The organism is Aquihabitans sp. G128, assembly GCF_019048865.1.
In the GTDB taxonomy this organism is placed as follows: domain Bacteria; phylum Actinomycetota; class Acidimicrobiia; order Acidimicrobiales; family Iamiaceae; genus Aquihabitans.
The window spans coordinates 3,582,755-3,811,278 of record NZ_CP077604.1; the positions used below are offsets into that span (position 1 = coordinate 3,582,755).

Annotated in this window: 204 protein-coding genes, 4 tRNA genes and 21 pseudogenes (2 of these 229 running past the window's edge); 170 read left to right on the forward strand and 59 right to left on the reverse strand. The window is 73.0% G+C overall.

What is annotated here, in order from left to right:
• A protein-coding gene (locus KSP35_RS17175; protein ID WP_216997028.1) for a hypothetical protein crosses the window boundary here: on the reverse strand, positions 1–103 show its 5' portion. It extends 1,073 nt beyond the left edge of the window; the window shows 103 of its 1,176 coding nt (coding positions 1–103); its start codon is at positions 101–103; its stop codon lies off the left edge, out of view.
• A 4-nt stretch (positions 104–107) separates the two neighbouring features.
• Between KSP35_RS17175 and KSP35_RS26070 the strand changes: the two are divergent.
• The 3 genes and pseudogenes from KSP35_RS26070 to KSP35_RS17190 form a co-directional block, all read left to right on the forward strand.
• Positions 108–662 (forward strand): annotated as a pseudogene (locus tag KSP35_RS26070) ((2Fe-2S)-binding protein); the annotation flags it as partial.
• A 121-nt stretch (positions 663–783) separates the two neighbouring features.
• The gene (locus KSP35_RS24670; RefSeq protein ID WP_254126820.1) at positions 784–1,893 is read left to right on the forward strand and encodes a hypothetical protein; all 1,110 of its coding nucleotides are present in this window, start codon (positions 784–786) and stop codon (positions 1,891–1,893) included.
• On the forward strand, positions 1,893–2,246 hold the full coding sequence (locus KSP35_RS17190; protein ID WP_216997031.1) for a RidA family protein: 354 nt from the start codon (positions 1,893–1,895) through the stop codon (positions 2,244–2,246). Before KSP35_RS24670 ends, KSP35_RS17190 begins: the two co-directional genes overlap by 1 nt.
• A gap of 47 nt (positions 2,247–2,293) precedes the next feature.
• On the opposite strand, the gene KSP35_RS17195 is transcribed toward KSP35_RS17190, so the two are convergent.
• Positions 2,294–2,452 (reverse strand): hypothetical protein, encoded by a 159-nt coding sequence (locus KSP35_RS17195; protein WP_216997032.1) that lies wholly within the window; start codon positions 2,450–2,452, stop codon positions 2,294–2,296.
• 185 nt (positions 2,453–2,637) lie between these two features.
• Between KSP35_RS17195 and KSP35_RS26075 the strand changes: the two are divergent.
• Positions 2,638–3,552 (forward strand): annotated as a pseudogene (locus KSP35_RS26075) (acyltransferase family protein); the annotation flags it as partial.
• Between the two features lie 667 nt (positions 3,553–4,219).
• On the forward strand, positions 4,220–4,768 hold the full coding sequence (locus KSP35_RS24675) for an SGNH hydrolase domain-containing protein (RefSeq protein WP_254126821.1): 549 nt from the start codon (positions 4,220–4,222) through the stop codon (positions 4,766–4,768).
• Between the two features lie 3 nt (positions 4,769–4,771).
• Here KSP35_RS24675 and KSP35_RS25295 read toward each other — a convergent pair whose 3' ends face one another.
• Positions 4,772–5,452 (reverse strand): winged helix-turn-helix domain-containing protein, encoded by a 681-nt coding sequence (locus KSP35_RS25295; protein WP_305853083.1) that lies wholly within the window; start codon positions 5,450–5,452, stop codon positions 4,772–4,774.
• Positions 5,453–5,465: 13 nt separating this feature from the next.
• Positions 5,466–6,798: pseudogene (locus tag KSP35_RS17210) on the reverse strand (glutamine synthetase family protein).
• Between the two features lie 264 nt (positions 6,799–7,062).
• On the opposite strand from KSP35_RS17210, the gene glnII reads away from it, so the two are divergent.
• The 5 genes from glnII to KSP35_RS17235 all read left to right on the forward strand — a co-directional run bounded on the left by glnII (position 7,063) and on the right by KSP35_RS17235 (position 12,568).
• Entirely contained in the window at positions 7,063–8,076 is a 1,014-nt protein-coding gene (gene glnII, locus KSP35_RS17215; protein ID WP_216997034.1) for a glutamine synthetase, read from the forward strand.
• A 380-nt stretch (positions 8,077–8,456) separates the two neighbouring features.
• Positions 8,457–8,903, forward strand: a complete 447-nt coding sequence (locus tag KSP35_RS17220; RefSeq protein ID WP_216997035.1) for a hypothetical protein — start codon at positions 8,457–8,459, stop codon at positions 8,901–8,903.
• Positions 8,904–8,978: 75 nt separating this feature from the next.
• Entirely contained in the window at positions 8,979–10,715 is a 1,737-nt protein-coding gene (locus KSP35_RS17225; protein WP_216997036.1) for an NAD+ synthase, read from the forward strand.
• Positions 10,716–11,205: 490 nt separating this feature from the next.
• Complete coding sequence (locus KSP35_RS17230) at positions 11,206–12,063, forward strand: DMT family transporter (protein ID WP_216997037.1); 858 nt, start codon at positions 11,206–11,208, stop codon at positions 12,061–12,063.
• 10 nt (positions 12,064–12,073) lie between these two features.
• A complete protein-coding gene (locus KSP35_RS17235) occupies positions 12,074–12,568 on the forward strand; it encodes a hypothetical protein (RefSeq protein WP_216997038.1) in 495 nt (164 codons plus the stop codon).
• A 52-nt stretch (positions 12,569–12,620) separates the two neighbouring features.
• Here the strand turns inward: KSP35_RS17235 and KSP35_RS17240 are convergent, their stop codons facing one another.
• A complete protein-coding gene (locus tag KSP35_RS17240) occupies positions 12,621–13,265 on the reverse strand; it encodes a DUF2185 domain-containing protein (protein ID WP_216997039.1) in 645 nt (214 codons plus the stop codon).
• Between the two features lie 306 nt (positions 13,266–13,571).
• On the opposite strand from KSP35_RS17240, the gene KSP35_RS17245 reads away from it, so the two are divergent.
• Positions 13,572–14,546: an RNA polymerase sigma factor RpoD/SigA gene (locus tag KSP35_RS17245; protein WP_254126823.1), complete on the forward strand. Its 975-nt coding sequence runs from the start codon at positions 13,572–13,574 to the stop codon at positions 14,544–14,546.
• A complete protein-coding gene (locus KSP35_RS17250; RefSeq protein ID WP_216997040.1) occupies positions 14,543–16,072 on the forward strand; it encodes a glycosyltransferase family 39 protein in 1,530 nt (509 codons plus the stop codon). Before KSP35_RS17245 ends, KSP35_RS17250 begins: the two co-directional genes overlap by 4 nt.
• 33 nt (positions 16,073–16,105) lie before the next feature.
• On the opposite strand, the gene KSP35_RS17255 is transcribed toward KSP35_RS17250, so the two are convergent.
• Positions 16,106–17,878, reverse strand: coding sequence for a glycosyltransferase family 39 protein (locus tag KSP35_RS17255; RefSeq protein WP_216997041.1), 1,773 nt, complete (start codon positions 17,876–17,878; stop codon positions 16,106–16,108).
• A gap of 360 nt (positions 17,879–18,238) precedes the next feature.
• Positions 18,239–19,027: an HAD family phosphatase gene (locus KSP35_RS17260; RefSeq protein ID WP_216997042.1), complete on the reverse strand. Its 789-nt coding sequence runs from the start codon at positions 19,025–19,027 to the stop codon at positions 18,239–18,241.
• A gap of 154 nt (positions 19,028–19,181) precedes the next feature.
• On the opposite strand from KSP35_RS17260, the gene KSP35_RS17265 reads away from it, so the two are divergent.
• The 13 genes and pseudogenes from KSP35_RS17265 (at position 19,182) to KSP35_RS17325 (ending at position 29,479) form a co-directional block, all read left to right on the forward strand.
• Positions 19,182–19,856: a hypothetical protein gene (locus KSP35_RS17265; RefSeq protein ID WP_216997043.1), complete on the forward strand. Its 675-nt coding sequence runs from the start codon at positions 19,182–19,184 to the stop codon at positions 19,854–19,856.
• A gap of 221 nt (positions 19,857–20,077) precedes the next feature.
• Positions 20,078–20,764 (forward strand): annotated as a pseudogene (locus KSP35_RS26080) (CpaF family protein); the annotation flags it as partial.
• Positions 20,765–20,990: 226 nt separating this feature from the next.
• A complete protein-coding gene (locus KSP35_RS17275) occupies positions 20,991–21,863 on the forward strand; it encodes a type II secretion system F family protein (RefSeq protein WP_216997044.1) in 873 nt (290 codons plus the stop codon).
• Position 21,864: 1 nt separating this feature from the next.
• Positions 21,865–22,584 (forward strand): type II secretion system F family protein, encoded by a 720-nt coding sequence (locus KSP35_RS17280; protein WP_216997045.1) that lies wholly within the window; start codon positions 21,865–21,867, stop codon positions 22,582–22,584.
• Between the two features lie 145 nt (positions 22,585–22,729).
• Entirely contained in the window at positions 22,730–22,978 is a 249-nt protein-coding gene (locus KSP35_RS17285; protein ID WP_216997046.1) for a DUF4244 domain-containing protein, read from the forward strand.
• Positions 22,975–23,397 carry a TadE/TadG family type IV pilus assembly protein gene (locus tag KSP35_RS17290; protein WP_216997047.1) on the forward strand — a complete coding sequence of 141 codons (423 nt, stop codon included), beginning with the start codon at positions 22,975–22,977 and terminating at the stop codon, positions 23,395–23,397. The genes KSP35_RS17285 and KSP35_RS17290 overlap by 4 nt, the downstream gene beginning before the upstream one ends.
• A gap of 410 nt (positions 23,398–23,807) precedes the next feature.
• Positions 23,808–24,524, forward strand: a complete 717-nt coding sequence (locus tag KSP35_RS17295) for a hypothetical protein (RefSeq protein WP_216997048.1) — start codon at positions 23,808–23,810, stop codon at positions 24,522–24,524.
• Between the two features lie 206 nt (positions 24,525–24,730).
• The gene (locus tag KSP35_RS17300) at positions 24,731–25,087 is read left to right on the forward strand and encodes a hypothetical protein (protein WP_216997049.1); all 357 of its coding nucleotides are present in this window, start codon (positions 24,731–24,733) and stop codon (positions 25,085–25,087) included.
• A gap of 125 nt (positions 25,088–25,212) precedes the next feature.
• Entirely contained in the window at positions 25,213–25,311 is a 99-nt protein-coding gene (locus KSP35_RS26085; protein ID WP_216997050.1) for a CPCC family cysteine-rich protein, read from the forward strand.
• A gap of 77 nt (positions 25,312–25,388) precedes the next feature.
• Positions 25,389–25,826 carry a hypothetical protein gene (locus KSP35_RS17310; protein ID WP_216997051.1) on the forward strand — a complete coding sequence of 146 codons (438 nt, stop codon included), beginning with the start codon at positions 25,389–25,391 and terminating at the stop codon, positions 25,824–25,826.
• 572 nt (positions 25,827–26,398) lie between these two features.
• Complete coding sequence (locus KSP35_RS17315; RefSeq protein ID WP_216997052.1) at positions 26,399–27,412, forward strand: hypothetical protein; 1,014 nt, start codon at positions 26,399–26,401, stop codon at positions 27,410–27,412.
• Between the two features lie 13 nt (positions 27,413–27,425).
• The gene (locus KSP35_RS17320) at positions 27,426–28,181 is read left to right on the forward strand and encodes a sortase (protein WP_216997053.1); all 756 of its coding nucleotides are present in this window, start codon (positions 27,426–27,428) and stop codon (positions 28,179–28,181) included.
• Positions 28,178–29,479, forward strand: coding sequence for a hypothetical protein (locus tag KSP35_RS17325; RefSeq protein ID WP_216997054.1), 1,302 nt, complete (start codon positions 28,178–28,180; stop codon positions 29,477–29,479). Before KSP35_RS17320 ends, KSP35_RS17325 begins: the two co-directional genes overlap by 4 nt.
• A gap of 212 nt (positions 29,480–29,691) precedes the next feature.
• Here the strand turns inward: KSP35_RS17325 and KSP35_RS17330 are convergent, their stop codons facing one another.
• The gene (locus KSP35_RS17330) at positions 29,692–31,989 is read right to left on the reverse strand and encodes a DEAD/DEAH box helicase (protein WP_216997055.1); all 2,298 of its coding nucleotides are present in this window, start codon (positions 31,987–31,989) and stop codon (positions 29,692–29,694) included.
• A 177-nt stretch (positions 31,990–32,166) separates the two neighbouring features.
• On the opposite strand from KSP35_RS17330, the gene KSP35_RS17335 reads away from it, so the two are divergent.
• The 3 genes from KSP35_RS17335 to nhaA all read left to right on the forward strand — a co-directional run bounded on the left by KSP35_RS17335 (position 32,167) and on the right by nhaA (position 34,558).
• Positions 32,167–32,502, forward strand: coding sequence for an STAS domain-containing protein (locus tag KSP35_RS17335; RefSeq protein ID WP_216997056.1), 336 nt, complete (start codon positions 32,167–32,169; stop codon positions 32,500–32,502).
• A 35-nt stretch (positions 32,503–32,537) separates the two neighbouring features.
• Positions 32,538–33,026, forward strand: a complete 489-nt coding sequence (locus tag KSP35_RS17340; RefSeq protein ID WP_216997057.1) for an ATP-binding protein — start codon at positions 32,538–32,540, stop codon at positions 33,024–33,026.
• A gap of 140 nt (positions 33,027–33,166) precedes the next feature.
• Positions 33,167–34,558 carry a Na+/H+ antiporter NhaA gene (gene nhaA / locus KSP35_RS17345; protein WP_216997058.1) on the forward strand — a complete coding sequence of 464 codons (1,392 nt, stop codon included), beginning with the start codon at positions 33,167–33,169 and terminating at the stop codon, positions 34,556–34,558.
• Here nhaA and KSP35_RS17350 read toward each other — a convergent pair.
• On the reverse strand, positions 34,488–35,768 hold the full coding sequence (locus KSP35_RS17350; RefSeq protein ID WP_216997059.1) for a cytochrome P450: 1,281 nt from the start codon (positions 35,766–35,768) through the stop codon (positions 34,488–34,490). The genes nhaA and KSP35_RS17350 overlap by 71 nt on opposite strands.
• A gap of 64 nt (positions 35,769–35,832) precedes the next feature.
• Positions 35,833–36,594, reverse strand: coding sequence for an SDR family NAD(P)-dependent oxidoreductase (locus tag KSP35_RS17355; RefSeq protein ID WP_216997060.1), 762 nt, complete (start codon positions 36,592–36,594; stop codon positions 35,833–35,835).
• Between the two features lie 228 nt (positions 36,595–36,822).
• On the opposite strand from KSP35_RS17355, the gene arfB reads away from it, so the two are divergent.
• Positions 36,823–37,239 (forward strand): alternative ribosome rescue aminoacyl-tRNA hydrolase ArfB, encoded by a 417-nt coding sequence (arfB, locus tag KSP35_RS17360; protein WP_216997061.1) that lies wholly within the window; start codon positions 36,823–36,825, stop codon positions 37,237–37,239.
• A gap of 132 nt (positions 37,240–37,371) precedes the next feature.
• Positions 37,372–38,460 carry an META domain-containing protein gene (locus KSP35_RS17365; protein ID WP_216997062.1) on the forward strand — a complete coding sequence of 363 codons (1,089 nt, stop codon included), beginning with the start codon at positions 37,372–37,374 and terminating at the stop codon, positions 38,458–38,460.
• Between the two features lie 42 nt (positions 38,461–38,502).
• On the opposite strand, the gene KSP35_RS17370 is transcribed toward KSP35_RS17365, so the two are convergent.
• On the reverse strand, positions 38,503–38,985 hold the full coding sequence (locus KSP35_RS17370) for a hypothetical protein (RefSeq protein ID WP_216997063.1): 483 nt from the start codon (positions 38,983–38,985) through the stop codon (positions 38,503–38,505).
• A 19-nt stretch (positions 38,986–39,004) separates the two neighbouring features.
• Between KSP35_RS17370 and KSP35_RS26090 the strand changes: the two are divergent.
• A pseudogene (locus KSP35_RS26090) lies at positions 39,005–39,952 on the forward strand (neutral/alkaline non-lysosomal ceramidase N-terminal domain-containing protein); the annotation flags it as partial.
• Positions 39,953–40,391: 439 nt separating this feature from the next.
• Positions 40,392–41,120 carry a neutral/alkaline non-lysosomal ceramidase N-terminal domain-containing protein gene (locus KSP35_RS17380; protein WP_216997064.1) on the forward strand — a complete coding sequence of 243 codons (729 nt, stop codon included), beginning with the start codon at positions 40,392–40,394 and terminating at the stop codon, positions 41,118–41,120.
• Between the two features lies 1 nt (position 41,121).
• Here the strand turns inward: KSP35_RS17380 and KSP35_RS17385 are convergent, their stop codons facing one another.
• Entirely contained in the window at positions 41,122–41,532 is a 411-nt protein-coding gene (locus KSP35_RS17385) for an ankyrin repeat domain-containing protein (RefSeq protein WP_216997065.1), read from the reverse strand.
• Positions 41,529–42,386 carry an AraC family transcriptional regulator gene (locus KSP35_RS17390; protein WP_216997066.1) on the reverse strand — a complete coding sequence of 286 codons (858 nt, stop codon included), beginning with the start codon at positions 42,384–42,386 and terminating at the stop codon, positions 41,529–41,531. The genes KSP35_RS17385 and KSP35_RS17390 overlap by 4 nt, the downstream gene beginning before the upstream one ends.
• 84 nt (positions 42,387–42,470) lie before the next feature.
• Between KSP35_RS17390 and KSP35_RS17395 the strand changes: the two genes are divergently transcribed.
• On the forward strand, positions 42,471–43,040 hold the full coding sequence (locus KSP35_RS17395; RefSeq protein WP_216997067.1) for a TIGR03086 family metal-binding protein: 570 nt from the start codon (positions 42,471–42,473) through the stop codon (positions 43,038–43,040).
• Positions 43,041–43,089: 49 nt separating this feature from the next.
• On the forward strand, positions 43,090–44,274 hold the full coding sequence (gene lgt, locus KSP35_RS17400) for a prolipoprotein diacylglyceryl transferase (RefSeq protein ID WP_216997068.1): 1,185 nt from the start codon (positions 43,090–43,092) through the stop codon (positions 44,272–44,274).
• Here the strand turns inward: lgt and KSP35_RS17405 are convergent.
• On the reverse strand, positions 44,181–44,780 hold the full coding sequence (locus KSP35_RS17405; RefSeq protein WP_216997069.1) for a helix-turn-helix domain-containing protein: 600 nt from the start codon (positions 44,778–44,780) through the stop codon (positions 44,181–44,183). The genes lgt and KSP35_RS17405 overlap by 94 nt on opposite strands.
• Before the next feature lie 202 nt (positions 44,781–44,982).
• Between KSP35_RS17405 and KSP35_RS17410 the strand changes: the two genes are divergently transcribed.
• A complete protein-coding gene (locus KSP35_RS17410) occupies positions 44,983–45,828 on the forward strand; it encodes an EamA family transporter (RefSeq protein ID WP_216997070.1) in 846 nt (281 codons plus the stop codon).
• A gap of 81 nt (positions 45,829–45,909) precedes the next feature.
• Here KSP35_RS17410 and KSP35_RS17415 read toward each other — a convergent pair whose 3' ends face one another.
• The 3 genes from KSP35_RS17415 to KSP35_RS17425 form a co-directional block, all read right to left on the reverse strand.
• The gene (locus tag KSP35_RS17415) at positions 45,910–46,080 is read right to left on the reverse strand and encodes a CsbD family protein (protein WP_216997071.1); all 171 of its coding nucleotides are present in this window, start codon (positions 46,078–46,080) and stop codon (positions 45,910–45,912) included.
• A gap of 87 nt (positions 46,081–46,167) precedes the next feature.
• Positions 46,168–46,992, reverse strand: coding sequence for an enoyl-CoA hydratase-related protein (locus tag KSP35_RS17420; protein ID WP_216997072.1), 825 nt, complete (start codon positions 46,990–46,992; stop codon positions 46,168–46,170).
• 78 nt (positions 46,993–47,070) lie between these two features.
• Complete coding sequence (locus KSP35_RS17425; RefSeq protein ID WP_254126826.1) at positions 47,071–47,529, reverse strand: hypothetical protein; 459 nt, start codon at positions 47,527–47,529, stop codon at positions 47,071–47,073.
• 83 nt (positions 47,530–47,612) lie between these two features.
• On the opposite strand from KSP35_RS17425, the gene KSP35_RS17430 reads away from it, so the two are divergent.
• Positions 47,613–47,996, forward strand: coding sequence for a hypothetical protein (locus tag KSP35_RS17430; RefSeq protein WP_216997073.1), 384 nt, complete (start codon positions 47,613–47,615; stop codon positions 47,994–47,996).
• Between the two features lie 42 nt (positions 47,997–48,038).
• Here the strand turns inward: KSP35_RS17430 and KSP35_RS17435 are convergent, their stop codons facing one another.
• Together KSP35_RS17435 and KSP35_RS17440 are read right to left on the reverse strand one after the other, a co-directional pair.
• The gene (locus tag KSP35_RS17435; RefSeq protein WP_216997074.1) at positions 48,039–48,677 is read right to left on the reverse strand and encodes a M48 family metallopeptidase; all 639 of its coding nucleotides are present in this window, start codon (positions 48,675–48,677) and stop codon (positions 48,039–48,041) included.
• Positions 48,678–48,708: 31 nt separating this feature from the next.
• On the reverse strand, positions 48,709–49,344 hold the full coding sequence (locus KSP35_RS17440; protein WP_216997075.1) for a histidine phosphatase family protein: 636 nt from the start codon (positions 49,342–49,344) through the stop codon (positions 48,709–48,711).
• Between the two features lie 70 nt (positions 49,345–49,414).
• Here KSP35_RS17440 and KSP35_RS17445 point away from each other — a divergent pair, with 70 nt between their 5' ends.
• The 9 genes and pseudogenes from KSP35_RS17445 to proC all read left to right on the forward strand — a co-directional run bounded on the left by KSP35_RS17445 (position 49,415) and on the right by proC (position 56,407).
• The gene (locus KSP35_RS17445; RefSeq protein WP_216997076.1) at positions 49,415–49,660 is read left to right on the forward strand and encodes a MoaD/ThiS family protein; all 246 of its coding nucleotides are present in this window, start codon (positions 49,415–49,417) and stop codon (positions 49,658–49,660) included.
• The gene (locus tag KSP35_RS17450; RefSeq protein WP_216997077.1) at positions 49,657–51,075 is read left to right on the forward strand and encodes a hypothetical protein; all 1,419 of its coding nucleotides are present in this window, start codon (positions 49,657–49,659) and stop codon (positions 51,073–51,075) included. The genes KSP35_RS17445 and KSP35_RS17450 overlap by 4 nt, the downstream gene beginning before the upstream one ends.
• On the forward strand, positions 51,072–51,593 hold the full coding sequence (locus tag KSP35_RS17455; protein ID WP_216997078.1) for a hypothetical protein: 522 nt from the start codon (positions 51,072–51,074) through the stop codon (positions 51,591–51,593). The genes KSP35_RS17450 and KSP35_RS17455 overlap by 4 nt, the downstream gene beginning before the upstream one ends.
• 171 nt (positions 51,594–51,764) lie before the next feature.
• A complete protein-coding gene (locus tag KSP35_RS17460) occupies positions 51,765–52,217 on the forward strand; it encodes a helix-turn-helix domain-containing protein (RefSeq protein WP_216997079.1) in 453 nt (150 codons plus the stop codon).
• Positions 52,218–52,225: 8 nt separating this feature from the next.
• Positions 52,226–53,440 carry a glycosyltransferase gene (locus KSP35_RS17465; RefSeq protein ID WP_216997080.1) on the forward strand — a complete coding sequence of 405 codons (1,215 nt, stop codon included), beginning with the start codon at positions 52,226–52,228 and terminating at the stop codon, positions 53,438–53,440.
• 229 nt (positions 53,441–53,669) lie between these two features.
• A complete protein-coding gene (locus KSP35_RS17470) occupies positions 53,670–54,278 on the forward strand; it encodes an RNA polymerase sigma factor (RefSeq protein ID WP_216997081.1) in 609 nt (202 codons plus the stop codon).
• A 113-nt stretch (positions 54,279–54,391) separates the two neighbouring features.
• A complete protein-coding gene (locus KSP35_RS17475) occupies positions 54,392–54,889 on the forward strand; it encodes a hypothetical protein (RefSeq protein WP_216997082.1) in 498 nt (165 codons plus the stop codon).
• Between the two features lie 63 nt (positions 54,890–54,952).
• A complete protein-coding gene (locus KSP35_RS17480) occupies positions 54,953–55,417 on the forward strand; it encodes a YbjN domain-containing protein (RefSeq protein WP_216997083.1) in 465 nt (154 codons plus the stop codon).
• Between the two features lie 241 nt (positions 55,418–55,658).
• Positions 55,659–56,407, forward strand: a pseudogene (gene proC, locus KSP35_RS17485) (pyrroline-5-carboxylate reductase).
• 12 nt (positions 56,408–56,419) lie between these two features.
• Here proC and KSP35_RS17490 read toward each other — a convergent pair.
• On the reverse strand, positions 56,420–56,569 hold the full coding sequence (locus KSP35_RS17490; protein ID WP_254126827.1) for a helix-turn-helix domain-containing protein: 150 nt from the start codon (positions 56,567–56,569) through the stop codon (positions 56,420–56,422).
• A 204-nt stretch (positions 56,570–56,773) separates the two neighbouring features.
• On the opposite strand from KSP35_RS17490, the gene KSP35_RS17495 reads away from it, so the two are divergent.
• From KSP35_RS17495 to hemC, 10 genes and pseudogenes are all read left to right on the forward strand, one after another.
• Positions 56,774–57,643 carry an S-adenosyl-l-methionine hydroxide adenosyltransferase family protein gene (locus tag KSP35_RS17495; RefSeq protein ID WP_216997084.1) on the forward strand — a complete coding sequence of 290 codons (870 nt, stop codon included), beginning with the start codon at positions 56,774–56,776 and terminating at the stop codon, positions 57,641–57,643.
• A 140-nt stretch (positions 57,644–57,783) separates the two neighbouring features.
• Positions 57,784–58,746, forward strand: coding sequence for an ABC transporter ATP-binding protein (locus KSP35_RS17500; RefSeq protein ID WP_216997085.1), 963 nt, complete (start codon positions 57,784–57,786; stop codon positions 58,744–58,746).
• Complete coding sequence (locus tag KSP35_RS17505; RefSeq protein WP_216997086.1) at positions 58,743–59,594, forward strand: ABC transporter permease subunit; 852 nt, start codon at positions 58,743–58,745, stop codon at positions 59,592–59,594. Before KSP35_RS17500 ends, KSP35_RS17505 begins: the two co-directional genes overlap by 4 nt.
• 75 nt (positions 59,595–59,669) lie before the next feature.
• Positions 59,670–59,933: pseudogene (locus KSP35_RS26095) on the forward strand (AMP-binding protein); the annotation flags it as partial.
• Between the two features lie 103 nt (positions 59,934–60,036).
• Entirely contained in the window at positions 60,037–61,167 is a 1,131-nt protein-coding gene (locus KSP35_RS17515; protein WP_216997087.1) for an AMP-binding protein, read from the forward strand.
• A gap of 64 nt (positions 61,168–61,231) precedes the next feature.
• Positions 61,232–61,870: pseudogene (locus KSP35_RS17520) on the forward strand (redox-sensing transcriptional repressor Rex); the annotation flags it as partial.
• A 202-nt stretch (positions 61,871–62,072) separates the two neighbouring features.
• A complete protein-coding gene (locus tag KSP35_RS17525; RefSeq protein WP_216997089.1) occupies positions 62,073–62,723 on the forward strand; it encodes a DUF1269 domain-containing protein in 651 nt (216 codons plus the stop codon).
• A gap of 4 nt (positions 62,724–62,727) precedes the next feature.
• Positions 62,728–63,294, forward strand: coding sequence for a bifunctional precorrin-2 dehydrogenase/sirohydrochlorin ferrochelatase (locus tag KSP35_RS17530; RefSeq protein WP_216997090.1), 567 nt, complete (start codon positions 62,728–62,730; stop codon positions 63,292–63,294).
• Positions 63,295–63,378: 84 nt separating this feature from the next.
• On the forward strand, positions 63,379–64,608 hold the full coding sequence (gene hemA, locus KSP35_RS17535; protein ID WP_216997091.1) for a glutamyl-tRNA reductase: 1,230 nt from the start codon (positions 63,379–63,381) through the stop codon (positions 64,606–64,608).
• Positions 64,605–65,502, forward strand: a pseudogene (hemC, locus tag KSP35_RS26100) (hydroxymethylbilane synthase). Before hemA ends, hemC begins: the two are co-directional and overlap by 4 nt.
• Positions 65,503–65,528: 26 nt before the next feature.
• Here hemC and KSP35_RS17550 read toward each other — a convergent pair.
• Positions 65,529–67,160 carry a phospholipase D-like domain-containing protein gene (locus KSP35_RS17550; RefSeq protein WP_216997093.1) on the reverse strand — a complete coding sequence of 544 codons (1,632 nt, stop codon included), beginning with the start codon at positions 67,158–67,160 and terminating at the stop codon, positions 65,529–65,531.
• A gap of 95 nt (positions 67,161–67,255) precedes the next feature.
• On the opposite strand from KSP35_RS17550, the gene cobA reads away from it, so the two are divergent.
• The 5 genes from cobA to KSP35_RS17575 all read left to right on the forward strand — a co-directional run bounded on the left by cobA (position 67,256) and on the right by KSP35_RS17575 (position 73,566).
• Positions 67,256–68,722: a uroporphyrinogen-III C-methyltransferase gene (cobA, locus tag KSP35_RS17555; protein WP_216997094.1), complete on the forward strand. Its 1,467-nt coding sequence runs from the start codon at positions 67,256–67,258 to the stop codon at positions 68,720–68,722.
• Between the two features lie 61 nt (positions 68,723–68,783).
• Complete coding sequence (locus tag KSP35_RS17560) at positions 68,784–69,719, forward strand: pseudouridine-5'-phosphate glycosidase (RefSeq protein ID WP_254126828.1); 936 nt, start codon at positions 68,784–68,786, stop codon at positions 69,717–69,719.
• 13 nt (positions 69,720–69,732) lie between these two features.
• Entirely contained in the window at positions 69,733–70,635 is a 903-nt protein-coding gene (locus KSP35_RS17565) for a carbohydrate kinase family protein (protein ID WP_216997095.1), read from the forward strand.
• A 130-nt stretch (positions 70,636–70,765) separates the two neighbouring features.
• On the forward strand, positions 70,766–71,446 hold the full coding sequence (locus KSP35_RS17570) for an HAD family phosphatase (RefSeq protein WP_216997096.1): 681 nt from the start codon (positions 70,766–70,768) through the stop codon (positions 71,444–71,446).
• 107 nt (positions 71,447–71,553) lie between these two features.
• Complete coding sequence (locus KSP35_RS17575; protein WP_216997097.1) at positions 71,554–73,566, forward strand: S9 family peptidase; 2,013 nt, start codon at positions 71,554–71,556, stop codon at positions 73,564–73,566.
• A gap of 4 nt (positions 73,567–73,570) precedes the next feature.
• Here KSP35_RS17575 and KSP35_RS17580 read toward each other — a convergent pair whose 3' ends face one another.
• From KSP35_RS17580 to KSP35_RS17585, 3 genes and pseudogenes are all read right to left on the reverse strand, one after another.
• Positions 73,571–76,087: a LuxR family transcriptional regulator gene (locus KSP35_RS17580; RefSeq protein WP_216997098.1), complete on the reverse strand. Its 2,517-nt coding sequence runs from the start codon at positions 76,085–76,087 to the stop codon at positions 73,571–73,573.
• Positions 76,088–76,151: 64 nt separating this feature from the next.
• Positions 76,152–76,364 (reverse strand): annotated as a pseudogene (locus tag KSP35_RS26105) (AAA family ATPase); the annotation flags it as partial.
• A 106-nt stretch (positions 76,365–76,470) separates the two neighbouring features.
• On the reverse strand, positions 76,471–76,635 hold the full coding sequence (locus KSP35_RS17585) for a hypothetical protein (protein WP_216997099.1): 165 nt from the start codon (positions 76,633–76,635) through the stop codon (positions 76,471–76,473).
• Between the two features lie 222 nt (positions 76,636–76,857).
• Between KSP35_RS17585 and hemB the strand changes: the two genes are divergently transcribed.
• From hemB to KSP35_RS17600, 3 genes are all read left to right on the forward strand, one after another.
• Complete coding sequence (gene hemB / locus KSP35_RS17590; protein WP_216997100.1) at positions 76,858–77,838, forward strand: porphobilinogen synthase; 981 nt, start codon at positions 76,858–76,860, stop codon at positions 77,836–77,838.
• A 172-nt stretch (positions 77,839–78,010) separates the two neighbouring features.
• Entirely contained in the window at positions 78,011–79,297 is a 1,287-nt protein-coding gene (gene hemL, locus KSP35_RS17595) for a glutamate-1-semialdehyde 2,1-aminomutase (RefSeq protein ID WP_254126829.1), read from the forward strand.
• A 34-nt stretch (positions 79,298–79,331) separates the two neighbouring features.
• Positions 79,332–81,905 (forward strand): EAL domain-containing protein, encoded by a 2,574-nt coding sequence (locus KSP35_RS17600; protein WP_216997102.1) that lies wholly within the window; start codon positions 79,332–79,334, stop codon positions 81,903–81,905.
• A 35-nt stretch (positions 81,906–81,940) separates the two neighbouring features.
• Here the strand turns inward: KSP35_RS17600 and KSP35_RS17605 are convergent, their stop codons facing one another.
• Positions 81,941–82,150, reverse strand: coding sequence for a hypothetical protein (locus tag KSP35_RS17605; protein ID WP_216997103.1), 210 nt, complete (start codon positions 82,148–82,150; stop codon positions 81,941–81,943).
• Between the two features lie 147 nt (positions 82,151–82,297).
• Here KSP35_RS17605 and KSP35_RS17610 point away from each other — a divergent pair, with 147 nt between their 5' ends.
• The 5 genes from KSP35_RS17610 to KSP35_RS17630 all read left to right on the forward strand — a co-directional run bounded on the left by KSP35_RS17610 (position 82,298) and on the right by KSP35_RS17630 (position 87,525).
• Positions 82,298–83,848: a hypothetical protein gene (locus KSP35_RS17610; RefSeq protein WP_216997104.1), complete on the forward strand. Its 1,551-nt coding sequence runs from the start codon at positions 82,298–82,300 to the stop codon at positions 83,846–83,848.
• A gap of 66 nt (positions 83,849–83,914) precedes the next feature.
• Entirely contained in the window at positions 83,915–84,817 is a 903-nt protein-coding gene (gnd, locus tag KSP35_RS17615) for a phosphogluconate dehydrogenase (NAD(+)-dependent, decarboxylating) (RefSeq protein ID WP_216997105.1), read from the forward strand.
• Positions 84,817–86,244 carry a glucose-6-phosphate dehydrogenase gene (gene zwf, locus KSP35_RS17620; RefSeq protein WP_216997106.1) on the forward strand — a complete coding sequence of 476 codons (1,428 nt, stop codon included), beginning with the start codon at positions 84,817–84,819 and terminating at the stop codon, positions 86,242–86,244. Before gnd ends, zwf begins: the two co-directional genes overlap by 1 nt.
• Before the next feature lie 7 nt (positions 86,245–86,251).
• Positions 86,252–86,611: a hypothetical protein gene (locus tag KSP35_RS17625; protein ID WP_216997107.1), complete on the forward strand. Its 360-nt coding sequence runs from the start codon at positions 86,252–86,254 to the stop codon at positions 86,609–86,611.
• A 125-nt stretch (positions 86,612–86,736) separates the two neighbouring features.
• The gene (locus KSP35_RS17630) at positions 86,737–87,525 is read left to right on the forward strand and encodes a HugZ family protein (RefSeq protein WP_216997108.1); all 789 of its coding nucleotides are present in this window, start codon (positions 86,737–86,739) and stop codon (positions 87,523–87,525) included.
• A 25-nt stretch (positions 87,526–87,550) separates the two neighbouring features.
• On the opposite strand, the gene KSP35_RS17635 is transcribed toward KSP35_RS17630, so the two are convergent.
• Together KSP35_RS17635 and KSP35_RS17640 are read right to left on the reverse strand one after the other, a co-directional pair.
• On the reverse strand, positions 87,551–88,810 hold the full coding sequence (locus KSP35_RS17635) for a geranylgeranyl reductase family protein (protein ID WP_216997109.1): 1,260 nt from the start codon (positions 88,808–88,810) through the stop codon (positions 87,551–87,553).
• Positions 88,811–88,980: 170 nt separating this feature from the next.
• Positions 88,981–89,796, reverse strand: coding sequence for a cytochrome c (locus KSP35_RS17640; protein WP_216997110.1), 816 nt, complete (start codon positions 89,794–89,796; stop codon positions 88,981–88,983).
• A 347-nt stretch (positions 89,797–90,143) separates the two neighbouring features.
• Here KSP35_RS17640 and KSP35_RS17645 point away from each other — a divergent pair, with 347 nt between their 5' ends.
• The 24 genes and pseudogenes from KSP35_RS17645 to KSP35_RS17755 all read left to right on the forward strand — a co-directional run bounded on the left by KSP35_RS17645 (position 90,144) and on the right by KSP35_RS17755 (position 115,411).
• Positions 90,144–90,635 carry a hypothetical protein gene (locus KSP35_RS17645; protein ID WP_216997111.1) on the forward strand — a complete coding sequence of 164 codons (492 nt, stop codon included), beginning with the start codon at positions 90,144–90,146 and terminating at the stop codon, positions 90,633–90,635.
• 4 nt (positions 90,636–90,639) lie between these two features.
• Positions 90,640–91,056, forward strand: coding sequence for an ATP-binding protein (locus tag KSP35_RS17650; RefSeq protein WP_216997112.1), 417 nt, complete (start codon positions 90,640–90,642; stop codon positions 91,054–91,056).
• Between the two features lie 77 nt (positions 91,057–91,133).
• Positions 91,134–91,907 (forward strand): selenite/tellurite reduction operon b-type cytochrome ExtP, encoded by a 774-nt coding sequence (gene extP / locus KSP35_RS17655; protein WP_216997113.1) that lies wholly within the window; start codon positions 91,134–91,136, stop codon positions 91,905–91,907.
• A gap of 15 nt (positions 91,908–91,922) precedes the next feature.
• A complete protein-coding gene (locus KSP35_RS17660; protein ID WP_216997114.1) occupies positions 91,923–92,687 on the forward strand; it encodes a menaquinol-cytochrome c reductase cytochrome b subunit in 765 nt (254 codons plus the stop codon).
• A 15-nt stretch (positions 92,688–92,702) separates the two neighbouring features.
• Complete coding sequence (locus KSP35_RS17665) at positions 92,703–93,554, forward strand: ubiquinol-cytochrome c reductase iron-sulfur subunit (protein ID WP_216997115.1); 852 nt, start codon at positions 92,703–92,705, stop codon at positions 93,552–93,554.
• Positions 93,554–94,774 (forward strand): c-type cytochrome, encoded by a 1,221-nt coding sequence (locus KSP35_RS17670; protein ID WP_216997116.1) that lies wholly within the window; start codon positions 93,554–93,556, stop codon positions 94,772–94,774. The genes KSP35_RS17665 and KSP35_RS17670 overlap by 1 nt, the downstream gene beginning before the upstream one ends.
• A gap of 935 nt (positions 94,775–95,709) precedes the next feature.
• Positions 95,710–96,057, forward strand: a pseudogene (locus KSP35_RS26110) (NADH-quinone oxidoreductase subunit A); the annotation flags it as partial.
• Positions 96,058–96,185: 128 nt separating this feature from the next.
• Positions 96,186–96,773 (forward strand): NADH-quinone oxidoreductase subunit B, encoded by a 588-nt coding sequence (locus KSP35_RS17680; protein WP_216997117.1) that lies wholly within the window; start codon positions 96,186–96,188, stop codon positions 96,771–96,773.
• Positions 96,774–96,775: 2 nt separating this feature from the next.
• Positions 96,776–97,309, forward strand: coding sequence for an NADH-quinone oxidoreductase subunit C (locus tag KSP35_RS17685; protein ID WP_254126831.1), 534 nt, complete (start codon positions 96,776–96,778; stop codon positions 97,307–97,309).
• Positions 97,310–97,325: 16 nt separating this feature from the next.
• Entirely contained in the window at positions 97,326–98,675 is a 1,350-nt protein-coding gene (locus tag KSP35_RS17690; protein WP_254126832.1) for an NADH-quinone oxidoreductase subunit D, read from the forward strand.
• 90 nt (positions 98,676–98,765) lie between these two features.
• Entirely contained in the window at positions 98,766–99,308 is a 543-nt protein-coding gene (locus KSP35_RS17695) for an NAD(P)H-dependent oxidoreductase subunit E (RefSeq protein ID WP_254127244.1), read from the forward strand.
• Positions 99,308–100,357, forward strand: a pseudogene (locus KSP35_RS17700) (NADH-quinone oxidoreductase subunit F); the annotation flags it as partial. The gene KSP35_RS17695 and the pseudogene KSP35_RS17700, both read left to right, overlap by 1 nt.
• Before the next feature lie 100 nt (positions 100,358–100,457).
• On the forward strand, positions 100,458–100,691 hold the full coding sequence (locus tag KSP35_RS24700) for an NADH-ubiquinone oxidoreductase-F iron-sulfur binding region domain-containing protein (RefSeq protein WP_254127246.1): 234 nt from the start codon (positions 100,458–100,460) through the stop codon (positions 100,689–100,691).
• Positions 100,684–103,380, forward strand: coding sequence for an NADH-quinone oxidoreductase subunit NuoG (nuoG, locus tag KSP35_RS17705; RefSeq protein ID WP_216997118.1), 2,697 nt, complete (start codon positions 100,684–100,686; stop codon positions 103,378–103,380). Before KSP35_RS24700 ends, nuoG begins: the two co-directional genes overlap by 8 nt.
• Positions 103,377–104,591, forward strand: coding sequence for a complex I subunit 1 family protein (locus tag KSP35_RS17710; protein ID WP_216997119.1), 1,215 nt, complete (start codon positions 103,377–103,379; stop codon positions 104,589–104,591). The genes nuoG and KSP35_RS17710 overlap by 4 nt, the downstream gene beginning before the upstream one ends.
• Complete coding sequence (locus tag KSP35_RS17715; protein WP_216997120.1) at positions 104,591–105,313, forward strand: NADH-quinone oxidoreductase subunit I; 723 nt, start codon at positions 104,591–104,593, stop codon at positions 105,311–105,313. Before KSP35_RS17710 ends, KSP35_RS17715 begins: the two co-directional genes overlap by 1 nt.
• Positions 105,313–105,885 (forward strand): NADH-quinone oxidoreductase subunit J, encoded by a 573-nt coding sequence (locus KSP35_RS17720; RefSeq protein ID WP_216997121.1) that lies wholly within the window; start codon positions 105,313–105,315, stop codon positions 105,883–105,885. The genes KSP35_RS17715 and KSP35_RS17720 overlap by 1 nt, the downstream gene beginning before the upstream one ends.
• The gene (gene nuoK, locus KSP35_RS17725; protein ID WP_254126833.1) at positions 105,882–106,199 is read left to right on the forward strand and encodes an NADH-quinone oxidoreductase subunit NuoK; all 318 of its coding nucleotides are present in this window, start codon (positions 105,882–105,884) and stop codon (positions 106,197–106,199) included. The genes KSP35_RS17720 and nuoK (KSP35_RS17725) overlap by 4 nt, the downstream gene beginning before the upstream one ends.
• Before the next feature lie 9 nt (positions 106,200–106,208).
• Positions 106,209–108,173, forward strand: coding sequence for an NADH-quinone oxidoreductase subunit L (gene nuoL, locus KSP35_RS17730; RefSeq protein WP_216997122.1), 1,965 nt, complete (start codon positions 106,209–106,211; stop codon positions 108,171–108,173).
• Positions 108,173–109,831, forward strand: a complete 1,659-nt coding sequence (locus tag KSP35_RS17735; RefSeq protein ID WP_254126834.1) for a NuoM family protein — start codon at positions 108,173–108,175, stop codon at positions 109,829–109,831. Before nuoL ends, KSP35_RS17735 begins: the two co-directional genes overlap by 1 nt.
• A complete protein-coding gene (locus tag KSP35_RS17740; protein WP_216997123.1) occupies positions 109,831–111,372 on the forward strand; it encodes an NADH-quinone oxidoreductase subunit N in 1,542 nt (513 codons plus the stop codon). The genes KSP35_RS17735 and KSP35_RS17740 overlap by 1 nt, the downstream gene beginning before the upstream one ends.
• 30 nt (positions 111,373–111,402) lie before the next feature.
• Entirely contained in the window at positions 111,403–112,983 is a 1,581-nt protein-coding gene (locus KSP35_RS17745) for a hypothetical protein (protein WP_216997124.1), read from the forward strand.
• A complete protein-coding gene (locus tag KSP35_RS17750; RefSeq protein WP_216997125.1) occupies positions 112,914–113,606 on the forward strand; it encodes a hypothetical protein in 693 nt (230 codons plus the stop codon). Before KSP35_RS17745 ends, KSP35_RS17750 begins: the two co-directional genes overlap by 70 nt.
• A 50-nt stretch (positions 113,607–113,656) precedes the next feature.
• Positions 113,657–115,411, forward strand: a complete 1,755-nt coding sequence (locus KSP35_RS17755) for a hypothetical protein (protein WP_216997126.1) — start codon at positions 113,657–113,659, stop codon at positions 115,409–115,411.
• On the opposite strand, the gene KSP35_RS17760 is transcribed toward KSP35_RS17755, so the two are convergent.
• From KSP35_RS17760 to KSP35_RS17770, 3 genes are read right to left on the reverse strand one after another with little or no spacing between them, the layout of a single operon-like run.
• Complete coding sequence (locus tag KSP35_RS17760) at positions 115,396–117,504, reverse strand: sulfatase-like hydrolase/transferase (RefSeq protein ID WP_216997127.1); 2,109 nt, start codon at positions 117,502–117,504, stop codon at positions 115,396–115,398. The two genes, KSP35_RS17755 and KSP35_RS17760, sit on opposite strands and share 16 nt — an antisense overlap.
• A gap of 31 nt (positions 117,505–117,535) precedes the next feature.
• Complete coding sequence (locus KSP35_RS17765) at positions 117,536–118,933, reverse strand: hypothetical protein (protein ID WP_216997128.1); 1,398 nt, start codon at positions 118,931–118,933, stop codon at positions 117,536–117,538.
• Positions 118,920–119,192 carry a hypothetical protein gene (locus KSP35_RS17770; protein WP_216997129.1) on the reverse strand — a complete coding sequence of 91 codons (273 nt, stop codon included), beginning with the start codon at positions 119,190–119,192 and terminating at the stop codon, positions 118,920–118,922. Before KSP35_RS17770 ends, KSP35_RS17765 begins: the two co-directional genes overlap by 14 nt.
• 135 nt (positions 119,193–119,327) lie before the next feature.
• On the opposite strand from KSP35_RS17770, the gene KSP35_RS17775 reads away from it, so the two are divergent.
• Positions 119,328–121,220, forward strand: a complete 1,893-nt coding sequence (locus KSP35_RS17775) for an acyltransferase family protein (protein WP_216997130.1) — start codon at positions 119,328–119,330, stop codon at positions 121,218–121,220.
• Positions 121,221–121,355: 135 nt separating this feature from the next.
• A complete protein-coding gene (locus KSP35_RS17780) occupies positions 121,356–124,202 on the forward strand; it encodes a S8 family serine peptidase (RefSeq protein WP_216997131.1) in 2,847 nt (948 codons plus the stop codon).
• 16 nt (positions 124,203–124,218) lie between these two features.
• Here KSP35_RS17780 and KSP35_RS17785 read toward each other — a convergent pair whose 3' ends face one another.
• Positions 124,219–125,661, reverse strand: a complete 1,443-nt coding sequence (locus tag KSP35_RS17785; RefSeq protein WP_216997132.1) for a bifunctional glycosyltransferase/class I SAM-dependent methyltransferase — start codon at positions 125,659–125,661, stop codon at positions 124,219–124,221.
• A 111-nt stretch (positions 125,662–125,772) separates the two neighbouring features.
• Between KSP35_RS17785 and KSP35_RS17790 the strand changes: the two genes are divergently transcribed.
• The 12 genes from KSP35_RS17790 to KSP35_RS17845 all read left to right on the forward strand — a co-directional run bounded on the left by KSP35_RS17790 (position 125,773) and on the right by KSP35_RS17845 (position 137,527).
• The gene (locus KSP35_RS17790) at positions 125,773–126,138 is read left to right on the forward strand and encodes an NADH-quinone oxidoreductase subunit A (RefSeq protein ID WP_216997133.1); all 366 of its coding nucleotides are present in this window, start codon (positions 125,773–125,775) and stop codon (positions 126,136–126,138) included.
• Between the two features lie 51 nt (positions 126,139–126,189).
• On the forward strand, positions 126,190–126,690 hold the full coding sequence (locus KSP35_RS17795) for an NADH-quinone oxidoreductase subunit B (RefSeq protein WP_216997134.1): 501 nt from the start codon (positions 126,190–126,192) through the stop codon (positions 126,688–126,690).
• The gene (locus KSP35_RS17800; protein ID WP_216997135.1) at positions 126,680–127,390 is read left to right on the forward strand and encodes an NADH-quinone oxidoreductase subunit C; all 711 of its coding nucleotides are present in this window, start codon (positions 126,680–126,682) and stop codon (positions 127,388–127,390) included. The genes KSP35_RS17795 and KSP35_RS17800 overlap by 11 nt, the downstream gene beginning before the upstream one ends.
• A 90-nt stretch (positions 127,391–127,480) precedes the next feature.
• Positions 127,481–128,563, forward strand: coding sequence for an NADH-quinone oxidoreductase subunit D (locus KSP35_RS17805; RefSeq protein WP_254126835.1), 1,083 nt, complete (start codon positions 127,481–127,483; stop codon positions 128,561–128,563).
• Positions 128,560–129,597, forward strand: a complete 1,038-nt coding sequence (locus KSP35_RS17810; RefSeq protein ID WP_216997136.1) for a complex I subunit 1 family protein — start codon at positions 128,560–128,562, stop codon at positions 129,595–129,597. The genes KSP35_RS17805 and KSP35_RS17810 overlap by 4 nt, the downstream gene beginning before the upstream one ends.
• Complete coding sequence (locus tag KSP35_RS17815; RefSeq protein ID WP_216997137.1) at positions 129,597–130,151, forward strand: 4Fe-4S binding protein; 555 nt, start codon at positions 129,597–129,599, stop codon at positions 130,149–130,151. Before KSP35_RS17810 ends, KSP35_RS17815 begins: the two co-directional genes overlap by 1 nt.
• The gene (locus KSP35_RS17820; RefSeq protein WP_216997138.1) at positions 130,151–130,693 is read left to right on the forward strand and encodes an NADH-quinone oxidoreductase subunit J; all 543 of its coding nucleotides are present in this window, start codon (positions 130,151–130,153) and stop codon (positions 130,691–130,693) included. The genes KSP35_RS17815 and KSP35_RS17820 overlap by 1 nt, the downstream gene beginning before the upstream one ends.
• A 12-nt stretch (positions 130,694–130,705) precedes the next feature.
• Positions 130,706–131,005, forward strand: coding sequence for an NADH-quinone oxidoreductase subunit NuoK (nuoK, locus tag KSP35_RS17825; RefSeq protein ID WP_216997139.1), 300 nt, complete (start codon positions 130,706–130,708; stop codon positions 131,003–131,005).
• Positions 131,006–131,009: 4 nt separating this feature from the next.
• Positions 131,010–133,274, forward strand: coding sequence for an NADH-quinone oxidoreductase subunit L (locus KSP35_RS17830; RefSeq protein ID WP_216997140.1), 2,265 nt, complete (start codon positions 131,010–131,012; stop codon positions 133,272–133,274).
• Between the two features lie 58 nt (positions 133,275–133,332).
• The gene (locus KSP35_RS17835) at positions 133,333–134,886 is read left to right on the forward strand and encodes a NuoM family protein (RefSeq protein ID WP_254126836.1); all 1,554 of its coding nucleotides are present in this window, start codon (positions 133,333–133,335) and stop codon (positions 134,884–134,886) included.
• Between the two features lie 2 nt (positions 134,887–134,888).
• Entirely contained in the window at positions 134,889–136,418 is a 1,530-nt protein-coding gene (locus KSP35_RS17840) for an NADH-quinone oxidoreductase subunit N (RefSeq protein ID WP_216997141.1), read from the forward strand.
• A gap of 32 nt (positions 136,419–136,450) precedes the next feature.
• A complete protein-coding gene (locus KSP35_RS17845; RefSeq protein ID WP_216997142.1) occupies positions 136,451–137,527 on the forward strand; it encodes an SAM-dependent methyltransferase in 1,077 nt (358 codons plus the stop codon).
• A gap of 188 nt (positions 137,528–137,715) precedes the next feature.
• Here KSP35_RS17845 and KSP35_RS17850 read toward each other — a convergent pair whose 3' ends face one another.
• The gene (locus KSP35_RS17850; protein WP_217002278.1) at positions 137,716–139,221 is read right to left on the reverse strand and encodes a catalase; all 1,506 of its coding nucleotides are present in this window, start codon (positions 139,219–139,221) and stop codon (positions 137,716–137,718) included.
• Between the two features lie 118 nt (positions 139,222–139,339).
• Here KSP35_RS17850 and KSP35_RS17855 point away from each other — a divergent pair, with 118 nt between their 5' ends.
• The 7 genes from KSP35_RS17855 to KSP35_RS17885 all read left to right on the forward strand — a co-directional run bounded on the left by KSP35_RS17855 (position 139,340) and on the right by KSP35_RS17885 (position 146,340).
• A complete protein-coding gene (locus tag KSP35_RS17855; RefSeq protein ID WP_216997143.1) occupies positions 139,340–139,762 on the forward strand; it encodes a Fur family transcriptional regulator in 423 nt (140 codons plus the stop codon).
• A 194-nt stretch (positions 139,763–139,956) separates the two neighbouring features.
• The gene (locus KSP35_RS17860) at positions 139,957–141,315 is read left to right on the forward strand and encodes a diguanylate cyclase (RefSeq protein WP_216997144.1); all 1,359 of its coding nucleotides are present in this window, start codon (positions 139,957–139,959) and stop codon (positions 141,313–141,315) included.
• A gap of 122 nt (positions 141,316–141,437) precedes the next feature.
• Positions 141,438–142,520, forward strand: coding sequence for an aromatic ring-hydroxylating dioxygenase subunit alpha (locus KSP35_RS17865; RefSeq protein ID WP_216997145.1), 1,083 nt, complete (start codon positions 141,438–141,440; stop codon positions 142,518–142,520).
• Between the two features lie 47 nt (positions 142,521–142,567).
• A complete protein-coding gene (locus tag KSP35_RS17870; RefSeq protein ID WP_216997146.1) occupies positions 142,568–142,708 on the forward strand; it encodes a hypothetical protein in 141 nt (46 codons plus the stop codon).
• Positions 142,705–143,865, forward strand: a complete 1,161-nt coding sequence (locus KSP35_RS17875; protein WP_216997147.1) for an aromatic ring-hydroxylating dioxygenase subunit alpha — start codon at positions 142,705–142,707, stop codon at positions 143,863–143,865. Before KSP35_RS17870 ends, KSP35_RS17875 begins: the two co-directional genes overlap by 4 nt.
• Positions 143,813–145,372 (forward strand): MFS transporter, encoded by a 1,560-nt coding sequence (locus KSP35_RS17880; RefSeq protein WP_216997148.1) that lies wholly within the window; start codon positions 143,813–143,815, stop codon positions 145,370–145,372. Before KSP35_RS17875 ends, KSP35_RS17880 begins: the two co-directional genes overlap by 53 nt.
• The gene (locus KSP35_RS17885; protein ID WP_216997149.1) at positions 145,369–146,340 is read left to right on the forward strand and encodes a nucleoside hydrolase; all 972 of its coding nucleotides are present in this window, start codon (positions 145,369–145,371) and stop codon (positions 146,338–146,340) included. The genes KSP35_RS17880 and KSP35_RS17885 overlap by 4 nt, the downstream gene beginning before the upstream one ends.
• A 233-nt stretch (positions 146,341–146,573) precedes the next feature.
• Here the strand turns inward: KSP35_RS17885 and add (KSP35_RS17890) are convergent, their stop codons facing one another.
• Positions 146,574–147,572, reverse strand: coding sequence for an adenosine deaminase (add, locus tag KSP35_RS17890; RefSeq protein ID WP_216997150.1), 999 nt, complete (start codon positions 147,570–147,572; stop codon positions 146,574–146,576).
• Positions 147,573–147,899: 327 nt separating this feature from the next.
• Here add (KSP35_RS17890) and KSP35_RS26115 point away from each other — a divergent pair.
• From KSP35_RS26115 to KSP35_RS17905, 4 genes and pseudogenes are all read left to right on the forward strand, one after another.
• Positions 147,900–148,064: pseudogene (locus KSP35_RS26115) on the forward strand (Rieske 2Fe-2S domain-containing protein); the annotation flags it as partial.
• Between the two features lie 109 nt (positions 148,065–148,173).
• Positions 148,174–149,004: a hypothetical protein gene (locus KSP35_RS24715; protein ID WP_254126837.1), complete on the forward strand. Its 831-nt coding sequence runs from the start codon at positions 148,174–148,176 to the stop codon at positions 149,002–149,004.
• Positions 149,004–149,621 (forward strand): phosphoribosyltransferase family protein, encoded by a 618-nt coding sequence (locus KSP35_RS17900; protein ID WP_216997151.1) that lies wholly within the window; start codon positions 149,004–149,006, stop codon positions 149,619–149,621. The genes KSP35_RS24715 and KSP35_RS17900 overlap by 1 nt, the downstream gene beginning before the upstream one ends.
• Positions 149,622–149,671: 50 nt before the next feature.
• On the forward strand, positions 149,672–150,868 hold the full coding sequence (locus tag KSP35_RS17905) for a dienelactone hydrolase family protein (RefSeq protein WP_216997152.1): 1,197 nt from the start codon (positions 149,672–149,674) through the stop codon (positions 150,866–150,868).
• Positions 150,869–150,912: 44 nt separating this feature from the next.
• Here the strand turns inward: KSP35_RS17905 and KSP35_RS17910 are convergent, their stop codons facing one another.
• From KSP35_RS17910 to KSP35_RS17935, 6 genes are read right to left on the reverse strand one after another with little or no spacing between them, the layout of a single operon-like run.
• Entirely contained in the window at positions 150,913–152,256 is a 1,344-nt protein-coding gene (locus tag KSP35_RS17910) for an amidohydrolase family protein (RefSeq protein ID WP_216997153.1), read from the reverse strand.
• A 22-nt stretch (positions 152,257–152,278) separates the two neighbouring features.
• Complete coding sequence (locus KSP35_RS17915; RefSeq protein WP_216997154.1) at positions 152,279–153,127, reverse strand: ABC transporter permease; 849 nt, start codon at positions 153,125–153,127, stop codon at positions 152,279–152,281.
• A complete protein-coding gene (locus KSP35_RS17920) occupies positions 153,124–153,984 on the reverse strand; it encodes an ABC transporter permease (protein ID WP_216997155.1) in 861 nt (286 codons plus the stop codon). Before KSP35_RS17920 ends, KSP35_RS17915 begins: the two co-directional genes overlap by 4 nt.
• Positions 153,981–154,856: an ABC transporter ATP-binding protein gene (locus KSP35_RS17925; RefSeq protein ID WP_216997156.1), complete on the reverse strand. Its 876-nt coding sequence runs from the start codon at positions 154,854–154,856 to the stop codon at positions 153,981–153,983. Before KSP35_RS17925 ends, KSP35_RS17920 begins: the two co-directional genes overlap by 4 nt.
• A complete protein-coding gene (locus KSP35_RS17930) occupies positions 154,856–155,941 on the reverse strand; it encodes an ABC transporter substrate-binding protein (protein WP_216997157.1) in 1,086 nt (361 codons plus the stop codon). The genes KSP35_RS17925 and KSP35_RS17930 overlap by 1 nt, the downstream gene beginning before the upstream one ends.
• The gene (locus KSP35_RS17935; RefSeq protein WP_216997158.1) at positions 155,938–156,189 is read right to left on the reverse strand and encodes a hypothetical protein; all 252 of its coding nucleotides are present in this window, start codon (positions 156,187–156,189) and stop codon (positions 155,938–155,940) included. The genes KSP35_RS17930 and KSP35_RS17935 overlap by 4 nt, the downstream gene beginning before the upstream one ends.
• 126 nt (positions 156,190–156,315) lie before the next feature.
• On the opposite strand from KSP35_RS17935, the gene KSP35_RS17940 reads away from it, so the two are divergent.
• The 3 genes from KSP35_RS17940 to add (KSP35_RS17950) all read left to right on the forward strand — a co-directional run bounded on the left by KSP35_RS17940 (position 156,316) and on the right by add (KSP35_RS17950) (position 159,182).
• Positions 156,316–157,728, forward strand: a complete 1,413-nt coding sequence (locus tag KSP35_RS17940; RefSeq protein WP_216997159.1) for an 8-oxoguanine deaminase — start codon at positions 156,316–156,318, stop codon at positions 157,726–157,728.
• A 249-nt stretch (positions 157,729–157,977) separates the two neighbouring features.
• Positions 157,978–158,118 (forward strand): hypothetical protein, encoded by a 141-nt coding sequence (locus tag KSP35_RS17945; protein WP_216997160.1) that lies wholly within the window; start codon positions 157,978–157,980, stop codon positions 158,116–158,118.
• Positions 158,115–159,182 (forward strand): adenosine deaminase, encoded by a 1,068-nt coding sequence (gene add / locus KSP35_RS17950; RefSeq protein WP_216997161.1) that lies wholly within the window; start codon positions 158,115–158,117, stop codon positions 159,180–159,182. The genes KSP35_RS17945 and add (KSP35_RS17950) overlap by 4 nt, the downstream gene beginning before the upstream one ends.
• 1 nt (position 159,183) lies before the next feature.
• Here add (KSP35_RS17950) and KSP35_RS17955 read toward each other — a convergent pair whose 3' ends face one another.
• Entirely contained in the window at positions 159,184–159,699 is a 516-nt protein-coding gene (locus KSP35_RS17955; RefSeq protein ID WP_216997162.1) for a phosphoribosyltransferase, read from the reverse strand.
• Positions 159,700–159,759: 60 nt separating this feature from the next.
• Positions 159,760–161,097 carry an amidohydrolase family protein gene (locus KSP35_RS17960; protein WP_216997163.1) on the reverse strand — a complete coding sequence of 446 codons (1,338 nt, stop codon included), beginning with the start codon at positions 161,095–161,097 and terminating at the stop codon, positions 159,760–159,762.
• A 156-nt stretch (positions 161,098–161,253) separates the two neighbouring features.
• Here KSP35_RS17960 and KSP35_RS17965 point away from each other — a divergent pair, with 156 nt between their 5' ends.
• Complete coding sequence (locus tag KSP35_RS17965) at positions 161,254–161,610, forward strand: helix-turn-helix domain-containing protein (RefSeq protein WP_216997164.1); 357 nt, start codon at positions 161,254–161,256, stop codon at positions 161,608–161,610.
• Positions 161,611–161,800: 190 nt separating this feature from the next.
• On the opposite strand, the gene KSP35_RS17970 is transcribed toward KSP35_RS17965, so the two are convergent.
• Positions 161,801–163,021 carry an amidohydrolase/deacetylase family metallohydrolase gene (locus KSP35_RS17970; RefSeq protein ID WP_216997165.1) on the reverse strand — a complete coding sequence of 407 codons (1,221 nt, stop codon included), beginning with the start codon at positions 163,019–163,021 and terminating at the stop codon, positions 161,801–161,803.
• 69 nt (positions 163,022–163,090) lie between these two features.
• Here KSP35_RS17970 and KSP35_RS17975 point away from each other — a divergent pair, with 69 nt between their 5' ends.
• The gene (locus tag KSP35_RS17975) at positions 163,091–163,993 is read left to right on the forward strand and encodes a LysR family transcriptional regulator (RefSeq protein WP_216997166.1); all 903 of its coding nucleotides are present in this window, start codon (positions 163,091–163,093) and stop codon (positions 163,991–163,993) included.
• A 3-nt stretch (positions 163,994–163,996) separates the two neighbouring features.
• Here the strand turns inward: KSP35_RS17975 and KSP35_RS17980 are convergent, their stop codons facing one another.
• Entirely contained in the window at positions 163,997–164,716 is a 720-nt protein-coding gene (locus tag KSP35_RS17980; RefSeq protein ID WP_216997167.1) for a histidine phosphatase family protein, read from the reverse strand.
• Between the two features lie 112 nt (positions 164,717–164,828).
• Between KSP35_RS17980 and KSP35_RS17985 the strand changes: the two genes are divergently transcribed.
• The 7 genes and pseudogenes from KSP35_RS17985 to KSP35_RS18015 all read left to right on the forward strand — a co-directional run bounded on the left by KSP35_RS17985 (position 164,829) and on the right by KSP35_RS18015 (position 170,516).
• Positions 164,829–165,599, forward strand: a complete 771-nt coding sequence (locus KSP35_RS17985) for an SDR family NAD(P)-dependent oxidoreductase (RefSeq protein WP_216997168.1) — start codon at positions 164,829–164,831, stop codon at positions 165,597–165,599.
• A 40-nt stretch (positions 165,600–165,639) separates the two neighbouring features.
• On the forward strand, positions 165,640–165,876 hold the full coding sequence (locus KSP35_RS17990) for a thiamine-binding protein (protein ID WP_216997169.1): 237 nt from the start codon (positions 165,640–165,642) through the stop codon (positions 165,874–165,876).
• Positions 165,877–165,935: 59 nt separating this feature from the next.
• Entirely contained in the window at positions 165,936–166,481 is a 546-nt protein-coding gene (locus KSP35_RS17995) for a hypothetical protein (protein ID WP_216997170.1), read from the forward strand.
• Between the two features lie 137 nt (positions 166,482–166,618).
• A complete protein-coding gene (locus KSP35_RS18000) occupies positions 166,619–167,098 on the forward strand; it encodes a nitroreductase family deazaflavin-dependent oxidoreductase (protein ID WP_216997171.1) in 480 nt (159 codons plus the stop codon).
• A 117-nt stretch (positions 167,099–167,215) separates the two neighbouring features.
• The gene (gene acs, locus KSP35_RS18005) at positions 167,216–169,201 is read left to right on the forward strand and encodes an acetate--CoA ligase (protein ID WP_216997172.1); all 1,986 of its coding nucleotides are present in this window, start codon (positions 167,216–167,218) and stop codon (positions 169,199–169,201) included.
• A gap of 227 nt (positions 169,202–169,428) precedes the next feature.
• Positions 169,429–169,830 (forward strand): annotated as a pseudogene (locus KSP35_RS26120) (MFS transporter); the annotation flags it as partial.
• Between the two features lie 95 nt (positions 169,831–169,925).
• Positions 169,926–170,516, forward strand: coding sequence for an MFS transporter (locus KSP35_RS18015; RefSeq protein ID WP_216997173.1), 591 nt, complete (start codon positions 169,926–169,928; stop codon positions 170,514–170,516).
• Positions 170,517–170,537: 21 nt separating this feature from the next.
• Here KSP35_RS18015 and KSP35_RS18020 read toward each other — a convergent pair whose 3' ends face one another.
• Positions 170,538–171,410 (reverse strand): phytanoyl-CoA dioxygenase family protein, encoded by an 873-nt coding sequence (locus KSP35_RS18020; RefSeq protein WP_216997174.1) that lies wholly within the window; start codon positions 171,408–171,410, stop codon positions 170,538–170,540.
• A 184-nt stretch (positions 171,411–171,594) separates the two neighbouring features.
• Here KSP35_RS18020 and KSP35_RS18025 point away from each other — a divergent pair, with 184 nt between their 5' ends.
• The 3 genes from KSP35_RS18025 to KSP35_RS18035 all read left to right on the forward strand — a co-directional run bounded on the left by KSP35_RS18025 (position 171,595) and on the right by KSP35_RS18035 (position 173,904).
• The gene (locus KSP35_RS18025; protein WP_216997175.1) at positions 171,595–172,098 is read left to right on the forward strand and encodes a hypothetical protein; all 504 of its coding nucleotides are present in this window, start codon (positions 171,595–171,597) and stop codon (positions 172,096–172,098) included.
• A gap of 34 nt (positions 172,099–172,132) precedes the next feature.
• Entirely contained in the window at positions 172,133–172,972 is an 840-nt protein-coding gene (locus tag KSP35_RS18030) for a hypothetical protein (protein WP_216997176.1), read from the forward strand.
• 80 nt (positions 172,973–173,052) lie between these two features.
• Positions 173,053–173,904 (forward strand): zinc metalloprotease HtpX, encoded by an 852-nt coding sequence (locus KSP35_RS18035; RefSeq protein WP_216997177.1) that lies wholly within the window; start codon positions 173,053–173,055, stop codon positions 173,902–173,904.
• Positions 173,905–174,080: 176 nt separating this feature from the next.
• On the opposite strand, the gene KSP35_RS18040 is transcribed toward KSP35_RS18035, so the two are convergent.
• Positions 174,081–174,569 (reverse strand): YajQ family cyclic di-GMP-binding protein, encoded by a 489-nt coding sequence (locus KSP35_RS18040; RefSeq protein ID WP_216997178.1) that lies wholly within the window; start codon positions 174,567–174,569, stop codon positions 174,081–174,083.
• A gap of 79 nt (positions 174,570–174,648) precedes the next feature.
• Here KSP35_RS18040 and KSP35_RS18045 point away from each other — a divergent pair.
• A tRNA-Tyr gene (locus tag KSP35_RS18045) sits at positions 174,649–174,731 on the forward strand.
• A gap of 55 nt (positions 174,732–174,786) precedes the next feature.
• On the opposite strand, the gene KSP35_RS26125 is transcribed toward KSP35_RS18045, so the two are convergent.
• Positions 174,787–175,125, reverse strand: coding sequence for a YfhO family protein (locus KSP35_RS26125; RefSeq protein WP_371748992.1), 339 nt, complete (start codon positions 175,123–175,125; stop codon positions 174,787–174,789).
• Positions 175,126–177,120: 1,995 nt separating this feature from the next.
• Entirely contained in the window at positions 177,121–178,782 is a 1,662-nt protein-coding gene (locus KSP35_RS18055) for an AAA family ATPase (RefSeq protein WP_216997179.1), read from the reverse strand.
• A 183-nt stretch (positions 178,783–178,965) separates the two neighbouring features.
• On the opposite strand from KSP35_RS18055, the gene KSP35_RS18060 reads away from it, so the two are divergent.
• Both KSP35_RS18060 and KSP35_RS18065 read left to right on the forward strand, forming a co-directional pair.
• Complete coding sequence (locus KSP35_RS18060) at positions 178,966–180,708, forward strand: S8 family serine peptidase (protein WP_216997180.1); 1,743 nt, start codon at positions 178,966–178,968, stop codon at positions 180,706–180,708.
• 194 nt (positions 180,709–180,902) lie between these two features.
• Positions 180,903–181,814: a cation diffusion facilitator family transporter gene (locus KSP35_RS18065; RefSeq protein WP_216997181.1), complete on the forward strand. Its 912-nt coding sequence runs from the start codon at positions 180,903–180,905 to the stop codon at positions 181,812–181,814.
• Between the two features lie 2 nt (positions 181,815–181,816).
• Here KSP35_RS18065 and KSP35_RS18070 read toward each other — a convergent pair whose 3' ends face one another.
• Complete coding sequence (locus KSP35_RS18070) at positions 181,817–183,130, reverse strand: hypothetical protein (RefSeq protein WP_216997182.1); 1,314 nt, start codon at positions 183,128–183,130, stop codon at positions 181,817–181,819.
• 197 nt (positions 183,131–183,327) lie between these two features.
• On the opposite strand from KSP35_RS18070, the gene KSP35_RS18075 reads away from it, so the two are divergent.
• The 5 genes from KSP35_RS18075 (at position 183,328) to KSP35_RS18095 (ending at position 186,258) form a co-directional block, all read left to right on the forward strand.
• Positions 183,328–183,400: transfer RNA gene (locus tag KSP35_RS18075), tRNA-Thr, on the forward strand.
• 16 nt (positions 183,401–183,416) lie between these two features.
• Positions 183,417–183,493: transfer RNA gene (locus KSP35_RS18080), tRNA-Met, on the forward strand.
• Between the two features lie 82 nt (positions 183,494–183,575).
• Positions 183,576–184,763 (forward strand): elongation factor Tu, encoded by a 1,188-nt coding sequence (tuf, locus tag KSP35_RS18085; RefSeq protein WP_216997183.1) that lies wholly within the window; start codon positions 183,576–183,578, stop codon positions 184,761–184,763.
• Positions 184,764–184,884: 121 nt separating this feature from the next.
• Positions 184,885–185,205 (forward strand): 30S ribosomal protein S10, encoded by a 321-nt coding sequence (gene rpsJ / locus KSP35_RS18090; protein WP_216997184.1) that lies wholly within the window; start codon positions 184,885–184,887, stop codon positions 185,203–185,205.
• A gap of 144 nt (positions 185,206–185,349) precedes the next feature.
• Positions 185,350–186,258, forward strand: a complete 909-nt coding sequence (locus tag KSP35_RS18095) for an alpha/beta fold hydrolase (RefSeq protein ID WP_216997185.1) — start codon at positions 185,350–185,352, stop codon at positions 186,256–186,258.
• A gap of 21 nt (positions 186,259–186,279) precedes the next feature.
• Here KSP35_RS18095 and KSP35_RS18100 read toward each other — a convergent pair whose 3' ends face one another.
• Together KSP35_RS18100 and KSP35_RS18105 are read right to left on the reverse strand one after the other, a co-directional pair.
• Complete coding sequence (locus KSP35_RS18100) at positions 186,280–186,648, reverse strand: anti-sigma factor (RefSeq protein WP_216997186.1); 369 nt, start codon at positions 186,646–186,648, stop codon at positions 186,280–186,282.
• A complete protein-coding gene (locus tag KSP35_RS18105; protein WP_216997187.1) occupies positions 186,638–187,252 on the reverse strand; it encodes an RNA polymerase sigma factor in 615 nt (204 codons plus the stop codon). The genes KSP35_RS18100 and KSP35_RS18105 overlap by 11 nt, the downstream gene beginning before the upstream one ends.
• 234 nt (positions 187,253–187,486) lie before the next feature.
• Between KSP35_RS18105 and KSP35_RS18110 the strand changes: the two genes are divergently transcribed.
• From KSP35_RS18110 to rplL, 7 genes are all read left to right on the forward strand, one after another.
• Positions 187,487–187,559, forward strand: a tRNA-Trp gene (locus KSP35_RS18110).
• A 185-nt stretch (positions 187,560–187,744) separates the two neighbouring features.
• Positions 187,745–187,900, forward strand: coding sequence for a preprotein translocase subunit SecE (gene secE, locus KSP35_RS26130; protein WP_216997188.1), 156 nt, complete (start codon positions 187,745–187,747; stop codon positions 187,898–187,900).
• A 49-nt stretch (positions 187,901–187,949) separates the two neighbouring features.
• Positions 187,950–188,852, forward strand: coding sequence for a transcription termination/antitermination protein NusG (gene nusG / locus KSP35_RS18120; RefSeq protein ID WP_216997189.1), 903 nt, complete (start codon positions 187,950–187,952; stop codon positions 188,850–188,852).
• Between the two features lie 12 nt (positions 188,853–188,864).
• Positions 188,865–189,290 (forward strand): 50S ribosomal protein L11, encoded by a 426-nt coding sequence (gene rplK / locus KSP35_RS18125; RefSeq protein ID WP_216997190.1) that lies wholly within the window; start codon positions 188,865–188,867, stop codon positions 189,288–189,290.
• A 95-nt stretch (positions 189,291–189,385) separates the two neighbouring features.
• Entirely contained in the window at positions 189,386–190,090 is a 705-nt protein-coding gene (gene rplA, locus KSP35_RS18130) for a 50S ribosomal protein L1 (protein ID WP_216997191.1), read from the forward strand.
• A 264-nt stretch (positions 190,091–190,354) separates the two neighbouring features.
• On the forward strand, positions 190,355–191,062 hold the full coding sequence (rplJ, locus tag KSP35_RS18135; RefSeq protein ID WP_216997192.1) for a 50S ribosomal protein L10: 708 nt from the start codon (positions 190,355–190,357) through the stop codon (positions 191,060–191,062).
• A gap of 2 nt (positions 191,063–191,064) precedes the next feature.
• A complete protein-coding gene (rplL, locus tag KSP35_RS18140; protein ID WP_254126839.1) occupies positions 191,065–191,445 on the forward strand; it encodes a 50S ribosomal protein L7/L12 in 381 nt (126 codons plus the stop codon).
• A gap of 99 nt (positions 191,446–191,544) precedes the next feature.
• Here the strand turns inward: rplL and ileS are convergent, their stop codons facing one another.
• Positions 191,545–194,730, reverse strand: a complete 3,186-nt coding sequence (gene ileS / locus KSP35_RS18145) for an isoleucine--tRNA ligase (protein ID WP_254126840.1) — start codon at positions 194,728–194,730, stop codon at positions 191,545–191,547.
• A gap of 121 nt (positions 194,731–194,851) precedes the next feature.
• Here ileS and KSP35_RS18150 point away from each other — a divergent pair, with 121 nt between their 5' ends.
• Positions 194,852–195,148 carry a hypothetical protein gene (locus tag KSP35_RS18150; protein WP_216997194.1) on the forward strand — a complete coding sequence of 99 codons (297 nt, stop codon included), beginning with the start codon at positions 194,852–194,854 and terminating at the stop codon, positions 195,146–195,148.
• 12 nt (positions 195,149–195,160) lie between these two features.
• On the opposite strand, the gene KSP35_RS18155 is transcribed toward KSP35_RS18150, so the two are convergent.
• Positions 195,161–195,562 (reverse strand): hypothetical protein, encoded by a 402-nt coding sequence (locus tag KSP35_RS18155; RefSeq protein ID WP_216997195.1) that lies wholly within the window; start codon positions 195,560–195,562, stop codon positions 195,161–195,163.
• Between the two features lie 321 nt (positions 195,563–195,883).
• Positions 195,884–197,365 carry a PLP-dependent aminotransferase family protein gene (locus KSP35_RS18160; protein ID WP_216997196.1) on the reverse strand — a complete coding sequence of 494 codons (1,482 nt, stop codon included), beginning with the start codon at positions 197,363–197,365 and terminating at the stop codon, positions 195,884–195,886.
• 60 nt (positions 197,366–197,425) lie between these two features.
• Here KSP35_RS18160 and KSP35_RS18165 point away from each other — a divergent pair, with 60 nt between their 5' ends.
• Positions 197,426–197,671, forward strand: coding sequence for a hypothetical protein (locus tag KSP35_RS18165; RefSeq protein ID WP_216997197.1), 246 nt, complete (start codon positions 197,426–197,428; stop codon positions 197,669–197,671).
• Positions 197,672–197,682: 11 nt separating this feature from the next.
• Here the strand turns inward: KSP35_RS18165 and KSP35_RS26135 are convergent.
• Positions 197,683–198,506, reverse strand: a pseudogene (locus KSP35_RS26135) (TrmH family RNA methyltransferase).
• 77 nt (positions 198,507–198,583) lie between these two features.
• Here KSP35_RS26135 and KSP35_RS18175 point away from each other — a divergent pair.
• The 5 genes and pseudogenes from KSP35_RS18175 to KSP35_RS18195 all read left to right on the forward strand — a co-directional run bounded on the left by KSP35_RS18175 (position 198,584) and on the right by KSP35_RS18195 (position 209,314).
• Entirely contained in the window at positions 198,584–198,874 is a 291-nt protein-coding gene (locus KSP35_RS18175) for an EthD family reductase (RefSeq protein ID WP_216997199.1), read from the forward strand.
• Between the two features lie 273 nt (positions 198,875–199,147).
• Complete coding sequence (locus KSP35_RS18180; RefSeq protein WP_216997200.1) at positions 199,148–202,744, forward strand: DNA-directed RNA polymerase subunit beta; 3,597 nt, start codon at positions 199,148–199,150, stop codon at positions 202,742–202,744.
• Between the two features lie 29 nt (positions 202,745–202,773).
• Positions 202,774–206,691 carry a DNA-directed RNA polymerase subunit beta' gene (locus KSP35_RS18185; protein ID WP_216997201.1) on the forward strand — a complete coding sequence of 1,306 codons (3,918 nt, stop codon included), beginning with the start codon at positions 202,774–202,776 and terminating at the stop codon, positions 206,689–206,691.
• A 134-nt stretch (positions 206,692–206,825) separates the two neighbouring features.
• A pseudogene (locus KSP35_RS24735) lies at positions 206,826–207,950 on the forward strand (glycosyltransferase family 4 protein); the annotation flags it as partial.
• Positions 207,951–208,249: 299 nt separating this feature from the next.
• On the forward strand, positions 208,250–209,314 hold the full coding sequence (locus KSP35_RS18195) for a polysaccharide pyruvyl transferase family protein (protein ID WP_254126841.1): 1,065 nt from the start codon (positions 208,250–208,252) through the stop codon (positions 209,312–209,314).
• A gap of 8 nt (positions 209,315–209,322) precedes the next feature.
• Here KSP35_RS18195 and KSP35_RS18200 read toward each other — a convergent pair whose 3' ends face one another.
• Positions 209,323–209,889, reverse strand: a complete 567-nt coding sequence (locus KSP35_RS18200; RefSeq protein ID WP_216997203.1) for a CDP-glycerol glycerophosphotransferase family protein — start codon at positions 209,887–209,889, stop codon at positions 209,323–209,325.
• A 1,076-nt stretch (positions 209,890–210,965) separates the two neighbouring features.
• Between KSP35_RS18200 and rpsL the strand changes: the two genes are divergently transcribed.
• From rpsL to rpsJ (KSP35_RS18225), 5 genes and pseudogenes are all read left to right on the forward strand, one after another.
• Positions 210,966–211,337 (forward strand): 30S ribosomal protein S12, encoded by a 372-nt coding sequence (gene rpsL, locus KSP35_RS18205; RefSeq protein ID WP_216997204.1) that lies wholly within the window; start codon positions 210,966–210,968, stop codon positions 211,335–211,337.
• Between the two features lies 1 nt (position 211,338).
• Complete coding sequence (rpsG, locus tag KSP35_RS18210; RefSeq protein WP_216997205.1) at positions 211,339–211,812, forward strand: 30S ribosomal protein S7; 474 nt, start codon at positions 211,339–211,341, stop codon at positions 211,810–211,812.
• A gap of 166 nt (positions 211,813–211,978) precedes the next feature.
• A pseudogene (gene fusA / locus KSP35_RS18215) lies at positions 211,979–214,016 on the forward strand (elongation factor G).
• A gap of 73 nt (positions 214,017–214,089) precedes the next feature.
• Positions 214,090–215,277, forward strand: coding sequence for an elongation factor Tu (gene tuf, locus KSP35_RS18220; protein ID WP_216997206.1), 1,188 nt, complete (start codon positions 214,090–214,092; stop codon positions 215,275–215,277).
• On the forward strand, positions 215,277–215,597 hold the full coding sequence (gene rpsJ, locus KSP35_RS18225) for a 30S ribosomal protein S10 (RefSeq protein ID WP_216997207.1): 321 nt from the start codon (positions 215,277–215,279) through the stop codon (positions 215,595–215,597). Before tuf (KSP35_RS18220) ends, rpsJ (KSP35_RS18225) begins: the two co-directional genes overlap by 1 nt.
• A 93-nt stretch (positions 215,598–215,690) precedes the next feature.
• Here the strand turns inward: rpsJ (KSP35_RS18225) and KSP35_RS18230 are convergent, their stop codons facing one another.
• A complete protein-coding gene (locus tag KSP35_RS18230) occupies positions 215,691–216,833 on the reverse strand; it encodes a glycosyltransferase family 4 protein (protein ID WP_216997208.1) in 1,143 nt (380 codons plus the stop codon).
• Complete coding sequence (locus KSP35_RS18235) at positions 216,830–217,594, reverse strand: glycosyltransferase family 4 protein (RefSeq protein WP_216997209.1); 765 nt, start codon at positions 217,592–217,594, stop codon at positions 216,830–216,832. Before KSP35_RS18235 ends, KSP35_RS18230 begins: the two co-directional genes overlap by 4 nt.
• 672 nt (positions 217,595–218,266) lie before the next feature.
• Here KSP35_RS18235 and KSP35_RS26140 point away from each other — a divergent pair.
• From KSP35_RS26140 to KSP35_RS18280, 10 genes and pseudogenes are all read left to right on the forward strand, one after another.
• Positions 218,267–219,914, forward strand: a pseudogene (locus tag KSP35_RS26140) (Gfo/Idh/MocA family oxidoreductase).
• Position 219,915: 1 nt separating this feature from the next.
• On the forward strand, positions 219,916–220,104 hold the full coding sequence (locus KSP35_RS24750) for a hypothetical protein (protein ID WP_254126843.1): 189 nt from the start codon (positions 219,916–219,918) through the stop codon (positions 220,102–220,104).
• Positions 220,065–221,039, forward strand: a pseudogene (locus tag KSP35_RS18250) (DegT/DnrJ/EryC1/StrS family aminotransferase); the annotation flags it as partial. The gene KSP35_RS24750 and the pseudogene KSP35_RS18250, both read left to right, overlap by 40 nt.
• A 78-nt stretch (positions 221,040–221,117) precedes the next feature.
• Positions 221,118–221,210, forward strand: a pseudogene (locus tag KSP35_RS26145) (DegT/DnrJ/EryC1/StrS family aminotransferase); the annotation flags it as partial.
• Positions 221,211–221,280: 70 nt separating this feature from the next.
• Positions 221,281–222,186 (forward strand): DegT/DnrJ/EryC1/StrS aminotransferase family protein, encoded by a 906-nt coding sequence (locus KSP35_RS18260; RefSeq protein ID WP_216997210.1) that lies wholly within the window; start codon positions 221,281–221,283, stop codon positions 222,184–222,186.
• Positions 222,183–222,929 carry a sugar transferase gene (locus KSP35_RS18265; RefSeq protein ID WP_217002283.1) on the forward strand — a complete coding sequence of 249 codons (747 nt, stop codon included), beginning with the start codon at positions 222,183–222,185 and terminating at the stop codon, positions 222,927–222,929. Before KSP35_RS18260 ends, KSP35_RS18265 begins: the two co-directional genes overlap by 4 nt.
• Positions 222,926–224,248, forward strand: coding sequence for a glycosyltransferase family 4 protein (locus KSP35_RS18270; RefSeq protein ID WP_216997211.1), 1,323 nt, complete (start codon positions 222,926–222,928; stop codon positions 224,246–224,248). The genes KSP35_RS18265 and KSP35_RS18270 overlap by 4 nt, the downstream gene beginning before the upstream one ends.
• A pseudogene (asnB, locus tag KSP35_RS18275) lies at positions 224,194–225,744 on the forward strand (asparagine synthase (glutamine-hydrolyzing)); the annotation flags it as partial. The gene KSP35_RS18270 and the pseudogene asnB, both read left to right, overlap by 55 nt.
• A gap of 122 nt (positions 225,745–225,866) precedes the next feature.
• Entirely contained in the window at positions 225,867–226,058 is a 192-nt protein-coding gene (locus KSP35_RS26150; protein ID WP_371748993.1) for a hypothetical protein, read from the forward strand.
• 604 nt (positions 226,059–226,662) lie between these two features.
• Complete coding sequence (locus tag KSP35_RS18280) at positions 226,663–227,283, forward strand: glycosyltransferase family 4 protein (protein WP_216997213.1); 621 nt, start codon at positions 226,663–226,665, stop codon at positions 227,281–227,283.
• Here the strand turns inward: KSP35_RS18280 and KSP35_RS18285 are convergent.
• Entirely contained in the window at positions 227,211–228,134 is a 924-nt protein-coding gene (locus KSP35_RS18285) for a hypothetical protein (protein ID WP_216997214.1), read from the reverse strand. The two genes, KSP35_RS18280 and KSP35_RS18285, sit on opposite strands and share 73 nt — an antisense overlap.
• Positions 228,122–228,322: a hypothetical protein gene (locus KSP35_RS18290; protein WP_216997215.1), complete on the reverse strand. Its 201-nt coding sequence runs from the start codon at positions 228,320–228,322 to the stop codon at positions 228,122–228,124. Before KSP35_RS18290 ends, KSP35_RS18285 begins: the two co-directional genes overlap by 13 nt.
• Positions 228,323–228,405: 83 nt before the next feature.
• On the opposite strand from KSP35_RS18290, the gene KSP35_RS18295 reads away from it, so the two are divergent.
• A protein-coding gene (locus KSP35_RS18295; RefSeq protein WP_216997216.1) for an ABC transporter ATP-binding protein crosses the window boundary here: on the forward strand, positions 228,406–228,524 show its 5' end (the start). Its footprint extends 547 nt past the window's final position; 119 of the gene's 666 nt are visible here — the first part of the coding sequence; it begins with the start codon at positions 228,406–228,408; its stop codon lies off the right edge, out of view.

The window sequence follows — 228,524 nt, forward strand, 5'->3', positions numbered from 1 at the left end:
GGCGGGCCAGCGCGGCTTCGGTGGCTTCGCCGCCGATGGCCAGCTCGGCATCGAGCTCGGTGGCCAACGAGCGCGCCGCATCGGCAGGCTGGTCACGGATCATCACGATGAGCCCTCCGGGCCCATCCGGAGGGTCGGGGGCGAAGGGACCCGACACCTGTTCTCCTGTTGATTCGACGACTGGCCCGAGCGGCGATCAGGGCGAGAAGTCGTGCACATCGACCCGGAATCGTCCAGGCATTTCTACACAGAGCGTGTCGCGGCTTCGCGGATGGTCACCCCCAGCGGTCGCCGTCGCCACGGGCTCCGGCCGGCCCGATCGGCTCCCGTACCCTGGGCCGGTGCCCGACCCCACCGCCTCCGCCACCATCGCCTTCACCGTCGACGGCAGCCAGGTGGAGGTGCCCGACGACGGGGCGTCGCTGCTCGAAGCGCTCCGCGACCGCCTCGGCCGCAGGGGCCCCAAGGACGGTTGCAGCCCGCAGGGCCAGTGCGGCTGCTGCACCGTGCTGGTCGACGGCGCGGCGCGGGTCGCGTGCGTCACGCCGGTGCGCCGCATCGCGGGTCGCTCCGTGACCACGGTCGACGGCTTGGCGCCGGAGGTGGTGGAGGACTGGTCGCAGGCGCTGTGCGCCACCGGCGGCAGCCAGTGCGGCTTCTGCACCCCAGGGATCGTGGTCCGCCTGGCAGCCCTGCGGGAGAAGGGCGGCGATCCCACCGACCACGCCCGTCGGCCGGGCCCTGCAGGCGCACCTCTGCCGCTGCACGGGGTGGCAGACCGTGGTGGAGGCCTGGGACCAGCTGGGCGCGCCGGTGGCGCCCCGCGACCTCGATGCCGCCTCGGCTCGGGCCGAGATCGAGGGCCACGCGCCGCAGCGGGTGGGTCCCGAGGTCGCGCTCGGTCGGGGCGGGTTCGCCGACGACACCGCACCGCCCGGCGCGCTGGTGGCGGTGCCGGACGGCGCCGGCGGGTGGGCCGTGGCCGAGACCCTCACCGAGGCCCGGCTCCTGGCCGGCAAGGTCCAGGGCCGCCGCACCACCGCACCCGGCGGCCCACCGCTCGCGCTCCCGGCTGGCGAGTGGGCCGCCACGCTGCGCACGTCGTGGGTCGAGCCGGGCTACCTCGAGACCGACGCCACGTGGTGCGCACCGGGTGGCGAGCCGGCCACCGTGCTCGCCAACGGCGGGGCCTTCGGCGCCAAGGTCGACAGCCCGCTCGGGGCCGAGGCCCGGCGCCTGGCCGACGAGCACGGCCGGCCGGTCCGGGTGCTGTGGTCACGCGAGGACGCGGTGCGCCACGGCCCCAAGCGGCCGCCGGTGGCCGGCGGCGCCCGGGGTGACGGCACCGGGGTCCTCCACGTGGTGCGCACGCCCGGCATCGCCGCGGCCGTGGCGTCGGTGGCTCCTGGCTTGCAGGTCGTCGAGCAGGACGTCGCCGGGCCCCCCACCTCGGTGGCGCTGCGTGCTGCCGGCTGGGCCGAGGCCGTGGTCCTGCTGGCCGGGGCCCGTGGAAGCCTCGTGCCGGTGCGGGCCCCCGGCGGCGGCGAGGCCGAGGCCGAGGTGGTCGACGGGCGGATCCGGGTGCGGGTGGCCGCCGGCGACCCGCTCGATCCCGTGGTGCTCCGGTCCTACGCCATCGGCGCCAGCCACATGGCCTTCGGCTGGGTCACCGGTGAGTCGCTGGTGGTCGACGACGCCGGGACCATCCACGACCTCACCATCCGCTCCTTCGGCATCCCCCGCGCCATCGACACCCCGCCCATCGACGTCGAGGTCGACGCGAGCAGCGGCCCGCCGGTCAACGGCTCCGACGCGGTGTTCGCCGCGGTGGCGGCGGCGGTCTGGCTGCACCAAGGTTGCCCCACCGACTGGCCCACCCGAGGAGCGCTCTGATGTCCAACCCCACCGGCCTGCCCTACACCCCCGCGGTCGCCGCCGGCGGCTGGGTGGTGGTCTCGGGCCAGCTCGGCCTGCTCGACGGCGCCCTCGTCGAGGACTTCGCCGGCGAGGTCGACCAGGCCATCGCCAACCTCGCCGCCCGGCTGGCCGAGCACGGCCTGGGCCTCGAGCACGTGGTCAAGACCACCTGCTTCCTGGCCGACCTCGACCAGTTCGCCACGTTCAACGAGCGCTACGCCGCCGCCTTCCCGGAGCCGCGACCAGCTCGTTCGGCGTTCCAGGTGGCTCGCCTGCCGTTCGACGGCAACGTCGAGATCGAGGCCTGGGCCCTGCAGCCCGCGGGCTGAACCGCACGGCCCGTTGGGCCGCCGGCCCGCAGCGGGCCGGGAGCTGGCTAGATGTTGGTCTCGAGGAGCTCGCTGCCCTCGTGGCTGCGGTCGACGTCGTCCTTCACCAGGAAGCCGAGCAGGGCCGAGGCCACCGCGCCGCTCATCAGCACCGACACGGGCATGACCACGACCAGCACGACCAGGATGATGACGGGACCGATCATGGCGCCATCATCGCCCGCCGGGCGGGCCGCTGCCAACCCCCGCCGGGGTGGGCGGCGCAGGGAGGGGCCGCCTCGGCGTCGAACCCCGGTGCATCTCGACGCTGCCGACCGAACGCCGAGCCCCTGGGCGCGCCCCGCACCTCCCCGCCGTCGACGGCGTGCGGGCGGTGGCGGTCGCGGCCGTGGTGGCGTACCACCTGGGCCGTCTGCCCGGCGGCTTCCTGGGCGTCGACGTGTTCTTCGTGGTCAGCGGGTTCCTCATCACCCGCCTGCTCCTGGCCGAGCACGAGCGGACCGGGGTGATCGGGCTGCGCCGCTTCTGGCTGCGCCGGTTCCGGCGCCTGGTCCCGGCCCTCGTGGCGGTGCTGGTGGTGGTGGCCGTGGCGTCACGGGCCTGGCTGCCCGGCTGGCGCCTGGCCGGCGTACGCGACGACGCCTTCGCGGCGCTGGCCTACGTGGCCAACTGGCGGTTCGTGGCGTCGGGCCAGTCGTACTTCGCCCAGGGGGAGGTGGCCAGCCCCCTGCGCCACACCTGGTCGCTGGCGATCGAGGAGCAGTTCTACGTGGTGTGGCCCCTGGCGGTGGCGGTGCTCCTGCGCCTGGCCCGTCGGGCCGCGCCCGTGGTGCGCCGTCAGGTGGTGGGGGTGGCCGCCGCTGCAGCCGGACTGGCGTCGGCGGGTTGGATGGCGCTCGCCTCGGGCGGCCACGGCGACCTGTCGCGCCTCTACTACGGCACCGACACCCGCCTGTTCGCGCTCGCCGCCGGCGCCGCCCTGGCGTGTTGGTTCGACGGCCGGGCACCGTACGTCCCGCTGCACGCCGAGAAGCGCCCGGTCGATCGCTGGGTGGTGGCGGCGCCGCTGGCCGCCGTCGGCCTGGCCGGCCTCGCCCTCCTGCTCGCGACCGACCAGCGGTCCGCCTACCGAGGCCCGTTGCAGGTGGCATCCCTGCTGGCCGTGGCGCTGGTGGCCGGGGCGGCCACGGGCCGGGGACGGTTGGCTCGCTGCCTGGCGTGGCGTCCCCTGGTGTGGGTGGGGCAGCGCTCGTACGGCCTGTACCTCTGGTCCTGGCCGGTGCAGGTGCTGGCGGCGGCGCACCTCGGCCTGGCGGGCTGGCGGCTCGACGCCGCCGTCGTGGCCGCGGCATCGGCGTTGGCGATCGCCTCGCACGCCCTGGTCGAGACGCCGTTCCGCACGGGCCGCCCGCCTCGGGTGGTGGCGCTGCGCCTCTGGGCGTGGCGGCCCCCGCAGGTCGGCCGGCCGGCGGCGCGGTTCGCGCCACCGGCGATCGCGGCGGTGGCCGTCGTCGTCGTCCTCGTCGCGCTGGCCGCCGGCGCCCCCGCTCGGCCGAGCTACCTCGCCGTGCGCGACGACCAGGTCCTCGACGCGGCCCTCGCCCCACCCGTCGCCCCGCCGGCCGCCGACGACGACCAGGTGGCGGTCCTCTCGGCCCGGGCCGAGGCTGCCGCCCCCACGCTGGCGCCGAGCAGCACGGTGGTGGTGCCGAGCGCCCCGAGCCCGACCACCGCCCTGGCGCCGGCCCCCCAGCCGCCCGGCCCGTTCGACCCGGACGCTCCGGTGGTCCTCGACCCCACCGCCGCCGCCCCGCCTTCGTCCGCCCGTGGGCGCCCGCTGCACGTCCTGGTCACCGGTGACTCGGTGGGGTGGTCCATCGGCTGGAACGTGCGAGGCCGCCTCGCCGACGGCACCCGCGTCGACGACCGGGCCCTCATCGCCTGCGGGGTGGTGCCCCCCCGACGCGCGGTACGTGATCGGCGACGGCGAGCCGCAGGCCTACCCGTCGCGCTGCGCCCAGGCTGGGCAGGCCGAGGACCTCGGCCTCCAGGGCCGGCCCGACGTGGTGCTCCTGTGGGTGGGGGCGTGGGAGGTCTACGACCAGGTGGTCGACGGCACCCGCCTCGAGGTCGGGTCCGACGCCTACGCCGACCTCCTGGAGTCCCGGCTGCAGCAGCGGATCGACACCTACCGCGCCCATGGCGTCCCCGCCGTCCTGCCTGTGGTGCCGTGCTTCGGGCCGCCGGTCCCGTCGCTCGGCGTCGAGCGGGTCGACCCGGACCGGGTGGCCTGGGTGAACGAGCGGATCCGCCGCGTCGCCGCGCGCAACCGCGGCTGGGTGCGGCTCATCGACCCGACGCGCACGCTCTGCGACGCCGATGGTCGGGCCCGCACCGCCACCCCGGACGGGATCGCCCTGCGCGAGGACGGCACCCACCTCAGCGAGCAGGCCGCCGTGTGGTTCTGGGATCGCTGGCTGTCGGGCCAGCTGGAGGCGGCGTTCCCGCCCGCCGAGCGCTGAGGCTCAGACGCCCCAGCGGGACTGGCCGAAGCGATAGCCCACCGAGCGGACCGTCGAGATGAGGTTGGCGTGCTCCTCGCCGAGCTTGGCCCGGAGCCGCCGGATGTGGACGTCGACGGTGCGGGCGCCGCCGTAGTACTCGTAGCCCCAGACCCGGCTGAGCAGCGTCTCGCGGGTGAAGACCTTGCCCGGGTGCTGGGCCAGGAACTTGAGCAGCTCGTACTCCATGTACGTGAGGTCGAGCGGCGTCCCCTCGATGGCCGCCTGGTAGGTCTCGAGGTTGAGCACCAGGTCGCCGTACTCCACCAGCTCCGGTGCGGTGCCGGAACCGGCCCGCCAGAACAGGTGCCGCAGCCGGGCCTCGAGCTCGCGGGGGTGGAACGGGTCCAGGCAGAAGTCGTCGTAGAGCTCGTCGCGCAGGTCGAGCTCGTCGAGGCGGTTGCCGCCGATCAGCAGCAGCAGCGGCTCGACCGGCAGGTCGCCCTTCCGGATGGCCCGGCACAGGCCCCACGCGGTCTCGCTCTGCTCTCCGACCACCACGATGGCGCCGCCCCACCCGTCGTCGGGGGTCTCGGAGACCGCCGAGCGCTCGTCGGCCACGGCCTTCCAGGCGTAGCCGCCGAGGTCGAGGACGCGGGCCAGCTCCGGCGGCGGCGGGTCGGGGTGCACGAGCAGCGGTTCCACGATCGGTCTCCCGTCACCAGGTGGGCAGGTAGCGGGCGAGCTCGAACGGGGTGACCTGGGCCTTGTAGTCGGACCACTCGGCCCGCTTGTTGCGCAGGAACCACTCGAAGATGTGGTCGCCCAGCGTCTCGCGCACGAGCTCGGAGCCCTCCATGGCGTCGAGCGCCTCGGACAGCGACTGGGGCAGGTCGGGCACGTCGGCCTTGGCCCGCTCACGGGGCGAGGAGTCGAGGTACGACGTGGCCTCGTCCGGCAGCGTGTAGCCCTCGGTGACGCCCTTGAGGCCGGCGGCCAGCAGCAGGGAGTAGGCCAGGTAGGGGTTGAGCGCCGGGTCGGGGGGAGCGATACTCGATGCGCACGGCCTCCTCCTTGCCGGCCCGGGTCTCGGGCACCCGCACCAGCGCCGAGCGGTGGTTGCGGGCCCACGTGATGGACGTGGGCGCCTCGGTGCCGACGATCAGCCGCTTGTAGCTGTTGACGAGCTGGTTGGTGACGGCGGTGATCTCGGCGGCGTGGTGCAGCAGGCCGGCCACGAACGCCTGGCCGGTCTTCGAGAGCAGGTAGGGCTCGGCGGGGTCGTGGAAGGCGTTGCCCTCGCCTTCGAAGAGCGAGAGGTGGGTGTGCATGCCCGACCCCTGCACGTCGCCCAGCGGCTTCGGCATGAAGGTGGCGTGCACGCCCTGGCTCAGCGCCGTCTCCTTCACCACGAGGCGCAGGGTCATGACGTTGTCGGCCATGGTCAGCGCGTCGGTGTGGCGGAGGTCGATCTCGTGCTGGCTGGGGCTGTCCTCGTGGAAGGAGTACTCCACGGGGATGCCCAGCGCCTCGAGGTGGTGGATGGTCCGGCGGCGCAGGTCCGAGGACACGTCGGCAGTGGTGAGGTCGAAGTAGGAGCCGGTGTCGAGGCCCTCGAGGGGCTTCGAGGGGTCGTTGTCCTTGAAGTAGAAGAACTCGACCTCCGGGGCGACGAAGAACGAGTAGCCCTTCTCCCGGGCGACGTCGAGGTTGCGGCGCAGCACCTGGCGGGGGTCGCCGGCGAAGGGCTGGCCCGAGAGGGTGGTGAGGTCGCAGAAGATGCGGGCCGAGGTCTCGCCCTTGGCGTCCCACGGGAGGATCTCGAACGTGGCGGCGTCCGGGCGGGCGAGCACGTCGCTCTCCTGGATGCGGCTGAAGCCGTCGATCGCCGAGCCGTCGAACTGCATGCCCTCCTCGAAGGCGCCCTCCAGCTCCGCAGGGGAGATGGCGAACGACTTGAGCTGGCCGAGCACGTCGGTGAACCAGAGCCGCACGAAGCGGACCCCACGTTCCTCGACCGTGCGCAGCACGTATTCCTTCTGGCGATCCACGGGGCCATCCTGCGGCCCGGACCCCGACCGGGGCAACCCGGCGGGTGTTCGGTTCACAACCCGTTCACAAAGGCGCAAGCAGCGCGTGACGCGCTCGGAACACCAGGAGGCCCGCTGTGCTCCCCGGACCTGTCTCCGGAGCGTGGGCTGGTTCACAGTCCGTTCACAATGGAGAAACGACAGGCGCGACCAGCGCTCCTAGGGTGCGCCACGCACAACGGATCTGCCCGCCTCCGAGGCGGCGCGACGACTGGAGAAGACCCCGTGGTTTACAAGGCCGAATACATCTGGATCGACGGCACCGAGCCCACGGCTCGCCTGCGTTCCAAGACCAAGATCGTGAAGGACGACGTCTCGCACGGCGACCTGCCGATCTGGGGCTTCGACGGCTCGAGCACCAACCAGGCCCCCGGCGACAACTCGGACTGCGTCCTCAAGCCCGTGGCCGTGTTCCCGGACCCCATCCGGGGCGGCGACGACGTCCTCGTCATGTGCGAGGTCCTCCTCATCGACATGACGCCGCACCCCACCAACACCCGGGCGGCCACCGCAGCCATCGCCGAGAAGTACGCCGACCAGGAGACCTGGTTCGGCATCGAGCAGGAGTACACGTTCTTCAAGGACGGCCGCCCGCTCGGCTTCCCGGTCAACGGCTACCCCGCCCCGCAGGGCTTCTACTACTGCGGCGTCGGCGCCGATGAGGTGTTCGGCCGTGACGTCGTCGAGGCCCACCTCGAGGCCTGCATCGAGGCCGGCATCGAGATCTCCGGCATCAACGCCGAGGTCATGCCCGGCCAGTGGGAGTTCCAGGTCGGCCCGGCCGGTCCCGTCGAGGTGGGCGACCACCTCTGGATGGCCCGCTGGCTGCTCTACCGCATCGCCGAGGAGTTCGGCATCACCGCCACCGTCGACCCCAAGCCCGTCAAGGGCGACTGGAACGGCGCCGGCTGCCACACGAACGTGTCCACCAAGGACATGCGCGAGAACTACGACGCCATCATCGCCGCCTGCGAGGCCCTCGGCTCCAAGGCCGAGGAGCACGTCAAGGCCTACGGCGCCGGCATCGAGGACCGCCTCACCGGCGCCCACGAGACCGCCCCGTGGACCGAGTTCTCCTACGGCGTCTCCAACCGTGGCGCCTCGGTCCGCATCCCGTGGCAGGTCGCGGTCGACAAGAAGGGCTACATCGAGGACCGGCGTCCCAACGCCAACATGGACCCCTACGTCGTGGCCGGCCTGATCACCAACACCATCTGCTCCGCCGCCGCCGGCAGCTGAGCACCGCGGGCCTCGGCCCGCAGTGGTGACCCGTGTTGTGCGATGGTGCCGGCCCCTCGGGGCCGGCACCGTCGCGTCCGGGCTCCGATGTCGTCGAGGACCGATCACGCGGGTTCCTCACGGATCGCTCACAGGTGCGGTCCAAGGTGGTCCTCGAAGCCCCGGCACCCCGCCGAGGCCATCGAAGGAGCACACCATGGGCAAGCGCCTCGCTGCCGCCGGCATCGCCATCGCCATCGCCGGAGGCGGCCTCACCGTCGCCGCCGTCAACCCCCCTCGCTGGAGCCGGGGCCCAGGACGGCACCACCACCACGACTGCCTCTCCCGCCGCGGGGGCCAAGGCCCACGACGGGCCCCTCGCTCGGGCCCTCGACGACCTCGTGGCCGACGGCACCCTGACCCAGGCCCAGGCCGACAAGGTGGCCGCGGCCACCAAGGCCGAGGTGAAGGAGGCGGCCGCCGACCGCAAGGCCAACCGCAAGGAGCGCCGGACCGAGCTGCTGGCCACCGTCGCCAAGGCCCTCGGCTCGACCACCGACGAGGTCAAGGCCGGCCTGGAGGCGGGCACGTCCATCGGGGCGCAGGCCGACGCCAAGGGCGTCGACCGGAAGGTGGTGTCCGACGCCATCGTGGCCGACCTCACCGCCCGCATCGACGCCAAGGTCGACGACGGCTCGCTGACCGCCGAGCAGGCCACCAAGGCCAAGGCCAAGCTGCCCGCCGTGGCGGCCAAGGTCCTCGCCGCCGATGGCTCCCGGGCCGAGGGCGGCGCCGGTGGGAGCGCCCACCCGCTGCGGGACCGCATCAAGGCCCGGCGCGGCAACTGATCGGCCCCTCCGCCACCCCCGCCGCCCGGGCCCTCCCCGGGCGGCGTCGGCGCGTGGTCGTGACACACTTCCCCCATGCCGAGACTGCGGATCGCCAGCTGCCAGCTCAACACGCGGGTCGGTGCCCTCGACCACAACGTCGAGCTGATCCTGGCGGCGCTGGAGCAGGCGTCGGAGGCCGGCTGCGACCTCGCCGTGTTCCCCGAGCTGGCCATCACCGGCTACCCGCCGGAGGACCTGCTGCTCAAGCCCGGCTTTATCGCCGACAACCGGGCGGCGCTGGAGAAGGTGGCCGCCGAGACGCGGTCGTGCGTGGCGGTGGTGGGCTTCGTCGACGCCGACCGGGACCTCTACAACGCCGCCGCCGTGTGCGCCCACGGGGAGGTCGTCGGGATCTACCACAAGCGCGAGCTGCCCAACTACGCCGTGTTCGACGAGGCCCGCTACTTCGCCCGGGGCCAGGAGCCGGCCCAGCTGTGGAACGTGGGCGGCGTGCGGGTGGGCGTCTCGATCTGCGAGGACGCGTGGAACCCGGCGGGCCCGATCCTCGACCAGGCCGACAGCGGTGCCGAGCTGATCGTCAACCTCAACGCCTCGCCCTACTTCGAGGGCAAGCTGGCCCGCCGGGAGCGGCTGATGGCCACCCGGGCGGCCGACGCCTCCTGCGCCCTCGTCTACGTGAACCAGGTGGGCGGCCAGGACGAGCTGGTCTTCGACGGCGGCTCCATGGTGTTCGACGCCGACGGTGAGCTGGTGGCCCGCTCGCCGCAGTTCACCGAGGACGTCCTGATCGTCGACCTCGACGTCGACCCCGTGTACCGCAAGCGCCTGCTCGATCCCCGAGGCCGTCCCACCGACCGGCTGCTGCCGGTGGCGGTCACCCGGTCCGAGGAGGTCGAGGCCACCGACGAGCGTCGTTCGGTGGGCGCCGCCCCGCTTCCCGCCCCGTCCATCGCCGGCGTGCTCGACCCGGACGAGGAGGTGTACCGGGCCATCGTGGTCGGCACCCGCGACTACCTCGTGAAGAACGGCTTCGGCGACGTCGTCATCGGCCTGTCCGGCGGCATCGACTCCACCCTGGTGGCGGCCATCGCCGTCGACGCCATCGGCGCCGAGCACGTCCACGGTGTGTCGATGCCGTCGCGCTACTCGAGCGACCACTCCCGCAGCGATGCCGCCCTCCTCGCCGAGAACCTGGGCATCGAGTTCCGCACCATCGCCATCGAGCCGGCCCACGCCGCCGAGCTGGAGATGCTCGCCCCGTCCTTCGAGGGCCGCGACGCCGACCTCACCGAGGAGAACCTCCAGAGCCGCATCCGCGGCCTCACCCTCATGGCCCTGTCGAACAAGTTCGGTTGGATCGTGCTCTCGACCGGCAACAAGTCCGAGGTGGCGGTGGGCTACGCCACGCTCTACGGCGACACCATCGGCGGCTACTCGGTGCTCAAGGACGTCTACAAGACCCGCGTCTACGACCTCTGCCGCTGGCGCAACACCCAGGGGCCGTCGCCGGTGATCCCCGAGGGCGTGATCGACAAGCCGCCGTCGGCCGAGCTGCGCCCCGACCAGCGCGACGACCAGAGCCTGCCGCCCTACGACGTGCTCGACCCGATCCTCGAGGGCTACATCGAGCACGACCGCACCGTGGCCGAGCTCATCGCCCGCGGTCACGACGAGGCCATCGTCCGCCGCGTCGCCAAGCTGGTCGACGGCGCCGAGTACAAGCGCCGCCAGAGCCCCATCGGCGTCAAGGTCAGCGTCAAGGCCTTCGGCAAGGACCGCCGCCTGCCGATCACGAACGGGTACCGGTAGCAGCCGGTCGTCGCGTTCGGCTTCTGCATGGGTCGCCGGCCTCCGGCGGACCTCGCCCAGGGGCTCGCTTGCCTCATGGGCGCGGCGCCGGGAGGTCGGCGCGTTCGACGTGTCCGTTGGTCGCCGGCTTCCGGCGGACCTCGCCTGGGGGCTCGGTTGCCTCGTCGTGCGGCTCCTTCGTCGCGAGGGGGTCGGCGATCGTCAGCTCTCCTTTCCGCTCTCGGGACTCGCTTCGCGTCGTCCCGGGCCGCTCGGGCCCTCTCGCCTTCGGCGAACCGCGCGGTCGGGCCGTGAGCGCTGGGTCGGAACTCGTCGCGGGACGTAGATCGTTTGGCCTTCGGCGAACCGCCTGTTCGGCTGCTCCGGGGGATCTGCGAACCTCGGGGGTCCTGTCGACCTCGATCGGTTCGCGATGACTGCCTCCCCTCCTCCGCCTGCTGCGACTTGGCCTCATGGGGTTCCGCGCGGGCGGGGGGTGGTGGCGTTGGCGGTGGCGGGGTTCTTGTTCGGGTCGACGTTCCTGGTGGTGCAGGACGCCATCGAGGGCGCCGACGTGCTGCCGTTCCTGGCGGTGCGGTTCCTGATCGGCGGGGCGGTGCTGTGGCCGTTGGCCCGTCGTCGCCCGACGTCGGTGGGGGAGGTGCGCCACGGGGCGCTGGCCGGGGCGGTGCTCCTGGTGGGCTACGTGCTCCAGACGGTCGGGCTGCGCACGGTCACCTCGGCCACCTCGGCGTTCATCACCTACCTGCTGGTGGTCCTGGTGCCGGTGATCGGGGTGGTCCGGAGCCGGCACCGGCCCGCCGGCAACGTGCTGCTCGGCGTCGGGCTCGCCGTGGTCGGCCTCTACCTCCTGTCGGGCGGGTCGTCCGGCTTCGGCCGGGGCGAGCTGCTGACGGTGGGGGCGGCGCTGTGCTTCGCCGTCCACATCGTGGTGCTGGGCGAGGTGGCCAGCCGCCACGACCCCATCCGGTTCACCATGTGGCAGGTGCTCACCGTCGGTGCTGCGTGCCTCGTCCCCGGCGCCCTCTCGGGCGGCGGGTACGGGTTCGGCGGCGGTGCGTGGCTGGCCGCCGCCTTCTGCGGGGTGTTCGCCACCGCCGCCGCGTTCTGGTGCATGACCTACGGCCAGCGGGTGGTGCCCGAGGCGCAGGCGGCGATCATCCTCCTGCTGGAGCCGGTGTCGGCCGGCCTGCTGGGCGTGGCCACCGGCGAGGACCTCGGCGCCAAGGGCTTCGTCGGCGCCGGCCTCATCCTCGTGGCCGTGCTGGTGGCCGAGCTCGGCGGCTCCCGCGTGCCGGCGGTCGGCGGCGAGCTGGGCGTGGCCGGCGAGCCCGAACCGGCGCCGTAGCCTCCACCCGGTGACCGACGTGGCAGATGGTGCGGACGTGGTGGTGCCGGCAGGGCTCCCCCTGTCGGAGGCGGCAGCCTGGGTCGGCCACGCCTGCTGGGCCGAGCTGCGGTTCCACGAGACCCTCACCCGCTGGCTGGCCCTCGATGCCGATCCGGCGTTCGTCACCGCCCTCTGGGCCGTGCGCGCCCACCGCGCCGAGCTGGCCGAGGCGTGGCACCGCCGCCTCCCCGAGCTGCGCGAGCTGCCGCGGGAGGGCTTCGTCCGGCCCAGCGACTCCGGCGAGCAGGGCTTCGCCGCCCTGGACGCCCTCACCGCCCCAGAGGCCACCGCCGCCCGAGCCCGAGCGCTCACCGGCGCGTTCGAGCAGCTGGCCTCGCACTACGAGGCCCACGTCGAGGTCGCGGTCGGCCCCGCCGACGCCCCCACCGCCGACACCCTCCACCAAGCCATCACCCGCACCCGCGCCGACGCCGACCTCGTGCGCCCCTTCCTCGCCACCTGACGGCGTCCGCCGGACGCCGGCGACCAGCGGAGGGCGCGGATCGCCGAGAGGATCAGGTGTCGCGCAACCGCACGTAGCGCCGGTGCTCCGGGCGGTAGACCCACTCGCCTTCGCCGGCTTGGAAGACCTCGACGAGGGCGGGGTAGCGCTGGACCAGCTCGCCGAGGCGGAGGACCTGGGTGACCTCGGCGGGGTCGGCGGCGAAGTAGTCGGCGTCCTCGTCGCCCGCGGTCACGCTCCAGCCGCTGTCGGTGGCGTCGAGCGGGGCGTCGTAGCCGGCCCACCCGGGCGGACCGTGCAGCTTGAGCGCCCGCTTCGACACGATGGCCCGGAGGCGCACGTCGAAGCTCACCTCCTCCTTGCGGAGGGCGATCCCGGCCACGTGGCGGGCCTCGAAGGCCACCAGGGCCGAGGGCTCGAGGGTGGTGATGACGACCGGCTGGTTGGTGAGCCAGCCGTCGAACGAGCCGTCGGGCTGGGCCGAGCGGACCTCCACCCACATGCGCTCGGCGTTCGGCCCCGAGGCGGGGGGCGGGTCGAGCACGAAGACCAGCTTCACCATGTCGCCCGTGCGCAGCGCGTCGCGCTCCTCGCGGCTCGGGATGGGGAAGGTGTCGGGGAAGGCGTCGTGCTGCGCTTCGGCGTCGAGCAGGCCCCATTCGGTCGGGACGATCGAGGTGTCGGGGCTGTCGCTCATGGGGTGCGGGTCCACATCCGGGGTTCGTCGGGAGCCACGACGACACCACGTCGGGCCCCTCCGGCGCCACTCCGGGGGTGGTCGGTCCGGTGGCTCGGCATGGTGGGTCTCCGTCGTGGGCGCAGCGGTGCGGGCCGGGCGCGGGCGGGCCCGGAGGGGCCGATGTTTGGCCCTCTTGACCCGACCGGTACCCTGAGAGGAGCCCGGAGCCGGGCCCAACGGTATTCGGTGTGCCTTGCGAGTGCAGGGACCCCGCGCCGTGGCGGTGCGGCCGGCTCCTCCCCGTTCTACAGAAAAAGGTGAGCAATGCCGAAAGAGCGTGTCGAACGGGACGAAGAGGACCTCGTCCGTCTGTACCTCACCGACATCGGCCAGTACCCGCTGCTCACCAAGGACGACGAGGTCCGGCTGGCCCAGGCCATCGAGGCCGGGAACTCGGCTCGTGAGGAGCTCGAGGCCGGCGGCAAGGACGTCACGGCCGCCCGCAAGCGCGAGCTGCGCCGCCAGTCCCGTGAGGGCGAGCGGGCCGAGCGCACCTTCGTGCAGTCGAACCTGCGCCTCGTGGTGTCGATCGCCAAGAAGTACCAGGCCTCGGGCCTGCCGCTGCTGGACCTGATCCAGGAGGGCAACCTCGGCCTCATGCACGCCGTCGAGAAGTTCGACTGGCGCAAGGGCTTCAAGTTCTCCACCTACGCCACGTGGTGGATCCGCCAAGCCATCACCCGCGGCATCGCCAACACCGGCCGCACCATCCGCCTCCCCGTGCACGCCGGCGACACCCTCGCCCGCCTGCAGAAGGCCCGGGCCCGCCTCGAGCTCAAGCTCGGCCGCCCGGCCACCCTCGCCGAGCTCTCGGCCGAGGTCGAGATGCCCGAGGACAAGGTGACCGAGGCCCTGCGCTTCGCCGCCGAGCCGCTCTCGCTGTCGGAGCCGCTCCGTGAGGACGGCGACGCCGAGCTGGGCGACGTCGTCGAGGACCGCTCGGCGGAGTCGCCGTTCGAGGTGGCCGCCACCGCGCTGCTCCCCGAGGAGATCTCCCGCCTGCTGGCCCCGCTGGACGAGCGCGAGCGCGAGATCCTCAAGCTGCGCTTCGGCCTCGACCGCGGCGAGCCCCGCACCCTCGAAGAGGTGGGCGAGCACTTCAACCTCACCCGGGAGCGCATCCGCCAGATCGAGGCCCGGGCCATGTCGAAGCTGCGGCACCCGTCGTCCGACACCGGCGCGGGACCTGCTGGCCGTCTGATCGGTAGCCTCCGCTCGGTGAGCGGACGGACCTGGTGACCGAAGCGGCGGCGAGCCCTGCTTCGGCGCGCACCGCTGCCGAGGGCGAGGCGGATGCCGGCGAGGACGCAGCGGGGGAACCGGCGCAGCCCACCCGGTTCGGGCGGGCCGACCTGGGGTGGATCGCTCTGGCCCTCGCCATCGCCGCGGGGGCGTGGCTGCCCCGGGCGGGTCGGCGGCCCTTCTGGCTGGACGAGTCGCTGACGGTCGGCGCCACCGGGGAGCTGCTCCAGACGTGGCGCCACACGGGCGGCACCATGGCGCTGTATTACCTGGTGGTCGCCCCGCTGGCGGCGGTCACCAACGACCGGGTCGCCCTGCGGGCCCCGTCGATGCTCTTCGCCGCCCTGGCCGTGGTGGTGGTGTTCGCGATCGGACGCCGACTCGGGGACCGGATCGGCGGAGCCCGGGCCGCCACGTTCCTGGCCTCGTCGTGGTTCCTGGCCCGCTACGCCATGGAGGCCCGGTCCTACGCCCTCGCCCTGCTGCTCGTGTCCGTGGCCTGGCTGGGCCTGGTGGCCGCCGCCACGGAGGTCGACGATGAGCGTCGCCGCCGGTGGTGGACGGTGTACGTGGTGGCCATGGCGCTGGCGCCGCTGGCCCACGGCCTCGCGGCGCTGCAGTTCCCGTTCCAGGTGCTCGCCCTGGCCCTGCTGCCCGAGCCGCGCCGGTGGGTGCGGCGCCTCCTGCCGCTCGTCGCCATCCTGGCGGTGGAGGGCGTGGTGCTCTTCGGCATCGGCGCCGGCGACGTCGCCAACTGGATCCCGCCGCTGCGCTACCTCGACCTCAAGCTGTTCTGCCGCGTGATGTTCGGGCGGGCGTGGATCGGTTGGCTCGTCGGCCCACTCGTGGTGCTCGCCACCGGCCTCGCCGTGCGGGACCGCGTCCGTCGCCGCACCACCGCCACCTGGTTGGGCATCATCCCGGTCCTGTGGGCGTGGGGGGTGCCGCTGCTGATCCTGGCCATCTCGCTGGTGCGGCCGTACCAGGCGCACCGCTACATCCTCACCAGCCTGCCAGGCGTGGCCCTGCTGCTCGCCGGCCTCCTCGCCCGGGTCCGGGCGCGTGCCCTGGCCGGGGTGGCGTGGGCGGTCCTGGTGGGGGCGCTGCTGTTCAACCAGCCGGCGGCCACCACCACCGGGCTCGAGGAGTGGCCGGCCATGGCCACCCAGATCCGCACCGACGCCCGGCCCGGTGAGCTGCTCCTCGCTCCGGACCTGCTCCGGGCCCCGCTCGACTTCGCGTTCGAGGAGCAGGGCCCGGCCCCGGTGGTGCGCCCGCTGTCGCCCACCGACCCGGTCGGTCGCCCCCGGCGGCTGTACCACTTCGCCTCGGGCACCGAGCGCAGCCAGCTGCTCGGCGCTCCGGCCGTGGGCGTGTGGCTGGTGGACCGCGGACCGTCGGCCCGGGCCCGCATCGACGCCCTGCTGGCCGATCCGGCCATCGCCGCCCGCTATCGCGAGGTCGGGCGCTGGGAGTACGAGCTCAACCTGTTCCTCGTGCACCTGGAGCCGGTGCCGGCATGACCCCGGTGGGGCGAGCGCCGGGCCGGGCCGGGTTCAGTCGCTGACGTAGCCCAGGGGGATCGGTGGGCGATCCGAGGGGGCCGGCAGGGGATCGAGCTGGAAGATGCGGACCTGCTGGCCGCGCCGCTCGATGATCTTCACCAGGCGCAGGCCGGGCGGGTCCCGCCACTGCAGCAGGGCGGCGTAGAGCTCGGGGCGGCGGCGGCTGATGGTGGCCTCGTCGGCCACCACGTAGTCGACGCCCATGCGGCGGGCGAAGGTGAGGAGCGTGCCGAAGTCGCTCGAGGGCATGGCCACCACCGGGCGGTGGGCGTAGTACTGCACGTGGAACGAGCGGGTCATGATCCGCGACTTCGGCGGGGTGTGGGCGTCGATCCACCGACCGGCGGCCGCTTGCTCGGTGGGGTCGTTGGTGGTGATGCCGGGCAGCAGCGGCTTGATCTCGCCGATGGTCGACGTGGCCATCAACACCACCGTGAGCCCGAGGGCGATGTGGCGGGCCCGCGGCTTCCAGGGGAGCACGTACTGCACCAGGCCGCGGCCGGCGTAGAGGGCGAGCACGGCGGTGGTGACCACCAGGTAGCGGGCCTGGGTGAAGAAGACGATGCAGGTGATCACCGGCGAGATGGCGAGCGCGGTGAGGATCTGGGCCGAGCGCCGCTTGCGGTCGCGCCACATGGCCATGAAGGCCGGGATGAGGAGGAAGGCGGGGATGGCGTGCCAGTTGGGCCCGGCGGCGAAGCCGGGCACCACGTAGACCCGGAAGAGGGTCTGGATGTTGACCCCGACGATGCCGAGCCAGCCGGAGGGGTCCTCCTTGGCCAGCGCGGTGAGCGGGCGGGTGGGCACGCCGAGGCCGGTGCCGCTGGAGTTGATCGCGTAGAGCACGCGGTCGCGCTCGAGCCGGTTGTTCTCGGCGACGGCCCGCCACGCCTGGATGGACGCGTCCTGGGACTTGTCGGTGGCCGACCACTTGCCCGTGTGGCTGTGGAGGTAGGCCAGGTAGGGGAACAGGCAGATCAGGACCACGAGCCCGAACGGCAGCGCCCAGGCCAGCATCCGCTTGACCCGCACGCCGAGCGAGCCGGGGCGGCGCAGCGCCTCGATCACCAGGCCGAGCCCGATGAAGAAGCCGGGCAGCAGCGACTCGGGCCGGGCGAGGTAGGCCAGGCCGACCGACAGGCCCGAGGCCATGAGCAGCAGCGTGCGCTTGCGCTCCGAGGTCTCGTCGTCGAGCGCCACCAGCGCGCACCACACGGCGGCGAGGAGGGTGGCGAGGGCGATCGGCTCGCTGCCGCCGCCCTGGCGGGTGAAGAGCGGGGTGAGGCCCGAGACGGTGCCACCGATCCAGGCCACCGCGACGGTGGTGCGGTGGTCGCGCCAGATGCGCTGGGCCAGCAGGACGAGGAACAGCACCACCAGCGCCGAGGTCAGGAAGCCCCAGATGCGCAGGGCGGCCAGCTCGGAGCCGGTGACCTTCTCGAGGCCGGCCAGCCCGACCGGCGTCAGCGGCGGGAAGTGGAGCTCGGGCCCGCCCTCGCGGGTGAAGCCGTTGCCGGAGAGCAGGTTGCGGCCGGCCTCGAAGTAGGCGGTGCCGTCGACCGAGGGGAGCTTGTCGCCGGCGGCGATGACGAGCTGGAGGACGAGCGACACGGCGAGCGGCGCTCGGAGCTTGCGCCGCAGCGTGCGATCGCCGTCGCTGCTCGGGCCCGGCTCGGCCAGGGCGGACGTTCCGTCGCCGACCTCGACCTGGTCGGTGTCGACGGGATCGGGCGGCGCGGTGGGGGCAGGGGCGTCGAGGCTCAAGGGAACGGGCTCGTCACCAACCCCACGGTTGGTCCGGTGACGGCCACAGACTACGAAACCGCTTGGTGCCGGGGAAATCACCCCAGGGGTGAGGAGAGCCGGGTGTCGCCCGCTCGGGTGGTCGGGCGGGCTGCAGGCCAGGTCCGGAGGTCGTAGGCTGCACCGCCATGAAGAAGCTCCTCATCCTCGTCGTCCTCGCCGCCCTCGCTACCGTGGTGGCGAAGAAGGTCCGCACCGTCTGACGCCCTTCGGCGTCGCCGGGGTTCCGGCACCGCCGATCGACGATCCAGCAGCACGCCTCGACGCGGCCCTTCGCGGGCCGCGTCGCCGCGTCCGCACCCACCCGGCGCGACGGCCGGCTCAGGGGCGCCGGGGACGGCGCAGGTACCACCACGCCGCCAGGCCGGCACCGATGCCGGCGAGGCCTGCGGCGCCCGCTGCCGTCTGGCCGGGGCTGGGCATCGGTACCCGGCTGCGCAGCGGCACCTCGAGGGCGAAGGTGAGCACCTCCCACTCGCGCTCGACGGCGGCGCGCCGCAGCTCCCGGTCGGGGTTCACCGCCACCGGGTGGCCCACCGCCTCCAGCATCGGCAGGTCGGTCACCGAGTCGGAGTAGGCGTAGGACGCGGCGAGGTCGAGGTCGTAGCGTTCGGCCAGCTCCTCCATGGCGATCACCTTGTTGGCGCCGTGGCTCGAGAAGTCGACCTCGCCGGTGTAGCGGCCGTGCTCGTCCACCCGGGCCCGGGTGGCGATGGCGTCGTCGACCTGTAGGTAGGCGGCGAGCGGGGCCACCACCTCGATCGGCGAGGCCGACACGATGAACACCCGGCGCCCGGCCTCGCGGTGGGTGCGGATGAGCGCCAGCGCCTCCTCGTAGACGATCGGCTCGATGACTTCGTCGAGCGCGTCGCGCACCACGGCCGACACCTTGGCCTGGTCCCACCCCTTGGTGAGCCTCAGCACCGCAGCCCGGCTCTTCTCCATCTGCGCATCGCTGTGGCCGAGCTGCAGGTAGACGAGCTGTCCCCACAGCGCACGGAGCACCAGCCAGCGCGACACCAGCCCGGCTCGGTACAGCGGTCGACCGAAGGCCACCATCGACGCCTTGGCGATGACGGTCTTGTCGAGGTCGAAGAAGGCGGCCTCCACGGCGACGAGTGTAGGTGCCCCCTCCCGCCCACCTGGCGGCCATCGGTCATGCCGTCCACGTGCTCTTGGATGCCTCTTGTACCCATCCGGGGGCGCCGCTACGGTCGGGCTCGGCCTTCCCCGCCTGTCTGTTCGGTGTGCTCGGGAGGTCGTCGTGGTCATCACGTGTTGGTCGGTGAAGGGCGGGGTGGGGACCACCACCGTCGCGGTCGCCCTGGCGCTGGCGGGGGCTCGGCCCTCGGCGGACCGGCCGTCGCCGGTCACCTTGGTGGACCTGGCCGGTGACGTGCCCGCCTGCCTCGGGCTGCCGGAGCCGAGCGGGCCGGGGGTGGCCGAGTGGCTCGATGCCGGGCCCGAGGTGCCGCCCGATTCGCTGGCCCGGCTGGCGGTGCCGGTGGGCCCGGGGCTCGAGCTGCTGCCACGAGGGCGGGCGCCGCTCGTCGGGCCTCGGGGGCCGGTGCTGCTCCAGCTGCTGGCGGCCACGGGCCGCGTGGTGGTGGTCGACGCCGGCACGGTCGACGGGGCGCCGGTGGCCCGGGCGTTCGCCGCCGAGTCGGACCGGTCGCTGCTGGTCACCCGGGCCTGCACGCTGGCGGTGCGCCGGGCGCTGGCTGCGCCGGTGCGGCCGTCCGGTCTGGTGGTGGTCCGGGACCCGGGCCGGGCGCTGTCGACGGCTGACGTCGAGGCGGCCCTCGGTGCGCCTGCGGTGGCCGAACTGGCCGTCGACCCGGCGGTGGCCCGGGCCGTCGACGCCGGGCTGGTCCGGGCGCGGCTGCCCCGGTCGCTGGTCGGGGCGGTCAGCGCCCTGTTGCCCGTGGCGGCGGCGTGACCACCGGCGCGGCGGTCGATCGCGAGGTGGTGGCGCAGCTGCGCGCCGCAGCCGGGGCGGGCGTGCCGTCGGCGGCCGAGGTCGCGGCGCTGGTCCGGCGGTCGGCGCCGCTGCTTCCCGCTGATGCGGTGGACGAGACGGTGGCGCGGGTGCGCTCGCAGGTGGCGGGCCTGGGCCCGCTCGACCCGCTGCTCGCCGACGAGGCGGTCACCGACGTGCTGGTGAACGGGCCGGGCCGGGTCTGGGTGGAGCGCGGCGGCCGCTTGGAGGCCACGCCGGTCGTGCTGGACCGAGCGGCCATCGACGGGGTGGTCGAGCGGATCCTGGCGCCGCTCGGTCGCCGGGCCGACCCCACCAGCCCGGTGGCCGACGGCCGGCTGCCGGACGGCTCTCGGGTCCACGTGGTGGTGCCCCCGCTGGCGGTCGACGGGCCGTACGTGACCATCCGCCGGTTCGGCGCCCGCCGGGTGCCGGTGGCGGCCTTCGCCGCCCCGCCGGTGGCCGCGCTGCTCCGCCGGGCCGTGGAGGCTCGGGCCAACGTCGTGGTGGCCGGGGCCACCGGGTCGGGCAAGACCACGCTGCTCAACGCCCTGGCCGGCTGGATCCCCGACGGCGAGCGGGTGGTGACCGTCGAAGACGCCGCCGAGCTGCGGCTCGCCTCGGCCCACGTCGTGCGGCTCGAGACCCGGCCGTCGTCGGTGGAGGGCGTGGCCGAGGTGACGTGCCGGGAGCTGGTGCGCAACGCGCTGCGCATGCGGCCCGACCGCCTGGTGGTCGGCGAGGTCCGCGGCGCCGAGGCACTCGACATGGTGCAGGCCATGAGCACCGGCCACGACGGCTCGCTGTCGACGGTGCACGCCAACGGCTGCGAGGACGCACTCCGTCGCCTCGAGTCGCTGGTGCTGCTGGCCGGGGTCGGCCTGCCGCTCGCCGCGGTGCGCGACCACCTGGCCGCCGCCATCGACCTCGTGGTGCACGTGGGTCGCGGCGCCGACGGTGCCCGGCGGGTGGTGGAGGTCGCCGAGGTGCACCCGCCCGGGACCGGCGCCGAAATCGGCGCGGCCCGCGCCGGCTGGCCGACGCCGATCGGGTGGTGGCCGAACCGGCTCGCCTCGGTGCGCGATCGGAGCCGACGTGAACGCCGAGCTGTGGGCCGCAGCGCCGGTCGCCGCGGGGGTCGGCGCGAGCGGCGCTGCCGCGCTGCGGGCCGTCCGGCTCGTCGGGTCCGAGCGAGCCCGGACGAGCTCGACCGCGGCGGGTGCCCCTCCGGGCGCTCCGCCGTGGTTCCGGGCGGCGATGGCGGCCGGCGATGCGGCGGACCACACCGATCGAGCGTGGCCGATCGTCCGGTTGGCGGGCATCGGTGCGATCGTCCTGGTGGGTCTCGTGGCCCCGCTGCTGGTGGCGTCGGCAGCGCTCGTCGGTGTGGCCGCGCTGCGGGTGGCGCCGGTGGCAGGGCGTCGAGCGGCGGCGCGCGACTACGACGTCGGGCTGGCCGCGGCGGTGGAAGCGATCTCGGCGGCGTTGCGGTCGGGCGCATCGGTGCCGCAGGCGGTGAGCGCGGCAGGTGGGGGCTCTTCGCCGGCGGCGGCCGACCTGGCCGCAGTGTCCCGCCGCCACCAGCGGGGCGAGCGGCTGCAACCGCTGCTCGACGAGTGGGCGGCGGCCCGGGCGGGCACCGGCGCCGGCCTGGTCGCCGACGCCCTCGCCCTGGCCGCAGGGGCCGGTGGCAGCCGCTGGCGGGCCCTCGCCGGGGTGCGCGCTTCGCTGGCCGAGCGGGCGGCGCTGCAGCGCGAGGTCCGCGCCCTCGGCTCGCAGGCTCGGGCTTCGGCGGCCGTGCTGGTCTTGGCTCCGCTGGGGTTCGGCGTTGCGGCGGCAGCGGCCGATCCTCGCCTGGCGGCGTTCCTGTTCGCCACGCCGGGCGGGTGGGCGTGCCTCGGCGGGGGGCTGGTCCTCGATGCCGTCGGCGCGACCTGGATGGCCCACCAGCTGCGGGCGGTGTCCTGACGTGGCCGCCGTGGTCCTCGCCGCCGCTTCGGCCGCCGTGGTCCTCCTCGCCTTCGGCGGACCGAGGGCAGCCGGCCGGCCGCAGCCGGCCATGGCCGGCCCACGTTCCTCCCGGGCACCGGTGGGAGCGACGCCGCCCCTGGTCGGCGTGGCGATCGCCCTGGCCCTCCCGGTGCTGGCCGTCGTGCTCGTCGGGCCCCTGGCGGGGGTGGTCGCGGCGGCGTCAGTGCTGCTGGCTCGGCTCGCCTCGGTCCGCCGGGCTCGTCGGGCGCGGCAGCGGGCGGTCGAGGCCGCCACGCCCGAGCTGGTCGACCTGTTCGTGGTGGCCGCTGCCGCCGGGCACCCCGTGCCCACGTGCGTGCGGCTGGTCGCGGAACGGGCCCCAGCGGCGCTCCGGGCCCCGCTCGTCGCCGCGGCGGATCGTGCGGGCCGCGACGGGGTGGTCGTCGCCCTGGTGGCGTTCGGCGATGCCGTCGGGCCGTCGGTCGCTCCGCTCGTCGACGCGCTCGTCGCCAGCCACCGCAGCGGGTCGCCGCTGGCCGACGCCCTCGCCTCTGCGGCCGAGGCCGCCCGAGACGCCCGTCGTCGCCAGGCGGAGGAGGCGGCTCGTCGGCTGCCCGTCACGCTGCTGTTCCCATTGGTCTGTTGCGTGCTCCCGGCGTTCGGGCTGCTGACCGTGGTGCCGCTGCTGGCGGCGTCGCTCCGCTCGCTGCAGCCCTGAGCGCGGCGCACGAGCGCGCCCACCCCTGCTCGCACCTCCGGGTGCCGGACCCTCGCCGCCCACGGCCCCTCGCCCCGGCACGTCCGTGCCCACCACCTACGACGCACGGCACCCCGCTCGTCGTCGCCCCCCCCTGGAGGTCTCCATGCTCTCGCTCTCCGTCACCGCCCACCTCGCCCTGCTCCGTGCCGCCGAGGCTCGGGCCCACCTTGCCCGTGGCCGACGGCTCGACCGGCTGCGGTCGGCATCGGGCCAGGCCACCGCGGAGTACGCCCTCGTGCTGCTCGGCGCCGCAGCCATCGCCCTGCTGCTCGCGGCGTGGGCGGTGAAGTCCGGCAAGGTCGGCCAGCTGTTCGACGCGGTGTTCGGCAACCTCATCTCCGACGCCAAGTGAGCTCGCGGGGGCGGTGCCGCCGGGGCGGTCGGGTTGGTGGGCAGGAGGGCGGGCAGGCCACGGTCGAGCTGGCCCTGGCGCTGCCCGTCGTCGTGCTGGCCCTGCTCCTCGTGGTCCAGGTCGCCCTGGTGGCCCGCGCCCAGCTCCTCGTCGTGCACGCCGCCCGGGAGGGGGCGCGGGCGGCGGCAGTCGATCCCGATCCCGGTGCCGCCGCCCGTGCGGCCCGGGCCACCCCTGGGCTCCGGGCCGGTGACCTGCGCGTCGAGGTCGCCGGCCGGGGCGGTGAGGGGAGCCGGGTCCGCGTCACCGTCCGCTACCGGGTGCGCACCGACGTGCCCCTCGTCGGCGGCCTCCTCGGCGACCCCACCGTGTCGGCCACCGTCACCATGCGCGTCGAGGCCGATCGCCGCGGACCCTGACCGTGGGTGGCGGTCGTGCCGGAGCCTGGCCCCCAGCCCAGGTGGCGCAGCAGCACCGGCGGCCGTCGGATGGTCATGGAAGGGTCGCTCTGCTCAGCACCGAGAGCTCCCTAGGGGCGCTACGGAGCGAGCGGCCGACAGAGGTCGGCTTGACGAGCGCAGATGCCGAATGGATCCAGAGGCCATGCAGCACGTGGACGGTGGGTCCGAATGCTGGGCCGACCTGCTCGACAGCAGGGTGGCCGCCACGGACATGAGGCGGAGCTGGACATCGGTAACCTCACTGCTCGTGAAGGCATGGAACTCCTGAGCTCGTTCCCGATCGGCCCAGCGTCTTGACGTCTTCGCCAGATGATTGGGAGGCGGCGAAGGCGTCCTATCCGGTCGGGTCCGTCGTTGCCGGAACCGTCGTGGAGATCTGGCACTTCGGCGTGTTCGTCCGGCTGGCCCAGACAGGATTTCGAGGCCTTCTGCGCTATGTGGACATGGACCTGCGAGGACCCTCGTCCCCCGACATAGATCGGCCCCGAACGGGCGACGCCGTTGCCGGTGTGGTCGTTGGTCATGACGAGAATCGTCAGATCGTGCTCAGCCGTGACGCTGCAGCCCTGCAGTCGGCGCGGTGGGGACCGCTGACCGAGAGGTTCGACCCCGCGCAGCTGGTTGAGGCGATCCTTCGATCCACGGACGAGTCGGGGAGGAGCCCCCTCGGTGTGGACGCTCGGGCATCGAAGTTCGTACCCCTCGTCGACGACGTAGGGGACCTTGGTCGAGCCAGGCTGGCGCCGGTCGAGCTTCGGTACCTGTGGCTGCACTTCCAGGAGGCATACGTCCTCGAAGGTCGCGACGGCGATCGGTCGGGCCTGCACCTGTTCTCCCCAGCTGCCTGCCAGGCTCGCTCGGAGCTCGAACGGGTGCGGCGGCGGAGCGAGACGAGGAACGCCGATCTCGTCATCGGGGAACTCCTCGACAACGACGATCTGCTCGTCTACCTGACCTCTGGCCGTCAAGAGCTCCTGATCGCCGGGCCCGGGACCCGCCGGGCGGGGTGGACATCGGTTGGCGAAGAGCTCTGCGCCTTCGTCGAGCGCTTCATCGAGGCCGGAGGGGAGAGGTTCTGGGCCTGATCCCGGTGGTCCGGCGATCCGCGGCGGATCGGTTGCGTTGGCCCGACCTCGCCCTTGCCCCGTGCGGGCGTTGGGTGAGCGCACCCCAGAGTTCTGCTCCAGGCACGTCATCGGGTGCACGCGCACGGCTCTTGGCTTCGAACAGCCTTCGAGGGATACGAGCCGCATCGTGCCTGGGAGGACATCGAGCTTGGATTGGATGTGAGATGAGAAACTTCCACGTCGAGCGGCTTGACGCTGCCGAGATCGATGGTGTTCGTCGTTGCTTGGACGCAGTGTGCGACGGCCCCTTCTTTGACGACTGGGAGTTCGGCACCCTCATGGGAGTGACCCGCCAGGAGATGTCGAGGGTGCGCGATGCGTGGCCGGGAACTCCTACGGCGACGTCGTCTGAGGATGCTCTGCAGATGCAACGTGTAGCGGTGGGCAATGCCCTCGGCAATCTCCTGGGATACCCCTTGACCAACGTTGAGACGGCATCTCTCCGCGACAAGTGGGGCGTAGATCGGTCGCTCCTTGGATCCATCCATGACCGTCTCTATGGCCGCTCGCCGGAACCGTGAGTCTCTGCGGCGTGACCTTGGTCTGCCAGAGGCGCAGGAGCAGGCCCACCCGGTTCTGGCCGGATGGCGGTCGTGCGTACTGGCTGGATCGACTTGATCCCGGACGAGTGACGTGGAGGGCTGGCATGTTCACGTGCCACTGCTGTGGATTTCGTACGTTGCACGAGAAGCCGACGGGAACGTACGAGATCTGTGAGGTCTGCTTCTGGGAGGAGGCCCATTGAGTCTCGACATATCACTTGGCGGCCCTCGCCAAGCACGACTGTGGGCCGAGCCGGATGCCCGGGGACCAGCTGCAGCGGTGGTCCTCGAGGTCCTCATCCCGACGCCGCCGGCGATTGCGCACGGTCGCCTGGGCTTCCATGCGGTCGGCGCCAGCCCGGACCTCCTGCAGGCGATGGCCGCAGCGTTGCCGCACGAGCCGGACCTGCGATACGCAGGCGAACCGAGGGATAGCGGTCCTTCCTTCTCGTTCGCTCAGGGTGGCTACGTCGAGCGCGGCGTCGCGTCGATTGGCCAGGTCGAGGTCGACGTCGAGGGGCCGATCTTCGCGTTGGTCTCTGCGACCTGCTCCTCGCCTGCGCTGCTGTACGCGGTCGCGCGGGCCGGTGCCAGTCTGTTGCAGCTGCCGGTCCCGGCGCTCGAACGGGACGCGGAGGGCCTGCTCCGAGAGGCGCTCCGCTTTGCGTTTGCTCGAGAGAACGGCGACGTGATTCTGGGGAACGAGCCGCTCGCATAGCCCGGGCAGCCCCACGGTGGCTCGACCACCTGGCTGACCGGGAGCCCGGCAGGTCACGCCAAGACCCAGCACCGTACGGACGTAGGCGAACGCGGAACGTGAGGAAATTGTCGGCATTCCTGACGTGGTCGTGCAGGAACCCGGGTCACCTTGGCGAACCTCGTCACCTGGGGGAACCCCCGATCGGGCGACGGTCGGCACACCATCAGACAGAACGGGCACGTTGATGAAGCTTCGAAGGATTGCACTCACGGCTGCGGGCGGCGCACTGGTTGCGGCCATGACGGTCCCCGCAGCAGGGGCGGCCCCGGCCGCACCCACCCAGGCGGGGGCCGACACGTTCGCCGCCGAGGCCAAGGCCAGCGCGCTGCGGCTCAACCTGTTCGGCCAGCAGCTCACCGTCGGCGCCACCACCGCCGGCGTGACCTCGCCGGACAAGGCCAACTCCGAGGGCTCCGGCGCCCTCATCGTGACCCAGGCGTTCGGCAGCTCCAAGGCGGCCGCCTCCGGTGCCGGCGACTCCGACGGCTCGGCCACCCCGGTCTGCAGCCCCCCTCACCCTCCCGGCCTCGGTGCCGCTGCTCGACCTGTCGACGGCCTGCTCCTCGGCCGAGGCCGCGGTGACCGCCACCGGCTCCAGCTCCGACGCCGAGGGCAAGGCCCTCCACGTCAGCTTGGGCGGCGACCCGCTGGTGCAGCCGCTCATCGACGCCCTGCCCATCGCCACCCTCACCGACACGCTGATCAGCGGCCTCGGCCCGCTCCTCGACCCGCTGGGCGCGGCCCTGCCGGTGCCCACCGACGTCGTGGTCGACCAGGTGACCGACCTGCTCCAGGACGCCATCACCGGCGACGGCGTGTCGGTGCTCACCGTCGACGCCGGCGACGCCGAGTCGCACACCTCGTCCGACGCCGACAGCGTCGACGCCTCGACCCTGTCGACCGGCGCCACCATCAAGGTCCTCGACCGGGGCGGCAGCACCTTCGGCACCCAGCCGATCCTGACCATCACGGCCGGCGAGTCCACCACCAACGTGTCCCGCAACCGGGCCTCGGGCGAGACCACCGCCGAGCAGACCGCCGTGCCGGTCCGGGTGACCGTGGCCGACGACGTCGCCCTGCTGCTGCAGCTCCCCAGCAAGAGCTTCGAGGTCCCGTCGGGCCAGCAGATCGACCTGCCCCTGCCCGCTCCGCTGACCTCGTCGATCAAGGTCTCGGGCGGCAGCACCCAGCAGCTCGAGAACGGTGCGTCGGCCGAGTCGGCCACCATCGAGCTGAACCTGCTCACCGGCCTCAACGGCGGCGTCACCCTGGCGCTCAGCGACGGGTCGTCGTCGGTGCTCGGCGAGGTCGCCGCGGCCCCGACGCCCACCACCGCCCCGCCGACCACCGCCGCTCCGGCGCCCGCGCCCACCGCCCCGGCTCGCACGCCCGGTGCCCCGGCTCGGACCTCGCTGCCCCGCACGGGCACCGAGGAGCAGCCGCTCCAGGAGATCGCCCTGGTCCTCGGCCTGAGCGCCGCCGGGATCGGCGGCCTGGTGGTGCGGTCCAGCCGCCGCAGCCGCCGGGCCACCGCCAAGGCCTGACCCCGTGACGCCGATGCTGCTGGTCGGTGCCGCCCTCGTCCTCCTCGGCGCAGCCTTCGTGCTGCGCCGGGGGGCGGGTGGTGGCGGCGACCGGCGTTGGCCCTTCCGGGCCCAAACCGGGTACGTCCCGGCCCACATGGCGCCCCGCAAGGGCGTGGTCGAGCTGCTCGCCCAGCACGCCTGGGCCCGCCGCACCCTCGGGGGCGTGGCAGCCGTGCTGGTGCTGGCGGCGGCGGGGGTGGCGGGCTACCCGTTCCTCACCGACCAGTACACCCACACCCTCCAGCACAAGCTGGAGAAGCAGTTCGTGAAGGGCTCCACCCGCACGGCCTACCTCGCCGGCCAGATCCCGGTGGGCGACAGCCTCACCCGGATCAAGGCCCCGAAGATGGGCCTCGACACGGTGGTGGTCGAGGGGGTCACGGTGAGCGCCCTCAAGGCGGGCGCCGGGCACTACCCGGAGTCGCCCCTGCCGTGCGAGAAGGGCAACGTGGCCATCGCCGGCCACCGCACCACCTACGGCAAGCCCTTCACCGACCTCGAGAAGCTCGCCCTCGGCGACCACATCACCCTCGAGACCCCGATCGGGTCGTGCACCTACGCGGTGACCACGGCGCCGTTCGAGGTCGACCCGAAGGACGTGGACGTGATCGCCCCCACCAAGGACGCCGAGCTCACGCTCACCACGTGCCACCCGGAGGGCTCCGCCCGCCAGCGGCTCGTCGTCCACGCCAAGCTGATCGCCAACGACCAGGACCACCCCGCATGACCGTCGCACCCTCGTCGCACCCCACCCGCCGGCCCCTGGCCAAGCGCCTCGCCCTCGTCGGCGCCGCAGCCGCTGCGCTCGCCGCGCCGGCCCTGGCCGCCTCGCCCGCCGGTGCCGCCAACGGCCTGTTGTGGCAGGTCAAGTGGTCGGCCCCGATCACCGCCGCGGGCCCCAACGCCTTCAGCGGGCCCCCGGAGCTCAAGGGCACCGCCGCTCCGCCCGTGGCCGGCAACCCCGCCAAGGTCACCTACTCCGTGGCCCTGCCGGCCGGGTACCCGGCGGCCTGCACGGTCGCCGGTGGCACCGCCACCCTGGCGGGCCAGGCCTTCTCGGCCAAGCCCGACTTCCCGTGCAACGGCACCTACGTGGTCTCGGTGGTGGCCAACCAGCCGGCCAGCATCCTGAAGCCCAACTCCGACCCGCTGAAGGCGCCCGTCGCCCTGGCCGACCCCGGCCCCGGGCCGGCGCAGGCCAACGGCGGCGTGGTGGGCCGCGTGGTCACCACCAGCTGGGCCAGCGACCGCAGCCCGGACGTCGTCGGCTACCGCATCCTCCGCAACGGCGCGCCGATCAAGGACGTGGCCCAGGGCACCGGCGCCTACGTCGACACCGTCCCCGGCCCCGGCGACTACAGCTACGCCGTCCAGACCCTGCGCTGGGGCGCCGGCGGGCCCGGCTCGGCGCCGATCGCGTCGCCGGCCACCGGGGCCGGCACCGCGACGGTGCGCGACGACGCTCCGCCTTCGGGCACCGGCGGCGGCACCGGCACGGGCGGCGGCGGGACGGGCACCGGTGGCGGTGGCACCGGCACCGGCGGCAGCGGCACGGGCGGGTCGGGCAGCGGTGGCACCGGCACCGGTGGCTCGGGCACGGGCAGCTCGGGGGCGGGCTCCGGCTCGGTCCCCGCCGCCGGCAAGGCCAACCCGAAGGTGCCCGCCAACGGCCGGTCCTCCGGCCCCTCGGGCTCGCGCTCCACCTACCGCTCCGGCGGGACCATCTCGTCGGGATCGGGGCGCAGCGGCGGCGGCAGCTCCACCGAGACCACCGAGCCGGACACCTTCGAGGAGAAGCTGCCCTACCAGCCCAAGGACACGGGTCGCACCGTCGAGCTGGCCACCCCGGGCACCACCCGCACCGTCTCCCGAACCGTCAGCACCCCGCACACCACCAAGCCGGGCCTGCTCGTGCCCATCGCGGTGGTGCTGGTCCTGGTGGCCGCCTCGGTCCAGATCCGGTCGTTCCTGCGCCGCACGGCGCCGGCCGGCATCGAGCTCGAGCCCGAGGCCTGGGACGACTGAACCTGCGCCCGCCCGTCACCCGTCGGGGGGATCGACGCCTCCGGGCGCCGCGAACCCGGAGGTCGGGCAGGAGATCGGTCGCCTAGGTCGAATGACCCATGCGGCGGGCCGGGTGCCGGTCGTGGAGGAGGGGATCGGACCCGGTCCGTCGTCGGCCTGCACGGCGACGGCGAGCGGCCCCGACCTCGCCCCGGCAGCCTGCCGACTGGAGGTCAGGGCGCCGTCGGCGGGACGAACCCGGCGGCCCGCAGGAGCGAGCGGGCGCCGGCCTTGTCGAGCGGCTCGTTCCAGCTGCCGCACTTGGGCGACTGCACGCACGACGGGCAGCCGTCGGTGCAGCGGCAGCGCTCCAGCAGCTCGAGGGTGGCGGCCAGCTGCTCCTGCGCCGACCGGTAGCCCAGCTCGGCGATGCCGGCGCCGCCGGGGTAGCCGTCGTAGATGACGACGGCCGGGGTGCCCAGCTCGTCCAGCCACGGCGTGGAGACGCCGCCCACGTCCCACCGGTCGCAGATGGTGAACAGCGGGAGGATGCCGATGGCGGTGTGCTCGGCGGCGTGGAGCGTGCCGGGCACGTCCTTGGGGGCGATGGCGGCGTCGGCCAGCACCCGGTCGGGCACCGACCACCAGACGCCCCGGGTGACCAGGTGCGACGGCGGGAGGTCCAGCTCCTCGGTGCCGAGGATCTCGCCGGTGAGCACCTCGCGCCGCTGGTAGCCGGTGACCCGGCTGGTGACCTCGACCGTGCCGAGGCCGACGGTGAAGCGGCCGCAGGGGCGCTCGGCGTCGGTGCCGGTGATGCGCAGCGCGACGTCGGAGCGGGCGAGGGTGTACTCCCGGCCGTCGGCGGGCTCGACGATGGCGGCGCCGTCGACGAGGTCGAGGCGGACCACCCGGTGCGGGCGGCCCTGGTGGAGGTAGATGGCGCCCGGGTGCACCAGCTCGCAGGCCCGGCTGCGGTCGACGGTGCCGATGAGGGTGCCGTCGGCGAAGGCGATGCGCACCTCGCCGGAGGACCCGCTGCGCAGGCCCATGCCGCTGGCCGGGTGGCCGCGGGCGGCCCACACGGCCCGCAGGCCGTCGTAGCGCGGGCGGAGCTTGAGCTGGTCGTCGACCACAAGCCGCCGCACGCCGTCGTCGAGGTCCGAGGACCACCAGCGCTCGTCGTGGTGGTGCAACGGCTGCTCGTAGGCCGCGCAGGCGAGGTGCGGGTCGAGCACGTAGGGGTTGGCCGGGTTGACCACCGCCGGCTCGGGCGGGCGGCTGAACACCTCGTCGGGGTGGTTCAGGAAGTAGTGGTCGAGCTGGTCGTCGCCGGCCACGAGGATGGCCACCGAGGCCTGGCCCTCGCGCCCGGCGCGGCCGGCCTGCTGCCACATCGAGGCGATGGTGCCGGGGAACCCGTTCAGGACCACGGCGTCGAGCCCGCCGACGTCGACGCCCAGCTCCAGCGCCGAGGTGGCGATCACGCCGCCCAGGACCCCGCTGAAGAGCTGGGCCTCGATCTCGCGACGCTCGGCGGCGAGGTAGCCGCCGCGGTAGGGGCGCACGCGACCGGTGAGGTCCGGGTGGCGGCGCACGACCTCGGCGGCCACGACCTCGGTGCCCGCCCGGCTCCGGCAGAAGGCGAGCGTCCGGTGGCCGGCGTGCACGAGGTCGGCCACCAGCCCGGCGGTGACGCGGTTGGCCGAGAGCGGCGGCCCGTCGCCGACCTCGATGCGGCCCGGGTCGACCAGGGCGACGAGGCGCTCGCCGTGGGGCGAGCCGTCGTCGGTCACCTGGGCGACGGCCTGGCCGCACAGCGACCGTGCGAGGTCGGCCGGCTGGCCGATGGTGGCCGACGAGAACACGAACGTGGGCGAGGAGCCGTAGTGCTCGCACAGGCGCTGCAGGCGCCGCAGGAGGTGGGCCACGTGGGTGCCGAACACGCCCCGCAGCACGTGGAGCTCGTCGATGACGACGTAGCGCAGGCGCATGAGGAACGTGGCCCAGCGCCCGTGGTGGGGGAGCAGCCCGTGGTGGAGCATCTCCGGGTTGGTGAGGACCACGTTGGCGTGCTGGCGGGCCCAGGTGCGCTGCTCCGGGCTGGCGTCGCCGTCGTAGGTGGCCGCCACCAGGCCCGGCATCGACAGGTGGCCGAACGAGCGGAGCTGGTCCTGGGCCAGGGCCTTGGTGGGGAACAGGACCAAAGCGGTGCCCGGCTTGATGGGGTCGACCACCGCCTCGGCGATGGGCAGCTGGTAGCAGAGGGACTTGCCCGAGGCGGTGCCGGTGGCGACGACGGTGGACCGCCCGGCCCGCAGGTGGTCGATGGCCTCGGCCTGGTGCGACCAGAGCGCGTCGAGGCCCAGCTCGCCCAGGCGCTCGGCCACCGCGGCCGGCAGCGGACGGGCCAGCGGGGCCGTGCGGGCGGGCCGTGGGGGGAGGCGCTCGAGGTGCACCAGGCCCGCGCCGAGGTGGTCGCGCAGGGTGGCGACGTGGGCAGCGACCGGATCTGGGGAGGTCAGCGCCATGGCGGTCCGGACGGGCAGGGGAACAGGCGTTCGCAGCCTAGGGCGTGTCGACGCCGGAGCGGCTGCCACGGTGCAGCACGGTCCCCTTGGGACCGCTCGGGCGCCTTCGGGCGTGGTTCGGGTCGGACCGGTCGCGGGCGGTAGGTTTGGGGGCGGACGCGACCGGTAGGAGCAGTGATGGATCTTCGACTCGACGTGAGCGAGCAGGGCGCATGGTCCGTGCTGCAGGTCGGGGGAGAGATCGACGTGGCGACGGCACCTCGGCTCCGCGAGCAGCTGATCCGCCTGGTCAACGACGAGCGCTTCCGCATCGTGGTCGACCTCGAGGGCGTCGACTTCATCGACTCCACCGGGCTCGGCGTCCTGATCGGGGCGCTGAAGCGGGTCCGCACCCACGACGGCGACCTCGTGCTGGTGTGCACCGAGCCCCGGATCGTGAAGGTGTTCGAGATCACCGGGCTCAACCAGGTGTTCCAGATCCACGCCTCGCTCGACGACGCGGTCGCCGAGTGATCCCCGCCGGCTCGACGCTGCGCTAGGGCCGCGTGATGGAGGAGCCTGCAGCCGACACCGTGCCCAGCGCGGAGACCGTCGAGCTGGAGCTCCCCGCGCGGCCCGAGGTGGTCTCGGTGGCCCGGTTGGTGGTGGGCGCGGTGGCCGCCGTCGAGCCGCTCTTCGACGAGGAGCGCGGCGCCGACCTCCGCCTCGCCGTGTCCGAGGCCTGCACCAACGCCATCCAGGCCCAGCTGGCCGACCACCCGGGCGCCGATCCCACCGCCCCGATCGTGCTGCGCTGCTCGGTGGGCGACGGCCGCATCCGCCTCGCGGTCCAGGACCACGGCGGCGGCTTCGACCCCGAGGGGCTCCAGGCCCACCCGGAGGTCACCGACCCGGCCCGGCTCGAGCACGAGGGCGGCTTGGGTATCCCGCTGATCCGCCTCCTCGCCGACGAGCTGGAGTTCCAGCCCACGCCGGGCGGCACCACCGTGGTGATGACGTTCGGCCCCCGGGTGGCCGTCGACCGCTCCGTGGTCTGAGCCCTCACGTCGGCTGCCGCTGACCGAGCGGTCGAGCGGTCGAGCAGAGCGCCTCCCGGGCGGCCGGGTAGCCTCGGTCCCTGGTGTGCCGGGAAGCCTGGTCGGCGAGTCCCTTCGCCGACCCCGAGAGCACCCGCACCATGGCCGATCCCCTCGACCGACCGACCGAGCCCTCCCGGCTGACCTGGAGCGGCGGCGACACCGCGCTGGCCCGTCGGGTGGCCCGGCCCGTCCTGCGGTTCGTGCGGGTGGAGGCCGCCGGCGGCGCCGTCCTGCTGCTGGCCACCGCGGTCGCCCTGGCCTGGGCGAGCTCGCCGTGGCGGGCGGCCTACGCCCGGGTGTTCCACACCGAGGTGGCCCTCGTGGTGGGTCGCTGGTCGCTCCGCGGGGACCTGACCCACTGGATCGACGACGGGCTGATGGTCGCCTTCTTCCTGGTGGTCGGCCTGGAGATCAAGCGGGAGCTGGCGGTGGGCGAGCTGCGCGACCGGCGCGCCGCGGTCCTGCCGGCAGCCGCCGCCCTCGGCGGGATGGTGGTGCCCGCGGCGCTGTACCTGGCCGTCAACCGCGGCGGTCCGGGCGGGCGCGGGTGGGGCATCCCCATGGCCACCGACATCGCCTTCGCGCTCGGCGTGCTCGCCCTGCTGGGCCGCCGGGTGCCCGGCCCGCTCAAGGTGTTCCTGCTGACCTTGGCGGTCGTCGACGACATCGGCGCCATCGTCGTGATCGCCGTCTTCTACGCCGGCACCATCGGCTGGTGGTGGCTGCTCGGCGGGGCGATCGTCGTGGCGGTGGTGCTGCTCGCCCGGCGGGCGGGCGTGCGCCACCTCGCGGCCTACGTGGCGCTGGGCGCCGTGCTGTGGCTGTGCCTCTACCAGTCGGGCGTGCACGCCACCCTCGCCGGGGTGGTCATGGGACTGCTCGCCCCGGCCCGGCCGCTGGTCGGCGACCTCGCCCCCGACGACGTCGCCGGTTCGCTCGACGCCGCCGGCGATCGCTCGGCCCGCGCCATCGGGCCCACCCGCCTCCTCGTGCGGGAGTCGGTCTCCCCCGCCGAGCGCGTGGCCCACGCGCTGCACCCGTGGACCGCCTTCGTGGTCGTGCCGCTGTTCGCCCTCGCCAACGCCGGCATCGAGGTGTCGGCCGACGCGCTGACGTCGCCCTCCGCCGTCACCACCGGCGTGGTGGTGGGGCTGGTGGTGGGCAAGGTCGTCGGCATCCTGGCCTTCGCCTGGTTGGCGGTCCGCGTCGGTGCCGGCGTCCTGCCCGCCGGCGTGCGGTGGGTGCAGCTCCTGGGTGTGGCGGCGCTCGGCGGGATCGGCTTCACCGTGTCGCTGTTCGTGGCCGGCCTGGCGTTCCCGGGCTCGCGGGCGCTCGCCGGCGACGCCAAGGTCGGCATCCTGGTCGCCTCGATCGTGGCGGCGGTGCTCGGCGCCGCCGTCCTGGCGGCGACCGGCGACGTCAGCCCCGAGGGCGGAAGTGCACCGGCGTCGGCCGATCGGCCCGGGCCACGCCGCCGATCTGGCGGGTGAGCGGACCGGGTCGATCGAAGCCGGCCACCAGGTCGTAGCGGTCGACCAGGGCGCGCACCGCCGTGCGGATGGCCGAGATCGAGAACCGCTGGGCCGGGCACGTGTGGGTGCCGTGGCCGAAGGTGGAGACCAGCTCCTTGGCGGGGAGCTCGTCGGCCAGGGCGAGGCGCCGGCCGTCGTAGTGGTCGGCGTCGAACGTGGCGAGGCGGGGGTCGACGGTGGTGTTGAGCGTCGAGAGCATGGTGGTGATCAACGTGCCGGGCCGCAGGTCGAAGTCCCCCTGGTCGGTGGTGAAGGTCAAGGGCCGCAGGACCTGGCGCATGGTGATGGAGCGCTGGGCCACCCGGATGCTCTCGTAGGCGAACCGGTCCAGGAGGGCGTCGTCGCCGGCGCGCACGGCGTCGAGGGCGTCGGGGTCCTGGAGCAGGTTGACCAGCGTCCAGGCCAGGGCGGCGAAGAGGTTCGACTGCGAGCCGAGGTGCAGGACGATCACGTCGCGGGCCACCAGCTGGTCGTGCCGGGGCTGGTCGACGTCGGCGAACGACTCGTCGATCTGGTCGAGGAAGTCGCCCGGGCGGGCATCGGGCCGCCGCCGCCGTTCGGCGAGGACGGTGGCCAGGATCGCCTCGATCTCGGCCATGGCCCGGCGCTCGCGGGCGTGGCCGGTGGCGACGGTGGCCACCGTGCGGAGCGGGTGGACGAACGACTCGGAGGTGTCGAGGCGGTCGAGGGCGTCGATCAGCGGCTCGATGTGCGCAGGGGAAGCGGCCTCGTGGCCGGCCCAGGACGCCAGGCCGAGCCGGTGGCCGATGCGGCGGCATTCGCCGAAGGCGTCGAACGTGCCGCGCTCGCCGAGCACGTCGAGCTCGGCGGCCATCGCCTGCTCGAGGTTGGCGAGGTAGCCCTCGACGCGCTGGCCGCCGAAGAGCTTGTGGGGCGGGTTGCGGATGTCGCCGAAGAGCTCGTCCGGCACCTTGGTGCGGATCATCGTGTAGGTGGCGAGCCCGAACGACGCCTCGCGCTCGGGCACCGCATAGAGGCTGGCCACGCCGACCGGCCCGAACACGCAGAAGAAGCGGTGGGCCAGGGCGTCGACCACGAAGGTGTCGCCGTGGCGGGCCCGCTGGCGGGTGAACCACCCGGTGGGGTCGCGCAGCAGCCCGGGCGCGGCGCCGACCCAGGGGAGGCGGGGGCCGGCCACCGGAGGCATGGGCGCCACCGCCGGCAGGGCGGGCGGCCTCAGGTCCGGGAGGCGCACGTGCCGGCCCGTTCGCTCACGCCGTGACGGCGTTGTCGATCGGGATGACGGCGCCGTTGATGCCGCTCGCCTCGTCGCTGGAGAGGAAGGCGATCAGCGACGCCGGGTCCTGGGGGGCGAGCATCTTGTTGTCGACCGCCATGGTCTTGGCGATGAGGCTGAAGTCCATGCCGTCGGGGAAGTCGACGTGCCCGGTCATCGGCGTGGACACGCCGCTCGGGGAGATGGCGTTCACCCGGATGTTGCGCTTGAGGTACTCCCAGGCGAGCGACTTGGTCATGAGCACCACGCCGCCCTTCGACGCGCAGTAGTGGGCCATGAACGCCTGGCCGAACATGCCGGCCGACGACGCCACGTTGGTGATCACGCCGCCGCCGCTGTCGAGCATGTGCGGGATCACGGCGCGGGCCATGAGGAACGGGCCCTTGAGGTTGACGTCGATCAGCAGGTCCCACTCGGCGACCTCCATCTCGTGGGTGTGGGCGAAGCGCAGCACGCCGGCCACGTTGGCGAGGATCGTCGGGGTGCCGAGCTCGCCGGCCACCGACTCGACGGCGGCCGCCACCGAGCCCTCATCGCGCACGTCGACGCTCGCCGCGGTCGCCGTGCCGCCGGCCTCGCGGATGAGCGCCACGGTCTCCTCGACGGCGGCGGCCTGGTCGAGGCAGCCCACGAGGGCGCCGTCGGCGGCGAGCCGCTGGGCGGTGGCCCGACCGATGCCGGAGGCGGCCCCGGTCACGATCGCGGTGCGGCCCTCGAAGCGGGTGCCATCGGCCATGTCGTCGTCTCCCTGGTTGGCGAGCGTGCGTCCCCCGTTCGGGCGCCGGCCGACCCTAGGCCGAAACGAGAACACGTTCTCGTTTCCTCGTCCGACCACCCGTACCCACTTCGGTGGTGGGGGTGACCCGAGGTGTCCACCCCCAGGTACTGGGCAGGGAACTGGCCGCTGGGGCGGCCGGATCCCAACCCACTTCGGTGGGGTGGGCCGGCGTGGGAGCCTGGGGAGATGGCTGGCGATGACCTCGTCGTGGCGCGCGGCGTGCGCATCCCCCGGACCGAGCTCTCGGTGCGGTTCAGCGCGTCCGGGGGGCCGGGCGGGCAGCACGCCAACAAGGCCGCCACGCGGGTGGAGCTGCTCTTCGACGTGGAGGCCTCGCCATCGCTGCTGCCGGTGCAGCGGGAGCGGGTGCTGGCCAAGCTCGGCCCCACGGTGCGCATCGTGGTCGACGAGGAGCGCAGCCAGCTGCGCAACCGCACCATCGCCGAAGAGCGCTTCGTGGCCCGGTTGGCCGCCGCCCTGCACGTCGAGCGGCCGCGACGGCCCACCAAGCCGAGCAAGGGCGCCAAGCAGCGGCGGCTGACCTCCAAGAAGCAGCGCTCCGAGACCAAGGCCAACCGCCGGAGCCCGGGCCGCGACGCCTAGGGCCGACCGCACCGGGACCCGCGGGGAACCAGGGCCGCGCCGGCGACGTCGGAGCCCGATCGGGCCGCTCGCTGCGGCAGACTCGGGCCTCGGCGACGGGCCGGCCCGACCGGCTTCGAGGGGCAGTGCACCATGAGCGACGACGACCGTTCCGACCACCACGAGGAGCCCACCGAGCTGCCGCTCGCCCCGGACGGTCCGGCGTCCGGCATCCCGCGGCCGGGCCGGGCCTGGGTGGTCGCGGTCGTCCTCGTCCTGGTGGTCGCGCTCGCCGGTGGGGCCTGGGCCCTGGCGACGAGGGACGAGGAGCCCATCGACACCGGCGGGAGCCCGGGCGGTGGTGCGACGGCGGTGTGGGGGCACCGGTGGTCCGTGCGGGACCTCGAGGGCTCGAGCGCACCGGCGCTCGCCCCGATCGGCGCGGACCGTCGGCCGGTGCTCGACACCTCGGTGGAGGGCACGGTCTCGTTCACCGGCTGCAACGGCGGCTTCGGGACCGGTCGCCTCGAGGGCGCCAACCTCGTGCTCGACGGCTCGATGGCCTCCACCGACATGGCCTGCACCGACGCTGCCGGCACCGCACTGATGGCGTTCGACGCGTGGATGGCCGAGCTGCTGGCGTCGTCGCCCACGGTCGGCGTGTCCGGGGACGTGCTCACCATCCGCTCCCGGTTCGGGGCGGCCACGTTCGACGACCTCGGTGGACCTCTGCCCGCCACCTCCTCGCCTGCGGACCCCGACGGCTCGGTCAGCTCCGACGACCCGGCCCACCTGCCCGACCCCGGCAGCGGGTCGGTCGTCACCACGCCCGCCGTCGAGCCCGGCGGCTCGGGCGGGGGCCGCGTCGGCAGCTCGCCGGCCTCGCCCGGCCAGGGGCAGGACTGGCAGGTCACCGCCATCACCGTCGACGGCGCCGACCGGCCCGTGCTCGGCGACCAGGACGGCAACCCGCTCGTCCTCGACCTGACCGCGTTGGGCCGGGTGGGCTTCAACGGCTGCAACGGCGGCGGCGCCGATGCCCACGTCGACGGCGGGAAGCTGGTGGTGGGCGGGGTGGTCAGCACCAAGCTGGCCTGCAGCGGCCCCGACGGCGAGGCCCTGATGGCCCAGGACGCGTGGTTCGGGTCGTTCCTGGAGGGCGACCCCGAGCTGGCCGTCGACGGCGGCACCCTGACCCTCACCTCCGGCGGCAGCACCGTGGTGGCCGAGCGGGTCGGCTGAGGCGGCCCGGGCTGGTCCCGACGCCCAGCGGCGGCGGAGCCGTCAGCCCAGCAGGTCCGGGCGATGGGCGCGGACCGCCTTGGCCAGCGGGCCGTCGGGCCAGTTCGGCTCGAACTCGTCGATCGGGATGATGCGGTCCCAGCCCCGGGTGGTCACCTGGTTGCGCACCTGCGGCGTGTGGGTCCACCGCAGGCCCGAGCGGCTCAGCACCAGCGCCTGGGTGGGCCCGGAGGGCAGGGTGGCCTCGCCGACCTTGCTCACGTCGGCCCAGGTCGTCCGCAGCACGAACGTGCCCGCCTCGTACTGGATGCCGGCGTCGTCCACCCGCAGCACCGACGTGCGCTGCTGGCGGACGCCGAAGAGCAGGACGCTGGTCTGGACCACCGTGTAGAGCACGGCCACCCACCAGTTGATGATGATCACCAGCACCGCGGCCACCGGGAGGGCAGCCAGCAGGAAGAGCAGCCCCAGCCGTTGCAGGCGGTCCCGCTGCGAGCGGGTGGAGGGGGTCAGCACCAGGGACACGGCCCCCTGGCTAGCGCCGATGGGCACCGGAGGGCCACCCGAGGGTCGGCGGTCGGTGGGCCCGGGCCCGCCGCGTAGGGTCACCGGGTCCGGTCGGGTCCGGGCTCGAGCAGGGGAGCGCCAGGTGGCAGCAGGCAGTGGGGCGACGCGGTCGCCGCTGGCGTCGTTCGTCGACGGGACCTCGAAGCGGAGCCGCTTCGGCGTGCGGCCCCGGCCGTCGGCTCCGCTGCCGGAGGTCGAGGGCGTGCTCGCCGGCGCCGCCGAGGCCGACATCACCCCGCCCCCCGGCCTGCCCAAGGCGGGCTACTCGGCCAACGCCCACGACGGGAACGGCTTCCGCACCCGCCTGCGGGCCCGGGTGACGCACCTCCGGGCGGGCCGGGCGTCGCTGGCCATCGTGCAGCTCGACCTCTTGGGTGGCTCGTCGGTGCTCCAGCACCTGGTGGCCGACGCGGTGGCGGACCGCACCGACATCCCGCTGGCCGGGATCTGGATCGGCGCCACCCACACCCACGCCGGGCCGGGCCAGTTCCTGGGCACCGACTTCTACAACCACCACGCCTCCAACCGGGCCGGCTTCGACCCGGCGTGGACGTCGTTCCTGGTGGACCAGGTCGCCGGTGCGGTCATCGAGGCCCACGACACCCGGGCGCCGGCCAAGGTGGCGGTGGGCAGCACCGAGGTCTGGGGCCTCACCCGCAACCGGTCGCACGACCCGTACGTGCAGAACGCCACGGTCACCGACAAGCGGCGGGACCCGCAGCGCAAGTGGGTGGCGGTCAACCCGCAGCTGCACCTGGTGCGGGCCGACCGGATCACCGCCGAGGGCGGCACCGAGCCGCTGAGCGCGGCGGTGGTGTTCTCCATCCACGGCACCGGCGTCTCGCAGCACGCCCACGAGTACAACGCCGACGTCTGGGCCTACCTGGTGGGCGAGCTGCGCCACCAGATCGAGGTCCGCCACGACGGCGCCCAGCCGGTGGTCGGCGCCATGGAGGGCACCCACGCCGACGTCGCCCCGGCCCTGCGGCCCGGCCTCGCCGGGCACCGGGAGGCCCGTCGCATCGGTGCCGGCATCGGGGTCGAGGCCGCCGACCTCTACGACCGGCTCGGCGCCGAGCTCAGCGACCGCGTGGCGCTCGACGTCGGGCTGCGGGAGGTCGACCTGAACGTCGATCGCACCGTCGACGGCATCGAGCTCCCCGACCGCCCGGCCGTCGGCGCCGCCCTCGTCGCCGGTGCCACCGAGAACCTCACCCCGGTCATCCACCGCATCCCGCCGTTCCGTGCCGGCCACCCCAAGCGGTGGGGCACCAAGAACGCCCAGGGCGAGAAGTGGGTGCTCGGGTCGCGGTGGCTGCAGCCGATCGTCACGCCCAAGAAGGGATTCCCCCCGCATCCTCAGCGTGCAGGCCCTCCGCATCGGCGACAGCGTCCTGCTCGGCCTGCCGTTCGAGATCACCGTCGAGTCCGGGCGGCGAATCGCTGCCTCCGTGGCCGACGCCGTGGGCGACCGGGGCATCGGCCGGGTGGTCGTGTCATCGGTGGTCAACGAGTACTGGGGCTACGTGGCCACCGCCGAGGAGTACCGCCGGCAGTACTACGAGGGCGGCCACACGCTCTACGGCCCGAAGACGCAGGCCTTCCTCAGCGCCCACGCCGGGCGCCTCGCCGCCGCCACCGTCGGCGCCGGCACGTTCGCCGACGTCGAGGCCGAGCGCACCTGGGACCTGGCCACCAAGCGGTACCTGCCGTTGGCCGGGGACGAGGCCGGTGTCGAGCGGCGCGTCGAGGGCAAGGCGGCCTTCACCGACCCCACCGCCGAGGTCGACGGGTTCTGGGAGCTGCGCTGGATCGACGTCGCGCCCACCCGCCTCCGCTGGCACGAGCCGCTGGTGCGGGTGGAGTCCTCCGACGACGACGGCACCACCTGGGCGGCGGCCACCGTGGGCGGCCGGCGCATCGACGACCAGGGCTGGGCCATCGAGGTGACCCACCTCGGCGGCGACGACTCCGGCCGCCACCACTACCGCGCCCGCTGGTACGACCCGGTCCACCGCCACGGTCGCCGCCATCGCTTCGTGCTGCTCGCCAACGCCGATCGGCCCGAGGTGGCCGGGCCGTCCTTCGACTGATTCAGCCGAGCAGGGCGAGCAGGTCCTGGCGGTCGAACATGGCCGCCGCGGCCCGGGCCGAGGGCTGCCCGGCATCGGGGTCGGCCCCGGCGGCCACCAGCGACCGGACGACGTCGGCGTAGCCCTTGAAGACGGCGCCGGCGAGGGGGCCCTGGCCCTTGGCGTTGGCCCGATCGGGATCGGCGCCGCGGGCCAGCAGGGCGTCGACGGCCTCGACGTGGCCGTGGTACGCCGCCAGCATCAGGAGGGTGTCCCCGGCGGCGGCCGCCAGGTCGACGGGTGCGCCGGCGTCGACGTAGGCGGCGAGCAGCGCGGCGTCGCCGCGGCGGGCGGCGTCGAGCAGCCGGTCGGCCAGCGCCGCCACCTCCTGCTCGATCGCGCCGTCGGGCTGGGGCTCGGGCGGGACGGTCACGGCGCCGAACCTACCGCCGCCACGGCATCGGCCGGCAGCGTCGACGCCGCGGCTCGACAGGACGCCGCGTAGCGGGCCGGGGGCAGGCCGACGGCGGCGGTGAAGTCGCGGGTGAGGTGGGCCTGGTCGGCGTAGCCGAGCTCAGCGGCGACGGTGGCCCAGTCGAGGTCCGGGTCCCGCGCCGCCCGTTCGGCGGCGTCGTAGAGGCGGTAGCGGCGGATGACCCACTTGGGGCTGGTGCCGACGTGCTCGGCGAAGAGGCGCTGCAGCTGGCGAACGGTGCAACCGGCGAGCGCGGCGAGGTCGTCGACCCTGCTGAGGTGGGGATCGGCCACCACCTTGTCGGCCAGCTCGGTGACGTTCTCGGACCGGAGGCGGTGCGGTGGGACCCGCGCCGCCCAGAACCCGTCGACCACGGCGACCATCGCCTCGTCGTCCGGTGCGGCGTCGACCGCTGCTGCGAGGGCGGTGGCGTCCGGGCCGAGCACCTCGTCGAGGTCGAGCTCGACGTCGGTGAGCGCCGCCATGGGCCGGTCGCTGAACGGGGAGAAGCCGGCCGGGCGGAACATGGTGCCCAGCACCATCCCCCGCCCTTCGAGCGTGCGGGCGAACCGCGTGCGGCGCACGCCGCTGAGGCGGGCGGGGCCGTCGCCGAAGACCACGTTGGCCACCGGGTGCACGAGGATCTCCTGGGTGTGCTGCTCTCCCTCGGGGAGGTCCCACTCGACGATCCAGTAGCGGTCCACGAAGCGGGCGACCGCCGGGCTGGGGGCGTGGCGGCGCAGCGAGAAGCGCTGGAGCCCCGCCCCGGGCTGCAGGATGCCCCGGCTGTCCCGCCCCACCGGATCGACCACGGCGCCAGCCTACGGACGCCGCTCGGCCAGGGGGCCGTCGCGTTCGTCCAAGCGCCCGGGGCGGCACGGCGCGACCATGCGGCCATGACCTCCGAGACCATCGCCGACCGCTACCGCCGCCGGGCCGCCGCCTTCACCCAGACCGTGGCCGCGGTCCCCGAGGGCGCCTGGGCGGCGCCGTCGCCGTGCCCGGAGTGGGATGCCCGGGGCGTGGTGGCCCACGTCGTGCAGACCCAGGCGATGTTCGCCGGGTTGGTGGGCCGAGAGCTCGAACCGGGCCCGTCGGTGGAGCTCGACCCGCTGGGCGCGTGGGTGGCCGCGCGCGAGCAGACCCAAGCTGCGCTCGACGACCCGCTCCTCGCCGAGGTGGAGTTCGACGGGGTCACCGGGCGCACGACCTTCGCCGCCGCCACCGATCGCTTCCTGTCGTTCGACCTCGTCGTCCACCGCTGGGACCTGGCCCGGGCCGCCGGCCTCCCCGACGCCATCTCGGCCGAGGACGTCGAGGCCCTCGAGGTCGCCATCGCCGAGATGAGCGAGCAGATCGGGTCGGCCATGCGCGGGCCGGGCGCGTTCGGGCCCGAGCTGGAGCCGCCGGACGACGCCGACGCCCAGACCCGGGTCCTGGCCTTCGTGGGGCGCCGGGCCTGGTAGCGCTGCGGTCGCGCTGCCCCGTCTCGCTCGGGCGTGCTAGCCCGGTGCGGTGCACGCAGCCGCGCTCCTGGCGTCGATCCCCAGCCCGTCGTTCAACCACGTCGGGCCGTTCCGCCTCTACGGGCTCTGCATCGCGCTCGGCGTCATCGCCGCGGTGACCATCTGCTCGAAGCGGTGGGAGGAGCGGGGCGGCAACCCCGACGACATCGGCACCATCGCCATCTGGGCGGTGCCGGCCGGGGTCATCGGCGCCCGGATCTACCACGTCGCCACCGACTGGAAGACCTACGAGCACCACTGGATCAACGCCTTCAAGATCACCCAGGGCGGCCTCGGCATCCCTGGCGGCATCTTCCTCGGCGTGGTGGTCGGCCTAGCGGTGGTCCGCGTCAAGAAGCTGCCCAAGCTCGAGCTGCTCGACGTCGTGGCGCCCGCCCTGCCGGTGGCCCAGGCCATCGGCCGCTTCGGCAACTGGTTCAACCAAGAGGTCTTCGGCCGACCCACCAAGCTCCCGTGGGGCCTGGAGATCGCGCCGCAGTACCGTCCCGCCGGCGACGAGGGCTTCGCCACCTTCCACCCCACCTTCCTCTACGAGGGCCTGTGGAACGTCGGCCTGGCCCTCCTGCTCGTCTGGCTCGACAAGCGCAAGAAGCTGCGTCCCGGCGAGCTGTTCGCCCTGTACGTGCTCGGCTACGGCATCGGCCGGCTGTGGGTGGAGGCCCTCCGCTCCGACAACGCCTCCTTGGTGCTCGGGGTCCGCATCAACATCTGGATGAGCGTGGTCATCGGCCTCTGCGCCCTGGCCGTGCTGCTGCGCAACCGCCTGGCGGTCGCCGGCGTGGCCGTCGCCGTCGTCGCCGCCCTCCTGCTCCGCGAGCAGGAGGCCATCGCCATCCCGCTGGCCATCGCCTCGGTGCTCGCCCTCGGCTGGCTGCTGCGCCTCCGGCTCGCCATGCCCGCCCCGGAGCCGGTCGCCTCCGAGCCCGGGGCCGTGGGCGACGCCGAGCACCCCGGCGACGATCCCCCCCGAGGACGACCTCGAAGGGGACGCGCCGCTCGCCGGAGCGGAAGCCGAGGCCGAGGCCGGGGACGAAGGCGAGGACGCCGAGGTCGGCCGAACCGACTGAGGCGGCGCGAGCCTCAGTCGGGATGGCTGACCGCCGCCGGGTCGAGCACCGGGGGCTGGACCACCACGAGCACCAGGTCCAGCAGGCGCTTGTGGGCGTTGACGTAGCTGTGCGGGTGGTTGGCGTCGAAGAGCACGGCGCCGCCGTGGGCCACCTGGTGGACCTCGTCGCCCACCTCGAGGGTGAGGGTGCCGGCCAGCACCGCCAGCAGCTCGCGCGTGCCGTCGACGTGGCCCTCGGAGTCGTGGCGGTCCCCGGCGGCGAGCGACCAGCGCCAGAGCTCGACGTGCTCGCTGCGGTCGGTGCCCACGAGCAGGTCGCCGCCGGAGCCCTCCATGCCGGTCCACAGCCGCACGACGTCGGCGGCGTCGACCACCCGCACCATGCCGCCGTCGTCGAGCTCCACCAGCTGGGCCAGGGTCACGCCGAAGGCGTCGGCCACCCGGCAGAGCGTGGCGATGCTGGGGTTCGTGCGGGCCTGCTCGATCTGCACGAGCATCCCCTTGCTGACCCCGGAGCGCCCGGCGAGCTGGTCCAGCGTCCAGCCCCGCCCGCCCCGCAGCTCGCGCGTGTTGCGGGCGATGGCGGCAGCGACCTCGTCGGCGTCGGGCACCGCCCCAACCTACCGACCGGCGGGGTCGCCTCCCGCCGGCACCTGGCCCCAGCGGGGTGCCAGCGAGAGCCGTAGCATCAGAGTGCTCTGACTGGTGCATCCTGTTGATATGACCGTATGATGAACCAGCTGGTTTAACAGCCTGACCGAAGTCCCGGGGGCGCCTCGGCCCGGTCCGGCGGGATCCATCGGGAGGTGTGACATGGCCATCGTCTTCGCCCTGGGCGCGGCAGCGTTCTACGGCTCGGCCGACTTCATGGGGGCCCTGGCCTCACGCCGCAACGCCGCCCTGGCGGTGGCCCTCGGCGCCCAGGTCGCCGGCCTGGCGATCCTGCTGGTGGCCATGCCGTTCCTCGGGCCGGCCGCCGTCTCGCCCCGGGACCTGCTCTTCGGGGCGGCAGCCGGCGTCTTCGGCGGCCTCGGCGTCGTGGTGGTCTACCGCACGCTCGCCAAGGGGCCCATGAGCGTGGTGGCGCCCACCACGGCGCTGAGCGCCTCGGCGGTCCCGGTGCTCGCCGGGATCCTCCTCGGCGAGCGGCCGGGCCTCTCGGTGCTGGGCGGCATCGCCGTCGCCTTCGTCGCCGTGGCCCTCATCACCCGAGAGCGGACCGAGCCCGGCGTGGTCGTCGCCCGGGGCGCCGCAGCTCGAGCCCTCCTACCCGCCCTGGGCGGCGGGGCGATCTTCGGCCTGTTCTTCGTGTTCCTGCACCAGACCGGTGCGGGCGCCGGCCTGTGGCCGCTGCTCGCGGCCCGGCTCACCTCGGTCCCGATCCTCGCGGCGCTGGTGCTCGCCAAGCGGATCCCCATGACGGGGAGCCCCCGCCTCGTGGGGGCGGTCGTGGTGAGCGGCGTGCTCGACATGGTGGCCAACATCCTCTACCTGCTGGCCCTGCGCCACGGCATGCTCGCCGTGGTGGCGGCCCTCACCGGGCTGTACCCCGCCTCCACCGTGCTCCTCGCCCAGACCCGTCTCGACGAGCGGCTGCAGCCCATCCAGTTCGCCGGGCTGGGCGTGGCGGTGCTGGCCGCCGTGCTGGTGGCCGGCTGAGCCCAGGCGCGCCGGTGCCCGGACCGTGGGGCCCGGGCACCGATCAGCGAGACGTGGGCGGGAGCCGTGCTCCCGCCGGTGCTACTTGTCCTTGTGGAGGGCGTCCTTGACCTTGTCGGCGGCGTCGCCGACGGCCTCCTTGATGTTGCCGACCACCTGGTCGACCTTGCCCTCGCGCTCGAGGTCCTTGTCGCCGGTCAGGTTGCCGGCTGCTTCCTTGACTCGACCCTTGGCGTCATCGACGTTGGCCATGGTGGGACTTCCTCATGCTGGGGGTTGCGGACGAAGGGTCCTTACCCCCGAGGCCCGGGCGCAGACGGCGGACCGGCGTGGCGATCGTCACCCGAAGAGGTCTCGACGGGGGTCGTCGGTGTACTGGGGGCGGCGACCCTGGGCGAAGGCCCGCATGGCCTCGGGCAGGTTCTCGGTGAAGCCGAGCATGAGCTGGTTGCGGTCCTCGAGCTCGATGGCGGCCTCGAGGCTGGTGACCTCGAGGTTGGCCCACAGCACGTCCTTGGTCATCGACAGGCCGTAGGGGCTGTGCTGGGCCATGGCCTGGGCGGCTGCGACGGCCCCCTCCACCAGGCGGGTCGGTTCGAGGACGCGCGACACCAGGCCCATGCGCCAGGCCTCGTCGGCGTCGATGACCCGGCCGGTCAGGAGGAGGTCGTTGCTGTGGGCGGCACCCACCAGGCGGGGCAGGAGCCAGCTGGCGCCCATCTCGGTGCTCGTCAGGCCGTTGACGATGCCGGTGGCGTTGAGCTCGACGTCGGTGGAGGCGAAGCGGAGGTCGGCACCGAGGGCCAGGCACATGCCGCCGCCGTAGGCCGGGCCGTTGATCGCGGCCACCACCGGCTGGGGCAGCCGGCGCAGGATCGGCACCAGGCAGGAGTACGCCGCCATCGACCGCTGGGCGATGCGCCCCATCGACAGGCCGTCGATGCCGGGCAGCACGCCGTGGTCCTTGAGGTCGAGGCCGGAGCAGAAGGCCCGACCGGCGCCGGTGAGCACGACCACCCGGCAGTCGTTGTCGGCGCCGATGGCGGCCAGCACGTCGGACAGCTCGAGCACGAGCTCGATGGAGAGGGCGTTGAGCACCTCGGGCCGGTTGAGCGTCACCTGGGTGACGTGGGGCGCTGGGTGGTCGACGAGCACGACGGACATGGGAGCCTCCGATCGCCCGGCCCCCTGGCCGCGCGACGCCTGCTTCCTAGCGGATGCGGGGCTGCGCAGCGGGATCGCTCAGCCGTCGAGGCTGGTCACGTCCGGGTCGTGGCCACCGGCGGGGCGGCGCTCGTGGTGGGCCCGCCCGGCGCTGCGGCGGTCGTCCTTCATCTCCGACTCGAAGACGTGGCGGCGTCCGGCGACGAGGGCGTCGCGCACCTGGCGCTCCTGGTCCCGCGCCGCGGACCAGTAGAGGTCGTCGAACTCCTCGACGATCTGGAAGGACCACCGGCCGTCGATGGCGTTGCGCCCCACGATGCGGGTGCGCAGGTCGTCGGCCTCCTGCTGGTGGCCGGCCTCCTCCAGGGCGTCGGCAGCCTCGCCGAAGAGGGCATCGGCGTGGCCCATCTTCTGGTGGAAGTCGTACAGGTCGCCACGGGCCCGCTCCACCCACTCGAGCGCCTCGGTGGCCTTGCCCACCGCCTCCACGGTGGCGTCACCGATGCCGGCCGGTCGGTCGTGGCGCTCGTCGCCCATGGTCGTCTCCTCGTGCTGCGGCGCAGGTCCGGACGCCTGCCGGGCGCTCCCTACCCCCGAGCCCCCTCGGTAGGCTCCGGCCCGTGCCCGACCTCGATGGCCCCGACGTCCCCCAGCCGGCGAGCTCCCTCCCGCCGGACGCTCCCGGCTCGGGCCAGCAGGTCGAGGTCGAGGTCGACCTCGGCGCCTTCCTGCCGGAGACCTCGGCGATCGGCCCGGTCGAGGACGACGAGGACGAGGGGCCCGATCCCGAGCCCGACGAGCTGATCGCCGAGGTGGCTGGTGACGCCGGTGACGCCGGTGCCGGGCCGGACGAGGCGCCTGCGGCCCCGCCGGTCGACCTCGCGGTGCTGGCCGGCATCGAGGCCGACCTCGCCGCCGTCGACCGGGCGATCGAGGCCATCGACGCCGGCGACCACGAGCGCTCTCCGCTGCTGGTCGAGCTCCTCGGCGCGCCGCCCGCCTGAACCTCCCCGCCGAGCCGGGGCTCGTGCCCGGGCCGTCCCGGATCAGAGGTCGAGCGGGAGCTGGACCACCGTGGCGGGGCCCACGTCGGCGCTGCGGCCGGCGGCCCCGGGTCGGCGCGGCGCCCGACGCAGGTCGGCGCTGTCGGCCGGCAGGGCGATGGGCGGCGGTTCCTCGTCGAGGTCGTCGGCCAGCGGATCGGCGTGCGGGTCGACGCCGCCGCTGAGCGCCAGGAGGTAGCCCTCGGCCCGCTCGGCCAACGGGTAGCGGGCCACCAGGGCCTGGAACCGCGGCCCGTGCCCGGGCTCCACCAGGTGGGCGAGCTCGTGGACCACCACGTGGTCGATGACCCAGGTGGGGTGGTCGGCCAGGCGGTCGGAGATGCGGATCGTCCGGGTGGACGGCGTGCAGGACCCCCAGCGGTGCGCCTGGTTCGAGACCCAGCGGATCTCGTCCGGCCGCGGCAGGCCGTGGACCTCGGCCAGGCGACGGGCCCGCTGGGCGAGGTCGACCCCGGCCCCGGCGCTGGAGCGCTCGAACCGCTTCCGGAAGCCCTCCACCAGCCGGGCCTCCTCGGCCCGTGAGGCGCGGGCCGGGATGCGCACCTCGAGCACGCCGTCGACCAGCCGGGCCTGCGCGGTCTTGCGGCGCTTGGCGCTGCGGACCACCGTCACCTCGAGCACGGCACCGGCTCCCGTCGTCCGGCCCGCGCCGTCAGATCCGGTCGGCTTCGATGGCCAGGGTGGTGGCGGGGTCGACGAGGGAGAGCCGCTCGCCGAGGCGGAAGCGGTCGTCGACGACCTCGACCCAGCAGGCGTCGAGGTTCGAGAGCCGTCCTCGGCCGGGCTGCCCGAGGCGCCGCTCGACGGCGTAGATGACCCCGCCGTGGGTGACGGCCACCACCTCGCCGTCGGGCACGAACCGGCCGATGGCGAGCAGGCCGACCTCGACGCGCGCCCAGAGGTCGTCGTCGCTCTCCCAGTCGTCGGGCCAGCGGGGCTCGCCGTCGTCGTCCGGCACGTAGCCGGCCGGGTCGTCGGGCAGCAGGCCGGGGAAGGCCTCGTAGATCTCGGGGCGGGTCAGCCCGGAGAGCGAGCCGGCGTCGCGCTCGCGCAGGCGGGGCTCGGTGGCGACGTCGTCGAGGCCGAGCATCCGGGCGATGATCGCCCCCGTCTCGGCGGCCCGCTCGAGGTCCGAGGCGATGACCGCGTCGACGGTGCCGATGGCCGCGCTGGCGTCGACGGCCTGCTGGCGGCCCCGATCGGTGAGCGGCGGGTCGGCCTGGCCCTGCCACCGGCCGTCGGCGTTCCAGACGGACTCCCCGTGGCGGACGAGCAGGATGCGGGTCATGGGGGAGAGACGGTACCCGTCGGTGCGGGCTGTGGGGATCGGGGCCACACCGGTAGCATCTCGATCCGCCATGGCAGTTCTCCGGCTCTTTGCCGCCGCCCGCACCGCAGCCGGTACGTCCCGAGAGGTCCTGACGGGCGCAACGGTCGCCGAGGTGCTCGACCACGCCGTCGACCGCTTCGGCGGCGAGTTCGCCGCGGTCCTGCCCAGCTGCGCGATCTGGGTCAACGGCGTGCCGGCCTCCGGCGAGACGGTGGTCGGGGTCGAGGACGAGGTCGGCGTGCTGCCGCCCGTCTCCGGCGGGTGCGCGGCGTGACCGCCGACCCGGACATCCCCCAGCGCCCGCAGCCGCCGGCGGCCCGGCGGCCGCCCCGACCGGCGGCGGGACCGCCCCGCCCGGCATCGGGGGCCGCACCCCGCCCGCCCCGCCCCGGCGCCGCGAAGCGGCCGTCGACCGCTCGGCCCGCGCCCCGGACCGGTGGCGCGGCCCGCCCCGGCTCCAAGGCTGCGGGTGCCGCCGCCAAGCCCAAGCCCAAGGCCGCTCGCCCGGGCCCGGGGTCGGCCGCGCCGCGGCCCGCGGCTCGCCGCCCGATCCCCGATGCGCCGGGTCCCCGTCCCGAGCGTCCCGTCCGCCGCACCCGTCCGGCCCCGCCGCGCGCCACCACCTCGAGCGTCACCTTCCGCGACACCGGGTCCACCCCGGTCGTCGCCGCCCGGGCCCCGAAGGCCGCCGCCCGGCCCGCCCCGAAGGGCGAGGCGGTCGTCCAGGAGCTGCTGCCGGACCCGCCGTCGCCCCGCACCGCGTTCCGCCAGCGCTACGGCGTCGTCTACAACACCCAGGGCCCCCGGCTCCGGCTGGGCGTGGCCTGGGTCGTGGTCGTCGCAGCCGCGCTCGGCTTCGAGCCGCTCCGCCCGTACGGCCTGGCCACCCTGTACGCCGTGGTGGCGGGCGCCGCCGCCCTCCAGGTCGTCGGCGCGTGGCACACCGTGCGCACCGGTGCCGACCGGTGGGTCGCCGCGCTGGGCGCCTCCACGCTGCCCGTGCTCGCCACCCAGGGCGTGCGTCCGCTCGGAGCCGGGATGCTCGCCCTGGTGGTCGCCGCGGTGGTCGTGGCGGCCCAGCGGCGCGAGCGCCAGATGCCCCTGCTGGCTGCCGCCGGCCACACCGTCCTGGCGGCGGGGGTGTGCGGCGGGTCGGTGGCCTCGCTGGTGCTGCTGGCCCACTACGAGATCCTGGCCGCCTGCATCCTCGTGGTCTTCCTGATGGTCTACGACGCCAGCGACTACCTGATCGGCTCGGGCGCCACCAACGGGGTGGAGGGGCCGTTGGCCGGCGGCCTGTTCATCGCCGCGGTCACCCTGCTCTTCGCCGTGCTGGAGGTCGCCCCGTTCCGCGGCGTCGACATCTGGAGCTTCGCCCTCCTGGCCGCGGTGGCCTGCCCGGCCGGCCAGCTGCTGGGCTCGGCCATGCTCCCCGCGCCGACGCACCGGCGCCGGCGCTGCGCCGGCTCGACTCCCTCCTCATCGTCGCGCCGGCGTGGGCCGGGCTCATCGGCCTCTACCTCCAGCGGGTGGGCAGCTAGGGCCCACCCGCGCCTCGCGGTGGCCGTGGCGCCACCGTCCGTGCCCCGCCGGGGCCGGGGGGCGGCGTACAGTTCGCACGGTGGTGCCGACGCCGGCCCACGACTCGGAGGAGCCCATGGACCAGGATCTCGATCGGATCCTCGGTGACGAGTACCTCACCGGCCTGGCCGGGCGGACCGTCGCCGAGCTGCGGAGCTCGCGCCGAGTGCCAGGCCCTCGAGACCAAGCTCTCGTTCCTGCGGCGCATGGTCCAGGGCCGCCACGACATCGTCACCGGCGAGCAGGACCGCCGCCGGGGCGGTGGCGACCCGGACGACGTGGCCGGCCTGGTCGAGCGGCTCCCGGAGATCCTCGCCGACCGCATCCGCGCCCCCGGCCCGGGCCGCCTCCCGTCGTCCATCGAGCCCGGCGAGCCCGACGGGCGCCTCGTCGAGCGGTTCGAGTCGATCGCCGAGGCGGTGCCGCTCGATGCCCCCGATGCGGTGGCCGACGACGACCTGCAGGTGGCGGCCGACGAGCTCGAGGCCCTGGAGCACGAGGTGTCCCAGCTCCGGCGGTCGATGTTCGACGCGATCGACGCCATCGAGGCCGAGCTCACGGCGCGCTACCGCGACGGCGAGGCCCACGTCGAGGACCTGCTGACGGCCCAGGCCGACGACGCCTGACCTCCCGGGCGGTGCCCGCCGCCGCGCGGGTGATCTGCCTGGTCGATGGCGGCCATCGCCCGGAGCGCCGCAGGTCAGCGGGCACATCGGCGCCCTGGGGCGCTCGCGAGAGGTGAACGACCGCTCGCGCCAGTTGTGGTTCCGCGGCGGGCGTGACCTAGCCTTTTCCCCATGGCACCCGAGCTCGAGACCCGTTGGCGAGACCTGGGCGAGTTCATCCGCGAGCAGCGCCGCGTGGGCCACCTGTCGCTGCGCAAGCTCTCCGAGATGGCCGGCATCTCCAACCCGTACCTGAGCCAGATCGAGCGGGGCCTCCGCAAGCCGTCGGCCGAGATCCTCCAGCAGATCGCCCGGGCCCTCGAGATCAGCTCCGAGACCCTCTACGTGCGCGCCGGCATCCTCGAGGCGCGCGAGGGCGACACGGACCTGATCACCGAGATCCGTCGGGACCCGTGGCTCAACGAGGAGCAGAAGAAGACCCTCGTGCAGATCTACGAGTCCTTCCGTGCCGAGCGGCGGGCCGCCGGCTTCGAGCCCTTCGGCGACCTCGCCGCCCCGGCCGTCGACGGCGCGCCGGACGACGATCTCGAAGGCACGGAATCCGGGGCCCTCGCCGGACGTTGACCGAGGCCGTGGCCGAGCTCGCCGTCCTCTCCCTGCACTCCTCGCCGCTGGCCCAGCCGGGCACCGGCGACAGCGGCGGCATGAACGTCTACGTCCGCGAGCTGGCGGCGGCGCTGGCGCAGGCCGGCGTGGGCACCACCGTCTACGTGCGGCGCTGGGCGCCGGACCTGCCCGACGAGGTGGCCGTCGAGCCCGGCTTCCGGGTGGTCCACCTCGACGCCGGACCGATCGACCTGCCGAAGGAGGACCTGCCCGACACCGTCGACGCGTTCACCGAGGCCCTGGTCCACCGCTTGGGTCGGGATCCGGTCGACGTCATCCACGCCAACTACTGGCTGTCGGGCGTGGTGGGCCACCGGGTGAAGCACCGCCTCGACCTGCCGCTGGTCTCGACGTTCCACACCCTCGCCCGGGTCAAGGCCGAGACCGGCGACCACGAGCCGGACCGCCGCATCGACGCCGAGGCCGAGGTCATCGGCTGCTCGGACGTGATCCTCGCCAACTCCGTCGAGGAGGTCTCCCAGCTCGAGCGGCTCTACGGCGCCGAGCCCCGCCGGATCGAGGTCGTGGCCCCGGGCGTCGAGCACGCCTTCTTCTCGCCCGGTGACCAGGGCGGGGCCCGTCGCGCCCTCGGGCTGAGCGAGGCGGCCCCCATCCTCCTGTTCGTGGGCCGCATCCAACCGCTGAAGGGCCTCCAGGTGGCCGTCGGCGCCCTCGCCGCGCTGAACCGGCCCGACGCCCGCCTGGTGGTGGTCGGCGGCCCCAGCGGCGCCGAGGGCGCGGCGGAGCTGGCGCGGGTCCAGTCCCTGGCGGCGTCGCTCGGGGTCACGGGCCAGATCCAGTACGTCGCGCCGCAGCCGCACCACCTGCTGTCCACCTGGTACCGCGCCGCCGACGTCGTGCTGGTGCCGAGCCGCTCGGAGTCCTTCGGCCTCGTCGCGCTGGAGGCGGCGGCGTGCGGGACCCCGGTCGTGGCCGCCGCCGTCGGGGGCCTGCGGACGCTCGTCGAGCACGACCGGACCGGCCTCCTGGTCGACGGCCGGGACCCGGTCGCCTTCGGTGCCGCGGTCGCCTCGATCCTCGATCGGCCCGCCTACGCCGCCGCGCTCGGCGCGGCCGCCGCCGAGCGCGCCCGGGGCTACACGTGGTCCACCGCCGCCGCGCGCCTGCGGCGCATCTACGCCGACCTGAGCACCCGCGCCCTGGTCGACTGCGCGGCCTAGCCGCGCCGCTCCCTGCGGCGCCGCGGCGACCGGTCGTCGGCGCCGCGCGAGGGCCCCTCGGTGGCTCGCCGCCCACCGGTCGCCGAGAACAGCATCGGAACCTGGGGTTCGTGGGCTGACCCTTGTCCGGTTCGGCGCCGAGCCGGACGATGGACCACGTCGAGCCACGAGGGGTCCCGCCTCCCACGGTCGACGAGGCCCACCCCACCGAACGCACAGGTAGCTCCCCTTGTCCGCACCCGCCACCCTGGCCCCTCGAACCGGCAGGCGAGCGCCGTCGCGCTTCGCGCCGCTCCCGGAGCGCACCGACGACGACCTGCTGCTCGACGTCCGAGCCGGGGACCTGCGCGCCTACGAGGAGCTGTACCGACGGCACCAGGCCGAGGCCGGCCGCTACGCCCGCTCGCTGGTGCCGCGGGACCTCGCCGACGACCTGGTCGCCGAGGCGTTCGCCAAGATGCTGGGCGCGCTGCGGCGCGGCAAGGGCCCCACCAGCGCCCCGATCCGCTACCTCATGGTCGCCCTGCGGACGACCGCCGTCACGCTGCGGCACCGGCACCACCGCCACCACCAGGTGGTGCAGCGGCCGGAGGTCGTCGCCGCGATCGACCACGAGCTGCCCCTCATGAGCGACGACGACCTGGTCCTGGCCTTCCGCTCGCTGTCGGCGCGGTGGCGGCAGGTCATCTTCTGGAGCGAGTTCGACGAGCTGTCCCCGGTGGAGATCGGCGAGCGCCTCGGCCTCTCGCCCGCCGCGGCGTCGGCCCTGACCTACCGGGCCCGGCGCGGGCTGCGGGAGGCGTACCTCGCCAACCTCGCAGGTGGCGTCGTCGACTGAGCCCGTCGACGCCGGGTCCGCCGTCATGGGCGGCGCCGGACCGGGTTGTCTCCGGCATGCCGAGACCTGAGCGCCGACACCGGCGACGGCCGCCCCTCCCGCTGCTGGTGCCCGTGGACGCCGTCGACCTGATCGACCGGGCGGCGTTCGAGGCGGCGCTGGCGACCGCCCTGGACCGGGCGGGCCTGGTGGACCGCGACCTGGCCCTGCTGCTGCTGGCGATCCCCGAAGGACGGGGGCCGGCGCCGGAGATCGTGGCCTCGGCGCTGTGGCTGCACGTGCGCACCAACGACATCGTGTGCCACCTGGGCGGTCGCATGTTCGGGATCCTCCTCGACACCGACGCGGACGGCGCCCGCGTGGTCGCGAGCCGGATCCAGGCGTTCGTGGGCGACCTCCTCGCCGGCCCGACCTGGCTGGGCCTGGTGGCCGGCACCGGCGCCGACTGGACCGCCGATGGGATGCTGGCCTCGGCGTCGACCGCGCTGAGCCGCGCCCTCGACGCCCCCGGCGGGCGGATCGAGGTCGGGGTCGGCTCGGGGCCTCCCGGCGGACCGTCCGGCCAGGGTCGCGCCCGATGGCCGGGGCCCGGCGCGCCCCGCCGCAGCTGAGCCCCGCTGCGCCGCCGGACCCGTTGCGGGGCGTCGGCGAGGGTGGTGGGTAGCGTCCGGGCGATGGGAACCGAGGCTGCGACCCCCGAGGAGCTGGACGCCGTCGAGGCGCGGATCGACCGGTGGGCGGGCGAGCAGCTCGCCGAGAACCCGATGGTGCTCGCCGTCGACCGCGGCGAGCCCGGCGTGCTGCGCTGGCACATCCGGCTCCAGGGCGAGGAGAAGGACGTCACCACGGTCTGGCTGACCATCCACCAGCGCACGTTGCGCTATCAGACCTACGTCCTCCCGGCCCCCGAGGAGAACCACGCCCAGTTCTACGAGCACCTCCTCCGCCGCAACCACGGCTTCAACGGCGCCGCCTTCGTGATCGGCGACGAGGATGCGGTCTTCCTCGAGGGCCAGCTGCCCCTCGACGCGGTCGACGACGACGAGCTCGACCGGGTCCTCGGCTCGCTCTACGCCTACGTGGAGCGGTGCTTCCGGCCGGCGCTCCGCATCGCCTTCGCCTCGCGGTTCCCTGCTTGAACCTGTCATTTCGCCCCTTTCCTTGCCTTGTGGTGCGGCGCTGGTCTACCTTGCTCCGGCCTGCCAAGGCCGGGTCATCGGGAAGGTGCCCGGCCGGTCGGCTTCGTCGGGTCGCAGCCACCCCGACTCCCCCCTGGGGTGGCTGCGACCCGTCCGCTCTCCCGCCCCGGCCGCTCGTCGGGCGCTGCCGGTGCCGTACCCTCGGGCCATGAGCGAGCTGGTGGTCGTGGGTGGCGGGAAGATGGGCGAGGCGCTGGTGGGCGGCCTCCTCGCCGCCGGTTGGGCGGAGGCCTCCGCCCTCACCGTGGTGGAGCCCGACGCCGGCCGTCGGGCCGAGCTGGCCGAGCGCTTCCCCGGGCTGGGCGTCGCGCCCGAGCCGGTCGCCGGCGCCGGTGCCCTGGTCGCGGTGAAGCCGCAGCACGTGGCCGACGTGTGCCGCTCGCTCGGCGCCCTCGGCGTGGCGCGGGTGCTCTCGATCGCCGCCGGGGTCCGCATCGCCACCATGGAGGCGGCCCTGCCGGACGGGACGGTGGTGGTGCGGGCCATGCCCAACACCCCGGCCCTGGTCGGGGCGGGCGCCGCCGCCATCGCCGGCGGATCCTCGGCGGCCGAGGAGGACCTGGCGTGGGCCGAGGCGATCCTCGGCGCCGTCGGCACCGTGGTCCGGGTGGCCGAGGAGCAGCTCGATGCGGTGACCGGCCTCTCGGGCTCGGGCCCGGCGTACGTCTTCCTGGTCGCCGAGGCGCTCATCGACGCCGGCGTGCTCCAGGGCCTGCCCGCGCCGTCGCCACCGAGCTGGCGGTCCAGACCCTGCGCGGCTCGGCGGAGCTGTTGGCCACCGGCCAGCCCGCCGCCGAGCTCCGCGCCGCCGTGACCAGCCCCGGCGGCACCACCGCAGCCGGCCTCCAGGCCCTGGAGGCCGCGGCCGTCCGTGCCGCCTTCAGCGATGCCGTCCGGGCTGCGACCGAGCGGAGCCGCGAGCTCGGGTGACCGGGCGGGCCGCTACCCGGCTTCGGTGTAGCGGCCGGCGAGGAACCGCTCGACGTCGTCCTCGCGGATGCGCAGCGACTTGCCGACGCGGGTGGCCGGCAGCTGCTCGGCCTTGATGAGGCGGTACACGGTCATCGTCGACACCCGGAGCTCATCGGCCACCTCGGCGACGGTCAAGAACCGGCTTCGCGCTGCAGGCGCCACGACATCGAACCCTTCGTCGAACAACGGGCGAACCGTACTTGCGCCCACTACCACCTGCCAACAGCGAAGTGGTGGATGGTCGCGTCCGGCGGGCCGGGCCTCGCGGAGGAGCCGGGCCCGAGATGCCGCCCGCCGAGGGCCGGCCGGTAGCTTGGGCGGGCTGTGACCTCGCCCTCGTACGACACGATCTCGTTCCTCTCCGACTACGGCCGCACGGACGAGTTCGTGGGGGTCGTGCACTCGGTGGTGCGGCAGCTGGCGCCGGGCACCGTGGTGATCGACGTGACCCACGACGTGCCGGCCCACGACGTGCGCGCCGGTGGGCTGGCCCTCGCCCGCTCGGCGCAGTACCTGGCGCCCGGGGTGGTCCTGGCCGTGGTCGATCCGGGCGTGGGCTCGGCCCGCCGGGCCGTGGCCATCGAGGTCGGCGACGGCGAATCGGTGTTCATCGGCCCCGACAACGGCCTGCTCGCGCCGGCGGTGGCCATGGTCGGCGGAGCCACCCGGGCCGTCGAGCTCACCAACGTCGCCTACCAGCTCGGCGCCCCGGGGCCGACGTTCGCGGGGCGAGACGTCTTCGCCCCGGCGGCGGCGCACCTCTGCGCCGGCGTGGCGCTCCTCGACCTCGGGGTCGAGGTCGACACCGCCGGGCTGATGCCGGCCACCATCCCGATCACCCGGGTCGAAGAGGACGTCCTGTACGCCGAGGTGCTGTGGACGGACCGGTACGGCAACCTCCAGCTCAACGTCGACCCCGCCGAGGTGGAAGCCCACGGGGACCGCATCGAGCTGCGCTTCGGCGGCAAGGTCCGCACCGGGGTGCGCCACCACACCTACGCCGAGGTCCCCACCGGTGAGATCGGCCTCGTGGTCGACTCCTACGGGCTGATCTCGATCGCGGTCGACCGGGCGTCGGCCGCCGAGGAGCTGCGCCTCGACACCGGCGACGAGGTGGCGCTCGTCGCGCTGCCCGACGACGGGCCCCAGCCCGGGCGATCCACCCCCGTGACCCTCAGGGAGAAGCACCGATGAGACAGGGCACCACGATCGTCCTCGCCGTCCTGCTGCTGATCATCATCCTCGCTGCCACGCTGCAGCTCGTCCTGCTGGGCTGACCGGGCCCGCCGGCCACGGTCCGCCACCACCCGGCGGCGGTGCAACACTGGCGAGCCATGGGGGATCGGGCGATCGACTGCGAGGGGCTGACGCGCCACTTCGCCAGCGGGGTGGCCCTGGCGGGCCTCACCATCGACGTCGAGCCGGGCGAGGTCCTGGCCCTCCTGGGCCCGAACGGCGCCGGCAAGACCACCACCATGCGGCTGCTGAACGGCGTGCTGCTCCCCGATGCCGGCTCCGCGACGGTGCTCGGGCTCGACCCGTGGCAGCAGGGCGACGTGCTCCGCGCCCGCACCGGGGTGCTCACCGAGAACGCCGGCCTCGACGAGCGCTTCAGCGCCCTGGAGAACCTGGTGGTGATGGCCCGGCTGCGCGGCATCGACCGCGCCACGGCACGCCGCCGCGCCGGGGAGCTCCTCGAGCGCTTCGGCATGGGCCACCGGGCCGACGTCAAGGTGCAGGGCTTCTCCACCGGCCAGCGCAAGCGGGTCGCCCTGGCTCGTGCGCTGCTCCACGAGCCCGACCTCCTGTTCCTGGACGAGCCCACCTCGGGCCTCGACCCGGCCGCCACGCGGGCCGTGGTGGACCTGATCGGGAGCCTCGCCGAGGAGCAGGGCCGGACGGTCGTGCTCTGCACCCACTTCCTGGGCGAGGCCGGCAAGCTCGCCGATCGCATGGCCGTCCTGTTCCAGGGCCACCTGCACGCGTTCGGCACCCCTGCGCAGCTGGCCCGCGAGCTGTGGTCCGGTGCCGAGGTGCGCCTGGACCTCGGCACGCCGGCCGGCGCCGACCTGCTCGCCGGGCTGGGTGCGCTCACCATGGTCGAGTCGATCGCCCCGACCGCCGACGGGGCGGTGGCCCGGCTCACCGAGCGGGGAGCGGTGCCGGCCCTGGTCGCCGCCGCCGTGGCCCGAGGCGCATCGGTGTTCGGGGTCGACGCCCACGAGCCGAGCCTCGAGGACATCTACTTCGAGATCGAGGCGCGCGCCGGCACCGCCGCCACCTCGGTGGCGTCGTGACCGACGCCGAGCTCGTGGTGCGCCCGCCCTCGCGTGGCCTGGGGGGCATCGACTGGGCCGTCGTGCGGGTGGTGCTCGGCCGCGACCTCGGGGCCATCGTGCGCTCGAAGGCGCTGATCCTCCCGATGCTGTTCCTGCCGGTGGTGCTGCTGGTCCTGCTGCCGACCTCGATCGGCATCGCCGCGAACGGCAAGTCGCTCGACATCGACCGCTTCGTCAACATGCTGCCGACGGCGCTCGCCGAGCCCATCCTCGGGTACCCGCAGCACGAGCGGCTGGTGATCCTCGTCCTGGGGTACCTGGTGGCGCCCCTGTTCCTCATCGTGCCGCTCATGGTCTCGGCCGTGACCGCGTCGGACACCTTCGCCGGCGAGAAGGAGCGCAAGACCCTCGAGACCCTCCTGCACCTCCCCGTGCGGGACCGCGACCTCTACGTGGCCAAGCTGCTCGGCGGGTTCGTGCCCGCCACCGCGGTGTCGTGGATCGGGTTCGTCCTCTTCGCCACCATCGCCAACGCCGTCTGCTGGCCGGTGATGCACCGCCTCTTCCTGCCGACCTGGATGTGGGCGCTGGTCATCCTCTGGCTGGCACCCGCCGTCTCCGCGCTCGGCCTCGGGATCATGGTCCGGGTCTCGATGCGCGTGAACAACACCCAAGAGGCCCAGCAGCTCGGCGGCGCCGTCGTCCTGCCCCTCGTGATCCTGGCGGTGGGCCAGACCACCGGCCTCCTGCTCGCCGGTCCGCTCCCGACCTTCCTGGCGGGCGTCGGGCTGTGGGCGGTCGCCGGGTGGCTCAACATCCGGGGCGCGCGCTCCTTCACGCGCGACACCATGGCCGCCCGGCTCTGAGCGGACGGGCGCCCGACGCCCCGGTTGTGGTCCACTGGTGGTCCCTCGTCGCTCTGCTCGCACCCTGAGGTGTCCGTGAACCTTGCTTCGATCCTCGAAACCCCGCCGGCCGAGGCCCCCGCGCTGATCAGTCGGGGCCGGACCACGGACTACGGGACGCTGCGCGAGCAGGTGGCGCGGCTGCGGGGCGGCTACCTGGGCCTCGGCATCGACCCGGGGGACCGGGTGGCCATCGTGTGCGCCAACAACTGGTACTTCGTCGTGAACTACCTGGCGATCCTCGGGGTCGGCGCGGTGGCGGTGCCGCTGAACCCGCTGAGCCCGCCGAAGGAGATCGAGCGGGAGCTGGCGGCCGTCGGCGCCCGTGGCCTCATGGCCGGCCCGTCGGGCCGCCGCACGGTGGAGGCCATCGACCGCAGCCTGCTGCCGGTGCTCGAAGTTCGTGATCCACAGCGAGGGCCACGCCGGCGACGACGCGGTCGTGCTGCTCGACGACCTCCTGGGCAGCGAGCCGGCGCCGCTCGTGGACCGCGAGGCCGACGACCTCGCGGTGCTGATGTTCACCAGCGGCACCGCCGGCTCGCCGAAGGCGGCGATGCTCTCGCACGGCAACCTGCTCGCCAACATCGACCAGACGTTGGGCCTGCGGCCCGACGGCGGCAGCCCGGACGACGTCGCCTTCGCGGTGCTGCCCATGTTCCACATCTTCGGGCTCAACGTGGTCCTGGGCACCGCCCTGCGCGCCGGGGCCACCGTGCTGCTGGTCGAGCGCTTCGACCCCATGTCGGCCATCGAGGCCATCCAGAAGCACGGGGTCAGCGTGGTGGCCGGGGCGCCGAGCATGTGGGCCGCCTGGGCTTCGATGCCCGGCCTCCCCGGCGACACCTTCGCATCGGTCGTCGCCGCCACCTCCGGCGCCGCCCGGCTCGACCCCTCGGTGGCCGAGGCGATCAAGGCTCGCTTCGACCTCGAGATCGGCGAGGGCTACGGCCTCACCGAGGCCTCGCCCGTGGTGACCGCCTCGTTCGGCCTGCCGTTCCGCCCCGGCTCGGTGGGCGCCCCGGTCGACGGCGTCGAGGTGCGCCTGGTCGACCTCGACGGTGACGACGCCCTCGTGGGCGACCCCGGTGAGATCTGGGTCCACGGGCCGAACGTCTTCCAGGGCTACTGGAACGACGCCGAGGCCACCCGCAACGCCATCGACGACGACGGCTGGCTCCACACCGGCGACATCGCGCTGGTCGACGACGATGGCTTCCTGTTCCTCGTCGACCGGGCCAAGGACCTGGTGATCGTGTCGGGCTTCAACGTGTTCCCGGCCGAGGTCGAAGAGGTGGTGCTCTCCATGGACGGCGTGCGCGAGTGCGCCATCGTCGGCGTGCCCCACCCCCACACCGGCGAGGCCGTGAAGGCCTTCGTGGTGGCCGAGCCGGGCTGGTCGTTGGAGGAGGACGCCGTCATCGAGTACTGCGCCCTGCACCTGGCCCGCTACAAGTGCCCCCAGAAGGTGAACTTCGTCGACGAGCTGCCCATCAACCTCTCGGGCAAGGTGCTCCGCCGAGCCCTCCGCTGACCCACCCGCCCGGGGGCCACGGGCTTTGTGAACATGTGCACGTGTTCGGTAGCTTCGACGGGCCATGTCCGATCGCTCTCGTCGCATCCCCGAGGCCACCGTCGCCCGGCTGCCCGTGTACCTGCGGAGCCTCGCCGAGCTGCTCGAGGACAAGACGGCGACGGTGTCGTCGGAGCGCCTCGCAGAGATGGCGGGGGTGAACGCCGCCAAGGTCCGCAAGGACCTGTCGTACCTCGGCTCCTACGGCACCCGGGGCGTCGGCTACGACGTCGAGTACCTCGCCTTCCAGATGAGCCGCGAGCTCGGGCTCACCCACGACTGGCCCGTCGTCATCGTCGGTGCCGGCAACCTGGGCCAGGCCCTGGCCAACTACGGCGGGTTCAAGGAGCGGGGCTTCCCGGTGGCCGCCCTCGTCGACGCCGACCGCGCGAAGGTCGGCCAGCTCGTCCACGGCGTGCCGGTGCACCACCTCGACGAGCTCCCGGTGCTCAAGGAGCGCCTCGGCATCGCCATCGGCATCATCGCCACCCCGGCGGTGGCGGCCCAGGACGTGGCCGACGCCCTGGCCGAGGCCGGGATCGGCTCCATCCTCAACTTCGCCCCCGCCGTCATCTCGGTCCCCGAGGGCACCTCGCTCCGCAAGGTCGACCTCGCCCTCGAGCTGCAGATCCTCTCCTTCTACCAAGAGCACCGGGACACCGAAGGCGTGTAGCGGCCGGAGCTGGCCGGGTCCGCCCTGCTCGATCGTCAGCTCCTCTTCCCGCTCCCGGGACTCGCTTCGCGTCGTCCCGGGCCGCTCGGGCCCCTCTCGCCTGCGGCGAACCGCCCTGCTCGCCGGGTGGGAGCGGGCCTGGCCGGCAGCAGCGCCGGTCTGAGGATCGGGAGCGGTCGGTAGGGTTGGCTCCATGACCGATGCGCCGTCGCCTGGGATTCCCAGCGATCCCGAACCCGTCGTTGAGGCTCCTGCGGGGGCGGTGCCGGCCACGGCCGACGCCGCGGTGGGGAGCGACCACATCATCGGGATGGGCTTCGACAAGGTCACCCGGGCCGGCGAGGTGCTGCTGAACCTGGCCAACCTGGCTCGCGAGGGCCAGATCACGCTGACCGATGCGGTGGTCGTCTACAAGGGCGACGACGAGCGGGTCCACGTGAAGCAGACCGTCGACCTCGACCCCAAGCGGGGCGCCCTCAGCGGCACGCTGTGGGGCCTGCTCGTGGGCAGCTTCTTCGGCCCGGTGGGCGCGGTCCTCGGTGCCGCCTCGGGAGCGGCCAGCGGCGGGCTCGCCGGCAAGCTGATCGACCTCGGCCTCGACGACGCCTGGGTCCGCCAGGTGGCCGAGTGGATCGACCCCGGCACCTCGGCGCTGCTGGTCCTGGTCTCCGACGACGTGCGCCCGGTGGTGGTCCGCGAGCTGAGCCGCTTCGAGGGCCAGGTCCTGTACTGCACGTTCCCCGACGCGGTGCGCCACGAGCTGGAGCGGGCCCTCGGCCACTCCACCGGTGACCGGGCCGACACCGGCGGCACCCAGGTGATCGTCGACGAGCCGGCCGTCTGAGCCGGTGGGCGAGCAGGCGGCGCGCTACCCCGTCCTGCTCGACCTCGACGGCCGGCGCTGCCTGGTCGTCGGCGGCGGGCGGGTGGCCGAGCGGAAGGTTCAGGGGCTGCTCGGCGTTGGAGCAGCGGTGACCGTGCTCGCCCCCACCACCACCGAGGCGCTGGGTGCCCTGGCGAGGAGCGGCGCCGTGGCGTGGCAGGAGCGGTCCTACGAGACCGCCGACCTGGCCGGTGAGCCCTGGGCCTTCGTCGTGGCCGCCACCGACCACCCGGCGGTGAACCGCCAGGTGGTGGCCGACGCCACCACCGCCGGCACGTGGGCCAACGACGCCTCGGCGGCCGACGGCGGCCCGGCGGCGCTGCCGGCGGTCCACCGCGACGGCCCGCTCACCCTGGCCGTCTCCACCGGCGGCGTGCACCCCGGTGCCGCCACCTGGCTGCGGGACCTCGCGGCCGGTGCCATCGGGCCCGAGCACCTGGTGGCGCTGCGGCTCCTGGCGGAGTCCCGGGCGTCCTCCCCTTTGGGGGACGCGCCCCGATTGGCGGGCGGCCGTCGAGTCGGGAATGCTTGACCTCATCCGCGCTGGCCGTGAGGCCGAAGCCAAGGAGCGCCTACAGGCGTGTCTGTCGTCGTCATCGGACTGAACCACCGAACCATGCCGCTCGATCTCTTCGAGCGGATGACCGTCGACGGTGCGCGCCTGCCCAAGGCCCTGCACGACCTCGCGTCCCGTGAGCACCTGGGTGAGGTCGTGGTGCTGAGCACCTGCAACCGCACCGAGGTCTACGCCCTGGCCGAGAAGTTCCACGGCGCCTACGGCGACGTGCGCAACTTCCTCGCCGAGCTGGCCTTCGTCACGCCGGACGAGTTCGCCGACCACCTCTACGTCCACTACGACACCGAGGCCGTCCGGCACCTGTTCTCCGTCGCTGCCGGGCTCGACTCCGCGGTGCTCGGCGAGGCCGAGATCCTCGGCCAGGTCCGCACCGCCTGGGAGCGCGCCGGCGAGGAGGGCACCACCGGCCCCGTCCTCAACCTGCTGTTCCGCCACGCGCTGGAGACCGGGAAGCGGGCCCGCACCGACACCGACATCGCCCGCGGCACCGCGTCGGTCTCGCACGCCGCGGTCGAGATGGCTGCCGAGCGGCTCGGCGACCTGCAGGGCAAGCGGGTCCTGGTGATGGGCGCCGGGGAGATGGCCGAGGGCATGGCCACCGCCCTGCAGCGCGCCGGCGTCACCGACGTCTTCGTGGCCAACCGCACCTGGCGCAAGGCCCGGGCCCTCGCCGACCGCATCGGCGGCCAGGCGGTCCGCCTCTCGGACCTGCCCCTCGCCCTGCTCGAGATCGACCTGCTGCTCACCTCCACCGGCGCCACCGTGCCGGTCGTGGAGCACGACGACTTCGCCCCGGTCATGGCGGAGCGATCCGGCCGGGAGCTGCTCATCGTCGACATCGCCGTGCCCCGCGACGTCGACCCCACGGTCCGGGACCTCCCGGGCGTGACGCTGCTCGACATCAACGACCTGCGCACCTTCGCCCAGGCCGGCATCGAGCGCCGCTCCGGCGAGCTCGAGGCGGTGGTGGCGATCATCGACGACGAGATCGGCCGCTTCCGCACCGCCGCCTCCGCCCGCACCGCCGCGCCGGTGGTGGGCGCCCTGCACCGCTGGGCCGACGACGTGCGCGACGCCGAGCTCACCCGCTTCGACGCCCGGCTCGACGGTCTCGACGACCGCCAGCGCGAGGCCGTCGAGGCCCTCGCCAAGGGCCTCGTCAACAAGCTCCTGCACCGGCCCACCATGGCCCTCAAGGAGCACGCCGGCACGCCCACCGGCGACCGCCTCGCCGAGGCGATGCGCCAGCTCTACGACCTCGACTCTTGAGCCTGCGGCTGGCCACGCGCCAGAGCCCGCTGGCGCTCTGGCAGGCCGAGCACGTGCGCGACCTGCTGGTGGCGGCGCACCCCGGCCTGGCCGTCGAGCTGGTCCCCATGCAGAGCGAGGGCGACGTCCGCCTCGACGTGCCGATCTCGGCCATCGGGGGCAAGGGCGTCTTCGCCAAGGAGGTCCAGCAGGCGGTGCTGGCCGGTCGGGCCGACGTGGCCGTGCACTCGGCCAAGGACCTCCCGGCGGTGACCGTCGAGGGGCTCGTCCTGGCCGCCGTCCCCGAGCGGGGCGACCCGCGCGACGCGCTGGTGGGCGCCACCCTCGACGCCCTGCCCCAGGGCGCCACCGTGGCCAGCGGCTCGCAGCGGCGCCGGGCCCAGCTGGCCCGGCTCCGACCGGACCTCGAAGTTCACCGAGCTCCGCGGCAACATGGCGGCCCGCCTGTCGAAGGTGCCCGACGGCGGCGCCATCGTGGTGGCCGCCGCGGCCTTCCAGCGCCTCGGCCTCGAGCAGCACCTGGCCCAGGTCCTCACCGTCGAGGAGATGGTGCCGCAGGTGGGCCAGGGCGCCCTGGGCATCGAGTGCCGCGAGGGCGACGACGCCACGGCCGGACTGCTGGCGGCCATCGAGCACCGGCTGTCTCGTCGTCGGGTCGACGCCGAGCGGGCGTTCCTGGCCGAGCTCGGCGGCGACTGCGACCTGCCGGCCGGCGCCCACGCCCGGGTGGTGGGCGTCCACGACGAGGGCGACCTGGTGCTCGACGCCTTCCTGGCCACCGACGGCACCCACGAGGCCCGCGTGGTGCGCCACCACGCCACCGGCGACGACCCCGATGCGCTGGGCCACGCCGTGGCCCGCCACCTCCGCACGGTCCTGGGTCCCGACGCCTGAGGCTCAGCGCCCCAGCCGCGCCGACCTCAGAAGCGGCCGGCCCGGCGGTCGCCGGCCAGGCGGCCGTCGGGATCGAGCGTCGTCCGGTAGGCGAGGAGCGCTGCGGGCCGCTGCCAGAGCGGGATCGGCTCGGTGTGGTGGAGCGCCAGGTGGCCGGCGGGGCGCTCGCCGACCCCGCCTGCGGCCTCCCACCTGCTGAGCGCAGCGGCGTGGCGAGCCAGCACCGCGAAGCCCTCGGCCGGGTCCACGAGGTCGGCATCGTCGCCGGGGGCGCGACCCAGGTGCTCGGTCCAGAGGTCCAGGCGGGTCTGGCGCGCCAGCACGCGCGCCCCATCGCCGAGCCCGGCGGGATCGGTCGGCTGGCGCTCGTCGAGCCGTTCGTCGAGGACGGCCGCTCCCACCTCGGAGTCGTGGGTCCACGAGCGGCGGTTCAGGTTGTCGGACCCGACCTCCATCCACACGTCGTCGATGATGCAGACCTTGGCGTGGACGTAGATGGGGGCCCCGGCCCGGTTCACCAGGTCGTAGGCCGCCACGCGGTCGCCGCCGGCGGCCCGCAGCCGCTGGAGGACCCGGTGCCGGGCGAACCGGTTGGCCCAGCCGGTGACCGCGCCGTCGTCGTCGGGGTGGCGGGGGACGATCAGCACCACCTGGAGCGTCGGGTGGGTCGACAGGGCCTCGGCCAGCGCCTTCGCACCGGTCTCCGACCACAGGTACTGGTCCTCGACCACCACGAGGCGTCGCGCCCGGCCGAGCGCCTTGAGGTGGGCCCGGGCCAGGCTCCGCTCGCCATCGGGGGCGAACGCGTAGCGGGGACGGCGCGCCGGATACGTGCGGAGGACCTGGACGTGGCACGGGCCGGTCCCGGTGCGCTGCGCAGGCGGTGCCGGGAGCGGGTCGAGCCGGGCCGGTTGGCGCAGGAGCCGGCGCTGGACGGCCCGGACCGGGTTGCGGTGGTCGAGCCGGCCGGGGTCGTTCCACCGCTCGCGGAACGTCCAACCGAGGTCGTCGGCGGCTGGGCCTCGGACCTCGAGCTGCACGTCGTGCCACGGCGGGCGGTCGCCGTAGGCGGTGTCGAGCTCGTCGGTGGCCTGCGGGTCGCCGCCATGGTCGTGGTCGTCGTGACGGCCGTGGCACAGGTCGATGCCTCCCACGAACGCGACCTCCGCTGCGCCGCTCGGCGCGCCGAGCCCGACCAGGACCAGCTTCTGGTGGTGGCTGCCGCCTCGCCGGACCCGCTCGTCGAGGGCCAGGCACGCTCCCCGGTCGTTGACCTCGCGAGCGAGGTGCATGTTGTCCTGCTCGTCGAAGTGGGCCTGGCGCGGGTGCGAGCGCCACAGCAGACCACGGACGGCCACGCCGCGGTCGGCGAGGGCACCGAGCACGGCTCCGACCTCGGTGTCCGGCCCGTCCAACCGCTCGTCGGCGTGCCCCTCCCAGTCGGCCAGCCACACGTGCCCGGCGGCGGGGACCTGGGCCAGGACCTGGTGCAGCCGCTCGAAGTAGGAGCGCCCGTCTCGGTGGACCGCCACGTCGTTGCCCGAGGTCCAGGCGCAGCCGTCCTGCCGTCGGCGATCGATCTGGGTCCACCGGTTGCCGCGCTCGTCGACGTCGAGGAACCAGTCGCTCGGGTCGTTGGTCGATCGGCGCTCGGGCACGGTCGCAGCATGGCAGAGGCGGCCAGCACCGGGTGCGGGGCTCGAGCGCGTGCCGACGCCGACCACCCGCGGCGCGGCGCCGTACCATCGCCGCCGTGACCGTCTTCCTCGTTGGTGCCGGACCTGGCGATCCCGGGCTGTTGACCCGGCGGGGGGCGGAGCTGCTGGCCCAGGCCGACGTCGTGGTCCACGACCGGCTGTCGGCCGCCGAGCTGCTCGACCTCGCACCCGACGGTGCCGAGCGGATCGACGTGGGCAAGGCCCCCAAGCACCACCGCATGACCCAGGACCAGATCAACGCCCTGCTCGTCGAGCGGGGGCTGGCCGGCCAGGCGGTCGTGCGGCTCAAGGGCGGCGACCCGTTCGTGTTCGCCCGGGGGAGCGAGGAGGCCCAGGCGCTCATCGACGCCGGGGTGCCCTACGAGGTCGTGCCCGGCATCACCTCGGCGCTGGCGGTGCCCGCCTACGCCGGCATCCCGGTCACCCAGCGCTTCTCGTCGACCTCCTTCACCGTCGTCACCGGCCACGAGGACCCCTCCAGCGGCGACGGCACGGTCGACTGGGACGCGGTGGCCCGGGTGGGCGGCACCATCGTCATCCTCATGGGCGTCGGCCGGTGGCCCCAGATCGCCCAGCGGCTGATGGCAGCCGGCCGCCCCGCCGACACTCCGGCGGCTGCCGTGCGGTGGGGCACGCGTCCCGAGCAGCACACCACCCGGGCCACCCTCGCCACCCTCGAGGACCACCCGCTCGACTCGCCGTCCGTGATCGTCGTCGGATCGGTGGCGGGGGAGGACCTCTCGTGGTTCGAGGGCCGTCCGCTCTTCGGCCGCTCCGTGGTGGTCACGCGAGCCCGGGCCCAGGCCTCGGGGCTGGCCGACCGGCTGCGGGCGCTGGGGGCCGACGTGGTGGAGGCGCCCACCATCGCCGTCGACGACCCGTCCGACGGCGGCTTCGCCCTGTCCTACGCCATCGGCCGGGTGGCGTCGTTCGACTGGCTGGTCGTCACCTCGCCGAACGGCGTCGAGCGCACCATGGACGCCGTCGGCGACGCCCGCACGCTGGCGGGGGTCTCGGTGGCGGCGGTGGGCACCGGCACCGCGGAGGCCCTGGCGCGGCGGGGGATCGTGGCCGACCTGGTGCCGGAGCGCTTCGTGGCCGAGGGCCTGCTGGAGGTGTTCCCCGCACCGCCCGACGGTGGCGGGAAGGTGCTGCTGGCCGTGGCCGCCGGCGCTCGGCCGGTCCTGCGCGACGGGTTGCGGGAGGCCGGGTGGAAGGTCGAGGTCGTCGACGCCTACCGCACGGTCCCGGTGGTGCCCGACGAGGCGACCACCGCCCGCATCGAGGCGGCCGACGCCGTGACCTTCACGTCCTCGTCGACCGTCACCAACCTGGTCGACGCGGTGGGCGTCGAGCGGGTGCCGCCCGTGGTGGCGTCGATCGGGCCCGTCACCTCGGCCACCGCGGTCCAGCAGGGGCTCACCGTCTCGGTGGAGGCCGATCCCCACACCGTCGACGGGCTGATCGCCGCGCTGCTGGGGGCGCTGGCTCCCCCAGCCTGACGGGCACCTGTCACGTCTGCTGCGTGGCGGGGGCCGGAGCCCGGCGTGTCAGACTCGACCGGTGCCCGTCGTCGCCCTCGAAGCCCTCCCCGACCGCATCCTGGTGGCCCCCGAGGTCGCCGAGGCGCTGGGTGCCGGCCGGGCCGTGGTGGCCCTCGAGAGCACGATCATCAGCCACGGCCTGCCCCGGCCCCGGAACCTGGAGATCGCCGCGGACATCGAGGCGGCGGTGCGCGGCCAGGGCGCGGTGCCCGCCACCATCGCCGTGGTCGGCGGCGTGGTCCGCATCGGCCTCGACGCCGAAGCGCTCGGGGTGATCGCCACCTCCGAGGACGTCGTGAAGGTCAGCTTGCGCGACGTCGCCACCGTGGCGGCCCGTGGCGGCCACGGCGCCACCACCGTGGCGTCCACCGCCCACCTCGCCGCCCTCGTGGGGATCGACGTGTTCGCCACCGGCGGGCTGGGCGGCGTGCACCGCGAGGCCAGGGAGACCTGGGACGAGTCGGCCGACCTCACCACGCTGGGCACCACGCCCATCACCATCGTCTCGGCCGGCGTGAAGTCGATCCTCGACGTTCCCGCCACCTTGGAGCGGCTCGAGACGCTCAACGTCGCGGTGGTGGGCTTCGGGACCGACCGGTTCCCCGGCTTCTACCTCAACGACTCCGGCTTCGGGCTCGACTGGCGGGTCGACTCGCCCGAGGAGGTGGCGGCGATCATGGCCGCCCGCCGCGACCTGGGCGCCGACAGCACGCTGCTGGTCACCAACCCCCTCCCGGTCGACCGCCAGGTCGACCCGGACCTGCACGAGCGGGTGCTGCACGAGGGGCTGGCGGCGGCCACGGCGGCGGGGGTGCGGGGCAAGGACGTCACGCCGTTCCTGCTGGCCCACTTCCACGAGGCCACCGGCGGCGAGAGCCTCCGTGCCAACATCGAGATCATCCTGGGCAACGCCGCCCTGGCCGCACGCATCGCCGTCGCCGCCGCGAACCACTGAGGGACCCGCACCGATGAGCGACAGCACCACCCCCGCGGTCGAGGCCGCCCCCAGCGACGTCATGGTGGTCGGCGACCTCATGGTCGACGTCGTCGCCGTGCACAAGGACCCGCTCAACCCCGGCTCGGACACCCCGGCGCGCGTCCGGCTCAACGGCGGCGGCTCGGCTGCCAACACGGCCTCCTGGCTGGCCGCGCTGGGCGAGCGGCCGCGGCTGCTCGCCGCCACCGGCGACGACGACCTCGGCGCCCGCGCCCGCAACGAGCTGGCTGCGGCCGGCGTCGACGTGGTGGGCCCGACCCTGGCCGACGAGGCCACCGGCACCTGCGTCGTGCTGGTGGGCCCCGACGGCGAGCGGACCATGCTCCCGGACCGGGGCGCCAACGACCGCCTGCCCGTGAGCGCCGTCATCGAGTCGCTCGACCCGCTGCCCGGGTGGGTGCACCTCTCGGGCTACGCCCTGCTGGGCGAGGGGTCCCGCAACGCCGGCAAGGCCGCCATCTCGGCGGCCCTCGCCGCCGGGTGCACCGTGTCCGTCGACGCCGCCAGCGCCGCCCCGCTCAAGTCGGTCGGCGCCTCGGCCTTCCTCGACTGGATCGAGGGCGCCGACATCGTCTTCGCCAACGACGCCGAGATCGAAGCCCTCGGCGGGGTCGCCGCCGTGCTCGGCAAGGTGGCCTCGGTGGCGGTCAAGCACGGCTCGGCCGGCGCCACCTGGACCGACGGCGTCGACTCCGCGGTGGCCGACGGCCTGCCGGTCGACCTGGCCGACTCCACCGGTGCCGGCGACGCCTTCGCCGCCGGCTGGATCGCCGCCCGCCGCGCCGGCGACGAGGTCGAGGCCGCCCTGAACGCCGCCGTCGCCGCCGGCGCCACGGCCGTCACCCGCCAGGGCGCCCGCCCCGCCACCGCCTAGCCCCGCCCCCTCCCCACCCTCGTCGTGGGTTGGGATGTGGTCGCTGGTTGACCGGGATCCAGCCCGGCTCGGGGTGGTGCGTGCCCGACCGGTTGGCGGTGGGGGCGGGGGCGCGTGGCACCCTGGGGCGGTGACCGCGCTGCCGCTGCCCGACGCTGTCGTCTTCGACTTCGACGGGCTGGTGTTCGACTCCGAGACGCCGATCTTCGAGGCCTCCCGGAGCGCGCTGCGGGCGATCGGCCACGACATCACCGTCGAGGGCTGGTCGACGGTGATCGGCCACGGCGAGGCCGACTCCTTCCACCGCATGGAGGCGGCGGTCGGCTCGGCGATCGACCAGGAGGCCTACGCCGCGGCCTACGCGGCGACCGACCGGTCGTGGCGCGACACCATCCCGGCCAACCCCGGCGTGGAAGCGCTGTTGGACGCGCTCCGCGGGGCCGGCGTGCCGTGCGCCATCGCGTCGAGCTCGCCCTCGGGCTGGATCGAGGACCACCTGTCGCGCCTCGGCCTGCGAGATCGGTTCGCCACCATCGCCAACGCCGACCGGGTCCACGGCCGCACCAAGCCGGCGCCCGACTCCTACCTGCTGGCCTGCGCCGACCTCGGGGTCGAGCCGGCCCGCTGCGTGGCCCTGGAGGACTCGTCCCCCGGGATCGCCGCGGCGGTGGCCGCCGGCCTCAAGGTGGTGGCCGTGCCCAGCCACATCACGGTGCACACCGACCTCACCGCCGCCCACCGCACCGTGCCCAGCCTCGAGCACCTGACCCTGGCCGAGCTGGCCGAGCTGGTGGCGGACCGCGCCGCCTGACCCGCCTGGCCGGCCGGCCCGATGGCGGGGCGCCGGCCGACCGTGGCGAACGGGTGGACCGCGCAAAGCCGGAGGCGCCGCCGGGGAGCCGTGGGTACCGTCGTCGGGTGCTCCCCTCCGACCTCGGCCACCTGATCGACCTCGGCCAGCCCGCCCTCTCGCCCGACGGCTCGCTCGTGGCGTTCGTGGTGCGGCGGACCGACCTCGACGCCAACCGCTACCGCTCGGCCGTCTGGCTGGCCCCCACCGATGGCTCGCGGCCGCCCCGCCAGCTCACCGCCGGCACCGAGGGCGACGGCAACCCGGCGTGGTCGCCCGACGGGTCCCGCCTCGCCTTCACCAGCAGCCGTGAGAAGCAGGGCGACGAGCAGCGCTCCACGCTGCACGTCCTCGCCATCGACGGTCCCGGCGAGACCGTCACCCTCACGTCGCAGCCCGAGGGGCTGGCCGAGCTCCGGTGGTCGCCCGACGGCACCCGCATCGCGTTCTCCTGCCGGCAGCGGGGCGAGCGCTACGCGGCCGGCGACGACGACGCCTCCCGCCCGCCCCGGAAGATCACCCACCTGCTCAACCGGCTGAACGGCGAGGGCTTCATCACCGACCGGCCCAACCGGATCTGGGCGGTGCCGGCCGACGGGTCCGGCCCCGCGGTCGCCGTCAGCGGCGGCGACAACCCCGGCGACCACGCCAGCCCCACCTGGTCGCCGGACGGCACCCGTCTGGCCTTCACCGCCAGCAGCGAGCCCGACTGGGACCTCGACCTGCGCACCGGCGTGCACGCGGTGACCGTGGGCGAGGGCGTGCCCGAGGAGGCGCTCGTCCCCGAGCGGCTCGTCGGCGGGCCCATCGGGTGGACCGGGCTGGCCTGGTCGCCCGACGGCACCCGCATCGTGGGGCTCACCGAGGACCTGGCGGTCAGCGTCTCGAACTACCGGGTGGCCGTGCTGCAGGTGGCCGACGGCTCGGTCACGTACCCGGCCGACGCGCTCGACCGGAGCCATGCCCCGTACCCCGGCGCCCGGCCGCCGGTGTGGGACGACGAGCACCTGGTGTTCAACGCCGAGGACCGGGGTGCGGTGAAGCTGTTCCGGGTGCCCGCCGACGGAGCGGCGGCGCCCGAGATCGTGCTCGGAGGCGCCGAGCGCACGGTGGCCGGCTTCGACCTCGCGGCGGGGGTGGTGGCCTACACCAGCACCACCACCGACCGGCTGGCCGAGGTCCACGTCCTCGACGCCGACGGCACCGAGCGCCGCCTGACCACGCTCACCGACGGCTTCCACCGCCGCCGCCCGGCGCACCCCACCGAGCGCTTCACCGTCGCCTCGCCCTCGGAGGGCGACCTCGACGCATGGCTGGTCACCCCGGCCGACCTCGATCGGTCGAAGCCCCACCCCGTGCTGCTCAGCATCCACGGCGGGCCGTTCACCCAGTACGGCGAGCGGTGGTTCGACGAGTTCCAGCTGTGGGCCAGCGCCGGGTACTGCGTGCTGTTCACCAACCCGCACGGGTCGAGCGGCCGCGAGCAGGCGTTCGGGAGGGCCATCCGGTCGCCCTTCTCGGCCGTCGAGCCGGGCAGCGGGTGGGGCGGGCAGGACGCCGACGACGTCCTGGCCGTGCTCGACCACGCCCTCGGCGCCTTCCCCTTCCTCGACGCCGACCGCGTGGGCGTGCTGGGGGGCAGCTACGGCGGCTACCTCACGTCCTGGCTGGTGGGCCACACCGACCGCTTCGCCGCCGCCTGCTCCGAGCGGGCCGTCAACAACCTGCTGACCTGCGAGTGGTCCTCGGACGCCGCGGGTCTGTTCCGGTGGCAGCTGGGCCTGTCGCACCTGGAGGGCCCCGAGGAGTACCTGCGGATGTCGCCCATCACCTACGTCGAGCAGATCACCACGCCGATGCTGCTCCTGCACAGCGAGGAGGACCTGCGCTGCCCCGTCGAGCAGGCCGACCAGCTGTGGGTGGCGCTGCGGATGCTCGGCCGCGAGGTGGAGTACCACCGCTTCCCCGGGGAGAGCCACGAGCTGTCCCGCAGCGGGAGCCCCAAGCACCGGGTGCAGCGCGCCCAGCTCATCCTCGACTTCTTCGACCGCCACCTCAAGGTCGGACCGGCGGCGGGCTGAGGCCTCAGCGAGCGCCGTTGCGCACCAGCCAGGCGGCGGCCTCGCCTCTGGTGGCCACGCCGAGCTTGGCCAGGATGTTGGACACGTGCACGCCGGCCGTGCGCGGCGAGATGTAGAGCCGCTCGGCGAGGTCGGCGTTCGACAGGCCCTCCGCCACCAGGGCCAGCACCTCGCGCTCGCGAGGGGTGAGCGCCGGCGGGCCGTCGACCGTGGCCGCCAGCGGTCCGCCGCCCAGCCGCCGGTCGAGGGCGGCCAGCTGGTCGCGGCGGCGCCCGGGCCAGCGCTGCAGCAGCAGCCGGGCCGCCGCGGCGTGGGGGCGGGCCTCCTCGGCGCGCCCGAGGCCGATGAGAGCTCGCGCCGCCGCGAGGTGGTCGCTGGCGGCGTGAGGCGCCGCCATGGGCAGGTCGAAGGGCTCGACCAGGAAGGTCGCCTCGAGGTGCTCGAGGGCGAGCTTGAGGTTGCCGTCGGCCAGCTCGACGTGGCCGAGGTACCGCCGCTGGGCGTAGGCGGTGGACCGCGACTCGAAGCCCCAGATCCGCGCCATCGAGGCCACCAGGCGGCGGGCGTCGTCGGGCGCGAACCCGGGCTCGCCCACCAGGTCGAGCACGTCGTCGAACGTGGCGGCGTCGAGGCCGTCGACCTCCCCCTTCGACACCAGGGCGCCCAGGTGGGTGGCCACGTCGCCGGGGCGACGGGCGGCCACCGCGACGGCCAGGCGGACGCCGAGGAGGAACTCCTGCTTCTCGCGGCCCACCTCGCGGACCTCGCCCAGGAGCCGCTGGGCCCGTTCCACCTCGGCGCTCTCGAGGGCCAGGCCGATCTCGCGCAGGTGGAGCCAGCCCGACTGGTCGCCGCGGCGCTCGCGGTCGAGGCGCCGGAACTCGGCCACCCAGTGGTCGGCCTGCTCGCGGTCGCCGTCGTAGAGGGCGATCTCGAACTGGCCGAGGGTGTAGGCGTAGGTCCCCTCGGGGTCCCAGCCGGCCCGGTCGGCGGCGGCCCGCATCAGCTCGAGCAGCTCGCGCCGCTCGCCCGAGGGCAGGACGCCCAGGCTGGAGAACGCGGCGTTGCTCCAGGCCCGCGCCGCCACGAAGTCCTCGCCGGCGGCGTTGGCCTCCTCGGCCACCGAGCGCAGGAGCAGGACGCTGTCGCGCACCGAGGCCCGGTGGTTCACCAGGGCGCTGCCCTTCTCGACCAGGGCGGCGCGCCGGATGCTGGGCAGGTCGAGCCGCTCGGCGGCCTCCACGGCCCGCTCGGCCCATGCGAGGGCGTCGTCGACCCGGGCGCGCAGCATGGCCTGCTGGGCGAGGGCGGCGAGCAGGGCGGTGCGCTCCTCGCCGTCGGCGAGCACGTCGAGGTCGGCCACCATGTCCTCGATGATCGGGGCCAGCGACGCTTCGTCGCCGCGCTCCCAGTAGAGGCGCATGAGGAGTCGGCGCGCCTCCGAGCGGCCCTCGAGGTCACCCGCCCGCTCGGCCTGGGTGGCCCACCGCTCGGCGTGGGCGACGGCGTCGTCGTTCAGGCCGGCCAACCAGGCCGAGCGGGCGGCCGCCGAGCGCAGGGCGAGGTCGTCGTCCTCCTCGCTCAGGCCCAGCTCGGCCAGCTCGAGCGCCTGGAAGCTCGACCCGATGGCGAGGTAGCGCTCGCTGCCGCGACGGGCGAGGTCGACCATCTCGGCGGCTCGGCCGGCGCCACGGGCGTGGCGGGCCATCACCGCGAAGTTGTGGCTGTCGGCCCGCTGGAGGGCGTCGAGGGCGGCTTGGTGGATGCGGCGGTGCTCGCGCCCGAGGAGCCGCTGCTCGATGGCCTCCCGCGAGAGGTCGTGGCGGAACCCGAAGACGTCGGGCTCGGTCTCGACCAGCAGCCCGTGGGCGATGAGGTCGCGGAGCACGCCGATCAGCTCGGTCTCCTCGAGGCCGGTCACCGCGGCGAGCACGTCGAAGGTGACGCGTCGTCCGAGCACGGCGGCGGTCTCGATGGTGGCGCGAGCGGTGGGCTCGAGCCCGTCGACCTGGTTGTGCACCGCCTCGGCCAGGTTCCAGGGCAGCGGCGCGGTGTCGAGGTCCTCCAGCGCGGCGCCCCCGGAGGCGACGAGCAGCTCCTCGAGGAAGAACGGGTTGCCGCCGCTGCGGGCGTGCAGGCCCTCGGCCACCCGGTAGCTCGGTTGGCCGCCGTAGACCGCAGCGAGGAAGTCGCGCACGTCGGCCACCGAGAAGCGGTCGAGGCGCAAGTGCACCGTCGACGGTCGGCGCTCGAGGCGGGGGAGGGCCTCGGTCAGCGGGTGCCGGCGCGTGAGGTCGCGCGGCCGGTAGGTGCCGAGCAGCACCTGGGGCGGCCGTCCGGCCTCACGGGCGCCGAGCTGCTCCAGCAGGGCGATGCTCTCGGAGTCGGCCCAGTGCAGGTCCTCGAAGACCACCACGGACCGCCGGTCGCCCACCAGGTCGTCGAGCAGCTCGCGGGCCAGGGCGAAGCGGGTGGCCAGCGGTCCCTGGCCCTGGTCGGCGCCCGAGGGGCGGAGGGCCACCACGCCCGTCGTCGGGGGCGACGTGGTCGGAGACGGCGTCGAGGAGCAGCTCGAAGGGGTGGCTCAGCCCGCCGGGGTCGGCCTGGCCGGCGAGGACGAGGACGTCGTCGGGCAGCTGGGCCTGCAGCTCGCGCAGCAGGCGGGACTTGCCGATCCCGGCGCCGCCGCCGATCAGCCCGAGGCCGCCCTCCGGCGATGCCAGGAGCGAGCTCAGCCGGTCGAGGTGGGTGGCACGACCCACCATGACCGGGCTGAGCCCACTTCTCCCGGCAAGCATGGGGCGATCGTACCGATCACCCGCGGCCGAGGCGCCGGCCCCCGCCGGAGCCTCGGATGCCGATGGTGCGGGGGCCGGAGCCCCCGGGGGCGAGGGGACGGGGCCCCTAGAAGATGCGGGCCGGCCGGGCCGCACCGATGCTCGGGGTGCGCACCGATGCCCGGTGCGACGCCACCTCGATGTCGATCTCCCGGGCGCCACGGCGGCGACCACCGGTCCGCTCCGAGCCGAACCGCCCGGCCGTGATCCGTTCGTACAACCTTCCGCTCATCGCAGGGCCTCCTGGTCTCGCCCCGACCGCTCTGGCCGGTGGCATGGATCCATCGTGCGCCTCTGAGGTAGGCCGCCACATCGGTCGCGATGCGTATTCGCGTGGCCGCGCGCTACCTAGGCCGGACGTCACACGACCTACGTCGGAGAATCGGTGCTGGTCAGCGAGGGGCCGGCGCCGACCGGTGGTCGGGCCGGCCGGCGCCGCCCGTAGGCTCGCGCCGTGTTCCCGCAGCGCCGCCTCCGCCGGCTCCGCCGCACCCCGGCCCTGCGCCGGATGGTGGCCGAGACCGTCCTCACGCCGAACGACCTGATCGCCCCGCTGTTCGTGCGCGAGGGCATCACCGAGCCGCAGCCGATCGCCTCCATCCCCGGCGTCTCGCAGCACACGCTCGAGTCGCTGCGCCAGGAGGTGCGCGAGCTGATCGACGTGGGCGTGCCGGGCGTGATCCTCTTCGGCGTGCCCGAGCACAAGGACGCCGAGGGCAGCGGGGCCAGCGATCCGGACGGGATCGTCCAGGTGGCGCTGCGGGACCTGCGCGACGCCTTCGGCGACGACGTCGTGCTCATCGCCGACCTGTGCCTGGACGAGTACACCGACCACGGCCACTGCGGGCTGCTCACGCCCGAGGGCCTCGTCGACAACGACACCACCCTCGACCGCTACGCCGAGGTGGCGGTGGCCCAGGCCGATGCGGGGGTCGACATCGTGGCGCCGTCCGGGATGATGGACGGCCAGGTGGCGGCCATCCGCGACGCGCTCGACGAGGAGGACTGGGTCGACGTGTCGGTGATGGCCTACGCCGCCAAGTACGCCTCCGGGCTCTACGGCCCCTTCCGCGACGCGGTCGACGTGGAGATCGCCGGCGGGGGCGATCGCCAGGCGTACCAGCAGGACTTCCGCAACCGCCGGGAGGCGCTCGAGGAGGTGCGGGCCGACGTGGCCGAGGGGGCCGACATCGTCATGGTGAAGCCGGCGATGGCCTACCTCGACATCGTGGCCCAGGTGCGCGCCGAGCACGACCTGCCGCTGGCGGCGTACCACGTGTCGGGCGAGTACTCGATGATCAAGGCGGCGGCCGCCAACGGCTGGATCGACGGCGACCTGGTGGCCCTCGAGCACCTCACCGCCATCAAGCGGGCGGGTGCCGATGTCATCCTCACCTACCTGGCCAAGGAGGTCGCCCAGACGCTGGGCGGCTGACCGACCGCTTCGGGTGAGCCCCACGTCGCGGGGCGCGGCGGCCCGGACGCCCTCTGCGTCGGCCCCGTCGGCGCGGCGGTCGCGGCGGCCCGATCCAGCGCGGGGCCGACCCCGGCCCGCCTACGCTCGCCAGGCGCCAAACCCCCCTCCTCCCGACGCACCGAGGCCTCCCGTGACCACCAACTCCGAACTCTTCGAGCGGGCCCAGCGGGTCATCCCGGGCGGGGTGAACTCGCCGGTGCGCGCCTTCGGCTCGGTGGGCGGGACGCCCTACTTCGTGGCTCGGGCGGAGGGCGCGAGGGTGTGGGACGTCGAGGGCACCGAGTACCTGGACCTGGTCCAGTCCTACGGCGCCATCATCGGCGGCCACGCCCACCCGAAGGTGATCGAGGCCATCCGGTCCGCCGCCCTGGACGGCACCTCCTACGGCGCCCCCACCGAGCGCGAGGTGCTGGTGGCCGAGGCCGTCTCGGAGCGGGTGCCGAGCTGCGAGAAGGTGCGCATGGTGTCGAGCGGCACCGAGGCCACCATGACCGCGCTCCGCCTGGCCCGGGGGGCCACCGGCCGCACCAAGGTCGTGAAGTTCGCCGGCAACTACCACGGGCACGGCGACGCGCTGCTCGCCGAGTCCGGCTCGGCCGTCGCCCACCTCGACCCCGTCCACTCGCCCGACGGCGTCCCGGGCTCGGCGGGCGTCCCGCCCACCGCCGTGGCCGAGACCCTGGTGGTGCCCTACAACCAGGTCCCGACGCTCGACGACACCGTCGCCTGCGTGATCGTCGAGCCCATCGCCGCCAACATGGGCCTCGTCGCCCCGGTCCCCGGGTTCCTGGCCGGCCTGCGCACCGAGTGCGACCGGGTGGGCGCGCTGCTCATCTTCGACGAGGTCATCACCGGCTTCCGCGTGGCCCGGGGCGGGGCCCAGGCCACCTTCGAGGTCCGGCCCGACCTCACGTGCTTCGGCAAGGTCATCGGCGGCGGCCTGAACGTGGGCGCCTTCGGCGGCCGCGCCGACCTCATGGACCTCCTCGCCCCGCTCGGGCCGGTGTACCAGGCCGGCACCCTCTCGGGGAACCCCCTCGCCACCGCCGCGGGGCTCGCCGCGCTCGACCTGCTCGACGACGGCGCCTACGAGCAGCTCACCGGCACCGCCGCCCGCCTGGCGGACGGGCTGGCCCAGGCGCTGCAGGGCGCCGGCCTCACCGTGCAGGTGCCCCGCGCCGGCACCCTCGTGGGGCTGTTCTTCGGCACCGAGCTGCCGGTCGACTACGCCGGCGCCCGGGGCACCGACGAGGCGGCCTACGCCGCGCTGTTCCACGCCCTCCTGTCGCGGGGGGTGGCGCTGGCGCCCGGCGCCTACGAGGTGCTGTTCCCGGGCCTGGCCCACACCGACGCCGTGGTCGACGAGATCGTCGAGCGCGCCGGCGCGGCAGCGATCGCGGTGGCGGGGGCCGGCTGATGGCGGACCGACGAGGACCGCAGGGCACCCGCACGTGAGCGCCGCAGCCTCCCTCGGCGGCACCCCCTTCGGCGGCCGCGGCCCGGTCCTGCCGACCGGCCTGGACCCCGCCGTCCTCCTCGGGTCGGTCCCCGACCTGCTGGTCCTCGCCGACGGCGAGGGCGGCATCTGCTGGGTGGCCAACGGGGGCTCGGAGCTCTTCGGCTGGCAGGAGCACGACCTCGTCGGCCGGTCGATGTTCGACCTGTTCGCCAAGGACGCCAACCACCGGCTGCACGTCGAGGCGCTGGCCGAGGTGCTGTCGCGTCCGGGGGTGCACGGGCCGATCGAGGTCACCATCGTCCAGGCCGACGGGCAGCTCCGCGAGGTGGAGCTCTTCGTCACCAACGCCCTGGACGACCCCGCCGTGGGCTACCTGGTGGCCAGCTGCCGCGACATCACCCGGCGCGACACGGTGGTCGAGGAGCTGCGCCAGCGCGAGGCCTGGGCCACCAGCCTGCTCCGGGGCTCCACCGACCTGATCATGGTGTGCGATCGGCTCGGCGGGCTGGTCTACGTCAGCCCGTCGGTGTCGAGGATCCTCGGGCGCGAGCCGGGCACGATGGTCGGGCGCTCCCTCGCCGACTTCGTGCACGCCGACGACCTGCTGGCCGACCCCGACGCCGCCCCGGCCATCGACCGGCTGCTCGGCACCGGCCCGGGCCGCATCCCGCTGGTCCGCTTCGAGCACGCCGACGGGTCCTGGCGGCGCCTCCGCCTCGGCCGGGCGTCGAGCGACCGCGCCAGCGACCACTCCATCCTGTTCACCGGCCGGGACCTCACCGACGAGGAGGGCGCCGCCGACCTGCTCAGCGAGCAGACCGTCCTCCTGGAGCGCATCGCTCGCGGCGCGCCCGTGGCCGACACGCTCCGCGCCCTGGAGCACCTGGCCAGCCGGCGCCTGGCCGACGGCGACCTCACGGTCGGCTTCTTCGATCCCACCGGGGCCTACCTCAGCCAGCCCGGCGCGGTCGATCCCGCCCTGGTGGGCATCCTCGAGCGCACCGGGATCATCCGGCCGCCGGGCCACCCCTCGCCCAGCCAGCCCGGTCCGGTCTTCCGGCGCAACGAGGGGTGGGACTCCGTGCTCCGGGCCGCGTCGAGCGGCGCGTACGCCACCGCCTGGGTGGCCGACCTGGTGGCGGCCGACGGCATCGTCTCGGGGCGGGTGGCCTTGCTGCGCCACCACGCCGGCGAGCTGACCGCCGAGGAGACCGACCTGTTCGGCCTGGTGGTCGACCTGGCCACCATCGCCGTCGAGCGCCACGACCTCCAGGCCCGCCTCGCCCACGGCGCGCTGCACGACGAGCTGACCGGCTTGCCCAACCGGCGCGACCTGCTGATCCGGCTGCGCGAGATGTTCTCGACCCCGGAGTCGGTCGGGGGCCTGCTGTTCGTCGACCTCGACCGCTTCAAGCTCATCAACGACAGCCTCGGCCACGACGCCGGCGACCAGCTCCTGCAGGAGGTGGCCACCCGGTTCCGCCGCACGCTGCGGCCCCACGACGTCGTGGCCCGCGTGGGCGGCGACGAGTTCGTGGTCCTCTGCCCGGAGCTCGACACCGTCGAGGCGGTCGCCCGGGTGGCCGACCGCCTCACCGCCACCCTCGCCGAGCCCGTCGACCTGCCCGGCGGCCGCGTGGTGGTGTCCTCCAGCATCGGGGTGGTGCACGTCGTCGGCGAGGCCGAGCCCACCGCCGTGCTCCAGGACGCCGACCTCGCCATGTACGAGGCCAAGCAGCTCGGGCGCAACCGCGTGGCGCTGTTCCACGACGGCCTCCGCGAGCGGGCCATCGCCCGCCTCGAGGTCGAGAACGCCCTGCGCGACGCCATCCGCTACGACGAGATGCAGCTCCACTACCAGCCGGTCATCCGCCTCCGCGACGGCGAGATGGTGGGCGTCGAGGCGCTGCTGCGCTGGCAGCGGCCCGGCGTCGGCATGGTCCAGCCGGGTGCGTTCGTGCCGGTGGCCACCGACACCGGGCTGATCCTCCCGCTCGGCCGCTGGGTCATCGAGCAGGCGGCCGAGGCCGCGGCGCGCTGGCCCACCCTCGAGGTGGCGGCCAACCTGTCGGCCCGCCAGCTGGCCGACGCCGACCTGGTCGACTTCGTGGCCGGCGCGCTGGAGCGCAACGGCGTCGAGCCGTCGCGGCTCTGCCTGGAGGTCACCGAGGCCGACCTCATCACCGACACCGAGGTGGTGGTCGACCAGCTGGCGCGGTTCAAGGAGCTCGGCGTCCGCCTGGCCATCGACGACTTCGGCACCGGCTTCGCCACCCTCGACTACCTCCGCCGCTTCGCCTCGGCCGACATCCTCAAGGTCGACGCCTCGTTCGTGGCCGGGGTCACCGATCCGTCGTCGCACGACCTCGCCATCGTCTCGGCCGCCATGGTGCTGGCCGACAACCTGGGCTTCGTCACCGTCGCCGAGGGCATCGAGACCGAGGCCCAGCGCGAGGTGCTGGAGCGCCTCGGCTGCGAGTTCGCCCAGGGCTACCTGTTCAGCCGGCCCGTGGCGGCCGGCGAGATCGACGCCCTGCTGGCGGCGCGCGCCCTGCCCTCGGCCTGAGCCGGCGGGCCCGCCCGCCCAGGCGGCCGGAGCCGCTACCCGTCGCTGAGCGGCCCCTGGGGCTGCGGGCGCTGGGACCGGGCCCAGAGGAACATGGCGGCCCCGACCACGGCCAAGGCGACGCCCAGGATGGTGAGCGAGCTCGAGCTGCTGCTGGCGCCGTAGGCGGCGATCGCCACGCCGGCCACGACATCGAACAGCGCCGTGCGCTGCAGCACGGTGACGGTCTGCTGGGGGAGGGCCATGGCGCCCATCCTGGCCGAACCCGCAGGCCGGTCGGCGCGTCCCGTCACGGCCCGTTCACCCGGGCGGGGTACATCGGGGTGTTCGGGCGCGGTAGAAGGGGGTAGGGCCGAACCGCCCCCACCAGCCGACCCCCCTGGAGCACCTCCATGACCACCGCCGGATTCCGCCGTGAGCGCCTCGGGGACCTGCAGGCCGGCGTCGACGCCGCCCTGGCCGACCTCGGTGAGCGAGACGCGGTGGCCCGGCTCTGGGCCCGGGACCACACCCTGTGGGCCGAGGACCCCACCGAGATCAGCGATCGCATGGGCTGGCTCGAGGTCACCGACGACATGCTCGCGGCCGGGGCCCGCCTCGACGCCGTGGCCGAGCAGGCGAAGGCCGACGGCTTCACCCACGTGGTGGTCATGGGCATGGGCGGCTCCAGCCTGTTCCCCGAGGTGCTGGCCCGCACCTTCGGCGAGGTGGCCACCGGCCTCGAGCTGTCGGTGCTCGACAGCACCGACCCGGCCGCCGTCGCCGGCATCCTGGCCCAGTCCCCGCCGGAGACAACGCTGTTCGTGGCGTCCTCGAAGTCCGGCGGCACCGTGGAGACGCGCAGCCACCTCGACTTCTTCTGGGATCGCGTCGCTCGTCCCGAGGCGTTCGCCGTGGTCACCGACCCGGGCTCGGCCCTCGGCGACCTGGCCCGGGAGCGCAGCTACCGCGAGGTCTTCGAGAACCGCACCGACATCGGTGGTCGCTACTCGGCGCTCAGCTTCTTCGGCCTCGTCCCCGCCGCCCTCGCCGGGGTCGACTGGCGGGCTCTCGTCGCCTCGGCCCAGGCCGTCTCGCCGGCCCTGCGCGACGGCGACCCCGCCGCCAACCCGGGCCTGCGCCTCGGCGCCATCCTCGGCGCCGCGGTCAAGGCTGGCCGGGACAAGGTCACCCTCGTGATCGACCCGCGCATCGAGACGTTCGGCCTGTGGCTCGAGCAGCTGCTGGCCGAGTCCACCGGCAAGCACGGCACGGGGACCGTGCCCATCGTCGACGAGCCGCTCGGCCCGAGCGACCTCTACGGCGCCGACCGCCTGTTCGTGGCCATCGGCGACGTCGACCAGGAGATCGGCCTCGACGTGCTGGCCGGCGAGGGGCACCCGGTCGTGGAGCTGTCCTTCGCCGAGGCCACCGACCTCGGGGCCCAGGTCCTGCTGTGGGAGGTCGCCACCGCCCTGTGCGGCGCGGTGCTCGAGATCAACCCCTACGACCAGCCCAACGTGGCCGAGGCCAAGGAGGCCACCAAGGAGGTCCTGGCGTCGGGTCGGCCCGACCTGCCCGCCACCACCCTGGCCGAGGTGCTCGACCAGGTCGGGCCCGGCGACTACCTCGCCGTCCAGGCCTACATGGAGCCGTTCGACCCGGCGGTGCCCCAGCTCGAGGAGCTGCGCCTCGCCCTGCGGGACGAGTTCAAGGTGGCCACCACGTTCGGCATCGGCCCCCGCTTCCTGCACTCCACCGGCCAGCTCCACAAGGGCGGCCCGCCCACCGGCGTGTTCCTCCAGGTCGTCGGCGACGATCCGTCCGACGCGGCGATCCCGGGGCAGGACTTCACCTTCTCCGAGCTCAAGCACGCCCAGGCCGACGGCGACCTCGCCACCTTCGCCAAGCACGGCCTGCGGGCCGTGCGCACCACCCTCGCCGAGCTGGCCGCCCGCGCCTGAGCGCGCCCGCTCGCCCCCGTCCACCCCCGCACACCCCACGGGCACGTCACCACCAAGGAGCAACGAATGAAGCTGGGCATGATCGGCCTCGGGAAGATGGGCGGGAACATGGCCGAGCGGCTGCGCCGCCACGGCCACGAGGTCGTCGGCATGGACCCGGGCATCGAGTCCGCCGACGCCCACTCGCTGGAGGAGCTGGTGCCGCTGCTCGCCGCCGAGGGCCAGCCCAAGGTGGCCTGGAGCATGGTCCCCGCCGGCGACATCACCGACGCCACCATCAAGCGCCTCGGCGAGCTGCTCTCCGAGGGCGACCTGGTCATCGACGGCGGCAACTCGAACTACCTCGACTCCATCCGCCACGGCGAGGAGCTGGCGGCCAAGGGCATCCACTTCGTCGACAGCGGCACCTCGGGCGGCGTGTGGGGCCTCGAGAACGGCTACGCCCTCATGGTGGGCGGCACCGACGAAGCCGTGGCCATCGCCCAACCGATCTTCGACGCCCTCTCGCCGGAGAAGGGCTACGCCCACACCGGCCCGGTGGGCGCCGGGCACTACGTGAAGATGGTCCACAACGGCATCGAGTACGGCCTCATGCAGGCCTACGCCGAGGGCTACGCCATCCTCGAGGCCTCGCCGCTCGGCATCGACGTCGAGGCCGCCATCGGCTCGTGGCAGGAGGGGAGCGTCGTCCGCTCCTGGCTGCTCGACCTGCTCATCAAGGCGCTGAAGGACACGCCGGACCTCGACGGCGTCGCGTCGGTCGCCGCCGACTCCGGCGAGGGTCGCTGGACCGTCACCGAGGCCATCGCCAACGGCGTCTCGGCTCCGGTGATCTCCGCCGCCCTGTTCGCCCGCTTCACCTCGCAGCACCGGGAGGACGACAAGGCCATGAAGGTGGTGTCCGCGCTGCGGCACCAGTTCGGCGGCCACGCCATCGAGATGACCACGCCCGAAGGCGAGCAGCACTGATGGCGTCCGACCCCACCCCTCCCAAGGCCGAGCGCAGCGACGCCCTCGTCCTGTTCGGGGCCACCGGGGACCTCGCCCACAAGAAGATCTTCCCGGCGGTCTACGAGATGGAGGCCGACGGGCGGCTCGAGGCGCCGATCATCGGCGTGGCGTCGTCCGAGGGCGACGACGAGTTCATCCGTGAGAAGGCGCGGGCCTCGGTCACCGAGCTGGTGCCCGACTTCGACCAGGCCGTGCTCGACCGCATGCTCGAGCAGGTCCACTACGTCAGCGGGGACTACCGCGAGGGCCAGGTCTACGACGACCTCGCCAAGGTGCTGAAGGGCTACGAGCGCCCGCTCTTCTACCTCGCCATCCCGCCCGTCCTCTTCGACGACGTCGTCACCGGCCTCGACGCCTGCGGCGTGGCCAAGGGCGGCCGGGTGGTGGTCGAGAAGCCCTTCGGCCGCGACAGCGCCAGCGCCAAGGAGCTCAACGACGTGCTCCACAAGTCCTTCACCGAGGACGAGATCTTCCGGATCGACCACTACCTCGGCAAGGAGTCTGTCGAGAACCTGCTCGTGTTCCGGTTCGCCAACTCCATGCTGGAGCCGATCTGGAACCGCAACTTCATCTCCAGCGTGCAGATCACCATGGCCGAGGACTTCGGGGTGGGCAGCCGCGGCAAGTTCTACGAGAGCGTCGGCGCCCTGCGCGACGTGCTGCAGAACCACCTGCTCCAGATCGTGGCCCTGCTGGGCATGGAGCCGCCCGCCGGTGCCGACGCCCAGTCGCTGCGCGACGAGAAGGTGAAGCTGCTGCGCCAGGTCCGCACCTTCGAGTCGAAGGACCTGGTCCGCGGCCAGTACCGGGGCTACGTCGACGAGGAGGGCGTCGAGGGCGGCTCCGACGTCGAGACCTACGCCGCGGTCCGCTTCGAGATCGACTCGTGGCGCTGGGCGGGGGTCCCGTGGCTGGTGCGCACCGGCAAGTCGCTGGCCACCAGCGCCACCGAGGCGATCATCACGTTCAACGCCCCGCCCCGGCTGCTCTTCACCCCGGAGGGCTCGCCCGAGCCCGGCCCGAACTTCCTCCGCTTCCAGCTGGGCAAGCAGGACGGCGTGAAGCTGCACCTGCACGCCAAGAAGCCCGGCGAGGACCTCATCCCCGAGCCGGTCGACCTGGAGGTCTCCTACGCCGAGGCCCTCGGCCCGCGCGAGGAGGCCTACCAGCGCCTGCTCGACGACGCCATGGACGGCGACGCCCGCCGCTTCGGCCGCGAGGACGCCCTCGACGAGCAGTGGCGCATCGTGGAGCAGGTCCTCGAGGACCACGAGGAGGTCCACCTCTACGCCGAGGGCACGATGGGCCCCCGCCAGGCCGACCGCCTGGCCAGCGACGTCGGCGGCTGGATCGACCCCAGCCCCCCGGTCACCACCCCCTCCTGAGCGAGGGGTGGCGCTACGGATCGGTAGCATCTACCATGCGCCCATGGAAGCGCATCGCGCCACCGGACCGTCGACGCGCCGCCCGGTCGCGTCGCTGCTGCTCGCCGTCGGCGCAGGCCTCCTCGGCGGCGTCGCACTCCGTGTGACGGGGGACCACCGGGTCGCCGAGCCGGCGAGCGACCAGCTCCTGCGTGTGGGGGCCGCATGGATCTTGCTGCTCTCCGCCGTGGCGGTCGTCGGGTTCGGCCTTGCGGTCGCATCCTCGTCCACGTCGCCTCGTTTCGGCCGCGGCCTCCAGGTGTTGGCCTGGGCGGGCGTGGCCGTGCTGGCCACGGTCGTCGGCACCGTCCTCGACGCGTGGGTCTGAGCGCCGCTGGTCGCCGAGCGTGGCGGGTTGCCTAGGGTCGAGGCCATGAGCTCGATGCTGCCGGTGCCCACCCTCGTGATCGGCGGCCTCCGGTGAGCGCGCCGCAGGGGCACCAGCCCGTTGGCGTGGCGGCCGAGCCGCGCACCTCTCCCGATCCCGTGATCCTCGGCCAGGAGCCGTCCGACGCCGAGCGGGCCCGGACCCTCGCCACCGGTCGGGTCCACGGCACCCTCGGCACCGTGGCCCGCGAGCCCCAGGGCACGCCCTTCGCCTCGGTCGCGCCGTTCGGCATCGACGAGGGCGGCTCGCCCATCCTCTGCATCTCGGAGATGGCCGAGCACACCCAGAACCTCCGCCAGGACCCGCGCTGCTCGCTGCTGATCAGCGAGGTGGTCGACGAGGGCGCCGATCCGCTGGCCGCCGGCCGGGTCACGCTGCTGGGCACCGCAGCGGTGGTGGCCGACGACGAGCGCGAGGCCGCCAAGGCGGCCCACCTCGCCGGCAACCCCCACGCCGCCTACTACGTCGACTTCGGCGACTTCCACCTCTGGCGGGTCACCGTCGAGTCCATCCGCTTCGTCGGCGGCTACGGCCGCATGTCGTGGGTCGACCCGGCCACGTGGGGCGCCGCCCGCCCCGATCCGGTCTCGGGCTCGGCCGCCGGCGCCATCGAGCACCTCAACGCCGACCACGCGGACTCGCTGCTGCTCATCGCCCAGGTCACCGGCGGCCGCACCGACGCCACCAGCGCTTCGGCCCTGGGTCTCGACCGCTACGGCCTCGACCTCCTGGCCCACGGCGAGCGCGGCACCGGCCGGGTCCGCGTGCCGTGGCCGACCGAGGTCGCGACCGGCCCGGAGATCCGCACCGCCTCGGTCGAGCTGGTCAAGGCCGCCCGCGCCGCCCAGGCCTGAGCCCGGCGCCAGCGGTGCCTGCGAGCTAGGGGAGCGGGTCCGGGACGCGCTTCACGATGGCGGCGGCCATGGCGTAGGCGGCCTCGGCGGGGCCGACCTCGTCGGGCTGGAGGAGGTTGGCCATGATGCGCAGCACCCAGTCCATGAGGCTTCGGCTGCGGATGCCCACGCGGGTGAGCTCCCGCATGAGCACCGGCTGGCCGATGACCTTGGCGAAGAGGCGGGCCACCTTGAAGTACAGGCCGTACTCCGCCTCGAGCAGCTTGGGGTACTGCTGCAGGGCCATGCCGTCGCCGGAGAGCAGCGACTCGCTGAGCAGCTCGGCCACCATCTTCCCGGTCTCGTAGGCGTAGTCGATGCCCTCGCCGTTGAAGGGGTTGACCGAGCCGCCGGCGTCGCCGACCACGGCCCAGGTGGGCCCGACCTTGGGGTTCACCGAGCCGGCCATGGGGATGCGACCGCCGGTGGGCGGCTGGCAGGGGTTCTCGGGATCGATCTTCCAGTAGTCCGGAGCGGTCGCGGCCCACTCCTTCATGAGGTGCGAGGTGTTGACCTCGCGCCAGTCCCGGAAGGTGGAGAGCAGGCCGATGCCCACGTTGATGGTGCCGTTGCCCACCGGGAAGATCCAGCCGTAGCCCGGGAGGCTGTTGCCGTTGCGGTCCCGGACGTCGAGGCAGCTCTCGATCCACGGCTCGTCGTGCAGGGGGCTCTCGTAGTAGGTCCGGATGGCCATCCCCTGGGGGAAGGCCTTGTTGCGAGCGGTGCCGAGCGCCCGTCCGAACCGGGAGTTGGCGCCGTCGGCGATGACGACGTAACGGGCGTGGACGTCCCGGGTCTCGCCGGTGGCCTTGTCCTTGACCACCGCCCCGGTGACCAGGCCGCCGTCGACGATGGGGGCGATGGCCTCGGTGCCCTCGTGCAGCTCGGCCCCGGCCTCGCCGGCGTGCTGGAAGACCAGCTGGTCGAGGTCGCGGCGCCGCACCACGAAGCCGTGGTCGGGGTAGTCGGGGTGCTGGGGCCAGTTCAGCTCGAGGGTCACGCCGTGGGCGATCGCCCGCAGGCCGCTGTAGCGGTGGTAGGGCAGCAGCGCGTCGTAGAGGCCCATGTCGCTGAGCTGCTTCACCGCACGCGGGGTGAGGCCGTCGCCGCAGGTCTTGTCCCGGGGGAAGGTCTTGCGCTCGACGGTGACCACCCGGTGGCCGGCCTTGGCCAGCCAGTAGGAGGTGGCGGCACCGGCGGGACCGCCGCCCACCACCAGCACGTCGGCTCGGTCAACGGTGGTCATGCTCGGGCTCCGGGTTCTCGACGGCGTCGCCGGGCGAGCGGACGACCGCCCCCGAGCCTACCGAAGCGCCTCCGCGACCAGCCATCGAGCGACGGCTCCGAAACGGCCAGCGGCCGGTCCCGGAGGACCGGCCGCTGCGGCGTGCTCGTGGCGGGCCGGAGCCCGAGGGCTCAGCCGGCCGGCTCGGCGGCCTTCAGGTCCGGGTCGCCACCGGGGCCGGCCTCGACCACCGCGGTGATCTGGGCGGCCACGGCCGCCGGGTCGGCGGCGAAGGTCTCGGCGTTGAAGGACTTGTCGGCGGTGGGGTCGGCGCCGGAGATCTCGTCCCGGACGTAGATGACCACGGCCGCCAGCTCCTCGGGGTCGAGCGTGCCGGAGAAGGCGGGCATCACGCCGGGGAGGGTGCTGGTGTTCATGGCGCCGCCCGGACGGTCCTTGTCGCCGTAGGTGCCGTCGGCGCGGGCGCCGCCCTCGGCGCCGAACTCGATCCAGTGGGCCATGGCCAGCGGGTCCGAGAAGGTCTTGAGGACGTGGCCGTCGCTGAGCTGCTGGCCGGTGAGGCCCTCGGTGGCGCCGGCGCCGGTGGCGCCGTGGCAGCTGGCGCAGTTGGCGGTGTAGACGGCCTTGCCGATGACCAGCGGGTCGTTCTCGCCGGCCGGCGGCGGCTGCACGGCGTAGACGTAGATGAACGCCCAGAGCGGGAGCAGGGCCAGGATCGGCGCCGCCCAGAACGGCACCCGCTTCCGGTTCTTGGCGGCGGCCACCACCGGGATGTCCGGCTTGGCCGGGGTGGGCTCGTTGTCGAGGGTGGGGAGCGGCGCTTGCGCCTTCTCCTTCTTGGCCACCGCAGCCGATGGGGCGGCAGCGCCGGCGTCGGCGGCCGGAGCGTCGGCCGCAGGCGCGGCACCGGCGGCGTCGCCGCCGCCGGTCATGGCAGCGCGACGTTCGGCAGCACGCTTGAGCAGGTGCTCGGGGATCTCGGTCACGATCGTCCTCCGGCGGCGGTCGATGCGCACCCGGCAAGGGGCCGAGCGCGGAACGGCGTCACTCTAGGCGTGGGCCCCGCGAGGGGGCCAAGCGGCGGCGACGGGCTCCCGGGGGGGCGCGCCGCCGGCGGGGGCCGGCAGGGGCCGGGAGCCGTGCCGGATCGGCCGGCCAGGAGGCCGAGAACCACGGCGCCAGGAGGCCTCGTGAACGGGGTGAGAACCACCCCGGTGGGAATGTGTGGGTCCTGAGGTCGCGTGCTAGACCGTCATTCGGAGCCGGAACCGACACCTGCGTCGTGCCCGTCCACCCGTATTGTGATCGGATTCACGAGGAGGCAGTAGCGCCAATGATCACCGCTTCTCTCGGCGCCGAGCTGTGGCACGTCGTCTGCTCGATCGCCCTCGGCTTCGCCAACGTGGCCTTCACCGGCTCCCTGCTGCTCTCGTTCGCCATGATGGGCTCGATCCTCTGGTACGCGAAGCGCCGCCCGAAGGGCACCCCGGTCAGCTGGGGCGAGGCCATGGCCGCCGCCATGTACGTCACCTTCATCCTCTTCTTCTTCTTCGGCGTGGTCCCGGACCGCTGGCTCAACTACGCCCAGGGCTCGCTCTCCATGCGCTCCGACGCCATCCTCGCCGGCCCGGGCTCCACCGGGTGGTTCAAGGACATCCCCGTCGTCATCTCCAAGGGCACCATCGCCGACCTCGTGACCGTGCTGCTCTACGGCCTCGGCTTCAACCTCAGCGTGATCATGTGGGCCAAGTGGCAGAAGCGGGGCGACGCCGTGACCGAAGAGGTCGAGAAGTCCAACTACGGCCGGCCGCTGGTGAAGGCCTGACGCCATGACCAAGACCGATGCGAACCCGCCGATGCCGGAGTTCCTCACCGACTACGCGCTGGTCGAGGTGGACGCCGACTACCTCGCCAAGGCGGTCAAGCCGAAGCAGTTCATCCACATCGACCAGTCCGAGTGCATCATGTGCGAGGGCTGCGTCGACATCTGCCCGTGGAAGTGCATCCACATGGTGGACCCCGGCTCCATCGCCGAGGCCGACGGCACCGAGCGCCCGGGCATCGACCCCAGCGACAACGTCATCTTCCTGATCGACGACGACGTGTGCACCCGCTGCGCGCTCTGCGTCGATCGCTGCCCCACCGGCGTGATCATCCTCGGCAAGATCGGGGATCCCGCCGCCAACGGCGACGGCCACCAGCGCACCAACACCCACGGCTACGGCTACGGGATGCGCCTCGGATGAGCCCGCACCGCACCACCGCACGCACGACCCGCACCACCCTGGCTCCCCGCCGGATCGATCGGGAGAAGTAGTCACCGATGGCAAAGACCATGCAGAACAAGGGCTCCGACAAGCTCAAGGACCTGACCGACAGCGTCCAGGGCTCGCAGGCCTGGAACTCGATCTTCCGTCCCGGGTCGATCTTCCGGAAGGGCTACACCGACAGCCCCCGGAACCGGTCCTACGTCATCATGAACTCGGTGCTGTACCACCTGCACCCGGTGAAGGTGAAGCGCCACGCGGTGAAGGTGAGCTACACGCTCTGCCTCGGCGGCCTCTCGTTCTTCCTCTTCATCCTGCTGACGGTGACGGGCATCTTCCTGATGTTCTTCTACCGCCCCACCGCCGCCCAGGCCTGGAACGACATCTACACCCTGCAGACCTCGGTGACCTTCGGGCTCCTGGTGCGCAACATGCACCGGTGGTCCGCCCACCTGATGGTGCTGTCGGTGTTCCTGCACATGGCCCGCGTCTTCTACCACGGCGCCTACAAGCCGCCCCGTGAGTTCAACTGGGTCATCGGCATCGTGCTGCTGCTCCTGACCCTGCTGCTGTCCTTCACCGGCTACCTGCTGCCGTGGGACCAGCTGGCCCTCTGGGCCGTGACCGTGGGAACCAACATGATGGGCTACACGCCCGTCTTCGGGAACCAGGTGCGCTTCGTGCTGCTCGGCGGCTCGGAGATCGGCACCGATACGCTCCTCCGTTGGTACGTGCTGCACGTGCTGATGCTCCCCTTCGTCATCGTGATCTTCATGGCCATCCACTTCTGGCGTGTCCGCAAGGACGGCGGCATCAGTGGCCCCCTGTAGGACTGGAGCAACGGCATGACCGAGATCCCAGAGCACCTCCGCAAGCGGGCCGAAGAGGCCCGCGCCAAGGCGGCTGCCGCCAAGGCCGAGCCCGAGGCCCCTGCGGCCGACGCCGCGCCCAGCGAGGCCGAGAGCAAGATCCCCGCGCACCTGCTCGAACGGGCCAAGGCGGCCCGGTCGAAGGCCGCGGGCGCCGAGGCCGGCGCCGGCGAGTCCGTCACCGCCGCCCCCGCCGGGGGCACCGCGGTGGCCACCGCCGCCCCGCCCGTCGCCGCCGGCCCGGGCGGCCACACCCAGCGCCTGCTGACCGTGGTCAAGTCCGGCTCCATCCAGGACGTCAAGGCCGCGCCGCAGGACAAGGTCCACGTGTGGCCGCACCTGCTGTCCATCGAGTTCGTGGCCGCCCTGCTCTGCATCGGGTTCGTGCTGATCTTCTCGATCTTCGTGAACGCCCCGCTGCTCGAGCTGGCCGACATCAACAAGACGCCGAACCCCTCCAAGGCGCCCTGGTACTTCCTGGGCCTCCAGGAGATGCTCTCGATGTTCCACCCGATGGTCGCCGGCGTGCTGCTCCCCGGCATCGGGATGGGCGGGCTGATGCTCGCCCCCTACATCGACAAGAACCCCTCCAACAAGCCGGAGGACCGCAAGTTCGCCATCTCGCTGTTCACCATCTTCATGATGTCGTGCGCAGTGCTCACCATCATCGGCTCGTTCTTCCGAGGCCCCGGGCAGCTCTTCGTCTTCCCGTGGGCTGCGGGCCTGTTCTTCGAGCTGTAGGAAAGGAAGGCCGACATGATCATCGTCGTCATCGCCGTCCTGGTGCTGGTGCTCCTCGGGAGCCTCCTCATCGTCTCCACCTTGCGCAACCGCGAGGCCGAGCGAGCCGGTCACCTGTCTCGGGAGACCCGGAGCCGCGACAAGCGCTCCCGCAAGCCCGCCCCGCTCCTCGAGGGCACCACCGGGCGCGACGTCGAGCGCGCCGCCCAGCTGGCCCGCCGCGGCGGGGACCTGGTCCCCGTCACCGAGCCGGCCCCGCCGGTCGCCTACGTCCCGCCGGACCTCGAAGAGATCGGCGTCAACCGTCGCCAGTTCCTCAACCGGTCCATCATCGGTGGCTTCCTGCTGAGCATCGGCGGCTTCGGCGGCGCCCTGCTGGCCTACCTCTGGCCCTCGGCCTCGGGCGGCTTCGGCTCCAAGATCAGCGTGGGCAAGCTCACCGACATCCAGGCGGCCATCACCGCCGGCGGCGGCTTCGCCTACTACCCCGAGGGTCGCATGTGGGTCACCGCGTACCCTTCGGGCGCCCTGGAGAAGGCCCGCAAGGTCTACAGCGCCCCGGAGCTCGCCGGCATGGAGGCGGGCGTGGTCGCCCTCTACCAGAAGTGCGTGCACCTCGGCTGCCGCGTGCCGTCCTGCGCCACCTCCAAGTGGTTCGAGTGCGGCTGCCACGGCTCGCAGTACAACCAGGCCGGTGAGAAGAAGGGCGGCCCCGCGCCCCGTGGCCTGGACCGCTTCGCCATGGAGGTCGCCAACGGCTCCCTCACCGTGAACACGGGCCTGATCATCCAGGGCCCGCCGATCGGCACCAACACCACCGGCCAAGAGGCCGAGGGTCCCCACTGCGTCTCCGGTGGTCACCACTGATGCTCCTCGCTGCCTCCACCCAGACCTCGATCGGCCTCGTCCTCCTGGGCATCGCCTTCCTGGTCGCCATCGCCTACGCGTTCATCAACGTCCGCCAGGCCAAGCCCGAGATCGGCTCGGAGATCGAGCTGGCGGCCAACCGCAAGCCGTACCTCCCGGACTCCGAGCTCGAGGGCCGCAAGCTCGACCGCACCCTGTCCTTCGGCCTGCTCGGCCTCATCGTGGTCGGCGTCGGCCTGCCGCTCTACTGGCTCCAGGAGCCGGGCCGCCAGGCCAACGAGAAGGGCAACCTGCAGCGCAAGTTCGTCGACCGGGGCGCCGAGATGTTCGCCCCCACCGAGGACGGCGGCTTCAACTGCGCCTTCTGCCACGGCACCAAGGGCGTGGGCGGCGTGGCGCCGTACACGCTGACCGACGCCGAGGGCCGCTACCTGAAGTCGGTCGACTGGCGGGGCCCGGCGCTCAACACCGTGCTGCTGCGCTACACCCGTGACGAGGTCCGCTACGTGCTCGAGTACGGCCGCCCCTTCTCGCCGATGCCGGCATGGGGCGCCAAGGGCGGTGGCCCGCTCACCGAGCAGAAGCTCCAGAACCTGATCGACTACCTCGAGAGCATCCAGATCACGCCCAAGGAGTCGCAGAAGGCGGTCACCGAGGAGCTGGCCAAGGCCATGAAGGCCAAGGACCCCACCTGCGTCGACGCCCGCACCGAGGCGGCCAAGAAGGGCCTCACCGGTGAGGCGCTCACCAGCTTCGACCCCACCAAGGTCGACACCGACTCCTGCCCGAACCAGTGGAAGAGCGAGGGCGAAGCCCTGTTCAACCTCGGCTACACCAGCGGGTTCGGCGGCGGCGCCTACTCGTGCGGCCGCTGCCACACCCAGGGCTGGTCCTACGGCGAGAAGGAAGCCGACGGCGGCGGGGCCATGGGCCCGAACCTCCGCGGCATCACCGCCAACTTCCCCGGCGGCAGCGTCGGCTACGAGCAGCAGGTCGACTTCGTCTGCCTCGGCAGCTCGCAGGGCGCCCGCTACGGCAAGGCCTCCATGGGCACGGGCCGCATGCCCGGCTTCTGCGTGACGCCCGAGACCAAGCTCAACCCCGACAACCTCGAGGTCGGCGTGACGCCGGTCGACGCAGGCCTCCCCGAGAACGGCGCCATGTTCACCCAAGACCAGGTCCGCGCCATCGTCGAGTACGAACGGAGCCTCTCGCAATGACGCTGGACATCCTCAGCTCGATCACGTGGGACCCCGGCTTCAAGGGCCTCCTGGTCGTCGCGGTGGCGGTCGTGATCCTGTGCGGCTCCGTCGCCCTGATCATCGGCACCAACAGCGGTGCCCGCCTCGGCTTCCTGATCGCCTTCACCGGCCTCATGGGCTGGTTCGTGGTCATGGGCATCGTGTGGTCGATCTACGGCATCGGCTACAAGGGCCCGGCCCCCACCTGGAAGCTGGTCGACACCACCCAGGGCGAGCCCAGCGGCTCACGGATCGCGGTGGCCGACTCGCTGCCGCTGCCCGACGAGCTGCCCGACCCGGCCAAGGAGCGCACCCGCACGCCGGAGCTCATCAAGGAGTTCCCGCCGGAGGCCCCCAAGGCCCCGACGCTCGGGGACCTCATCAGCGTCGACCCGCCGCTGGCCAAGGAGATCAACGCCAAGGTCGGCCCGTGGAAGATGCTGGAGACCTCCAACAAGTACACCGGTGAGACCCAGTCGATCGTGGCCGAGGCCCTCGGCCCGGACGGGTCGAACCTGTTCGCCAACGGTGCCGCCGACTACGTGGTGCTCGACACCTACGTCACCGGCGGCAAGACGGGCCGCACGGAGAACTCGATCATCGGGCGCATCAAGTACAAGTTCACCTCGGCGGTGGAGTTCAACAACAAGAACCTCTATGCCGCGGTGCAGATCCAGCCGATCATCCCGCAGGTCACCAAGCCCGGCCAGGCCCCGCCGCTGCCCATCGCCGACCCGGACGCTCCCGTCTACACCGTGATCCTCGAAGCGCGACCGTGGCGCCCTGCGCCTGCCGTCGATCAGCTTCACGATCTTCAGCAGCATCATGTTCGGCATCTCCGCCACCATGCTCCACCGTCGCGACAAGCTGGTCCTCACCCAGCGCGCTGCGGTGGCCGGCGCAGGGGCCTGACCATGGGGCAGTACCTGCCGGTCCTCGTCATGTTGGCCCTCGGCGCCGGGTTCGCCGGCGTCAGCCTGGTGATGTCGAAGCTGGTCAGCCCCAAGCGCCCGTCCGCCGCCAAGTCGGCCCCCTACGAGTGCGGCATCGTGCCCCGCAACGAACCGCCGGAGCGCTTCCCGGTGCGCTTCTACCTCGTGGCCATGATCTTCATCGTCTTCGACATCGAGATCATCTTCCTGTACCCCTACGCGGTCATCTACCGGCAGCTCGGCGGCTTCGGCCTGGTCGAGATGCTGGTGTTCGCCATCGCCGTGTTCGCGTCGTTCATCTACCTCATCAGCAACGGGGCCCTCGACTGGGGCCCGGTGCAGGCGCTGCGCTCCCGGGCCAACCCGGCCGTGAGCCCGAACCGCACCACCGCCTCCACCATCCGCCGCGTCGGCGCCGACGGCCGGCCCGCCGATGCGCCCGAGGAGGTGGCGGCCTGATGCCGCTCGACTTCAGCAACGGCCTCGAGACCCTCGACCACAACTTCATGACCGCCAAGGTCGAGGACGTGGTCAAGTGGGCCCGCACCCGCTCCATGTGGCCGGCCACCTTCGGCCTGGCCTGCTGCGCCATCGAGATGATGGGCGCCGGCGGCTCGCACTACGACCTCGCCCGCTTCGGCATGGAGGTCTTCCGCGCCTCCCCGCGCCAGGCCGACCTCATGATCGTGGCCGGCCGGGTGTCGCAGAAGATGGCCCCGGTGCTGCGCCAGATCTACGACCAGATGATGGAGCCCAAGTGGGTCATCTCCATGGGCGTCTGCGCCAGCTCCGGCGGCATGTTCAACAACTACGCGATCGTGCAGGGCGTCGACCAGGTCGTCCCGGTCGACGTCTACGCCCCCGGCTGCCCGCCCGGCCCGGAGACGCTCATCCACGCCATCGGCACCCTCCACGAGAAGATCGCCGACGGCGACATCTTCCGCCGTCGTGAGGAGAACGGTGGCGCCGGTGCCGGCATCACCGTCAGCCAGCTCGACGGCCAGCGGGCCCCGCAGCCGGTCCTGCTCACCCCCGGACGGAACTAGCCGTGGCCGACGACGCACCCGCCACCGACGCCGAGGTGGCGCCTGACGTGGCGCCCGAGCCCGAGCTGCTGCACGGGGCCCCGGTCACCTACAGCCGCGGCCAGAAGGTGGCGCACCCCACCCGCGAGCAGCTGGTCGACCTCGTGCGCACCCTGCGCGACGACGACGGCTACGTCATGTGCCTCGACCTCGCCGGGGTCGACTACCTGGCGCACCGGCGCGCCGACCTGCCCGAGGGCGTCGAGCCGGAGCGGTTCGAGGTCGTCGTCACCTTGATCTCCCACGCCCAGCGCGAGCGCCTGCGCCTCCGGGTCCAGGTCCCCGAGAGCGACCCCGTCGTCCCCACGCTCTTCGAGGTCCACCCCGGCACCGACGCCATGGAGCGCGAGGTGTTCGACATGTTCGGCATCGCGTTCGACGGCCACCCCGACCTCACCCGCATCCTCATGCCCGAGGACTGGCACGGGCACCCGCTGCGCAAGGACTACGCAGTCGGGCGCATCCCGGTCCAGTTCAAAGACGCTCCCTCCCGCTGAGAGCGGAGGCTCCCCCATGACCATCGCAGAGAACCGCAACGTCGCCGGCACCCCCGGGCACCACGACGGCACCCACCTCACCTCCGAGGGCGCCCAGGAGATGGACCGCCGGTCCTTCGCGGGCGGCGTCGAGGTGCTGCGCGAGGTCGGCTCGGTGCTGCGCCTGTCCGAGGCCGAGGCCGGGGCCGACGCCCCGGACGACGCCGAGACCACCATCATCAACATGGGTCCCCAGCACCCGAGCACCCACGGCGTGCTGCGCCTCATGCTCGAGCTCGACGGCGAGACCGTGCTGCGGACCAAGCCGGTCATCGGCTACCTCCACACCGGCATGGAGAAGACCGGCGAGACGCTCACCTACCTGCAGGGCGGCACCAACGTCACGCGGATGGACTACGCCTCGCCCATCTTCAACGAGCTGGTGTTCAGCCTGGCGGCCGAGAAGCTGCTGGGCGTCGAGCTGCCGCCTCGGGCCGTGTGGATCCGCATGCTGCTCAGCGAGCTCAACCGCCTCACCTCGCACTTCCTCTTCCTGGCCACCAACGGCATGGACCTCGGGTCCTCGTCGATGATGATCTACGGCTGGCGCGAGCGCGAAGAGGGCCTGCGGATCCTCGAGATGATCACCGGCCTGCGGATGAACCACAACTTCATCCGCGTGGGCGGCACCGCCGCCGACCTGCCCGACGGCTGGCAGGAGCGCCTCGCCACCTACCTCGAGAGCATCCCGGCCCGGCTCGAGGAGTACGAGGTCCTCATGACCAACCAGCCGATCTGGCGGGAGCGGCTCCAGGGCGTCGGCACCATCTCCACCGAGGAGGCCCTGGCGCTGGGCGCCACCGGCCCCATCCTCCGCTCCACCGGCTACGGCTGGGACCTGCGCCGCGAGATGCCCTACCTCGCCTACGACGAGGTCGACTTCGACGTCGTGGTCGGCACCTACGGCGACTCCTTCGACCGCTATGCGATCCGGCTCAACGAGATCCGCGAGTCCATGAAGATCCTCTGGCAGTGCATCGAGCGCATGCCGGCGGGCGACTACCGGGTCCAGGACAAGAAGGTCACGCCCCCGCCGCGCGCCCGCATCGACGAGTCGATGGAAGCGCTGATCCACCACTTCAAGATCTTCACCGAGGGCTTCAAGGTCCCCGAGGGCGAGGTCTACGTCGGCATCGAGTCGCCCCGTGGCGAGCTCGGCTGCTACCTCGTCTCCGACGGCGGGCCCACCCCGTACCGCATGCACATCAGAGGCCCGAGCTTCGTGAACCTCCAGGTCCTGCCCCACCTCATGCACGGGGGGCTCATCGCCGACGCCGTGGCCATCATCTCCAGCGTCGACCCGATCATGGGCGAGGTGGACCGCTAGCCATGTCGCGCTTCTCCGACGCCAACCTCCCCACCGCGCTTCGAGATCCTCTCGCGGTACCCGCGGCCGAAGTCCGCCACCATCCCGCTCCTGCACCTCGCCCAGGAGCAGGACGGCTACGTGGCCGACGACGCCATGGAGCACATCGCCGAGCTCACCAACACCACCCCGGCCCAGGTGCTCGGCACCTGCTCGTTCTACGAGATGTTCAAGCGCGAGCCGGTCGGGAAGTACGTGGTGAACATCTGCACCAACATCTCCTGCCAGATCATGGGCGGCGAGGAGCTGCTGCACCACGCCGAGCACAGCCTCGGCATCAAGGGCGGCAGCACCACGGCCGACGGGCTCTTCACCATCGAGGACGTCGAGTGCATCGCAGCGTGCACCGAGGCCCCCTGCCTGCAGATCAACTACCGGTACTTCCACAAGATCAGCAACGACCAGTTCGACGAGGTCATCGCCGACCTCCGGGCCGGCAAGCGCACCGACGAGATCCCGCCCCACGGCACCCTCGCCCGCATCCGCCAGCACATCCCCGAGGACCGACGGGCCGGCAACGCCGATCCCGCCGCCACCCCGGAGCCGGTCTGGCTCTCCGCCCACGCCGAGCCCGCAGAAGGCGAGAAGGCCTGATGGTCGTCACCGACGCCCCGAAGATCATCACCAGCCGGTTCGACCTCGCCGACGGCCACACCCTCGATCGCTACGTCGCCACCGGCGGCTACCAGGGCCTCGACGCCGCGCTGGCCAAGGCCCCGTCGGCCGTGGTCGACGAGGTCAAGAGCGCCTCGCTGCTCGGCCGCGGCGGCGCCGGGTTCCCGGCCGGCGTCAAGTGGGGCTTCTGCCCGCCGGGGGTGTTCCCCCGCTACCTCGTGGTCAACGGCGACGAGTCCGAGCCGGGCACCTACAAGGACCGCCTCCTCATGGAGCGCGACCCGCACCAGCTCATCGAGGGCATCCTCATCGCCTGCTACGCGGTGGGCTGCTCGCAGGCGTTCCTGTACGTCCGAGGCGAGATGGCCCTGGCCCAGGAGCGCATCGCCCAGGCCCTGAACGACGCCTACGCCGCCGGCCACATCGGCAAGAACATCCACGGCACCGACTTCTCCGTCGACATCGTCCTGCACTGGGGCGCCGGCGCCTACATCGTGGGTGAGGAGACCGGGCTCATCGAGAGCCTCGAGGGCAACCGGGGCATGCCCCGCCTCAAGCCGCCGTTCTTCCCGGCCGCCAAGGGCCTCTACCTCCAGCCCACCATCGTCAACAACGTCGAGACGCTGGCCAACCTCCCCTGGATCATCTCCAACGGGGCGGCCGCCTTCGCGGCGCTCGGCGCCGAGAACTCCAAGGGCACCCGCATCTTCGCCGTCTCCGGCCACGTGAAGCGCCCCGGCGTCTACGAGGTCGAGTTCGGCGTCACCACCTTCCGCGACCTGCTCTACGCGCCGGTCTACGGCGGTGGCATCCGCGGCGACAAGGAGCTCAAGGCGTTCATCCCCGGCGGCGCCTCGGCACCGTGGCTCTACCCCGAGCACCTCGACGTGCCGCTCGAAGCGGGCGCCGTCGGCAAGCTCGGCACCATGCTCGGCTCCGGCGCCGTGGTGGTGTTCGACGAGGACACCGACATGGTCAAGGCCGCCCTGCGCCTGGTGCGGTTCTTCGCCCGGGAGTCCTGCGGCAAGTGCACCCCCTGCCGCGAGGGCACCAGCTGGCTCGAGAAGATCCTCGAAGCGCATCGTCGACGGCCACGGCCGCCCGGAGGACCTCAACCTCCTCCTCGACGTGTGCGACAACATCTCCGTCGGCATGAACTGGCCGCCGAAGCAGACCACCATCTGCCCCCTGGGCCAGTCGGCCACCTCGCCCATCGCCTCGGCCGTCATGCGGTTCAAGGACGAGTTCGAGGCCTACCTCGGCGGACCGGCCGAGATCACCGTCGAGGTCAAGGGGCCGGCCTTCGTCGGGCCCTACGTCCCGCCGGCGCCCGAGAAGGAAGAGGTCACGGTCGATGCCTGACGCCACCACCGAGACCGCCGTCGCCATCACGGTCAACGGCAAGGCCATCGAGGCCCGCCAGGGCGAGCTGGTCATCGACGCCGCCGAGCGCAACGGCGTCTACATCCCGCGGTTCTGCTACCACCACCGCATGGAGCCGGTCGGCATGTGCCGGATGTGCCTCGTGGAGGTCGACACCGGTCGCGGCCCGGCCCTCCAGCCCAGCTGCATGCTCACCGTCGCCCCCGACATGGTGGTCGAGACCGAGTCCCCGGTGGCCAAGAAGGCCCAGGACGGCATCCTCGAGTTCCTCCTGATCAACCACCCGCTCGACTGCCCGGTCTGCGACAAGGGCGGCGAGTGCCCCCTGCAGGACCACACGGTCTCCTTCGGCCCGGGCGAGAGCCGGTTCGTCGAGGAGAAGCGGCACTACGAGAAGCCGATCTCGATCTCGGAGAACGTCTACCTCGACCGCGAGCGCTGCATCCTCTGCGATCGCTGCACCCGCTTCGCCAAGGACGTCGCCGGCGACACGCTGATCCACTTCCAGGACCGCGGCAACGGCACCCAGGTCAACACCTTCCCGGACCACCCGTTCGCCTCGTACTTCTCGGGCAACACGGTGCAGATCTGCCCGGTCGGCGCCCTCACCGCCAAGCCCTACCGCTTCAAGGCCCGGCCGTGGGACCTCGACGTCGTCGAGTCCACCTGCCAGGGCTGCTCGGTCGGCTGCCGCATCGTCATCGACGGCTCCCGCAACGAGGTCCTCCGCTACGTCGGCGTCGACTCCGACCCCGTCAACTGGAGCTGGCTCTGCGACAAGGGCCGCTTCGGGTTCGAAGCCGTCGGCTCCGAGGACCGCCTCTCGGCCCCGCTGGTGCGCAACGAGGCCGGCGAGCTCGGCGAGGTCCGCTGGGCCGACGCCCTGGCCCAGGTGGCCAAGGCCGTCAAGGCCGGCCTCGACAAGCACGGCCCCACCGGCACCGCCATCATCGGCGGCGCCCGGCTCACCAACGAGTCCGCCTACGCCTGGGCCAAGCTGGCCAAGGCCGTGATCGGCACCGACAACGTCGACGCCCAGCTCGGCGACGGCCTCCCGGCCGACGTCGTGGCCTCGCTGCCCCGGGCCACCATCGACGAGGCCTGCACGGCCGGCGGCACGATCCTCGTGATCGGCTCCGACCCCAAGGACGAGCTGGCGGTGCTGTTCCTGCGCATCCGCGACGCCGTCACCCGCCACGGCGCGAAGGTCGTCGAGCTCGCCCCCCGCACCACCTCGCTCAGCGAGCTGGCGGCGCACTCGCTGCGCAGCACCCCGGGCGCGGTCAACGAGCTGGTCGACCAGCTCATCGCCGGCGAGGGCGACCACGCCGCGGTGCGCGAGCTGCTCGGGGCCGAGCACCTCACCGTCCTGCTGGGCCGGGGCTCGCTGGCCGAGGCGCCCGACGCCACGGTGGCCGCCGCCGCCGCCCTGCTCGCCGCCTTCCCGAACGTGCGCTTCCTCTCCGGGCTGCGCCGCGGCAACGTCCACGGCGCGCTGGACCTGGGCCTCACCCCCGGGCTCCTGCCCGGCCGCGTCACCCTCGCCGACGGCGCCGACTGGTTCACCGAGGCCTGGGGCTCGGTGCCCGCCGAGGTCGGCCTCGAGACCGGCGAGATCCTGGCCGCCGCCGCCGACGGCAAGATCGACACCCTGATCCTCCTGGGCGCCGACCCGCTGTCGGACTTCCCCGATCGCGAGCTGGCCAAGCGGGGCCTCGAGGGCGCCCGCACCGTGGTCGCCGTCGACACGTTCCTGAACCGCTCCTCGGCCACCGCCGATGTCGTCCTGCCCGCCGCCGGGCCCGCCGAGGTCGACGGCACCACCACCAACCTGGAGGGCCGGGTCAGCTCGGTCCGCCAGAAGGTCACGCCTCCCGGCACGGCTCGCCCCGACTGGATGATCGCCGCCGAGCTGGCCTTCCGCCTCGGCGCCGACCTCGGGTTCACCGACGCCGTCGAGGTGTGGGCCGAGATCGAGCGGGTCTCGCCCGCCCACGCCGGCATCACCGTCGAGGCCCTCGACGCCGAGCCCGACGGCCTGCTGGTCGGTCGCTCCACGCCCGAGCCCGCCGACGACGGTGGCGTGACCGCCGCCGAGTCCGACAACGCCGCCGAGCCCGAGGCGTCCGAGCACGCCGCCGCGGCCGACGCAGCCGACACCGACGAAGCGGTCCAGGCCCACGAGGCGGCCGCGGCCGGCGCCGAGGCCGCCACGGCCGACGGCACCGACGCCGACGCCGACGGCGAGGGTGAGGGCGCGGCGCCCGAGCCAGAAGAGCCCGCAACGCCGGGCCGGCCCGCCACCGTGGCCTTCGAGGCCCCGAGCTACGCGGCGCCCGCCGTCGACGCCTACTCCCTGCGGCTGGTCACGGCCCGCCGCCTCTACGACCACGGCACCCTCGTCTCCAAGGCGCCCTCGCTGGCCGGCCTCGCCGTGCCCGGCGTCCTGGTGGCCAACCCCGCCGACCTCGAGCGCCTCGGCGTGGCGGCCGGCGACAGCGTCAAGGTGTCCTCGCCCCGCGGCAGCCTCACCACCCCGGTCGAGCCTGACGCCACCGTGCCCGCCGGCACCGTCGTGCTGTCCTGGGCGCAGGGCGACCCGTCGCCCACCGTGCTCATCGACGCCGGTGCGGCCGTCACCGAGGTCCGGGTGGAGACGAACCGATGATCCTCGGCTTCGACCCCCTCCTCGGCGGCCACGTCGGCCTCGTGGTGGTCCTCATCGTCCTGGTGAAGGCCGCCCTCACCCTCGGCATCTGCCTGATCGCCACCATGCTGATGATCTGGTTCGAGCGGAAGATCATCTCGGACCTGCAGAACCGCATCGGCCCGAACCGGGCCGGTCCCTGGGGCATCCTCCAGACCCTGGCCGACGGCCTGAAGGTGATCCTCAAAGAGGACCTCATCCCCGACAAGTCCGACCGCCTGGTCTTCCGTCTGGCCCCGGTGCTCACCATGGTCCCGGCCTTCATCACCTTCGGCCTGATCCCGCTCGGCGGCGACTTCAGCGACGGCAAGGGCGGGGCCGTCCACATGTTCGGCCACGACACCTTCCTGCAGCTGGCCAACCCCGACGCCGGCGTGCTGGTGATCCTGGCCATGTCCTCCATCGCCGTCTACGGCGTCATGCTCGCCGGCTGGTCCTCGGGCTCGAAGTACCCGCTGCTCGGCTCGGTCCGCGCCAGCGCCCAGATGGTCTCCTACGAAGCAGCGCTCGGCCTGTCGGTGCTCGCCGTCGTCCTGGTGAGCGGCAACGGCGGCTCCGGCCTCGGCACCCTCACCACCAACGGCATCGTCAACGCCCAGGCCCCGTGGGGCTGGAACCTGTGGGTCACCGGCCTCATCCCGTTCGTGATCTTCTCCATGGCCGCCACCGCCGAGCTCAACCGCCCGCCGTTCGACCTCGTCGAGGCCGAGCAGGAGCTGGTCGGCTCGTTCCAGACGGAGTACTCCGGCTTCCGGTTCGCCATCTTCTACCTGGCCGAGTTCCTCAACGCCGTCACCATGGGCGCCATCATCGTGACCCTGTTCCTGGGCGGGCCCGCCGGCCCCCGGATCATCGGCCCCGGCTGGCTGTGGGGCTTCGTCTGGTTCTTCCTCAAGCTGATCGTGATCCTCTACGCCTTCGTGTGGACCCGGGCCTCGGTGCCCCGCGTGCGCTACGACCAGCTCATGGACCTCGGCTGGAAGGTGCTCATCCCGCTCTCGCTGGGCTGGATGCTGCTCCTGGTGGCCATCCGGGTCGGCTCCGACGCCGGCTGGAACCCGTTCCTCACCGTCGCCATCGGCGCCGCCACCATGGCAGCCGGCTACGGCACGTTGAACCTCGCGCAGCGTGCGTCGAGGCGGAACCGCGAGCTCGAAGGAGCGATCGACTGATGGGCTACCTCGGAGGGTTCCTCGTCACGTTCCGGCAGCGGGGCAAGAAGCAGCGCAACACCCGCGAGTACGCCAAGGGCGAGGGCGGCAAGCGCGACAAGCCGGAGCGGCTGCACGGCCGCCACGTCCTCAACCGCTACGAGGACGGCATGGAGAAGTGCATCGGCTGCGAGCTCTGCGCCGGCGTCTGCCCCGCCAAGTGCATCTACGTCCGCGGCCAGGACAACGACCCGGCCGACCCCGTGTCGCCGGGCGAGCGGTTCGGGTTCGTCTACGAGATCAACTACCTGCGCTGCATCCACTGCGACCTGTGCGTGGAGGCCTGCCCCACCGAGGCCATCACCGAGAGCAAGCTCTTCGAGTTCTCCTTCACCAACCGCCAGGACGCCATCTACACCAAGGCCGAGCTGGTGGTCACCGACGACGGCATGCCCCAGCAGCTCCCCTGGGAGGACTGGACCGACCTCGCAACGGTCGCCCACCAGTCCTCGGCCTGGGTCCGCGCCACCGCCCCCGGCGGCGCCGCGGCCTACGAGGGCAAGGTCGGTTGGAGCGGCGAGCTCGGCTTCGGCGTGAAGCCCCCGGAGGCCGGCCAGTCCGGCGGCGCCTCCGTCGGCACGCTGCCCTACCTCCCGTCGGCCGAGCACGCCGGGCCCGACGCCCACGCCACCGTGCACGAGGTCGATCCCGAGGCCGTCCACGAGCACGGGGAGGGCCACTGATGGAGTGGTTCGTCTTCGTGGCCGGCGCCATCATCTGCCTCGCCGGCGCCATCGGCGTGGTCACCTCGGAGAACCCGGTCCACTCGGCGCTCAGCCTGGTGGGCACCCTCTTCGGCATCGCCGTGCTGTTCATCGCCCAGGACGCCGAGTTCCTGGCGGCGGTGCAGATCATCGTCTACGCCGGCGCCATCGTGGTCCTGTTCCTGTTCGTGATCATGCTGCTCGGCGTCGACAGCTCCGAGGACATCCGGGTCGAGCCGCTCAGCGGCCAGCGCACCTGGGCCGGCGTGGCCGGCGTGCTCCTCGCCGGCGGCCTGGTGTGCGTGGTCTGGTTCGGCCAGACCACCGGCGCCCGGTCGACCGCTGCTCGCAACGACCCGAACCTGCCGAACGTCACCCAGATCGGCCGCCTGATCTTCACCGACTACCTGTGGGCCTTCGAGATCACCTCGGTCCTGCTGGTCATCGCCGTGGTGGGCGCCGTCACCCTGGCCCGCCACCGCCACGAAGCCCTCGTCGACGAGCCCCCGGCCGACGAGATCCCCGCTCCCGCAGAGGAGGTGGCGTCGTGATCCTCGCCGCTGCTCCCGGCCCCGAGTGGTACCTCACCCTCTCGGCCCTCCTGTTCGCCATCGGCACCGTCGGCGTGCTGATCCGCCGCAACCCGCTGGTGATGTTCATGTGCGTCGAGCTGATGCTCAACGCGGTGAACCTCACCTTCGTCACCCTGGCCCGCCAGCTCGACGACCTCGGCGGCCAGGTCGCGGTGTTCTTCGTCCTGGTGGTCGCGGCAGCCGAGGTCGTGGTCGGCCTCGGGATCATCGTGTCCATCTTCCGCCGTCGCCAAGGCGCCACCGCCGACGACCTGTCGCTGCTGAAGGGCTGAGCGGAACCCATGCACGACCTGCTCTTCCTCATCCCTGCCCTGCCCCTGGCCGGGTTCCTCTTCCTCGTCTTCTTCGGCAAGCGCCTCGGCGAGCCGCTGGCCGGCTGGCTGGCCACCGGTGCCGTCGGCTCGGCGTTCCTGGCCACCGTCGCGGTGTTCGTCGACCTGGTGGGCAAGAGCTCGCACGAGCGGGCCCTGACCCAGACGCTGTTCACCTGGCTGCCGGTGGGCGGGCTCAAGGTCGACGTCGGCTTCCTGGCCGACCCGCTCTCGGTGACCATGCTGCTGTTCGTCACCGGGATCGCCACGCTGATCCACCTGTACGCCATCGGCTACATGCACGGCGACCCGCGGTTCAGCAAGTTCTTCGTCTACCTGAACCTGTTCGTCTTCTCGATGATCATGCTGGTGCTGGGCGACAACCTGCTGCTCACCTTCCTCGGGTGGGAGGGCGTCGGCGCCTGCTCGTACTTCCTCATCTCCTTCTGGCACGAGGTCGACGCCAACGCCTCCGCCGGCAAGAAGGCCTTCGTCACCAACCGCATCGGTGACTTCGGCTTCATGGTGGCGATCTTCTTCACCTTCCAGTCGCTCGGCACGCTCAACTACCACGGCATCGTGGCCGCCTCGCCCACCCTGGCCACCACCACCGCCACGGCCATCGCCGCCATGCTCTTCCTGGGGGCGGCGGGCAAGTCGGCCCAGCTGCCGCTCTACGTCTGGCTGCCCGACGCCATGGCCGGCCCCACCCCGGTCTCGGCGCTCATCCACGCCGCCACCATGGTCACCGCCGGCGTCTACCTGCTCACCCGCATGAACCCGATCCTGGCCCTCTCGGCCAGCTGGGTGCCGTGGCTGATCGCCATCGTGGGCGCCGCCACCGCCCTGTTCGCCGCCACCATCGCGGTGGCCCAGAACGACATCAAGAAGGTGCTGGCGTACTCCACGGTCAGCCAGCTCGGCTACATGTTCCTGGCCGTCGGCTCCGGCGCCTACGTGGCCGCCATCTTCCACATGGTCACCCACGCCTTCTTCAAGGCCCTGATGTTCCTGGGCTCGGGCTCGGTCATCCACGGCATGGAGGACGAGCAGGACATGCGCCGCATGGGCGGGCTGTTCAAGGTCATGAAGGTCACGTCGGTGACCTTCATCATCGGCTTCCTCGCCATCGCCGGGATCATCCCGTTCGCCGGCTTCTGGTCCAAGGACGAGATCCTGCTCTCGGCGTTCGGCAAGAGCCCCGTGCTCTGGGTGGCCGGCCTGGTGACCGCCATCCTCACCGCCTTCTACATGGGCCGCCAGGTCTTCATGGTCTTCTTCGGCGAGCCCAAGTGGGACCGCCCGCTCGAAGAGGCGGTGCCCGACCTGCACGCCGAGCGCGCCGAGTCGGGCGTCCACCCCGGCCACGGGGTCGGCCCCAACGAGGCCATCCACCCCCACGAGTCCGGCTGGAAGATGACCCTCCCGCTGGTGGTCCTCGCCGGCTTCGCCACCGTCGCCGGCGGGCTCAACCTGCCGCTGTTCGACCGCACCAAGTTCCTGGAGCACTGGCTGGAGCCGGTGGTGGAGCTCGGTGAGCGCCACGTCCACCAGTCCACCGCCACCACGGTCACGCTGGCCATGGTCGCCCTCGCCGGCGCGATCGCCGGGATCCTCGGTGCCGCCGCCATCTACCTCGGCAAGAAGCGCGAGCTGGCCAAGAAGGTCGAGCAGCCCGTCCTCGCCCGGGGCTGGCTCTACGACAGCACCATCACCGCCTTCATGGGCGGGCCGGGCCGCAAGGCCTTCGACGCGGTCGCCTGGTTCGACCGCACCGTCATCGACGGCGCCGTCAACGGCGTCGCCACGGGCATCGGGTCCGGTTCGGGCCAGGCCCGCCGGACCCAGTCCGGCTACGTCCGCAACTACGCCCTCGGCCTCGCCATCGGCGCGGTCGTGATCGCCGGGCTCCTCATCTCGAAGGCGGTCTACTGATGGGAGCCCTCGTGCTCGCAGCCGAAGCGGCCCACGGCGCTCCGGACTTCCCGATCCTCACCGCGGTGGTGCTCACCCCGGTGGTGGGCTCGATCCTGGTGGCGCTCATCTCCAAGCGCCGGCCCGAGATCGCCAAGCAGGCGGCGGTGCTCTTCGCCCTGGCCACCGCCGGGCTCTCCATCGGCATCCTGGCCCTCTTCAAGACCCACGACGCCGGGTTCCAGCTGGTGGACCACCACGGCTGGATCGCCGATCCCACCATCTCGTGGACGCTCGGCGTCGACGGCATCAGCCTCTGGCTGGTGGTGCTCACCGGGATCCTGTTCCCGATCGCCATGCTCGGCGCCCCGCCGCACCACGACGACAAGCCCTTCTACGCCTGGCTGCTCCTGCTGGAGGCCGGCTGCCTGGGCGCCTTCCTGTCGCTCGACACCTTCCTCTTCTTCCTCTTCTTCGAGATCGTCCTGGTCCCGATGTACTTCCTCATCAGCGGCTGGGGCTACGACCTCCGCAAGTACGCGGCCACCAAGTTCTTCCTCTACACGATGTTCGGCTCGGCCTTCATGCTGGTGGGCACCATCGCCACCGCCTACCTCCACGCCAAGGGCGGGCCGGTCACCTTCGACCTGCGCACCCTGGCCGAGGGCCAGGACATCATCTCCAAGACCACCGGCCGCTGGCTGTTCCTCTCCTTCGCCATCGCCTTCGCCGTGAAGGTCCCGCTGTTCCCGTTCCACACCTGGCTGCCCGACGCCCACACCCAGGCGCCCACCGCCGGCTCGGTCATCCTGGCCGGGGTCATGCTGAAGCTCGGCACCTACGGCTTCCTGCGCTTCGGGCTCTACCTCTTCCCGGAGGCCGCCGTCTGGGCCGCTCCCGGCATGGTCACCCTCGGCGTCATCGGCATCGTCTACGGCGCCGTCTGCGCCACCATGCAGAAGGACCTCAAGCGGATCATCGCCTACTCCTCGGTGGCCCACCTCGGGTTCATCGCGCTGGGCACCTTCTCGCTGACCACCCAGGGCCTGCAGGGCGGCGTGTTCCAGATGGTGGCCCACGGCATCACCACCGGCGCCCTGTTCATGCTCTGCGGCTTCATCTACGAGCGCCGCCACACCTACAAGCTCGAGCACCTCAACGGCCTGCAGAAGCCGGCGCCCATCCTGGCCGCGGTGTTCACCGTGGTCATGCTGGCGTCCATCGGCCTGCCCGGGCTGAACGGCTTCGTCGGCGAGTTCGTGATCCTCCAGGGCTCGTTCCTCACCCGCCGCTGGTGGACCGTCGTGGCCGTCACCGGCGTGATCCTGGCCGCCCTCTACCTGCTGTGGGCCTACCAGCGGGTCTTCCACGGCACGCCGGACGACGACAACGCCAAGGTCGGGGACCTCAAGCTCGGCGAGGGCCTGGCCATCGCCCCGCTGGTGGCGATCATCGTCATCATGGGCGTGTACCCGAAGCCGATCTTCGACCGCATCCAGCCCGCCGTCGACCGCCTCGTGCGCCACGTCGAGGACAACTCCGACTACCGCCAGCCCAAGGTCGCCGACGAGGGCGAGAAGGTCGTGCCCGAGGACGAGCGCCGCCACGAGGGCGAGCCCTCCGAGGGCCACGACGCCGAGGGCGCCCACGCCGGCGCCGACCAGGAGGGTGGCAACTGATGCTGTTCGCTGCTGCCCCCGAGAAGCTCCAGACGCCCGGCGTCGAGTTCTCCGCCCTGCTCCCGGTCCTCATCCTGCTCGGCGGCGCCGTGCTGCTGATGGTGCTGGGCGCCCTGCTGCCCCGGAGGTCGCGCTTCCCCTGGCACGCCTGCTTCGCCATGGCCACCGCCGGCGCGCCGATCATCTCCGCCATCCCGCTGTGGTTCCGCACCCGCGACGACGGCCCGCTGCGCGTCGTGGCCGACGCCGTCCGGGTCGACGGGCTGACCGTCTTCCTCGGCATCGTCATCGCCAGCGGCGTGATCCTCACCTGCCTGCTGGCCGACGGCTACCTCCGCCGCGAGCGCCTCGAGGGCCCCGAGGCCTACGTCCTGTTGCTGCTCTCGGCCGCCGGCGGCGTGATCATGGCCGGCGCCAACGACCTCATGGTCATCTTCCTCGGCCTCGAGATCCTGTCGATCGCCGTCTACGTGCTGGCCGGCATCCACGTCCGTCGGGCCCGCTCCGGCGAGGCGGCGCTCAAGTACTTCGTGCTCGGCGCCTTCTCCTCGGCATTCCTGCTCTACGGCATCGCCCTGGTCTACGGCGCCACCGGCACAACCAACCTCACCGGCATCCGCTCGTACCTCGCCACCAACATCCTCACCAACGACATCACCCTGCTGGCCGGCTTCGCCCTGCTGCTGGTGGGCCTCGGCTTCAAGGTGGCCGCCGCCCCCTTCCACGCCTGGACCCCCGACGTCTACGACGGGTCGCCCAGCCCGGTGGTGGCCTACATGGCCTCCGGCGTGAAGACGGCCGGCTTCGCCGCCATCCTGCGGGTGTTCGTCTACGGCTTCAGCAGCTACCAGACCGACTGGAAGCCCATCGTCTACGTGGTCGCGGTCATCACGCTCCTGGTGGGCTCGGTGCTCGCCGTCAGCCAGACCAACGTGAAGCGCATGCTGGCGTACTCGTCCATCAGCCACGCCGGCTTCATCCTCGTGGGCGTGCAGGCCGCCACCGAGCGCGGCACCCGCGCCGTGCTCTTCTACCTGGCCACCTACACCTTCACCGTCGCCGGCAGCTTCGGCGTCGCCACCATCGTCGGTCGCACCGGCGACAACGCCCACGCCCTCAGCGACTACAAGGGCCTGGCCAAGCGCGCCCCGCTGCTGGCCTTCGCCTTCCTGGTGTTCCTCCTGGCCCAGGCCGGCGTGCCGTTCACCTCCGGCTTCCTCGCCAAGTTCTACGTCCTGGGCGCGGCGGTCGACTCCCGCTCGTTCTGGCTGGCCCTGGTGGCCATGCTGTCGTCGGTCATCTCGGCCTTCGTCTACCTGCGGGTCGTCCTGACCATGTACGGCGAGGACGCCGAGGACGGCGCGCCCACCTTCACCGTCCCGGCCGGCGCCCGCATCGCCCTGGTGGCCTCGGTGGTCGCCACCATCGGCCTCGGGATCATCCCCGGCCCGCTCTGGGACGCCACCAAGACCGCGGTGCGCGGCGACGGCGTGGTGGCCACCACGGTCGACACGCCGACGCAGGCCTCCTCGGGCGGCTGACCCTGCGCCGGCCGCTCGCAGGGCTCGGCCGTGGCTGACCCCGCGGGCACCGACCGCTCGTTCACCCGCCTGGCGGTGGCGATCGGGGTCCTGTCGACCCTGGCCTTCGCCTGGTTCCTGACCCTGGGTCGCGGCGACGTGGTCCAGTACCGCGCCTTCGGCGAGGTGTTCGACCTCCAGGCCCGCGCCTTCCTGCACGGTCGGCTGTCGCTGCCCGACGGCAGCCTCGGGTTCGAGGGGTTCGTCGTGCACGGCAAGACCTACGCGTACTTCGGGATCTTCCCGTCGCTCCTGCGGATGCCGCTGTTCCTGGTGACCGACCACTTCGACGGTCGGCTCTCGGCGGTCTCGATGCTGGTGGCCTACGTCATCGCTCTCTGGGCGGCCACCCAGGTGGTGCGGCGCACCCACGCCCTGCTGCGGCCGGGCCAGCCCTGGACCCGGCCCGGCCTGGTGGCGGCCGCCGCGCTGCTCGCCGTCATCGGCATGGGCTCGAACCTGCTGTTCCTGGCCAGCGGCGCCTGGGTGTACCACGAGGCCTCGCTGTGGGGTGCCGCCGGCGTGCTGGCGTCGTTCGCGGCCTGCCTGCGGTTCCTCGACGAGGGACGCCTGCGCTCGGTGGTGGCGGCCGGCCTCTGGGCGGCGGTGGCCTGGACCTCGCGCGGCTCGGTGGGCCTGGCGCCCTCGGCGGTGCTCGGCCTGCTCGCCCTCGCCCGCCTCACCGGCCACCCGTGGCTGGCGGTGCTGGCGCCTCCGCCGGAGCGGCAGCCGGCGCCGGTCGCGCCGGTCGCAACCCCGGACGAGGACGAGCTCTTCGTGCCCGACGAGGCGCCGGTGGCGGGGACCGCCACGGCGTCCGTCGCGTCCGCCCGCCCGGCCACGTGGTCCCGGGACCTGCGCCTGGGCGCGGCGCTGCTGGTGGCCGCGGTGGCCGGTGCCCTGGTGTTCGCGGCGGTCAACACCGCCAAGTTCGGCGGCCCCACCACGCTGCCCATGGACGAGCAGGTGGCCTCGGCCCACCCGTGGCCGGAGCGGAAGCGAGCCCTCGAGGTCTACGACGGTTCGCTGTTCTCCGCCCGGCTGATCCCGTCGGTCGTCTACCAGAGCCTCCGCCCGGACCTCCTGGCCCCGACGGGGGTGTGGCCCTTCGTCCGCTTCACGGCCAAGCGCCCGCCGACGCCGTCGGGCCTGGTGTTCGACACCGTCGAGCCCTCGGCCGGGCTCACCGTCACCTCCCCGTTGCTCCTGGTGCTCGGCGTGGTGGGCGTCGGCGCCGCCCTGCGGCGGCGGCGGACCTTCGCCGGTGACCCGGGCCTCGACGAGGGGGTGCGGGCGGGCGTGCTCCGGCCGTTCCTGCTCGGCGGCCTCGCGGCGGCCTACGCCCCCCCCTCACCATCGCCTTCATCGCCCAGCGCTACCTCACCGATGCGCTGCCGCTCCTGGTGGTCGGTGCCGCCGGCGGCCTGGCCGCGCTCGACGGCTGGGCGGCGCGCCGACCCGCACCGGCGGCTCGACGCCTGCCGCAGGCGGCGGTGGCCGGCGTGGTGGTCCTGGCCGTCGCCGGGCTGGCCACCACCGCGGCGGTCACCTGGAGCTTCCAGCGGTTCGTGATCCCGCCGGACCCGGCGGCGCGCGCCGCGGGCCTGCGCACGCAGGTGGCGGTGGCCGACGTCCTGGGCTCGCCGCCCGCGTTCCGGCGCTTCGACCGGGCCCTGCCCGCGAAGGCGCCCGGCACCGGCCTCACCGTCCTGGGCGACTGCGACGGGCTCTACGAGGGCCAGACCGACGGCAGCTGGGCCCCGCTCGAGGTCTCGGCGGCGGCCGGCCACCACCGCCTGCGCGTCCGCCTCGACGGCGCCGCCCGGAGCGACGAGCTCCTCGCGGTCCTGTCCGTGGGCGACGAGGCCGACCACCTGGTGGTGGCGGTCTCCGGGCCCGCCCGGTCGGCCCGGTTCACCATCGTGCGCAACGGCGTGGCCGGTCCCGCCGGCTCGACGGTCGACCTGTCGGGCTCCGGGCAGGTCGTCGACGTCTCGGTCGACCCGGCCTTCGCCTGGGTGCGGCTGACGGTCGACGGCCGCGAGGCCCGGTTCGAGCCGGGCGGCCCGCCGAAGGACCGCACGGCCACCGTCGGTCGCGACCCGTTCGGCGACGTCGCCCCGCTGCCGGCGACGCCCCGGGTGGAGCCGACCCCCACGCCCACCTGCGACGACCTCGTCGCCGCCCACCGCTGACGGCCGGGGCCGCCTGCGGTGGCGGGCGGGGCGGCAGGTAGCGTTCCGGCGTGGCGCAGATCGGGGCGCCGGCTGGGAGCGCAGCCGGAGAGGGGCAGTCGGCGGGCGCCTCCGTCGTCGACGACGACCTGTGGGTGGCCGACAGCGAGGTGGCACCCGCCGACCTGTCGACGAGCGCTGACCACGATCGCACGGCCCTCGACCCGCCCGGGCCGGTGCCCGGGGCCAGCGGCGGGGTGCCGACCCGACCCGGAGGCGCTCGCGGCCAGGCCCGAGCGCGACGCCAGCACCCGTGGTCGATCCGCCAGCGCCTCGGCGGCGCCACGGTCGCCGCCGCCGGCGTGGCCGTGGTGGTGGCGACCATGGTCCACGCCCGGGTGGCGCTCTACCGCGAGGACTTCGGCATCAGCTGGCAGCTGCTCGAGCAGCACGCCCTCGAGAAGGACCCGCTGGGCAGCGTCTGGTACCTCCACATCCAGCCGCCGCTGCACAACCTGGTCATCGGCTCGGTGCTGCGCTGGTCGCCGTTCCCCGCCATGGGCACGATCCTGGTGCTCTACGTGGCCTCGTTGCTGGCCATCGCCCTGCTGCTCACGGACCTGCTGTCGCGCTGGCGGGTGCACCCGGTGCTCGCCGGGCTGTTCACCGCCATCGCCCTGTGCAACCCCAACCTGCTCAGCACCATCGTGGTGGCGTCCTACGAGGTGCCCGTGACGCTGCTGCTGGTGGCGTCGGTCTGGTGGTTCCAGCGCCAGCTCCAGGACCCGGGGCTGGCGTCGCTGCTCGGCCTCTCGGTCAGCCTGACCGCCCTGGCCATGACCCGCAGCCTGTTCCACCCGGCGTTCGTGGTGGCGGTGGTGGTGCTCGCCGCGGTGGCCCGGCGCATCCCGTGGCGGCAGGTGGCGCTGGCCAGCGCCATCCCGATCCTGGTGATCGGCGGCTGGATGCTCAAGAACGACATCCTCTTCGGCACGCCCACCATGTCGAGCTGGCTGGGCTTCAACCTCCAGCGCGGCGTCGTCGCCCCCATGGCGCGCGACGACGTCCAGGCCGCGGTCGACGACGGCACCGTGAGCTCCCTGGCCCTCGAGCACCCGTGGGGCCTGCTCTCGCAGTACGAGGAGTGGACCGACGGCTGCACGCCGGTGCACCGCAACCCGGTGGTGAGCGTGGCCGACCGCCCGGACTTCGTGCCGGTGGTCGCCAACTTCAACGACGAGTGCTACCTCCCGGTCTACGCGCAGAGCCAGAAGGACGCCGTGGCCCTCGTGAAGCGCTACCCGGGCCGCTACCTGCGCACGCGGGTCACCGTCGTCGGCACGTCGTTCGCCATGTCGGCCATCGGCGTCGGCAAGAACGACTTCGCCCCGTCGGAGCGACCCTCGGTGCGGCGCACGTGGATGGACGACGTGGGTGACGTGGTGCTCGTCTCCCGGCACTGGACGGTGCGCCAGGGCGACTGGAACCTCCCCCTGCTCCACGGGGTCGACCTGCCGGTGCGCTCGTCGTTGCTGCTCGCCGCCCTCTTCCTGGGCCTGCTGGTCCGCGGTGGCCTCGCCGGGGTCCGCCTCGCCCGCTCCGGGTGGCGCGACCGGGTGGAGAGCTGGGACACCGACGAGCTGGTGTGGGCGTTCGTCGCGGTCAGCGCGGTGCTCGTCGTGCTGGTGGGGGACCTGCTCGAGTTCGGCGAGAACGGGCGCTTCCGCTCGATGCTCGACCCGTTCCTGGTGGCGCTGCCGCTGGCCGCCCTCGCGCGGATCGTGAGCGGTCGCCTCGCGGCGCGCCGCCCTCAGCCCACCCGGTAGAAGGTGACGGCGTTCTTGCCCTTGGTGAAGGCCCGGTCGGGGACGATGGCCGCCACCGACACGTGGTCGCCGTCGGTGTAGGCGTCGACGGTGGACCAGATCGTGCCGTTGACGGCGACGGCCACGGGGCTGCCGGCGGGCACCTTGTCGACGATCGCCCGCACCAGCGCCGGCACCGAGCCCGAGGCCGGGTCGACGTCGCTGGCGTCGGAGGTGGCGTCGAGCAGGCCGTCGATGGGGGTGAGGGTGGCGTCGTGGTCGGCGTCGACCTCGGTCCCGAAGAGCTCGGGGTGCTCGCCGATGCGGTAGAGCCGGTCCTTGCCGCTCTGGGGCACGAACGTGTCCACGCCGCGCGCCACCATCAGCTTCCAGCCGGCGTCCTCGTCGAGCGTGTAGGCCTTGCCGGCGAGCACGCCCTTGCTGTCGACGTCGGCCAGGTGCATGGCCTTCTTCCGGGTGGTCCGAGGCGCCTGCTCGAGCGCCGAGCGGCCGTCGACGTGCCAGGGGATCTTCACGTCCAAGGCGTCGGCCATGGTGGGCAGCACATCGATGGTCTCGACGTTGTCGTCGTTCACCACGCCCTCGGTCTGGCCCGGCTCCTTGAGGAAGAACGGCACCCACATGACGTCGGCGGCCACGGAGTCGTCGATCGGCTTGTCGACGTCGAGGCCGCGGATGCCCTGGCCCGACTGGAACGAGATGCCGTGGTCGGCCACCACGGTGAAGAGGGCGTCGTCGTAGAGGCCCGTGGCCTTCATGGCGTCCATCACCTGGCCGAGCACGGAGTCGGCGTAGGTGAGCTGGAGCAGGTGGCGCTGGCGGCCCAGCTGCACCAGCCCCGGCTGGTCCTTCCAGGTGTCCCCGTCCCGCCCGAGGTCGGGGTCCGGTCCGGCGTACTGCGTGCCGTCGGGCAGGTAGCGGAACGGGATGTGGGGGAGCAGCACGTGGAGGAAGTGCAACGTGTTGGAGTCGTCGGTCAGCCCGTCGATGAACGACTGCGCCCGCCCGTTGGCGGTGGCGGCGGTGCCCGTGGCGGGCTTGCTCTCCGCTGCGGTGGCGCCCTGGTCGACCAGTCCGGCCACCGGATCCTCGTCGCTCGGGTCGGGCGTGATGCGCTGGGCCAGCACCTTGCGAGCGTCGCGGAGGATGCCGTCGAGGCCGCCCTCGTGGGGCACCTGGAGCTCGCACAGGCTGGTGGGGCAGAGGCGGGTGACCGACTCGGTGACCTTCAGCTGCATGGACCCGCCGAGCAGCGTGAAGAGGTTCTTCGGGTGCGACTGGGCGGTCGGGGTGGTGTAGTCCCGCGGCTCGCGGCCGGTGGCGATCGAGGGGACCGCGTCCCAGGTGAAGTTGCTGACCGAGGTGGTGTTGCGGAACCAGTGCGACTGGCCCGCCAGCTCGGCGAAGTGGGGGAACAGGGCGGCGTCGATCTTGCCGTCCTGGTCCATGAGCGAGTTCAGCGGCAGCTCGTCGAACACGATCATGACGACCGGGGCGGGCTTGCCCACCTGCACGTCGCCGGCGGCGTTCGGGTCGGTGAGCAGCTGCGAGGTCTGCGACACCAGCAGGAAGAGGGCGCAGAACACCGGCGGCGCCAGCGAGGCGAAGCTCAGCCAGATGCGCATGCCGGTGGTCTTCACGTAGAGCCAGCCGGCGAAGGCGCCGACCGCGACGGCCAGGGCGGCGAGCAGGAGGCCGTCGCCCACCAGGCCGCGCAGCGCCGACATGGCGAACGCCGCCACCAGCAGGCCGAGGAAGCCCACGTGCACGACGCGCCGGGCGGACGTGGACACGAGCCCCACGGCGACCTCCGCCACCCAGAGCACGAGGGTGGGCACCACGAGGACGATCGCCGCGAAGGCGAGGATGTCGTCGCGCACCGCGCCCCGGAAGATGAACTGGTCCGGGGCCTTGCCGAAGACGTCGTAGAGCGGTTGGGCGATGGCGAAGCCGGTGAGGGCGAACAGCTCGGCCAGGGCCCGCGCCTCGCGCCGCACCGGGGCGGGCACGCGGGCCACGAGGCCCTTCGGCCCCGCGGCGTCGGTGCCGGCGGGGCGGGCCGTCGCCGGCGTGGGGGCGGCGGCGTCGCTCATGCGGCGGCGTTCACCACGAGGCCGTCACGGGTCACGACGCGTCGGACCGCAGCGAGCAGCGGTACAGCGTGCGGGTGCCGAGCACCTGGCGCTCGTCGACGGTGAAGCGGCGGTCCAGGGCCTGCTCCCAGCGCTCGCGGTCGTAGTGGTCGAACAGGCCGGGCCGCTTGCGGCTGAGGAGGCGCTGCACCATGGGGTCGTCGGGGTGGGGCAGCTCGACCACGAGGCTGGCGCCGAAGTCGGCGAGCAGGTCGACGATCTCGGTGAACGGCACGGTGTTGGTGATGGCGAGGTGGTGCACCACCGCCAGGCACAGCACCAGGTCGGGCCGGCACCGCTCGACGAACGGGCGGCGCTCGCGCGAGCGCCAGCCGGCGCCGGGGGAGGGGTTGACGAGGTCGAGGACCAGCGGCAGCACGCGGGTCTCCCCGGTCTCGCGGAGGTGGCGATACAGCCGGTCGACCACCAGGTGGTCGAAGTCGGCGGCCACCACCCGAGAGGCGCCCGACTCGAGGGACAGCAGCGAGAACAGGCCGTCGTTGGCGCCCAGGTCGACCACGAGGTCGGCGCCGGTGGCCCGGACGGCCTCGGCCACGAAGGCCTGCTTCGCCGGCAGGTCGTCGCCGACGTAGTGCGACCGGTCGGAGTAGTCGGACCACACCGAGCGCTGGGCCTTCCAGCGCAGCGCCCGCACCGTCTTCTCCAGGTTGGCCAGCTGGGCCAGCAGGAGCTTCGGGCTGAAGCCGGCGCGCCGGCCCTCGGCGCTGCCCGAGGCCTCGGCCGCGGCGTGCTTGCGCTCGGCGCGCGCCTGCAGGGTGAGGTGGGCGAGGAGGCCGTTGCGGACCCGCTTGTGGGCCGGGACGATGGCGGCGGCGTCGGCCACGCCGATGCCGCCGACCGCGCCGCGGAGCCAGGCGTGGAAGCCCACCCCGCCCACGGCCTGCACCACGAGCGGGTTCAGGAACAGCTCGCAGAACTGGCGGTAGCCCGGCCACGCCTCGGAGCGGAGCGGCTTCTCGAAGGACCCGATGTCGATGAACACGGGCCGCGACCCGTCGAACATGACGTTGTAGGACGTGGCGTCCTTGGTGGAGAACCCGGCCTCCACGGCGCGGCGGGTGACCTCGAGCTGGAGCAGCGCCGCGTCCCGCAGCATCTCGAAGGTCCACTCGTAGGGATAGGTCACCACCGGCAGGCGATCGTGGCGGAGCACGCCGGCCCACCGCTCGTGGAGCTCGTGGGACCCGGGGGCCAGCTTCTCGGTGCCGACGATCAGGCCGTCGGCGGCCAGCGCGGCGTAGAACGGCGAGGCCTCGACGGCCTCGAACTCGGCCAGCCCGGCGGCGGTCAGGCCCCGGAGGATCTCGCCGTTCGAGCTGAAGACCTGGGAGAGCGGGTCCCGGAAGGACCCGGGGTCAGCTTCGGTCACCGATGGTGGGCTGGTCGTCCTTCGCCTGGCCGAGCTGCTGGGCGGCGGCCTCCGGGTCGACGGCCTGGCCGGTCTCCGGGTCGATCTCGACCCCGAGCAGCTCGCCCTCGGCGATCTCGGCCTTGAGGCGCCGCTTCTTGGAGAAGAGGCCCAGGAACTTGTTGCCGTACATCCGCAGCATCATCGCCACGCCCGCCACACCGCCGGCGAGGGCAGCTCCGACCAGGCTCAGCGTTCCGGCATCGAGGTAAGCGAACACGCCGAAATGGTACACGGCGCCCCTTCCCGGTCGGCATCGGCCCGCCGCTCCTCGACCCCGCGCGCGGTCCGGCGGCTGCCATACTTCGGAGAGCGCAGACGGTCTCCCCACCTCGTCTCCCTGCCCGGTAGGCCCATGTCCGACGTCCAGCCGACGAAGATCAAGCACCGCCCGCTGCTCGACGGCACCCGTGGCGTGATGATGTGCGTGGTCCTCGGCTACCACCTCAAGGGCGTGACCAAGCTCCCCGGCGCCTGGGTCTCGATGGACTTCTTCTTCGTCCTCTCGGGCTACCTCATCACCACGCTGCTGGTGAAGGAGTACGAGCAGTCGGGTCGGCTGGACCTGCGCACGTTCTTCCGGCGGCGGGTGCGGCGGTTGGGCCCGGCCCTGCTGGCGGTGCTGGCCGTGGTGTTCGTGGTGGCGTGGGCCTTCGGCGGGCCGAAGGAGTTCCCCGGCCTGCGCGGCGACGGGCTGGCCACCCTCTTCTACGTGGCCAACTGGCACTTCATCTTCTCGGCCACGTCCTACTTCGACGCCGGCGACGGCTCGGTGCTGCGCCACGCCTGGTCGCTCGCCATCGAGGAGCAGTTCTACGTCATCTGGCCGCTGGTCTTCCTGGGGCTGGCCAAGCTCACCCGCTTCGACAAGCGCAAGATGCTGGTGGGCCTCGGCGTGTGCCTCGTGGCCTCGGCGCTGTGGATGCGCCACCTGGCCGGGGGCAGCGTCGACCTGTCCCGCGCCTACTACGGCACCGACACCCGCGGCCAGGGCCTGATCGTCGGCTCGATGATGGCGCTGGTGCTCTGGAAGGACCGCTGGGACACGCCCCGTGCCCGCGAGGTGGCGGGCTGGCTGGGCACCGTCGCCCTCGCCGGGCTGGTGGCCATGATGCTGCTGTTCCACGACAACAGCCGGGCCGTCTACACCCGAGGCGGCTTCCTGCTCATCACCCTCACCGCCGCGGTGTTCATCTTCGGCTGCGCCCGGGCCGAGCGGGGCCCGCTGGCCTGGATCTTCGGCAACAAGGTCAGCCGCCACATGGGCTTCGTGTCCTACAGCTTCTACCTGTGGCACTACCCGGTGATCGTGCTGCTCTCGCCGCCCCGCCTGGACCTCACGCCGTGGCTGCTCGACTCCACCCGGGTGCTGGTGGCGCTGGGGCTGGCCGAGGCCACCTACTGGTTCCTCGAGAAGCCCATCCACCAGCAGCGGTGGCAGCTGCGACGCCAGGGCCCGGTGCTGGGCACCGCGTTCGCGGGTGCCCTCGCCCTGCTGCTCGTGGTCACCCTCACGCCGGCGCCCGAGCAGATCCCCACGAAGGCGGGGGAGAACGCCTCGGGCGCCACCACCGCCCAGGCCTCGGGCGACGTGCTGGTGATGGGCGACTCGCTGGCGTGGCTGCTCTCGGGCACCGCGCCGAAGGACTACCCGTACCAGGTGCAGGGGCTGTTCCAGGCCCACTGCGACATCATCGGCGACCGGATCTACACCGGCAGCACGGTCGACCAGGCGGTGGCCGACTGCCCCGAGTGGCCCACGCGGTGGGAGCAGGCCCTCGACGGCGGCAACCCGGCCATCGACGGCAAGCCCGACGCCATCGTGGTCAGCCTCGGGCTGCGCCAGCTCTTCGACGTCGACGAGGACGGCACCCGGGTCGTGGTGGGCACGCCGGCGTGGGAGCGCGAGTACCGGGCCGCCGTCGACCGGGCCGCCGGCATCATCCGGGCCCGCACCAAGGTCCCCGTCTTCTGGCTCGACGTCCCCTGCTACCAGTGGGAGGCCGCCGAGACCGACGGCGAGGAGCGCGACGCCACGCGCATCGCCACGGTCAACCGCGTGCTGAAGGACGAGCTGGCCTCCTTCGCCGACATCACCGTGCTGCCCTACGGCAAGCGGGTCTGCAGCGGCCCGGGCGGCACCGAGCCCGACCTCGGCCTCCGTCCGGACGGCGCCCACCTCACGCCCGAGGCCGCCGGCGACTTCTGGCACTGGCTGGAGCCCCAGATCCGGCGCGCCAGCGCCTGAGCCACCTCGCCCGGACGGGGCGCGCCGAACGGCGCGTTGCCACGCGGTGGCACGAGGTGTGAAGCTCCTGGCCCTTCGTCGCCCCCGATCGGCGGGCACGGCCGGACCCGGCCGGGCGACCAGCACCGAGGAACCATGCGCGCACCACTCCGCACCCCCCGCTCCCGTCGAGCGGCCATCGCCACCCTGCTCGTCACCGGCCTGGCCCTGACCTCCACGTGGGCCCCGGCCTCGGCGGCTCCCGCCCAGGACGCGCCCGCCCCGTCGGCCGAGGCCAAGCCGACCGGCGTGCTGTCGACCCGGCTCGACGCCCTGGCCGCCTCCGCCGGCCAGCGGCGGTCGTCGGCCGACGCCAGCGCCTCGGTGGGCCTCCCGGCCAGCGGGCCGGGCAGCCTCCTGCGGCACGACGGCAAGCTCTACGTCGACGTGGTCGCCACCGACGCCTCGGCCATCGCCGCCGCCGCCGGGCTGCCCGGCGCCGAGCTGGTCGCCACCCTGCCCGACGGCGTGAACGCCACCGTCGCCCTGCCCGCTTCCTCCCTCGCTGGCCTCGGCGGCATCGCCGGCCTCCGCTCGGCCACCGAGCTGCTGGCGCCGAAGGTGCACCGCAGCGCCGCCCCCGCACCGGCCGCCGGCGCCGCTCGGGCGGCCGCCACCTGCCCCACGGGCGTGCGCTCCCAGGGGGACACCCAGCTGAAGGCCGCCCTCGCCCGCTCGACCTACGCGGTCGACGGCACCGGGATCACCGTCGGGGTGATCTCCGACTCCTTCCGGGCCGCGCCCCGCGAGGCCACCGCCGACGTCGCCTCGGGCGACCTGCCCGGCGCCGGCAACCCGTGCGGCCACACCACGCCCGTGCAGGTCCTCGCCGATGACACCGCCGGCTCCGACGAAGGCCGGGCCATGGCCCAGATCGTCCACGACCTCGCTCCCGGCGCCAAGCTCCTGTTCGCCACGGCCGACCGCGGCGACATCGACTTCGCCAACCAGATCCGGGCCCTGCGCGACGCCGGCGCCGACGTGATCGTCGACGACATCGCCTACTTCAACGAGCCGATCTACCAGGACGGTCCGATCTCGGTGGCCATCCACGAGGTCGGCGCCGACGGCGTGGCCTACTACTCCGCGGCGGGCAACGCCGAGTACGAGGTGGGCGGCCGCTCGGTGGGCTCCTACGAGGCCCAGGCCTTCCGCCCGACGGCGTGCCCCGCGGCCATCACCAACAGCACCTGCCACGACTTCGACCCGGGTGCCGGGGTCACGGCCTACGACAGCCTCACCCTGGCCGGGGGCACCGACCTGATCATCAACATGGGCTGGAACGAGCCCATCAGCGGCGTGGGCACCGACTACGACATCGTCCTGGTCGACCCCGCCACCGGCAAGGCGGTGGCCGGCGGCGGCGACGCCAACCTCTCCTCGGGCCAGCCGGTCGAGTACTTCGGCTTCACCAACCCCAGCAGCAGCGCCAAGACCTACCGGCTCTACGTGGCCCGCTACGCCGACCCCGACGGGCCGGCGGCCACCGGCACGCCCCGCTTCAAGTTCATCCTCCAGAGCGGGTCGCTGACCGCCGTGGGCTTCGGCACCGACGCCGGCGGCGACGTGTTCGGGCCGACCGTGTACGGCCACAGCGCCACCACCGCCATGCAGTCGGTGGCCGCGGTGCCCGCCGGCGCCGGCACCGCCGTGGAGGACTTCTCCTCCCACGGTCCCGCCACGTACTGCTGGGCCCCGGCGACCGGGTCGGCCCCGGCCGCCGCCCTGCCGTCCTGCACCACCCGCACGGTCGACCTCGCGGCCACCGACGGCGTGAGCACCACGCTGCCGGGCGACTCCGGCCTGAACCCGTTCTACGGCACGTCCGCCGCCGCGCCCCACGCCGCCGCCGTCGCCGCGCTCATGCTCCAGCGCCGGCCGTGCCGCACGCCCGCCGAGCTCTACGCCGCGCAGCAGGCCACCGGCCGCCACCTGAGCGGCGAAACCCAGGACTCCGAGGGAGCCGGCCTCGTCGACGCCGCCGGCGCGGTCGGGTCGCTGGCCTCCTGCGCCACCACCCCCAGCCACCCCGGCACGCCGACCGTGTCGAGCGCCGGCGCGGCCAAGGTGACCATCGCCTGGAAGGCGCCCGCCACCCTGGGGGGCGGCACGCTCAGCGGCTACACGGTCGAGGTCACGAACCAGGCCGGCACGGTCCTGTCGACCACCACGGGCTCCACGGCCACCAGCCGCACCATCACCGGCCTGCCCGCCGGCGGCGCATTCCGGTTCCGGGTCCGTGCCGAGGTCGGGACCAGCTCGGCGTGGTCGCCCCGCTCGGCGGTGGCCGTCCCGCCGTTCGCGCCGATCGACCAGTTCACCCTGCGCCAGTTCGTCGACTTCGCCGGCCGGTTCCCCACCGCCCAGGAGCTGCAGGACGGCAAGCGGGCCATCACCGCCAACCTGGCCTCGCCGGGCGCGCGGGTGGCCAAGGCCTCGGGGTTCTCCACGTGGGGGCCGGCGCTCGACCCGGTCAGCCGCATGGCCTACGCCGCGTTCAAGAAGGCCCCGGAGGCCAGCACGCTGGCGTACTGGCTGCCCAAGCGCCGCGCCGGCACCACCGTCGCGGCCATGGCCGAGTCGTTCGTGACCTCGGACCGGTTCAAGAAGGGCTGGGGCCCGCTCACCAACCGCCAGTTCGTGCAGCGGATCTACCTCAACGTGCTCGGCCACGACGGCCCGGCCGCCAGCATCGACAGCTACACGACCAAGTTGGACGAGAAGCAGACCACGCGTGGCGCGATCCTGGCGACGTTGTCCGAGGGCGCCGCCCACGTCGCCCGCCGCAAGGGCGAGGTGGCCACGGTCGACCTCTTCTACGGCATGCTCGTGCGGGTGCCCACCGCCGCGGAGCTCACCCAGTGGTCCGCCACCACCGCCTCGGACCGGGTGCCGCTGGCCAACCGGCTGCTGATCTCCCCGGCCTACGACGCCCGGACCTGAGCGGAGAGGCCGGGCCTCAGGCCGAGGGCCTGGGGGCGAGCTCGTAGAGGAACTGGTAGGCGAAGAGCTGGGGGCGCAGGGCGACCGCGCCGCGGTCGATCCGGCCGGCGAGCTGGCGCAGGCCGCCAGGCGCGGCCTCGGCCGACGCCCCCCGCTCGACCACGCCGAGGGGCAAGCCGATGGACTCCGCCCGGGAGATGGTCCACCCGGCGCCGTCCACCAGGCGGGCGAAGCTGCGCTTGGTGAAGAAGCGGAGGTGGCCGGCGTCGAGGATGCCGCGCGCGTCGTAGTCGAAGCGCCCGAGCGCCACGCGGGTGCGCGGGTACCAGTGGCCGAAGTTGGGGATCGACGTGATGAGCCGCCCGCCGGGCCGCAGGCGGGCCTTGATGGCGTCCAGCACGGCGGCGGGGTCGCGGACGTGCTCGAGCACGTCGGCGGCCAGCACGACGTCGAAGCCGTCGCCCACCGCCTCCGGGATGCCCTGCTCGAGGTCGGCCTCGTAGAAGTCGGTGAGGCGCTCGCGCACGCCCTTGTGCTCCACCAGGTCGACGCCGACGACCTCGTGGCCCTGGGCGACGAGCCGGGCGCCGACCGAGCCGTCGGAGCAGCCGAGGTCGAGGACGCGCGACGGCGAGCGCAGGGCCAGCCAGGCCTCCACGCGCCCGTGGGAGGTGTCGGCGTCGTCCTTGAGCTCGTAGGAGTCCGAGGCGAAGGCCAGCTCGCCGGTGCCGAAGCCCATCTTGTGGGCCCGGTAGCGGGCGACGTCGCGCGCCACGTCCTTGGCGTACTTGATGCCGTCGACGTAGCAGATCTCGTCCCCGTAGTAGGTGGGGATGGGGATCTCGGCGATCCGCTGCTGCGCCTCGTGGAGCTGGATGATGATCTGGGTGTCGAAGTTGAAGCCGTCGTCGTTGCCCTCGAAGGGGATCTGGGCGAGCGCCTTGACGTCGTAGGCCCGGTAGCCGGAGTGCCACTCCGAGAGGCCGGTGCCCACCACCTTGTTCTGCACCGTGGTGAGGATGCGGTTGCCGACGTACTTGTAGGCCGGCATGCCGCCCTTGCGGGCCTCCCCGGCCTGCATCATGCGGGACCCGAAGACGGCCTCGGCCTCGCCCCGCTCGATGGGCGCCACCATCTGGTCGAGGATCTCCGGGGCGTACTGGCCGTCGCCGTGCAGGAGCACCGCGATGTCCCACCCGCGGTCGATGGCGTGGCGGTAGCCCCACTTCTGGTTGCCGCCGTAGCCCAGGTTCTTCGGGTGGCGGACGAGCGTGATCGGCAGGTCCTTGGTGACCGACTGGTAGCCGAGGCCCACGAGGTAGGTGGAGTCCTGGCTGTGGTCGTCGCCCACGAGGACCTCGTGGATGCGGCCCCGGAACTCCTGGGGGATCCGATCGAGCGTCTGGGCCAGGGTGGTCGCGGCGTTGTACGCCACCACCAGCACACCGATCTTCTTCATGGGCGGAGGCTAGCGAACAAGCGGTCAAATCGGCCTTAGCGGACAGCACCGACGGGCCCGCTCCCGCGCTCCTTTGGCCCCTCGTGAGCCGTCTCACTAAGGTTCGACGCCGTGTCCGAGTTCCTCCGCGACTACCTCACCGTCGCCATCTTCTCCGCGGTCACCATCGGGCTGCTGGGCGGCGTCCTGTCGCTCGGCAAGCTGGTCCGTCCGGTCCGTCCCCAGGGCGCCAAGTACCTCACCTACGAGAGCGGCGTCGACCCCGTGGGCGACAGCTGGGACCAGAGCCCCATCCGGTACTACGTCTTCGCCCTGCTCTTCGTCCTGTTCGACGTCGAAGCGGTCTTCATCTTCCCGTGGGCCACCCGTCTCGAGGCCTACGGCACCTTCGGCGCCGTCGAGATGATCGTCTTCATCGTGCTCCTCTCCCTCGGGCTGCTCTACGCCTGGCGAAAGAAGGTCCTGCAGTGGATCTGACGGGTCGGAACCCCCGCCAAGAACTCGCACTCGTGAACGGAAGCAACTGACATGGGACTGGTGGAGAGCGGCAAGCTCCCCAAGCCCCTGACGTCGCTGCTGAACACGTCGCGCAAGTACTCGCTCTGGATCTTCCAGTGGGGCCTCGCGTGCTGCGCCATCGAGATGGGCGCCGCCCTCGGCTCGCCCCGCTACGACGTCATGCGCCTCGGGGTCATCCCGCTGCCGGCCAGCCCGCGCCAGGCCGACCTCGTCTGCATCTCCGGCACCGTGACCGACAAGATGGTCCCGGCCATCCGCCGGCTCTACGAGCAGATGCCGGACCCGAAGTACGTGATCTCCATGGGCTCCTGCGCCAACTGCGGCGGTCCGTACTGGGACAGCTACTCCGTCACCAAGGGCGTCGACCAGGTCATCCCGGTCGACGTCTACGTGCCGGGCTGCCCGCCGCGTCCCGAGGCCCTGCTCGAGGGCATCGTGCTGCTGCAGGAGCGCATCGGCAAGGAAGACATGGCCGAGCGCTGGAAGGGTGACCCGATCCATGTCACCTGACACCGAGGTCGAAGCCGCCGACGCCGCGTCGGAGGCCGTCGAGCCCGCCGGCCCGGTCGACGAGGCCCGCCAGGCCGTGGTGGCCGAGTTCACCGAGGAGCTCGGCGACGCCGTCGTCGGCTCCTTCGTGCGCCCCGGCGACGACATCTGGATCCGCGTCACCCGCGAGGCCTGGCGCACCGCCGGCTTCGTGCTGCGCGACAAGGCCGGCTTCCGGGCCTTCGAGTTCCTCTCCGTCATCGACTGGCTGCCCAGCCCGTTCGGCAAGAACGAGGACTCGCCCACCGACGCCCCGCCCACGCCATCGTCGGAGATCGTCACGGGCTACGCCGGCGGCGACACCCGCTTCCAGGTCTTCGCCCGGGCCCACTCGCTCACCCGCAAGCTCGGCGTGACCCTGAAGGTCGACCTCCCGGACGACGACCTGTCCATCGACACCTGGCTGCCCGTCTACGCCGGCGTCAACTGGCACGAGCGCGAGGCCCACGAGATGTTCGGGATCGGCTTCACCGGCCACCCGCACCTCGCCCACCTCTACCTCCCCGGCGAGTTCGAGGGGTTCCCCCTCCGCAAGACGTTCCCGCTGCTGGCCCGCCACGTGAAGCCGTGGCCCGGCATCGTCGACGTCGAGCCCATGCCCGCCGAGGCCGACGGCGACGCCGAGGCCGAAGCCACCCCCGACGCGGAGGCCGCCGAATGACCGCGATCACCGACCGCCAGAAGCTGGCCTACGCCAACGCCCAGGCCGCCGACGGGCGCGTGAACCTCGAAGTTCGAGACCGACGAGGGCATGACCCTCAACATGGGCCCGCAGCACCCGGCCACCCACGGCACCCTGCGCATCATCGTCAAGCTCGACGGCGAGCAGGTCGTGAACATCGAGCCGGTCATGGGCTACATGCACCGCGGCTACGAGAAGCTGACCGAGGTCCGCACGTACCCGCAGGTCACCACGCTGGTGAACCGCATCGACTGGCTGGGCAGCTTCGCCAACGAGGTCCCGTTCATCCTCGCCGCCGAGAAGCTGATGGACATCGAGGCCCCGCCTCGCGCCCAGTGGATCCGCACCGTGCTCTTCGAGATGTCGCGCATCGCCAACATCTCGCTGTTCGTGGGCGACATGGCCCTGCACATCGGCGCCATGACCGCCGCCTTCTACGCCTTCCGCGACCGGGAGTACGTCCTCAACCAGATCGAGGCCGTCACCGGTGGGCGCTTCCACCCGAACTTCGACCGCATCGGCGGCCTGAAGGACGACCTCCCCAAGGGCTGGATCGCCGACACCAAGGCGTCCATGGACCGCATCCGGGACTTCTGCGACGAGATGGAGACCCTCGTCGAGGGCAACGAGATCTTCCAGATCCGGACCCGCGGCGTCGGCATCATCCCCGGCGACATCGCGCTGCAGTACGGCCTCTCGGGCGCCAACCTGCGCGCCAGCGGCGTCGACTGGGACCTCCGCCGGGACGAGCCGGTGGGCCTGGCCTGGAACGAGGTCGACTGGAACGTCGTCACCCACCCCGACGGCGACTCCTTCGCCCGCTTCTGGGTGCGCCTCCAGGAGATCCGCGAGTCCACCAAGATCATCGACCAGCTGCTCGACGGGCTGCCGGCCGGGCCGATCATGGCCAAGGTGCCCCGCATCATCAAGGTGCCCGAGGGCGAGGCCTGGGTGGCCACCGAGAACCCGCTCGGCGAGATGGGCTACTACGTGGTCTCCAAGGGCGACCTCGGCCCGTTCCGGGTGAAGATCCGCACCGCCTCGTTCAACAACGTGTCCATCGTGCCGTGGGTGTGCCGCGGCGTGTACGTGCCCGACGTCGTGACGATCCTGGCATCCCTGTACTTCATCCTCGGAGACATCGACCGGTGATCAACGGCTTCATCCACCTCTCGTACTGGGAGGTGTCGATCCTGCGCACGGTCGGCATCCTGGCCGCCGTCCTGCTCCCCGCGGGCACGTTCGTCTACCTCTTCCTGTTCAAGATGGTGTCGTTCATGCAGAGCCGGCTCGGCCCCATGGAGGCCGGCCCGTTCGGCTCCATGCAGCTGCTGGCCGAGGTGGGCAAGTTCCTCCAGAAGGAGGACATCGTCCCCGAGCGGGCCGACAAGCGCCTGTTCAAGTTCGCCCCGTACCTCGTGGTCGGCACGGTGCTGCTGGTGTACCTGGCCGTGCCGTTCGGGCCGGACATGATCTTCGCCGACCTGCCCGGCGGCGTCTTCTACATCCTGGCCGTGTCGTCCATCAGCTCGCTCGGCGTGCTCATGGCCGGCTGGTCCTCGGCCAACAAGTACGCCCTCATCGGCGGCCTCCGCGCCGCCGGCCAGCTCATCGCCTACGAGCTGCCCATGGTCCTCGCCGTCATCGGCGTCGTGATCCAGGCCGGCACCATGAACCTCTCGGGCATCGTGGCCGCGCAGGCCTCCGGCTCGATCTTCGGCCTCGACTTCTTCGGCAACCCGTACCTGCTCACGCAGTTCGTGGCCTTCGCCATCTTCATGATCTCGGTCCAGGCCGAGCTCGGCCAGACGCCCTTCGACATGCCGATCGCCGAGTCCGAGCTCGTCACCGGCTACATCACCGAGTACTCCGGCCTCCGCTTCCTGCTGTTCTTCATCGGCGAGTTCGCCTCGGCCGGCGCCTTCGCCGCCGTGGCCGCCACCCTCTTCCTGGGCGGCTGGACCGTGCCGGCGGCGTGGACCGATCTCAACAGCAACTGGTTCAACCTGCTCGGCCCGCTGATCATGCTCACCAAGATGATGGTCCTCGCCGGCCTCATCTTCTTCGTGCGGTTCACCTTCCCCCGCTTCCGCGAGGACCAGCTCCAGAAGCTGGCGTGGACCGTGCTGATCCCGATCTCGCTGGTCAACATCCTCGCCACCACCATCCTGAAGGTTGCGTTCTGATGGCACCGAAGCCCAAGGTCCCCGGCCTCCTCAAGGGCATGGGGGTCACCTTCAACGAGATGACCCAGACCATCTGGCCCGGCGAAGGCATGAAGCGCTTCATGCAGCCGCCGTCGCCCGCCAAGGGCGCGGCCACGGTGCAGTACCCCCACGAGAAGGAGGCGCCGGCCCCTCGGGCGCGCGGCGTCATCGCCCTCAAGGAGGACAACTGCACGGTGTGCATGCTCTGCGCCCGCAGCTGCCCGGACTGGTGCATCTACATCGAGGGCCACAAGGAGAAGGCGCCGCCGCGCCGTCCCGGAGGCAAGGAGCGCACCGTCTCCGCGCTCGACCGCTTCGACATCGACTACTCGCTGTGCATGTACTGCGGCATCTGCGTCGAGGTCTGCCCGTTCGAGGCCCTGTTCTGGTCGCCCGAGTTCGAGTACTCCGAGCCGCGCATCGCCGACCTGCTCCACGACAAGGAGCGCCTCGGCGAGTGGATGGAGACCGTCCCGGACTTCGAGCCCTACGAGGCCGGCGCCGAGGTCAAGGCCAAGAAGGTGCCGCGCTGATGGGCGGGCTCCTCCTCGCCGCCGCGGCGAACGCCGACGCCGGCGTCTACGTCGCCCAGAACGTGGCGTTCGGCATCATCGCTGCGCTCATGGTCTTCTCGGCCTTCCGCGTGGTCACCACCGACAACGTGGTGCACGCCGCCTTCTACCTCGTGATGGTGCTGGCCGGGGCCGCCGCCCAGTTCATCCTGCTGGGCGCCGAGTTCATCGCCATCACCCAGGTGCTCGTCTACATCGGCGCCATCGTGGTGCTGTTCCTCTTCGGCATCATGCTGACCAAGGCGCCCATGTCCGGCGAGGAGAAGCTCAGCCGCGACAACTGGGCGCTCGGCGCCCTCACCTCGGTGGTGCTGCTGGCCCTGCTCGGCTACGTCCTGGTCGACGGCTTCGGCAAGGACAAGCTCCCGGCGGACCTGCTTCCCACGCCCACCGCGGCGATCTCCGACGCCATCTTCGGCGGCTACCTGATCCCGTTCGAGGTCATCTCCTTGCTCCTGCTCGCCGCGCTCATCGGCGCCATCGTGATCGCCCGACGGGACTGAGGGGCCGCCGCCATGTTCCTGAACCAGTTCCTCCTCCTCGCCGCCGTGCTCTTCTGCATCGGCGTGTACGGGGTCATCTCCCGTCGCAACGGCGTCATGGTCCTGATGTCGATCGAGCTCATCCTGAACTCGGTCAACATCAACCTGGTGGCCTTCAGCGCCATGACCGGCGCCGTCTCGGGCCAGGTGTTCGCCCTGTTCGTGATCGCCGTGGCCGCCGCCGAGGTGGGCGTCGGCCTGGCCATCGTGCTGGCGATCTTCCGCAACTACCGCAGCGTCGACCTCGATGACGTCGACCTGATGAAGGGCTGAGGCAGTGCTGACCCACGCGTGGATCATCCCGCTCATCCCGGCCCTCTCGTTCCTGCTGATCCTCGCGGTCGGCAAGAAGCTGCCGCGCGGCGGCTCCGAGATCGGCCTGGCCTCGGTCGCCATCTGCTTCGTGCTGGCCCTCGCGGTCGGCATCGGCTGGATCGGCCGGGTCAACCACCCGCCCGAGGCCGGCGGCCTGGCCAAGCACGTCGCTGCCGTGGTGGCCGAGAACGAGCACTCCCTGGCCGCGTCGTCGCCCGACTCCGGCACGGCTGCCGCCCACGGCACGGAGGGCACCGCCGAGGCCGGGCACGGCGCCGAGGCCACCACCGAGGAGGCCGGGCACGGCACCGAGGCCACCGCCGAGGGCGAGGGCCACGAGGCCGCCGGGGAAGAGGAGCACCACGTCACCGAGCCGGTGATCCGCGAGATCACCTGGTTCCAGAACGGCGGCGTGAAGATCAACGTCGGCACCATGATCGACGGCCTCAGCGCCCTCATGCTGGTGGTGGTCACCCTCATCTCCATGCTGGTCCACGTCTTCTCCACCGACTACGTGGCCGGCGACCGGCGCTACACCCACTACTTCGCCTTCCTGAGCCTGTTCACCGCCTCGATGCTGTTCTTCGTGCTGGCCGACAACACGCTGCAGATGATCGTGGGCTGGGAGCTGGTGGGCCTGTGCTCGTTCGGGCTCATCGGCCACTGGTGGGAGGAGAAGCCCAACTCCGACGCCGCCCTCAAGGCCTTCCTCACCAACCGCGTGGGCGACATCGGCCTGCTGTGCGGCGTGATCATCCTGTACTTCGCCGCCGGCCGGACCTTCGACACCGTCACCATCAACACCCTGGCCAACGAGGGCGAGATCCGGCACTTCCTGCTGCTGGTGGCCTCGCTGTCGCTGATGACCGCGGTGATGAGCAAGTCCGGCCAGTTCGTGCTCCACACCTGGCTGCCCGACGCCATGGCCGGCCCCACGCCCGTCTCGGCGCTCATCCACGCCGCCACCATGGTGGTCGCCGGCGTGTTCATGATCGCCCGCCTCTACGGCGTCTTCTTCAACGGCTTCTCCATCGGCACCGGCACCCTCAACCCCATGGCGGTGGTCGGGGCGGTCACGCTCATCGGCGCCGGCCTGCTGGCCTTCGTGCAGAGCGACATCAAGAAGGTGCTGGCGTACTCGACGGTCAGCCAGCTCGGGTACATGGTGATGGCGCTCGGCGTCGGCGGCTGGACCGCCGGCATCTTCCACCTCTTCACCCACGCCCTGTTCAAGGCCTGCCTCTTCCTGGGCGCCGGCTCGCTGGCGCACCACATCCACTCCTTCGACATGAAGAAGGACATGGGTGGCCTGCGCAAGGTGATGCCCAAGACCTTCTGGACCTTCATGATCGGCACCGCCGCCCTGGTGGCGTTCCCGTTCACCTCGGGCTTCTGGTCCAAGGACGAGATCCTCGCCAGCTCCCAGCAGCTCGGCGGCGGCGGGGGCTACAAGTTCATGCTGATCGCCGGCACCGCCGGCGCCGCGCTCACCGGCGCCTACATGACCCGGGCCATCTGGTACGTCTTCTTCGGCGAGCGGCGCGGCGCCTCGGCCACCCACGACATGCACGAGAACGGCCCCCGCATCACGGTGCCGCTCATCATCCTGTCGGTCGGGGCCCTGTTCGCCGGCTTCACCAACATCCCCGAGGGCACGATCTTCCCGAAGGCCTGGACGCTGCGCTTCGAGCACTTCGTCGAGCCCACCGGCAGCTACTTCCCGGGCGAGCTGCCCAGCTTCGCCCACCCGGAGTTCAACATCTGGGTGGCGGTCATCTCCACCGCCGTCGGCCTGCTCGGGATCCTGCTGGCCTACCTCTGGTTCTTCAAGCAGAAGGGCCCGCACGGCATCACCGAGCGCAACAAGGTGGCCCGGGGCGGCTTCAAGGTGCTCGAGAACAAGTACGGGCTCGACATCCTCTACACCGACATCATCGCCGGTGGCTTCAAGGGCCCGATCGCCAAGGGCGCCTACTGGTTCAACCAGAACGTCATCGACGGCCTGGTGAACCTGGTGGCCTCCACCGCCCGCACCACCGGGGCGTGGGTGTACAAGAACATCGACCAGGGCGTGGTCGACAACGTCGTGAAGGGCTCGGGCCTCGCGGCCGAGGGCTCTGGCGAGGTGCTCCGCAAGACCCAGACCGGCAAGGTCCAGGCCTACGGCGCCTACCTGTTCCTGGGCGCCGCCGTGCTGGCCGCCCTCCTCGTGGTGCTCGCAAGCTGATGCGCCACGACCCGAAGAAGATGTTGGATCGCAAGTTGATGACGAGGGAGTCGCAACCGTGAAGGACCTGCTCAACGGCTGGGGGCCCACCGCCGCCGTGTTCCTGCCCCTGGTGGGAGCCGCGGTGCTGTTGGCGATCCCGAAGTCCGAGGAGACCCTGCACAAGGTGGTGGCCCTGGTCACCAGCCTGGCGGTCTTCGTCGTCGGGGTCGGCCTGCTGGCCACCTTCGACTACGACAAGTCCGCCAAGATGCAGTTCCTCGTCGACAAGACGTGGATCGAGATGATCAACAGCCGCTACATCGTGGCCATCGACGGGATCTCGCTCCCGCTGATCGCCCTCACGGTGTTCGTGGTGCCGCTGGTGATCATCTACTCGTGGAACCACTTCCCCGAGCCGCACAACCCGAAGGCGTTCCTCACGCTGATCCTGGTGCTGGAGACCGGCATGGTCGGCACCTTCGTGGCCCAGGACCTGCTGCTCTTCTTCGTCTTCTTCGAGCTCGTGCTGCTGCCGATGTACTTCATGATCGGCGTCTTCGGCGGCGAGCAGCGCAAGTACGCCTCGCTGAAGTTCTTCCTCTACACCGCCTTCGGCTCGGCGCTCATGATCGTGTCGATCCTGGCCACGTACTTCCTCTCGCCCAAGGTGAACATCGACGGCGTGATGCAGCACACCTTCTCGATGATCGAGCTGTCGAACTGGGCCGGCTCCGGCCTGGCCAAGGGCACGGCCATCCTGATCTTCGGCGGCTTCTTCATGGGCTTCGGCATCAAGGTGCCGATGTTCCCCTTCCACACCTGGCTGCCCGACGCCCACACCCAGGCCCCCACCCAGGGCTCGGTCATCCTGGCCGCCGTGCTGCTCAAGCTCGGCACCTACGGCTTCGTGCGCATCGCCATCCCGATCCTGCCCGTGGGCGCGGTCTGGTGGGCGCCGATCATCGGCGGCCTGGCCGTCATCGGCATCATCTACGGCGCCCTCGGCTGCCTCGCCCAGACCGACATGAAGCGGCTCATCGCCTTCTCCTCGGTGGCCCACATGGGCTACGTCATGCTGGGCATCTCCACGCTGACGAGCTTCGGCATCAACGCCGCCATCTTCGGCATGGTCGCCCACGGCCTCATCACCGGCATGCTGTTCTTCCTCGCCGGCTCGGTGAAGGACCGCTTCCACACCCTCGAGATCAAGCGCCTCGGCGGCCTGCTCCTGCAGGCCCCCCGCATGGGCTGGCTCCTGGCCTTCTCCTGCATGGCGTCGCTCGGCCTGCCCGGCCTCGCCGGGTTCTGGGGCGAGTTCCCGGCCATCCTCTCGGCCTACAGCCCGGCCGACGGCCTCAACGTGCCGCTGTTCCGGTTCTTCATGGTGGTCGCCGCCATCGGCACCGTGTTCGCCGCCGGCTACCTCCTCTGGCTGCTCCAGCGGGTGGCCTTCGGCACGCCCACCGAGGAGTTCGAGGACGAGCACATCCACGACATGCACCTCACCGACTACCTCGCGTGGTCGCCGATGATCATCCTCATCGTGGTGCTCGGCGTGTACCCGAACCTGTTGTTCAAGATCACCGACGGCGCCGTGATCCACAGCCTCAGCCACATCGCGGGTCACTGATCGTGCTGGCTCCCGTCCTCGCCGCCTCCTCGGGGTTCACCTCCCCGCACGTCGACTGGCACGCGCTCGCGCCCGAGATCATCCTCGTGGGCACGATCGTCGTGGCCTTGCTGATCGACCTGTTCACCGAGGACCACAACAAGGGCCTCGTGTCCAGCGTGGTGGGGCTCGGCATGCTGGCGTCGTTCATCCCGCTCATCACCCTGGGGCTCGACAACCACGAGCGGGTCATGTTCGGCGGGGCCTACGTGGTCGACGACTTCGCCTTGGTGCTCAAGGGGCTGTTCCTGGTGGCCGGCTACCTCACGGTGCTGCTCTCCACCAACACCATCGCCGAGGGCGACTACCACGAGGGCGAGTACTACCTGCTGCTGCTCTCGAGCGTGCTGGGCATGACCTTCATGGCCAGCGCCCGGGACCTCATCTCGATCTTCGTGGCGCTGGAGATGCTCTCGATCCCGGCCTACCTGCTGGCGTCGTGGCGCAAGCGCACCCAGACCGGCATCGAGGCCGGCATGAAGTACTACCTGATGGGCGTGTTCGCCACGGCCGTCATGCTCTACGGCATGTCGCTCATCTTCGGCGGCACGGGCTCCACCCTGCTGACCGACGTCGGCGCCGCGGTGAACGGCTCGTTCGGTCAGGAGCCGGTGGCCGTGCTCGGCATCGTCTTCGTGATCGTCGGCTTCGCCTTCAAGGTCTCGGCGGTGCCGTTCCACAACTGGGCCCCGGACACCTACGAAGGCGCCCCCACCCCGGTGACCGCCTTCCTGTCGGTGGCCTCCAAGACCGCCGGGTTCGTGGCCATCCTGCAGCTGGTGTTCCTCGGCTTCTTCAACCGCAGCGACACCATCCGCCCGTTCATGTTCGTGCTGGCCGTGCTGACCATGACGGTGGGCAACGTGATCGCCCTGCGCCAGACCAACGTGGTGCGCCTGTTCGCCTACTCCTCGGTGGCCCAGGCCGGCTTCATCCTGGCTCCGCTGGCCGTCATCTCCAGCAACCACCCCGACCGCGCCGCCGACATCCTGTCGTCGATCGTGCTGTACCTGATCGTGTACACGATCATGAACCTCGGGGCGTTCGCGGTGATCATCACGGTGAGCCGCCGCACCCAGTCGGGCGAGATCACCAGCTGGGCCGGCCTGTTCACCTACGCCCCCGGGCTCGCGGTGGCCATGGGCGCCTTCCTCTTCGGCCTCGGCGGCATCCCGCCGGCAGCCGGCTGGTTCGCCAAGTTCCAGCTGTTCAACGCCGTGGTGGGCGCCGGCACCCCGTCGGCCTACGCGCTCGGCGTGATCATGGCCGCCAACTCGGTCATCTCGCTGGCGTACTACCTCGGCCTCATGCGGACGATGTTCATGGACGATCCGGTCGACGGCGACGTCACGCCGGTCAAGATCCCGGTGCCCCTGCGGGCGGCGGTCGTGCTCACGGGCGTGGCCACGATCCTGCTCGGCGTGCTGCCGTTCCTGGTGTCCGACATCGCCGACGGCGCCACCTTCGTCACCGCCTACCTGCCCGGCAAGTAGCCCGGCCGGCTGGCCGTCGGCTCGGTGCACCGGTGAACGAGCTCGAGGCGATCCTAGTCGAGCACCTCGTCGCCCACGGGCCCATCGGCTTCGACGAGTACGTCGACCACGCGCTGTACACGCCGGACCTGGGCTTCTACGCCGCAGGCGGCGGCGCGGGCCGCCGTCGGGACTTCCTGACCAGCCCCGAGGTCGGCCCGCTGTTCGGCGCGGTGCTGGCCGGCGCGCTCGACTCCTGGTGGGACGAGCTCGGCTGTCCGGACCCGTTCCCGGTGGTCGAGGCCGGCGCGGGGCCGGGAACGCTGGCCCGCACCATCCTGGCCGCCGGGCCCCGCTGCGCTTCGGCGCTGTCGCTCGTGCTCGTGGAGGCCGCCGAGGTGCAGTGGTCCACCCACCCGGCCGGCGTGTCCAGCCGGACCGACCTGCCGGCGCCCGGCGAGCTCGGCACCGGCCCCGTGGTGGTGCTGGCCAACGAGCTGCTCGACAATCTCCCGTTCGGCCTGGTGGAGCTGGCCGACGGCGGCTGGTGCGAGGTGGCCGTCGCGGCCAGCGGCACCGAGGGCCCGGCGGGCTCCGGTCGCCTCGTCGAGGTCCTCGTCCCGCTCGAGCCCCGCCGCGCCGCCTGGTGCTGGGGCAAGGCCGGGCGCGACGCCGCCGTCGGCACCCGCCTCCCGGTCCAGGCCGCGGCGGCCGGGTGGCTCGACGACGCCCTCGAGCTGGCGGCCGGCGGCCGGGTGGTGGTCATCGACTACGCCGCCACCACCCGGGAGCTGGCCCGGCGCCCGTGGACCGAGTGGGTGCGCACCTACGCCGCCCACGGCCGCGGCGCCGACCCGCTGCGCGACCCCGGCTCGTGCGACATCACCGTCGAGGTCGCCGTCGACCAGCTGGCGACGGTGGCCGAGCCCGACCGGGACCGGGACCAGGCCACGTTCCTGCGGGCCCACGGCATCGACGCCCTGGTGGCCGAGGGCGCCGCCCGCTGGCGCGAGCTCGGCGCCGCCGGCGGCCTCCCCGCCATCGCCGGCCGCAGCCGCGTCCACGAGGCCGACGCCCTCACCGACCCCACCGGCCTCGGCGCCTTCCGCGTCCTGGAGTGGCACGCCTGACCCACCCTCCCCGCCGGAACGTTGGGTCCCAGGCCCACGCGCGCACGGGTGTGGCACCCGAAGTTCGAGGGGGGCGCGGCCACCACCTCGGAACTTTGGGTCCCAGGCCCACGCGCGCACGGGTGTGGGACCCAAAGTTCGAGGAGAGGGGGACGGACGGGGGAGGAGGGCGCGGCCCCCCCCCGGGGTCAGAAGCCGGCGGTCTTCTCGGGGACGTTGGCCGCGGGGTCGGCCAGGGCGCCGGAGCGGAGGTCCTTCACCGCCGCCTCGACGCGGGCGCCGTACTCGGCGTCGGCGTTGCGGAAGTTGGCGACGGCCCGCTCGATGATGTCGTCGCGGGAGACCTGGGCCAGCGAGCCGGCGATGTTGTCGACCAAGCGGTCCTTGGCGTCGGCGTCGAGGAGCCGGTAGAGGTCGCCGGCCTGGCGGAAGTCGTCGTCGTCGGCGTGGTGCTCGTACGCGAAGTGGCCGCTGCCGCCGTCGGAGGCCAGCGGGGCGTAGAGCTCCTGGCCGGTCTCGACCGGGCCGTCGAACGAGTTGGGCTCGTAGTTCTTGCTGCCGCCGCCGTTGTCGGTGAACTGCATGATGCCGTCGCGGCGGTAGTTGGCGACGGTGGCCCGCTTGGCCGAGTTCACCGGCAGCAGGTTGGCGTTGCCCGTGAGGCGGTACCGGTGGGCGTCGCCGTAGGCGAACAGCCGGCCCTGGAGCATCTTGTCCGGCGAGGGACCGATGCCCGGCACGAAGTGCGCCGGGTTGAACGCCGACTGCTCCACCTCGGCGAAGTAGTTCTCCGGCCAGCGGTTCAGGGTCATCGTGCCGACCTTGATGCGGGGGTAGTCCTTCTGCGACCAGACCTTGGTGAGGTCGAACGGGTTGAAGCGGTAGGTGGCGGCGTCGGCCAAGGGCATGATCTGCACCTCGACGCTCCAGCTGGGGAACTCGCCGGCCTCGATCGAGGTGCGGAGGTCCTGGAGGTGGGCTTCGGGGTTGCGCCCGCCGACCTCTTCGGCCTCGGCGTTGGTGAAGTAGCCGATGCCCTGGTTGGTCTTGAAGTGGTACTTCACCCAGACGGCCTCGCCCTCGGCGTTCACCCACTGGAAGGTGTGGGAACCGAAGCCGTCCATGTGGCGCACGGAGCTGGGGCGACCCCGGTCGCCGAAGAGCCACGTGAACTGGTGGGTGGTGGCGGGGTGGAGGCCGAAGAAGTCCCAGACGTTGTCGGGCTCCTGCTGGTTGGTGCGGGGGTCGTACTTCTGCGAGTGGATGAAGTCGGGGAACTTGATGGCGTCGCGGATGAAGAAGATCGGGGTGTTGTTGCCCACCAGGTCGTAGTTGCCGTCCTCGGTGTAGAACTTCAGCGCGAAGCCCCGCGGGTCCCGGGCCGTGTCCGGGGCGCCCTTGGAGCCGGCGACGGTGGAGAAGCGGGCGAAGACCTCGGTCTTGGCGCCGGGCTGGAACAGCTTGGCCTTGGTGTACCGGCTGACGTCTTCGGTCACCTCGAGCTCGCCGTAGGCGGCGATGCCCACGGCGTGCACGATGCGCTCGGGGATCTGCTCCCGGTTGAAGTGGGCCAGCTTCTCGATCAGGTGGTGGTCCTGGAGCAGCACCGGGCCGCCGGCGCCGGCGGTCTCCGAGTGCTGGTTGTCGGTGACCGGCGTGCCGGTCTCGGTGGTGAGGGTGGGGCGCTCGCTCATGGGTTCCATCTCCGGAGGGTGCGGGGCAGTGACCCTAGTCTGGACTTCGTCCAAGTTCAGAACAACCCCCGACCTGGAACTCTTCCGATCCGGCGGTGCCGCCGGTACCATCGGGAGCGTGACCGACCTGCTCACCCGCCTCCGCCACCAGGGCTGGCGCCTGACCTCGCAGCGCCGCGCCGTGGCCGAGGTGCTGGCGGGCGAGCACGTGCACCTCACGGCTGACGAGGTCCACGCCCGGGCCGTCCGCGTCCTCCCCGAGATCAGCCGGGCAACCGTCTACAACACGCTGGGCGAGCTGGTGGCGCTGGGCGAGGTGCGCGAGGTCTCGCTCGAAGGGCGGGCCAAGCGCTACGACCCGAACAGCGACGTCGACCACCACCACCTGGTGTGCACCTCCTGCGGCCTGATCCTCGACGTGCCGGTGGCCGACGGCGCGATCGGCGGGCTGCCCACGGGCGCTCGGCACGGCTTCGAGGTCGACCACGTCGAGGTCACCTACCGGGGCACGTGCCCCGGCTGCGCTGCTCGCCCGACCTGAACGGGTGGTTCCGGGCCGGGGCCGTCATGATCGTCCTGGGCTGCGGTCCCACACGGGCGCAGCGGGAGGTCCCGAGCCGGGCGGAACGGTTTCGGAGCCCGACGCTGCGTGGCCGGAGCCCGCTCGCCGGGCCCGGCCTCTGATCGCGAGGGTCGGCCGTCCTCCCCGGATGGCGTCGGGAGGAGGAGCGCTCGGTGGCAGGACGGAGCACGCAACGGCCGGTGCCGCACCGCTGGCGGACCGACGGCGGGTCGCGCCGAGCGCCCGACGCCGCTGCGCCGACCAGGGGTTCGGACCTGGTCGCGGAGCTCACCCGCCAGGCGCTGGAAGACCCGCTCACCGGGCTGCCCAACCGGCGGGCGTTCGACCTCGCGGTGGCGTCGGCGCAGGGCGGGGCCATCGCCGTGCTCGACCTCGACGGCTTCAAGCGCGTCAACGACCGGCTCGGCCACGCCGTCGGGGACCGCCTGCTCCAGGCCGTGGCGGAGGTGGCGGCGCCGCTGGTGCCGTCGGAGGCGACCTTCGCCCGGTTGGGAGGCGACGAGTTCGCCCTGGTCGTCCCGGCGGCTCCGGATGCCGACGCCATCGGGGTCGCGGCCCGGTGCGCAGCGGCGGTGCTCCGCGCGCTCGGCTCCATCGGCTTCGCCGGCCGGCTCTCCGGGTCGGCCGGCGTCGCCCCGGTCACCGATCCGGCGGCGGCCCTGCGCGACGCGGGGGTGGCGCTCCGTGCGTCGAAGCGGGCCGGCACCGGCCGGACCACCTCCCTCGATGCGCCGCTGCGCGCCCAGGCCGCCCGCCACGCAGCGCTCGCCGCCGGGCTCGACGCCGCGCTGGCCGACCACGCGCTCGGGCTGCGGTTCCGTCCCCTCACGGTGCTGCGGTCGGGCCAGGTGGTCGGGGTCGAGGCCAGCGTCTGGTGGGACCACCCCACCCTGGGCGACGTCGAGGCCGGTGAGCTGTTGGCCGTCGCTGCGCCGGCCGGGCTGGTCGAGCGCTTGGGCGAACGGGTGCTGCAGCTCGTGGCGGACCAGGCCGACGCGTGGCGGCGCACGGGCGGCCAGCTCCCGATCACCGTCGCGGTGCCGCCCCTCGAGCTGTGCGAGCCCGGCTTCGGCGACTGGTTCGGCGAGCGCGCCGTCGGCCTGGCCGGGGTGCTCGTGCTCGAGGTCTCGGCGGCCGCCGTCGAGGAGGCGCCGGCGCGCGCCAACCTGGCCGCGCTCCACGAGCGGGGGTTCGCCGTCACGCTGGCCGGGTTCAGCGATGAGGCGGCGCCCCTGGCCTCGCTGGTCCAGGTCACGGCGCAGACGGTGAAGCTCGACCTGTCCTCGCCGTCGGCTGCAGGCGACGCTGACCGGGCAGCGGCCGTCCTCGACGCCGTCGCCGCGCTCGGCCACCGGCTCGGCCTGGTCGTGGCCGCCGACGGCATCGGCGACCTCGCCACCGAGGCCAGGGCGCGCGACCTCGGCTGCGACCTGGGCCTGGGTCCGGCGTTCGGTGCGCCCGTGGCCGCCGGGCGCCTCCACCAGCCGGCGGCGGCGGTCCACCGGTCCTGAGTCGCGGGCCACGGCAGTTCACGCGATGGCAACGGTCGACGCGTTGACAACTTGTTGAAGCCGGGCGACGGTGGAGCACGCCGACCGGTCGTCCGTGGACCGGTCCCAGGAGACCGATCACCGTGCCCACGTCCTCGCTCACCGTCTCGTCCGAGCCCGCCGGGCCGTCCGACCTCACCCGGCTGTTCGAGCGCTTCTGGCACCCCGTCGCCACCATCGAGGAGCTCGAGGCCGCGGCGCCCCACCCTCTCGCCGTCACCCTCCTCGGTCGTCGCCTGGCGGTGGCCGACCTCGGCGCCGGCGGCATCGGCGCGGTGGCCGACCGCTGCCTGCACCGCTCCTCCAAGCTCAGCGTCGGGTGGGTGGAGGACGGGGCGTTCCGCTGCGGCTACCACGGGTGGCGCTGGGACGCCGCCGGCCGCTGCGTCGAGATCCCCTCCATGCCCGACGGCCCGATCCCGCCGCGTGCGTGCATCCCGGCCTTCGACACGCAGATCGCGTACGGCCTGGTCTGGGTCCGCCTCGACGGCTCGGCCGACACGGTCGTGCCCGCCTGCCCCGCCTGGGCGGACGCCAGCATGAAGGTCGTGGCCGGCGGTCCCTACACCTGGCCGGTCAGCGCCCCTCGGCGGGTGGAGAACTTCGTGGACCTGGCCCACTTCGCCTGGGTGCACGACGGCAGCCTCGGGCGTCGGGACACCCCGGTGCCGCCGCTGCCACGGATCCGCCGCGAGGACGGCGAGCTGCGCTTCGAGTACGACCCGCCGGAGATGGAGACCGACGAGACCGCCCTGTTCGGCTTCTCCCGCTACCGCATGCCCATCCCGCTCTCGGTCAGCATCGACTTCGAGCTGGCCGACGGCGCCCGGCGCAACCTCTGGATGACCGCGTCCCCGGTCGACGACGGCTCGTGCCGCACCTTCTGGTTCGTGTCCCGCGACGACCGCCACGACGAGGACGACGGCCCGCACATGGACTTCCAGGCCCTGGTCCTGCGGGAGGACGAGCCGCTGGTGACCAACCAGGACCCGCCCGAGCTCTCGCTGGACCCGACCTTCGAGCTGTCGGTCCGCACCGATCGCGTCTCGATCGAGTACCGGCGCTGGCTGCGCGAGCTGGTGGCCGCCAACGCCGGTGACGGCACCGAGCTGGCAGCGGTCCTGGCCTCGGCGCGCGCCCTCGGCGAACAGCGCGTCCAGGGCTGATGCCCGCCCGCCGGCCCACCCGCCCGTCACGAGGAGGAACCGCCCCGATGGAGCCCACCGACCACCTGCGCAACAACCCCGACGTGGACCGCCATCGCCCGGCCGGGGCCCCGCAGCGGCCGGCCCCCGTGGCCGTGGTCGTGGTCGAGGTCGACGCCGATGCCGCCGAGCTCGAGGTGGCGGCGTGATCCCCGCCGTGCTGACCAACGTCGACCCGTCGCTGCGCCGGGCCTGGCACCCCGTGGGCCGCGTCGATGACCTGGGCGACGGGCCCCGCAAGGTCACCCTGCTCGGCGAGGACTGGGTGGTGGTCCGCCTCGACGGGGAGCTGGCGGCCTACGCCGACGTCTGCCCCCACCGGCTGGCCCCGCTCTCGCTCGGCCACGTCGACACCGTCGGCGAGCGAGAGGTGCTGCGCTGCGGCTACCACGGGTGGTGCTTCGAGGCGTCCGGCACCTGCACCGACATCCCCGCCCTGGGGGCGGGCGCCAAGCTGCCGCCCCGCTCGCGCGCCCGCACGCCGTTCGGCGTGACCGAGCACCTCGGGCTGGTGTGGCTGGCGCCCGAGGAGCCGGTCACCGCGCTCCCGGACCCGCCGATCGCCGCAGACGAGCTGGACCGCTTCCAGACCGGCCACCTCCCGGTGATCACCGCTCGGGCCGGGGCCGGGTCCATGGTCGACAACTTCCTCGACGTGGCCCACTTCCCGTTCGTGCACGCCGCCACGATCGGCGTCGAGGACGCCACCGAGATCGGCGAGGTGGTCCTCGAGCGCGACGGCCTCTCGCTCACCATGCGCTCCGCCCAGGTCTTCCCGCACCGCGAGGACCCGGGCGTGGCCAGCGGCGAGCGGCCCCTGCTGCAGACGCGCCACGCCCGGTACCGCTACACCGCGCCCTTCGCCGCCTGGCTGCGCATGGACTACGAGGAGGCCGGCGGGTGCAACGTCATCACCTTCTTCATCCAGCCGGTCGACGCCGACCACGTCACGCTCTACGCCTCGGTCCACCGCGACGACCTCGACGGCGACGAGGCCCGGTTGGCCGCCGCCGTCGAGTTCGAGCACGCCGTCACCGCCGAGGACCTCGTGGTGCAGGAGGCCTTCGCCCAGAGGTCGATCCCGCTCGACCTCACGACCGAGGTGCACGTCAAAGCGGATCGCATGACCGTCGAGCTGCGCCGTATCCTCAAGGACTTCGTGGCCCAGGCCACCCTGATCGCCCCGCCAGTCGCAGGGCCCGCCGCCGAAGGGGCGGCTGACACCGGGACGCTCCCGGCAGAGAGCAGCAGCGATGAACCCGCCGACGGATCCCTCCACCCCGAAGGCGCTGCCGCCTCCGCATGAGGGCCACCCGGACCGCTGGCGCATCCTCGCGGTGCTGTGCGCGGCCCTGTGCATCGTGGTGCTCGACAACACCATCCTCTCCGTCGCCGTGCCGAGCGTGGGCGAAGCCCTGCGGGCCGACGAGACCTCGCTGCAGTGGATCACCGCGGCCTACAGCCTGGTGCTGGCCGCCCTGCTCCTGCCGCTGGCCGGCCTGGGCGACCGCTTCGGGCGCAAGGGCCTGCTCCTGGTGGGGGTGGTCATCTTCGGCTCCTCTTCGGCGGGGGCCGCCTTCGCCGCCACGAGCGGCCAGCTCACCGTGGCCCGCGGCCTGATGGGCATCGGCGGTGCCGCCACCATGCCGGCCACCCTGGCGGTCCTGGGCAACGTCTTCCCCGAGCACGAGCGCGGGCGGGCCATCGCCCTGTGGTCCGGCGTGTCCGGGATTGCCGGCGCCGCCGGGCCGGTCGTCGGCGGCTTCCTGCTCGACCACTACTGGTGGGGCTCGGTGTTCCTGGTGAACGTGCCGGTGTGCCTGGCGGTCTTCGTGGCCGCGGCTCGGCTGGTGCCCACGTCGAAGGATCCCGCCACCCCGCCGGTCGACGTCGCCGGCTCGCTCATCTGGTCCGCGGCGCTCGCCCTCCTGCTCTTCTCCTGCATCGAGGGCGGCGAGCGGGGGTGGAGCTCGGCGGTGGTCATCGGTTCGATCGCCGCAGGGCTGGCCCTGCTGGGCGCCTTCGCCTGGTGGGAGCGGCGCACGCCGCACCCGCTGCTCGCGCCCGCTGCGGTCGCCGACCACCGCATGCAGGCGGGCATGGTGGCCGTGCCGGTCATCTTCTTCAGCGTGTTCGGCGCCCAGTTCGTGTTCACGCAGTGGCTCCAGGGCGTGCGGGGGCTCTCGCCGCTCACTGCCGGGCTGTGCTTCGCCCCCAACGCCGCGGCCGTGCTCATCGGCTCGCTCCTCTGCACCCGGCTCGTCGGCCGGCTGGGCCAGGGCCGGGCCGTGGCCGTCGGGCTGCTGGTCCTGGCGGGCGCGCTGGCCACCGGGGCCCTGTTCCACGGCAGCGTGCTGCCCGTGCTGCTGGCCGTCACCGTGGCCGGCTTCGGCGTGGGCCTGGCTTGCCCGCCGGCCGTGGAGCTGATCATGGGCTCGGTGCCGCCGGAGCACGCCGGCCAGGCCGCCGGGGTCAACGAGACCATCGTCGAGGCGGGCGGGGCGTTCGGCATCGCGGTGATGGGCACCGTGCTCGCGGTGACCGCCGGCGGGGTCGGCTCGGTCGCTCCCGATCGGCTGGTCGGACCGGCCGGCGCCGCTGCTCGGCAGCACTTCACTGCTGCGCTGCACGCCCCCCTGCTGGTGGCGGTCGGCCTGCTGGTGCTCGCCGCTGCGGTCGTGCTGCGCCGCACCCAGGGCACCTCTGCTGGTCGCCCGTCGGCCGCTGACGCCGGCTCGACGGCCCCGGTCGCCGTCGCGCCGGTCGGTGCCGCCGTCGCCATGCCCGCCCCACCCTCCGAGGAGCAGCCGTGACCCGCCGCCTGGTGATCGACACCGACGGCGGCGTCGACGACGCCGTCGCCCTCTGGTGGGCGCTCGGCGCGCCGGACGTCGAGGTCGTCGCCCTCGTGGCCACCTGGGGCAACGTCGACCGCGACCAGGCGGCGGCCAACCTGTGCCGCCTGCTCCACGCCGCCGGTCGACCCGAGATCCCCGTGGCGCTCGGTGCCGCCGACCACGTCGGCCCCACCCCGCTCACCACCACCGCCACCCACGTCCACGGCGTCGACGGCCTCGGTGGGGGTGCGCACCGATGGTCCACCGGCGCCATCGTGCCGGTGGCCGAGCCCGGCACCGAGCTCCTGGCCCGCCTCGCCGCCGAGCAGCCGGGCCAGCTCGACCTGGTGACCATCGGTCCGCTCAGCACCCTGGCCCGCGCCCTCGAGGCCGAGCCGGCGCTGGCCGCCGGCTACCGCTCGCTCACCGTGATGGGCGGCTCGGTGCTGGCCGGCGGCAACGCCCTGCCCCTCGCCGAGGCCAACGTGGGCCACGACCCGCTGGCTGCCGCCCGGGTGGTCGACGGCGGCTGGCGCACCGAGCAGCCACCGCTGCTGGTGGGCCTCGACGTCACCATGCAGGCGCTGCTCTCGGCCGACGACGAGCTGGCCGCCGCCCGCTCGTCGGCCACCGTCGCCGGCCGCTTCCTGGCCGAGGCCCTCGCCGGCTACGCCGCCTTCTACGACTCGGTGGCCCAGACCCCGCCCGGCACGTTCCCCTGCCACGACCTCCTGGCCGTGCTGGCCGCCGCCGAGGTGCCGGTCATCACCGACGCCCCGACCTACCCCCTCGCCGTCGACACCGGCGGCAGCGCGGCCTGGGGGACCACGGTGGCCGACCGCCGCCCCGTCCCCGAGTCCGCCACCCCCGGCTTCGCCCCCTGGCGCGTCGCCCTCGGCGTCGACCCCGCCCCCTTCCGCCACGCCGTCCGCTCCCTCCTCTGACCAGCCGGCGCGCACGCGCGCCCGCTTCCCGCCACCGCAACCTCGCGTCCCCCCTCCTCGAACTTGTGGGCTGACGCTGCCGTTTTCGGCGCTCTGGGCCCACAAGTTGCAGGGGAGGGGCACGACCTTCGATCGCCCCCCTTCGAACTTGTGGGCTGAGGCTGCCGTCTCCAGCGCCCTGGGCCCACAAGTTGCAGGGGAGGGGTATGGCCGGAGGGGTCTGGAGGGGCGGGTCAGGCGACGGCGTCTTCGGCGTCGGCGGCCATCCAGAGGTCGACGGCGTTGTCGGCGCGGGCCTTGAGGGCGTCGGGGGCGCCGCTGGCTCGGATGGAGCTGCGGGCGATGGCGGCGAGGTCGCAGTCGGTGAGGCCCATCTCGTCGCGGCAGAGGACGTACTCCTCGAGCAGGCCGGGGCCGAAGAGGAGCGGGTCGTCGGCGTTGAGCGAGCAGCTGACGCCGGCGGCGAGCAGGTCGGGGAGGGGGTGGTCGGCGATCGACGGGAACACGCCCAGCAGCACGTTCGACGACGGGCACACGTCGAGGCACACGTCGGCGGCGGCGAGCCGCACCACCAGGTCCGGGTCCTCGACGGCACGCACCCCGTGCTGGATGCGGTGCGCGCCGAGGGCCTCGAGCGCACCGACCACGCTGGCCGGCCCCTCGAGCTCGCCGGCGTGCGGGGCCGAGAGCAGCCCGCCGGCCAGGGCGATGTCGAAGGCCTCGGCGAAGGGCTCGGGCGGGAACCCCGTCTCGTCGTTGTGGAGCCCGAAGCTGACCACGCCGTCGGCGGCGTGGCGCACGGCCAGGCGGGCCTGGGCCACGGCGTCGGCCGGGTCGAGCGTGCGGTCGGCGGCGATCAGGAGGCCGGTGCCGATGCCGTGGCGGGTGCCGGCGTGGACCAGCTCGTCGAGGATCACCTCCAGCACGTGCTCGTCCGGGCCGAGCAGCTCGCGGTGCTGCGGGATGTAGGTGGCGGGCTCCACCCACACCGCGCCGGCGAGGGCGGCGTCGGCCACCACCTCGTCGACGAGGCGCCGGAGGCTGGCCTCGCTGGTGAGCACCGCGCACGCCGCGACGTACATCTCGGCGAAGGCGCCGAAGGTGCCGAAGCCGCGCACCTGGGGCACCGGCACGCCGGCCTCGGCGGCGAGCTCGGCCAGGGTGGCCGGCCGCATCGCCCCCTCGAGGTGGACGTGCAGGTGGGCCTTGGGCAGCGCGGCGAGGTGACGCATGGTGCCAACGTACGGACGGACCGTTTCCGTGGCGTTGCGGACGGTGCGCGGTTGTGTCAACGCCGCGTGACGCTCCGAACCCGCAGAAGGACGCTCCGTGACCAGGTCACCGGGGCCTTGCGGGGGCCCGGAGCCTGTCAACGGCGCGTGAACAACCTTGACGAACTGTTGAACCGGGCGACGAGGGAGCCCACACTCGGGATCGTGGCCGGAGCCGTACCGCTGCCTCGCGACGAGCGGGGCCACGGCCGTCGACCACCGGAGGCCTCCGTGACCACCATCGACAACACCACCCCGGCGCTGCGCTCGGCCTGGCACGCCGTCGCCATGGCCCACGAGCTGGGTGATCGGCCCCACCAGGTCTGGCTGCTGGGCGAGCCGTGGGTCCTGGCGCGCCTCGACGGGGCGGTGGTGGCCTTCGAGGACCGCTGCCCGCACCGCCTCGCGCCGCTCTCGATCGGCTCGGTCGACGCCGACCTGGGCCTGCGCTGCGGCTACCACGGGTGGACCTTCGCCGCCGACGGCGGCTGCACCAGCATCCCGGCGCTGGGCGAGGGGGGCGCACCTCCCGCCCCGAGCCCGGCTCGTGCCGGCGTGGGGGGTGCAGGAGGCCTACGGCCTGGTGTGGCTGGCCCCGGACGAACCGCTGGCGCCCCTGCCGGACTTCGTGGAGTGGGGCCTCGACGGCTTCGACGGCTTCTGGAACGAGCCCCGGCGCTCGCCCACGAGCGCCGCCCAGCTGGTCGACAACTTCCTCGACGCCTCGCACTTCCCGTTCGTGCACACCGGCACGTTCGGCACCGACGAGGCGTCGCTGGTGGTGAACGAGCCCGTCGAGCGAGACGGGTGGCAGGTCCAGACGACCTTCGACACCTGGTACAAGAACTTCGACGACCCGCTGGTGGCCACCGGCGAGCACCCCGAGGTGCAGCCCCAGCGCCTGCTGAAGCAGGGCACCGCCGGCTACTCGGTGTACCTGCGCCTGGCGTTCCCGGTCACCGGCGCCACGTTCTCGATCCTCTTCTGCTGCCAGCCCGAGACGGCCACCAGCACCCGCATCTACAAGCTCATGGCGCGCGACGACCTGGGCGGTGACGCCGCCCGCATCGCGTCGACCATCGACGACGAGCTGCGCATCCTCGAGGAGGACCTGGCCATCCTCGAGCGCTACGCCGCCATGCAGGTCCACCTCGACACCACCGAGTGCCACACGCGCGGCGACAAGCTGAGCGTGGCGTGGCGGCGGGTGCTGGGCGACCTGCTCCGCGCCACCGCTGCCGAGCCGGCCGAGGTCGTGGTCGACCTCCCGGCCGCCTCGGCGGCCGACTCGGTGGTGGACGAGCCCCACGCCGGCACGCCGGTGGTCGATGCGACCTCGGCCGCCGGGCTGGCCCACGTGTCGGCCGACGCGGTGGCCGAGGCCCGGCGCTGATGCCGGTCGGGGTGCCGTCGGGCCAGCACCACCGGGTGGCCATCGGCTCGCAGGAGCTCGACCTGCCGATCGTGCCGGTGGCCGACGGCGTGGCCATCGCCCTCCTGATGACGATCGACCGAGGGGTCGCCTTCACCGCCACCGCGGGCGCAGACCTGGCCGACCGGCTGGCGCCGCTCGAGCCCGAGGTCGTGGCGACGGCGGCCACGCTCGGCATCCCGGTGGCCATCGAGGTCAGCCGCGCCCTCGGCCTCGACGACTACCTGGTCCTGCAGAAGACGGCGAAGATCCACCTCGGCGACGCGCTCCGCGAGCCGCTGTCGTCGATCACCACCACCGGCTCCCAAGCCCTGCTGCTCGATCGGGCCCGCATCGGGGCCGTTGCCGGCAAGCGGGTCGTGCTGGTCGACGACGTCGTCGCCACCGGCGGATCGATCGCCGCCTGCCTGCGCCTCCTTCGCGCCGCGGGCGCCGAGGCGGTGGGCATCGGCTGCCTGCTGGTGGAGGACGGCGGCTGGGTCGACGTGCTCGGCGACGACGCTGCGCTCGTCCACCCGCTCGGGTCCATCCCCACGTTCGCCCCGGCGGCGGACGGCCGGTGGGCGCCCAGCCCCTGACCGCGCCCGCCACCCGACACGCGAGCGGCGATCCCACTACGGTCCCGGCCGTGCTCCGACGTCGCGCCCTCGCCCCGCTCCTCGCCCTCGCCCTGCTCGGCTCGCTCGCCGCCTGCAGCTCCAGCGACAGCGACGGCACGCCCACCACCACCGCCGCCAAGGGCGACGGGACCACCACCACGAAGCCGGCCGACGTCGGCACCGACGCCGCCTACGAGGGCGACGGCCCCCACCAGGTGGGCACCACCTCCTTCGCCCTGGCCGACGGCCGGCGAGTGGTGGCCTGGTACCCGGCGGCGGACGCCGCCGAGGACCAGCCGAAGGAGACCTTCGACATCGCCAGCCTGCTGTCGCCGGCGCTCCAGGCGAAGATCCCGGCCGACAAGCGGCCGATCTACGAGATCGACGCCCACCCCGGCGCCGACCAGGCCACCGACGGCCCGTTCCCCGTGGTGCTGTTCAGCCACGGCTACGCCGGCTTCCCCGAGCAGTCGGCCGACCTCGTGACCCACCTGGCCTCCTGGGGCTTCGTGGTGGTGGCCCCGGACCACGTCGAGCGCAGCCTGAGCGGCCTGCTCGGCGTCGCCGCCAAGGGCGTCCCCAAGCAGACCGACCCGAAGGTGCTGTCGCTCGCCCTCGATGCCGCCATCGGCGACGCCAAGCGCGAGCAGTCGCCGCTGCACGACCTGCTCGACGTCGACCGGGTGGCGGTGGTGGGCCACTCGGCCGGGGCCGGTGCGGCCTACGCCGAGGCCACCGCCGAGCCACGGGTGAAGGCGTTCATCTCCTACTCGGTCGGCTTCCAGGGCGAGGGCGACGAAGCGCCGCCCGCCACGCCGAAGGTGCCGGGCATGGTCATGGCCGGCACCGACGACGGCATCATCCCCTTCGCCGAGAGCGAGAAGGTCTACGCCGCCATGGCGGCGCCGAAGTACTTCGTGAAGATCGACGGGGCCGGCCACCTGGTGTTCTCCGACCTGTGCCTCATCGGGCGCGACCTCGGCGGCCTGGCCGGGCTCATCAAGGAGGTCGGCCTCGACCTGCCGGCCCAGTTCAGCCGGCTGGCCAGCGACGGCTGCGAGCAGGGCGACCTCGATCCGGTCAAGGCCTTCCCGGCCATCGACCACCTGAGCGTGGCGTTCCTGCGCTCGACCTTCGGCATCGACGAGGCCCCCGTGGGGCTCGAGCCCGGCGTCACCAAGGCCTTCACCGAGGCGAAGGTGACGCTCACCGCCGACCCCGGCTGAGACCTCGTACGCGGCGCGGGCTCGGTCGGGCCCGCGTTCGCCGGTCAGCCGTGGCCGCGGACCGCCCGGCTGGTGGCCGCGGCCTCGAGCACGTCGTCGCGGTCGATCGGGAGCGTGCGGCAGCGGCCGTCCTCCACCACGGCTCGCCCGTCGACCAGGACGGTCCGCACGTCGGTCACCCGGCTCTGGCCGACCACGGCCTCGGCCACCGAGTCGTGGGGCCACCAGTGGTCCCCGCCGGTGTCGAGCAGCACCAGGTCGGCCCGCTTGCCCACCTCGATGGAGCCCACCAGGTGGTCCAGGCCGACCGTCCGGGCCCCATCGATGGTGGCCATGGCGAGCACGTCGTCGGTGGTGACCGGGTCCCGTCGGCCGATCGACGCCGCCACCGCGGCGCGGGCCTCGCCGAGGAGGTCGAGCCTGGGGTTGAGCGAGCCGTTGTCGAGGCCGAGCCCGACGGTGGCGCCGGCGCGGCGGAAGGCGGCGACCGGGGTGACGGCGCCTCGCAGGGCCAGGTTGGAGGTGGGGCAGTGGGCGACGGCCACGCCGGCGCCGGCGAGCTCGTCGACGTCGTGCTGGTCCACCGCCGTGCAGTGCGCCGCGAGCAGGCGGGGGCCGAGGATGCCGGCCGCGGCCAGGTCCGCCGGGCCGAAGGCCGCCCGGCTCTCGGGCGAGGCGCAGAGGTGCAGGGGGAGCGGCACGCCGAGCTCGCCGGCCAGGGCCAGCGCATCGCGGAGCGCACCGGGGGTGCACAGCTCGCCCAGCTCGGGCGATGGCCCCACCCGGATGCGGCCCTGCTCGGACCGGTGGTGGCGGGCGGCGAGGGTGACCACCTGGTCGAGCGCGACCGCGGCGGGCGCGAGCACCCGGCCGATGGGGAAGCCGGGCCGGGCGTGCCAGGCATCGGGCGCGTGCTCGGCGAACATCCGGGCGAACAGCACGCGGGCCCCGGACCGGCGGTGCGCCTCGAGCGAGGCCTCGGCGGCCGCCAGCGCCCGGCCGGCGTCGGTGCCGTGGTCGATGCCCCAGCAGTCGACGAGCGTGGTGACGCCGCCCGAGAGCGAGGCGGCGACGGCGACCGACGTGGCCAGCCCCAGCTGCTCGGGGGTCAGCGCCGCCACCCCTGCGTACTGGGTGTCGAGCAGCCAGCCCAGGAACGTGCCGGGGACGGCGGCGCCTCGCAGCAGCGAGTCGACCGTGTGCTGGTGGGCGCTCACCAGGCCGGGCAGCAGGACCCCGGCGTGGCGAACCGGCTCCTCGACCGAGTGGAGCGGCGGCGGGCCCGACCCCACCGCCGTGATCTCGGCGCCGGTGACCCGCACCCACCCCGGCGCCAGCACCCGCCGGAGCGGGTCCATGCACACGACGGCGTCGGCCGTGATCAGCACGACGGGCCGCCCCGCCGTGGGCTCACCGAGCGTTGGGGTCGGCGGCGAAGCGGGTCAGGACGACCTGCTCGATCGCGGCGATCACCTGGTACAGCAGCACGGCGCCGAACGTGATGATGGCCACCGCCGTCCACATCTGGTCGTAGTCGCTGGCGAAGTTGGCCTGCAGCATCAGGTAGCCGAGGCCCTTGCCGGTGGCCAGGTACTCGGCCAGGTAGGCCCCGATGACCGCCAGCGGTGCCGCCACCCGGATCGACGCGAACAGCGCCGGCAGGGAGTACGGCAGCTGCACCCGCACCAGGGTTCGGCCCTTGCTCGCCCCGTAGGCGGTCATGAGGTCGACCGACGACGCCGGCACCGAGCGCAGCGCGAGGGCCACGTTCACCAGCGTCGGGAAGAAGGTGACGATGCCCGAGATGACGGTGACGCCCAGGAGCCCCCGGTCGAAGATCAGGATGATCAGCGGGGTCATGGCCACGAGCGGCACCGACCGCAGCGCCATGGCCACCGGCATCGAGCCCTGCTCGAACACCGGGTAGCGGTTGAAGAGCAGGGCCACGACCAGGCCGGCGATGGTGCCCACCAGGAGCCCCAGCCCGGCGTCGCGCACGGTGGTCATGGTGGCGTCCCACAGGATGGTCCGCTCGGCGGTGTGGCCCGATGCCGTCAGGTAGTGCCACACCTGCATCGGCGTCCGGCGGTTGAACGCCGTGAGGTCGGCCTTGGTGATCAGGAACTGCCACACCGCGCAGATGGACACCACGCCGATGACGGCGTTGAGCCCGACCTGCAGGAGGCGGCTGGCGGCGCTGCCGCGGAAGCCGCCGCCACCGGCGGTCTGGACGATGGCGGGAGGGGTCACGGTGGTCATCGGCCGACCTTCGGGGCCCACGGCGTGAGCAGCTTGGCGACCAGGGCGGTGACGCCGTAGGCCGCGGCGGACAGGAGGGTGATGGTGAGGGCGATGCCCCACGTGCGCTCGATCAGCAGCGCCTGCTGGGAGTTGACCATGGCCACGCCGAGGCCGTTCTCCGAGCCGAGCCACTCGCCGATGATCGTGCCGAGCATGGCGGCGGGGGCCGCGATGCGCAGCCCGGCGAAGAGCGACGGGAGGCAGCTGCGCAGGCGGACCTTCATCAGCTGGGTCCAGGTCCCGCCGCCGTAGGCCCGGACGAGGTCGAGGCTGGATCGGTCCACCGACTTGAGCCCGACGTGCATGCCCACGAGGGTGGTGAAGAAGCAGGACAGGGCGGCCAGCACGATCTTGGGCTGGTCCCCGGTGGGCAGGGCCAGGATGAGCACGCCGCCGATGGCGACGGTGGGGAGGCAGTAGCTGGCCACCGCCACCTGCATCAGGATCCGTTCGACGAACGGGACCTGGATGAACGCGATGGCCGTCACGATGGCGGCGACGTTGCCGTAGAACCAGCCCTTGGCCGCCACCTTGAGCGTCACCTGGATGTTGGCCCAGTAGAACTCCCAGCCGTCCTCCTTCATGGTCGACAGGATGTGGGTGGGCGGCGGGACGGTCCTCGACTTCGAGAAGATCGTCAGCCCGACGACCTGCCAGACCACCAGCAGCACGGCGATGCCGACCAGGCTGGGGATCCATGCCTTGCGGAACCGGAAGACCTCGCCGAACCACGACCGCTGCTCGTCGGCCACCGGGTCGCCGGTCGGCGCCCCCGGGGACGACGGCGACGGCGCCCTGAGGTCGATGGTGGTCATCCGTGCTCCTCGTCGGCCCCGGTGCCGAACAGCAGCGACGAGAGGTGGTCCTCGATCTCGTGGAACTTCGGGGTGCGCATCATCTCCGGGGTGCGGGGACGGGGCAGGTCGATGTCGACGGTGGCCACGATGCGCCCGGGACGGGCGCTCATCACCGCCACGGTGTCGGAGAGGAACACCGCCTCGGCGATGGAGTGGGTCACGAGGAGGGTGGTGGTGGACCGCTCGGTCCAGATGCGCAGCAGCTCGAGGTTCAGCCGCTGGCGAGTCATCTCGTCCAGGGCGCCGAAGGGCTCGTCGAGCAGCAGGATCTTCGGCTCCACCACCAGGGCCCGGGCGATGGCCACGCGCTGGCGCATGCCGCCGGAGAGCTGCGCCGGGCGGGCGTCCTCGAAGCCGGTGAGGCCCACCAGCTCGATGAGGTCGGTGATGGTCTGCTCGGGGGCCTTGATGCCGGCCACCTCGAGCGGGAGCTTGATGTTGGCCTTGACGGACCGCCACGGCAGCAGCGCGGCGTCCTGGAAGGCGATGCCCAGGTGGTGCTTCTTGCGCACCAGCGCCGGGGTCTCGCCGTGGACGACCGCCGAGCCCGAGGTGGGCTGGTCGAGGTCGGCGAGGATCCGCAGGATCGTCGACTTGCCGCAGCCCGACGGGCCGAGCAGCGAGACGAACGCCCCTTCGCGGGTGGTGAGGTTCACGTGGTCGAGGGCGGTCACGGTGGACCGCTTGATGCGGAACTGCTTGGTGAGGTCGTGGAGCAGGATGCCCGTGGCGGCGGCCACCCCCGCAGGGGTGGCCGCCGGGTCGACCGGTTCCATGGTGATCTCCTCGGCCTCCGAGGCCAGGGTCGGGTCGGCGTCCACGGTGCTCATCAGCCCTTGAGCTCCGGGTTCTCCTTGTAGATCTCCTCCAGCAGCGAGGTGTCGATCAGCTGATCGGCCTTGATCTCGATGCCGCCGGCCTTCAGGGAGCTCAGGGTCTCCTTGATCAGCTCGTCGGAGATGGTCAGGAGCCCGTTGGCCTTGGTGTCGTCGGTGCCGATCAGGGCGTTCTGGGCCTTCGACTCCAGGACCTGCTCCTTCTCGTCGAGGCCCAGGTCCCTGCCGTACTTGGTGGCGGCCAGCTTGGCGCCGAGCGCCGGGTCGGCGATGGCGTCGGTCCAGCCCTTGATGTCGCCGATGAGGGCGGCCTTGATCTTGTCGCGGTCCTTGTCGAGGGAGGACTTCTTCACCATGATCGACTCGGAGAAGTACGGGTAGCCGTGGTCGTTGAGCAGGAACGTGACGGTGTCGAAGCCCTGCACCTTGAGCGAGTTCGGCTCGTTGGTGACGAACGAGAACCAGCCGTCGACGGTGCCGGTGGTCAGCGGCAGCGGGTCGAACTGGACCGGGACCTTGGTGATCTTGCTGGCGTCCAGGCCGGCGGCCTTGATGAAGCCGGCCCAGACCGACTCGTTGGTGGCCTGCACGCCGATCTTCTTGCCGTACATGTCCTCCGGCGTGTTGATCGGGGTGTCGGCCATGCTCATCACGCAGAAGGGGTTCTTCTGGTACTGGGCGCCGACGATGATCAGGTCGGCGCCCTTGAGGATGGCGGAGCCGGTGATGTCAGGCGACGACACGCCGATGAGCGCCTTGCCGCCCTGCACGATGTCGTCCTGCTTCACGCCGGCGCCGCCGGACATGAGGTTGACCTTCGAGAAGCCGGCGTCGGTGTAGTAGCCCTTCTCGATGGCGATGTACTCGCCGGCGAACTCGACGTTCTTGATCCAGGACAGCTGGTAGTCGAGGGTGCCGAAGTCGCCGCTGCCGCTGGCGCCATCGGAGCTGGAGCTGTCGCTGTCGCTGCTGCCGCAGGCGGCGAGGAGGGTCCCCCCGCCGGCGGCGAGCACGCCCGCGCCGGCGATGGTGAGGCCGCCACGCCCCAGGAAGGCTCGGCGGTCGTAGGTCTTGCTCATTCGGGTGCTCCTTGGAACGGGTGGGTGACCAGGGTGAGGTGCCGTCGGGTGACGGCTCCTGCACCGGCTTCGGCGGGCCCGGAGGGCGTCGTGGGGGCCGGTGCTGACGCGGTGCCCACCCGGTCGGTCGGGCTGGAAGGCGGCTGGGGGAGGTCCGGTTCCGAGGTCACCAGCGCGAGGCTCCGGCGCGCGCTCCCCGCCGGGTGGGCGGGGTGCAGGAGCTTGGAGATCTCGGGCTGTTGCGTCATGCCTGGCGACAGTAAGACCGAGTTCAACAAGTTGTTGACGAATGCCGTTGCTATCGCGTCAACAGCTTGTAAACGCCCAGGTGGGGTGTTTGACGAGGTCGAACGGCCGACCCGAGGATGCGCCCCATGACCACCCCCGAGGCCCCTCTCGAAGCCCCTGCGGGCCCCCGCGAAGCCGACCTGCTCGTGCGCGGTGCACGGCTCGTGGCCACCGTCGACGACGAGCGCCGCGAGATCCCCGGCGGGTGGGTGGCGATCACCGACGGCCTGGTGAGCGGGGTGGGCCCGGCGGGCTCGGAGCCGCCGGCCCGAGAGGTGCTGAGCGCCGACGGCTGCCTGGTCACGCCGGGGCTCATCAACACCCACCACCACCTGTACCAGAACCTCACCCGGGCCCACGCGCCGGCCAACCAGGACACGCTGTTCGGCTGGCTCACCACGCTGTACCCGCTCTGGAGCGGGCTCGACGAGGAGGCGGCGTACCTCTCGGCCTGGGTGGGCCTGGCCGAGCTGGCCCTCGGCGGCTGCACGACCTCCACCGACCACCTGTACGTCCACCCGAAGGGCGGCGGCGACCTGATCACCGCCGAGATCACCGCCGCCCAGGAGCTGGGCATGCGGTTCCACCCGACGCGCGGCTCCATGAGCCGGTCGAAGAAGGACGGCGGCCTGCCGCCGGACTCGGTGGTGCAGACCGACGACGAGATCCTGGCCGACAGCGAGCGGCTGGTGGCGCGCCACCACGATCCGAGCCACGGTGCGATGGTGCGCATCGCCCTGGCCCCGTGCTCGCCCTTCTCGGTGACGCCGGAGCTCATGGTGGCCACCGCCGAGCTCGCCGAGCGCCTCGACGTGCGGTTGCACACCCACCTGGCCGAGGACCCCGACGAGGACACGTACTCGATGGAGACCTTCGGCATCCGCACCATCGACCACTTCGAGGCCTGTGGCTGGGGCACCGACCGCTCGTGGGTGGCGCACTGCATCTACCCGAACCCCGACGAGATCGCCCGCATGGGCGCGTGGGGCACCGGCGTGGCCCACTGCCCGAGCTCGAACATGATGATCGGCGGCGGGGGCATCGCCCCCGTGGCCGACTTCCGGGCGGCCGGGGTCCCCGTGGGCCTGGGCTGCGACGGCTCGTCGTCGACCGACTCCGCCTCGCTGTGGATGGAGGCCCGCAACGCCATGCTGCTGGGCCGCCTCCGGGGCGGCCCCGAGTCCACCGGCGCACGGGACGCCCTGGAGATCGCCACCCGCGGCTCGGCTGCCTGCCTGGGCCGCGAGGGCGAGCTCGGCCAGCTCGCGGTCGGCGCGGTGGGTGACCTGGTGTGCTGGCCGCTCGAGGGCCTGGCCTTCGCCGGGGCGGTCACCGACCCCATCGCCGCGTGGCTGCGCTGCGGTCCGAACGCGGCCCGCCACACCGTGGTCGCCGGCAAGGCCGTGGTGCGCGACGGCCTGCTGGTGCCGCCCGGCGTCGAGGACGTGCTCGCCCGCCACGAGGTCGCCGCCCGCCGCATCCAGGGCGTCCCCGCCTGACCCGCCCCCCTCCCCCCAGCCCCAGACGCAACTTGTGGGCCCACGCTGCTGCTTTCGGCGCTCTCAGCCCACAAGTTCGGGGGCTGCCCTCGCCCCCAGACGCAACTTGTGGGCCCACGCTGCTGTTTTCGGCGCTCTCAGCCCACAAGTTCGGGGGGAGGAGGGGTCGGTACCGTCCGTCTGGCTGGTCACGGAGGCGTCACCAACCGGGGCGGCCTCCGGAAACATTGGCTGCGTACGTTCAACAACATGTTGAAGCTGCTCCGCGACGTGCTCACCGGTGGCCAGGTGCGACCGATCCCGGCCGGGTCGACCGGCGCCCGGACCGAGCTGGTCTCGGCGCAGGCCCACGTCAGCCAGACCGCCGCCACGTTCGGCCGCTGCCGGTGACGGCCACCCTGCCGAGCCGGCCGACGACCCTGGCGGGGGCGCTCGAGCTGCTCCCCAAGGTCGAGCTGCACTGCCACGTCGAGGGCGCCATCCGGCCGACGACGGTGATGGAGCTGGCCGCCAAGAACGGCATCGCCCTCCCTGCGGACGACCCGACCGAGCTGTACCGCTACGAGTCGCTCAACGGCTTCCTCGAGGTCTTCTTCCTGGTGCAGGGCGTGCTCGCCGACCAGGGCGACTGGGCTCGGATCGCCTACGAGGCAGCCGTGGACGGCGCCGCCCACGGCATGGTCTACCGGGAGTCCTTCTTCACCCCCGCCCGCCTCATGGCCAAGGGCCAGGGCCTGGGCGCCATCATCGCCGGGCTCGACGAGGGCTGCGCGGCCGCCGAGGCCGAGACCGGCGTGGTCGTGAACCTGATCTGCGACTTCGACCGTGAGTTCGGGCCGGAGGTGGCGCTGGCCACCGCCGAGGAGCTGGTGGCGCTGAAGCGGGCCGGCGCGCCGGGCATCGAGCGGGTGTTGGGCGTGGGCTACGACTCCATCGAGATCGGCCAGGAGCCGGGCTGGTACGCCGCGGCGTTCCGCACAGCGGGGGCCGGCGGCCTCCGGCGCACCGCCCACCAGGGCGAGAACTCCGGCCCCGACGCCATCCTGGCCTGCGTCGACCTGCTGGGCGCCGAGCGCATCGACCACGGCATGTCGATCCTGGAGGACCCCGACGTGGTGTCCCGGTTCGTCGACGACCGCATCGCGCTGACCGTCTGCCCGAACTCCAACATCCGCATCGCCAACGCCTTCCCGGAGCTGGCCCAGCACGTGTACCCCGCCATGCGGGAGGCCGGGATCCTCGCCACGCTCAACACCGACGACCCCGCCCTGACCGACCTCGACCTGGGCTACGAGTACGCCTCGGCGGCCGAGGCCTTCGGCTACGGCTGGGACGAGATGGTGGACATCGCCCTCGACGGCGTGGAGGCGTGCTGGTTGGAGGACGCCGACAAGGCCGGCGTGCGGGCCCGCGTGGCCGACGCCCGCGAGGCGCTGCGCCCCGACCTCGGCTAGCTCAGCGGGGTGGGAGGCCGGCGACGGGCGGGAGCTTCGACCAGCAGAAGTTGATCCACGCGTCGGTCTGCTTCCACGAGTAGGTCGGCACGATCACCGAGTGGGGCTTGTGGTACAGCACCGCGGTGCGGGTCTCCTTCACGTGCTGGGCCAGCACCTCGCGCACCAGGCGCAGCGTGTGCCCGGTGTCGGCCACGTCGTCGGCGATCAGCACGTCGAGGTCGGTGATGTCGACCAGGTTGAGGCTGGGAGGGAGCACCACCGGCACGTCCAGGCGGGCGTCGACGCCGGTGTAGAACTCGACGTTGATGGCGCCGCAGTTCTTCACCCCGAGGGCGTAGGCCAGGGCGCCGCCCACGGTCAGCCCACCTCGGGCCACCGCCACCACGATGTCGGGGATCCACCCGTCGGCGGCGATCTGCTCGGCCAGCTCTCGCGTGGCGGTGCCGAACAGCTCCCAGGTGAGCTCTTCGCGGTCCTCGGCGTCGGTCGCGTCGGTGGGGTTGACGTCGGTCATGCCCGCAGCCTGCCACGCGATCCGGAGGCCCCGGCCCCGCTCCGGCCGGCGGCCCGACGCTCAGGCACCGGCGAGCGCCGCCCGCCGCTCGAAGAGCTCCTCGGCCGCCGCCTGGGCCTGCTCCCGGACGGTGGCGACGTCGAACGTCGTCGGTCGACCGCCGGCCACCACCCGCTCACCGTCCACGAAGACGTCGCGGACGTCGTGGCCGTTGGCCGAGAAGACGACGTGGGCGGCGACGTTGAAGTCCCGGCCGTGCAGGACGGGCGTGGTGTGCAGCCCACCCAGGTCGATGGTGATCAGGTCGGCGCGCTTGCCCGGCTCCAGCGAGCCCGACACGTCGCCGAGGCCGGCGGCCCGCGCGCCCTCGATGGTGGCCATGGCCAGGACGTCCCACGGGTCGCCGGTGGTGGGGTCGAGCGTCGTGACCTTCTGCAGGAGCGACGCGAACTTCATCTCCTCGATGAGGTCGAGGTTGTTGTTCTCCTTCTCGCCGTCGCTGCCCAGGCCGACGTGCACGCCCTTCGCCCGCAGGTCGCCGATGCGGGCCGGCCCCGACGACAGCTTCATGTTCGAGCAGGGGCAGTGGGCCACCGAGGTCCCGGTCTGGGCCAGCAGCTCGATCTCGCGGTCGTCGAGCCACACGCAGTGCGCCACCAGCGTCCGGTCGCCCAGGATCCCGCGGTTGTAGAACTCCTCGATCGGTCGCCGGCCGAACTGCTTCAGCGACTCCTGCACCTCCCAGATCGACTCCGACGAGTGGGTGTGGATGCCGGTGTCGAACTCGTCCGCCAGGTCGGCGGCGGCCCGGAACGCCGCGGGGGAGCAGTAGAAGAGGTGCTCGAGCCCCACCCAGGACCGCACCCGGCCGCCGGCGGTGGTGGCGGTGTGCTCGAGCAGGCGGCGGTTGGTCTCGATGGTCTCGAAGTAGTCGTAGCCCTCGAGGTCGGCCACGTACGGCACCAGGGTCGCCCGGATGCCCAGCTCGGTGGCGGCCGTCGCGCTGCCCTCCATGAACCGCCACATGTCCACCACCGACACGGTGCCGGCGAGCAGGCTCTCGGCGTAGCAGTGCAGGGAGGCGGCCTGGGCGATCTCCGGGGTCAGCGCCCTGTGGGCCGGGTCGACGTAGGTCTTGAGCCAGTCCCACAGCGACATCGACTCCGCGGTCCCCCGCAGCAAGCCCGAGTGGAGGTGGCAGTTGTGCAGCCCCGGGAGCACGGCGTGGCCGGTGGCGTCGACGACCTCGGCGCCGGCTGCCCGGGGATCGGCGTCGAGCTCGTCCACCGCGCCCACCGCGAGGATCGAGGTCCCCTCGATCAGCACCGAGCCGGGGTCGAAGGCGGTCGTGCCGCCGGTCATGGGGAGGACGATGCCGTTGCGGACGAGGGTGGCCATCCCCCGAACCTCGCCCGCCTTCAACAGATCGTCAACCCTACGGAGCCCTTGTTCACGGCGCCTTCACGCAGGGCGCCCGGCGCGCGATCAACAGATCGTCAACCTGTTCACCTTGCCGTCACCGGGGGCGGTGCAGCGCGGCCTAGCGTTGCGCCCGTGCCGGCCCGCCACCCCCTCCTCGCCTCCGTCCAGCCGGTCGCCGACGCTCTCGGAGCCACCGTGGTGGGCAAGTCCCGCCTGCGCTCCGACGACATCCCGCTCGAGTGGGAGGGCGTGGTGGTGGGCGGCCTCCGCCTGCCCGACCAGGGCCCCGGGCTGCCCCAGCTGCTCGCCGCCGTGGAGGCCGAGCTGGGCGGCCCGCTCAGCGGCATGAGCCGCGAGCAGAAGCAGGTCGCGGTGGCCAAGCTCAACGAGCGCGGGGCCTTCCGCTACCGCAAGGCCGTCGAGGACATCGCCGACGCCCTCGGCGTCTCCCGCTTCACCGTCTACAACTACCTGAACGCCCGGGGCTAGCGCCCCGGCTCTCCGTCCTGGGCCGCACGGGCCCGTCGCCTTCGGCGAAGGCGGACGCCCGTGTCCGGCGGCCGAGCACGCTGGGCGGGGTGCGCGACCGGCGGCCTCGACCCGGCGGGATGGGTCGAGGCCGCCGGTGCGGTCGCCACCGGCCGTGCGGCCGACCGGGGCGAGGACGGGGTGGCGTGCGCTACCAGTCGATGTCGTCGGGCATCTCGCCCCAGGTCTTGCCGGTGCCGGCGTAGGTGGGCAGCTCGGGGGTGGGGATCCAGGTGCCGGCCCGGACGCAGCCGACGGGCTGGAGGGCGGCGGGGGACTGGACCACCTCGACGCCGTCGGACACCGGGAAGGGGCCGTCGGTGCGCAGCCGCAGGACCGACACCTCGGCGTCGCGCCCGACCTCGAGCGCGCCCAGCTCGTGGGAGCGGCCGATGGCCCGGGCGCTGTTGCTGGTGCCCATGGCGATGACGTGGTGGAGGTCCAGGTCGAGCGCCAGCATCTTGGTGAGGGTCTCGGCCAGGGAGAAGACCGGACCGTTGATGTTGAACACGTTGAGGTCCGTCGACGCCGTGTCGGGCAGGTAGCCCTGGCCCACGAGGCGGCGGGCGTCCTTGAAGCGGAAGTCGGTGCCGGAGTGGCCGATGTCGAGCACCACCCCGCGGTCGACGGCGTCGCGGAACTCCGGGAGGGCCTTGCCGTCGGGCCCGCACATCCCACCGGCGCCACGGAAGGCGTGGGTGATGATGTCGCCGCCACGGAGCTGGCGGAGCAGGGCGGTCGGGGTGATCACCGGCGTGAACGGGAACCGCCCGAGGTGGACCATGACCGGCATGTCGCCGACGGCGCGCTGGGCGGCTTCGAGGAAGGGCGAGAACTCCGGGTCGCCCACGTGGCAGGCCCGGGCCTTGGCACCGATCACCACGTCCTTGTTGCGCTCGATCGACTCGGCGAGCGAGTCGAAGTCCAGGTTCCGGAGGTCGTTGGCGATCTCCAGCTTGTGGCAGATGAAGTCCTTGGTGGCCAGGTAGAGCTGGTTGGGGTCGATGAACGACAGCACCCGGGTCTTGGTGTCGGGGTGGTCGATGATCGCCCGGCGGCTGATGTCGAAGGTGGCCACGCCGCTCGTGCCGCCGTCCACCAGCACGGGCACGCCCATGCCGACGCCCACCGAGTCGGGCTCCACGCAGAAGTCGCCGAGGCCGGCCATCACGTGGACGTGGATGTCGATGAGGCCGGGCGTCACCAGGAGGCCCGTGCAGTCGACGACCTCCACCCCGGGCTCGGCCAGGACCGTCGGGTCCAACGTCCCGATGGCGGCCACCTTCCCGTCGCGGATCACCACATCGGTGGTCGTGTCGGTCTCCGAGGCCGGGTCGATGACCCGACCGCCCTGCAGCACCAGCGTCGTCATGGCGCCATGGTGGGCGCGAACCGGGTGCGGGTCCAGTGCATCCTTCTTGTGGGATCATGCAGGTCATCTATGGATGAGCTCAGCGGTGACCTGACCCTCCGGCAGCTGGAGTACCTCGTGGCCGTGGTCGACCTCGGGTCGGTGAGCCGGGCCGCCGCCCTCCTCCACGTCACCCAGCCCACCGTCTCGCACCAGCTGGCGCTGTTGGAGCGACGGGTGGGGGTGGCGCTGCTCGACCGGGTCGGCCGGGGGGTGCGGGCCACCCCGGCCGGCCGGGCGCTCGCCGGGACCGGGCGCGAGGTGCTCGAGGTCGGCCGCCGCGGGCTGGAGGTCGCCCGAGCCGCCGGCGCCTCGCAGGAGGTGCTCACCATCGGCGTGGTGTCGTCGCTGGCCGCCACCATCCTTCCGCCGGCGTTGGCGGCCTGGCACGCCGAGGAGCCGGACGTCGCGGTGCGGTTGCGCGAACACCTGCGCCGGGACGAGCTGGTCGAGGCGCTCCAGCGCAGCGAGGGCGAGGTGGGCATCGCCGCCCCGCCCACCGGCTGGCCCGGCGAGGTCGTCCCCCTGGGGTGGGAGCGCTACGTGCTCGTGCTGCCGCCGGGCTCGCCGCTGCTCGGTCGCAAGCGCCCGGTGGGACTCGCCGCGCTGGCGGAGGTCGACTGGGTCCTCTTCGACGCCGACCACGGGCTGCACGACCTGGTGCAGCGGGCCTGCGCCGAGGCGGGGTTCTCACCCCGCCCGGCGGTCCGCACCCGCCAGATCGACACCGCGGTCCGCCTCGCCGCGTCGGGCCTGGGCCCGGCGCTGGTGCCGGCCATCTCCGTGCCGGCGGAGCACGCTTCGCTGGTCGCCCCGTTCCGTCCCGCGCTGCGCCGGCCGGTCGCCGCCTTCGGGCCCGGCCTGGCCCGCCCGGCGGTGCGCCGCTTCCTGGCCCACCTCACCCCGGAGCGCACCGGCCTCGAGCCGCCGTAGGGGTCAGGCCGAGAAGCCCGAGCCGCCCTCGGGGAGGTCCGGCACGGGGTCGACGTCGAGCCCACCGGGGAGGTGGCTGGTGTCGTTGAACCGTCGGACCACCCAGCGGCCGTCCGTGGCGACGAGGTGGGTGATGCCTGCGTTGTCTCCGCCGACGAACGCGAACGGCCGGCTCCCGGTGGCCTGGCGCAGGACCTCTCCGATGACCCCGCCGTGGGTGAACACCGCCACCCGCTCGCCGGGGTGGGCGGCCACGATCCGGCCCAGCCCCGCCGCCACCCGAGCCGCGTAGGCGTCCTGCGGCTCGGCGCCCGGGATGGCGTCCCACCGCTCCTCGGCGAACATCCGGGCCACGATCGGGTCGCCCTCGGCCACCTTCACCCGGAACTGGCCGCCTTCCCAGTCTCCCAGGTGCACCTCGCGGAGGTCGGCCTCCACCCGTGGCACCAGGCCGGTCCGCTCGGCGAGGGGCGCGGCGGTCTCGGCGGTGCGGCGCAGCGTCGTGACGTAGATCGCGTCGATGCCCTGGTCGGCGAGGCGGGCCCCGACCCGCTCGGCCTGCTCCCGCCCCTCGGGGGCGAGGGCCGGGTCGCCGTGGCCGCCCACCAGCGGGAACGGCCGCCCCGGCACGGCCGGCTCCGATGCGCCGTGGCGGACGACGAGCAGCTCGGTGGCCCCGGCGGGCGCCTGGTAGCGGTGCTGGCGGTAGGAGGCTCGGGTCATCGGGCGACCGTACCGCTGCCGAGGGGCCTGCGGTCGGGGCCGGGACCGGCGGCGTGGGCCCGGGCGGGTGGGCGCGCGTCGCACGGGCCCGTCTGCTGGGTACGTTCGCCGCATGACGACGAACGGCAAGCTCGACGGCACGGTGGCCCTGGTGACGGGGGCGAGCAGCGGCATCGGCGCGGCGACGGCCCACGCCCTCGCCGCCGAGGGCGCCACGGTGGTGGCGGCGGCGCGGCGCAAGGACCGGCTCGACGAGCTGGTGGCGGCGATCGGCGAGGAGGGCGGGTCCGCGGTCGCGGTCGAGGCCGACGTCACCAGCGGCGACGCCGCCAAGGCGCTGGTCGACGGGACCGCGGCCGACCACGGTCGCCTCGACGTCGTCGTGAACAACGCCGGGGTGATGCTCAACGGCCCGATCGAAGGGGCGCCGCTCGACGAGTGGGAGCGCATGGTCGACCTCAACGTGAAGGGCCTGCTCTACGTGGCCCACGCCGCGCTGCCCCACCTGCTGCGGGCGGCCGCGGGCGACCCCCGCGGCGTGGCCGACCTCGTCAACATCTCCTCGGTTGCCGGTCGGGTCGCCCGCAACGGCTCGGGCGTCTACAACCTCACCAAGCACGGGGTGGGGGCGTTCAGCGAGTCGCTGCGCCAGGAGGTCACCGAGCGCCACGTGCGGGTCGCCCTCATCGAGCCGGGGGCGGTGGCCACCGAGCTGGCCACCCACATGCGCCAGGAGATCCAGGACGGCTTCGCCAAGCGGTTCGCCGGCAAGGAGATCCTCGAGGCCACCGACATCGCCGAGACGATCGCGTTCGTGGTCACCCGCCCCCGGCGCATGGCCGTGAACGAGGTGCTGATCCGGCCCACGCAGCAGCAGGCCTGAGCCGGGCCGGCGCCCACCGCCCCACCGGTACCCTGTCTCGATGCCGCTGGTCGTCGAGTTCACGGTCGAGCCGTTCGTCGAGGGCTCGCCGGGCCCACACGTGCGGGCCGCGGTCGACGCCGCCGAGGCATCGGGCCTCCGGGTCGAGCTCGGCCCCTTCGGCACCTCGGTGTCCGGCGACGACGACGCCGAGGTCCTCGCCACGGTCGACCGGGTGGTCCGCGCCGCGGTGGGCGCCGGGGCCACCCGCGTCCTGGTCCAGGTCGAGCGCCCGTAGACCGGGCCCGGAGCCGGCCCGCTCCCGGCTCGGCGGCCGGGGCGCGCCAGACTGGCCCGGTGTCCGCCTCGCCCAAGGCCCTGCTCGCCGCCGCCTTCGTGGCCCTGGCGTTGATCGTGGGCCTCGGCTTCCACCTCCTCGCCCCGGACGACGACGGCGCCCCGCCGGTGGACGCCACGGCCCGTGCCGCGGCGCTCCGTGCCGAGGCGTCGCGCGACCGTGCGGTCGACCGGATCCTCGGCGCTGCGCCGGTCATCGGCGATGCCCTCGGCTCCGGGGCCCGGGTGGTCGAGCGCACGGCGTGGTTCCGTGACGGCAAGGGCGCCCCGATCGGCGAGGTGGTGCTGGTCACCTTCCCCGACCCGATCGACCTGCCGGCGTCCTACCGGAAGCCGGTCGACGACGGTGCGGCCTCGGGCGGAGCGTTCGGGTCCGGTGGCCGCATCGCCACCGAGCCGATCCCGGCGAGCGAGCGCGAGGGCGTCGGGCAGCTGGTCGCGCTGGTCGACGTCGAGCGCGGCACCGTGCACGCCGTCAGCCGGATCGGTGCGGCAGCGGCCACCACCACCACCGGTGCTGCGGCCACCTCCACCACCGGCGGTTGAGCCCGACGGTCCCGGCGTCCGGGGACCGAGGGGGCGACGACGGAGAAATAGAGAGCACTGCTCTTGCTTTCTGGCGCAGAGAGGTGCAGGCTGGGACCAACAACGAGAGCAGTGCTCTCCGAACGAGGAGCCCACCGATGACCGCAGCCACCCGCACCCCCACCGCCGCCCAGGCCCACTACCTCGAGCCCGGCTGGTTCACCCGCAACGTCTTCAACCGCCTCGTGCGCCGATCCACCCGGATGGGGCTCAGCCTGATGGGCTCCCGTGAGCTCCGGGTCCGGGGCCGCAAGAGCGGGGAGTGGCGTTCGACGCCGGTCAACCTCCTGGTGGTCGACGGCCAGCGCTACCTGGTGGCGCCGAGGGGCGAGGCCCAGTGGGTCCGCAACATCCGGGTGGCCGGCGGCGGCGAGCTCCGCGTCGGCCGTCGGGTGGAGCCGTTCACGGTGGTCGAGGTGGCCGACGGCGACAAGGCGCCCATCCTGCGGCCGTACCTGAAGCAGTGGAAGTGGGAGATCGGCGCCTTCTTCGACGGGGTCGACGCCTCGGCCTCCGACGACGAGCTGACCGCCATCGCCCCCCGCCACCCGATCTTCCTCCTGGCCGACGCCGCCTGACGGGCGGCTGTCCCGCTTCGGCACACTCCCGGCGAAGCCGCCGGGGGCCGTGGGTAGGGTGACCGGCGCCACTTCGCGGCCTCGGCCGCGGCCCGCACCACCAGCGAAGGACGCAGCATGAGCGACCCGATCGAGCCCGGCGCCACCATCGAGGACTACCTGCTCGAGGACCGCACCTTCCCGCCGTCGGAGGCGTTCAAGCGCCAGGCCCTGGTGGCCGGCACCCAGTTCTACGACGAAGCGAACCAGGACTACGAGGGGTTCTGGGCCCGCCAGGCGGCCGACCTGGTCGACTGGTCGAAGGACTGGGACACCATCCTCGACTGGCAGCTGCCCTTCGCCAAGTGGTTCGTCGGCGGCCAGCTCAACGTTTCGCAGAACTGCCTCGACCGCCACGTCGACGCCGGCCACGGCGACCGCGTGGCCTTCCACTGGGAGGGCGAGCCGGGCGACACCCGCACCATCACCTACGCCGACCTCCTCGCCGAGGTCGAGCGCTTCGCCAACGCCCTCAAGGGACTGGGCGTGCAGAAGGGCGACCGCGTCGCCATCTACCTCCCGATGGTCCCCGAGGCCGTCGTGGCCATGCTCGCCTGCACGCGCGTGGGCGCCGCCCACTCGGTGGTCTTCGGAGGCTTCTCGGCCGACTCGCTCGCCGACCGCATCCGCGACGCCGAGTGCAAGGTCCTCGTCACCGCCGACGGCGGCTGGCGCCGAGGCAAGCCCGGGCTGCTCAAGCCCACCGCCGACGTCGCGGTCGCCGACTGCCCGTCGATCGAGCACGTGGTGGTGGTCGACCGCATCGCCTCGTCCGGCGGCGAGGCGGAGGTCACCATGACCGAGGGCCGGGACCACTGGTACCACGACCTGGTGGCCGCAGCCGACGAGCGCTGCGCCCCGGAGCCGATGGACAGCGAGGACCTGCTGTTCCTGCTCTACACCTCCGGGACCACCGGCAAGCCCAAGGGCATCATGCACACCACCGGCGGCTACCTCACCCAGGCCGCCTTCACCCACAAGTACGTGTTCGACCTGCACGCGGACACCGACGTCTACTGGTGCACGGCCGACGTCGGCTGGGTCACCGGCCACAGCTACATCGTCTACGGGCCCCTGGCCAACGGCGCCACCTCGGTCATGTACGAGGGCACGCCGGACACGCCGGGCAAGGACCGCTTCTGGGAGCTGGTCGAGAAGTACCGGGTGTCGCTGCTCTACACCGCCCCCACCGCCATCCGCACCTTCATGAAGTGGGGCGACGACGAGCCGGCCAAGCACGACCTCGGCTCGCTGCGCGTGCTCGGCTCGGTGGGCGAGCCCATCAACCCCGAGGCCTGGGTCTGGTACGCCCACCACATCGGCGGCGACCGCTGCCCGATCGTCGACACCTGGTGGCAGACCGAGACCGGCGCCATCATGATCTCGCCGCTTCCCGGCGCCACCACCACCAAGCCGGGCTCGGCCACCTTCGCCCTGCCCGGCATCGGCGCCGAGGTGGTCGACGAGGAGGGCAAGCCGGTCGCCAAGGGCGGCGGCTACCTCACCCTCACCCAGCCGTGGCCCTCCATGCTGCGTGGCATCTGGGGCGACCCCGAGCGGTACCAGGACACCTACTGGTCCCGCTACGAGGGCCGGTACTTCGCCGGCGACGGTGCCAAGGTCGACGAGGACGGCTACCTCTGGGTGCTGGGCCGGGTCGACGACGTCATGAACGTGTCGGGCCACCGCATCTCCACCACCGAGGTCGAGAGCGCGCTGGTCGACAACCCCAAGGTGGCCGAGGCCGCCGTGGTGGGGGCCAAGGACGACACCACCGGCCAGGCCATCGTGGCCTTCGTGACGCTGCGCGGCTCCACCACCGCCAGCGAGGAGGTCGGCGAGGAGCTGCGCCAGCACGTGGCCAAGAAGATCGGCGCCATCAGCCGACCCAAGCTCATCATCTTCACCGACGACCTCCCCAAGACCCGGTCCGGCAAGATCATGCGGCGGTTGCTGCGCGACGTCGCCGAGGGCCGCGAGCTCGGGGACACCACGACGCTCGCCGACCCGGGCGTCGTCGAGGAGATCCGCAACCGCGCCAACGAGTCCCCCAAGGACGAGTGACCGGCCCGGCGGGGTTGGTCCGGGCGCTCGGCCACGCCACCCTGGTCGGGTGACCGCCACGCCCGACGCCGTCCCCGCCCCCGCCGACGCGGCGGTGGGTCCTGCGCCGGCTGAGGCGAACACCGTGGCCGGGGGCGGGATCAGCAGGCGGCTCACCCTGGTGCTCGCCGCCGCCGGGGGGGCTCACCGCGGCCAACCTGTACTACGCCCAACCGCTGCTGCACACGATCGGCGCCGAGTTCGGGACCTCCGACGGCACCACCGGGCTGCTCGTCACCGCCTCGCAGGTGGGCTATGCCCTCGGTCTGGCCTTCGTCGTCCCCATCGGCGACTTCGTCGACCGCCGCCGCCTGACCACGGTGCTGCTCGGCCTGGTGACCGTGGTGATGGCCGGCGCGGCCATCGCCCCGGGCCTCTGGGTCATGGTCGGCCTGGTGGGCCTCGCCGGCCTGGGCTCGGTCACCGCCCAGGTCCTGGTGCCGCTGGCGGCCGGCCTGGCCACCGACGGCGACCGCGGCCGTGTGGTGAGCACGGTCATGACCGGCCTGCTGCTGGGGATCCTCCTGGCCCGCACGGTCTCGGGCTTGGTGGCGGGGCTGGCCGGCTGGCGGGTGATGTTCGCCATCGCCGCGGCGGTGGCCGTGGCCCTGGCCACGGTGCTGCGCCGTGAGCTGCCGAGCGACCCCCGCGCGCGTCGGTGGGCTACGGCTCGCTGCTGGCATCGGTGCTCCAGCTCCTGCGGGACCAGCGCGAGCTGCGGCGCTCGGCGCTGCTCGGCGCCCTGGGCTTCGCCACCTTCTCGGTCTTCTGGACCACGATCGCCTTCCACCTGGCGGACCCGCCCTTCGACTACGGCGACGGCGCCATCGGCCTGCTCGGCCTGGCCGGGGCAGCGGGCGCGCTGTGCGCGCTGGCCGCCGGCCGGTTGGCCGACCGTGGCCTGGCCAAGCCGTCCCGCGTCCTGGCTGCAGGCGCGGTGGCGGGCTCCTTCGCCGTCCTGTGGGCCGGTCGCGCCTCGATCGTCGTGATCGTCCTCGGCGTCCTGCTGCTCGACGTCGGCGTCCAGGGCATCCAGGTCCTCAACCAGACCGTGATCTACGAGCTGGCTCCCGAGGCCCGCAGCCGCATCAACTCCGCCTACATGACCTGCTACTTCGCCGGCGGCGCGATCGGCTCGGCCGTCGGCGCCGCCGCCTACGACCAGGGCGGCTGGGCCCGGGTCTGCCAGCTCGGAGCCCTGCTCGGTGCGCTGGCGGTCGCCACCGCCCTCCCGGGCGCCCGCCGCGCCCAGGCTGCCGACGTCTCATCCGCCTGACCGGCGAGGCGGGGTCGAGGGCTACCGGGCGGCGTTCTTCACGAAGTGCTCGCCAGGCGCCTCGTGCAGGGGAGCGCCCGAGTAGAAGCCGCCCCGCAGGTGGCGGCGGATCGCGCCGTCGGCGGTGGCGCGAGCGGCGGAGTGCCAGAGGTAGGCGTCGTGGAAGAGCAGGTCACCACGCTCGGCGTAGGCCGCGACCTCGCCGCGCACCTTCTCGAAGCGCAGCGGCATCGGGAACGGCGCCGGTTCGCTCGAGTAGCCCGCCACGGGCACGGAGCCGTCCGGGACGACGGCGCCGTTCACGTTCTCGAAGGGGGCCGGCGTGGCCCAGCGGTGGCTGCCGGGCACCACGCGCAGGAACCCGTTGTCGGGGCTGGTGGCGTCGAAGTGGAGCGTGAAGGCCACCGAGGGCCAGATATCGAGGTGGGGCGCGCTCTGCCAGTCGGCGTGCCAGCCGATGCGGGTGTAGCTGGACTCCCGGCCGGGCCGGGCGTCCTGGTAGACGACGCCGAAGCCCGACTCCTCGCGCAGCCAGTGCGGACCGATCCACCGCTGGACCGCAGCGGTGATCGTCGGGTGCAGCACCGCGGCGCGCAGGCCGGCGTCGAGCGGGGTCACGTCCACCACGTAGTTGGCGAACTCCTGGGTGCGCCCGCCGTCCTCGTCGTCCACCAGGGTCGTGGTGCCGTGGCGCTCGTCGAGCTCACCGGCCAGCAGCTGCTCCTGCAGGCGGGTGCAGCTCGCCTCCAGCGCCGCGAGCTCCGGCTCGTCCCAGAGGCCGCGCAGGATGGCGAAGCCCTCTCGGAGGTAGAAGTCGCGGAGCTCGTCGAGCTGGTGGGGGGCGAACACCCCGACCTCGGCGCCGATCGTCGACGGGGGCAGCAGGGTGGTCATCGCTTCTCGCAGCGAGGTGGGGCCGGGCACATCCCGGACCGCTCGCTGCGCACGGTACGACGCCTTGACGATCTGTTGAACCGTTCCGACCTCCCGTTCACCGAGTCGCAACACCAGCCGCAAGGTCCGCGTCAGGTCCGGCGGGAGCCGGGCCGCCGGCCCCGTCGGTAGGCTCGCCGTCGCCATGGACGACGCCCCCCGCCCCCTCCGGACGCCGGGGAACTGGCTGTGGCGAGACGGCCCGGTGCACGGCGAGGCCGTGATCTTCGACCTCGACGGCGTGCTGTCGGACGCCGCCGGTCGCCAGCACCTCCTGGAGCACGCCCGCCGGAACTGGCGCGCCTTCTTCGAGGCGGTCGGCGAGGACCCGGTGATCGAGGAGGTCGGCACCCTGCTGCACGCCCTGGACGAGCGCTACGCCATCGTGCTGCTGACCGCCCGGCCGCTCCACGTGCAACCGCACACGGTGGGCTGGCTGGACCGCAACGAGCTGCGGTGGGACCTGCTCGTGATGCGCGACGTCGGCGACTACGACATGGCCTTCGACTTCAAGGGCCGCACCATCGGCGAGCTGCGGGCCGCCCGCATCGAGCCGGTCCTGGCGTTCGAGGACGACCAGCGCAACATCGCCGTGCTCCGCCACCTCGGCGTGCCGTGCGTGTACATCCACTCCGGCTACTACGACTGAGGCCCGCCGCGGCAGCGGTGGTTACCCTCCCGGCATGGTCGACACCGCCACCGCCCGCAACATCGCCTTCCGGCTCGAGCCCGTGCACGGGTTCATCTACTTCGCCCCGGAGGCCGCCCTGGCCTACGAGGAGCTCGGCCTCGACGGCCAGGACGGCTACTTCGCCTCGCGGTCGGCGGCCATGGGCCGGGTGGGTGCCGAGGTGGTCATCGCCACCTTCTTCAACTTCAAGCCCGAGCTGGTCCACCGGGCCCTCCCGTCGGCCTGGGACAAGACGACCCCCGAGGCGGTGCTCGCCGCCCGGCTCCAGGGCGCCGACCAGGCGCTGCGCCGCATGCTCGGCGACGCCGTCGACCACCCGGACCTGGCCGAGTCCGCCGTCCTCGCCCGGCGCGCCGCCGAGGCCGGGGACCCGTCGGGCCGGCCGATCTTCGCGGCCCACGCCGCCCTGCCGTGGCCGGAGGAGCCCCACCTCCAGCTGTTCCACGCCGTCACCCTGCTGCGCGAGCACCGCGGCGACGGCCACGTCGCCGCCCTCACCCTCGAGGGCTACGACGCCGTCGAGGCGCTCGTGACCCACCTCGCAGCCGGGGAGATCGCCCTGCCGGCCTCGCTGCTCCAGGCCACCCGCGGGTGGAGCGACGACGAGTGGGAGGCCGGCCAGGAGCGCCTGCGGGTGAAGGGCCACCTCGACCAGGCGGGCGCGCTCTCGCTCACCGACGCCGGTCGCCGGGCCCGGGACCGGGTGGAGGCCATGACCGACGCCGCCGCGCTGGCGCCGTGGAGCGCCCTCGGCGACGACGACGTTGCTCGCCTGAAGGCCATCTCGGCGCCCTTCACCAAGGTGGTGGCCAAGGCGATGTTCGGGCGCTGACCGCTTAGGCGACCTTTCGGACACCGGCGGTACGGTCGGCCCCGCAGGGATCCGAAGGCTGGCTCCCGGGAGACGAAGCCATGATGAACAACCTCAAGACCGCCGTGATCCTCGCCACCATCGGTGGCCTCATGATCGTGGTCGGTGGCGCCATCGGCGGCACCGGCGGCGCCGCCATCGGCATGGGCATCGGGTTGGTCTTCGTGGGCGGCTCCTACTGGTTCAGCGACAAGCTGGCCATCAAGTCGGCCAAGGCCGTCGAGGTGAGCGAGGCGCAGATGCCCCGCTACCACGCCATCGTCGCCGACCTCTGCCAGCGGGCCGACATGCCGATGCCGCGCCTGTACGTCTCGCCGGACCCGCAGCCCAACGCCTTCGCCACCGGCCGCAGCCCGAACCACGCCGCGGTGTGCGTGAACCAGGGGATCCTCGACATCCTCTCCTGGGAGGAGCTGCAGGGCGTCCTGGCCCACGAGATCAGCCACGTACGCAACCGCGACATCCTGATCAGCTCGGTGGCCGCCTCGGTGGCCATGGGCATCACCTTCCTGGCGCGCATGGCCATGTGGGGCGCCATGTTCGGCGGCGGCGGTCGAGACCGCAACGACAACGTGCTCGGCACCCTGGCGCTGGCCATCCTGGCCCCGGTCGCCGCCACGTTCCTGCAGATGGCGCTGAGCCGCAACCGGGAGTACGAGGCCGATCGGCGCGGCGCCAAGCTCCTCGGCACGGGCGAGCCCCTGGCCCGAGCGCTCGAGAAGCTGGACCGGGGCGTCCGCCAGGTGGCCCCGTCGGTGAACCCGGCCCAGGCCACCGCCTACATCGCCAACCCCTTCTCCGGCCAGCGCGGCCAGCTGGCCCGCTTCACCGCCAGCCACCCGCCGATGGAGGACCGCATCGCCCGACTGCGCTCCGGCGAGTGGCAGCACTAGGACTGCGGTGAGCGGGTAGTCCCCGCCCACCGCAAGGTCCGGGTCGTCAGGGATCCCGCCCCCCGACGACCTGTTGAGGAGGTGCCTCGTCTCGCAAGGGACGGGGCACCTTCGCGCTCCGCCTGCCCTCGCCGGCGGACGGGGTCCTCGCCGCGGAGCTGGTGCGACGAGCGCGCCTAGTCGCGGAAGTTGTTGAACTGGAGCGGGACGCCGAAGTCCTCGGCCTTGAGCGCCGAGATGACGCCCTGGAGGTCGTCGCGCTTCTTGCCGTTGACCCGGAGCGACTCGCCCTGGGTCTGCGACTGGATGCCCTTCAGGCCCAGGGCCTTGATGAACTTGTTCAGCTCGCGGGCCTTGTCGGAGGAGATGCCGGCCTGGATGGCGGCGGTCTGGCGCACCGTCATGCCGGATGCCTCCTCGACCTTGCCGTAGTCGAGGATCTTCAGCGAGACCTTGCGCTTGACCAGCTTCTCCTCGAGCAGCGTGCGCAGGGCGACGAGCCGATCCTCCGACGCCGTCGCCAGCTTGATCTCGGTCTCGCCGAGGTCGATCGACGAGCCCGTGCCCTTGAAGTCGTAGCGGTTGGTGAGCTCCCGCACCGCCTGGTCCACCGCGTTGCGGACCTCCTGCATGTCGACCTCGGACACCACATCGAAGCTGGCCATGGGTCCGAGGGTACAGGGGGCGCCGACCGCGCTTCGGGTTCGGCGCGGCGGAGGTGACTTGCTATCGTCTCTGTCTCCTGGGTCGGTGCCCGAGTGGCCAAAGGGAACGGGCTGTAAACCCGTCGGCTTCTGCCTACGTTGGTTCAAATCCAACTCGGCCCACGTGGAGGTGAGCCCCGCCGGTCTCGGCGGGGCTCGTCCGCGTCGTGACCGCCGTTCAGCCCGGCCGTGCGGTCGGGCGCCGGCGTCGGAGCACCAGTCCCACCACCGCCAGCCCAGCGGCCGTCGCCACCGAGGTCGCCACGCCGGCGCCCAGGCCCTCGACCTCGTACCGGAGCTCCACCCGGTGGCGGCCGGCCGGGACCGGCACCGCCACCAGCAGGCCGTAGGCCGACCGCAGGCGGACGGGTCGGCCGTCGACGGTCGCCCGCCAGCCGGCGGCGCTCGACTCGCTGATCACCAGCAGCTGGGGGGCCGAGGAGTGGGTCGTGGCGCGGAGGTGGCCGTCGGCGGGGCGCCTGATGGCCACCTCCGCGGTCGCGGGCGGCAGGCGCACGCTGCTGCACGAGAGCTGCGGGACGACGCCGGTGGGGACCGACGCAGGCTCGGCCAGCCATCCTTCGGCGCGCCGGGCGCCGGTCGACCCGGACCCAACCGGTGTCGCCGACCGGCGCAAGGGGCCCGAGCGCCGCCAGGCGGCGGGCGGCCGGGCTGCCCCGCCGGGCCGTGATCGTCGACACCCGGAGCAGGTCGAGCACGCCGGCGTTGGCGGGCGCGAGCAGGCAGGACCGGGCGCTCACCTGGCCGTAGAAGTCCATGCCGAGGGCATCGAGGTACCGCTGGGGTGCCAGCGAGTCGTAGCCGTTCGCGCTCCGCGCCCCGGACAGGCCGGTGAGCGGGGCCCGCGGGAAGAACCGGTCGGGCTCGTCGTCGTAGCTCCCGATGGCCAGGTAGCGCGTGGTGCCGCCGGGGCTGGGCGCCACGAGGTCGCGGGCGGTGCCGGCGTCGCGAGCCGTCGCCAGCTCGCTCGACGGGACCCTGACGATGGGCGTCGAGAGGCCCGTGAGGACGACGAGGTCGAGGGCCACGACCGCGACGACGGCCGAGCCAGCCAGCCGCGTCCACCTCCCGCCCATCGCGGCGACGCCGGCGAACGTGGCCACCGCGAGGGCGACGGGCAGGACGAGGCCGGTGGCCGAGCGGTGCTCGACCTGGAGGCCGCCGAGCACGGCGCCGGCGGCGAGGGCGTAGGCCGCGGTGGCAGCGCCGCACCAGCGTCGGATGGCGGCCCGCTCGGCGGCGGTGCCGCGGCGCAGCGTGCGCAGGGTGTGGCCGGCGAGCAGCGCCGCGAGGAGCTCGGGCACCAACCAGTAGCGGTTCCAGAGGCGGAACCGGGAGAAGGGGGGAAGCTGGTGCACGACGTGGCCGAGCGGCGGGACGAGCGGTGACAGGGCGGCGACCACCACGATCCCGGAGACCACGATGGCCGGGAGGATCCACCGCTCCCGGCGCCACGACGGCACGGCGCCGACGGCCAGGACGAGCACGGCGGCGCCGAGGTAGGGGAACGACGCGCCGGCCACCTGCAGCGGCAGCGTCCCCGACAGGTGGCCGCCGCCGCTCGCGAACGGGAACAGCGTGTAGACGAGCTGGCTCCCGCTGAGGGACAGGCCGGTGGCCTCGTCGTAGGAGTACGAGCCGCGCGAGGTGCTCGAGAGGAGGGCGAGGCTCGGGAGCAGCTGGAAGGCGCTGAGCCCGGCGCCGGCGGCCAGCCCGAGCGCGGCGTGCAGGAGCGGGCGCCACCGCTGCACGGTCGACGAGCACGCCCGCACCACCGCCCAGCCTCCTGCGGCGAGCCCCGTCGCGACCACCATCTGCTGGTGGCCGGCGAGCACCGCGAGGGCCGTGGCGAGGGCGACCAGCACCACGCCGCGGAACCGGCGGCCGGGGGCCTGGGCGATCTCGACGCCGAGGACGGCCCAGGGCAGCCACGCGACCGACGAGAGCATGGCGGGGTGGGAGAGCTCCGACCAGCGGTAGGGCCCGAGGCCGACCGCCAGGCCGACGAGGGCTGCCGCGGCGCGGTCGCGCAGGATCCGGTCGGCGAGCAGGTAGCAGCCGACGGCGGAGATGGCGAGGCTGGCGACCAGGCCGAGGTTGTAGCCGAGGGCGTTCGGCAGGGCCACGAGGAGCAGGTTCAGCGGATAGGCGATGCCGAAGTGCGCCACCGCGAACAGCGGCATGCCGCCGAACTCCACGCCGGTCCAGGCAGGGAGGCGCCCGCTGCGGAGCGCCTCGGCGCCGATCAGCTTGCCGGGCAGGTCCTGGACCCAGGCATCGGCCGGTGCGATCGGGCCGCCGAAGAGGTGGGGCAACAGCACCACCACCGGCACCGCGACGAGGAGGCCCATGGCCACCACCTCGCGACGCCGCGTGGTCGACCCCGACCCCGACGATCGTCGACGGTCCATCCGAGCTCCCCCTCCCGGACGCTGCCAGCCCTGGCGTCCGGGCGGCGACGCTACCGCCCGGAGCAGCGCGGGTGCCCGGCTCAGCCCACGACCACGAGCTCGTGGGCGGCGCGCGACGCCGCCAGGTAGACCTCCGACGGGTCCATGCCCTGGGTGTCGACGACGACGGCGTCGTACTCGACGCCCTTGTGGCTCCAGGTGTCCTCGACGGTGATGACGGCCACGTTCTCCCACCGGGAGCGGAGGTCCGCCTCTGCCGCGGCCACCACCTCTGGGGCCGGCTCGGGCTCGCCGACGGCGACGCCGGTGGGGCGGATGCCCACCAGCTCCACCGCGTCGATCCCGTGGTCGGCGGCGTGGTCGTTGAGCCACCGGGCGATCTCCGCCGACATCCGGTACGCCGTGGTCATCTCGGCGGTGGGCACGCCGAGCAGCTCGGCCGCCGCCCGCAGCCCCAGGCCGTTGGGGTTGGACCGCTGGGCGTCGTCGCCCACCAGGCTGAGCCCGGTGGAGCGGCGCTGCACGGCGCGCAGCTGGAGCAGCGTGAGGTCCTGGGCCTCGTCGACGATCACGTGGCCGTAGGTGGCGGGGACCCCCTCGAACCGGGCCCGCACCTCGTCGGCCAGCGCGCCGTCGGCCTTCACGGCCAACCAGGCGTCGACGAGGTCGGCATCGGCGCCGAGCGCCTCGAGCACGGCGCGGTTGCGGAGCCGGCGCACGGCCTGGGCGGAGGTGACGGCCGGCCAGACGTCGACCGCCGCCCTCGACACCTCGCCGGGCTTGAGGCCGTGCCGGTTGGCGAGCATGGCGACGAAGGCCTTGCGCTGGTCCCGGTAGGGGATGGCCCGGCCTCGGATGCGGGCCACCGCCTCGGTCACCTCGTCGAGCCGGATCCGCTTGAGGCCGACCTTGATCTCGGCCGGCGTGCACAGGCTGTCGACGAACCGGTCGAGCAGCGGCAGCCACCGCTCGTCGCTGCCGGCCGCGGTGGAGGGCCCGAGCAGCCGGTCGAAGGTGGTCTGCACGATCCGGGCCTCGCCGAGCGTGGGCAGGACCGCGGAGACGAAGCGCAGGAACTTGTCGCTGGGACCGACCACCAGGATGCGCCCGGCGGTGAGGCGCGTGTCGTTGTAGACGAGCCAGGCGGCGCGGTGCAGGCCGACCACCGTCTTGCCGGTTCCGGGACCGCCGCGGAGGACCAGCTTGGCGGTGGGGTCGAGCCGCACCAGCTCGTCCTGCTCGGATTGCAGCGTGGCCACCGCGGCGCGCATCTCGGTGCCTCGGCTGCGCGACAGCTCACCGAGGAGCGGTGAGGACCCCGCCACCTCGCCGGTGGCGAAGTCCTCCACGAACAGGTCGGCGATGGAGCCCACGTAGGTGACGCGGCGCTCCAGGCCCATCGGCTCGTCGAAGCGGGCGCGGTAGAAGCCGCCGGCGAACGGCGCCCGCCAGTCGATGACGAGCTGCTCGCCCTCGAGGTCGATCCCGTAGAGCCCCACCCGCCACGGCTGGTCGTCGTCGATGCGGCCGAACACCACCAGCTCCTGCTGGAACTTGGCGATGGTGCCGCGCACGACGGCGTCGATGTACTCGTCGGCGAGGGCGTCGGCGCCGCCGCCGGAGATGGTGGCCAGCGAGCCGAGCTTGCGCTCGACCGCGGCGCGGGCGCGCTCGAGGGCCGCTCGCTCGGTGGGCAGGTCGACGGGCGCGCCGGAGCGCGCCGAGCTCGTGGAAGGGGGCACCGGTGCTCCAGCGTTGGGGCGGCTCGACGGGGCCGAGCACCGTACTGCGCCGCCACCCGCTTGACCAGAGGTGTCCGTCAGGTCCGGGCCAGGTGGGCGGATCGTCCAGCTTTCCGTCGCTTCGCTGCGCGAAGTGCCCTAGCTTTCGCCGGGTCGGGGGCGACGACCACCAGGAGGACCCACGTGCGCACACGTCGGACATGCACCGCGCTGGCCGCAGCAGCGGTGATCGCCGCCGGCCTCGCCGGCACCACCACCACCGGCTCGGCCGGGGCCCAGCCGGATCGGGTGGCCAAGGCCTCCGGGCCCGCCGCCAGCTACGTCGTGCTGGCCTCCAGCACGGACCAGCTCGCCGCCGCCCGCCAGGCCGCCACCGCTGCCGGCGGCACGGTGGTCGAGCAGGACGCCGCCATCGGCACCCTCACCGTGCGGGCGCCGGGGCAGGGCTACATCGCCGCCCTCCGGGGCAAGGCGGGCATCGCCGGCGTGGCCCAGGACCGGGCCATCGCCGCCAGCCCGGGCGTGGCGCCGAACAAGGACCTGGTGGAGCGCGAGTCGGCGCAGCCCGCCGGCCGCTCGGCCCGGCCACAGGGCACGGGCAAGGGGAGCGGCGGTGGGTCGGCCAAGCCGAAGGGCACCGACACCCTCGAGCCGCTGCAGTGGGACATGAAGATGATCCACGCCGACGCGGCCCGCAAGGTCGACCCCGGCTCGTCGCAGGTCCTCGTCGGCATCATCGACACCGGCATCGACGCCTCCAACCCGGACCTGGCGCCGAACTTCGACGCCGGCCGCTCGCGGAACTTCACCACCGACATCCCCGAGATCGACGGCCCGTGCGAGGTCGCCAGCTGCGTCGATCCCAACGACGTCGACGACGGCGCCCACGGCACCCACGTGGCGGGCACCGTCGCCGGCGCCGCCAACGGCACCGGGATCGTCGGCGTGGCCCCCGGGGTGAAGCTGGTCAACGTCCGGGCCGGCCAGGACAGCGGGTACTTCTTCCTGGCCCCCACCCTCGACGCCCTCACCTACAGCGCCGACATCGGCATCGACGTGGTCAACATGTCGTTCTACGTCGACCCGTGGCTCTACAACTGCCGGTCCAACCCGGCCGACTCGCCCGACGCGCAGTACGAGCAGCGCACGATCATCACGGCCGTCAACCGGGCGCTGGAGTACGCGCACCGCAAGGGCGTCACGCTCATCAGCGCCTCGGGCAACGAGAACACCGACCTCGGCAAGCCGGGCCTGGACCCGAGCAGCCCCGACTACCCCGAGGGCACCGCGTACGACCGGCAGATCGACAACGACGACTGCCTGTCGATGCCGTCGGAGGGCAGCCACGTCCTCAACGTCAACGCCGTGGGGCCGAGCACCAAGAAGGCCGACTACTCCAACTACGGCCTCGAGCAGACGTGGGTGGCCGCCCCGGGCGGCTGGTACCGCGACGGCTTCGGCACCGACACGTTCCAGACCGACGGCAACCTGATCCTGTCGAGCTACCCGAAGCACGTCCTCCAGGAGGAGGGCTCCGTCGACGCTGACGGCAACGTGGTCGAGGGCTTCGAGGGCAGCGTCTTCAAGGACTGCACCAAGGCCGGGGCCTGCGGCTACTACACGTACCTGCAGGGCACCTCGATGGCCGCTCCCCACGCCACCGGCGTGGCCGCCCTGGCCGTGTCGCGGTTCGGCACGAGAGACCGCCGCAACGGCGGGCTCACCCTGAACCCGGACCTCACCGCTGCGGTGCTGGCCCTCTCGGCCACCCCTCACGCCTGCCCGAACCCCCGGCTCCAGAGCTACGCCCGAGAGGGCCGCGACGCCACCTTCGACGCCCTCTGCGAGGGCGGCACCCGGTTCAACGGCTTCTACGGCTGGGGCATCATCGACGCCGCTCGGACGGTGGGGGCGAAGGTCCGCTGATCGGCGGGACCGGGAACCGTTCCGGGCCCACCTCTGCGCACGGCCGCGCCGAGCCCCTTTCGGTTCCCATTCCCAGTTGGAGGTGACCAGGTCCGAGGCCTTTTTCGGATCGGGAACGCTCCGGCCTTGACCCGCAGGTGGCCGGCCCCCATGGTGGGGCCGGCCGCCTGCTCGGGTGGCCACGAGGAGCGCAGATGGCCCACGACCACGACCACGGCGCCGCCGCCCTTCGGGCCGGCGCCCGCCACCAGGGCCGGCTCTTCGCCGCCTTCGGCCTGCTCTTCGTGTTCATGGTGGTCGAGGTGGTGGTCGGGCTGGCCTCCGGCTCGCTGGCCCTCCTGTCCGATGCCGGCCACATGGTCACCGACGTCCTGGGGCTGGGCATGGCGCTGGCCGCCATCCGCCTGGCGTCTCGGGGGAGCCGCGCCCGGCACCGCACGTTCGGCCTGTACCGGCTGGAGATCCTCGCCGCCCTGGCCAACGCCGTGCTGCTGTTCGGCGTCGCCATCTACGTGCTGGTGGAGGCGGTGGGCCGCCTGAGCGACGCGCCGGACGTGGCCGACCGCCAGGTGCTGGTGGTGGCGGTCCTGGGCCTCGGCGCCAACCTGGTGGCGTTCGTGCTCCTGCGGGGCGGTGCCGCCGAGAGCATCAACGTCGAGGGGGCCTACCTCGAGGTCCTCTCCGACACGCTCGGCTCCCTGGGGGTGATCGTCGCCGCCATCGTGATGGGGGTGACCGGCTGGTGGTGGGTGGACCCGCTCGTCGGCGTGGGCATCGGGCTGTTCATCCTGCCCCGGACCTGGCGACTGGGCAGCCAGGCCGTGCGGATCCTGGTGCAGGCCTCCCCGCCTGGCACCGACCTCGACGCCGTCGACGCCGACCTGCGGGCCATCGAAGGCGTGGTCGACGTGCACGACCTGCACGTGTGGACGCTCACCTCGGAGATGGACGTGGCCTCCGCCCACCTCATGATCGGCGACGGGACCGACGGCCACGCGGTGCTCGACCGGGCCCAGGCGCTGCTGCGCACGAGCTACGGCATCGACCACGCCACCCTCCAGGTCGAGCCGTCGAGCCACGAGGGCTGCGACGACCTCACCTGGTGAGCTCAGACCGCGAGCTCGCTGGCCTGGCGGGCGTCTCGGGGGACCGTCTGCGGTTCGACGAGGGCGACCTCGCCGGTGAGGGCCTCGAGGCGGGCCCAGCTGGCCACCTCCTCCTGGTCGGTGAGGAGGATGACCTGCGGTGAGCCGGCCGTGCGGGACAGGAGCTCGAGGAGCGAGAGCTTGGTGGATGCCGGCACGTCGGTGAACGGGTCGTCCAGGATGAGCGGGAAGCTCTCGCCGCTCGAGCCGAGGGTGCGCAGGCGGGTGAGGTGGGCCACCACCGCATGGGCGATGTCGGCGGTCTCCTCGTCCAGCTCCGGGGCCGTGGACGACACCTGGCCCAGCGAGCGGAGCTGGCGGCGCAGGCGGGCCGTGGCCTCGATGTCGTCGTGGTGGGCCATGGCCCACTCGACGCTCACGTCGCCCGCCAGGCGGGTCCAGTTGACCGCGGCGCTGCGGTGGTCCTCGGCGACGGCGATCAGCCGGCGGCGCTGCTCGGTGCCGCTGAACATCCCGTCCACCCGCTGCACCACGAAGCCGAGGTAGGAGTCGGCGCCCGCTGCGGCGAGCGCCGTGGTCTCGGACCGCTGGGCGGCCTCGACACGGGCCCGGTAGAGGAAGGTGAGCAGGATCGTCACCAGGCCGATCGCCAGGATCGGCACCGCCTTGGCCGGGTCGACCAGCGTGACCGGCAGGGCGGCGAGCAACGAGGCCGCCGACACGATCGCCGTGCTGCGGCGCAGGCGCAGGAGCTGCTCGAGCGCCTGCTCCAGCTGCTGGTGGCGCTTCTCGATCTTGGCGACGACCTCGGCGTCCTCGATCGAGAGGTCGATGCCGTCGTTCAGGGCCTCGAGCTCGTCGTCGGTGATGCGGACCCGCGCCGCGGTCGACCACAGCTCGGTCTGGTCGAGCTCGGCCAGCCGGTTGACGATCTCGTCGCGCTGGGTGTCGGCCGCCAGCTTCGACCGGTCGAGGTGGAGCATGGTGCGGGCCCGGCGGGGGTCGATCCCGTGGTGCGCGAGCAGGTCGATGCGGCCGTCGGGGGAGCGGAACTCGTCGCTGACGTCCCGGCCCTCGTCCACCTCGATGACCCGGTGCGAGCCGCCCGTTGGGCGGAACACGGCGAGGTGGCGGCCCTCGTCGTCGGCCAGCTCCAGGTGCACGCCGGAGCGGGTGCTGCCCAGGCCGCCGATCAGCTCGTCGACCAGGCCGGAGCGGACGCGGCCGTCGACGCCGGCGACCACGGTCAACCGGGGGTGCAGGGCGAGCGAGACGGTGCTCTGGTCGGCTTCGATGACGAGACGGGTGAACCGCACCCCCCCTACATCGGCACCGCTCCGCCCGACTTGAGCCGACGGTGGGCCCGATGGCCCACCCGCGAGGCTGCGACCTGCACGTCGTCGCCGCCTGCGGACCGGGCGGCCGGGCGGGCGGATCTCGCTTTCGTGCCGGCGGCAGGTGCTCGCTATGATCACCAGCCGGTATCCGCCGCCCTTCGGGGAGGCAGGTCCAAGCCTCCTTAGCTCAGTCGGCAGAGCGCTTCCATGGTAAGGAAGAGGTCGTGGGTTCGATTCCCACAGGAGGCTCGCAAAGCCAGATCCTGGCGGCGTAGCTCAGTTGGTCAGAGCACTCGGCTCATAATCGAGTTGTCACCGGTTCGAACCCGGTCGCCGCTACCAACACCACCGACGCCCCACCCCCGCGGGTGGGTCGTTGCCATGTAGGAACCCCGCACACCAGAAACCTCGCAAGGAGCAAGCCATGGGCAAGGAGAAGTTCGAGCGGAACAAGCCGCACCTGAACATCGGCACGATGGGTCACATCGACCATGGCAAGACGACGCTGACGGCGGCGATCACGAAGACGTTGCACGATGCGGATCCGACGACGGCGTTCACGCCGTTCGACATGATCGACAAGGCTCCTGAGGAGCGTCAGCGTGGGATCACGATCAACATCTCGCACGTGGAGTACGAGACGGCGAACCGTCACTACGCGCACGTCGACATGCCGGGTCACGCGGATTACATCAAGAACATGATCACGGGTGCGGCGCAGGTGGATGGGGCGATCTTGGTGGTGGCGGCCACCGATGGTCCGATGCCCCAGACGCGTGAGCACGTGCTGTTGGCTCGTCAGGTGGGTGTGCCGTCGATCGTGGTGGCGTTGAACAAGGTCGACATGGTCGATGATGACGAGCTGCTCGAGCTGGTCGAGATGGAGGTCCGCGAGCTGCTGACCGAGTACGAGTTCCCGGGTGATGACACGCCGGTGGTCCGGGTTTCGGCGTTGAAGGCGCTGGAGGGTGATGCGGCTGCGGCGGCGCAGGTGCTGGAGCTGATGTCGGAGGTGGATGCGTTCGTGCCGGAGCCGGTGCGTGACGTGGACAAGCCGTTCTTGATGCCGATCGAGGACGTGTTCTCGATCACGGGTCGTGGGACGGTGGTGACCGGCAAGGTCGAGCAGGGTGTGGTCCACACCGGTGACGAGGTCGAGATCGTGGGGATCAAGGCCACGCAGAAGACGACGTGCACGGGTGTGGAGATGTTCCGGAAGCTGCTCGATGAGGGCCAGGCCGGGGACAACATCGGTGCGTTGCTGCGGGGCACGAAGAAGGAGGAGGTGGAGCGGGGTCAGGTGCTGTGCAAGCCGGGCAGCATCACGCCGCACACGAACTTCGAGGGTGAGGTGTACGTGTTGACCAAGGAGGAGGGTGGCCGTCACAAGCCGTTCTTCGGGAACTACCGGCCGCAGTTCTTCTTCCGCACGACGGATGTGACGGGCACGGTGTCGCTGCCGGAGGGCACCGAGATGTGCATGCCGGGTGACAACACGCAGATGACGGTGGAGCTGATCAACCCGATCGCCATGGACGAGGGTCTGCGCTTCGCCATCCGTGAGGGTGGTCGCACCGTCGGCGCCGGCCGCGTCACCAAGATCATCAAGTAGTCCCGCCGGGGTCCCCGGGCCGGCCGTCGTGCCGGCTCGGGGACGACGGCACCAGCGTTGCCCGGGCCCGGCCCGGATCCTTGACAACCGAACCACCGCACTGCACGAGGGAAGACTGGCCATGGCCGACAACAGCAAGATCCGCATCCGCCTCAAGGCGTACGACCACGAGGTCATCGACCAGAGCACCCAGAAGATCGTGGAGACGGTGGTTCGGACGGGCGCTTCGGTCCGCGGGCCCATCCCGCTGCCCACCGACAAGCACCGCTACACGGTGATCCGGTCGCCGCACAAGTACAAGGACTCCCGCGAGCACTTCGAGATGCGGGTCCACAAGCGGCTCCTCGACATCGTCGAGCCCACGGCCAAGACGGTGGACTCGCTCCAGCGCCTCGACCTGCCGGCCGGCGTCGACATCGAGATCAAGATCCAGCAGCCCTGACCGGCGGCCGCCTGCGGGCGGATCCGAACGAGGCAGAGCACGAAGCAGGCGCCCTCCGGGGCGCCTGCTTCGCGCCCGGGGCCGGGGGCGTGCTTTGCTGGAGCCCTCCCCCGACGCCGCACTGCACACCCCAGGAGCAACCCCATGACCGCCGCAGACGTGAACGGCCTCACCCTCGAGTACGAGGTCCACGGCCCCGCTGACGGCGTGGCCGTGCTGCTGGTGATGGGCCTCGGCACGCAGCTCATCGCCTGGCCGGTCAGCTTCATCGAGCGGCTGGTGGCCGAGGGCCACCGGGTGGTCGCCTTCGACAACCGCGACGTGGGTGGGTCCACCCACCTCGACGACCACCAGCCTCCGGGCCTCGGCCAGCTGGCGGCGGCCCTCCTGGCCGGTCGCAAGGCCAAGGCGCCCTACGGCATCGAGGACTTCGCCGACGACGCCGCCGCCCTGCTCGACCACCTCGGCATCGACCGGGCCCACGTGGTGGGCGCGTCGATGGGCGGGATGATCTCCCAGGAGCTCGCCATCCGGCACCCCGAGCGGGTGCTGAGCCTCACCTCGATCATGTCCAACACGGGCGCCCGCCTGAAGGGCCGCATGTCGCCGAAGCTGCTGCCGACCTTCCTCAAGGCCCGCCGCTCCGACAGCCGCGACCCCGCGGACGCCCTCATGGTCTCCCGCCTGATCGCCGGGCCCCACTTCGACGAGCAGGCGGCGCTCGAGGTGCACGAGCTGTCCGCCAGCCGAGAGCCCTCGGCCACCGCAGCGGCCGACGGGCTGGCCCGCCAGACCCTGGCGGTGCTCACCACCCGGGACCGCACCGCCGACCTGGCCCGCCTGCAGCTACCGGTGCTGGTGATCCACGGCCTGCTCGACCTGCTGGTGCGCCCCTCGGGCGGCATCGCCACGGCACGGGCCGTGCCGGGCGCCCGCCTGGTGATGTACCCGGACATGGCCCACGACGTCCCGGACGTGCGGATCCCGGAGATGGCCGACGAGGTGCTGGAGAACTTCGCCCGAGCCACCGCCAAGGTGCCGGCGCCCGCCTGAGCGGCGCAGCCGGCACCCGGCTCAGCCGGCCAGCGGCAGGCGGGCCTTGCGGCCCCGGGTGACCAGCACGATGGCGGCGCCGGCGCCCGCCGCCGCGGTGGCCGCCGCGATGCCGCCCAGGTAGGCGACCTTGCGGCCGGTGAGCGTCGCCCGCACGGCGCTGCGCTCGCCGGCGGCCTCGAGGTGGGCGAGGACGTCACCGAGCAGGCCGGGCGGCGGCGGTGCCACCTCGGCGCGCAGGGCGTGCATGGCCCGGAGGAGCTTGCGGTACTGCGCCAGCTCGGCCTGGCAGCGCAGGCAGCGCTCGACGTGGCGCCGCTCGGTGCGGTCGAGGCGGGTGCTGCCGTCGATGACGCCGGCGAGCGATTCGGTCACGGTCTCACACTGCACGGGCCTGCTCCTCGACGTCGTCGTCGATGTCGTCCTCGCCTCGCAGCGGGAACACCTGGGTGCGCAACTTCCGGCGGGCCCGGTGGAGCCGGACCTTGGCCGCCGATTCGGAGATGCCGAGCTCGTCGGCGATCTCGGCGTGGTTGAGGTCGTAGATGTCGCGGAGGACCACCACGGCCCGGAGGCGGGGCGGGAGGTCGGCGATGGCCACCTCGAGCCGCTCGCGCAGCAGCGTGGCGTCGGCGACGGCGACCGGGTCGTGTTCGGGGTGCAGGTCGGGCACGGCTACCTCCTCGTCGAGCTCGTCGTGTCGGTGGCGCCGCCGCTTCCCGAGGTGGGTGGAGGCGCAGTTGGCGGTGATGCGGTAGAGCCAGGTGGTGAACTGCGCGTCGCCCCGGAACTTCTTGATCGACCGGAACGCCCGCAGGTACGCCTCCTGGACCACGTCCCGGGCGTCCTCGTCGTCGGAGACCAGGCGGCGGGCCAAGGCGTAGGTGTCGGCGTGGGTGCGCCGGACCAGCTCCTCGAAGGCCACGTGGTCCCCGTCGCGCGCCGCCTCGACCAGCTGGTCGAGGTCGGCCGAGGCCGGGTCGTGGAGCAACATCGCCCGGTCCGACCCGCCGCCCGGCAGCAGCGTTACCTCCGGGGCCCCGGCTCGGGGGGCGTCGCCGTCCGGACCTTCGTCGCTGGGCGGTCCCGTCGGGTGCTCGGTCACCCGCACAGGCTGCCACGGACGGGTGTCGGCCCGGAGGTCGGCGGCCGGTCCGGGGTCGGCGGCGGGCCGCTTGGCCGATCGCCCGCGACCCCGGCTAAGGTGGCACGCCGAGCATGAACCCCGAGGGCAGTAGCTCAACTGGCAGAGCACCGGTCTCCAAAACCGAAGGTTGTGGGTTCGAGTCCCTCCTGCCCTGCTCCACCCGATGTCGACGAAATGCGCCGAGGCTGGCCGATGGCGATGAACCGAGAGACCAAGCGGCTGATGCAGCGCCAAGGTCAGCTGTCCGAGGACGGCTCACCGAAGGCCACGCGTCGCCCCGCCCCATCCCCCAACGCTCCTCGTGAGCCGCGGACGAAGCCGCGCCAGTTCGCGCGAGAGGTGAACGCGGAGCTCCGCAAGGTGGCCTGGCCCACCCGGCGCGAGACCATGAACCTCTCGGTCATCGTCCTGATCTTCCTGGTCCTCATGACGGCGCTGATCGCCGGCTTCGACTTCGGCTTCTCCAAGGCCGTCCTCTTCATCGTCGACCAGTGACCCCTGCCGGCCCGCCGGCAACCCTCTCGCCCACCACGGTGCCCCTTTCATGAGCCTCAACGAACCCACCACGCCCACCTCCGACGAGGCCACCGGCATCGTCGCCGACCAGGTCGACGTGTCGCTCGAGCCCGCCGAGGTCATCTCCGAGGAGACCGCAGCGGCCGACGCCGCCCCCGTCACCGACGACGGGCCGGTCGTCGTCGACCCCGAGACCGGGGAGATCCTGGCGCCCGCCGCCGAGGGCGATGCCGCGGTCGATGCCGAGGACCTGCTCGTCGAGGTCGCCAAGGTCGAGAGCCCGGCGGACCGGCCCGGCAAGTGGTTCGTGGTGCACACGCAGTCGGGCTACGAGAAGAAGGTCAAGCAGAACCTCGAGGCCCGCACCTCGTCCATGAACATGGAGGGCCGCATCCATGAGGTGGTCATCCCCATGGAAGAGGTCGTCGAGTTCAAGAACGGCAAGAAGGTCGTCGTCGAGAAGAAGATGTTCCCGGGCTACCTGCTCGTGCGCTGCCACCTCGACGACGACTCCTGGTACGTCATCCGCAACACCCCCGGCGTGACCGGCTTCGTCGGCCAGGGCACCAAGCCCTCGCCGCTGCGCCGCAAAGAGGTCGAGACGTTCCTGACCGTGAAGGTCGAGGGCGAGGAGGCACCGGTGCGCAAGGGCCGCCCCCGCCTGGAGTACGAGCTGCACGAGACCGTCCGGGTCAAGGAAGGCCCGTTCGCCGACTTCAGCGGCGAGATCGTCGAGATCAACGAGGACCAGCTCAAGGTCAAGGTCCTCGTCAACATCTTCGGTCGTGAGACGCCCGTGGAGCTCGAAGTTCTCCCAGGTGGCGAAGCTCTAGCTCGCCCTCCGCCGGCCCTCGAGCGCCGGCGGGCCCATCCGCCACTTGGCACCGCAGGGGCACCCGCCCCTACGCTGTCCCGTCCACGAGATTTCTAGGAGCAGGTCACCATGGCCAAGAAAAAGGTCGCGGCCGTCGTCAAGATCCAGATCCCCGCGGGGCAGGCCACCCCCGCCCCGCCCGTCGGCACCGCACTCGGTCCGCACGGTGTGGCGATCATGGACTTCTGCAAGGCCTACAACGCCCAGACCGAGGCCCAGCGCGGGACCATCATCCCCGTCGAGATCACGGTGTTCGAGGATCGCTCGTTCACGTTCGTGACCAAGACCCCGCCGGCCCCGGTGCTGCTCCGTGAGGCCGCCGGCGTGGCCAAGGCGTCGCAGAACCCCGGCAAGGAGGTGGCCGGCTCGGTCACCGCCGCCCAGATCGAGGAGATCGCCAAGATCAAGCTCCCCGACCTGAACGCCATCGACCTCGAGGGCGCCAAGAAGCAGATCGAGGGCACCGCCCGCTCGATGGGCCTCACCGTCAAGTAGCACCACCGTTCTTCCCCGCCCCGCAGCCGCGGGACGGGTCATCGGCTCGACCGGGACCACCTCGCCCGGCGGCCTTACCAGTGAGGGAGCCAGACATGGCGAAGGGCAAGAAGTACTCCAACGCGACCAAGCGATACGACAACGACGCGCTGCACGGCGTGAACGAGTCGCTGACCCTGGTCAAGAGCCTGGCCTCGGCCAAGTTCGACGAGACCGTCGAGCTGGTCGTGCGCCTCGGGGTGGACCCCCGCAAGGCCGACCAGATGGTGCGTGGCACCGTGGCCCTCCCGCAGGGCACCGGCAAGGACGTCCGCATCGCGGTGTTCGCCCAGGGCGACGCCGCCGTGGCGGCCCGTGAGGCCGGCGCCGACATCGTCGGCTCCGACGACCTCGCCGCCGAGGTCGAGGGCGGCATGCTCGACTTCGACCTGGCCATCGCCACCCCGGACCAGATGCCGGTCGTCGGCCGCCTCGGCCGGGTGCTCGGCCCCCGTGGCCTCATGCCCAACCCCAAGACCGGCACCGTCACCACCGACGTGGCCCGCGCCGTCGCCGAGTTCAAGGGCGGCAAGGTCGAGTACCGCACCGACCGCTACGGCAACGTGCACGTGCCGCTGGGCAAGGCCAGCTTCGAGCCGGCCGCCCTGGAGGAGAACTTCCGGGCCGTCCTCGACGAGCTGCAGCGGGCCAAGCCCGCCTCGGCCAAGGGCCGCTACCTCAAGAAGATCTCGGTCTCGTCCACCATGGGCCCCGGCATCAAGGTCGATCAGAACCGCCTCCGCCCGGACCTCGAGGTCTGAGCGGACCGCTCGCTGGAGCCGCTCCCCGCCGTCCGCCTCCGGGCGGCGACGGGGAGCGCGTTTCGCCGAACGGGTGGGTGCGCCGCTAGCGTCCCACCCGCAACTGCACACGCCGAAGACCTCCGGTGCGCCTTCCAGCGCTGAAAGGGCCCCCGGGCCCGCCAGATGAGGCGGACGAACTTCGTCTGACTCTGTGGGGTGTTCGCCGTGTGCGAACACCCTGTTCGCATTTTGAACCCAACACAGAAACGGAAGGAGGTGCCCATGGAGAACCCCAGGCCTGAAAAGGTCGCAGTCGTCGACGAGGTCCGAGCCAAGTTCGAAGCCGCCGACGCCGCAGTGCTCACCGAGTACCGGGGGCTCAACGTGGCAGCCACCGCCGAGCTCCGCAGCGCACTTCGCGCCGCGGGCGGCGAGTACAAGGTCTACAAGAACACCCTGGTGCGCTTCGCCGCCCGGGACCTGGGCTTGGACATCGAGGACCTGCTGACCGGCCCCACGGCCATCGCCTTCGTCCAGGGTGACCCCGTCACCGTGGCCAAGGCCCTGCGTGACTTCGCCAAGACCAACCCGGCGCTGGTCATCAAGGGTGGCCTGCTCGGCGACAAGACCCTCACCGAGGACGGCGTCAAGGCCCTGGCCGACGTCGAGCCCCGAGAGGTGCTGCTCGCCAAGTTCGCCGGAGCGCTCGCTGCCCCCATGCAGCAGTTCGCCGGCCTCCTGCAGGCGCTGCCCCGCGACTTCGCCTACGGCCTCAAGGCCCTCATCGACATCGGTGGCGCCCCCGGCGCCCCGGCCGACGCCCCGGCGCCGGCAGCCGAGGAGGCCCCCGCCGCCGACGAGACCCCCGCTGCCGAGGCTGACGCCCCGGCCGACGAGACCCCGGTCGCCGAGGCTGACGCCCCGGCCGCCGACACCGACACCGAAACCGACCCGGCCGATGCTTCGGCCGACACCGCACAGGAGAGCTGAACATGGCCACCCAAGAAGACATCCTCGAATCCATCGCCAACCTCTCGGTCCTCGAGCTCTCCGAGCTCCTGAAGGCCTTCGAAGAGAAGTTCGGCGTCACCGCGGCCGCTCCGGTGGCCGTGGCCGGCCCCGGCGGGGGCGGCGCTGCCGCTGCCGAAGAGGTCGAAGAGCAGGACGAGTTCGACGTCGTCCTCATCGCCGCCGGCGAGAAGAAGATCAACGTCATCAAGGAGGTGCGTGCCCTCACCAGCCTCGGTCTCAAGGAGGCCAAGGACCTGGTGGACAACGCCCCGAAGCCGATCCTCGAGAAGGCCTCGAAGGACGACGCCAACAAGGCCAAGGACGCCCTCGAGGCGGCTGGCGCCACCGTCGAGCTCAAGTAGCACGGCGCGGGCTCCACGCCCGCACGCAGTCCGGACCGGCCGTCGCTCCCCTCGGGGGCGGCGGCCGGTCCGCGTCCGGGCACGGCCGTCCGGGCGGAGCTAGGCCCGGGCGATGGCGAAGCTCACGTCGGTCCCGTCGAGGGTGCCGGCGATGGGCTCGCTGCCGTCGACGTAGAGGACCTCGGTGGCCAGCACGCTGTCGGCCAGGGTGCCCTGGTGGGCCTCGACCATGGCCCGCTGCTCGGGCGGGAGCGAGAGGGTGAGGCTGATGCGGTCGGTGACGTCGAGGCCGGTGTCCTTGCGGGCCTGCTGCACCATGCGCACCAGGTCCCGGGCCACGCCCTCGGCGTGCAGCTCCGGGGTGACGGTGGTGTCGAGCGCCACCACCAGGCCGGTGTCGACCATGCGGCCTTCGGGGTCGACGTAGCGCACCGGGGCGGTGGCGACGTCGGGCGCGGTCTGGAGGGCCAGCTCGTACTCGCCGTCGAGGAGCTGGTGGCCGCCGACGACCACCGAGCCGTCGTCGGCCCGGGACCAGTCGCCGGCCTTGGCCGCCTTGAGGACCGCTTGGACCTCCTTGCCCAGCCGCGGGCCGAGGGCCCGGGGGTTGGGCCGGACGACCTCGGTGCCGTAGGCGGTGCGGTCGTCGGAGGTGGGCACGGCCTTCACGTTGAGCTCCTGGGAGATCAGGGCGGTGAAGGGCTCGAGGGCGGCGGCGTGCTCGCCGGCGATGGCCAGCGACTGCAGCGGGAGCCGGCTGCGGAGCTTGTGGTCCTCCCGCAGGCCGAGGCCCGTGGAGCAGACGGCCCGGACCTCGTCCATGGCCCGGACCAGGTCGGGGTCGGCGGGCAGGTCGTCGGCCGCCGGCCAGTCGGCCAGGTGGACGGACCGCTCGCCGGTGAGGCCGGTGTGGATCTCCTCGGCCAGCATCGGCAGCAGCGGGGCGACGAGCTTCGAGACCGTGACCAGCACGGTGTAGAGCGTGTCGAAGGCGTCGGCCTTGTCGGCGGCGGTGCCCTCGCTCGCGGCGTCGACCGCGCCGGGGGCCCAGAACCGCTCGCGGCTGCGGCGGATGTACCAGTTGTTGAGCGCGTCGAGGTAGGAGGTCACCTGGTTGCAGGCGCCCGCCAGGTCGTAGTCGTCCATGGCGGCGGTGACCGCCTCCACGAGGGTACGGGTCTTGGCCAGGAGGTAGCGATCGAGCTGGCCGCCGGCATCGGTGCGGTAGCGGGCCTGGTAGCCGTCGGCGTTGGCGTACAGCGTGAAGAAGTGGAAGGCGTTCCAGATCGGGTTGAGGACCAGCCGCACCATGTCGGTGATGCCGGAGCCGTCCTCGGCGATCTTGAGGTCGCCGCCTCGGAGGATCGGCGAGCTCATGAGGTACCAGCGCAGGGCGTCGGACCCGATGGTCTCCATGACCTCTTCGGGGTCCGGGTAGTTGCGCAGCTTCTTCGAGAGCTTGCGGCCCTCGGCGTCGAGCACCACGCCGTGGCAGTTGACGTTCGTGAACGCCGGGCGGTCGAAGAGCGCCACCGACAGCACGTGCAGCGTGTAGAACCAGCCGCGCGTCTGGGCGATGTACTCGACGATGTAGTCCGCCGGCGCGTGGGTGTCGAACCAGTCCTTGTTCTCGAACGGGTAGTGCACCTGGGCGAACGGCATCGAGCCGGAGTCGAACCAGCAGTCGAGCACCTCCGGCACCCGGCGCATGGTGCTCTTCCCGGTGGGGTCGTCCGGGTTGGGGCGGGTGAGGTCGTCGATGAAGGGCCGGTGCAGGTCGGTGGGGCGCACGCCGAAGTCGGCCTCGAGCTCGTCGAGGCTGCCGTAGACGTCGGTCCGCGGGTGCTCGGGATCGTCGCTCTGCCAGATGGGGATGGGCGAGCCCCAGAAGCGGTTGCGGCTGATCGACCAGTCGTGGGCGCCGGCCAGCCACTTGCCGAAGGCCCCGTCCTTCACGTGGCCGGGGATCCAGTTGATGGCCTGGTTGTGCTCGAGCAGGTCGTCGGTGAGCTCGCTCACGCGGACGTACCAGGACGACATGGCGCGGTAGATGATCGGCGTGTCGGTGCGCCAGCAGTGGGGGTAGTTGTGGTCGTAGGTCTCGTGCCGCAGCACGCGGCCCTCGCCCTTGAGGTGGCGGATGACGTCGGGGTTGGCCTCGAAGACGTTCACCCCGGCCCACGGCGGGACCTCCTCGGTGAACTGGCCCTTCTCGTCGACCGGCACCACCAGCGGGATGCCGGCGGCGTTGCACACCCGCTGGTCGTCCTCGCCGAAGCCCGGGGCCAGGTGGACGACGCCGGTGCCCTCGGCGGTGTCGAGGAAGTCGCCGGCGAGCACGCGGAAGCTGTCGGGGTTGTCGGCGAAGAACGGGAAGAGCGGCGCGTAGGTCCGACCCACGAGGTCGGCGCCCTTGCGGGTGCCCACCACGGTGGCCTCGCCGAGCTCGGCGGCGTAGTGGGCCAGGGTCTCCTGGCCGAGGACGTAGAAGGCGCCGTCGTGCTCGACCACGGCGTAGTCGAGGTCGGGGCCCACGGCGAGGGCCAGGTTCGACGGCAGGGTCCAGGGCGTGGTGGTCCAGGCGAGGATCTGCAGCGGCCCCGGGTCGCCCTCGACGGGGTCGAGGTCGAAGGCCACGGTGAGCGCGGGGTCCTGGCGGGGTCGGGTGGCGTCGTCGAGGCGGATCTCGAAGTTCGACAGCGGCGTCTCGGCGCCCCAGCTGTAGGGCAGCACGCGGTAGGCCTCGTAGATGAGGCCCTTGTCCCACAGCTGCTTGAACGCCCAGATGACGCTCTCCATGTAGGAGGCGTCCATGGTCTTGTAGTCGTCGGTGAAGTCCACCCACCGGGCCTGCCGGTTGACGTAGCGCTCCCACTCGGCGGTGTAGCGGAGCACCGAGGTGCGGCACGCCTCGTTGAACTTGTCGATGCCGTACTCGTTGATGGCCTTGTGGCCGGCGATGCCGAGCTCCTGCTCCACGGCCATCTCCGCCGGCAGCCCGTGGGTGTCCCAGCCGAAGCGGCGGCTCACGCGGTGGCCCCGCATGGTCTGGTACCGCGGGACCACGTCCTTGACGTACCCGGTGAGCAGGTGGCCGTAGTGGGGGAGGCCGTTGGCGAAGGGCGGGCCGTCGTAGAAGACGTACTCGTCGTCGGCCGGCCGGGCCTCGACCGAGGCCTCGAAGGTGCGGTCCGCCGCCCAGCGCTCGATGATCGCCCGCTCGATCGCCGGGTAGTCGGCGCGGCTGGGGACCTTCGGGTACGGGGGCTGGCCGTCGTTGCTCACGGTCGCCGAGCCTACCGACCACCCCCAACCCGTCCCCCAGCCGTTCGGCTCGACCGGCCCGGCTCCGGGCCCTGCGGCGCCGGCCGGTCGAGGAGCGGCCGGCGCGGCGCGAGGATGGGGCGTGCGCCACGCCCGGTTCGACGTCGCCAGCCTCGCCATCGAGCAGGTCGCCGTGCCCCTCCGGGCCGCCTACCTGCTGGTGGCCGAGACCGACGGCACCGACGTGCCGCAGTGGGAGCTGGTGGCCTACGCCCTGGAGCCGGCGCCGATCGCCCAGGGCCGCTACCAGGTCGACGTCACGGCGCTCGACGGTCGCCGCTTCACCGGCGAGGCGGCGCTGGTGCGCTCGGTCGACGGGGCCCACGTCCTCCGCGGCACCGGCGCCCTCGACGGCGTGCTCGACGACGACCTGGCCTGAGCCCCGAGGCGGTCAGAACAGGCTGACCATGAAGGTGGGCACCGAGCCCACGAGGACCAGCACCGCCACGATCCAGGCCCACGGCAGCCAGCCGATGGCCGCCCAGGTCCGGCCGAGGCGCTCGGGCGTGAAGGGCACCAGCAGGGCGTGGCGGTCCTCGTCGGGCTGGGCCTGGCCGATCACGGTGCTGGCCAAGCGGGCCAGGGTGACGCCCTGGCGGAACCGCCCCCGTCGACCCTGGGCCTCCGGCGTGCCGGCCAGGGGCGGGCGGCCGCTGCGCAGCAGCGAGAGCCGGGTGGCCAGCGATTCGAGCTCGGCGCTGTGGTGCACCCGGCCCACCAGGTCCCGGGCCTGGGCGGCGACCTCCCGGGGGTGGCCGGCGGCGTGGGCGAGGGCCTTGGTGCGACGCGCCACGTAGCGGGGGGAGCGCGATCGCCGGCAGGCACAGGACCGCCACCACCACCATGGCGATGGCCGACCCCCGGAACGCCAGCAGCCCGAAGCCCAGGGCCGCCACGCCGGTGACCGTCACCACCATCGCCACCACCCGCACCGCGGTGCCGGCCCGGCTGGAGTACCGGGCCAGCCGGCTGCCGTCGCTGCTCGCCAGCTCGGCCTCCAGCTCGGCCACCTCGGCCGTCGGGGCAGGGGCAGGGTCAGGGGGGAGCGGCTCGGGCGCGGCGTCGGTCACGGGGCCAGGCCTACCCCGGCCCGGCCGCCCTCGCACCCGCGCCCTCAGGCGATGGTGCGGGCGGTGCGGGTGGTGAGGTCGCGCCACGCAGCCACCAGGCGGTCGATCCCCTCCTCGACGTGGGTGGCGGGGCGATCGACGCACAGTCGCAGGTGCGGGTCACCGCCGCCACCCACCACGTGGGCGCCGCCCGGGGTGACGTGGACGCCGTGGCGGCGGGCGAGGGCGACGTACGCGGTGGCATCGGCGAGGGGGAGCGCCGGCCACAGGGCGGAGCTGCCCTCGGGCCGCTCCAGCTCCCAGTCGGGCAGGTCGGCGCGGAACCGCTCGACGGCGGCGTCGACGGCCTGCTCCAGGCTGGAGCGACGCCGGGCCGCCATGGCGTCGAGGTGGGGGAGCAGCTGGAGGGCCAGCAGCTGCGACGGGACCGACGGGCCGAGGTCGTTGGCCACCCGCACCCGGGCGATGCGGTCGGCCACCGTGCCGGACGCCCGGAGCCAACCGATCCGCAGCGCAGCCCACGCCACCTTGCTGAGCGACTCGACGCTGACGACCGGGGCAACCCGGCACAGGGCGTCGAAGCCGGGCGGGCGGGTGCCGCTGTCGAAGGCCAGGTCGGCCAGCGTGTTGTCCTCGACCAGGATCGCGTCGCCGTGGTCGTCGAGCACCTGGGCCAGGGCCCGGCGCCGGGCCGGGCCCACCACCCGGCCGGTGGGGTTGTGGACCCCGGTCTGCAGGTAGACGAGCACCGGGCGCTCCCGACGCAGCACGTCGGCCAGGGCCTCCGGGTCGGGCCCGCCGCGGTCGGAGCGCACCGCCACGGCCCGGGCCCGGCGGTGGTCCAGCACGTCGAGCACGCCGGGGTACGAGGGGTCCTCGAGCGCCACCGTGCTCCCGGGCGCCACCAGGGCGTCGATGATCACCGCGATGGCGTGGTGGGCCCCGTGGGTGACCTCGATCTGGTCGGGCTCGGTGAGCCGGCCCAGGGCGGTGTGGCGCTGGGCCAGCGCCTCGCGGAGCGACACCAGGCCGTGGGGCTCGAGCTGGCCCCGCGCGGCCAGCAGGTCCTCGGTGCGCACCACCATCGGGGGCAGGTGGCTGCCGTCGGTGGGGACGACCGCGGCGAGGTCGATGCCGGTGGCCCGGCTGGCGAAGTGCGAGCCCACCCGATCGCCCGTCGACCCGGGGTCGGCCCGACCGATCACCTCGGTGCCCGCCCCCTGCCGCGACGCCAGCAGGTCCTCGGCCCGCAGCTCGTCGAGCGCGGCGGTGACCGTGCTGCGGCTGACCGACAGCAGGGCGGCCAGCTGCCGCTCGGGCGGGAGCCGGGTGCCGCCGGGGAGGACGCCGCCCGTGATGGCACCCCGCAGGGCTTGGGCCAGGCGGCGAGCCAGGCCGCCGTGGCCCTGCTCGCTCCAGTCGCCCAGCAGGCCCACCAACCGCTCGTCGGCCACCACCGGGCCGATCGGCCCGCCCACCGTCCTGGTCGCCGCGGAGATTGGCCCGCTGATTGGCTTGCTCGGCATGGAGCCAATGCTGCCACATTGGCCCGTGCAACGGCAGGCCCTGATGGCCACGATGGAGCCATGTTCGCCCCCTGGTGCCCCACCTGCGCCCGCCGCACCCTCCTCGGCCCCCGCCGCGTCGAGGCGGTGGAGCCCGGCCCCACCGGTCCTCGGGTGGTCCTGCGCTGCTTCTGCGAGACCCTGCTGGTGTGGTCGGCCGCTGCCGAGGCGCCGCCCGCCCCGGCCCCAGCGGTCGACCCCGTGGCCGGCCGCCCGTGGTCCGAGGACGGCACCCCCGGGCACGCCGCCGCCGTGCGCGGCTGGTAGCCCGCCCTTGCTCAGCCGGGTCGCCCCCGACCCAGGACGTAGCAGGCGATGGCGGCGGCGGCCGCCACGTTGAGCGAGTCGACCTGGCCGTGGATGGGGATGCGCACCCGTCGGCCCACCCGGTCCATGGTCTCGGCGCGCAGGCCCGGGCCCTCGGCCCCGAGCACCAGCGCCACCTTCTCGTCGGGCCCGAGGGTGAGGTCGTCGATGCTCTCGGCCGATGCGTCGGGCGTGAGGGCGAGCAGCGAGAACCCGGCGTCGGTCACCACGTCCAGGCCGGACGGGAACCGCTCGGCGTAGGCGTAGGGGAGGGCGAAGACCTCGCCCATGGCCACCCGCGAGGCGCGGCGGTACAGCGGGTCGCAGCACGAGGGGTCGAGGATCAGGGCGTCGGCGCCCAGGCCGGCGGCGCTGCGGGCGATGACGCCGAGGTTGGTCGGGTTGTTGACGTTCTCGAGGACGACGCGCGCGTGGCGCCGGCCAGCACCTCGGCGGCTCCGGGCACGGGTCGGCGGTCGAACGACGCCATGACGCCCCGGTGCACGCCCATCCCCGTGATGCGCAGCACGAGGTCGGGGCCGGCGGCGAAGACCGGCGCGTCGGCGGGGATCGCCTCGGGCAGAGGCTGGGACCGGCTGGCGTCGATGAGCACCGACCGCAGGCGGTACCCGGCCCGCAGCGCCCGTTCCACCACGACGTCGCCCTCCACGATGAAGATGCCGGCCAGGTCGCCGCCCGGCGACTCCCGCCGACGTCGCAGGTCGGCGTCGCGCAGCCCCAGGAACTCCGCGATCCGCTCGTCGCCCGGATCGTCGACCGGGATCCATCCATCCATGGCCGCCGAGTCTGGCCCACCGGCGGCCCCGCCCGGCCAGGCCGGCGGGCTCCGGGCGGTCGGCCTAGGTTGCCGCCATGATCCGACTGAGCGTCTTCTACCCGGCCACCGACGGGGCCTCCTTCGACCACGACTACTACCGCGACCACCACGTGCCGCTGGCGTCGTCGACCTGGGGCGGCGCCCCGGCCGAGATCGACAAGGGCGTCGACGGTCCCTACGTGGCCGCGGTGCACTTCACCTTCGACTCCGTCGAAGCGATGGGGGCGGCCATGGGCGTCCCCGGGACGGGTGACGTGCTGGCCGACGTGGCCAACTACACGACCATCACGCCGGTCATGCAGACCAGCGAGATCGTCACCCCCTAGGCACCGCCCGGTCGCCCACCCGTGGCCCCCTCGCCCGGGTGGGCCGATCGGCGGCGGAAGTCCTTGACCTGACGGGGTCGGCGGTTTACCGTCACCCCCAATTCGACACCCCGGTCCCGCGTTCTGCGGAACGAGGTTGGCATCGCGCCGCTGGTCCCCCTAGGATCGCCCGTTGCCGTGGTGCTGCTTGTCGTCCTTCAGAAATGGTTGATCGAAGCGACGCGTCCCGCCACGAGCTGCCACGCGTGATCAACCACTGCTGAGGAGCCGTCCTTGTCCTCCCGCTCGACCATCCGGGATCGTTATTCGTTCGCGAACCTCGACGAAGCCCTGCCCCTGCCGGACCTCATCGCCATCCAGCGCGAGTCCTTCGACTGGTTCCTGAACCAGGGCCTCGCGGACACGTTCCGCGACATCAGCCCGATCAAGGACTTCACCGAGACGCTCCAGCTGGAGCTGGAGTTCGACACCAACGACGAGGACCTCCGTCCCACGCCCAAGTTCTCCGTCGAGGAGTGCAAGGAACGGGACATGACCTACTCGGCCCCGATCTTCGTGCGGGCTCGCTTCATCAACGCCAACACCGGCGAGATCAAGGAGCAGACGGTCTTCATGGGGGACTTCCCCAAGATGACCACGAAGGGCACCTTCGTCATCAACGGCACCGAGCGCGCCGTCGTGTCGCAGCTCGTCCGGTCCCCGGGCGTGATCTTCCAGCCCGGTGAGCGCTTCCGCCTGCGGAACCTGGCCAAGCACCAGCTCGTCACCGGCACCATCCACCCCTACCGCGGCGAGTGGATCGAGTTCGACGTCGAGCAGAAGCCCGGCAAGGACGTCACCGCCGGCACCCGCGTGGCCCGCAAGCGCCGCCTCGGCATCTTCGTGCTGCTGCGGGCCCTCGGCTACGACGAGGAGAACGCCCCCGGCTTCATCGACGCCTTCGTGCGCCACTTCGACTTCCTCGAGGGGCAGTGGGAGAAGGAGCGCGACGTCGCCACCACCCAGGACGAAGCCCTGGTGGAGATCTACAAGCGGGCCCGCCCGGGCGAGCCCCCGTCGGTGGAGTCGGCCAAGGCCTACTTCCGCAACGCCTTCTTCGAGTCCCGCCGCTACGACCTCAGCCGCGTCGGCCGCTACAAGCTCGACCGCAAGCTCGGTGGCGAGATCGAGAAGATCTCCGAGCTGTTCCCGATGCTCGACCTCGACCGCCCCGAGCCCGGCCAGCCCGTGCTCAGCCGCTGCGAGGTCCTCGCGTCGATGACCTACCTCCTGCACCTCGTGCAGGCCACGCCCGGCTACCGCCTGGACGACCAGGACCACTTCGCCAACCGCCGCATCCGCTCGGTCGGCGAGCTGATCCAGAACCAGGTCCGCATCGGCCTGTCCCGCATGGAGCGGGTGGTGCGCGAGCGCATGACCACCCAGGACGTCGAGGCCATCACGCCGCAGACGCTCATCAACATCCGCCCGGTCGTGGCCGCCATCAAGGAGTTCTTCGGGACCTCCCAGCTGTCGCAGTTCATGGACCAGGTGAACCCCCTGTCCGGCCTCACCCACCGCCGCCGCCTCTCGGCGCTCGGCCCGGGTGGCCTCTCCCGTGAGCGGGCCGGCTTCGAGGTCCGAGACGTGCACTTCAGCCACTACGGCCGCATGTGCCCGATCGAGACTCCGGAAGGCCCGAACATCGGCCTGATCGGCGGCCTCGCCAGCTACGCCCGGGTGAACGAGTTCGGCTTCATCGAGTCGCCGTACCGCCGGGTCATCGACGGCAAGGTCACCGACGAGATCATGTACCTCGCGGCCGACACCGAGGAGGAGTACGTCGTCGCCCAGGCCAACACGCCGGTGAACGCCGACGGCTCCTTCGCCGAGGAGCGCGTGCTCGTGCGGCGCTCGCCGCAGGCCGCCTCCCTCGAGGACCTCCGCCTCCAGCTGGAGCGGGACATCTTCTTCGGCGCCACCACCGACATCCAGTACGTGCCCGGCGCCGAGGTCCAGCTCATGGACGTCTCGCCCCGCCAGATCGTCTCGGTGGGCACCGCCCTCATCCCGTTCCTCGAGCACGACGACGCCAACCGGGCCCTGATGGGCGCCAACATGCAGAAGCAGGCCGTGCCGCTGGTGCGGGCCGAGGCGCCCTACATCGGCACCGGCATCGAGGCCCGGGCGGCCCGCGACGCCGCCGACATGATCATCGCCACCGATGACGGCGAGATCACCGAGGTCGACGGCACCCTGATCACGGTGCAGTACAAGACCGAGGGCAAGAAGGTCTACAAGCTCAACAAGTTCAACCGGTCCAACCAGGACACGTGCATCAACCAGCGCCCGATCGTCGATGCCGGCCAGAAGGTGGCCAAGGGCGACATCCTCGCCCACGGCCCCAGCACCGACAACGGCGAGCTGGCCCTCGGCAAGAACCTCCTCGTGGCCTTCATGCCCTGGGAGGGCTACAACTTCGAGGACGCCATCATCCTCTCGCAGCGCCTGGTGAAGGACGACGTGCTCACGTCGATCCACATCAAGGAGCACGAGATCGATGCCCGGGACACCAAGCTGGGCCCGGAGGAGATCACCCGGGACATCCCCAACCTGAGCGAGGACATCCTCGCCGACCTCGACGAGCGCGGGATCATCCGCATCGGCGCCGAGGTCGAGGCGGGCGACGTGCTGGTCGGCAAGGTCACGCCCAAGGGCGAGACCGAGCTCACCCCCGAGGAGCGCCTGCTGCGCGCCATCTTCGGCGAGAAGGCCCGTGAGGTCCGCGACACCTCCCTGAAGGTGCCCCACGGCGAGACCGGCAAGGTCATCGACGTGCGGGTCCAGACCCGGGAGGACGGCCACGAGCTGCCCCCCGGCGTCAACCAGCTGGTGAAGGTCTACGTCGGCCAGCGCCGCAAGATCAGCGTGGGCGACAAGCTCGCCGGCCGCCACGGCAACAAGGGCGTCATCTCCCGGATCCTCCCCATCGAGGACATGCCGTTCATGGCCGACGGCAGCCCCGTCGACATCATCCTCAGCCCCCTGGGCGTCCCGTCCCGCATGAACGTGGGCCAGGTCATGGAGGTCCACCTCGGCTACGCCGCCCGTTGGGGCTGGGACACCGAGAAGACCGGCAAGGTCGGCGACACCGCCGTCCGCAACGAGACCAAGACCCGTCCGGCCACCCCGCCGGCGCAGCTGATCGCCACCCCGGTGTTCGACGGCGCCTTCTGGGACGAGACCGCGGCGGCCAAGAAGCACCCCACCATCCAGCAGATCCTCACCGACCTCACCCCGGAGTCCCCGTACCCCGAGTACGGCGACGGCGGCCGCCTGATCCAGAGCAACGGCAAGACCACGCTCTACAACGGCCGCACCGGCGAGGCGTACGACAACCCGATCACCGTCGGGTACATGTACATCCTGAAGCTGGCCCACCTCGTGGACGACAAGATCCACGCCCGTTCCACCGGCCCCTACTCCATGATCACCCAGCAGCCGCTGGGCGGGAAGGCGCAGTTCGGCGGCCAGCGCTTCGGCGAGATGGAGGTGTGGGCCCTCGAGGCCTACGGCGCGGCGTACTGCCTGCAGGAGCTGCTCACCATCAAGTCCGACGACGTGCTCGGCCGCGTGAAGGTCTACGAGGCCATCGTCAAGGGCGAGAACATCCCCGAGCCCGGCATCCCCGAGTCCTTCAAGGTGCTCATCAAGGAGATGCAGGCCCTCTGCCTCAACGTCGAGGTCCTGGCCGTGGACGGCAACGAGATCGAGATGCGCGAGCTCGACGAAGACGTGTTCCGCACCGCCGAGGAGCTCGGCATCGACCTGTCCCGGCCGGAGCGCGGCTCCGACGAAGAAGACGAGCGCCGCCGCGCTGGTCAGTCCTGAACCAGTCGAAGAAGAAGAGGAAGTAGCACATGCTCGACGTCAACAACTTCGACCAGCTCCGGATCGGCCTGGCCACCGCGGACTCCATCCGCATGTGGTCCAACGGCGAGGTCAAGAAGCCGGAGACCATCAACTACCGCACGCTCAAGCCGGAGAAGGACGGGCTCTTCTGCGAGAAGATCTTCGGTCCGACCAAGGACTGGGAGTGCTACTGCGGCAAGTACAAGCGGGTGCGCTTCAAGGGCATCATCTGCGAGCGCTGCGGCGTGGAGGTCACCCGCTCCAAGGTCCGGCGCGAGCGCATGGGCCACATCGAGCTGGCGGCCCCCACCGTCCACATCTGGTACCTCCGCGGCACCCGTTCGTGGCTGGCCTACCTGCTCATGGGCACCGAGCCCCGTGAGGAGCTGAAGGCCAAGCAGCTGGAGAAGGTCATCTACTTCGCCGCCAACCTCGTCGTGTCCGTCGACGAGGAGAAGCGCGACCAGGACCTGCCGAACCTCGAGGCCGAGGTGCTCGCCGAGCGCGAGGTCATCGAGAAGGACCGCGAGCTCGAGCTGGCCCGGCGCATGGAGGAGCTCGAAGCCGAGATCACCCAGCTCGAGGCCGACGGCGCCAAGGACTCCGAGCTGAAGGCCCGCCAGAAGCAGGCCGACAAGGACCTGGCGGCCATCCGCGAGCGCTACGAGCTGGAGCTCGACGTGCTCACCCGGGCCTTCGACGAGTTCAAGGGCATGTTCTCCCGCCAGATCATCGAGGACGAGATGCTCTGGCGCGAGCTCGAGGACCGCTACGGCGAGTACTTCGAGGGCGGCATGGGCGCGGATGCCATCAAGTCGCTCATCAACGAGCTCGACCTCGACGTCGAAGAGGTCAAGCTCCGCGCCGCGATCGACCCGCAGGAGGGCCAGCGCCCCCTGTCGGCCCAGCGCAAGCAGAAGGCCATCAAGCGCCTGAAGATCGTCGCCTCGTTCAACCAGCGCGACGAGAACGGCAAGCGGATCAACGACCCCCGGGCCATGATCCTCGACGTCGTCCCGGTGATCCCGCCGGAGCTGCGCCCGATGGTCCAGCTCGACGGTGGCCGCTTCGCCACCTCGGACCTCAACGACCTGTACCGCCGGGTCATCAACCGGAACAACCGCCTGAAGCGCCTGCTCGACCTCGGGGCCCCCGAGATCATCGTGAACAACGAGAAGCGCATGCTCCAGGAGGCCGTCGACGCCCTGTTCGACAACGGCCGCCGTGGCCGTCCGGTGACCGGGCCGGGCAACCGCCCGCTCAAGTCGCTGTCCGACATGCTCAAGGGCAAGCAGGGCCGGTTCCGCCAGAACCTGCTCGGCAAGCGCGCCGACTACTCCGGCCGTTCGGTCATCGTCGTCGGCCCCACGCTCAAGCTGCACCAGTGCGGCCTGCCCAAGCTGATGGCGCTGGAGCTCTTCAAGCCCTTCGTCATGAAGAAGCTGGTCGACGCCGAGCTGGCCCAGAACATCAAGTCGGCCAAGCGCATGGTCGAGCGTCGTCGCCCGCAGGTCTGGGACGTGCTCGAGGAGGCCATCAAGGAGCACCCGGTCATGCTGAACCGGGCCCCCACGCTGCACCGCCTCGGCATCCAGGCCTTCGAGCCCGTGCTGGTCGAGGGCAAGGCCATCCAGATCCACCCGCTGGTGTGCACCGCCTTCAACGCCGACTTCGACGGCGACCAGATGGCCGTCCACCTGCCGCTGTCGTCGGAGGCGCAGGCCGAGGCCCGCGTGCTGATGCTCTCGGCCAACAACGTGCTGTCGCCCGCCCACGGTCGCCCGCTGGTCACGCCCACCCAGGACATGATCATCGGCGCCTTCTACCTCACCGAGCTCGTGCCCGGTGCCAAGGGCGAGGGCCGCGTCTTCCGCCACCTCTTCGAGGTGGAGCGGGCGTACGAGAACAAGGACCTGGCGCTGCACGCCAAGATCCAGTTCCGTGGCGACGGCCGCGACGGTCGGGACAAGACCATCGAGACCACCGCCGGGCGCATCTTCTTCAACCGCACGCTGCCGGACTCCTTCGAGTTCATCAACGAGCGCATCGACAAGAAGCTGATGGGCGCCATCACCGACCGCCTGGCCAACGACGAGGCGAAGCAGATCGTGTCGACCAGCCTCGACGCCATCAAGAACCTCTGCTTCCGCTACGCGTCGCAGTCCGGCATCACCATCTCGATCGACGACGTGAAGACGCCGGTCGAGAAGGCCGGGATCATGGAGGACCACGAGCTCCAGGCCCAGAAGGTCGAGGACCAGTTCCGTCGGGGCATCATCACCGACGGCGAGCGGCGCCAGAAGGAGGTGGAGATCTGGACCGACGCCACCGACATGGTGCGGACGGCCATGGAGAAGAGCCTCAAGGCCGAGCAGTTCAACCCCATCGAGATGATGGTGGGCTCCGGCGCCCGAGGGAACATGATGCAGGTGCGTCAGATCGCCGGGATGCGTGGCCTCGTGGCCAACCCCCGTGGCGACATGATCCCCCGCCCCATCAAGTCCAACTTCCGTGAGGGGTTGGAGATGCTGGAGTACTTCATCGCCACGCCTGGCGCTCGGAAGGGCCTGGTCGACACCGCCCTGCGGACCGCCGACTCCGGCTACCTGACCCGTCGCCTCGTCGACGTGGCCCAGGAGCTGATCATCAACAGCGAAGACCCCTTCGAGAAGGCCGCCGCCACGGGCTCGCCCATCCGCGGCATCTGGATCGAGGACGTGGGCCCCGACACCGCCGCCAAGCGGACCTACATCGAGACCACGCTCTACAGCCGGACCATCGCCAACGACGTGACCTGCAGCGACGGCACCGTGTTCCCCCGGGGCACCGTCGTCGACCAGGACATCATGGAGAAGCTCCGTGACGACCCCGAGGTCACCCGCGTGCGGGTGCTCTCGCCGCTGACCGACGACTCCGTGGCCGGCATCTCCGGTGCCAGCTACGGCATGTCGCTGGCCACCGGCAAGGCCATCGAGGTCGGCGAGGCGGTCGGCGTGATCGCCGCCCAGTCGATCGGCGAGCCCGGCACGCAGCTGACCATGCGGACCTTCCACACCGGCGGCATCGCCGGCTCCGACATCGCCGGCGGCCTCCCCCGCGTGGTCGAGCTCTTCGAAGCTCGCTCGCCCAAGGGCAAGGCCACCCTGGCCCGCACCACCGGTGTGGTCCGGATCGGCGAGGACGAGGGCAAGGGCCGCGTCATCACCATCGTCGGCGACGACGGCACCGAGGACACCTACACGGTGCCCGCCATGGCCCGCCTCGAGGTCGAGGACGGTGGCGAGGTGGAAGCCGGCGACGCCCTGGTCGAAGGTCCCCGTGACCCCAAGGAGCTCCTCGAGATCCGTGGCGTCCGCGAGACCCAGACCTACCTGGTGGAGCAGGTCCAGAAGGTGTACCGCGAGCAGGGTGTGTCGATCCACAACAAGCACATCGAGCTCATCGTGCGCCAGATGACCCGCCGGGTCACCGTGCTCGAGGCCAACGACTCCGACTTCCTCCCGGGGGAGCGGGTCGACCAGAAGGCCTTCGCCGACACCAACAAGCTGTTGGTCGAGGAGGGCAAGCGCCCGGCCGAGGGTCGGGTGGAGCTCATGGGCATCACCAAGGCCTCGCTGGCCACCGACTCGTGGCTGTCCGCGGCCTCCTTCCAGGAGACCACCCGGGTGCTCACCGAAGCGGCGATCGACTCCCGGTCCGACTCCCTCGTCGGGCTCAAGGAGAACATCATCATCGGCAAGCTCATCCCGGCCGGCACCGGCATGCACGACTACCGGGACATCGAGACCAACGCCCCGGACTACCAGCCGATGGCCTTCTACTCCTCCGACGGCGAGCAGCTCGACGATGCCGAGTGGCTGGCCAGCGTGGGGTCGGGCAGCGGCGGCGACGTCGTCGACCTGCCCACGGCCACCCCGGCCGACTGATCACCCTCCCCGGGTCCGCCGGGGAGCCGCAGCACCGTCCGGAGGGCGCCCCACGGGGCGCCCTCCGGCGCGCCCGGGCCCTCGCGCCCGCCGGCCATCGACGTCGTCGCCGGGCGGGCTACGGTGCCCTCGCCATGACCGAGCCGCGGACCGTCTTGTTCGTGCAGCACTACGCCGATGGCGGCTCGGTGCTCAGCCTCTTCGAGCTCGTCCGGTCGCTCGACCCTGCGCGCTACCGGCCCCTGGTGGCCTTCCGGACGACCAACCCGTTCGTCGCCGAGTTCGAGGCGGCCGGGATCGAGGTGGTCTGCCTGAGCGACGGTCTTGCGGCGCCCGAGCGGCTGACCCCGGCGCTGGGCCGGCGGGACCCGACCTCGGGCCGGTCGACGTCGCTGCGGCGAGAGGTGCGCCGCCTGCTGAACCGCGACCTGCCGACCACCCGCCGCCTCCTGGCGCTGGCCCGCTCGAGGCCGATCGACCTCGTGCACGCCAACAACGACCTGCGGGTCAACCGCGACGCGGTCGCCGTGGCGGCGGCCCTGCGGGTGCCGCTCGTGGTCCACGTGCGCTGGATCTACACGCCGATCCGCGACGTGAGCTGGTGGGTCGATCGCCAGCTGGCCCGCAAGGTCGACCACGCCTTCTTCATCTCCGACGCCGCCCGCGACGCCTACGGAGACCTGGGCATCGCCCCGGAGCGCACGGAGGTGCTCGACAACCCCTTCGAGCTCGGGCCGGCCCCCGCCGAGGTGGGCCCGGCCGGGCTCGTCGCGGAGCTCGGGCTGCCGGCCGGCGCCCCCGTCGTGGTGCTGGTCGGGCGGATCACGCCGTGGAAGGGCCAGCACGTGCTGCTCGGGGCCGCCGGCCGCTTGGCGGGCTCGGTCCCGGACCTCCAGGTCGTGCTGGTCGGCGCCCCCACCGACGCGCTCGGGAAGGGGTACCAGGAGGAGCTGGAGCAGCTGGCGGGGGAGCTGGGGATCACCCACCGGGTCCACCTGACCGGTGCCCGCCGGGACGTCGCCGAGGTCTTGGCGGCGGCTGACGTCGTGGTGCACGCGTCCACCCAGCCCGAGCCGTTCGGACGGGTGGTGGTGGAGGCCATGGCCGCCGGCCGGCCGCTCGTGGCGGCCGATGCCGGCGGGGTGCCCGAGGTGGTGGACGACGGTCAGACGGGCCTGCTGGTGGCGCCCGGCGACGAAGCGGAACTGGCTCGCGCCATCGAGCAGCTGCTGGCTGACCCGGCCGAAGCGGCCGCCATGGGCCGTCGGGCGCGCCTCGCCGCGGAAGCGCGCTTCGGCACCGAGGCCCACGCCCAGGCGGTGCAGGCCGCCTACGACCGCGTGCTCGACCCGCCGGCCCGGTCGCGCCGGACCCGCGGGCGTCGAGCCCGCGCCGCCGGTCGCGCCGGTGCGGCGGGTCCTGGTCACCGCCGGGAGCTACGGCTTCGACAACGTCGGCGACATCGCCATGGTCCAGGTGGCGGTGGCTCGGGCTCGCCAGCGCCACCCCGGCGCCGAGGTCGAGGTGGTGGCTGCCTCCCAGGCCGGGCTGGACGCCCATGGCCTGGCCGGGGCCCGAGCCGTCTCGGACGACGCCTGGCGGTCCTGGAGCAAGGCGGTGCTGCGCTGGCAGCGGCGCTTCCCGGCCGGGACGCTCACCGGCTCCCTGCCCTTCCGCTGGCCCCGGGCCTGGTTCCACCTCGCCCGCCTGGCTCGGCAGGCCAACCCCGAGGGCGCCGCCTGGATCCCACGCGTCGCAGCGGCGGACCTGGTGGTGCTCGCCGGCCAGGGTGCCGTGCACGACGGCTCGCGCCGGCGTGGAGCGGATCGCCCACCTGGTGCAGCTGGCCGCCGCCGGCGGCACCCCGGTGGTCGCGGTGGGCCAGGGCATCGGCCCGATCGCGGACCCGGCCGTGGCCGCCACCGCCAAGGCGGCCCTCGACCACCTGTCGGGCCTCGGCGTCCGCGAGCGCTGGGGGTCGGTGCCGACCTTGGCCGCGCTGGGCGTCGCTGCGGACCGGTGGGCGGTGACCGGCGACGACGCCCTGCAGGTGGCGATCGACGCGCCACGCTCCGCTTCGGCGCGGCGGGGCCTGGGCGTCAGCCTCCGTGCCAACCGGGCCTCGGCGGCGCCGGAGAGGCTCCCCGAGCTGGTGGCCGGCGCAATCGGAGCGGCCCTCCCGGGGACGCCGTTGGAGCTGCTCACCATGATGGAGTCGGCCTCCGTCTCCGATCGCGCCCTGCTCGAACGGGTGCGTCCCGCAGGGGAGCCCGAGCGCTCCACCAGCGAGCTCGACGTGCCCGCCGCGCTGGCGGCCATCGACCGGTGCCGGCTGGTGGTGACCGGCACCTACCACGCTGCGGTCTTCGCCCTCGGCCTCGGCATCCCCGTCATCGGCCTCGCCGGCTCCGACTACTACCGCCAGAAGCTGCACGGCGCCCTCGAGGAGTTCGGTCCCTCGGCCGGGGTGGTGCTGGACGCCCGCTCCCCGCTGCTGGCCGACGAGCTCGCCGATGCCCTGCGAACGTGGTGGGGACGGGCACCGGAGGTCGGGCCCGAGCTGGAGGCCGCCGCCCGGCGCCAGGCGGGTGCCGCCGCGGCCTACTTCGCCGACCACGCCTGAGCGGCGGCTCAGGCGGTGGCGTGCTCCTGCACGAACCGCCCGACCTCGTCGGCCACCCGCTCGATGGCCCGACCGTCGGTGGCGGTGCACAGGGCTTCGAGCATGGTCCGGCGCTCGGCCTGCAGCCGCTCGGGTCGGGCCAGCCCCGAGCGGACCTGGCCGACCAGCTCCTCGGGAGACGCCGAGAGCTCCAGGCCGCCGGAGGCCACGATGGGGAGGAAGTGCTCGCGTGCGTAGAGGTCCCGCGCCCGCCGCCGGTGGCGGGCCTGGCCCCGCCGGTCGTACGCCGGGCCCAGCTGGGGCTTGTCGAAGAAGGCACCGTCGAGCGTCATGGTGGACGACACGCTCACGTGGACGTCGGTGTGGGCCAGGCTCGAGCAGAGGCCGACGATCTGGTCGCGGCCGAGGTCGACCTGCCCGGGCCGCACGGCCTGGGCGCCCACCGCCCCCGGGTCGTCGAAGGCCACCGCGGCGACGCCCTCGAACCGGTCCCACCGCCCGGGGTTGTCGGTGGGGTGGCGCCGCAGCACGATCCGCAGGTCGGCCGGGAGGTCGCCGCGGTCGATGGCGGCCACCAGGTCGTCGACGTACTGGTCCTCGTGGGGGGGACACGCTGGGCGGCCCGGCGCCGTAGAGGACCGTCGGCTGGCCCGGGGCGAGGCCGAGGCGCTGGCGCCAGGTGGCGTCCGGTTCCACCAGGCTCGGGTCGGCGTAGAAGTCGAACTGGCCGGGCCCGACGATGGCGATGGCCTCGGGGGCGACGGTGGGGTAGCCGCGTCGGACCTCGTCGCGGTTGAAGCGGTTCCACACGAGGTAGCGGTCGAAGACGATGGGCAGCGGCGGCCGGGTGGTGATGTTGTCGAACGACAGGATGCTGGTGATGGCCGGCAGGCCGAGGCGGTGCGCGGCGTGGAGCAGCACCAACTCCTGGATGGCGAACGGCGTCACGCTGAACACGGCATCGATGCCCAGGTCGCGCAGGAACGCCTCGTGCTCGGCCAGGTTGGTGCCGCCGGGCAGGGCGGCCTCGAAGCGCGGCCTGCGCCGCGGCGTCGGCGCCGGGGCGGGCGGCGCGGGCCCGGGCCTGCTGCCAGCGGGCCCAGCGGCGGAAGCGGATGGTGGCCGGCCGGTCGACGTGGCGCCGGGTGCGGTCGATGCGGGTGGAAGGGCTCCGGAGCCGTCGGGTGAAGGCGGCTTCGAGCCCCGTGACCGCGGCGTGGACGCTGGAGGAGACCTCGGCGTCGGGCAGGCGGACCACCTCGAAGCCGACGCCGGCCAGCTCCGCGACCAGGTCGGGGGCGTCCCAGGACAACCCCAGCACCGGGGTGCAGGACCCGCGGAGGCGCTCGGCCAGGCCGGTGCGGACCACGTAGCGGACCGCGAAGCTGATGGTGATCGGGATCAGCACCCGGGGGCGGGCGCTGCCGGCGTAATCCTGGGTCATGGCGGCACCCTCCCGGCCCCGTGCCCGCTGCCGCCCGGGCGGCCGAGGTGGCCGCTCCGGGGCTGGTCGGGGCGACGACGATGGTAGCGGTCGGTCCGGTGGGCCCCGTTTGCTCGGCGGGCGGGCGGCCTCCTAGCATGTCCCTTCGGCTCAACGACGGATCTCCGCGTTGCCGCCACATCATCGAAGCAGTCGAGAGGTTCGTTCGTGCCCACCATCCAGCAGCTGGTCCGCAAGGGCCGCCAGGACAAGCCCACCAAGGGCAAGACGCCGGCACTGAAGGGCGCGCCCCAGCGTCGTGGGGTGTGCACCCGGGTGTACACCAACACCCCCAAGAAGCCGAACTCCGCCCTCCGGAAGGTCGCCCGCGTGCGCCTCTCGAGCGGCGTCGAGGTCACGGCCTACATCCCCGGCGAGGGCCACAACCTGCAGGAGCACTCCATCGTGATGGTGCGCGGCGGTCGTGTGAAGGACCTCCCCGGCGTGCGCTACAAGATCATCCGCGGCACGCTCGACACCTCGGGCGTGAAGGACCGCAAGCAGGCACGCAGCCGTTACGGCGCGAAGAAGGAAGGCTGACATGCCCCGCAAGGGTCCCGCACCCCGCCGTGAGCTCATGCCCGACCCGATCTACCGGTCGGTCGTGGTCACCCAGGTCGTCAACAAGGTCCTGCAGCGCGGCAAGCGCTCCACGGCCGAGCGCATCGTCTACGGCGCCCTCGACATCGTCGCCGCCAAGACCGGCTCGGACGATCCGGTCGCCACGCTGAAGCGGGCCGTCGAGAACGTCAAGCCCCAGCTCGAGGTGCGCAGCCGCCGCGTCGGTGGCGCCACCTACCAGGTCCCGGTCGAGGTGAAGCCCCGCCGAGCCAATACACTGGCCATCCGGTGGCTCGTGGGGTACTCCCGCCAGCGCCGTGAGAAGACCATGGCCGAGCGCCTGGCCAACGAGATCCTCGATGCCAGCAACGGCATCGGCGCTTCCGCCAAGCGGCGGGAGGACCTCCACAAGATGGCCGAGTCCAACAAGGCCTTCGCCCACTACCGCTGGTAGCCGGCACCAACATCTGAATCCGGGAACCCCTGGGGCTCCCACCCCACGACCGGGTCCGCTTCCGAGCGGTGCCCGGTCGTGGCATGTATCCACACACGACGCGAACAGAGACGAAGCAGATGGCGAAACCCATCCCCCCTCGAAGCGGTACCGCAACATCGGGATCATGGCCCACATCGACGCGGGCAAGACCACCACCACCGAGCGCATCCTCTACTACACCGGCAAGACCTACAAGATCGGTGAGGTCCACGAGGGCGGCGCAGTCATGGACCACATGGTCCAGGAGCAGGAGCGTGGCATCACGATCACCTCCGCCGCCACCACCACCTTCTGGAACGACCACCGGATCAACATCATCGACACCCCCGGCCACGTCGACTTCACGGTCGAGGTCGAGCGCTCGCTGCGCGTGCTCGACGGTGCCGTCGCCGTGTTCGACGGCGTCGCCGGCGTCGAGCCCCAGACCGAGACGGTCTGGCGCCAGGCCGACAAGTACGGCGTGCCGCGCATGTGCTTCGTCAACAAGCTGGACCGCCTCGGCGCCAACTTCTACGACGCCGTCGAGTCGATCAAGGAGCGCCTCGGCGCCAACGTCGCCGTGCTGCAGATCCCGATCGGCTACGAGGGCGACTTCTCCGGCGTGGTCGACCTGCTGAAGATGAAGGCCATCGTTTGGAACGGCGAGGAGCTGGGCGCCAAGTTCGACGTCACCGACATCCCCGCCGACCTGCAGGACAAGGCCGACGAGTACCGCCAGCTGCTGCTCGACGTGGTGTCGTCGCACGACGACGACGTCCTGGAGAAGTTCCTGGGCGACGAGGAGATCACCGAGGCCGACCTCAAGAAGGCCATCCGGCGCGCCACCCTCGCCAACGAGATCGTCCCGGTGCTCACCGGCTCGGCGTTCAAGAACAAGGGCGTCCAGCCGCTGCTCGACGCCATCGTCGACTACATGCCGTCGCCGCTCGACCTCCCGCCCACCAAGGGCACCGCCCTCAAGGGCGGCGCCGACGAGACCCGCGACCCGGACCCCAAGGCGCCGTTCTCGGCCCTGGCGTTCAAGATCGTGGCCGACCCGCACGGCAAGCTCACCTACTTCCGGGTCTACTCCGGCACCCTCAACAAGGGCGACAGCGTGCTCAACAGCCGCACCGGCCAGAAGGAGCGCGTCGGGCGCATCCTCCTGATGCACGCCAACAACCGGGAGGACCTGGACTTCGTCGCGGCGGGCGACATCGCCGTCGGCATCGGCCTCAAGAACACCCGCACCGGCGACACCATCTCCGACGAGAAGCACGCCATCATCCTGGAGAACCTGGAGTTCCCGGAGCCGGTGATCCAGGTGGCCGTGGAGCCCAAGACCAAGGCCGACCAGGACAAGATGGGCAAGGCCCTCTACTCCCTGGCCGAAGAGGACCCGACCTTCGTCGTCAAGACCGACGAGGAGACCGGCCAGACCCTCATCTCCGGCATGGGCGAGCTCCACCTCGAGGTGCTGGTCGACCGCATGCAGCGCGAGTTCAGCGTGGAGGCCACCGTCGGCAAGCCCCAGGTGGCCTACCGCGAGACCATCACGCGGGACGTCGAGAAGCACCGGTACACCCACAAGAAGCAGACGGGTGGCTCCGGCCAGTTCGCCGACGTCACGATCGCCCTGCACCCGGCCCAGCCGGGCGAGGGCTACTCCTTCGAGGACAAGATCACCGGCGGGCGCATCCCCAAGGAGTACATCGGCCCGGTCGACCAGGGCATGCAGGCTGCGCTCGACTCGGGCGTGCTGGCCGGCTTCCCCCTCGTCGACGTGAAGGCCGTCCTCCTCGACGGCTCCTTCCACGACGTCGACTCCTCCGAGATGGCGTTCAAGATCGCCGGCACCATGGCGTTCAAGGAAGCCGCTCGCATGGCCAAGCCCGTCCTCCTCGAGCCGATCATGGCCGTCGAGGTCGTCACGCCCGACGAGTACATGGGCGACGTCATGGGCGACCTCTCCTCCCGCCGCGGCAAGGTCGGCGGCATGGAGCAGCGGGGCAACGCCCAGGTCGTCCGTGCCGACGTCCCCCCTCTCGGAGATGTTCGGCTACTCGACCGACCTCCGCTCCCGCACGCAGGGGCGAGCGAACTACACCATGCAGTTCGACAGCTACCAGCAGATGCCGGGCAACATCCAGGAAGAGATCGTCGCCCGCGTGCGCGGCGAGTAGCTCTCCTCCTCTTCTCCTCCATCCTCCGTACGTCACACGTCAACACAGGCAAGAAAGGTTCCAGGCACCCGCCATGGGCAAAGAAAAGTTCGAGCGCAACAAGCCGCACCTGAACATCGGCACGATGGGTCACATCGACCATGGCAAGACGACGCTGACGGCGGCGATCACGAAGACGTTGCACGATGCGGATCCGACGACGGCGTTCACGCCGTTCGACATGATCGACAAGGCTCCTGAGGAGCGTCAGCGTGGGATCACGATCAACATCTCGCACGTGGAGTACGAGACGGCGAACCGTCACTACGCGCACGTCGACATGCCGGGTCACGCGGATTACATCAAGAACATGATCACGGGTGCGGCGCAGGTGGATGGGGCGATCTTGGTGGTGGCGGCCACCGATGGTCCGATGCCCCAGACGCGTGAGCACGTGTTGTTGGCTCGTCAGGTGGGTGTGCCGTCGATCGTGGTGGCGTTGAACAAGGTCGACATGGTCGATGATGACGAGCTGCTCGAGCTGGTCGAGATGGAGGTCCGCGAGCTGCTGACCGAGTACGAGTTCCCGGGTGATGACACGCCGGTGGTCCGGGTTTCGGCGTTGAAGGCGCTGGAGGGTGATGCGGCTGCGGCGGCGCAGGTGCTGGAGCTGATGTCGGAGGTGGATGCGTTCGTGCCGGAGCCGGTGCGTGACGTGGACAAGCCGTTCTTGATGCCGATCGAGGACGTGTTCTCGATCACGGGTCGTGGGACGGTGGTGACCGGCAAGGTCGAGCAGGGTGTGGTCCACACCGGTGACGAGGTCGAGATCGTGGGGATCAAGGCCACGCAGAAGACGACGTGCACGGGTGTGGAGATGTTCCGGAAGCTGCTCGATGAGGGCCAGGCCGGGGACAACATCGGTGCGTTGCTGCGGGGCACGAAGAAGGAGGAGGTGGAGCGGGGTCAGGTGCTGTGCAAGCCGGGCAGCATCACGCCGCACACGAACTTCGAGGGTGAGGTGTACGTGTTGACCAAGGAGGAGGGTGGCCGTCACAAGCCGTTCTTCGGGAACTACCGGCCGCAGTTCTTCTTCCGGACCACGGATGTGACCGGCACGGTGTCGCTTCCGGAGGGCACGGAGATGTGCATGCCGGGTGACAACACGCAGATGACGGTGGAGCTGATCAACCCGATCGCCATGGACGAGGGTCTGCGCTTCGCCATCCGTGAGGGTGGCCGCACCGTCGGCGCCGGCCGCGTCACCAAGATCCTCAAGTAATGGCGGACAACAGCAAGATCCGGATCCGGCTCAAGGCGTACGACCACGAGGTCATCGACCAGTCCACGAAGAAGATCGTGGAGACCGTCGTCCGCACCGGGGCCACGGTCCGTGGCCCGATCCCGCTGCCCACCGACAAGCACCGCTACACGGTGATCCGGTCGCCGCACAAGTACAAGGACTCCCGCGAGCACTTCGAGATGCGGGTCCACAAGCGGCTCCTCGACATCGTCGAGCCCACGGCCAAGACGGTGGACTCGCTCCAGCGCCTCGACCTGCCGGCCGGCGTCGACATCGAGATCAAGATCCAGCAGGGCTGAGCCCGGGCTCCGGCCCACCGACCTGCCCAGCACTGCCACGAGCGCCCCTCCGGGGGCGCTCGTGCGCGCCCGGGCCCCCGCCCGCCGGGTGGCTCAGCCCAGCAGCGCGGCGAGCCACCGGGGCCCGACCACCGCAGCCGCGTGGTGCGCGGCCACGTGGCGGCGGAGGGCGGCGGTCCGAGCCTCGGTGGCACCGGGGTCCTCGAAGCAGCGGCCGACCGCGGCGGCGAAGGCCGGGAGGTCCCAGCCGTCGACCACCAGGCCGCGACCGTCAGCCAGCAGGGCGGGCAGGCCGCCGGTGGGCGTCGCCACCACCGCGATGCCTCGCAGGCCGGCCTCCAGCGCCACCAGGGGCAGCGGGTCCTCGCGACTGGTGATGGCCAGGACGGCGGGCGGGCCGACGTCGTCCCACGGTGCGTCGGTGGGCGGGTCCCAGGCCGTGGCGAGGTCGGCCCCGACAGCCCACGCCTCGGACCCGGATGGCGCGCCGCCGATCCACCGGCTCGCCACCTCCGGGTGCCGGCGACGGAGCTCGTGGGCCACGGCCACGAAGCGGTCGGTGCCCTTGCGCCAGCTCGGCGCGCCCATGCCGAGCAGCACCGGTCCGGCCAGGGAGCCGGGGCGCGACCCCGGCGCAGGCGTGGGGCCCGGGACCGGCTCCTCGGCGGTGCCGGGCACCAGCTCCACCCGCTCGGCGCCCGCGGCGCGGGCCAGGTCGGCCACGGGCGCGCAGACGGCCAGCACCCGGTCGGCGGCGTGGAGCAGGGGCGCGAGGGCGTCGGTCGGCAGGGAGCGGGAGAGGGCGACGGCCAGCTCGTGGAGGTGGACGACCGTGCGGCACCCGGCGGGCAGCGCCGGGCGCACCGCCTGCCAGAGCGCCCAGGCGCCGGCGCCCTGCACCAGGACGACGTCGGGCGATGGGAGGGGGCGCAGCCGCCGTCGCCACTCGATCCCCCGGACCGCAGCGGCGCTCGGCGCCCGGCCCGATTGGGCGAGGCCGGCGGCGACGGTCCCGGCGAGCGTTCGCCCGACGCGGGGCCCCAGGGCCACGACCGCCGCGCCGGACCGCTCGAGGTCGATGCGCACCGGTCCGTCCCGCCCGGCCACCACGTGGAGGTCGAGCGCGGGGGACCCGGCGTCAGCCGTGGCCTGCCAGCGGGCGAGCCGGGCCAGCGCGATGGGCACGCCGGTGCGCTCCAGGTCGTGGAGGAGCACCCAGGCCGTCGGGCGGGTCACGGTGGCCCGCCCACGCACGCCGCCCACACGACCGGGGCCTGGTGGTCGGTGGTGAGGTGGGCCGCCTCCGTGCGCAGGGCGGCCCCGGCCCGGGCGCGAGCCGCAGGGTCGTCGAGCAGGGCACCGGCCCGCTGGGCCAGGCCGATCACGTCCCCTGCCGGTGCGACCAGGTGGGCCGAGCCGCTGCGGGCGAGGAGGTCGGCAGCGCCGCCGGTCGCCCACGTCACCACCGGCACGCCACGGGCGCCCGCCTCGGCCGCCACCAGCGGGAACGGGTCCTCCCGCGCGGTGTGGAGCAGCAGGCCCTGGTGGGGCCACCACGGCTCCAGGTCGGCGCGGTCGCCGACGAGATGGAGCCGGCCGCCGAGGCCGGCGGCGGCGATGTCGGCGGTGACGAGCGCCCGTTGCGCCGGATCGCCGGCGCCGATCCAGGCAGCCCGCAGGTGGGGGCGGGTGGCGGCGAGGAGGGCGACGACGGCGACGAACGCGTCGGCGCCCTTGCGCGCCGCCAGCGAGCCGACGCCGAGCACGTCGACGGGCGCCGGGGCGTCGCTCGCAGCGACGGGTCGGGGCGGGACCTCGGCGATGGGCTCATCGACGGCCGTGACGAGCGGGCGGGCGATCCCGAAGCGATCGGCCAGCATGCGAGCCGTCCAGTCGCCCGCGGCGACGAAGTGGTCCACCCGGGCGAGCAGCGAGGCCCGCTGCGCCGGCAGCACCCGATCGGCCACGCCGTCGAGCTCGTGGACCCAGCAGACCAACGCGCGCCTGGTGGGGCGAGAGCGGCGGCCGGCGCGAGGGCGGCGAGCGTGTTGGCGATCACGAGCGTGGGTTCCGTGCGGCGGCGGCCGAGCGCCGCCCGCTCGGCCAGCCACCACAGGGCCCGGTGGGGCAGGTGCTGAGCCGCCAGGGCGTGGTCGGCGAGGTCGAGGGCCCGAGCGGCGCGCCCGTCGGCGACCACCGTCGGGGCGAGCGCCTCGTACGCACCGAGCAGGGGCCCGCCCCGCCGCAGCACCACCGACAGGTCCGCCGCGCCCGACCTCGCCAGCCAACGGGCCAGCTCCAGCGCAGCGGCCGGCGCGCCGGTGCGGCTGGCGTCGTGGCCCACGAGCAGGACCCGGGGTGCAGGTGGCACGTCGCGCATCCTTCCAGGTCGCCACGCCGGTCGAGGCCCGTCCCGCAACACCACCCCGAACTTGTGGGCCCACACCGCCGAAAACGGCAGCGTCAGCCCACAAGTTGCGGAGGAGGCGGGACGGTCGAGGCCCGTCCCGCAACACCACCCGAACTTGTGGGCCCACACCGCCGAAAACGGCAGCGTCAGCCCACAAGTTGCGGAGGACGGCGGGCGCTACGGGGCCTCACGGGGTCGGAGCTAGGTTCTCGGGTCCCGGAGCGGCTGAGTAGGTTGTCCGCCCGGGGGAGGGCACGACATGGACGCGACCAGCACGCGGAACGAGCACGGGGTCCGGGTGGCCGTCGTGGGCTGCGGCGCGTGGGGCCGCAACCTGGTGCGCACCCACGCCGGCCTCGGCTCGCTGGTCGCCGTCGTCGACCCCGTCCCGGCGGTCGCCGCAGCCCAGGCCGAGGCCTACGGGGTCGCAGCCCGCACCTTCGCCGAGGTGGTGGCCGACCCCGAGGTCGACGCCCTGGTCATCGCCGCGCCCGCGGTGGACCACGCCCGGCTGGCCATCGAGGCGCTCGAGGCCGGCAAGCACGTCTTCGTGGAGAAGCCGCTGGCGCTCACGGTGCCCGACGCCGAGGCGGTCGTGGCTGCGGCCGCCGCCGCCGGGCGCACCCTGATGGTGGGGCACCTGCTGCAGTACCACCCGGCGTTCCTGAAGCTCAAGGAGCTCGTGGAGCGGGGGGCGCTGGGCGAGCTCCGCTACCTCTACTCCAACCGCCTGAACCTCGGGCGCATCCGCCAAGAGGAGAACTCGCTCTGGAGCTTCGCCCCCCACGACCTCTCCATGCTGCTCGCCCTCGTCGGCGAGGAGCCCGACGAGGTGACCGCCACGGGAGCCAGCTTCCTCAACCGCGGCGTGGCCGACGTGACCACCACCCACCTTGCGTTCCCCAGCGGGCCGCGCGCACGTCTTCGTGTCCTGGCTGCACCCCTTCAAGGAGCAGCGGCTGGTGGTGGTCGGCAGCGAGGCGATGGCCGTGTTCGACGACACGCTGGGCTGGGACCAGAAGCTGGTGGTCTTCGAGCACGGGGTCGACTGGGTCGGCGGCGTGCCGACGCCAGCCCGGGCCGAGCCGTCGGCCATCCCGCTGGAGGCCACCGAGCCCCTGCGCGTCGAGTGCGAGCACTTCCTCACCGCCGTCGCCACGGGCGTCCCGCCGCGGACCGACGGCGTCGAGGGCCTGCGGGTCCTGACCGTGCTGGCGCGGGCCCAGTCGGCGCTCGCCGACGACGAGAACGCCCTCGTCGGGGCCGGCGGGCCGCCCGCCGACGATGCGGCCCTAGCCTCGACGGACGTGGCTCCTCCGTCCCGCCAGGTCGACCCCACCGCCACCGTGCACGAGACCGCGGTGGTCGACGGCGACGTGCAGGTGGGGCCGGGCACCAGAGTGTGGCACTTCTCCCACCTGCTCGGCGGGACCACGATCGGCGCCGACTGCACCCTCGGCCAGAACGTGGTGGTGGGGCCCGACGTGTCGGTCGGTGACCGCTGTCGGATCCAGAACAACGTGAGCGTGTACGCCGGGGTGACGCTGGAGGACGGGGTGTTCTGCGGCCCGTCGTCGGTGTTCACCAACGTCTACAACCCTCGGGCCGAGGTGTCGCGCAAGGACGAGTTCCGCGCCACCCTGGTGCGCGAGGGCGCCACGATCGGCGCCAACGCCACCATCGTGTGCGGGAACGAGATCGGCGCATACGCCTTCATCGGCGCCGGGGCGGTCGTGAACCGGCCGGTGCCGGCCCACGCCCTGGTGGTGGGCACGCCCGCTCGCCAGATCGGGTGGATGAGCCACGACGGCGAGCGGCTCGGCGACGACCTGGTGTGCCCACGCAGCGGCCGCCGCTACGAGGTGGCCGACGGCGGCCTGCGCGAAGTCGGATCGACAGGAGGCTGACGTGCAGTTCATCGATCTCGCCGCCCAGCAGGCGCGCATCCGAGCCGAGGTCGACGCCGGCATCGCCCGCGTGCTGGACCACGGCCGCTACATCATGGGCCCCGAGGTCGCGGAGCCGAGGCCGCCCTCGCCGCCTTCGTCGGCGACGGCGAGGTGGTCTCGTGCGCCAGCGGGACCGACGCCCTGGTGATGGCGCTGCTCGTGCGCGGCGCCGGGCCGGGTGACGCCGTGTTCGTGCCGGCCTTCACCTTCGCCGCCACGGCCGAGGCGGTCGCCCTCCTCGGCGCCACCCCGGTGTTCGTCGACATCGACCCTGCGACCTACAACGTCGATCCGGGCTCGCTCGCCGCGGCGATCGACGGCCTGCCCGACGGCCTGCGGCCGGCCGGGGTCATCCCCGTCGACCTCTTCGGCCTCCCGGCCGACTACGCGGGCATCGATGCCGTGGCCGAGGCCCACGGCCTGTGGGTGATCGCCGATGCGGCCCAAGGCTTCGGCGGGGCCGTCGGCGACCGCCGGGTGGGCCGCTTCGCCCCGCTGACCACGACCTCGTTCTTCCCCGCCAAGCCGCTGGGCTGCTACGGCGACGGCGGCGCGGTGGTGGCGCTCGACCCGGCCGACGCGGCCGTGCTGCGGTCGGTGCGGGTGCACGGATCGGGCTCGGACAAGTACGACAACGTCCGCCTCGGCATCAACGGCCGCCTCGACACCATCCAGGCCGCCGTCCTCCTGCCCAAGCTGGCGATCTTCGCCGACGAGCTCGATCGGCGGGCCGCGGTGGCCGCCCGCTACGGCGAGGCCCTCTCGGACCTGGTGGCCACCCCGGTGGTGCCCGAGGGGGTCCGGTCGGCGTGGGCCCAGTACACGATCCGGGTGGGCAACCGCGCCGACGTGGTCGCCGCCCTCTCGGACCGGGGCATCCCCACTGCGGCGTACTACCCCCTCCCGCTCCACCGGCAGACGGCCTACGCGCCGCACCCGGTGGGCGCCGGCGGCATGGCCGCCACGGACCTCGCGGCCGACGAGGTGCTGAGCCTGCCGATGCACCCCTACCTCGAGCCGGCCGACCAGGACCTGGTGATCGACGCCCTGCGCGTGGTCGCCCGTCCCGGGGCGGAGCGGTGAGCGCCCTGCCGGCCGAGGCGGCGCCCATCGCCTTCGCCCCGCCGTCGATCGAGGAGGCCGACATCGAGGCGGTCACGCGTGCTGCGCTCGGGCTGGTTGAGCACCGGCAGCGAGTGCGAGCAGTTCGAGGCGGAGCTGGCGGCGTACACCGGTGCACCGCACGTCCTGGCCGTGTCCTCGTGCACCGCCGCCCTCGAGATCGCGCTCGACGCCCAGCACCTCCGCCCCGGCGCGCGTGGGCGTGCCCACGTGGACCTTCGCCGCCTCTGCGTCGTCGGTGGTGCGCGCCGGTGGCGTGCCGGTCCTGCTCGACGTCGACGAGGACACCCTGAACCTGTCGCCCGCGGCGCTGGAGGCCGCCCTCGGCGAGGGGCTCGACGGGGTGGTGCTCGTGCACTTCGGCGGCGTGCCGGTGGCGCCCGAGGTGCTGGACCTGGCTGCAGCGGCCGGCGCCTTCGTGGTCGAGGACGCCGCCCACGCCCTCGGCGCCACCGACCACCGCGGCCCCATCTCCGGCCTGGGCACCGTCGGGGCGTGCTTCTCCTTCTACGCCTCGAAGAACCTCACGTCGGGCGAGGGCGGCGCCCTGGCCACCCACGACCCCGAGCTGGCGCAGTTCGCCCGGAGCCACCGCCTCCACGGGCTCTCCAACGACGCCTGGAAGCGCTACCGGATCGGCGCCGACCCGTCCTACGACCTCCAGGAGCCCGGCCTCAAGGCGAACCTGCCCGACATCCTCGCGGCGCTCGGCCGGAGCCAGCTCGCCCGCTTCGACGCCCTCCAGGCCCGGCGGCGCCAGCTGGTGCGCCGGTACCGCGACCAGCTGGCGACGCTGCCGGGCCTGCGGGTGGTGCCGCGCGAGCTCGACGAGCGCTCCGCCGACCACCTCCTCGTGGTGCTGCTCCCCGAGGGCGTGGCGCGCGGTCCCGCCATCGCCGCCCTCTCCGAGGCGCGCATCGGGTCGAGCGTCCACTTCCGGCCGCTGCACACCTTCTCCTGGTACGCCCAGCACGCGCCGACCGGTCCGGGGGGCGTGCCGGTGGCGGACCGGCTGCGCGAGCGGGCGCTGAGCCTGCCGCTGCACGCCGGGCTCACCGATGGCGACGTCGACCGCGTCGTCGCGGTGCTGGCGCAGGCGCTGGCGTGACCGGCGCGCCCGGCACGGCGCACGGGCCGTCGTCCTGGCTGGTGCTGCGGGGCGCCCTCATCGACCGGCTGGCCGCGCTGGTCCTCGCCCCGGTCGTCGCGCCGGTGGCGCTCGTCCTCGCCCGCCGGGTGCGCCGGGAGGACGGCCCGCCTGCCGCGCTGGCCCTCGACCGCATCGGTCGTGGCGGCCGGACCTTCGGCATGTGGAAGCTGCGGACCATGCGAGCCGAGCGCCCCGGGGGCGCGGCGTCCGGTGCGGTGATCACCGCAGGGGTCGACGCGCGGGTCACCCCGTTCGGCGCCGTGCTGCGGCGCTGGCGGTTGGACGAGCTGCCGCAGCTGCTCAACGTGGTGCGAGGCGACATGGCGCTGCTGGGACCGAGGCCGGAGACGCCGAGCATGGTCGACGGCGGCGATCCCGCATGGCGGGCCGTGCTGGCGGTGCGGCCGGGCATCGCCGGGCCCACCCAGCTGCTGGTCGACCGGTGGGAGGCCGAGCTCCTGTCCCAGGCCGGCCAGGAGGAGCAGTACCGGGAGACGGTCCTGCCGGTGAAGCTGGCCGTCGACCGCTGGTACGTCGAGTCGGCGACGCCGGTGCTCGACGCCGTCGTGCTGTGGTCCCTGGCCGAGCGGTTCGTCCTCGGCCGCCACCGCACCCGCATAGAGGCCCGCATCCGCCGGGACGTGCCGGCTGCCGTCGCCGTGCCCGTCGGCGACGGCGCGACCCGGACGAGTGCGGCGTGAAGGTCACCTTCGTGGCCGCGAACTACGCGCCCTCGGTGGGGGGCGCGCAGGAGCACGTGCGCCAGGTCGCCGAGGGCCTGGCCGGCCGGGGCCACCAGGTCGACGTCATCACCACCGATGCCGAGCGGCCGCCGTCGGGCTCCGATCCCGGCCGAGTCGGGCCCCGGCGGGAGGTCCTGGGCGGGGTGGCCGTCGAGCGGTACCCCGTCGCCCACCGGCTCGCCCGGCTCCACCGGGACGCCCGCCGCGTGCGGCGCCGCGTCCGGCCGCCCGTCCACCTCGGGACGCCGGTGGCCACCCCGCTCGAGTGCGGCCCGCTCAGCGCCCGGATGGCGCTGGCCGTGCGCGCCGCCCACCGCCGGAGCGACGTCGTCGTGGGCTGCTCCTCCCCGTTCCTGACCATGGTCGCCCCGCCGTACCTCCGGGGATCCGGCCGGGCCGCCAGCGTGGCGATGCCGTTGCTGCACCTCCGCCTCGAGGGCTTCCACCCCTGGATCGGCCGGGCGCTGGTGCGCTGCGAGGGCGTGACGGCGTCGACGTCGGACGAGCGCCGCGTGCAGGTGGGCCTCGGCGTCGACCCGGGCGCCGTGGCGCTGCTCCCGCCCGGCACCGACCCGGCCGCGTTCCCGCCGATCGAGCAGGCGACCGCCCGGGCCCGGCTCGGGCTGCCCGAGGGCCCCACGGTGGGCTACCTGGGCCGGCTGGCCCCGCACAAGGGGATCGACACCCTGCTCGACGCCGCGCCCGCGATCTGGGCTGCGGTGCCCGGCACCACGGTGGTGGTGGCCGGGGCCTCCGCCGGGTGGGACGGGGCCGCGCAGCGACAGCGAGCGCTCGCGGATGATCGCCTGGTGGTGCGCGGGGCGTTCGACGAGGTCGACAAGGCCACGTGGTACGCCGCCTGCGACGTCGTCGCGTTCCCCTCCCGGGAGGAGTCCTTCGGCATGGTGATGGTGGAGGCGTGGGCGGCCCGGCGCCCGGTCGTCGCCGCCGACGTCCACGCCGTGCGGACGATCGTGCGCGACGGGATCGACGGCCTGCTCGTTCCGGTGGGTGACGCAGCCGCCCTGGCCGCTGCGGTGGTTGACCTCCTGCGGGACCCCGACCGGGCCCGTGGGTTCGGCCGGGCCGGCCGGGCGCGCCGAGGCCGAGCTGTCGTGGGCGGCCATCGTCGACGGCTGGGAGGCCTTCCTCGCCGAGACCGTCCCGCGCCGGGCCGCCGGCCGGGCCGGGAGGCGAGGCTGACGTGTGCGGGATCACCGGGATGCTGGTCCGAGACGGGATCGACGACGTCGACCGTGGCGAGGTCGCGGCCCTGACCGCGCTGATGGCGAGGCGCGGGCCGGACGACCGGGGGCAGTGGGACGACGGCTCGTGCGCGCTCGGGTTCCGACGCCTGTCGGTGATCGACCTGACCGAAGCGGGCCACCAGCCCATGGCGACGCCGGACGGCTCCCACGTCCTGGTGTTCAACGGCGAGATCTACAACCACCGGGAGCTGCGGCGCGAGCTGGAGGCGGAGGGGTGCCGGTTCCGCTCGAGGTCCGACACCGAGGTGGTGCTGCTGGCCCTGGCCACCTGGGGACGCGACGCCCTCGCCCGGTTCAACGGCATGTTCGCCCTCGCCTGGTACCGGCCTGCGGAGCGCGCCTTGCTGCTGGCGCGGGACCCGGTCGGCATCAAGCCGCTCTCGTGGTGGTGGTCACCCGAGGCGTTCGTGTTCGGGTCGCAGTACGACCAGGTGGTCCGCCACCGGCGCTGCGAGCGCAGCCGGGTCGACGACGACGTGCTCGGCCTCTACCTGCGGCTCGGCTTCGTGCCCCCGCCGTACGGCCTCATCCGTGGCACCGGCCAGGTCGAGGCCGGCCACTGGCTCGAGGTGCTGCCCGGTCGGGCGCCGCAGACCGGCTGCTTCCGCAGCCTCGCCGAGGCGCCCCCGCCGGCCGAGCGCCTGCGGGGCCGAGCGGCCGACGAGGCGGTGGCCGAGGCGGTGGACGCCGCGGTCGCTCGCCAGCTCGTCAGCGACGTGCCCGTCGGGGTGTTCCTGTCCGGGGGGATCGACTCGCCGCTCGTGGCCTCGGCCATGGTCCGGGCCACGGCCGATCCGGTCCAGGCGTTCTCGATCGGCACGGACGACCCCGCCATGGACGAGTCGGCGGCGGCGCGGGCCTACGCCGAGGTGCTCGGCGTGGAGCAGGAGCTGCGGACCATCCGCGGCGAGGACGCGCTCGGCCTGCTCGACGACGTCGCCCACGCCTACCCCGAGCCGTTCGGGGACTACTCGTCGTTCCCCACGCTGCTCGTCTCCCAGCTCGCCGCCGAGCACGTGAAGGTCGTGCTCTCGGGCGACGGCGGCGACGAGCTCTTCTGGGGGTACCCGCGCTTCGCCAAGGTGCGGCGGGCGCGCCGGTGGTTCGGGCTTCCCACCGCGGCGAGGTACGGCGCCTACGCGGCGTCGAAGCCGCTCCCCACCCATCGCCGACCCGCCCGCGGCATCCTCTTCCCCACGCTCGGCGACTGGTACCTCGATGCCCACTCGGGGGTCCGCGACGCCGACCTGGAGCAGTTCGCGCCCCAGCTCGCCGGCCTCCCGCCGGGCTTCGACCGCTTCGACCTGGCGGGCCTGCCGAGCGACGACGAGCTGCTGCAGTGGGTCCGGCGCAACGAGCTCGGGTGCCACCTGCCCATGGTCCTGCAGAAGGTCGACCGGGCCAGCATGTTCCACGGCCTCGAGGTGCGGGTGCCGCTGCTCGACCTGGAGGTGGCCGACCTGGCGGCGAGGGTCGACCCGACCGCCGCGCTGCAGGGCGCCACCGGCAAGGTGGTCCTGCGTCGGGCGCTGGCCCGCCACGTGCCCCCCCCGATCGGATCCCGCTGGCCAAGAAGGGCTTCACCGTCCCGCTCGGCCGCTGGCTGCGCGAAGACCTGCGCCCCGTGGTGGAGGATCGGCTCCTCGGGCCCGACGCCTTCCCCGGCGGGGCCTTCGACCGCGCGGCGCTGCGCAGCTGGTACCAGGAGCACCTCGATGGCCGCGACCGCACGCGGGGGCTCTGGAACCTGCTCGCCCTGCAGCTCTGGGCCGACGTCCACTGCCGGCCGCTCGCTTCCACGCCGATGGGGCCGGCGTGAGGCGCGTGACCCTGGTGGTGAACCGCCACGACGCCGTCTCGGAGACCTTCCAGCGCGCCCTGGCCACGATGCTCGCCGAGGGCGGCCACCAGGTCACCGTGCACGCGCTGCGGCCCGGTCCGGCGACCGCGCTCGACGGCGTGGCCACCTCGTGCGGCCTGCCGCCGCTGCGGGCCGGGAGCCTGCTGCCGTTGGCGGTGCGGGCGGCAGGGGGTCGCCAGCCCGGCCTCGCCGTGGCGGCTCGTCGAGCGCGCCCGGTTCGGCGCCACGGAGCGGGCGGCACGGGCCGCCCTCGCGGCCGGACCGATCCTCGGCACCGAGCCCGACGTCGTGCACCTCGGGTTCAGCGGCCTCGGCGTGGCGCTGGCCGACGCCCTCGACCTGCTGGAGGAGACCCAGCTGGTGGTGAGCTGCCGAGGCACCGACGAGCTGGTCCGGCCGCTGCTCGACCCCGATCGGGCCACCGGCCTGGCTCGCCTCGTCCAGCGGGTGGATCGCGTCCACGTGGTGGCGACGGCGGTCGGCGATGCGGTGGTGGCGCTCGGTGCCGACCCCGGCGCGGTGCGGGTCATCCGCCCGGCGGTCGACCTCGAAGCGGTGGCCGGTGCGCGCGCCTCGCGCTCCCGGCGTCCCGCTGCGCCTGGTGGTCGTGGCCCGGCTGCAGCCCGCAAAGGGGATCGAGGACGCGCTGGCCGCGCTGGCCATCGTCCGGGCCGGCGGCACCGACGCCCGGCTGCGCATCGTGGGCGACGGCCCCCACCGGGACGCGCTGCGGCTGCGGGTGGCCCGCACCGGTCTGGGCGACCACGTCGACCTCGTCGGACCGCTGGCACCGGAGGCCGTGCGCGCCGAGCTGGCCGCCGCCGACGCCTTCGTCTCACCCAGCCTCTCCGAAGGGATCAGCAACGGCGTGCTGGAGGCGATGGCCACCGGTGTGGCGGTGATCAGCACCGAGGTGGGTGGGATGGCCGAGGTGGTCACCGACGGCGTCGACGGGCGCCTCGTCCCCGCCGGGCGCCCCGACCGGCTGGCGGCGGCGCTGCTGGAGGTGCTGGGCGACGAGGGGGCGAGGCGAGACCTGGCGGCCGCGGGGCGGGAGCGGGTGGAGGCCGCCTTCGGGCGCTCCCGCCAGCGGGCGGAGTGGCTGGCGGTCTACGACGAGCTGGCGATGGAAGCCCGGCGGAGCGCATCTTCTAGCGTGGACCGCTCGGAGGGGACCACATGATGAAGCGTTCTGGTGCACCACGGCGCCCCAAGGGGATCGGCCTGGTCGAGATCTACCGGCCGTACTTCGCCGGCGAGGGCCGTTCGATCGTGGCCCAGGCCGCGGCGGCCTTCCTCGGCGGCATGTCCGAGGCCCTGCTGCTGGTCGTCATCGCCCGGCTGGCCTTCACCATCGGAGGCGACGCCGCCCCGTCGATCGGCATCGGCCCGCTCGACGGCATCAAGGTCAGCATCGGCACCCTCTTCGTGGTGGCCGTGGTGCTGGGGTCGCTGCGGTTCGCCATGCAGACCGTCTCGGCCCAGCTCAGCTCGCGGCAGACGGCGCGGCTCACCGTGCGCCTGCGGGCCGAGACGTTCCACGACTACGCCCTGGCTTCCTGGGCGGCTCAGTCGGAGATCGACGAAGCGGCGGTGCAGGACCTCGTCATCCGCCGGGTGGGCCGCCTGGCCGGCGCCATCATCGTGGTGTCGGGCTCGTTCACCACCACCTTCGGGCTCCTGGCGCTGTTGGCCTCGGCCATCGCCATCGATCCGCTCTCGGCCGTGCTGGTGGTGGCCACCGGATCCGGCCTGTTCCTGGCCCTGCGCCCGCTCAGCAAGCTGGCCAAGCGCCACTCGGGCAGCCAGGTCGCCGCCGGCCTCAAGTTCGCCAAGGAGTCGCTGGAGGCGATCAACGTCAGCCTCGAGATCCGAGCGTTCGGCGTGAACGCCCAGGTGGCGCAACGGCTGGACGAGTCCACCCGCGAGGAAGCCCGCTCGATCTACGTGACCACGTTCCTCGCCCGCTTCCTGGGCGCGGCCTACCAGCTCGCGGCGGTCGCCATCGTCCTGGTGGGGCTCTACGCCGTCCACGCCGTGATCGATCGGCCGCTGGCCTCGCTGAGCGCCATCGTGGTGATCCTGGTGCGGTCGATGAACCTGGCCAGCACCCTGCAGGGCTCGTACCACTCCGCCGCCGAGTCGGCGCCGTACGCCGAGACGCTGAGCAGCGACCGCGCCGGCCTCCGGGCCTCCACGCCGACGTCCGGCTCCGTGGCCACGCCCCGCCACCCGGAGCTGCGCTTCGACGACGTGTCGTACCGCTACCAGTCCGAAGCCGACGCACCGAACGCGCTTCGAGGGGGTGTCGTTCACCATCGCCCCGGGCGAGGCCATCGGCATCATCGGGCCCTCCGGCAGCGGCAAGTCGACCCTCATCCAGCTCATCCTCCGCCTGCGCGAGCCGTCCTCGGGGCGCTACCT

Bases quoted from the DNA above. Each gene is read 5' to 3' on its own strand.
- KSP35_RS17190 (WP_216997031.1), top strand. From the start codon at position 1,893: ATGTCCAACCCCACCGGCCTGCCCTACACCCCCGCGGTCGCCGCCGGC.
- KSP35_RS17195 (WP_216997032.1), bottom strand. From the start codon at position 2,452: ATGATCGGTCCCGTCATCATCCTGGTCGTGCTGGTCGTGGTCATGCCC.
- KSP35_RS17225 (WP_216997036.1), top strand. From the start codon at position 8,979: ATGCCGAGACTGCGGATCGCCAGCTGCCAGCTCAACACGCGGGTCGGT.
- KSP35_RS17240 (WP_216997039.1), bottom strand. From the start codon at position 13,265: ATGAGCGACAGCCCCGACACCTCGATCGTCCCGACCGAATGGGGCCTG.
- KSP35_RS17245 (WP_254126823.1), top strand. From the start codon at position 13,572: ATGCCGAAAGAGCGTGTCGAACGGGACGAAGAGGACCTCGTCCGTCTG.
- KSP35_RS17285 (WP_216997046.1), top strand. From the start codon at position 22,730: ATGCTCTCGCTCTCCGTCACCGCCCACCTCGCCCTGCTCCGTGCCGCC.
- KSP35_RS17300 (WP_216997049.1), top strand. From the start codon at position 24,731: ATGAGAAACTTCCACGTCGAGCGGCTTGACGCTGCCGAGATCGATGGT.
- KSP35_RS26085 (WP_216997050.1), top strand. From the start codon at position 25,213: ATGTTCACGTGCCACTGCTGTGGATTTCGTACGTTGCACGAGAAGCCG.
- KSP35_RS17320 (WP_216997053.1), top strand. From the start codon at position 27,426: ATGCTGCTGGTCGGTGCCGCCCTCGTCCTCCTCGGCGCAGCCTTCGTG.
- KSP35_RS17325 (WP_216997054.1), top strand. From the start codon at position 28,178: ATGACCGTCGCACCCTCGTCGCACCCCACCCGCCGGCCCCTGGCCAAG.
- KSP35_RS17330 (WP_216997055.1), bottom strand. From the start codon at position 31,989: ATGGCGCTGACCTCCCCAGATCCGGTCGCTGCCCACGTCGCCACCCTG.
- KSP35_RS17335 (WP_216997056.1), top strand. From the start codon at position 32,167: ATGGATCTTCGACTCGACGTGAGCGAGCAGGGCGCATGGTCCGTGCTG.
- KSP35_RS17340 (WP_216997057.1), top strand. From the start codon at position 32,538: ATGGAGGAGCCTGCAGCCGACACCGTGCCCAGCGCGGAGACCGTCGAG.
- nhaA (WP_216997058.1), top strand. From the start codon at position 33,167: ATGGCCGATCCCCTCGACCGACCGACCGAGCCCTCCCGGCTGACCTGG.
- KSP35_RS17350 (WP_216997059.1), bottom strand. From the start codon at position 35,768: ATGCCTCCGGTGGCCGGCCCCCGCCTCCCCTGGGTCGGCGCCGCGCCC.
- KSP35_RS17355 (WP_216997060.1), bottom strand. From the start codon at position 36,594: ATGGCCGATGGCACCCGCTTCGAGGGCCGCACCGCGATCGTGACCGGG.
- arfB (WP_216997061.1), top strand. From the start codon at position 36,823: ATGGCTGGCGATGACCTCGTCGTGGCGCGCGGCGTGCGCATCCCCCGG.
- KSP35_RS17365 (WP_216997062.1), top strand. From the start codon at position 37,372: ATGAGCGACGACGACCGTTCCGACCACCACGAGGAGCCCACCGAGCTG.
- KSP35_RS17395 (WP_216997067.1), top strand. From the start codon at position 42,471: ATGACCTCCGAGACCATCGCCGACCGCTACCGCCGCCGGGCCGCCGCC.
- KSP35_RS17410 (WP_216997070.1), top strand. From the start codon at position 44,983: ATGGCCATCGTCTTCGCCCTGGGCGCGGCAGCGTTCTACGGCTCGGCC.
- KSP35_RS17415 (WP_216997071.1), bottom strand. From the start codon at position 46,080: ATGGCCAACGTCGATGACGCCAAGGGTCGAGTCAAGGAAGCAGCCGGC.
- KSP35_RS17420 (WP_216997072.1), bottom strand. From the start codon at position 46,992: ATGTCCGTCGTGCTCGTCGACCACCCAGCGCCCCACGTCACCCAGGTG.
- KSP35_RS17425 (WP_254126826.1), bottom strand. From the start codon at position 47,529: ATGGGCGACGAGCGCCACGACCGACCGGCCGGCATCGGTGACGCCACC.
- KSP35_RS17440 (WP_216997075.1), bottom strand. From the start codon at position 49,344: ATGACCCGCATCCTGCTCGTCCGCCACGGGGAGTCCGTCTGGAACGCC.
- KSP35_RS17445 (WP_216997076.1), top strand. From the start codon at position 49,415: ATGGCAGTTCTCCGGCTCTTTGCCGCCGCCCGCACCGCAGCCGGTACG.
- KSP35_RS17460 (WP_216997079.1), top strand. From the start codon at position 51,765: ATGGCACCCGAGCTCGAGACCCGTTGGCGAGACCTGGGCGAGTTCATC.
- KSP35_RS17480 (WP_216997083.1), top strand. From the start codon at position 54,953: ATGGGAACCGAGGCTGCGACCCCCGAGGAGCTGGACGCCGTCGAGGCG.
- KSP35_RS17500 (WP_216997085.1), top strand. From the start codon at position 57,784: ATGGGGGATCGGGCGATCGACTGCGAGGGGCTGACGCGCCACTTCGCC.
- KSP35_RS17525 (WP_216997089.1), top strand. From the start codon at position 62,073: ATGACCGATGCGCCGTCGCCTGGGATTCCCAGCGATCCCGAACCCGTC.
- hemA (WP_216997091.1), top strand. From the start codon at position 63,379: ATGCCGCTCGATCTCTTCGAGCGGATGACCGTCGACGGTGCGCGCCTG.
- KSP35_RS17565 (WP_216997095.1), top strand. From the start codon at position 69,733: ATGAGCGACAGCACCACCCCCGCGGTCGAGGCCGCCCCCAGCGACGTC.
- KSP35_RS17585 (WP_216997099.1), bottom strand. From the start codon at position 76,635: ATGAGCGGAAGGTTGTACGAACGGATCACGGCCGGGCGGTTCGGCTCG.
- KSP35_RS17605 (WP_216997103.1), bottom strand. From the start codon at position 82,150: ATGGCCCTCCCCCAGCAGACCGTCACCGTGCTGCAGCGCACGGCGCTG.
- KSP35_RS17610 (WP_216997104.1), top strand. From the start codon at position 82,298: ATGACCACCGCCGGATTCCGCCGTGAGCGCCTCGGGGACCTGCAGGCC.
- gnd (WP_216997105.1), top strand. From the start codon at position 83,915: ATGAAGCTGGGCATGATCGGCCTCGGGAAGATGGGCGGGAACATGGCC.
- zwf (WP_216997106.1), top strand. From the start codon at position 84,817: ATGGCGTCCGACCCCACCCCTCCCAAGGCCGAGCGCAGCGACGCCCTC.
- KSP35_RS17635 (WP_216997109.1), bottom strand. From the start codon at position 88,810: ATGACCACCGTTGACCGAGCCGACGTGCTGGTGGTGGGCGGCGGTCCC.
- KSP35_RS17645 (WP_216997111.1), top strand. From the start codon at position 90,144: ATGATCACCGCTTCTCTCGGCGCCGAGCTGTGGCACGTCGTCTGCTCG.
- KSP35_RS17650 (WP_216997112.1), top strand. From the start codon at position 90,640: ATGACCAAGACCGATGCGAACCCGCCGATGCCGGAGTTCCTCACCGAC.
- extP (WP_216997113.1), top strand. From the start codon at position 91,134: ATGGCAAAGACCATGCAGAACAAGGGCTCCGACAAGCTCAAGGACCTG.
- KSP35_RS17660 (WP_216997114.1), top strand. From the start codon at position 91,923: ATGACCGAGATCCCAGAGCACCTCCGCAAGCGGGCCGAAGAGGCCCGC.
- KSP35_RS17665 (WP_216997115.1), top strand. From the start codon at position 92,703: ATGATCATCGTCGTCATCGCCGTCCTGGTGCTGGTGCTCCTCGGGAGC.
- KSP35_RS17670 (WP_216997116.1), top strand. From the start codon at position 93,554: ATGCTCCTCGCTGCCTCCACCCAGACCTCGATCGGCCTCGTCCTCCTG.
- KSP35_RS17680 (WP_216997117.1), top strand. From the start codon at position 96,186: ATGCCGCTCGACTTCAGCAACGGCCTCGAGACCCTCGACCACAACTTC.
- KSP35_RS17690 (WP_254126832.1), top strand. From the start codon at position 97,326: ATGACCATCGCAGAGAACCGCAACGTCGCCGGCACCCCCGGGCACCAC.
- nuoG (WP_216997118.1), top strand. From the start codon at position 100,684: ATGCCTGACGCCACCACCGAGACCGCCGTCGCCATCACGGTCAACGGC.
- KSP35_RS17710 (WP_216997119.1), top strand. From the start codon at position 103,377: ATGATCCTCGGCTTCGACCCCCTCCTCGGCGGCCACGTCGGCCTCGTG.
- KSP35_RS17715 (WP_216997120.1), top strand. From the start codon at position 104,591: ATGGGCTACCTCGGAGGGTTCCTCGTCACGTTCCGGCAGCGGGGCAAG.
- KSP35_RS17720 (WP_216997121.1), top strand. From the start codon at position 105,313: ATGGAGTGGTTCGTCTTCGTGGCCGGCGCCATCATCTGCCTCGCCGGC.
- nuoL (WP_216997122.1), top strand. From the start codon at position 106,209: ATGCACGACCTGCTCTTCCTCATCCCTGCCCTGCCCCTGGCCGGGTTC.
- KSP35_RS17735 (WP_254126834.1), top strand. From the start codon at position 108,173: ATGGGAGCCCTCGTGCTCGCAGCCGAAGCGGCCCACGGCGCTCCGGAC.
- KSP35_RS17740 (WP_216997123.1), top strand. From the start codon at position 109,831: ATGCTGTTCGCTGCTGCCCCCGAGAAGCTCCAGACGCCCGGCGTCGAG.
- KSP35_RS17760 (WP_216997127.1), bottom strand. From the start codon at position 117,504: ATGAGCGACGCCGCCGCCCCCACGCCGGCGACGGCCCGCCCCGCCGGC.
- KSP35_RS17775 (WP_216997130.1), top strand. From the start codon at position 119,328: ATGTCCGACGTCCAGCCGACGAAGATCAAGCACCGCCCGCTGCTCGAC.
- KSP35_RS17780 (WP_216997131.1), top strand. From the start codon at position 121,356: ATGCGCGCACCACTCCGCACCCCCCGCTCCCGTCGAGCGGCCATCGCC.
- KSP35_RS17785 (WP_216997132.1), bottom strand. From the start codon at position 125,661: ATGAAGAAGATCGGTGTGCTGGTGGTGGCGTACAACGCCGCGACCACC.
- KSP35_RS17795 (WP_216997134.1), top strand. From the start codon at position 126,190: ATGGGACTGGTGGAGAGCGGCAAGCTCCCCAAGCCCCTGACGTCGCTG.
- KSP35_RS17800 (WP_216997135.1), top strand. From the start codon at position 126,680: ATGTCACCTGACACCGAGGTCGAAGCCGCCGACGCCGCGTCGGAGGCC.
- KSP35_RS17805 (WP_254126835.1), top strand. From the start codon at position 127,481: ATGACCCTCAACATGGGCCCGCAGCACCCGGCCACCCACGGCACCCTG.
- KSP35_RS17815 (WP_216997137.1), top strand. From the start codon at position 129,597: ATGGCACCGAAGCCCAAGGTCCCCGGCCTCCTCAAGGGCATGGGGGTC.
- KSP35_RS17820 (WP_216997138.1), top strand. From the start codon at position 130,151: ATGGGCGGGCTCCTCCTCGCCGCCGCGGCGAACGCCGACGCCGGCGTC.
- nuoK (WP_216997139.1), top strand. From the start codon at position 130,706: ATGTTCCTGAACCAGTTCCTCCTCCTCGCCGCCGTGCTCTTCTGCATC.
- KSP35_RS17850 (WP_217002278.1), bottom strand. From the start codon at position 139,221: ATGAGCGAGCGCCCCACCCTCACCACCGAGACCGGCACGCCGGTCACC.
- KSP35_RS17870 (WP_216997146.1), top strand. From the start codon at position 142,568: ATGGAGCCCACCGACCACCTGCGCAACAACCCCGACGTGGACCGCCAT.
- KSP35_RS17880 (WP_216997148.1), top strand. From the start codon at position 143,813: ATGAACCCGCCGACGGATCCCTCCACCCCGAAGGCGCTGCCGCCTCCG.
- add (WP_216997150.1), bottom strand. From the start codon at position 147,572: ATGCGTCACCTCGCCGCGCTGCCCAAGGCCCACCTGCACGTCCACCTC.
- KSP35_RS17900 (WP_216997151.1), top strand. From the start codon at position 149,004: ATGCCGGTCGGGGTGCCGTCGGGCCAGCACCACCGGGTGGCCATCGGC.
- KSP35_RS17915 (WP_216997154.1), bottom strand. From the start codon at position 153,127: ATGACCACCGTGACCCCTCCCGCCATCGTCCAGACCGCCGGTGGCGGC.
- KSP35_RS17920 (WP_216997155.1), bottom strand. From the start codon at position 153,984: ATGACCACCATCGACCTCAGGGCGCCGTCGCCGTCGTCCCCGGGGGCG.
- KSP35_RS17925 (WP_216997156.1), bottom strand. From the start codon at position 154,856: ATGAGCACCGTGGACGCCGACCCGACCCTGGCCTCGGAGGCCGAGGAG.
- KSP35_RS17930 (WP_216997157.1), bottom strand. From the start codon at position 155,941: ATGAGCAAGACCTACGACCGCCGAGCCTTCCTGGGGCGTGGCGGCCTC.
- KSP35_RS17935 (WP_216997158.1), bottom strand. From the start codon at position 156,189: ATGACGCAACAGCCCGAGATCTCCAAGCTCCTGCACCCCGCCCACCCG.
- KSP35_RS17940 (WP_216997159.1), top strand. From the start codon at position 156,316: ATGACCACCCCCGAGGCCCCTCTCGAAGCCCCTGCGGGCCCCCGCGAA.
- KSP35_RS17945 (WP_216997160.1), top strand. From the start codon at position 157,978: ATGTTGAAGCTGCTCCGCGACGTGCTCACCGGTGGCCAGGTGCGACCG.
- KSP35_RS17955 (WP_216997162.1), bottom strand. From the start codon at position 159,699: ATGACCGACGTCAACCCCACCGACGCGACCGACGCCGAGGACCGCGAA.
- KSP35_RS17960 (WP_216997163.1), bottom strand. From the start codon at position 161,097: ATGGCCACCCTCGTCCGCAACGGCATCGTCCTCCCCATGACCGGCGGC.
- KSP35_RS17970 (WP_216997165.1), bottom strand. From the start codon at position 163,021: ATGACGACGCTGGTGCTGCAGGGCGGTCGGGTCATCGACCCGGCCTCG.
- KSP35_RS17975 (WP_216997166.1), top strand. From the start codon at position 163,091: ATGGATGAGCTCAGCGGTGACCTGACCCTCCGGCAGCTGGAGTACCTC.
- KSP35_RS17980 (WP_216997167.1), bottom strand. From the start codon at position 164,716: ATGACCCGAGCCTCCTACCGCCAGCACCGCTACCAGGCGCCCGCCGGG.
- KSP35_RS17985 (WP_216997168.1), top strand. From the start codon at position 164,829: ATGACGACGAACGGCAAGCTCGACGGCACGGTGGCCCTGGTGACGGGG.
- KSP35_RS17990 (WP_216997169.1), top strand. From the start codon at position 165,640: ATGCCGCTGGTCGTCGAGTTCACGGTCGAGCCGTTCGTCGAGGGCTCG.
- KSP35_RS18000 (WP_216997171.1), top strand. From the start codon at position 166,619: ATGACCGCAGCCACCCGCACCCCCACCGCCGCCCAGGCCCACTACCTC.
- acs (WP_216997172.1), top strand. From the start codon at position 167,216: ATGAGCGACCCGATCGAGCCCGGCGCCACCATCGAGGACTACCTGCTC.
- KSP35_RS18020 (WP_216997174.1), bottom strand. From the start codon at position 171,410: ATGACCACCCTGCTGCCCCCGTCGACGATCGGCGCCGAGGTCGGGGTG.
- KSP35_RS18025 (WP_216997175.1), top strand. From the start codon at position 171,595: ATGGACGACGCCCCCCGCCCCCTCCGGACGCCGGGGAACTGGCTGTGG.
- KSP35_RS18030 (WP_216997176.1), top strand. From the start codon at position 172,133: ATGGTCGACACCGCCACCGCCCGCAACATCGCCTTCCGGCTCGAGCCC.
- KSP35_RS18035 (WP_216997177.1), top strand. From the start codon at position 173,053: ATGATGAACAACCTCAAGACCGCCGTGATCCTCGCCACCATCGGTGGC.
- KSP35_RS18040 (WP_216997178.1), bottom strand. From the start codon at position 174,569: ATGGCCAGCTTCGATGTGGTGTCCGAGGTCGACATGCAGGAGGTCCGC.
- KSP35_RS18065 (WP_216997181.1), top strand. From the start codon at position 180,903: ATGGCCCACGACCACGACCACGGCGCCGCCGCCCTTCGGGCCGGCGCC.
- tuf (WP_216997183.1), top strand. From the start codon at position 183,576: ATGGGCAAGGAGAAGTTCGAGCGGAACAAGCCGCACCTGAACATCGGC.
- rpsJ (WP_216997184.1), top strand. From the start codon at position 184,885: ATGGCCGACAACAGCAAGATCCGCATCCGCCTCAAGGCGTACGACCAC.
- KSP35_RS18095 (WP_216997185.1), top strand. From the start codon at position 185,350: ATGACCGCCGCAGACGTGAACGGCCTCACCCTCGAGTACGAGGTCCAC.
- KSP35_RS18105 (WP_216997187.1), bottom strand. From the start codon at position 187,252: ATGTTGCTCCACGACCCGGCCTCGGCCGACCTCGACCAGCTGGTCGAG.
- nusG (WP_216997189.1), top strand. From the start codon at position 187,950: ATGAGCCTCAACGAACCCACCACGCCCACCTCCGACGAGGCCACCGGC.
- rplK (WP_216997190.1), top strand. From the start codon at position 188,865: ATGGCCAAGAAAAAGGTCGCGGCCGTCGTCAAGATCCAGATCCCCGCG.
- rplA (WP_216997191.1), top strand. From the start codon at position 189,386: ATGGCGAAGGGCAAGAAGTACTCCAACGCGACCAAGCGATACGACAAC.
- rplJ (WP_216997192.1), top strand. From the start codon at position 190,355: ATGGAGAACCCCAGGCCTGAAAAGGTCGCAGTCGTCGACGAGGTCCGA.
- rplL (WP_254126839.1), top strand. From the start codon at position 191,065: ATGGCCACCCAAGAAGACATCCTCGAATCCATCGCCAACCTCTCGGTC.
- KSP35_RS18160 (WP_216997196.1), bottom strand. From the start codon at position 197,365: ATGCCGAGCAAGCCAATCAGCGGGCCAATCTCCGCGGCGACCAGGACG.
- KSP35_RS18165 (WP_216997197.1), top strand. From the start codon at position 197,426: ATGTTCGCCCCCTGGTGCCCCACCTGCGCCCGCCGCACCCTCCTCGGC.
- KSP35_RS18175 (WP_216997199.1), top strand. From the start codon at position 198,584: ATGATCCGACTGAGCGTCTTCTACCCGGCCACCGACGGGGCCTCCTTC.
- KSP35_RS18185 (WP_216997201.1), top strand. From the start codon at position 202,774: ATGCTCGACGTCAACAACTTCGACCAGCTCCGGATCGGCCTGGCCACC.
- KSP35_RS18195 (WP_254126841.1), top strand. From the start codon at position 208,250: ATGGCCTGGCCGGGGCCCGAGCCGTCTCGGACGACGCCTGGCGGTCCT.
- rpsG (WP_216997205.1), top strand. From the start codon at position 211,339: ATGCCCCGCAAGGGTCCCGCACCCCGCCGTGAGCTCATGCCCGACCCG.
- tuf (WP_216997206.1), top strand. From the start codon at position 214,090: ATGGGCAAAGAAAAGTTCGAGCGCAACAAGCCGCACCTGAACATCGGC.
- rpsJ (WP_216997207.1), top strand. From the start codon at position 215,277: ATGGCGGACAACAGCAAGATCCGGATCCGGCTCAAGGCGTACGACCAC.